Here is a 224,373-nt window from a genome sequence, read left to right on the forward strand (position 1 = left end):
ATCAGTCAAGGCTGTGGCAGGCTGCCTCAGCAATCCGCCTGGCATATGAGGCAATTCCACCCATGACCACACCACCCGGCCACCGCCGCTTGATCCTGACCCGCCATGCGAAATCGGCGTGGGATGACCCATCACTGGACGATCACGACCGTCCGCTGAATGATCGTGGACGCCGTTCCGCGCGCGAGCTGGGCGATTGGATGGCCAGCCGCGGCTATGAACCCGAAGAGGTTCTGTGTTCGACCGCGCGCCGCACGCAGGAAACCTGGGAAAAGATCGCAGGTGCGCCGCTAGAGGTGCGCCCGATCATCAGGATGGAGCAATCGCTCTACCATGCCAGCCCCGAGCGGATGCTGAAGGTCCTGCAAAGCGCAACCCAGCCTACGGTGATGATGGTGGGCCATAATCCCGGCATTGCCAGCTTTGCGGCGCAATTGCCCGCGCGTCCGCCGCTGGACCCGGATTTCCGACGCTATCCCACCTGCGCGACGCTTGTCGTCGACTTCCAGATCGACGACTGGAAGGATATTCGCCCCGGCGATGGCAGTGTGATGGACTTCATCCGCCCCGACGGACGCGACTGATCGCCCGTTCAGCAAGGCGACGATAATCCGCAAAAGCCCCGTCTGGCGGCGGGGCACACCGCCCCTGCCGCAGTGCGGGCTCTTAGTGGCCCAGGATCTGGCTGAGGAACAGCTTGGTCCGTTCGGATTTGGGATTGTTGAAGAATTCGGTCGGGGTGTTCTGCTCGACGATCTGACCCTGATCCATGAAAATCACCCGATTGGCGACAGCCTGTGCAAAACCCATCTCATGGGTGACGCACAGCATGGTCATGCCTTCTTCAGCCAGTTGGATCATTGTATCCAGCACTTCCTTGATCATCTCGGGATCAAGGGCGCTGGTCGGTTCATCAAAAAGCATGATGCGCGGCTGCATGCACAGGCTGCGGGCGATTGCGACGCGCTGTTGCTGCCCGCCCGACAACTGGCCGGGATACTTGCTGGCCTGTTCCGGGATCTTGACCTTTTCCAGAAAATGCATTGCCGTTTCCTCGGCCTGCCTCTTCGGAACCTTGCGCACCCAGATCGGTGCCAGCGTACAGTTTTCCAGCACCGTCAGATGCGGAAACAGGTTGAAGTGCTGAAACACCATGCCAACCTCAGAGCGCACCTTGTCGATATTCTTGATATCGCCGGTCAACTCGATGCCATCGACGACGATCTGCCCCGACTGATGTTCCTCTAGTCGGTTGATGCAACGGATCAGCGTCGATTTGCCCGACCCCGAGGGGCCGGCAATGACGATACGCTCGCCCTTGTGGACCGTCAGATCGATGTCGCGCAGCACGTGAAAGGTGCCGAACCACTTGTTCATGTTGCGGATGTCGATGGCGATCTCGTCGCTGACCTGCATGTGGCTGCGGTTGATTTCGCGGGTGATGGATTCGCTCATGGATCAGTCCTTAACGATGGTCGCGTTGCAGCCGGCGCTCCAGATACATGGAGTAACGCGACATGCTGAAGCAGATGATAAAGAAGATTGCCCCGACAAAGATGTAGGGCTCCCAATAGATGCCCTTCCAGTTGATGTCGGCACGGACGAAATCTGACACGCCCTTCAAGGGATCGAACAGGCCCACAAAGACCACCAGCGTGGTGTCCTTGAACATGCCGATAAAGGTCGAGACGATCCCGGGGATACTGATCTTTAGCGCCTGCGGCAGGATGATCAGACGTTGCGCCCGCCAATAGTCCAGCCCCAGAGCATCAGCGGCCTCGTATTGTCCGCGCGGCAGGGCAGCCAGACCGCCCCGGATCACCTCGGCCATATAGGCGGCGGCGAAGATCGTCACCATGATGATGACCCGCAGGATGATGTCGAAATTCGTTCCCGGCGGCAGGAAATAGTTCAGCAACAGCGAGGCGACGAACAGCAGGGTGATCAAGGGCACGCCGCGGATGAACTCGATAAAGACCACCGCCAGCGTGTGTACCAGAAACATGTCCGAACGCCGCGCCAGTGCCAGAACGATCCCCATGGGCAGCGACAGCGCGATGCCCGCGACCCCGATGGTGATCGACAACAGGAACCCACCGAACTGGTCCGAATCGACCGGGATGATTGACAGCGCCAGCAGGGATCGTGCATCGCTGGCCGCTGGTCCGACGGCGAACAGCCACAGGCCCAGCGTCACCAACACGCCAGCGATCATCGCCAGCAGCGGCGAAAAGCCGACCAGCAGCCGCCAGGCCGCCCAGCCCAACCCAAGCGCGACCAGCACCATGATCGGCCCCCACAGCGAGCCGCCCCAGAGCAGCCACACGCCCAGCAAAGGATAGAGGAACGAAAACACCAGCAGGCGGCTTACCCGGCGCTCGGCCAGGATCACGGAACCGATCAGGATGACCGCGGCAAAGACCATCCAGACCATCGGCGCCTTTAGCAGAAACATCAGCAGCAGTGTGGCGACGGTGGTCACGATCAGCACGTTGCGCCGGATAATCACGGTTTCGGAAAACAGCACCGGGGCCAGCGCGACCATCAGGAATCCAAAGGCCATGACCGGGCGGAAATGCAGTTCCGGCGGATAGAACCCGAACATATACTGATGCCAGCGCTCACGGATCACAGCCCAGCAGGCCCCGCGAGAGCCCTCGCCCCACCGCTCGGCGATGATCTGGCGGCATTCAGTCAGACTGCCCGCATTCCAGACGGAATGGGCGAACCAGTCCCAGAAATGGCTGAACAGGAACCAGATGATCGCCACGCCCAGCAATGTCAGCGCGGTATTGACCGGCCCCGAAAACAGGTTCGCGCGCAGCCATTTGACAGCACCGGATTGCAGTTCCGGCGGTTGCGCCGGCGGGATCATGGTGTCGCGGACGAAGGGGACGGTTTCGGCGTGCATCTCGCTCATCTTACCGCTCCTTCAGTTTGACGCGGGCGTTAAAGGCGTTCATCCCCGCCGAAATAAGCAGGCTCAGCGCCAGATAGATCAGCATCATCAGCAGGATCGCCTCAAGCTCGCGGCCCGTCTGGTTCAGCGTGGTACCACCCAGAGTGCCGCGCAGATCCATATAGGCGACGGCTATGGCGAGTGAGCTGTTCTTGGTCAGGTTCAGGTACTGCGAGGTCAGCGGCGGAATGATCACCCGCAGCGCCTGTGGCAGGATAACCAGGTTCATCGTCCGGTTGGGCTGCAATCCCAAGGCAAACGCGGCCTCGGTCTGACCCTTGCTGACGGACAGAATGCCGGCACGGACGATCTCGGCGATGAACGCCCCGGTATACAGCGTCAGCGCCAGCCACAGCGCGACAAAGCCGTTTTGCAGGTTCAGCCCGCCGGAAAAGTTAAAGCCGGTCAGTTCGGGCTGGATCAGGTGCAGGCCGAAGTACCAGATCAGCAGCAGCGACGGCACGGTCATGATGGCCAGATTGATCCACCAGGTCGTTGGCCGTTCGCCCGTGCGGTCCTGCGCGGCCTGCGCCCGGTTCAGCACCACGCGCCGCACCAACCAGCCGCCGATCAGTACAACGGCAAAGGCGATGGTCGCCCAGTTGATCATGATACGAAAACCCAGATCCAGCATGCCGGGATCGTTGGTCAAGCCAATCGATGGGATTGCGGTATATCGGTTGGTCAGCGCAACATTGCCAAACAGTATCTTGCTCCATTCCGGATCCTCACCGCGATAGGCCGCCGGTGCGGGCAGGATCTCAGTAAGCAGCGCATAGACGATCAGGATCCACAGCAGCAGCGGGATGTTGCGGAACATCTCGACATAGATGGTCATCAGCCGCGCAAAGAGCCAGTTGTTCGATAGGCGCGCAATGCCGACGGCGGTGCCCAGAAAGGTCGCCGCGATGCAGCCCAGGATCGAAATGATGACCGTATTCAGCAGGCCGACGACTGCGGCCCGCAGATGCGTGTCATCTGAGTTATAAGGGATCGGCGGCGAGCCGATATCATAGCCCGAGCGCTGGAACAGAAAGCCGAAATTGAAGTCCTTGCCCAGCGCCTGAAGGTTGCGGATCGTGTTGTCGACCAGCCACCAGCCTGCGGCCATGACCAGGATAAACACCACAACCTGGATCGTCATCGACCGGTAGCGACGATCATAGAGCAGCATGCTCAAACGGAACGGCTGATGCGCCGGTGCCGGTATATCTGACATGTAGATCCCCTGTTCCCAGAGCTGCGGCTTTTGCCGTCGTAAACTGCCCGGGTTTTTATTCTGTTCGGCTGCGCGTGACCTTGGCCACGCGCAACCGTTTTTTCAGCCGATCAGGATCAGCGGAAGGGCGGCGCGTAAAGCAGCCCGCCCTGGGTCCATTGCGCATTCAGACCACGGGCCAGACCGATCGGGGTTTCTTCGCCGATGGTCTTGGCGAAGATCTCGCCATAGTTGCCGCTGGCCATGATAGCGCGTTTGGCCCAATCCTTGTCCAGGCCGATCATCGCGCCCAGATCATCGCTGGAACCCAGCAAACGCTGGACTTCCGGGTTTTCGGAATTGCTGGCCAGTTCCTCGATATTGGTCGAGGTGACGCCGTATTCCTCGGCCGCGATCAGCGCGTTCAGCGTCCAGCGGACGATGTCGCCCCAGTTGTTGTCGCCATGACGCACTGCGGGCCCAAGCGGTTCTTTCGAGACGATCTCGGGCAGAATCACATGGTTTTCTGGATCGGCAAAGGCTGCGCGAGTTGCGGCCAGGCCCGACGCATCCGTCGTGTAGGCATCGCAGGCACCAGCCATGTACTGCTGTTCGCCTTCGGCGTTGCTGTCGATGTTCACCGGCTGGTAGGCCATGTTGTTGGCTTTGAAATAGTCAGCCAGGTTCAACTCGGTCGTGGTGCCGGTCTGGATGCAGATGGTCGCGCCGTCCAGTTCTTTGGCCGAGGTCACGCCCAGATCCTTGGACACCATAAAGCCCTGACCGTCGTAATAGTTGACACCGATGAAATCCAGCGCGAGGTCGGTATCGCGCGAGAAAGTCCAGGTCGAGTTGCGTGCCAGCACATCCACCTCGCCCGACGACAGCGCGGTAAAGCGCGTCTGGCCGGTGGTCGGCACGTATTTCACCTTGTTCGGGTCACCCAACACGGCGGCCGCAACGGCCTTGCAGATGGCAATATCAAAGCCAGTCCAATTGCCGCTGGCATCGGGGGCGGCAAAGCCGACGAGGCCGGTGTTGACGCCGCAGATCAGTTCGCCGCGATCCTGCACAGCCTTCAGCGTGTCGCCTTCGGCGGCCAGTGCAGCGCCCCCGCTTGCAGCGACAAATGCTGCAACGGAGCCAAGAAATACGGATCTTTTCATAATATCCTCTCTGTTGGATTACCGGGGCGCGCTTATCGGCACCGCCGGCTTACATGTGACAAAACAGTCAACCCTGCGGGTCGACCATCCCAGTCCATAGGCGACATTGTGCCGATACATATCACTACGTCAAGGAAGAAGGTCCCGACGCAGCGTCTGTCAACTTTGACGCGATAAATGCCAGAATTGCTCTGCCAAACGCATCGCTTGCCTGCGATTGCTGGCTGCGGCATCGGCCTCTTCGTCGCGGCCCCATCGCTGTGCCTGGAATTCTTCGTCCAGTCGCGACAGCGTGAATGCCTCTTCTGCGGTCAGCCTGCCCTCTTGAACGGCAAGTCCCAGGACCAGCGATCCCGGCAGCGTCACCAGATCATGCAGCGCGGTCAGGGCGAAAGGATCCAGCTGGCCGATGCGCAGGCGCAAACGCCGCAGCGCTTCGGGATCTTGCGCGATGGGAATGACCCCCTGCGTGATGCGCAGCGGAGCACCCAGATGCGTGGCGGACCAGTCGATCAACCCATCCCAGCCCTGTGCCTGCTGCGCGATCAGATCCTCTGGCTCGGTGGCGCGGTAGCACAGCAGATCTGTGCCGCCATAGGCGCAGAGCATATCGGCCACCGCATCGAATTGCGGTGCCACTTTTTCGATGGCCGAATTGGCCGCGCGGGTCAGTGGCATCGAATGTGGATCGATCACGTCCTCTTGTGCATCCCATTCCTCGGCGATCGCGCGCGCCAGCGCCTCGGTCGGCAGCAACAAGGGCAGCTTGCCGGGTGTGCGGACCGGCTTGTCTTCCAGCAAGATCTCATAGCCCGCGCCGGTATCCCGGATCGTCGCCTGTTTCCAAAAGCGCCGCGCCTTCCATTCGGTCATGCCGCCCAGCCTTTCAGCGCGTCGGTCAGATGGTTGAAATCCGTGGCGATCAATCGTGCCCCCGCCTCTGTCAGCAGCGCATCGTCGTGATAGCCCCAACTGACGCCAAAGCCTGCCATGCCTGCTGCGCGGCTCATCTGCATGTCAAAGCTGGTATCGCCGATCATCACTGCGTCCTCGGGGCCAAGACCGGTTTCGGCCAGTGCGGCCAGCAGCATCGAAGGATGCGGCTTTGACGGATGGTCGTCCGCCGCCTGCAGGCTGACAAAGCGTCCCTGCAGGCCATGCGCCTCGATCATCGCGTGCAAACCGCGCCGCGACTTGCCGGTCGCCACGGCCAGCAGCCAGTCGTCCCTTGCGGCCAAGGCATCAAGACAATCCAGCGCACCCGGATATAGCGGCGCGTCCTCAGTGATTCTGGCACGGTTGAAGGCGTTCTTGTATTCCTGCACCAGCCGGGCCTGCGTTGCGGCATCCTGCGTCGGCGCCAGCACGGCCATCGCCTCGGGCAGTGACAAACCGACGATCTGCACGACCTGCGACAAGGCCAGCGGCGGCAGGTCAACGGCCTGAAACGCCTGTGTCATGGCCGCGTGGATATGGTGCTGGCTGTCGACCAGCGTGCCGTCGACGTCAAAGACGAACAGCTTCATTCAAAATCCTCGAACGGATCAGCCGGCGCATCGTTTTGCGACCAGCCAAGCGTTTTCCAGGTGCGCGCCATGTGATCCGGCAGCGGCGCGGTCAGCGTGATCCGCTCGCCCGTGATCGGGTGCTCGAAACCGATCTGGCGGGCGTGCAGATGCAGCTTGCGGCTGATTTCACCGCCCAGTTGCGATCCCCAGCCATCGCCAAGGTTTTCCTGACCCGAACCGCCATATTTGCCATCCCCGATGATGGGATGTCCCAGTTCCGCCATGTGCGCGCGCAGCTGATGCGTGCGCCCGGTGATCGGCACCAGCGCGGCCCAACTGACACGGCCGCCCAGCCCCTCGATCACCGCATAATCGGTGGTCGCGCGCTTGGCACCGTCGGTCTTGTCGATGTCGCGGGGATGCACCGCAACCATCTTTTCGCCCTCGCCCGCACGGCCATGACCAGACGCCTTGACCAGACCATAGCGGATCGTACCCATGCGCGGGCTGGGCACGCCGGCCACGGCGGCCCAATAGATCTTGCGCGTCGCCCGCGAGCGGAACGCCTCGGACAGTTTGCGCGCGACCCGGTCGGTGCGTGCCAGCAACAGGATGCCAGAGGTATCCTTGTCCAGCCGGTGCACCAGCTTGGGCCGTTCCTTATAGTCGAATTTCAGCGCCTCGCTGAGGCCGTCAACATGGCGGTTGCCCTGCCCGCTGCCACCCTGCGAAGGCAGGCCCGGCGGCTTGTTCAGCGCGATGATATGCTGGTCCTTCCAGATCACCGCCTGCCGGATCATGCTTTCATCACTGTCCGTGATCAAAGGCCGCGCATGAGCCTGCGGCGCATGATCTTCGGGCAAGGGTGGCACGCGCACCTCCTGACCCGTCTCGATCCGTGTGTTCGCCTTGACGCGACCGCCATTCACCCGCACCTTGCCCTTGCGGCACATCTTTTCGACCGAGCCCTGCGTCAGCTGCGGAAACCGTTTTTTCAGCCAACGGTCCAGCCGCTGATCGCCCTCGTCGTCGCCGATGCGAATGGTCTGTACGCCGCTCATGCCCAAATCCCCCGACCGACAATCAGCCCTGCGATCACCGCCAGCAAAGCCAGCACAACCGACAGGACGACATAGATCGCAGCGCCGGCGGTCTGGCCGCGCTCCCACAAAGTCAGGGCGTCCAGCGAGAACGCGGAAAACGTGGTAAATCCGCCCAGCACACCGGTCAGCAGCAAGGGCGCATACTGGTTGCCGATGCGATGCGCCATCAGCGCTGCCAGCACACCCATGACAAAGCTGCCAAGGACATTCACGACGCCCGTGGCAACGGGAAATCCCGGGCTGTGGGCGCCGATGGCACGATAGGTGGCATAGCGCGCTGTGGCACCGATGGCGCCGCCAATGGCGACTTGTAGGAATGGGTTCATCATGGCGTGTTCCTGTGCCCGCGCTTGACCAAAGTCAACCGCCACGCTTTAGCCGCTGCGCCACGAACCAATCCAGCCGCTTTTTCAGCTCTCGTTCAAAGCCGCGTTCGACGGGGCTGTAAAGGACGGGCCGCTTCATGCCGTCGGGAAAATAGTTCTGGCCACTGAATCCGTCCTCGGCGTCGTGGTCATAGGCATAGCCGGTGCCATAACCCTGATCCTTCATCATCTTGGTGGGTGCGTTCAGGATATGGGCGGGGGGCATCAGGCTGCCGGTGCGCTTGGCCTCGGCGCGTGCGCCCTTATAGGCCACGTAGCCGGCGTTGGATTTAGGGGCCAGCGCCAGGTAAATGACCGCCTGCGCCAGCGACAGTTCACCTTCGGGGCTGCCAAGGCGTTCATACATCGCCCAGGCATCCAGACAGTGACGCGCGGCTGCCGGATCTGCGAGGCCGATATCCTCGACCGCCATCCGGGTGATGCGCCGGGCCAGATAGCGCGGGTCCTCGCCGCCCTCCAGCATCCGCGCAAACCAGTAAAGCGCCGCATCGGGGTCGCTGCCGCGCACCGATTTATGCAGCGCCGATATCAGGTTGAAATGCTCTTCGCCCGACTTGTCGTATTTCGCCGCCCGCCGCATCAGCCGCTGTGCCAGTGTGTCCGGCCCGATCTTGTCAGCCGTCTTCCAGGCCATGACCTGTTCGATCAGGTTCAGGCAGGCACGGCCATCGCCGTCGGCCATTTCCAGCAGCGCCTCGCGCGCCTGGGCCGTCAGGGGCAGCTTGCGGCCCAGTTCACGTTCCGCGCGCTGCGCCATCAGCTCAAGATCGGCCAGCTCCAACCGCTTGAGCACAATGACCTGCGCGCGCGACATCAGCGCCGCATTCAGTTCAAATGACGGGTTCTCGGTCGTGGCCCCGACCAGAAGGATCGTACCATCCTCCATATGGGGCAAAAAGCCGTCCTGCTGCGCCTTGTTAAAGCGGTGGATCTCATCGACGAATAACAGGGTTCCGCGCCCTTGCTGACGACGCAGCTTGGCGGCATCGAACACCTTGCGCAGGTCGGGAACACCGGTGAAAATCGCGCTGATCTGGACAAATGACAGGTCCGTCGCATCCGCCAAAAGCCGGGCGATGGTGGTCTTGCCCACACCGGGCGGCCCCCAAAGGATCAGTGATGACAGACTGCCGGCACGAAGCATCGCGCCAAGCGGACCGTCCTCGGCCAGCACGTGTTCCTGACCGATAACCTCATCCAGCCGCCGCGGCCGGATGCGATCGGCCAGCGGGCGTGGTGCCGTCGTCTCGGGGCGTTCGCTTTCGCGATTGTTGTCGAACAGGTCTGCCATGGCGCACTGACTTTACGCCGCGCGCCATGACGTTAACAGCCCCCAAGAATTCGTATCCAAATCCTTGCTCAGTGCAGCTTGGCAGTCAGGTCGATCGAAACACATTGGAAGTGACCGCCGTCGATTTCCAGCCGCGGACCGATGGCATCGGCCGTCAGTTTGCAACGACCGTACCAGCGCTGCCAGTTGCCCGCAGTCAATGCGATCAGGCGTGATGCGCCCAACTCGCGTGCGGTGATGGTCATCGCGTCGACCATCTGGGTGTGAACCCCGCGCCGAAACTGCTGCGGAACGTTGTGATTCACGAAAACGCGCGTGCATTCCCAGATCTGGTCATCCTGCGGCGCGGTTTCATACAGCAGATCCTGGGGAATGGTCCCGCCAAGTATGCCCTGCTGAGCGTCGCGAATCATGTAGGAATAGATCCCGCAGCGCGCCGTGGTCGGCGTCAGGCGAAAGCCGGCCATGACCTGCCCAAGATCATGGATCGCGACCCACCGGCTTTGCGGCGTGTCGTACTGGTCGAACTCCATGCCCTCGTCTTCCGGCAGTTTCCAGTTCTTCTGGACGATAAAGCTTTGTCGTCGAGCCCGGAAAAGATTGGCGAATAGTTCACCGTGATTGTGAAGGTTGGAGAATGAAAGCGTTGTCGTCTGCATCGGTGCAACTCCTGGGGTTAATGACCCTCGTACCCGATGTGTTGCGAACCCTCATGAGCGACGCCTAAAGCAAACGGTATTCCTTGGCTCTCTGAAGTGCCTCGGCAGTGGTGCGGGCCATCAACCTTTCCCGTACCGAAATAAGCCGTGCCTTGAACGCACTTTCAGTGATGCCAAGTTTGGCAGCCGCTGCCGCATGGCGATCGCCCTCCGCAATACACCGAAGGGCCTCTTTTTGAGCCTTTGTCAGACTCGCCGGCGGCTCCGTGATCGAATGAAGCCGTCGTACCGTTGTCGAGATCTCCTGGATCTCGTCATCCGTGAATTCGCGGTCATCGCGCGCAAAACTGGCGATCGTTCGCGAAGAAATCGGGCCATGCGATGTCGTCAGCCCGTAAACGAGCCCGTGGTCAGCCGCATCCTTGAGAATGCTGAACGGATCAGGGACTGGCAAGTTGGACCAACGGCATGCTCCGGTCGTCGAAAACCCCCAGGCGATCGTCGGATCGCGAAGCGCATAGCCATTTGATGAATAAAATTCGGACCACTGCTCGGGATATGTCTGGAACTGCATCAGGGGGGCGGCAAAACGGATATGCAGTCCGACAAAATACCCAACGGGTGTCAGACGGTTAAGCGTTCTTAACGCGGCATTGATATCAGCTCTGGGAGACATAACCTTTTAGACAAATTGTAACCATTACGGTCAACGTTAAAGTAGCCTAGCTGAAGTGTTTAACCTGAAAAGGTTAACAAGACATCAATTGTTTTTTCAAATGAAACCGCTTGCAACCTAGCTGTTTAGCCGTGTGCCGCAGCGTAAAGACACATTTATCAGACTATGGTCGTAGCCGCCCCGTTTAGCGATTCGCCACAAAAAGACCCCGCAGCATCCGCTACGGGGTCGATCTCATCCATGCGTGACGCTTAGTCGTCAGCGGCATTCGCCTCGGCTTCGACGCGGGCACGATCTTCGGAACCCTTGGCGCTTGGGTCGCGGTCGACCAGTTCGATGATCGCCATGGGCGCCATGTCGCCATAACGGAAGCCGGCCTTCATGATCCGGACATAGCCGCCCTGACGGTCCTTGTAACGTTCGCCCAGAACGTCGAACAGTTTGGCGGTGTGCTTGTCCTGCTTCAGCTGCGAATGTGCCTGACGGCGCGCATGCAGATCGCCGCGCTTTGCCAGCGTGATCAGTTTTTCAACGATCGGGCGCAATTCCTTGGCCTTGGGCAGCGTGGTCTTGATCTGTTCGTGCTCGATCAGCGAGCCGGACATATTGGCGAACAGCGCCTTGCGGTGTTCGTGGGTACGGTTGAGGCGGCGATAACCGCGAGCGTGACGCATTGTAATCTCCTATTCAGCGTTTTGCTTTGTCCGGCAGCCCATGCGTGCGGGCCGCTCTCCTTGGGGCGGAATGCCCGGTCGTGACGGCGGGACCGAAGCCCCGCCGCGATTGATCAGAACTGGTCGTCGAAACGCTTGGCCAGGTCTTCGATGTTTTCGGGCGGCCAATCGACCACGTCCATGCCCAGATGCAGACCCATGCCCGACAGCACTTCCTTGATCTCGTTCAAGGATTTGCGGCCAAAGTTGGGCGTGCGCAGCATCTCTGCTTCGGTCTTCTGGATCAGGTCGCCGATATAGACGATGTTGTCGTTCTTCAGGCAGTTTGCCGAACGGACAGACAATTCCAGCTCGTCCACCTTCTTCAACAGACGCGGATCGAATTCCAGACCGTCATCATTGTCCTGCGAACGGGCCGCTTCCGGCTCTTCGAAGTTCACAAAGACCGACAGCTGGTCCTGAATGATGCGCGCAGCATAAGCCACGGCGTCATCCGGGGTCAGCGAACCATCGGTTTCGACCTTCATCGTCAGCTTGTCATAGTCCAGCACCTGACCTTCGCGGGTCGGGGTGACTTCGTAGCTGACACGCTTGACCGGCGAGAAGATCGCGTCGATCGGGATCAGACCGATTGGCGCATCCTCGGGACGGTTCTTGTCGGCGGCGACGTAGCCCTTGCCATTGGCAACGGTCAGTTCCATCGACATATCAGCGCCGTCATCCAGATGGCAGATGACGTGATCGCGGTTCAGAATGGTGATGCCAGCGGTTTCCTGGATGTCGCCAGCCTTGACCTCGCCCGGACCTTTTGCGGCCAGAGTCAGGCGCTTGGGGCCGTCAACGTCCATCTTCAGGGTCACGCCCTTCAGGTTCAGGACGATATCGGTGACGTCTTCGCGCACGCCGGGGACGGACGAGAATTCATGCAGCACGTTGTCGATCTGCACGCTGGTGATGGCCGCGCCTTGCAGCGACGACATCAGCACACGGCGCAGCGCGTTGCCCAGGGTCAGACCAAAGCCGCGCTCCAGCGGTTCGGCGACCACGGTCGCGGTGCGGGTCGCGTCAGCGCCCGGCTTGACGTCAAGCTGCGTCGGCTTGATCAGTTCTGCCCAGTTCTTATGGATCATGGATTGCCTCCATTCTTGTTTCCGGCCCATGACCAAGGCTGGAAACGCCCGAGGTGAAAAAACGAAAAAGCCCGAACCGCGCATCGCAACGCGCGGCCCGGATAATGATAGTCGGGATCAGACCCGGCGGCGCTTGGGCGGGCGGCAACCGTTATGGGCAATCGGGGTAACGTCACGGATGGCCGTGATGTTGAAACCGACAGCTGCCAGCGCGCGCAAAGCCGATTCGCGGCCCGAACCGGGGCCCTGCACTTCGACTTCCAGCGTTTTCACGCCGTGTTCCTGTGCCTTCTTGCCCGCATCTTCTGCGGCCATCTGTGCGGCATAGGGGGTCGATTTGCGCGAGCCCTTGAAGCCCATGGTGCCAGCCGACGACCATGCGATGGCGTTGCCCTGCACGTCCGAGATCAGGATCTTGGTGTTGTTAAACGACGAGTTCACATGAGCAACGCCGGTGGCGATGTTCTTGGAAACCTTGCGTTTTGTACGACGAGTATCGCGTGCCATAATCTATGCCCCCCTTACTTCTTCTTGCCAGCGATTGGCTTGGCCGGGCCCTTGCGGGTGCGGGCATTGGTGTGGGTGCGCTGACCGCGAACCGGCAGGTTCCGGCGGTGACGCAGGCCACGATACGAACCCAGATCCATCAGGCGCTTGATGTTCATCTGCGTTTCACGACGCAGGTCGCCTTCGACGGTCAGGTTGGCGTCGATGAATTCGCGGATCTGCAGAACCTCTGCGTCCGACAATTCATTGACACGGCGCGACGGGTCGATGCCGACGGCCTCAATGATCTGGTGGGCATACATGGAACCGATGCCATGGATGTAAGTCAGTGCGATGGGGACACGCTTCCCCGTCGGGATGTTGACGCCAGCAATACGAGCCACGCGTTTTTCCTTCCTGGTTGCGGTTCCGTAATACCGGAACCTTTTTTCACAACGGAAGGCCCGAAAGCCAAGCCTTCGGGCCGGTCTATGGGCCACCCGTCAATTGGGTGATTCTCTTTCGAGATGCCTGCAAATAGTGGTCAAGACAGAAAACGTCAAGGCCCGCACGCGGCAGATGCCGCTCGCGGGCCGGAAACGCCGCGACCGCGTGTCAGCCTTTGTCCAGAACGCCGGAAATCTCGCCCGCCACGGCATCGATTTCGCCCAGGCCATCGACGGTGCTGAGCTTGCCCTTGGCGTAGTAGTAACCGATCAGAGGCGAGGTCTTCTTGTAATATTCCAGCAGCCGGGTCTTCAGGCTGTCTTCGTTATCGTCGGCGCGCCGCTTGAGATCGCTTGAACCGCAAACATCACAGACGCCATCCTTGGCCGTGGGCTTGGTCTCGTCGTGATAGACCTCGCCGCAATCGCCGCAGGTAAAACGCTTGGTGATACGGTTGACCAGCGCCTCGTCATCGACGCGCATCTCGATCACCGCGTCCAGAGGCTGACCCACTTCGTCCAGCAGATCCGCCAGAGCGTCTGCCTGCGCCAACGTACGCGGGAAGCCGTCAAAGATGAAACCGTTGCCGCCGCCGGCCAGCTTTTCGCGAATCAGGCCGATGACGATTTCATCGGTCACCAACTCGCCCCGATCCATGACCTGGGCCACGCGCTTGCCCATCTCGGTGCCCGAATTCCGGGCCTCTCGCAGCATGTCCCCAGTGGACAGCTGGACCATCCCCCGCTCTTCGACCAGCCGGCGTGCTTGCGTACCCTTGCCTGCACCCGGCGGCCCCAGAAGAATGATATTGATGGTCATGGTCGGTCCCCCTCGGCCGGTTTTCCTTGTTCGTCGATCAGCGGCGGGCAGGCCCCCGCCGTTTTTTCGTCCCGTCCTTGCGCTTGCCACGCAATTGCGACTTTTCGATCAAGCCTTCGTATTGATGTGCCAGCAGATGGCTTTGCACCTGATTGATGGTGTCCATCGTTACCGACACCACGATCAGAACCGAAGTCCCACCAAAGTAGAAGGGGATCGACCACTGGCTGCGCAGAATTTCGGGCAGCAAACAGACGGCGGTCAGATAGACCGAACCGATGACCAGGATACGATTGACCACATAGTCGAGGTATTCCTGGGTCCGCTTGCCCGGGCGCACACCAGGCACAAAGCCGCCCTGGTTCTTGAGGTTGTCGGCCACATCATCCGTCTTGAAGCTGACATTCTGCGTGTAAAAATAGGTGAAGAAGATGATCATCGCCGCAAAGAACAGCAGATACAGCGGCTGACCTGGCCCGAAATAGGCCAGCAGCGTCGACATCACAGGACCCGTCTCATTGCCCGAAAAGGTCGAGATCGTCACCGGCAGCAGCAGCAACGAGCTGGCAAAGATCGCCGGAATAACACCCGCCGGGTTGACCTTGATCGGCAGATGCGAGGACTGACCGTCATACATCTTCATCCCGACCTGTCGGCGGGGGTATTGGATATGGATCTTGCGCAGGGCGCGTTCCATGAAGACGACAAAGCCGATCACCACAATGACCATCAGGATCACACCCAGGATCACCGGGGTCGAGATCGCGCCGGACCGGCCCTGCGCAAAGAAATTCGCCAGAGCAGCGGGAATTTCGGCCACGATGCCGACAAAGATGATCAGCGAGATACCGTTGCCGATGCCGCGCGCTGTGATCTGCTCGCCCAGCCACATCAGGAACATTGTACCCCCGACCAGCGTGATCACCACCGAGGCCTGGAAGAACAGGCCCGGATCATGTGCCAGGCCGCCGGCCTCAAGGCTGCGCGCCAGCCCGTAAGCCTGGAACAGCGCCAGTGCCACGGTGCCATAGCGGGTGTACTGGTTGATCTTCTTGCGGCCCTGCTCGCCCTCTTTCTTCAGCTGTTCCAGCGCCGGAACCATGGCGGTCATCAGCTGAACGATGATCGAGGCGCTGATATAGGGCATGATCCCCAGCGCAAAGACGCCCATGCGGCCCAGTGCACCGCCGGTAAACATCGACATGATGCCGCCGATGCCCGATTGGGCCTGCTCCATAAAGTTGCGCAGCGCGCCACCGTCGATACCGGGCACCGGAATATAGGTGCCAAGGCGATAAATGATCAGCAGACCGATTGTGAACCAGATGCGCTGGCGAAGTTCCGTGGCCTTGCCAAGCGCACCCCATGAAAGGTTCGCGGCCATCTGTTCTGCGGCTGACGCCATATTATCCGTCCCGTGTCATGACAGCGCCGCCGAACCGTTTCCCGGTCGGCGGCGCCATGGAAAACCCAAGCTGTTATCTATGAGGCGCAGGCGCGCCCTTCAACAGCTTATTCGGCAGCCGCGGCCGGCAGGGTCACTTTGCCGCCAGCTTTCTCAACCGCTTCGACCGCAGTTTTCGACGCGCCGGCAACGGTGATGTTCAGTTTTGCCTTCAATTCGCCCTTTGCGAGCAGACGGATACCGTCCAGCTTGCGACGAACCAGACCCGATGCGACCAGCGCATCCTCGGTCACGTCAGCCTTGCCGTCCAGCTTGCCCGCATCGATGAACGTCTGGATCTGACCCAGGTTCACAACGGCGAATTTCTTGGCATTGGGTGCGGTAAAGCCGCGCTTGGGCAGGCGGCGGTACAGCGGCATCTGGCCGCCTTCATACCCGTTCAGCGCAACGCCCGAACGCGATTTCTGACCCTTGATACCACGGCCAGCCATCTTGCCCTTGCCAGAGCCGGGACCACGTGCAACCCGTTTTTTCTTTTGGTTCGCGCCATCGTTGTCGCGAATTTCATGCAGTTTCATATCGCTTCTCCTTTGCCGGACGCGCCCCCGAAGCGAAGATAGAGCGGACACGGCGTTTCTTGGTTGTTGAGTCGTCTGCCCAAAAAGGGCACCGGCGGTCCCTAGCGAAAGGGCGATTGACGGTCAAGGGGCAACGGGGACCAGAGAAAGTGCCGATTGCACTATGTTTGCCGTATTGGAGTGCCAAATTTCCTGATAAAACAGCTGCCCTATACAGGAATGCGACCAGAGGTTTTACGATTATCGCACGATAGTTTTACATCTGGGTAACGCTTGACCCCAGCCAGATACGCCCCCTTGTCAGATTTTGCATATCAGACCAGGTCTTCGCGGCGGTATGCATTTCGGTGAAAAATCGGTTTGTCCTGCCAGGCTGAACCGCAGATGCCCGATACCCGCCAGAACTGCTGGGGCTGCGCCGCACCGTCGCGAGCCCGCTTTCGCCCGCCAGACGATGGCTCGTTCCCTCGATCCGACAGCCGCATTCTCTGCCTGTGCAGACGGCAACAACGCACTGCAAGCGGCGATCTGACAGCCAAATACGGAAACATGGCTTGAAAAGCCGCAAGCTATGCCGCGCGCCACAGAGGGGTAATGGTGCCGGTTGCAGGAATCGAACCCGCGACCTTCTGATTACAAATCAGCTGCTCTACCTGCTGAGCTAAACCGGCCCATCATTGCGCCATCGGCGCCGACCCAGACCCGATAGCGCGAGACGGCGCCTTGCGCAAGCCAAGGTTCGCACGTGCCAGCAAGGCAACGGCCACAAGCCCGACTGCCATGACCAGCAGTGCCGCCGGCGCGGCATTGCCCAGATCCTCGAGGCTGGCCTTTTCGTGGACCCGTGTGGCCAGCGTCTCGTAGTTGAACGGTCGCAACAGCAGGGTCGCCGGCAACTCCTTGGTGCAATCGACAAAGACCAGCAGCAATGCCGACCCGATTGAGCCGCGCATCAGGGGCAACATGACATCACGCAGCACGCCGCCCGAATCGCGTCCAAGGGACCGGCCCGCCATCGGCAGAGAGGGAGAGATGCGCGTGAACGCACCGTCCACAGCGCCCTGCGCGATGGCAAAGAAGCGCACGATATAGGCCAGCACAATGGCAAACCCGGTACCCGTCATCAGCAGGCCCGGATCGGTGCCGGTCAGCGCCAGCCAGCCATCCGCCACCCGGTGATCCAGGGCCGCCAGCGGGATCAGGATGCCGACCGCCAGCACCGCGCCCGGCGCGGCATAGCCGATGGTGGTCACCGGCAGCAGCATCCTTGGCAGGCGCCGGTTCGACAGCCTGACGCCGTAAACCATGATCAGCGCCAGCCCGACGCACAGCACGGCCGCAAGCGAGCCGAGCGACAGCGTGTGCAACAGCGCCTGCCCCAACCCCGGCGTCACCCAGCCTTGCGGATAGGAAAGGGCATAGCTGCCGATCACCGCCACCGGCAGCACAAAGCCCAGCCCAAAGGGGATCGCGCAGGCAGCAAAGGCCAGCCAGCCGGACAGGCCGGTCAGACGCTGGCGAATGACCGGGCGTTGCTGACGCGCGCTTTGGTGATAGCGGGCCTTGTTGCGACTGACACGTTCCCACACTGCCAAGAGCGCGATGACCGCGAGGATGACACAGGCGATCTGTGCTGCGCCGCCTGCATTTCGCGCCTCAAGCCAGGTGGTGAAGATGCCGGTGTTCAGCGTCTGCACCCCGAAATAGCTGACGACCCCATAATCGGCCACGCTTTCCATCATCGCAATCGCCGAACCTGCAACGATGGCGGGCCGCGCCAGTGGCAGGCCGACGCGGCGAAACAGCTTCCACGGTCCGCTGCCTAGCGCGCGCGCCACCTCGTATGCACTGGCCGACTGCTCGTGCAGCGCTGCACGTGTCAGCAGGTAGACATAGGGATAGAGCGCCGCTGACAGCACCAGCACCGCCGCCCAACGCGACCGGATCGAAGGGAACCAATAGTCGCGTGCCGAGGTCCAGCCAAAGGTCTCGCGCAGGGCGATCTGGACGGGCCCGGAATAATCCAGGAAATCGGCCAGCGCATAGGCACCGATATAAGCCGGCACGGCCAGCGGCAGCAACAACAGCCATTCCAGACCGCGCCGCCCCGGAAAATCAAAGATCGACACCAGCCATGCAGCCCCGGTGCCCATTGCGGCCGACAGAATGCCCGTGCCAAGCGCCAGGATCAGCGTGTTGGCCGCATAGCGCGGCAAGGTCGTGGACAGCAGGTGCGGCCAGATATTCTCACTGGGTGAAAAGGCCATCCACACCACCGCCAGCACCGGCATCAGCACCAGCGCAGCAATCAGCAGCGCGGCAAGCGACCAGCCCCAGCCAGAGCCCTGACGCAAGGTCTCGGTACCGGAGGGCGATCTGCGCTTGTCATTCATCCGCGCCCGATACCGCAAAGCGGTTCCCCTGTCCATAAATGGTGGCTAAGGTGCGCCGAACGTCGGAAAAAAACGAGCAGGCCACAAGAGTATGCAGATCGTCTATCACATGCGAGTGCATGGCACCGATGATGACCGAATGGTCAAGACACTGCTGAACAATCGCGACTGGATGCATGCCAATCACACAGAGGTGCTGACGCCAAACAGGTTGCGCGGGGTCTTTGACGAGGCACTGACGGCCTTGCAGGGCGGCAGCGCAACGCCTGAAATGGAACAGATCATGCTGGACGCGATCCTGTCCAGCGACGACCCAGAGCGGGTGCTGTGTTCCATGCCGGGGTTTCTGGGCGCGATGTCCAAGGCGGTCACGCCGCAGGGTCTCTATCCGGGCATTGCAAATCGCATGGCCGCGATGGCCAATCTGTTTCCCAGTTCGGAAACCGAGTTCTTTCTGGCGCTGAAAAACCCGGTGACGCTGCTACAATCGCTGATGATGCTGTCCCCGGCCCGCAATTTCGAGTTGATGGTGCAGGATGTCGAACTGTCCAAGCTGCGTTGGGCACCAACGATCCAGAGGATCGTCAACAGCCTGCAGGGACGGCGCCTGGTGCTGTGGCGGCATGAAGATTCGCCGCTGATCTGGCCTGAAATCATCCGCCTGATCGCACAGATGCCTACCGATGCGGCGCTGAAGGACGGTCTTGGCTTTGTCTATGAACTGCTCAGCCCCGAGGGCAGTGCCCGTCTGGAAAAATCGCTGGCCGGGCGCGATCAACTGACCATCGCCGCGCGGCGCGATATCTGTATCGAGCATCTTGCCGCCCATGCAATGCCCGCCAAGATCAACGAAGAGGTCTCTTTACCCGGCTGGACGCAGGAAATGGTGGACGAGATCACGCAACAATATCACGCAGACACCGCAGAGATTGCGGTGCTGCCCGGCGTCGAATTCGTGATGCCCTGATCCGTCTGCAGGCAGACCTCTGGAATGCCTAGCAACGACCGCTAAAGCTGAAGCCGCCCTGTGCGGGGGCCACCGTGATGGTTGCTGGCTTTCTGCCTGAACATTCAAGACTGGCGACCTGCGTCGCAATTTCCGCCTCGGTCCAGGCCGAACCGGCGCGACCCTGAAAGGCACCGCCTGCCAAGGTGTCCACCTGCATCTCATTGGCGGCGACCCGGATCGTTGACGCCGTGGCTGGGGTATTGCCGCTGCTGGTGGGGGCATCGCAGGCTGCGAGGGCCAGTGTCATACCAAGAATGCTGATTGCCGCTTTCATATCGTCTTTTCCTTCTGGCCCAATGTCAGTCGAGGTTCCATTCGGACGCGGCAAAGGTCAAGCCCAAGAGCACCGGAATACGAAAACGCCCCGCGAATAGCGGGGCGTCTGGTCGTTTAACGAGGTTGGCCCGAGGGCTCAGCCTTTTTCTTCGATGATGACGGCCAGATGCGGGATCTTGGCGACCATGCCGCGGACCGCCGGGGTATCTTCCAGCTCGCGCGTGCGGTTCATCTTGTTCAGGCCCAGACCTTTCAGCGTTGCGCGCTGAATGGCGGGGCGGCGGATCGGCGAGCCGATCTGCTTGACGACGATGGTTTTTGCCATGGTTCGCTCTCCTTACGCCTGAGCCGAGGTGACGGTCGCGTCGGTGCCGGCAACGGCCTCGGGTGCTTTGTCGTTCGAACCCAGGATGTCGGCCACTTTCTTGCCGCGACGCTGCGCGACCGAACGGGGGCTGGCTTCTTTTTTCAGACCGTCCAGCGTGGCGCGGATCATGTTATAGGGGTTCTGCGAACCTTGCGACTTTGCCACAACGTCCTGAACGCCCAGCATTTCGAACACGGCACGCATCGGACCACCTGCAATGATACCGGTACCCGGAACGGCGGTGCGCATTATCACCTTGCCGGCGCCGTGACGGCCCTCGACGTCGTGATGCAGCGTGCGGCCATCGCGCAGCGGCACGCGGACCATGTTGCGCTTGGCTTGTTCGGTTGCCTTGCGGATCGCCTCGGGAACCTCTTTGGCCTTACCTTTGCCAAAGCCGACGCGGCCACGCTGGTCGCCAACAACCACAAGTGCGGCGAAGCCAAAGCGCTTACCACCCTTGACGGTTTTCGACACGCGGTTGATCGCAACCAAGCGATCGGCGAATTCCGGGGTTTCATCGCGCTGGTCGCGACGGCCCCGACGATTATCACGTTCTGTCATAAGGCATTCCTTTCAAGGTGGCGCGCTGGCGGCGCCGTTTTAGTCAATCCAGGTGGGCTGACGACCTGACAAACAGGCCCTGCCCCCGGATCATCGGGACGGCGCGCCCGTTTTCAGGACACGCCATCCTCAAAGATCAGAACTTCAGACCACCCTCGCGGGCGGCATCTGCCAAAGCCTTGACCTTGCCGTGGAACAGGAACCCACCGCGGTCGAAGTAAACCTCTTCCACGCCGGCTTTCTTGGCCCGCTCGGCAATCGCCGCGCCAATTTTGGCGGCAGCTTCGACATTGTTGTGACCCACCAGACCCAAGTCTTTCTCCAGGGTGCTGGCCGAAGCCAGCGTCACACCCTGAACGTCGTCGATCAGCTGAACGCTGATATTCTTGGACGAGCGGTGAACCGACAGACGCGGGCGGCCATTGGCCTCGGCCCGCAATTTGTTCCGGACGCGCATGCGGCGCTTCTGGAACAGCTGTTGCTTTTTCAGTGCCATCTGTTGCGTCCTTACTTCTTCTTGCCTTCTTTGCGGAAGACATACTCGCCCTTGTAGCGAATGCCTTTGCCCTTATAGGGCTCGGGCTGACGCCACTCGCGAATATTCGCTGCGACCTGACCAACAAGCTGCTGGTCGATGCCTTCCACAACGATTTCGGTCTGCTTCGGCGCGGTGATCGTCACGCCATCCGGCGTTTCAAAGTTCACCTCGTGGCTATAACCCAGCGACAGTTTCAGGGTCTTGCCCTGCATCGCGGCGCGGTAACCCACGCCCTGGATTTCCAGCTCTTTCTTGAAGCCTTCCGACACGCCCGTCGCCAGGTTCGACACCATGCTGCGGGTCAGTCCCCACTGCTGGCGCGCACGCTTGCTAAGACCGCGCGGCTTGACCGCAACCGAGCCATCTTCCAGCACCAGATCGACATCGTCGGTCGCGGTGAAGGAACGAGTGCCCTTCGGACCTTTGACCTCAATGGTCTGGCCCTTGATTTCAGCCGTCACGCCCTTGGGCAGTTCGACCGGCTTTTTACCAATACGAGACATCCTGCCCTCCTTAGAATACGGTGCAGAGGACTTCGCCGCCAACATTGGCGTTGCGAGCCGCTGCATCCGACATCACGCCTTTCGGCGTCGAGACGATGGAGACGCCCAGACCCTGACGGACCTGAGGAATTTCCGTGGCGCCGGCGTAAACGCGGCGGCCCGGCTTGGACACGCGCGACAATTCGCGAATGACCGGCGTGCCTTCATAGTATTTCAGGCTGATTTCCAGCTCTTTATGGCCGGCATCGGTGGTCACTTCTTCATAACCGCGGATGTAGCCTTCGGATTGCAGCACATCCAGGACCCAGGCGCGCAGCTTGGAGGCGGGGGTGCGGACGGTCGATTTGCCGCGCATCTGCGAGTTGCGGATGCGGGTCAGCATATCGCCGAGAGGATCGTTCATCATAACTTGTGCCCCCTTACCAGCTGGACTTGACCATGCCGGGGATTTTGCCGTTCGAGCCAAGCTCGCGCAGCATGATCCGCGACAGTTTCAATTTGCGATAATACGCGTGCGGACGACCGGTCAGTTGGCACCGGTTGTGCAGGCGCGTTGCCGACGAGTTGCGCGGCAGTTCGGCCAGCTTCAGCGAAGCCTTGAACCGCTCTTCCATCGGCAGGTCCTGGTTGTGGACAATTTCGTTGAGTTCGGCGCGTTTGGCGGCGTATTTCTTGACAAGACGCTCGCGCTTTTTCTCGCGCTCGACCATGGATTTCTTAGCCATATCTTCTTTCCCTCCGCGATCAGCTGTTGAACGGCATGTTGAACAGTTTCAACAGCGACTTCGCTTCCGCGTCGGTCTTCGCGGTGGTGCAGATGATGATGTCCATCCCCAGAACTTCGTCGACCTTGTCGAAGTTGATTTCCGGGAACACGATTTGCTCTTTCAGGCCCATGGCATAGTTGCCGCGGCCGTCGAAAGAGGTGCCCTTGACGCCGCGAAAGTCGCGGACGCGAGGCAGCGCGATGTTGATCAGGCGATCGAGGAATTCGTACATCCGGTCGCCGCGCAGGGTCACTTTCGCACCCAGGGGCATTTCCTCGCGAACGCGGAAACCGGCGATCGAGTTCTTCGCCTTGGTGATGACAGCCTTCTGGCCAGCGATCAGCGACAGTTCTTCTGCGCCCTGCTTGACCTTCTTGGTGTCCTTGACCGCTTCGCCGATGCCCATGTTCAGGACGATCTTGTCCAGACGCGGGATCTGCATGTCGTTCTTGTAGCCAAACTCTTCTTTCAAAGCGGCTTTGATCGACTCGCGGAACTGCACCTTCAGGCGCGGCGTGTATTTTGCATCGTCCAGCATCAGATCACGTCTCCCGTGGTCTTGGCGAAACGGACCTTGTTGCCGTCTTCCACGCGGAAGCCGACGCGGGTCGCTTTGCCGTTCTTGTCCAGCAGCGCCAGGTTCGAAAGGTCAATCGGCACAGCCATCGGCACACGGCCGCCCTGGCTGCCCTGGGTCTGACGACGGTGACGGATGGCGATGTTCACGCCATCAACCACGGCCTTGTTCTCTTTCGGGAACATGGCAGTGATTTCGCCTTCCTTGCCCTTGTCCTTACCGGCCAGCACGACGACCTTGTCGCCTTTTTTCAGCTTGGCAGCCATTACAGCACCTCCGGAGCGAGCGAGATGATCTTCATGAAGTTCTTGGCGCGCAATTCGCGGACGACCGGGCCGAAGATACGCGTGCCGACCGGCTCACCCTGGTTGTTCAGGATGACGGCAGCATTGCGGTCAAAGCGGATCGATGTCCCGTCTTCGCGGGTCACTTCTTTTGCGGTGCGCACGACGACGGCTTTACGCACGTCGCCTTTTTTGACGCGGCCGCGCGGGATGGCTTCCTTGACGGAAACGACAATAATGTCGCCCACCGACGCATAGCGACGGTGCGAGCCACCCAGAACCTTGATGCACTGAACTCGGCGAGCGCCGGAGTTGTCAGCGACATCCAGATTGGATTGCATCTGGATCATTTGGTTTCTCCCGACCTTTGGGGACCGTTACCAGCGGCCCCAGGGTTTCGATTATGTTCTGGAACGGATCAGGCGGAAGCCTGCTCCTCCGTCAGGACGGTCCAGCGTTTGGTCTTCGAGACCGGCGCACATTCGACGATGCGAACGGTATCACCGACCTTGAATTGGTTCTCAGCGTCGTGCGCCCGATATTTCTTGGACGAACGAACGGTCTTGTGCAGCAGCGGATGCTTGAAGCGACGCTCGACCAGAACGGTAACAGTCTGCTCGTTCTTGTCCGAGGTCACGGTGCCTTGCAGGATGCGTTTGGGCATAGTCTCGTGTCCCCTTAGTTCGAGGCAGCCGCTTCAGCGGCTTTCTGGTTCAGAATGGTTTTCACCCGTGCGACGTCACGACGGACGGCACGCATGCGCGCGGTACCTTCCAGCTGGCCAGTGGCCTGCTGAAAGCGAAGGTTGAACGCTTCTTTCTTCAGCGCGACAAGCTGATCCTTCAGCTGGTCGGGCGTCTTGTCTTTCAATTCCTGCGCTTTCATTGCGCCTGTTCCTTTCAACATCACCGGAGAGCCCCGCTTGCAACGGGCCACCCTGATTCCGGTGGAGTTTCGTGATGAAGGCCGTCCCATACATGGCGGGTCGCTGCATGGCAACCCAAAAACCAGGGAATCTCGGGCCAGGCACCCGTCGCTTCGTCACGACAGTTGCCGCCTTGCCGGGACACCTGGTCATCCTGCGGTCGTTTTACAACAATCTGGATGTTTGTCACGCCAGCCGGCCCTGACCCGGGGGACAAGACCGGCTTGATCCAGCGCAGGGCCATCGCGGGGCAACGGCCACCGCGCAGGCTCGTCAGTTTTCGCGGAAGGCACGCGATAGGCTGTCCTCGACCGGCTTGATCAGATATTGCGCAAAGGTCCGCGCCTGGGTCTCGATCATCACTTCGGCGGGCATGCCGGGCGTTGGCCTGAAACTGTGAACGCGCTCCAATTCGGTGGGCGACAGGTCGATCCGCGCCAGATAGACGTCCTGCTCGATGCCGTCGGTCTCTGTCTTCAGCGCATCGGCCGAAACATAGACCAGACGCCCTTCCAGCACCGGCGTCGTGCGCTGGTTCAGCGATGACAGCCGCACGGCGGCGCGCTGTCCCACCTCGACAGAGTCGATATCGGTGCGCGCGATATGCGTCTCGATCACCAGCGGTGCGTCGACCGGCAGGATTTCCAGAATGGCCTTGCCCGCCTCGATCACACCGCCTGAGGTATGATAATACAGCCGCACGATGGTGCCTGCGACAGGCGAGGTGATTTCCGAACGCTTGAGGACGTCCTGCGCCTTCAAGGCCTGCTCGCGCACGCTGTCCAGTTCGGCCTCGATGCCCTGACTTTCGTCCAACGCGGTCTGCTGATGCTGGGTACGGGTCTGGTCGATCTGGTGTTCAGCCTTGCGCACCGCCTCCTGCGTTTCCGAGATCTGCGAGCGCAGGCGATCTGCCTCGCCCTCGGCATCGGCAATCGTGCGCGACAGCAGGTTTACATCGCTGCGGCGCACCAATCCGCGATCAAGTAATTGGCTGCGGGCATCGAAATCCTCTTGCAGCAGGGCCAGTTGCGTTGCGACCGCTTTCAACTGGCCTTCGAACCCCCGAATGCGCGACGCGCCGGCGATGATATTGCTTTCCAGCAGGATCACTTCGCCTTCCAGTTTGGTGCGCGCGGCGCGAAAGGCGGCAAGCTGTTCATCCATGATCGCCGCAAAGCTGGGATCGTCGCGCCGCGTTAGCAGAAACGCAGAAAAACTGGGTTTTTCGGCGCCCGAATATTCGGCGCGCAGCCGGGCGCTGATCGCCTCTAGCCGGGCGCGGCGCAGGTCCAGCTCTCGCTCATTCGCCAGCGCCGCCGTGCCATCCATACGGACCAGCACCTGTCCGGCACTGACCATGTCGCCTTCGTTGACCATGATTTCGTTGATGATACCGCCTTCCAGATGCTGGACGATCTTGTTGCGACCTGTGGCAACAAAGCTGCCCGGCGCCATGACGGCCGCCGCCAGAGGCGCGCGAAACGCCCAGGCACCAAAGCCGCCAAAGGAAACCACAAGCAGGATCAGACCAAAGATCAGATGCTTGCGCGCCGAGCGCGGCACTTTTGCATAAAGCCCATCGGGGTCACTGTTCACAATCATGTCGTTACTCCGCTGCGGGGGCTGGTGAGGTTTGCGGTTGCGGCACCGAGACCGGGTTCGGATTGCCGCCGCCCTGTTTGCGATTGGCCAATCTTTCCAGCATCTGATCGCGCGACCCAAAGGCCGCGATCTGCCCGTCGGCCAACAGCATGATGTTGTCGACATCCTGCAAAAGCGAATATTTCTGCGTGACAACGATCACCGTCATGCCGTCTTTCTTGGCCAGCGCCATCGCGCGCGACAGGGCCTGATCGCCTGCCGTGTCGAGGTTGGAATTCGGCTCGTCCAGCACCACAAGACGCGGGCCGCCGAAAAAGGCGCGTGCCAGCCCGATCCGCTGTTTCTGCCCGCCCGAAAGGGGCGACCCATCGGCGGCAACCCTGGTTTCATAGCCTTCGGGCAATTGCGCTATCATGTCATGGACATCTGCCAGAACGGCAGCCTGATAGATCTCTTCGTCCTGCGCATCGGGGCGCATTCGGGCGATATTGTCCTTGATCGTGCCGGGGAACAGCTGAACGTCCTGCGGCAGATAGCCGATGCACTGCCCCAATTGCCGCTGATCCCAGTTCCTGAGGTCCATCAGGTCCAGCCTGACGCTGCCCGAGGTCGGCAGGATCGACCCCACCAGCATCTTGCCGAGCGTCGTCTTGCCCGCCCCGGACTTGCCCACGATGGCCAGCGAAAAGCCGGGCCGCAGCGAGAAGGTGATCGAGTTCAGCACCACGCGCTTGGTCCCGTTTGGCACATATAGCAGCCGTTCGACGTCCAGCCGGCCCTCGGGATGCGGCAGTTGCAACCGCTGCTGGTTCAGCGGAGAGGCCTTCAGCAGCGCCGAAATCCGTCCATAGGCCGCACGCGACAGCAGGACGCTATTCCAGCCTTCTATGGCGCCTTCGATCGGCGCCAGCGCCCGGCCCGCAATGATCGACGCCGCGATGACCATGCCCCCGGTGATCTGTCCTTGCAGCGCCAGATAAGCGCCCCACCCCAGCAGTCCGACCTGCGTCAGCAGCCTTACAGCGCGCGATGAGGCAGCAAAGATGATGTTGCGGTCCTGCGCCTTGACCTGTGCCGACATCGAGCCTGCGGCTTCGCGGCCCCAGATGGTGACGGCCTCGGGGATCATCGCCAGCGCATTGATGATCTGCGAATTGCGCGACATCGAGTCCAGATGCAGGTTGGCCCGACTAAGATGGCGGTTCGCCTCGGCAAAGGGCGCGGCAGTGACCCGCTGGTTGATCAGTGCGATGACCAGCAGCAGCCCCGCCGTGGTCAGCACGATCATGCCCAGATGCGGATGAACCAGAAAGATCGCCAGGATGAAGAGCGGCGCGAAAGGCAGATCCAGAAAGGACAGCAGCGTACCGGATACCAGAAAACTGCGCACCTGCTGCAAGTCGCCGAGCGTCTGATATTCCTGCCCGTTGCTTTGCAGTGACGCCCGTGCCGCAGCTGCGAGGACAGGCGCACCCAAACGCGCCGACAAATCGACCGAGCTGCGCAGCAGCATCCCGCGCCGGATGGCATCGAACACCACCTGCAAGACCACTGCGCCCACGATAACCACGCTGAGCATGACCAGTGTATCAACCGACCGGCTTGTCAGGACACGGTCCGATATCTGGAACAGGTAAAGCGGGATCGCCAGCACCAGCAGATTGGTGACGCCGCTGAACAGCAACACGCCAACGATATTTGCCCAGAGGCGGCGCAGGCTGGCCGAAAGCGCGCCCCTGATATCGGGTTCCGAGACGCGCTTGTGAAAGCCGCCGGCGTCGCCATCCATCTTGCGATTGGCGCGCGGCAGGGGCGGAATGCTGCCTGCCTTTTGATCGATTGTGGGACCGGTTCCCATTGGCTTGGCCGTGGGTGCGTGGCTTGCCCCGTCCGGTTGGTCCACCCGCATTTCCGGCTCGAGACGCAACCGATCCTGAGTTCTGTCTTGGGTCATGAGAGCACTGTTTCCATTGCATCGGCGGAAACGGCAGCGTCCGACCCTATCGGGGTGAACTCTGCCTCGCCGGCATCCTCGTTAAGCATACCTTCGGCAAGGAACAGCACGGCCTCGCTGGCCAATTCTGCTGCGCCCGCCATCAGAGGGTCGTCGGTCGAAATCAACTCGGCCTGATGCAACAAGGCATCTGAATAGACCTCACCTCCGACATAGATCTCCGAATCCACACCGATTTCGGCAATTGTCGCCGAGTTGATCATCACGTTGGAACCAGAGACGATTTCGACCTCGGCCCCTTGGTCGGCCATCTCACCCAGAAACAGCTCGACCTGATCCGCATCGCCCAGCACGTTCTGCTGGCTGATCATGTTGACAGAGACCAGATCGCCCTGAATGTGCAAAACCCGCACGACATCAAGGTCCTGAAAGGCCGGGTCGTTCAACACCGATTCCGGCAGAATGACCTCTCCGTTCGCGGCGGTTTCCAGCACCTGAACATAGTCATCATCCGCCGCGTTGATGGAGGCGTCACCGACCTGAACAATTGACGAGTCGTTGACCATCAGATTGTCGCCCGAGCTTATCATCGCGCCGTCGCCGCCGCTGACCATGATCATGTCGTCATCCAGCATGACATTGGACTGGTGGATCGAGTTCAGGTTTATGATGTGGCCGTCAATGATGATCAGATCGTACTGGGTTCCCAACTCTGTCAGCGACACCTCGTTCAGGGCGCCGTTTTCCCCCATGATCATCATCGTCTGATCGGCCTGCAGCGTGGCCGAAATGATCTCGTTATCGGTTACGATATTATACTGTTCCACCCAGTTGACGCTGATCAGACTGCCCTGAACCGTTGCCGTCACCCAATATTGCGGCTGCTCGCCGTCGCCCTCGCGATCAGGCATCGGGTTCGAGTAGTGAGCATAGGTTGAATAGTTCAGCGCCAGCGTCGGATCGGCCGCATCCGCGGCTGCGATATCGCCGGCCAATTCGTCCGCGTCGCTCCAGGTGTTTGTCTGGCTGATGATCGTGTAGCTGTAGACATCGCCACCGACCGCCATCACCGGTGCGGCGATCCAGCCAGAGGTGATCGCCGTCTGGTTCACGAGGGTATTGTTTCCCAGGATCACATCCTGCTGACCGGCCTCGACCTCTCCACCGGCGACCGTCATTGCATCGGCTGTCTTGCCGGCGTTCAGTTGCTCTTCGGTCAGCGCCTCATCTTCATCCTCGGCCGGTTCGGGTTGTCGATATTTGGGCAACAGCGCGCCCACGTCGGGACGTTCGTCCACTGCTTCGCCGTTCAGATACTGGCCCTGCGCATCTTCGCCATGCCGGGTTGAGACCATCGCCGCATCGTCGATTGCCTCAGGCGCGGCGGCCGTGGCGAAGGCATCGACCATCTCGATAAAGGCGCCTTCATCGGCGGGCCGCGCGATATTCAGCGCAATGCCGAGCAGACCCGACTGATCGACCAGCCCATCCAGCTTGGCCAGGATCTTTTCCGAGGACACCAGATGACCGCTGTAGCTGTCGGGGTTGATCCGATCATCGTCGACCAGAATATTTTGCTGCACGATGACCACCGCAATCGAACCGGGTGGCGGCAATACCCAGTTGATGACCGGGGGCACATAAAACTCTGGCGGCTGATAGTGCAAAGGGGCCGGCGCAGTCGCGGCAGCCGGCAAAGGCACCGATGTCGACGGCACCTGCGTCGCCGAGGCAGGCAGGTCTGCAGCAATCTCGGTTTGAGGATATCCCGGCGCTTCCGCCAAGGCGTCCATGGGCGTGGCCGGCGGCACATATTTGATATTGGGGATAAAGCTGGCCGGTACAAAGGGATAGCCAGTGGCGATGTCCATCGGTTCGATGGGGCCGCTTTCGTCGTCTGATTGCTTGACCGAGATCCGATCGTATTCGGTGCGCAACCGACCGCGCTCTTCCACGATATGAAAGAGCCCGATGAAGTGCCAGATCGCCTCTTCCGCAGCTTGGATCTTAAACATGAAACCGCCTTCCAGAACACAACTTGTCCGGCGGGCGAGACCGAACGACCGATAGTCGAAGAAATGATCCTGCGCAGATCTGGTCTGCGCAGGATCCTGTCAGTGCAGGCTGTGATCAGCCAAGGTCGTCGTCGCCGACCACAGTAGAGCTGAGGTTGCCCCCGACCACGGTCATGTCGACCGTGTTGCCAAGCACGTTGGCACCCATCACGATGCTCTGGTTGAACGCCGTGGTGTCGATGGCTGCATCTGCCGAGGCATTCGAGTAGCCATTGACATAGCCATCATCGCCATTGCCGGTTCCCCAGCTTCCTGCATCGGCATAGCCACCGTCTCCGGTCATTACCTGGCCGCCGGCGCCACCATTACCGCTGTCGGTATTGATGCCGCTGCCACCATTCGCCATGCCGCCGGTTGACATGCCGGAACCTCCGGCTCCCCCCGTCGTGGCACCGGTCGCACCGCCGGTACCTGCGCCGCCAGCTCCGTCGCCAGCGCCGTCACCTGTGCCGTCGGCACTGCCGCCGGCTCCACCGGTTGCCATAACGGCACCCAAGCCCAGTCCTGCGGCATCGCCGCTGGTTGCGTCGCCAGCCGCAGCAGCCGCCGCACCAAGCGCAGCAGCCATGCCGGAACCGTCGCCGCCATTGCCGCCATCAGCACCAGCCGCGCCCGCACCGCCATCACCAGCCGTGCCGCCATTGCCGCTGTCATTGTTGACGCCAACACCGATCAGGCCCAGGCCAAGCGCGCCGGTCGGTCCTGCATCCGCATCACCGCCATTGCCGCCTGCGCCACCGGAACCGCCAGTGCCACCGTCACCGCCGCCGCCTGCACCCAGAGCACCGGCCAGTGCGCCCGCTCCGGCATCGCCGCCGGTTGCGTCACCGCTGACACCGGCGCCCAGGCCAGCTGCCAAGCCACCTGCGCCACCGCCATCGGCACTACCGCCGAGGCCCAGACCCAAGCCGACGCCCAAACCATGGCCGCCGTCACCGTTACCGGCATGCGCGTCAGCATCGCCGCCTTCGGCACCAAATGCATCGCTGCCTTCGGCATAAGCCTCGGCCCCGTCCGCATTGGCATCACCAGCACCACCATTGGCATCCGCGCCATTGCCACCATCGCCACCGTCATTGGCTGCGTTGATGCCATCGTCCGCAGTTGCCGGACCGGCATTGGCGTCACCGTTCTGGTTGAACGTACCGTCGTTCGAGACGGTCGGATCAGACAGCGTGTCCTGATCGTCCAGGTTAGAGGACTGACCGATCACAAAGCCATTGCTGCCATCGCCGTTCAGCGAGTTGTTCAGCACATCATCGATATTCATGTCATGAGTACCGATGCTGATATTGCCGTCGCGGTTGACCAGCAGGTCACCCATCGTCCCGGTGCTGTTGTCCAGATCGATATCGGCAAAGTCGTCATCCGACGGCTCCCAGCCACCCAGATCCAGACCCACGCTGACATTGGTCTCGACGTCGGTTTGGACATCGGTGGCGTTGTAGGCTTCGTTGACGGCCTCGTTATACGCTTCGTTGGTCGCGTCATTGGTGGCGTCATTCTCGGCCGTGTTCATCGCGTCGTTGATGGCGTCATTCGCCGCATCATTGGTCGCGGTGTTGTCGGCATCGTTGGACGCGCTGTTGTCGGCATCATTCGACGCCGCGTTGTCAGCGGCGTTGTCAGCGGCATTCTGGGCCGCATTTGCTGCCTCGTTGACTGCTGCATTCTGTGCCGAAGTGTCCGAACTGCTGCTGTTGGAATTGTCGTTGCTGTTGGAATTGTCATTGCTCTGGGACTGTTCTTGTCCCTGGCCCTGGCCCTGACCTTGTCCCTGACCCTGACCCTGACCCTGCAGGTTCAACTGGCCCTGGCCCTGGCCCTGCAAGTTCAGTTGCGCCTGATCCTGATCCTGCTCCTGGTCCTGATCCTGGCTGTCCATCGGAAACGCGAACATATTCATGTTACGGCTACCAGACATAGTGGTTACTCCCAAAAAAGGGGCAGAGTCGGCCAACATATTCACAAGCGCGACATTCCGCCCTGGTTATTGGTGGAGAGAAAGCAAACCGGTTCCGATCGCCGAGCTATTGCTCACCGTCACGACGGCACGACCGTCCGTGTCTTGCTGTTGATATCTTTTGGCACCCGCCACCACGGGTGACAAAAGTCCGTCCGCTATTTGGAAAAGATCCAGTTTGCGGCACTCAATTAGAATACCCACCACCCCTGCCACCAAAACAGCCGCACGAAGAGGCTAGCCCCCAACAACGGCTTTGGTTAGGTGGCGCAGGGGTCGTCGGGACTAGTCCACCGCCCTTTGGAGCAGCCCTGACCAGACAAGAGACTTAGTTCTTTCGGGTAGGATCAAAGATGGAATACGCATCGCCATAAACATATATAAATACAGAATGTTAAATAAATCAGAGATATAAGTTCTTTAAATATTAATAAAATGTGATATGTTGATAGAGGAAATAAAAAACCAAGTCAGGCGCACAAATTTTTCCGCTAACGATTCGCACCGAACGCGGCCAGCAGGGATAAACAGCATGACCATCGTCGCCCTCAACGATGTTTCTTTTACGGCTACGGAACAAACAGCCGAATCAGACGCAAATATCGTCTTCGTCGGAAATCAGTTCAATTTCTCCGGCAGTCTTATCGCAGCAACCAGCCAGGAACTGGGGCAGATCGCATCCGCCGTGGTGCACTCTTTTTCGGATTTCAGGCGATTGATCGCGGCGGCGCAAACCGCGCCCGCGATCACCATACTGGACGAACCAACCATGCGCGGGCTGTCAGAAGAGGATCGCGATTTTCTTCTGAGCCTGCCGGATCTGACGATCGGACTGGCATTTTGCAACGCGCCCTACGCTGTCGCCTGCTATCAGGACGAAAAGCTGCGCCTGCATTTGCCCAGTATGTTCCCCTTGAACGTACGGCTGGATATCTGGCTTTCGATCATCAAACTGATTGCCCATGGCGGCAACTATATCTGCCCCGAGGTCATCGCCGGCAAGGCTGTGAATGCCGGTTCGGCGGATGATTGCAGCCTGACGCAACGCCAGTTGGACGTGCTGCGGCTGGTCGCGGATGGCCAATCGAACAAGCGCATCGCCGCCATGCTGGGCCTTTCGATCCACACGGTTAAACTGCATCTGCACAATGCCAACCTTCGGCTCGGCGCACGCAATCGCACCGAAGCCGCGATGCGCTATCGTGCCATGCAGTCATGACAGACGGTCCAGGCCACGGCGCAACAGAACCCGCGCTGGATGCGGTGCTGCTGAGGGTCGGACGGCTGAACTATTCCTGGAGCAACACCGAAAGTCTGCTGATCCATCTGCTTTCGGGCCTGAGCGGTATGGCAAAGGACGCCGCCGTCGTCGTTTTCCTGTCAGTGCAATCGACGCGCGGGCGCATCGAGATGGTCGAAAGGCTGGCCAAGCTGCGCTTGCCGCCGGGCGATCAATTGCAGGAACTGCTGGAATTGACAGATCGCTTCTCAAAGCTTTCGGCACTGCGCCATCAATACAACCATAGCATTTGGTCATTTCAGGATGACGGCTCTGTTTCAACGATCCTGATGCGAATCGCGGATCGACGCGACAAGATACGAATGGGCAGAAAGCAAAGTCTGGACCAGGATCAACTGGCACGACTGGATCAAGAACTAGACGCAATGTCACAGCTGAACCGCAATATCTGGCGGTTTCTGCGAAAATATGATTTCCCCGTAGACTAAAATATAGCGCCAAAACCTATATGCAGTGATTTTTCAAAGGTATATATTTGTTGCTTTAAACCAGATCCAGCCGCACGCTCAGGTTGCAATCTGCTTGCTGCGTCTTATGAATTTTCCGCGCAGGAAATAGGCGCCTTGATTCAATAAAATTCAGTATCCGCAATTACCGGATCAAACCGACCAGCTGATCGATATTTCTCCAAGTTATTCTTTAAAGGCAGCAATATCCATCGGGATCTGTGCCATCGATTGCCTGAACCTCCACTGACGGCTTCCCCAAAATCATCGATCAGCAGACAGGGGCCGCAGTTCAGCGCTGCGGCCCCTTTTGGGTCAAACTTGCAAATAGCCTACTCGGCAACCTGTTCGGCGACCCGGTTAGATCGGATCGAGGACCACAGCGATATACCGATCAGCGTTGCACCGCCCAGGCCGGTGATGACCTCTGGGATATGCACAAAGGCCTGCAGGAACATGATGATGGACAGTGAGATGATCGCATAGAAAGCACCGTGTTCCAGATAGCGGTACTGTGTCAGCGTGCCCTTTTCGACCAGCATGATGGTCATGGAGCGCACATACATCGCCCCGATCCCCAGACCGATGGCGATGATGAACAGGTTCTGCGTCAGCGCAAAAGCCCCGATCACACCGTCAAAGCTGAAGGACGCATCCAGTACCTCGAGATACAGAAAGGCGCCCAGCCCGCCTTTGGCCCCGGCCTGCAGCATCTCCTGGCTGCTATCCAGCAACCCGCCCAGCACCTCGACCAGAAGAAAGGTCAAAAGCCCCCAGATCGCAGATTTGAAAAACACCTCGGACGCGACGGGATCAAGGAAATGCGAGAAGACCAGCACCGTGGACAGGACAATCGCGACCTCGATGCCGCGAATGGTGGCGTATTTCTGCATCCGCTGCTCTAGCCAGCGGACCCAATGAACGTCCTTCTCATGGTCAAAGAAAAAGCTCAGCCCGACCATCATGAGAAAGGTCCCGCCAAAGGCCGCGATGGGCAGATGTGCGTCGCGCATGATGCGGGCGTATTCCTCGGGCTGCGAGGCCGCCATGACCATTGCCTGCCAGGGCCCGACCTTGGCCGCGATCACAACGATCAGCAACGGAAAGACGATCCGCATACCGAAGACAGCGATCAGAATACCCCAGGTCAGAAATCGGCGCTGCCAGGCTGGCGTCATGTCTTTCAGCTTGTTGGCGTTGACGATGGCATTATCGAAGCTGAGCGAGATTTCCAGCACCGCCAGCACGGCACAGATAAAGAACACACCCAGCGTCCCCGCCACGGTGCCGGTCATCTGCCAGCCCAGAGCCACCCCCAGCGCAAGGCCGACTATCGTCACGATAAAGGCCCATTTGAAATATTGCAGCGTCCCACGCGTGGGCGCTGCAACGGATTGCGATCCGTTCGTCATGTCAGAATCATCCCTGCGGCTTGTTCGAAAACAGTGCCGACATCACGAACGTACCGCCACGTTCGCCAGAGGGGCCCGGTCACCACCGTGCGTCCGCCGTAGCGGACGAGCCAGCACATGCGCCGTTTGCGGCCAAAAATCAAGAAGTCTGCGGCCCTGCGGACAAGACAGGCGCTGAATGCGGCAACGATGCCTCAGAAGCGGGCTATTTGCCCTTGGGCCTGAATGCAGCGATCCGGGCCGGATCGGTCTCGACCCGCGCCGCGCCCATCAGATCCAGACAATAGGGTACAGCGGCAAAGACCGCATTCAGGCAGGTCGCAATGGCCGAGGGCTTGCCGGGGATGGTGATGATCAGCGTCCTGCCGCGGCTGACAGCAGTTTGCCGGGACAGGATCGCGGTCGGCACCTCGCGCAATGATGCGCGACGCATCTCCTCGCCGAAGCCGGGATATTCGCGCTCGGCCACATCCGCCACTGCCTCGGGGGTCAGATCACGCGGCGCGGGGCCAGTTCCGCCCGTCACAAGGATCAGATCCATGCCGTCATCATCGGCCAGCTCCCGCAGCTTTGCCGCCACGACCTCGCGCCCATCGGGAACGATCACGCGGGTGATCTCTATGGGCGAGGTGATGGTCTCGCGCAGCCAGCTTTCGGCGCCCGGACCACCCTTGTCTTCGTATTCCCCGCTGGCCGCCCGATCACTTACGGTGACGATGGCGATGCGGGTAGTCTGGCGCTGCTGGGTCATTTCACCCGCGCATTTCGGTTACCGATCAGCTTCAGCCGCAGGGCGTTCAGTTTGATGAACCCTGCCGCGTCTTTCTGATCATAGGCCCCGGCGTCGTCCTCGAACGTCACATGCGCCTCGGAATACAGCGTGTGATCGGACCAGCGACCCACGGTGGTGGCGCTGCCCTTATACAGTTTCAGACGTACGGTGCCGCTGACATGTTCCTGGCTTTTGTCAATGGCTGCCTGCAGCATTTCGCGTTCGGGGCTGAACCAGAAACCGTTATAGATCAGTTCCGCGTAGCGCGGCATCAGGCTGTCTTTCAGGTGGCCCGCGCCGCTGTCCAGCGTGATCTGCTCGATGCCGCGATGGGCCTCAAGCAGGATCGTACCGCCCGGCGTTTCATAGATGCCGCGCGACTTCATCCCGATAAAGCGGTTCTCGACGAAATCCAGCCGCCCGATGCCGTGCTTGCGACCGTATTCGTTCAGATCGGTCAGGATCGTGGCGGGCGACAGCGGTTTGCCATTGATCGCCACGGCATCGCCCTGTTCAAACGTCACCTCGATATATTCGGGCTGATCGGGCGCATCCTCGGGGCTGACGGTACGCTGATAGACATATTCGGGCGCTTCCTCGGCGGGGTCTTCCAGCGCCTTCCCCTCGCTGCTGGTATGCAGCAGGTTGGCATCCACGCTGAACGGCGCCTCGCCGCGTTTGTCCTTGGCGATGGGGATCTGGTTGGCCTCGGCGAACTCGATCAGTTTGGTCCGGCTGGTCAGATCCCATTCACGCCATGGCGCGATGACGCGGATCGCGGGGTCCAGCGCATAGGCCGACAGTTCGAACCGCACCTGATCGTTGCCCTTGCCGGTCGCGCCATGCGCCACCGCATCGGCGCCGTGCTGATGGGCCAGCTCGACCAGACGCTTGGAGATCAACGGCCGCGCAATCGAGGTGCCCAGCAGATACAGCCCCTCATACAGCGCATTGGCGCGGAACATCGGAAAGACGAAATCGCGGACGAACTCTTCGCGCAGATCCTCGATATGGATGCTCTCGGGCGCGATGCCCAGCAGCTCTGCCTTGGCACGGGCCGGTTCCAGTTCCTCGCCCTGCCCCAGATCGGCAGTAAAGGTGATGACCTCGCAGCCATATTCGGTCTGAAGCCATTTCAGAATGATCGAGGTGTCTAGCCCACCGGAATAGGCAAGGACGACTTTCTTCGGCGCGTCGGACATGTGGTTAATCCCTTTGGAATTTGGCAAAAGGGAATAGGACCTTATGCCGCGTGTCACAAGGGCAGGCCGCAGATATTCCTGATTTCGCGATCATGCCATACTTTGCCGCGTCAAACGGGCAGGAATGGGCAGCAGGTTGCAGGTCCCTGACAACCGGGACTTATGCCGCTGCATGGGTCTTTCAGCCGCAGCGAATCCCAGCCTTTCAACACCTGCCGGGCGGTGTGCCGCGTCAGTAAGTCTTGATTATCCGGTATTCTCTGGGCAAGTGACAGGAATGGAAAATTTTGTCGCCTCCGTCCGTTTGGCCGAGGCCGCCTTGCGCGACCTGTTCGAGCCGACGCCATTGCAGCGCAACGACCACCTGTCGGCCAGGTACAACGCCGATATCTGGCTCAAGCGTGAGGATCTGACTCCGGTTCGCAGCTATAAGCTGCGCGGCGCTTTCAATGCGATGCGCAAGTTCATGGCCCAGGGCCAAAGGACGGATGCCCATTTCGTCTGCGCCAGTGCCGGGAACCACGCTCAGGGCATGGCCTTTGCATGTCGCCATTTCGGGGTGCGCGGCACCGTGTTCATGCCGGTAACAACGCCACAGCAGAAGATCCAGAAAACCCGCGTTTTCGGTGGCGATTCCGTAGAAATCGTAATGACGGGCGACTATTTCGATCAAACCCTTGCGGCGGCGCAGGCCTTTGCCGCCGAGAAGCAGGCGGTGTTCCTGTCACCCTTTGATTCGGCCGATGTGATGGAGGGGCAGGCCACCGTGGCGCTGGAAATCATGAGCCAATTGCCCACGGCCCCTGATCTGATCGTCCTGCCCGTCGGTGGAGGCGGGCTGTCGGCCGGGATCGCACGTTATCTGCGAAGCGATGCGCCGCAGACACAGCTGATCTTCGCAGAGCCACTTGGCGGCGGCAGTCTGCAGGCCGCCCTTGAGAACGGCGCGCTGGTGACGCTGCCGGCGGTGGACGGTTTCGTCGACGGCGCAGCTGTCGCCCGGATCGGGGCCTTGCCGTTCGAGGAATTGTCGCGTTTCTCACCCAAGGACGTTCATCTGGCACCCGAGGACCGGATCTGCATCACCATGCTGGAAATGCTGAATACCGAGGGCATGGTCCTGGAGCCAGCAGGCGCGCTGGCCGTCGACATTTTGGCCGATCTGGACGATCTGGCCGGCAAAACCGTGGTCTGCATCTGTTCGGGCGGTAATTTCGACTTCGAGCGGCTGCCCGAGGTCAAGGAACGCGCGCAGCGTTTTGCCGGCAAGAAGAAATACCTGATCCTCAGAATGCCGCAACGGCCCGGGGCACTGCGGGAGTTTCTGGAACTGCTGGGGCCTGACGATGATATCACCCGCTTTGAGTATCTCAAGAAATCGGCGCGGAACTTCGGTTCTATCCTGATCGGCATCGAAAGCAGCGACCCCGCGAACCTGACGGCCCTGATGCAACGCCTCGATCACGCTGATCTGACCTATCGCGACATCACCCGCGACAGCATCCTGTCCGAATTCCTGATCTGATCTGCACTGACGATCGGTTTTCGGGACCTGTCCGCGTCATGCCGTATCGGCCCTGCCCTGCTGATTGTCTTCAGTCACGCGCGGCAGATCGCGTATGAACATCTGCTTGGTGAGCGAATAGCAAATGACGATTTCATCCAGCGAGATGTTTTTCAACTCACCGCGACCGATCCTTGCCTCATAGTCATCGCATAATGTGGCAAAGGCATCGAAGCCGAGGTTGCAGGCGCTGCCCTTGAGGAAATGCAAATCGCGCGCCAGCTTTGCCGGATCGTCCATCGACAGCAGCATGACAAGGCCTTCGATCTCGTCCAGAAATAGTTCCAGAACTGGTTCGAACTCGCTCGGGCCGACTTCGTCTCGCAGCGCGCTCACCCGGTTCCAGTCGATCATAGTTTCCTCGTCACATCACGATTCGTGTTGGCTGGGTCTATCAGGCCGCGATTACCGAAGCCTTAACCCAACAGCGTGCCGCGATTTACGCGATTTTTACCACCGGCGCGCTATGCAGGCCGCATGAGCGCCACGAATCGTCCTGCACCCGCGTCCAACGCCGCCAGCGTCCCTCAGACAGCGGGGCGGCTGGTGCTGCTGGTCGATGATAGCCGCGCGCAGCGCCGGATGCTGATGATCCAACTGCAGCGCGCAGGGTACCGCGTTGCCGAGGCGGAATCAGGTCAGGCGGCGTTGGATTTCTGCGCCATGCAGGAACCCGATTTCATCCTGTCAGACTGGATCATGCCGGGCATGACTGGTCCTGATTTCTGCCGAAAGTTCAGGGCTCTGACAAAAAAGGGCTATGGCTACTTCATCTTGCTGACGTCCAAGACCGACAAGGCCGACATCGCCTTTGGGCTGGAGGCCGGCGCCGACGACTTTCTGACCAAGCCGATCTCGGGCGCTGAATTGCTGGCCCGATTGATGGCCGGCGAACGCATTCTGGAATTCCAGGAAAAGCTTCGTGCCAGCAATGCGCAACTGCAAAAGACGCTTGACCGCCTCAGTCTGGCACAAGAGGCGCTGGATCGCGATCTGCGCGAAGCCCGCAAGTTGCAACAGGGGCTGGTGCGCGAACGCTCGGGACGGTTCGAGAACTTCGAATTGTCGCTACTTTTGCGCCCCGCGGGGCATATCGGCGGCGATCTGGTCGGCTTTTTCCCGATCAATGAGAACCGCGTTGGCGTCTATGCCATCGATGTGTCGGGCCATGGCGTCACCGCGGCCTTGCTGACGGCGCGACTGGCGGCGCATCTGTCTGGATCAACCGAACAGAATGTCGCGCTACGCGCGGCGCAGAACGGGCAGGACGCCGTCCCACCCATCGCGCTGGCGCATTTCTTCAACAATATGCTGCTCGAAGAGATGCAGACCGATACCTATTTCACCATGGTCTATGCCGATATCGACTATCGAGAGGGCGTGCTGCGTATGGTGCAGGCGGGGCACCCGCACCCGTTGGTGCAACGCAAGAACCAAGAGATCGAACTGGTGGGTGATGGCGGTATGCCAATCGGTATTTTTGGCCGCCCGCGCTTCAATGAGTTCGAGGTGACACTGGCGCCCGGCGACCGGCTGTTGATTTCCTCGGATGGCATTACCGAAGCCACTGATCCAGAGGGCAACATGCTTTGCGATGAGGGGCTCAAATCCTTTGTCCGTGGCCATCAGGCGCTGCAGGGCCATAACTTTCTTGACGCAATTTCGTTCTGCGTGAACCAGTTTTCGCACGGTGATCGGCAAGACGATATTTCTGCGGTCCTGATCGAACACCGCGAAAGCCCGCAAACGAAACCTGGCCGCGGCCTGCAACCGCTGCCCGCGCCTGAAAACAACGACCCCGACAGCGGCACCTAGCGGCGCGACAACACCCCGCCGTGTCGGTCGCGGCGCGTCGGCGACATGGCTTTATCGGGATGACGGCGGCTTGCCTGAGCCAGAAAGCCACCCTTCATCAGTCGGGTCACAAAGGCACGCGCCCCGGGTTCACTTAGCGCAGCAGGCAGGTCAGCCAGCGGCACCCACACGGCGCGATGATCCGGTTCAACGGGATCACCTCGACGAACAACCGGCTCAGCCAGCCAGATCGTGCAGATCTTTTCCGCCCAATAGCCGTATTCCGGCAACCACGCATAGCGACGATAGGCGCCAATACGCCGCGGCGACGCAATGGCCCAGCCGGTCTCTTCGAACACCTCACGATGCAGCGCATGGATCGGGCTTTCACCCGGATCAATGCCGCCACCGGGCAGTTGCATGTCAGGTTCCGGCCCGGCCTGCAGCGTCAACAGCACCTGCCCTCGGCGCAACAGCAACCCATAGGCACCGGGCCGCGCACGGTAATGGCGGCCAGTCACGGGCGGTTGTCCGTATCGCGGTATCATACGACGCCCTTCTGCCGTTTCGTGACCGTGGGCCGGAGATAGCCGGCGAGCGACACAGATGAAAGCCTGCTCTTGGGATCGCTTGGCGATTGCCTATATTAGGGCAGAACACGCATTTATTAGGGCAGAACACGCATTGCCCGTGGCCGCCTACTTGCGCGGCCCGCACTGACCTCAAGGACGAATGATGAACAAGATCAACCAGATCGCTTGGGATGATACGATCCTGCCCTTTCAACTTGACCGCTCGAATATTCGCGGGCGGGTCGCACGTCTGGATGGGGTGCTGGACCATATCCTGTCACGCCATGACTACCCCGAGGCCGTCAGCGCGCTGGTGGCCGAGGTCGCGTTGCTGACCGCTCTGATCGGCCCGACGATCAAACTGCGCTGGAAGCTTAGCCTGCAGGTGCGTGGCTCGGGCGCGATCAGGACCATCGCCGCCGATTACTTTGCCCCCGCATCCGAGGGTGAACCTGCCCGCATTCGCGCATGGGCCAGTTTCGATGCCGATCGACTGGATGACCGCGCGCCCTTCGACCAGATCGGCGAAGGGTATGTTGCGGTGCTGATTGACCAAGGCGCCGGCTCGACGCCTTACCAGGGGATCACGCCACTGGCGGGCGGGTCGCTGTCGGCTTGCGCGCAAAGCTATTTCGCGCAGTCAGAACAGCTGCCAACGCGGTTCAGTCTGACTTATGGCCAGTCGCGCATGTCCGGTGAGGATCAGCATTCGCGCGCCGGCGGCGTCATGCTGCAGACCCTGCCTGCCCAACCCGCGCAACTCAGCGAGGGCGGCAGCGGACAGGACGGGCTGATCGAGGCCGCCGATATCCTGCAAGGCGCCGAATCAGAGGACTGGAACCGCGCCAATCACCTGTTGAACACGGTCGAACCGTTGGAATTGATCGGCCCGACTGTTTCGCCCACAGACCTGCTGGTTCGCCTGTTCCACGAAGAAACGCCGCGTGTCTTTGACTCTCAAAGCGTAGAGTTCGGTTGCTCTTGCACAGCGGACCGGGTCCGCGACACCTTGGCGATCTATTCGGCCAAGGACATCACCCATATGACCACTGACGATGGCGTCGTCACCGCCGATTGCCAGTTCTGCGGCGCACATTATGAATTCGACCCCGAAAGCCTGGGGTTCGAGGCAACCGTGGACGCGGATGGCAACCCGATCGAACCGCAAGACAAGGCCGCCGAGTGAGTTTGATCTGGTCAGAGGATCTGCTGCGTCGGGCCCTGCGGCAACCGGCAGGGCCCACGTCGGATTTCGACCTGAACCCGGATGTTGCACCGCCTGCCGGGCAGTTGCGGCAAGCCGGCGTTCTGATTGCCTTTCACGAAGATGACGGCAGGCTTGTCCTGACCAAGCGCGCCGCCACCATGCGCCATCATCCGGGCCAGATTGCCCTGCCCGGCGGCAAGGTCGATCCAGCCGATGCCGATGCGATTGCAGCCGCCCTGCGCGAGGCACATGAAGAGGTCGCCCTGCCGCCCGATCAGGCCGAGGTCATGGGCACCCTGCCCGCCCATCGCACCGTTACCAGCTTTGCGATCCGTCCTGTCGTGGCCGTTATCCGTGGTTCGTTTACGCCGCGCCCCGAGCCGGGCGAGGTAGCAGAGGCCTTTTGCCTGCCCTTCGCTCATATCGCCAACCCCGCACTTTATCGGGTCGAGGGTCGGTTCTGGCGCGGCACATGGCGCAGCTATCATGCTGCACCCTACGGTCCCTATTACCTTTGGGGCGCGACCGCGCGGATCCTTTGGTCTTTGGCAAACAGGTTGAACGCCGCATGACGCAGATCGGCGGCCCATTTCTGACCGACCCGGCGCTGACCGCAGTGCTGGACGCGATCGAGGCCGGCGGGCACCGCGCGCTGCTGGTCGGTGGCGTGGTCCGCAATGCGGTTCTTGGCGAGCCGGTCAATGATATCGACCTTGCGACAGACGCGCGCCCCGAGCGGGTCAGTGAATTGGCCGCATCCGCGGGGCTAAAGCCAGTGCCGACCGGCATCGACCATGGCACGGTTACGGTCGTCTCGAACGGCACGGGCATCGAGGTCACGACCTTTCGCCGCGATGTGGAAACCGATGGCCGCCATGCGGTGGTGGCTTTTAGCGACCGGATCGAAGATGACGCACAGCGCCGCGATTTCACCATGAATGCGCTTTATGCCACCCGTGATGGGCAGGTGCTCGACCCGGTCGGCGGGCTGGACGACCTGCGGGCTAGACGGCTGCGATTTGTGGGCAACGCCCAGGCGCGCATCCGCGAGGATTACCTGCGTGTCCTGCGCTATTTCCGCTTTCACGCGTGGTACGGGCGGCAGGTAGACCCGGCCGCGCTGGCAGCATGTGCCGCGTTGGCGGATGGGCTGGACGGCATATCCAAGGAACGGATCGGCGTTGAAATGCGCAAGCTGCTGGCCGCGCCCGATCCCTCAGAGGCGCTGTCGCTGATGGCTCAGGCTGGCGTTTTGGCCCATGTGCTGCCGGGTGCCGATGCGTCCGCGATGCCGGATCTGGTCGGGGCCGAGGCCGCGGCCGGGATCACGCCCAGTTGGCCACGCCGACTGGCGCTGCTGTGTACCGACAAGACCGTCACAGCCCTGCTGCGCCTGTCACGGGATGAGGCAAAGGTTCAGGCGCGGCTGGCCGAGGCCAAGGCCGGCGACTGGTCGCTGAACGAGGCAGGTTATCATTTGGGAAAGACACTGGCCGTTGACCATACGCTGACACGCGCGGCACGGGGTCAAAAACTGCCCGATGGGTGGATCGCGCGGATTGAGCATGCGGCGCAGGCGGGGCTGCCGATCAGCGCAGATGATCTGATGCCACAGCTTGAGGGGGCATCACTGGGTCGTGGCTTGCGTGCGGCGGAAGAAGCGTGGATCGCGGGGGATTTCGCGCTTCCCGCGCCCGCCTTGATTGACGTCGCGCTTCTGGCCGGAAAGGGTGACGCATGAGCCTGCACCGCCGCCTTGGAAATCTGGTCGACGCCTTTCGCCCCGCCGACGGGCCTCCGCCGCACACATTGCTGGCCTTCTTCCGCTGGTGCCTGTCAGGCGCATGGGGCGGATTGTCGCTTGCGGCCATCGCCTCGGCTTTCAGCGGCATGGCCGATGTAATCGCCGCCATCCTGCTTGGCGCAGTGGTCGATGCCGTTGCGGGTGGCGACCCTGCGAACCTTTGGTCTGCCAATGGCGCCCTGATCGCGGTTTTCGTGGGCTTTTTCCTGTTGCTGCGCCCGGTGATCTTTGGCCTGTCCACCGCCAGTTCCAGCGTGATCGTCGGCCCGAATATCCTGCCATTGGTTCTGTCGCGGCTGCACCGCTGGACGATGGGGCAGTCAGTCACCTTCTTTGACAATGATTTTGCCGGCCGGTTGGCGCAGAAACAAATGCAGACGGCGCGCGCCGTCACCGATGTGGCAACCGAAATGGTGAACGTGGTGGCCTTCGCCCTTGCCTCTATTCTTGGCTCGGCGGCGTTCCTCGTGTCGGTCGATGGCTGGGGGGCGGTGGCGCTGATTGTCTGGCTCAGCTCTTATTTCCTGCTGATCCGCTTCTTCCTTCCACGCATCCGGTCACGCGCGGGCGCACGCGCCTCGGCCCGTGCGATGGTCACCGGCCAAGTCGTGGACACGATCACCAATATCAAGACGGTCAAGCTGTTCGCCCATACAGACCACGAAGACCGCGCCGCCCTTGGGGCCATGGCCGGTTTCCGCGAACGCGCGCTGGATTTCGGCGTCGTCAGCAGCTGGTTCCGCCTGACCCTGATGTTCGTCGCAGGCATTCTGCCGGTCATCCTGATTGGTGGCAGCATTCTGTTGTGGCGCGACGGTGTGGCAACGCCGGGTGATGTCGCCGCCGCCGGTGCGATCTCGATGCGGCTGAGCCAGATGACGGGCTGGGTCAGCATGGCGCTGATGGGCATGTGGGGCAGCATCGGTGAGGTCGAGGACGGCATGAACACCCTCGCCGCCGCACATACCCTGACCGATACGCCCGATGCGACGGTGTTGCAGACGGTTCAGGGGCGCATTGATTTCGATGATGTCAGCTTTGCCTATGGCCGCGAGGGCGGCGGTCTGGACAATCTGACGCTGCATATCGCGCCGGGCGAAAAGGTCGGCATTGTCGGGGCTTCGGGTGCGGGCAAGTCAACGATGGTGGCATTGCTGCTGCGGCTTTACGATGTCGAGGCTGGCAAGATCCTGATCGACGGGCATGACATTCGGGACGTGACGCAGGAAAGCCTGCGTCGCCAGATCGCGATGGTCACGCAGGAAACTGCGATGTTCAACCGCTCGGCCCATGACAATATCCTGTATGGCCGCCCCGACGCGACGCGTGCTGAAATCGAGGTCGCCGCCCGCGCCGCCGAGGCACATGGCTTTATCCCCGATCTGGAGGATTTCGCCGGTCGAAAGGGCTATGACGCGCATCTTGGCGAACGCGGCGTCAAGCTGTCGGGCGGCCAGCGGCAGAGGATCGCGCTGGCACGCGCCTTCCTGAAAGATGCGCCGATCCTGGTGCTGGACGAGGCGACCAGCGCGCTGGACAGCGAGGTCGAAGCACAAGTGCAAGAGGCGCTGACGCGTGCGATGCAGGGCAAGACCGTGCTGGCCATCGCCCACCGTCTGTCCACGATTGCCGAGTTGGACCGCATCATCGTGCTGGATCATGGTCGCATCGTCGAGCAGGGCAGCCATGACGACCTGCTGGCACAGGACGGCCTTTATGCCCGCTATTGGAACCGTCAATCGGGTGGCTTTCTGGGATTGGACGCGGCGGAAGAGGCCGCCGAATGACCACATGGACGATCCAGAGGCTGGGCCGGCGCGGTGATGGCGTCGCCGTGGCCGAGGACGGGCAAAAGGCGCTGGCCGCGCTGACGCTGCCGGGTGAAGTGATCGCAGGCGAGGCCCTCGAAGGCCGGATCGCCACGCCGCGCATCCTGACGCCCTCGGCTGATCGCGTGCGACCGATTTGCGGACATTACCGCGCCTGCGGCGGCTGTTCACTGATGCATGCCTCGGATGGGTTCACCACCGACTGGAAACGGCAGGTGGTGGAAACAGCGTTGCACGCGCAGGGTCTGGATGCGCCCATCGAGGGCGTGCATGTCTCTCCGCCTCGGTCGCGCCGGCGTGCGGTGTTTTCCGGGCGACGCACCAAGAAGGGCGCTTTGGTCGGCTTTCACGTCCGCGCCTCGGATGTGATCGCCGATCTGACCGATTGCCATGTGATCCGCCCCGAAATTCAGGCGGCGCTGCCCCTGCTGCGTCAGATCGTGGCGGTGGGGGCCTCGCGCAATGCGGAACTGTCGATCGTGGTGATCCACGGGCCTGCCGGGCTGGACGTCGCGATCACCGGCGGCAAGCCGATGGATGCGACCCTGTTCCAGACGCTGGCCGGGCTGGCCGAACTGGGCGATCTGGCGCGGCTGGATTGGGGTGGACAATCCATCACCCGCCGCACCCCGGCGCTGCCGATGGGTCGGGCACAGGTGGTGCCGCCTGCGGCTGCATTTCTTCAGGCCACTGCCGAGGGTGAGGCCGCCCTGCGCCAGGCCGTCATGCGGATCACAGAGGGCGCCGCACGCATCGCCGATCTCTATGCCGGTATCGGGACGTTCACCCTGCCCCTGGCAGAACGGGCCGAGGTTCACGCCGTCGAAGGGCTGGCCGCGCCGCTGACCGCGCTTGATGCCGGCTGGCGCGCGGCAGCCGGCCGGCACCGCATCACCACCGAAACCCGCGATCTGGCCCGAAACCCATTGCTGGCTGACGAGCTGGCTCGCTTTGACGCAATTGTGATTGACCCGCCTCGCGCGGGTGCTGCGCAGCAGGCAACTCAGATCGCCGGATCTGCGATTGAAACGGTCGCCTTCGTCAGCTGCGATCCGGTTAATTTCGCAAGAGATTCGCGCATTTTGACCGAAAGCGGATTTGTCATGAGCCAACTGACGCTGGTCGATCAGTTTCGCTGGTCGCCGCATATCGAGACGGTCGCGGAATTCCGCCGACGCTAGCGCGATCATGCCCGATATGGTATCAATGCACCATAACTAGAACGCAAAATAGCGACAAAAGGGCAGTGATGATTCTGACAAGGCGCGCAATCTTGGCGCTGGCCGGAGCAGCGGGCGTGTCAGCCTGCGGCGGCGGCGACAGCAGTCCAAAATCCAACAAGTTCAGGGCTTATAGCGGTCCCCAGGTGACGCAGATCGTCATCAACAAGGGCGAACGGCGGATGCATCTTTTGCATCTGCGTCAGGTGCTGAAATCTTATGACGTCGGTCTGGGCAATCAGCCCATCGGCCACAAGATGTTCGAAGGCGATGGCAAGACGCCCGAGGGGATCTATTTCATCGACCGGTTCAACCCGCGCAGCGCCTTTCACCTGTCGGTCGGGATCTCTTACCCCGACGCGCAGGACACCGCGCGCGCGATGAGTTTCAACCGGCGCCCCGGCGGCGACATCTTCATCCATGGCCGCGGCCCCGAGGGCAACGCCAAGGCGCCCAACAAAGCCGACTGGACGGCTGGCTGCATCGCCGTAACCGATGACGAAATCGAAGAGATTTACGCCATGCTGACCACCGGCGTACCGGTCGTCGTCAATCCCTGACCAACGCCAAAACACACGAATGCAAAAGCCCCGGCCATTCGGTCGGGGCTTTTCGTTTCATCATTTGCAGTTCTGTCGGCGGATCAGTTGCCGGTGATCAGCGTCCACCAGATCTTTTTCGACGGTTCCTGATACCAGCCCAGCCCCAGCGTGCGGGCGGTCGGGTCCATGATGATGTCGCGCGTGTCGCGCGTCTGCATCCAGGCGTTCAGCGTCTGGATATCATTTTCATAGGATTCCGAGATCGCCTCGCCGATCACCTCGCCGTAGTAGCCCTGCCGGCGGGCGCGATCCAGCGGCGAACTGCCATCCGATCCGAAGTGCCAGGCGCGGTTCTGGGCTGCCATGTCACGAGAATGGGCAACCGCAGCGGACGAGAGCTGTGGGTCCAGCATCAGCGGCGACTGACCGATATTGGCGCGTAGCTGATTGACCTGACCCAGCACGCGAACGGGAATTTCGACCGACTCGCGCTCTGATATCGTGTAGGCAACGGGAATAGGCTGGCCGTCCGGGCCAAGCTGTGACGGGGCGATGCGCGGCGCACAGGCGGCCAGCGCAAGCACCGACAACAGTACCATGCTGCGAATATTGATCATTCTTGCTTGTCCCTCAAAGGCGGTTTTTTAAAGATTTACCCAATCCCGCGCTACCAATCAAACCCAAGAATCCGTGATGCGGCAGTCCTGCAACAACGCTTTTGGCTACCTGCGCTGATGACGCCGGTTTGATTTGCCCGAACGCGGGCCTTGGCGTAAATCCGCTTACATCCACATGCTGGGCAGTAATAAGGCCGCGAAACAGCGACCGCAGGACGAAGGACACCCAAATGAGCAAGTTTCACCAGCTGAATCGCCGGACGTTTCTGACGACCGCCGCCGCAGGTGCCGCAGGTCTGGCCCTGCCCGCCTTTGGTCAGCAAATCGACCCCTATACGGGCCAGCCGATCTACAATGCGACACCCGGCGCCACGCCGGATGCCGGCGCCGTGCAGTATGACAGCGGCCAGGACAGCCGCCGCAATGTCAGCAGCTTCCACTCCCAGCACTGGCAACCCCATTTCGACAACCTGACCAATGGCGCGATTCTGGTCGATTTGACCTCGCGCGCCGTGCATTACTGGTCCGAAGATCAGTCGGTCTACAAGCTGTACCCCTCGTCCATCCCCGTCAGCGAAGACCTAACCAAGCGCGGCCGCACCGAGGTCATCCGCAAGGTCGAGGGCCCGACCTGGTCGCCCACGCCGGACATGAAAAAGCGCAACCCCGAATGGCCCGATTTCGTGCCCGCCGGTCCCGACAACCCGCTTGGCACCCACGCGCTGTATCTGAGCTGGCAGTATTACCGGATCCACGGCACCCACGACACGCGCAAGATCGGCCGCAAATCGTCCAACGGCTGTATCGGTCTTTATAACGAACATATCGCCGAACTGTTCGGAATGGCCAATGTCGGCACCCAGGTGCTGATCATCTAACGGCAGATCAGATCGCAATAGACCAAGGGGCCGCGCCATGCCGGCCCCTTTTTCATGTCTGCTGGCCTGTGGTCGGGTCCTAGCCTTCGCGGCGGAACGGTCCCCAATCCGCGACCTCGGCGATCTCGGCGCCGACTGCTGCGCGCTCGTGATCCAGATAGTCGGCCAAGGCCCGCTGAAAGCCCGGATTGTGGACCCAGTGCAGCGAATGGATCTGCACCGGCAGATACCCCCGCGCCAGCTTGTGCTCGCCCTGCGCGCCGGCCTCGACACGAGACAGCCCGTTCGCAATCGCAAAGTCGATGGCCTGATGGTAGCACAGCTCAAAATGCAGAAAGGCGTGGTCCTCGACGCAGCCCCAATAGCGGCCATAGATCGTATCGGCCCCGATAAAGTTCAGCGCCGCCGCGATGGGTCGCCCGTCGCGCTCGGCCAGAACCAGCAGGATATCGTCGCGCATGGTCTGGTGAATGGCGTCGAAAAAGGCGCGCGTCAGATAAGGCCGGCCCCATTTGCGACTGCCGGTGTCCTGATAAAAGGCCCAGAACGCATCCCAATGCGCGGGCTGGATCTGATCACCGCGCAACTGCCGGATGGTTCCGCCAAAGGCCTGCGCGCGCTGGCGTTCCTTGCGCAATGCCTTGCGCTTGCGCGAGGACAGATCGGCCAGAAAGGCATCATAGTCGGGATAATCGCGGTTGAGCCAGTGATATTGCTGCGTGGTGCGGGGCAAAAAGCCAGCCTCGGCACCCAGATCAGCCTCGGCCTCTTTGCAGAAGGTCACATGCACGCCCGAGGCACCGACACGTTCTGCAACTTGCGTCATCCCCACCAACAGCGCGCGCTGCACGATCGGATCGGGCGATAAAAGGCGCGGACCGGTGGCCGGTGTAAACGGAACCGCACATTGCAGTTTGGGGTAATACTCGCCGCCGGCCCGCATATAGGCCTCGGCCCAGCCATGATCAAAGATGTATTCGCCCTGGCTGTGCGATTTCGCATAAAGCGGCGCGACGCCAACCAGCGTGTCATCCAGCCGCGCTGACAGATGCAGCGGCTGCCAGCCGGTGCCGGGTCCCACTGAACCCGAGCTTTCCAGCGCGTCGAGAAAACGGTGGCTGGTAAAAGGATGCGGGCCGGCCAGCCGGTCCCAATCCGAGGCAGGTATCTCCGAAATGGCGGGATGTGTCTGAATGCTGATCGCGGCTGTCATGCGCCTAGAGATAGGACGGAAAGCGCCGCTTGTCAGGGGGGCGGCGCACGCCGTCACCGGATGGTGACATGGATCGCGCGTTTGGCCTGAACCGTACCGGCCTGAGGTCGCCCTTGGGCGATATTTAACTGCTGCGTGTTTCGATCAGCCTGAACGCACGCTGCAAGACGTGCATGGTTTCCTGCCAAGAAGAGATCGCCATCACGAAACCGATGCACTCTCGGGCCGGACCAACAACGCCATCAACCGCGCCAAAAGATCAAATCATGATCAATCAGCGCGGCGAAATCTGTGGTTTCAGGCGGCAATCTTTGCGGAACTGTCTTCCTCGATCAGCCGCGCATGCAGCACCTCGATGGCCTGTTCCAGCGCATCACGGCTGACGACGAATTGCACATCGACCGCGCGGGTCGGCTGCTGCGCCGCGTGAACCGTCACGCCTGCATCAGCCAGCGCCTGGAGGCCGCGCAGCAACATATGCTGCCCGCCCAGATCACGCCCGATGACCGAGGCAATCGCCTGCGACCGGGCCGAGACCTCGGCTGACGGATAGATCGCAGCCAGTTCGGTTTCGATCCGCTGAACGACCTTCAGCGAGGCCGCAAGGAAGTGGGTGATCGTGTTGGCGTTCGAAGTCTTGGACACGATAAAGGCATTGTGACGCTTGAGCGCCTCAAGGATGGTCGCGTCATAGCCTTTGACGCCGACCATATCCTGTTCGAACAATTCCAGCGCCACCACCGGCAAGCCTGCCACGATCTCGGGACCCGGCGTTCCTGCCGGGGCATCGTCGATCAGCGTGCCCGGATCATCGGGCTGGAACGCATTGGTGACGCGCAGCGGGATCTGTGCCTGCCGCAAGGTCTTGGCGGCCTTGGGATGGATCGCCTCCATGCCCAGATTGGCCAGCTGATCGGCGACGTCGTAATTGGTGTGACCCAGCTTGCGCACGGCATGGGCGCCAACCAGTACCGGATCGGCGGAGGACAGGAAGAACTCCTTGTGGATCACCGCCTCGGCTGCGCCGGTCAGTGCAGCAAGGCGCGAGAAAGTAACCTCGGAATAGCCGCGGTCGAATTCCGCCATCAAGCCTTCGGTGCATTGTGCATAGCCGGTAACAATGGGTAGTTCGGTCGCCAGATCAACGCCGGTCATGGCAGATTTCAGGCGTTCGTCCAGCGTCAGTTCGCGGTCGTCGCGCCAGCCGGTCAGATCGACATAGCGCGCCGAAACGCCTGCGCGGTTCAGCAGCAGACTGGCGACAAAGGCCGAATGCGCCTCGCCCAGACCTGACAGCAACTCGCGAAACACCATCATGTGTTTGGACAGCCGGAAATGGCCATAGCTGCACAAACGCTGCAAATCGAACAGGCAGGACCGCGCACCCTCGATCCGTTCGCGGACAAACTCATCAGCCTGCCTCAGATCGGCGGAATGGGCCAGGATGTCATGATTGGCCTCGCACATGGCCTCTGCCACCCGGTCCAGAGCCTCCAGCCAGCCATGCCCTTCGGCAGCATTGGCAAAGCTGGCGTAAACGCCCGGCTCGCCGGTTTTCTTGTGCTCCAGCAGCAGGTTGGTGATGCCGCCAAAGGCCGACACGACGAAGATGCGGTGGTAGAGATCAGCACCCTTGCGGTCGCCGATCAACAGCGTATCGCGCAGCTCTTTCAGGCGGCTCATCGAGGTGCCGCCGATTTTCTCGACGGTGTGATGGGGGAAGGTGAGTTCGGTCAATCGCTTTTCCCGGCCCTGTTGTCGGGCCGGGCCTCTGTTGGGGAGTTGCTGGGTCGGCTGCGAAAAACGCCCGTCAGGCGTTCACGGCCGCCGCAGCGTAAGACCCGTCGGCCTGATGCACCTCGGTCCCGGTAACGGGCGGGTTGAAGCAGCAAGCCATGACCAGTTCTTCCTCGGCGCGCAGCGTGTGCTTGTCATGCAGGTTCAGCGCATACATCACGCCGGGGCGGATCTCATGTGTTTCGCCGGTGGCAAGATCGGTGATGTTGCCCTTGCCCGACATGCAAAAGACCGACTCGAAGTGGTTCTTGTAGTGGAACGTGTGTTCCGAACCGGCGGCCAGCGTGGTGATGTGAAATGAAAAGCCCATCTTGTCATCGGCCAGCAGCATCCGCACGCTGGTCCATTGTGCATCGCTGACGGCACGGTCGGTGGTTTTCAGTTCGTTGAAATCGCGAACAATCATGTTGGTCTACTCCGCTGCGATCTGGTTTTTGCCGGTGGCTGCGGCGACGGCTGCCTCCAGAATATCCAGACCCTTGGTGAAAATCTCATCGGGGGTGGTCAGCGGTGCCAGCACCTTGACCACTTCGTCATGCGCGCCCGAGGTTTCGATGATCAGCCCGTTGTCAAAGCAGGTGGCGCAGATCTGGCTTGCCAGTTCGCCATCGCCAACATCGACGCCCAACATCATGCCGCGGCCCTTCAGCGTGGCACCGGGGACCATCGCAGCGATGCCTTGCAGGCGCTGATGCAGATAGTCGCCCTTGCGCTGCACGTCCTTGGCAAAGCGGTCATCGGACCAGAACTTTTCCAGGGCGATACGGGCGGTGACGAAGGCGTGGTTATTGCCCCGGAAGGTGCCGTTATGCTCGGCCGGCTTCCAGATGTCATGTTCCGGCTTGATCAGCAGGGCTGCGAAGGGCAGGCCCATGCCGCTGAACGACTTGGCTTGGGTGATCATGTCGGGGTCCAGCCCGAATTCCTCGGTAGAGAAATAGGTCCCGGTCCGGCCGATGCCCGCCTGAATGTCATCAATGATGAACAGCGCGCCATGTTTGCGGGCCAGCCGCTGGATGCCTTGCAGCCATTCGGCGCTGGCCGCGTTCAGCCCGCCTTCGCCTTGCACCGGCTCGACGATAAAGGCTGCGGGCGCGTCCATGCCGCTGCTGGGGTTGTCCAGCGTCCATTCGATATATTCCAGCGTGTCATTGTCGCCCATCGCGTTTTCGAACGGCATATGGGTCACATCGGCCAGGCTGCCACCGCCCGCGCCATCGCGCTTGCCGGAATTGCCGGTCAGCGCGAGGCTGCCCATGGTCATGCCGTGGAAGGCATTGGTGAAGGCCACGATATTGCGGCGGCCAGTGACCTTGCGGGCCAGCTTGATCGCGGCTTCGACGGCATTGGTGCCGGTGGGGCCAGTCATCATGACCTTATAGTCCATGCCGCGCGGGGTCAGGATCAGACGCTCGAACGTCTCCAGAAAGGCGGCTTTGGCATCGGTGAACATGTCCAGCCCGTGGGTCACGCCGTCGCGGCTGATATGGTCGATCAGCGCAGCCTTCATATCGGCGTCGTTATGGCCGTAGTTCAGCGATGAACAGCCCGCCAGAAAGTCGATGTAATCGCGGCCTTCGGCGTCGCTCAGGATCGAGCCGCTGGCCTTGGTGAACACTGTCGGAAAGGCGCGACAATAGCTGCGCGCCTGCGATTCACGACGTTCAAAAACAGTTGTGTCGGCCGATGTGTCGGTCGCCATGGTAGTACCTCGAATTTGATTTCGGTTTGGGCGGTGGCGGGGCCGGTCAGGCCGCTTGCGCCACCGGGGCCGGAAAGCGGATGGTGACCATGTGTTCGGTGGCGTGTTCGCCGTCGAAGTGGTCGTCTTTCCTGAAATGAGGCTCGTCGGTCAGAACGGCGTTGTGCCGGTCTGCCACGCTGCGGAACAGGCCCCAGCTTGCATCATTGTCGCGGGTGATCGTGGTCTTCAGCTTCAGGACGCCGGCCATATCCTCGCGCGACAACAGTTGAACCAGCATCTTGCCGGCAAGGCCGATCCCGCGTGCATCCTGTGCGACGGCGACCTGCCAGACGAACAGGGTGTCGGGCGCGTCGGGCAGCAGATAGCCCGAAATCCAGCCGACCGGCTCGCCGTCCATTTCGGCCAGTATGCAGGTATCGGCAAAATGATCGCATTGGATCAGATTGCAATACATGCTGTTCTCATCCAGCGGCTTGCACGAACGGATCAGTTCCCAGATGTCGCTTCCATCCTGCGCTTCGGGCTTACGGAAGGTCAGGTCTTGCTGGGCGTCTGTCTCGATCATGTCTTTCATGCCGCTGTCCTCATATTGCTTCGCGACACTAAGTAACATGTCTGGGCTATTATGCAACCGCAGCATGCCGTTTTATGCGCAAATAGCGCGATTTATGTGCTTTCGGCGTGGATTTTCGCAGTGCCTGCTGGCCCATTCATTAGGCAGCCAAATGAAGTATCAGCTAGCGATTGACCAGCGGCGTGGAATGCCCAAGAATGCTTCATCTGCGACGAAGGGGGAGTTGATTGGATCGTATCGATGTCTGCCTGATCGCGCTGCGGCGCATCCTTCGCGCGACCGAGTTGCACAGCAAGGATCTGGCGCAATCCGTTGGCCTGACCCCGGTTCAACTGCGGGTCGCACAGATCATGGCCGAATCGGAATCCACAACCGGCAGCATCATCGCCAAGCGCATGCATGTGTCGCAGGCGACGGTGACCGCGCTGATCGACAAGCTGGACCGTGCAGGCGTGGTCGCGCGCAAACCCGACCCGTCCGACAAGCGCCAGACGCTGCTTGTCCTGACCGATCAGGGCCATGCGCTGCTGGACAAGGCACCCGACGCCCTGCAACAGAAATTCGCGGGCGAATTCGAGGCGCTGGAAGGCTGGGAACAGGCGATGCTGGTCGCCAGCCTCGAACGCGTCGCCGCGATGCTGGACGCGGCCGAGCTGAAATCAAGCGCGGTGTTGTATCCGGGCGAGTTCTAGGCGGTCTTTAGCGGGGTTTGGGCCTATCCTTGGCCCCACTATTCTTTCCCGCTTGCCTTGTGATTGGCCGCGCGGCGTCCGCGATATTTCACCGTCAGGTCCAGCGGCACATCGTTTTCATCATAGATACCGATCACCACACCACGACGACGGGATTTACCGCGCATTTCCAACAACTGCGCCTCGCTGCGCGTGGTGCGTTGTGACACCCGCCTGGTCCAGCGGAACAGCTTGTCATACATCCGCTCGATCACGTCGGCATGTTCGGCGCTGTCGCCCAGATCGGTCAGTTCCTGTGGGTCATTCGCCAGATCGAACAGCATCGGGCGATAGCCGCCTTCGCAATGCACCAGCTTCCATTCCTTGTCGGCCACCATGAACATCACCGCATCGCGAACCGAGCGACCCAGCTTGTCCGCGGTGGGCGTCACCGAGTAATCATATTCGCAGATCACATAGTCGCGCTGCGTATCGGTGGCCTCGCCGCGCAGGATCGGCAGCAGCGATTCGCCCTCCAGAATATGGCGGGGCGGTTCCGCGCCGGTGAAATCGACAAAGGTCGGCGCCAGGTCGATCGCCTCGACCAGCGCGTCGCAGGCGGTGCCGCGGGTCGCGTCTGCCTGGGGTGAGGGATCATAGATGATCAGCGGGACACGGGTCGAGCTGTCATGGAAAAACATCTTCTCGCCCATCCAGTGGTCGCCCAGAAAATCGCCATGATCCGAGGTCAGCACGATCATCGTTTCCTTGATCCGGCCGGTCTCTTCCAGCCAGTCCAGCAGCACGCCCAACTGATCGTCGCATTGCTTGATCAGCCCCATATAGGCGGGGATCACCGCATTGCGCGCCTTGTCGGTCGCGAAGGTCTTGCTCATCGGGCTTTCCATAAAGGCCTTCAGCACCGGATGGGCGTTGTCGTATTCGGCCTGCGTCCTGATCGCCGGGGGCACATGTTCGGGACCGAACATGTCATGATAGGGTTCAGGCACGATATAGGGCCAGTGCGGCTTGATATAGGACAGGTGGCAGCACCAGGGTTCGTCAGCGCCGGCCATGAACTCCATTGCGCGGCGGGTCAGATAGGGGGTTTCGCTGTCCGGCTCGGCGATATTGGCGGCCTCGGCGCTGTTCTTGAGAAACCAGCCCGACAGCACATTGCCGTCCGCATCGATCCCCGAATTGGCAAAGTCGTGCCAGGGGTTGTCGCTGTCATAGCCCTTGGCGCGCAGATAGTTGCTATAGGTTCGCGCGCCGCCCTCGTCATAAAGACCATCGGGGCCTTCGGGGCGCATGCCGTCATCACGTTCGAACAGGTCAAAGCCGCATTCGGCGACCCGCGCACCGATCAGGCTGTCAGGCTCCAGCCCCAGACGCGCCATACCCTCGGCATCGGCACGCATATGTGTCTTGCCCACCAGCCAGCAATCGGTGCCATTGGCACGCAGATGATCGCCCATGGTGACCTCGCCCACCTTCAGCGGGATGCCGTTCCAGCTGGCGCCGTGGCTGTGGACATAGCGCCCGGTATAGGTCGACATGCGCGACGACCCGCAGATCGGCGACTGGATATAGCAGCGGTCGAACCGCACCCCCATCGCCGCCAGCCTATCCATGTTCGGGGTCTCGAGATGCGGATGCCCATAGCAGCTGAGATAATCCCAACGCAGCTGGTCATACATGATGAAAAGAATGTTCATCGGCTTTGGCATCATCGCCCCCATATTTCTTGGATTGGTTTGACGGCCCCGAGATCAGATCCCGGGGCCGCAATTGTCATTCTGCCGGACGCAACTCATCCGGGATTTCCATGCCGATTTCCTCGTAATATCGGATAGCACCGGGATGCAGCGGCAGGTTCAGGTCCTGAAAGGCGTTGTCGAGGTCGATATTGCGCAACCACGCAGCGTTTTCCTGCATTGCCGGCAGGTTGTCCCAGAACGCCTTGGTGACCCTGTAGATCGTTTCCTCGCTATCAGCCTTGCTGGTCCCGATGCCGACGATCGAGCCCAGGGTGGTGACGGGCTCGGAATTGACCTGATTGTCGCCGTAAAGCCCGTTGGGGATCTCACCCAGAACGCCGCCGGGCCGGTTCAGGATCGCTTGCAGCGGTTCCTTGGCCATCTGCTCTTCGGTCAGCCCGAGGAACTTGATCTTGCGGCTGATCGCAAGTTGCTGGATCACCGGCGAAGGCGCGTTGGTCGAGTTGATATAGACGTCGATCCGGCCATCCTGAAAAGCCTGCGTCGCCGCATCCCAACCCAGGTTGACCTGTTCGAAATCCTCGCCGGCCTTCAGCCCGGTTGCGCCCTCGACGACGCGCTGCATGATGGTGGTCGCACCGCCGCCCGGAGGTCCAAGAAAGACCCGTTTGCCAGCCAGATCCTCGAGGCTGTCAATGCCGGAATCCGCATAGGTAACGATGTGATACAGTCCAAGCGGATAGGCGAATACCGCACGCAGATTCTTGGAAAGTTCCGGCGCTTGTGGAACCTTGGACCACATCGCGTCGCCCTTGATCATGGCGTCGTGCACGCTGGCCGACCACATGAAGAAGTCCAGCTGACCCGAGGCCGCCTGCATCGCGTGCTGCGTGGCCGCGCCCGTCGCGTTGACCTGGATCTTTACGTCGGGCAGATCGTCCTCGACGATCCGCGCAAAGGTCGACATCACCATATAGGGTGACGACCCCGGGCCCAATGTCGCCAATGTCAGGTATTCGTCTGCATTGGCAGCCGGGGCGGTTGCCACGGCCAGACTGAGTGCGGTCACCAAACCGCCAATCAGGTGTTTCATCTTCATTCCTCCTCTTTGGTTGAACTATGGTCTTGAACAGTTTTCGTCATGTCACGGCATACAGCGCCAGTTGCACGGCATCGGCCAATCGGTGACCTGTTCCGATGAAAATGGTGCGATTGACCCACTGATAGCGCGGATCGCCGCTCTGCAGGCGGGCCTGCGTCCGCATGTAGTATTCGGACGGATCGACCGCGTTGCCTGCCGCAATCCGGGCAAGCACCTCGGGTGGGCCGTGGCGATAGCCGAAATTCCGCACGTCGATCAGCGCCCCGTCATGGGTTTCCATCGCATAGCGCGTGTCCAGTTCGGCATGGCTGTCCCAAACGGTCTGCCAGTCGGCCCCGAGGTTCAGAACCGTGCCTCGCAGTTTAGGGCCATCGACCGTGCCACCGATGATCGGGATGATCCGCCATTGCCCGCCCGGCGCGGCACCCTTTTCCAGCGGCGACGCCAGTTTCACGCTCAGCCTGCAGGCAAGCTCAAGGCCGGGTTTCGGCAACGGGCCAGGCGTCGTCATGCCGGCGGCCTCACCGCATCAGGGATCGTCAGACCGATCTCTTCGTAATAGCGGATGGCACCGGGGTGCAGCGGCATGTTCAGATCGTGAAACGCGCCTTCCAGGGTGACATTGCGCAGCCATGGCGTCGACGATTGGGTTTCCTGAACCCCTTCCCAGAACGCCTTGACGATGCGGTAGATCTGCTCTTCGGGCAGGCTGGCATTGGTGCCGATCCCCGCATAAGAGCCGACGGTTGTCACATCAGCGTCGTTCACGACCGCATCGCCATAGGTCCCGGCGGGGATCGTGGCGATGGTGCCGCCCGCACGATTGGTCATGGCTTGCACGCCGTCCGTGGCCATTTGTTCCTCGCTCATCCCAAGCAGGCGAACCGGCCGCGAGATGGAAAGCTGCTGGATCACCGGCGAGGGCGGCAGTGTCGGGTTTGCATAGACGTCGATGCGCCCATCCTGAAACGCCTGCGTCGCCGCATCCCAACCGATCCGCACGGCGGTATAGTCGGTATCGGCCTTCAGTCCCGTCGCACCCTCGATGATTGCCTCCATCGTCCGCGCGGCGCTGCCGCCCGGCGGGCCGAGGAACACGGTCTTTCCGGCGACATCATCCAGCGTTTCGATACCCGAATCCGCCCAGGTGACGATGTGATAATAACCGAGAGGAAAGATGAACAGGCTGCGCAGGTTCTTTGCCATTTCGGGCGCTTGCGGAATTTCCGCGAACATCCCTTCGCCGCTCAGCATCAGGTTGTGCACGATGGGCGCCATCATGAAAAAGTCCAACTGCCCGGCGCCAGCCTGCAGGCCGTGCTGCGTGGCCGCCCCGGTGGCGTTCACCTGGAAAGTGACATCGCCCAGACGTTCCTCGACCAGCCGGGCAAAGGTCGACATCACCATATAGGGCGATGATCCCGGCCCCAACGTCGCCATCTTGTAGAACTCATTCGCAAAGGCAGCGGGCGCGCCCAACGCTGCCACACTGGCAGCAAGGGTCATGAGTGTTGTGCGTCGTGTCAGCATTGCAAGTCTCCTTGGTTCAGGCGTTTTCAGCATCCGGGCTCAGCGGCGTTGCAACGGCCTCCCCGCCTTCGTCGTCATCTGCATCCGGCCGATGGCTGGCGCGCCAGTCCATCGCGGTCATCGCCAATCCGGCCAGGGTAAAGGCAACCTCGACCCACAGGACCGGGAACAGCATCCCAAAGCCCACCGCAAAGCGCAGCAGTCGCATGGGCATGGGCAGCCGGTCGGCGGCGTAGCCAGCAAAGCCGGTCGAGAACAGCCAGATCACGATGCTCAGCCGCAGAATGATCCACAGCAGACCCGAGACGGTGAAATCAGCAACCAGCGACAGCGACGGGTTATAGACCAGCACGAAGGGGATAACGAAACCGATCAGCGCAATGCGGCAAGCGTCGATACCGATATGGATCGGGTTTGCCCTTGCAATCGGCGCGGCGGCAAAGGCCGCAATCGCCACCGGCGGGGTGATCGAACTGAGCACACCGAAATAGACCACGAACAAATGCGCGATCACGGTCGGCACACCCATCATTTCGATCGCCGGACCCATCACAAGAATGACGATCAGATAGGCGGGCACCGTTGGCATACCCATGCCCAGCACCAGCGATCCCAGCATCATCATCACCAGCGACAGAAACAGCGATTCACCAGCGACCGCCTGCATGACCCCAGCAAAGCGCAGGCCAAGCCCGGTCATGTTCATGACACCGATCACGATCCCGATCGACGCGACCGCAATGATGATCGACGCCGACGCCTTGCCGCCATCGACAAGTCCGGCAATCAGGCGCTGCGGCTCTCGGCGCAGTTCGGGGTTCAGCACAAAGCCCAACACCACAGCCGCGATCACCGCCCAGAAGCCGGCCAGCGCGGGCGAGCGACCCGATAGCAGGATCGTCATCATCAGGGCCAGCGGCAGGATGAAGCACAGCGACATGATCCAGTCATGACGCACGATCACCGGGCGATCGGCGCGCGGGATCGGCTTGATGCCGCGGCGGATCGCCTCGGTATGAACCGAAACAAACAGCGAGGCATAGTAGAACAGCGCCGGCAGCAGCGCAGCCGTGCAGATCGTCAGATAGGGAATGCCGGTCACATCCGACATGATGAAGGCGACCGCGCCCATGATCGGCGGCATGAACTGCCCGCCCGAGGACGCAGCGGCCTCGACCCCGCCAGCATAGCGGGGGGGAAAGCCACGTTTCACGATCATTGGTATGGTCATGACCCCGGTACCGACGACATTGCCCGACACCGAACCCGACATGGTGCCAAAGACACCACTGGCAGCAATCGCGGCATGCGCCGGACCGCCGCGAAAGCGACCAGTTAGCGCAAAGGCGAATTTCAACAGAACCGGCCCTGCCCCGACGGCCTCCAGCACGCTGCCAAAGACGATGAAGACAAGGATCAGTGTCACAACAACGGACAGCGGCCCGCCAAAGACACCATCAAACGAATACCAGACCACCTGCATGATCTGGTCGAGACCGTAACCGCCATGCTGGAAGATCCAGGGCAGGCTTTGGCCCATGAGCGCATACAGCAGGGTCAGCACGCAGACAACGACCAGCGGGATGCCAAAGGCGCGCCGTGTCAGTTCAAGCAGGACGATGATGCCCGCAACCCCGATCCAGATGTCCGTAGAGGTAAAGAAATAAAGGCCCGTCTCGAGCATTTCGCCAATTGCGAAGTAACGCTGAGCCGAGATCAACAGCGCTGCCAGCAGCACCATGTCAACCCAGACCAGCCAGCCTCGCTCGCGCCGCTGAGACATCCCCAGCACCAGAACGATCACACCTGCAAAACGCGTAGGTGCCGACCCGCAGCATGGTTTCATTGAGCGAGCCGAAACCGGCGATATAAACCCCCAGCAACGACAGAATGGCTGCTCCGACCGAACCGATCAGATAGGCAATTTTTCTTAGTCCTTCCGCGGACGATCTGGCTTCCATCTTCCCCCCTCGCCCGTCAAACAGGCCAAAACATGTTCTCAATCTCTGCATGCCCTTCAGTTGCCGGTCACTCCTCTGACCGGCAAAGCATGCGCTGCTAAAGATCCAGCAGCGGTGACATCGGCTCTGTTATCCGGCCGGCCTGAAAACCGTCAGGCAGCGGTGTAATCTCGATCAGGCGGACAATACCTGCCAGCGCGAACGGGTCGCCTTCGGCGAACCGGCGGGCATCCTGCGATGTTTTCGCCTGAAGGATCCCGAAATTTCCGTTCGCGGCGCCGTTCTCATTTTGCAGTGCCGCACCAATCAGGACCGACACCAGCCCCTGCCCGCCCGAACCGACCCAACCCCGGTGATCGGCCCGCAATTTGTCGCGCTGCGCGTCTTGGTCCGGGTGGTGCAAACACCGCATCAGGAAATAGGCCATCAGGCGTTCTCCAGCACGACACAGCCCGCACCGGTCATCGAGGCAGGAACGAAATAATGCTTGTGCAACATGCTCACGTCGCGGTTCATCGCGGCACGCATGACCAGCCACATCATCAGTTCGGCCCCCTCCGAGCCGAAGGTTTCCACGTAGTCCTCGCGCGTCATGTTGCGCCAGTGGTCAGGGTCGGACGCGATCGTGTCCAGCCATTGCCGGTCCGCATCAGGGTTCAAAAAGCCCGCGCGCCTGCCCTGCAGCTGGTGCGACAGACCGCCGGTCCCCATGATGACGACGCGGTCGTCGCCCGGAAAACTCTCGATGGCGCGGCGCAGCACCTCACCCATTTCCCAGCAGCGTTGCGGCGTCGGGATCGGGAACTGGATGGTGTTGACCCAGATTGGCAGCACCTTGACCGGCCATTCACCGCCCTCATCGGGGCGGCCGCAAAACAACTCCATCGGGACTTGAAGCCCGTGATCAACCTCGATCTCGCGACAGATCATCGGGTCGAAATGGCTCTCGACAAGCTGATCGGCAAAGTGCCAGCCCAAATCCGCCGCACCCTTGAATGAGGGGATATTGCGAGGGCCCCAGCCTTCATCAACCGGCGCATAATTGTCAGCAACGCCAACCGCGAAGGTCGGCACCCGGTCCAGAAAAAAGCTGTTGCCATGGTCGTTGAAGATCACCACCGCAATGTCGGGGCGCTGGTCGCGCATCCATTTCTGCGGGTAATCGTAGCCGTCAAAGAAAGGTTTCCAGTCGTCGCTGCCAGCAAGACCGCGGTCCAATGCAACGCCGATCGAGGGAACATGGCTGGTGCCCAGCCCGCCAATGATCTGTGCCATTACTTGCCCAACCTTTCTTTCAGAAAATCTTCGTGGCTCATCCCCGCCTGAGCGGCGCCGATACTGGTGATCGGCACCGGATCGACCGCCGAGATCTTGAGGATAAAGAACAGATTGCCACCAAGGCGCACCATTTCGTGCCAGTCACGCGCCGCCACTGCCGCGCGTGTGGCGTCGTCCAGACCAAAGCGGCGCAGATAGGCGTCCTCATCGGCCTTGAAGGCCTGGCGGCTTTCAGGCGCACCCAACGACATGGCCATCTTGTTCAGCTTGTAGCCGCGCAGATTGCTGTCGCGGTCCAAAAGCGGTGTTGGCGGAATGTCCGTGCCGGGCTGATTTTGGTCGTCAGGCGCGTTGGCCATGGGAAAACCTTTCTGGTTCAGCCAGCCGATGATCGCGGCCAGCGTTTCGTCCGGTTTCTCGAGCGGCAGGAAATGGCCTGCCCCTTCGATCACCCGTAGATCGGCATCGGGCAGCATCGCGGCGATCTCCTGGTGCTGCGCGGGCGGGGACCAGCCGTCATCGCTGCCCACCAGCAGCAGGACCGGGGCCGAGATATCGGGCAGATAGGCGCCAGCATCGGGGCGCCCGATCAAAGCCTGGATCTGGCGTTCGTGAATATCGCCATCATGGCGCAGCACCATCTGGCGCAGCACCTCCATCAGCGCCGCATCCTCGCGGCGTTCGGATGCGACCATCGGCGGCAGCCAGTCATCGGCCAGCATTTCCATGCTGTCATGGCCCATCGCGATGCGCGCGCGCCGCTTGGGCCATTCGGCCTCGGTGCCGCTATTATGACCAGTGCTGACCAGAACAAGCCCGCGCAGCCGGTCTGGGGCCTGCCGTGCCATTTCCATCGCGACACGACCGCCCATCGAATGGCCGACCGCAACGAAAGCGCCCTCGAACCGATCCAGCAGCCCGGCGGCCATCGCCGCGATACTGTCATCATGCGTCATATCGGCCAGCAAAGCCTGCCGCCCGATCCGGTCGGCCAGCGCCTGCCACACGACAGCATCCGACAGCAGGCCGGGGATCAGCACAAAGCGGGTCACGACAGCAAGTCCCGTGCCGTGTCAGGGCCGACGGTCTCGCCGCCGGCCAGCAATTTCCGGGTCCGCATGTGCACGCGGGCGTTGTTCACCGTCTCGACCGCCGTCAGCCGGTCTTCGGCGTCGAAACGGAAGACGACATGTTCGTCCACCGCCTCGGCCCGGTCATCCGGTTGTGCAAGGCCGGCGATCTGCAGCTTGTAATCAGCCTGATCGGACCAGAACCAGGGCAGCGCGTTATAGGGGTCCGGCTGCTTGCCGGTCAGCCGCGCGGCGATGTGGCGCGCGTGATCTGTGGCAGCCTGCACGCTTTCCAGGCGGATACGCAGGCCACTGCGAGAATCGGGGAAACAGGCGCAATCGCCCAGTGCCGAAATGCGCGGGTCCGATGTCAGCAATTGCGCATCCACCGTAACACCATTGGCGCAGTCCAGCCCGGCAGCCTCGGCCAGCACCGTGTTCGGCCGCACACCGGCGGCCAGTAGAATTTCGTCCGCCTCCAGATGCGTGCCGCCGACCAACGCGATGCCACGATCATCAATTGCGGAAACCGGATCGCCCAGCAGCACGGTGCTGCCCAGATCGCGGTGCTTTTTCAGGAACAATTCGGACATCTGCGGCGACACGGCGCGCGCCATCAGCCGGGGCGCCGCCTCGGCCACGACCACATCCAGCCCGAACTTGGATGCAACGGCTGCAAATTCCAGCCCGATGAACCCGCCGCCGATCACCGCAAAGCGACGATCGCCCGTGGCCCGTTCGCGCAGCTTGTCAGCATCCGCCAATGTGCGCAGGTCCAGCGTGCGATCCAGACCCGGAATCGGCGGACGCAGATTGCTGGCGCCCGTCGCCAGGATCAGATGCCCGAAATCCAGTTCGCCTGAGGTCGTCGCGATCCGGCCATCGTCGCGGTCAATCGCAGTGACGCTGGTTTCCGGCAGATAACGGATCTGTTGCTTGTCGTAGAATTCGGCGGCACGCAGCTTGAGTGCACCGGGGTTGCCGTCCTGCATATAGGCCTTGGACAGGGGCGGGCGCTGATAGGGCAGACCCGGCTCGTTGCCGATCAGGGTCAGTTCGCCCTCATAGCCTGCCTGCCGCAGAGAGGCTGCAACCTGCAGTCCACCCTGCCCCGCGCCGACAATGACGATCGGTCCGCTTTCCATCTGTGCTACCCTCCGGCTGAATGTCTAAAGAATCAGAACTGTTCATCCGGCAGATGGACAACCAGCCCATCCAGAGATTGATCAAGCTTGATCTGGCAGGACAAGCGTGATGTTTCGCGCACCTCGCTGGCCGCGCCCTCCAACATGTCATCCTCGTCGTGCTGACGTTCGCCCGTCTTGCTGATCCATGCGTCATCGACGTAGCAATGACAGGTCGCGCACATCATCGAGCCGCCGCATTCGCCGACAATCCCTTCGACATCATTGGCCACCGCCGTCTGCATGACGCTTGCGCCTTCCTCACCCTCAACCGAGGTTTCACTGCCATCTGCGGCCACAAATGTTACCTTGACCATCTTAGGTCCTCCTGTTCGTTGGTCTGGGTTTGGGCGCGTCAGCCCATGATCACCGGCATGTTGATCGGGCCACGAAACCCGAAGCCACGCCAGTTGACCGCCGCCGGATCAGGCAGCCGCATGTTCGGAAACCGCTCGAACAGCATCGGTGCCATGATCTTGCCGACCGTGCGGCGCGCGGTGTGTGAACCGGCGCAGTGATGCGGACCGTTGCCGAATGCCTGGTGCGGATTCTTGCTGCGGTAGACTACAAAATCCTCGGCATCGTCGCCAAAGACTTCTTCGTCACGGTTGGCCGATGCCTGCAGCGTCATCACGGTATCGCCCTTTGGAATGTCAAAGCCGCGGATCTGTGTGTCACGGGTGACAAGGCGCGAACTGGCCTGGATCGGTGCGACCCAACGAACGGCTTCTTCGAAGGCCTTGCCCCAATCCTCGCCGGCCTTGACCTGTTCCAGCTGGTCGGGATTGGTCAGCATCCCGAAAATCAGAGTGGCCAGCGCGTCGCGCGGTTCGTTGATGCCGCCGCCAATGGCGATCTTGATGTTGGAATAGATCTGGCTGGTCGGAATGGGATCATCCGCATTGACCATAACCGAAAACGCCGAGGCATCCGGTGCGGCGCGCACGCGTTCTACCGCCTTGGCGAACAGTTCATCCATTTCGGCATTGGCGCGGTCGGTCACTTCGAAGGGCTCGGGCCGCCAGGCAAAGTTGCCGGCACCGTCGATCAGTTCCTGCGACCAGCGCATCATCTGCTCATCAGTGGCTTCGGGAATCCCCAGAATGTGCGCCAGGATGCGGGCCGCAACCGGACCACAGAGATCGGTGAACAGATCGACGGGACCTGTCTTGGGCAGCCGGTCCAGATACTCGGCGGCAAACTCTTCATAAAGACCGGCCCAATTGGCCTGAATGGCCTTGGGTGTCAGCGCCGGCATGATCGCCTTACGTTCCCGCAAATGCTCTGCGCCATCCTTGCGCATCAGCGTATGGGCACGAAAGGCTGGCTGCATCGGCGTGCGCGGATCGTCCGAGCTGAACAGCTCGGGGTCGTCCTTGACCATCTTGGTGTCCGATGCCTTGACCAGAAAGGTCCGCTGGATCGACGATACCCGGATCACGGGCGTTTCGGCGCGCATGCGGCGATATATCGGGTACGGATCCAGCGTCAGCTGGTCGAACGTAATGCTGGCGTCTTCGGGTGCTAGCGGCATGTTTTCCCCCTCATCACTGGTATGAATAAACCCTACTGTTCGATTGACTATCTGACAATACGATGCGATTTATTGTTCCCATCAACAGCTTTGATGGTGCTGCGCCATGGTCAATCAAATCGTCGATCCCCTAAGTCTGGATTTCGCAACCCTGCGTACACTTTGCACCGTTTATGACGCCGGCTCGTTCACTGCCGCGGCCGAGGTGATCGGGGTGAACCAGTCCGCAATCAGCTATACGATGGAACGATTGCGCGGCGTGTTTCACGACCCCTTGTTCGTGCGCGAAAAGGGTCAGCAGATCGCGACCGATCGCTGCCAGCAGATCATCGCGCAGGTCCGCCCTATGCTGGCCACCTTGCAGCGGCTGGCCCGGCCCGAGGAGTTCGACCCCAAAAGCGCGCGCCATACGCTGCGGCTGGCCTGTAATTACTATGAGCGGATGCTGATCATCCCTCTTTTGGTACGAGAATTGCGCCGTCAGGCACCGGGGATCGAGCTTGTGGTGGTCAACTCGCGCGGCACCGGCCCCGAAAGGATGCTGCGCGGCGATTCCGACCTGCTCATCGGCCCGCGGCCCACCACCCAAACCGGTGTTTATGTCAGCCGCCTGTGCCGTGAAGATTACGTCTGTCTGATGGATCCGGCGCATCCCATGGCGGATCGGACTCTGACCGTCAAAGACTATGTGGCGCTTGATCTGATCGACATCACCTATGAGGGAAACTGGGTGTCGTCCTACATCACCGAATTGCAGGCCATGGGGCACCGACTGCGGCCCGCGCTGATAGTTCCCAGCCCCGCCGGGGTGTCGCATCTGGTGCGTGGCTCGACTTTGGTGGCGACTGTGCCACGACGGCTGGCGCAAGCGATGGGTGAGGGGCTGCGCATTGTCGAGTGCCCGGTCGGCGGCAAGTTTGACATCACGCTGATGTGGCCACCCCGCTTTCACGCCGATGCCATGCACCAATGGATGCGCGGCGTGGTCATCGGATTGCGGCGCGAACTGGGCAGCGCCGGGAAGCCGAAATCGGCCGGCGCCCGGCCAGATCCCTGACCGCTGGCGCACCGCCGCCGGTCAGGGGCACAGGCCGCAGCCAGCCTGCTATTGCATCATCTGACTTGGCAGGAACAGCGACAGTTGCGGAAACGCGATCAGAATGGCCAGGGTCAGCAGCATCGCCACCCAAAAGGGCATCACGCCGACAAAGATCTTTCCCAAGGGCACTTTGGGCGCGACCGACTTCACGATGAAGACGTTAATCCCCACCGGTGGCGAAATCAGCCCCATTTCCAGTGTCAGCACCACAAGCACGCCGAACCAGATCAGGTCGATGCCCAGCGCGCTGACGATTGGCACAAAGATCGGCAGGGTCAGCACCAGCATGGCGAAGCCCTCAAGAAATGCGCCCAGAACCATATAGATCAGCAGGATCACGATCAGCGTGCCGATCACACCCAGATTCTGCGAGATCAGGACCTCGCGCACGAAATCGGGGATATGGCTCAGCGCCAGAAACGGGTTGAAGATATGAGCGGCGATCAGGATCAGCATCACGGATGCAGTGGTAACGATGCTGTCGCGCGACGCCTCCCATAGTTGCCGAAAGTTCAGCGTCCGTGTTGCGAAACCCGCCAGAATGACCGCGCCCGCACCAACGCCGGCAGCTTCGACGGGCGAAAACAGCCCACCATAGATACCGCCGATGGTCAGCAGCGTCAGCACGATGATCGGCAGCGCGTTCATCACCGCCTGAACCTTTTCCGATCCGCTGGTGGATGGCCCGCGCGGCCCCATTGCGGGGCGCAGCAAGCACAGCACCCAGATGGTCAGAAGAAACATCGACAACAGCAGGATGCCCGGAATCACCCCGGCCAGAAACAGCCGCCCGATGCTCTGTTCCGACAGGATCGCATAGATGACAAAGCCGGTGGATGGCGGGATCAGGATGCCCAGCGTCCCACCCGCCGCCACCACGCCCGTCGATAGCCGCGGGTCGTAATCATAGCGGTCCATTTCCGAAAGTGAGACCTTGCCCATTGTCAGTGCCGAGGCCACAGAAGAACCAGACAGCGCGGCAAAGCCGCCGCAGCCGATGACAGTCGCCGCCGCCAGCCCGCCACGGATTTGCCCGACGATTGCATAGGCAGCCTCGTACAGGCGGCGGCTCATGCCGGTGACACTGGCCACGTTGCCCATCAGGATAAACAGCGGAATGACGATAAGTTCGGAATTCGACGCAAGCGTGAAGGATTCCGATGACAGCAGCCCCATCGCGGCATCCAGCCCGTTCAGCGCCCAGATGCCGACAAAGCCGATCAGGAACATGGCAAAGGCCACAGGGATACGCAGCGCCAGCAAAATCAGCAGCAGCCCGATACCGGTCAGGGCAATGGCGACGGGGCTCATTCTATGGGTCCTTCCTCATGGTCGGATTCGCCGGCCAGGATAAATTCGATTGCGCGCAGCAGCAGCGCCAGACCTGTCACGATCACCAGACCGGCCAACAGCCACTGGAACCATGCTTGCGGTATTCCCAGCAGATTGGTGCGCAGGTTCAACATGACGCTGAGCTGCGCTGATTTCAGAACGGCATAGCCCATGGTCAAAAAGATCACGCTGCCCAGCAGATCGACCACGATGTCGATGATCAGGTTCAGGCGTGGTGGGAAATGCCGCTCGAACAGATCGACGCTGATATGGCCACCCCGCTTGTCACACAGCGCCATGCCACCAAAGACGACGACGACAAACGCCATCGTGGTGAGATCCAGCGACCCGTAAAGCGGCTTTCCAAAGGCCCGGCCGATGACATCGAACAGCACCGTTGCCACGACAAAGATCAGCGCGACTGTGCCCAGAAAAGCGGACAGGTTGATCAACCTGTCCGTTACCATTCTCAGTGTCGGCAGCATCACTCGCCCTGCATCGCGGCCAGCGCGTCGGCGCCGTCAACCGCTGCAACATAAGCATCGGTCACGGGCGCCAAGGCGTCGGTGAAAGCGGCGACCTCTTCAGGCTTCAGGTCGATCACCACGTTGTTTTCGTCAGCGCGCGCGGCCTCGACCGCGGCATCGGCGGTGACGATCCAGGCATCTTCTGCCGATTTCGACAGTTCTTCCCCTGCAACCGCGTCGATTGCCGCCTTTGCTTCGTCAGACAGACCGTCATAGACGCCTTGGTTCATCACAACGAAGAACACCAGGCGGCCAAGGTTTGCGCCCAGGGTAAAGCTGTCGGCAACCTCGTCCAGCTTGAAATCCGAAAGGGTGGACGCGCCCGAAATTGCACCGTCGATCAGCCCCGTTTGCAGGCCGTTATAAACCTGCGTCATCGGCATCTGCACAGGCGTTGCGCCAAGGGCCTCGACGGCCTCGCCTGCCGAGGAACCAGCAACACGGATCTTGAGACCCGCAAGATCGGCGGGGCTGCGGATTTCAGCCGACTTCATGATAAAGATGTTGGGCTCTGACCCCCATAGCGCCAGCGGCTTTGTGGCCGGGAACTCGCTTGCCAGATTGTCGTCAAACGCCCGCAGCAGCGCCGGATAGGCCGGCTGGTCCAGCGGCAACGCGTCGGGCATTTCAATGATCATCGTCTTTGGAAATTGCGACGAGGTATAACCCGGCAGCCCCCAAGCGACATCGGCCACACCCTGCACCACGCGCACATATTGATCAGCCGGGCCGGATCCCAACTCGCCGCCGTGATAGCCGCGTACCGTCAGTTCGCCGTTGGTGGCGGCGCTGACGCTGTCATTCAACTTGTCGACAACCGCTGCGGTGATGGTGTGCGTCGGCGCCGAGAAATTGGCGAATTTCAACTCTTGCGCTGCGGTGGCCAGCGGCGTGGCGATGCCGACCGCAAGGCCGGCTGCGATGGTCATTCTGCGGATCGTGCGCATGTGAATTCTCTCCCATATTGTCTTGCTCACGGGCCGTCACGTTGCTGTCGCACCGCCCGTTTATATGCAGCGCAACCTATTCCGCGCGGATCAATGCGGCATAATCGATTCCGCAGTCAGACTATAATATTTGCCTATAGCGACGGCCTGATCATGATCCGAAAACCAGTGCGGGCCTTCGGAAATCGCGCAGAACTCATATTCATTTCTGCATATGATATTGCATCTATTTCAATTATTTATGGCCGCATTGGCATAATAATAAGAGGCTGCGGCCACGCTGAAATATCTGAAATCGGTGCTGCTTCGATATAGAGACTCCAGGCACTCAACCGGCGCCCAAGGTATTGCACTGCCCCGCAAACAGACGCTAGGCGAGGTGGCACGCGGGCAGATTTGACCCGCAAAACACCCGGAGGATGCAATGGTCGAAGGACTTATGGTGGCGATGATTGCATTCGCTCTGGGCGGCATCCTGAAAGGTGCCATCGGCGCGGGCACGCCGGTCATCGTCATCCCGTTGATGTCGATCTATTTCGACGTGCCATACGCGGTCTCGGTCTTCGTTTTGCCGGCTTTGCTGTCCAACATCTGGCAGGGCTGGCAATATCGGCACGCGCTGCTGGATCGAGGCTTTGTCATAAGGCTGGCCATTGGCGCGGCGATCGGTGCGCTGATCGGATCGATCCTTCTGGCCTCTTTGCCATCGGATTTCCTGTCGATCACGGTTGGCGTGCTGGCGCTGTGTTACATCGGGTTCCGTCTGGCCAAACCCGATTGGCAACTGGATTACGGGCTGGCCAGCCGGATCGTGCTGCCCGTCGGAGTGATGGCAGGCATTCTGCAGGGTGCGGCAGGCATTTCGGCACCGGTTTCGATGACCTTTCTGCACGCGTTGAAACTGAGCCGGCCGCAATTCATCGCCACCATTTCGGTGCTGTTCAGTTCGATGGCGATGGTTCAACTGCCCACGCTGACCAGCCTTGGTGTGCTGGATGGACAGCGTTTTCTGATCAGCATGGCCGCCTGCATCCCGCTTTTTCTGGGCATGCCTGTCGGCGCCTGGCTTGTGCGCCATGTCCAGCCAAAGGTCTTTGACCGGCTGATCATGATCTTGCTGTTCGTGATTGCGGTCGGCCTGATCCTGGAATCGCTTTAGCACCGGTCGCAGCATCGCGCAGTTCCTGCAAAAGCTCGGCCTGTGCCGCGGTCGGGCGCCAATCCAGACGATGCGTCAGACCGATTGGCCTGCCCGGAAAATCCCATTCAATTTCGAGCGGCACCAACAGGCCCTTGGTGATCTCGGCCTCGGCCTGCCAGCCGGAAATACAGCCCAGAAAATCGCCGCTGCGCAGCAATTCGCGCATCAGCAGGATCGACCCTGCCTCTATCATGCTGGCTGGGCTGTCCCGACCCGTCGCGGTGGCGAAGAAGATGTCGAACTGCGCGCGCGCCGGGCTGCCCGCTCTGGGCACCACCCATTGGCTGTCGGCGATCAGGGCAGGATCAATGCTGCGCTCGTCGGCCATCGGATGATCCGGCGCGGCCAGCACCAGCAGCCGGTCCTCGAACAGCGGCTCCTGCACGATGTCATCGACCGGTGCCGGGTCGCGCAGCGCACCGACGATCACGTCGATCTGGCCGCGTCGCAATGCGCCCAGCATGTCCTTGTAGGGACCGTCATTCACGATGACCGGCAGCCTCGGCCGGCGGCGGCGAAACCGTGTCAGAGCTTGGGGCAGCATGACCGATCGCGCCAAGGGCAACGCGCCAATGACAATCCGACCAGCTTCGCGGCCATCCAGTTCGGCCAGTTCTGCTCTGGCCTGATCCAACTCGGCAAAGGCCAATAACGCGGCGCGCGCAACGACCTGGCAAGAGCGTGTCGGCACAACGCCATAAGGCGTGCGATTGAACAGATCGCGACCGGCCTCTTGTTCAAGCTGGGTCACCGCGCGGTGCACGGTCGGCTGCGCCCGGCCCAGCCGGCGGGCGGCAAGGGTGAAATTCTCGGCGTCGCAGACCGCAATCAAGGCCGTCAATTGCGAGAAAGACACGATCTGTCCCGCACGGGGCGACACGCCTTCCAGTCCCTGATCCAGCAGTGCAAAAGCTCTCCGAACGCGACGCACAAGCAGTTGGCCGCGTTCTGTGATGAAGACACCCTTGTTCGATCGCAGATACAGCGGCCCACCAGCCAGCGTTTCCAACTTGGCAAGCGATTGCGTAACGGCAGGCTGGGACACATTGCAGCACCCCGCAGCCAGCGTCAGGGACCCTGTGTCCTCGACCGCCAGAAGCACGCGCAGGTGGCGCAAATTTGTGAACGTCATCAGACTGCCTCGCGTCACGAAAGCTGAAATAAACGCTGCCACGAAACCTAGGGTGCGAACAGCCCTATAGCAAAATTTTATGCACGGAACCCCGGTTCTGTTTTGGTTCAAGAGGGCGCGCGGGCCTAACATCGGCAGGTGCCCAACACGAGGAAGCAACCATGTCCGACCCCAAGACCGCCCTTGTCATCAGCGCCCATGCCGCCGATTTCGTCTGGCGTAGCGGCGGTGCGATCGCCCTGCATGCACAGATGGGTTATCAGGTCACCGTCGCTTGTCTGTCCTTCGGCGAACGCGGCGAAAGCGCGCGGCTGTGGAAGGAAGGAAAATCGCTGCAAGAGGTCAAGGACATCCGCCGGGCCGAAGCCGAGGCCGCAGCCGATGTGCTGGGCGTTCATCACCTCGAATGCTTTGATCTTGGCGATTACCCGCTGCATCTCGAGCGCGAGGATAAATACAAGCTGGTCGATCTGATCCGCCGGGTACAACCGCGTTTCATGCTGAGCCACAGCCAGTACGATCCCTACAACACCGACCATATGTATATGACACAGATCGCGCTGGAGGCGCGGATGATCGCTCAGGCCTGGGGACACAAGCCGGGCGAAAAGGTCCTGGGTTCGCCGCAACTATACCTGTTCGAGCCACATCAGACCGAGCAGATGGGCTGGAAGCCGGACACATTTCTGGACATCACCACGGTCTGGGACAAAAAGCGCGCGGCGATGGAGCACATGAACGGGCAGGTCCATCTCTGGGACTATTACACCCGCGTGGCCCAGCAGCGCGCGAACCATTTCAAGCGCAACTCTGGCGGCCAGTCCGGTGGGCGTGATTGCCAATATGCCGAAGGCTTCCAGTCGATCTTTCCGCGCACCGTGGATGAGTTGTGATCATGGAGAACGCTCACGATCTCGCCCATCTGGCACATGTCGAGATGCTGACCGACCGCTTTGACGAAAGCCTTGATTTCTTCACCCGCATCTATGGGCTCAAGCTGTCCGGGCAAGACGAAAACAGCGCCTATTTGCGGGCCTGGGATGACTATGAATATCACTCGTTGAAACTGACCCGGTCGGACAGGACCGGCGTCGGCCATATCGCATACCGCGCCGCCTCGCCCGCCGCGCTGGAACGCCGCGTCACCGCCATCGAAGCGGCGGGTTTCAAGACGCTTAGCTGGGTGGATGGCGATGAGGGCCATGGCCGCGCCTTCCGGTTCGAGGACCCGTTCGGCCATGTGTTCGAGATCTACTATGACACCAACTGGTATGAACCGCAGGCCGATGCCGAACGCGCCGCGCTGAAAAATACCGCCAGCGCATTCACGGGCGCCCCGCCGCGAAGGCTGGATCATGTCAATCTGCTGGCCGAGGACGTGACCGAGTTTCGCCGCTTTATGGAAACCTGCCTTGGCAGCCGTGTGACCGAACTGATCCAACTGGACAATGGCCGAATTGGCGGTTGCTGGTTTACGGTCAACAACAAGACCTATGATCTGGCATGCACCGAAGAACACGGCGGCGGCGATGGCCGTCTGCACCACGTCACCTATGCCACCGATCAGCGCGAAGATATCCTGCGCGCTGCCGATATTTTTCTGCAAAACGGCGTCCACATCGAAACCGGCCCGCATAAGCATGCCATTCAGGGCACCTTCTTTCTGTATGTCTGGGAACCCGCCGGCAACCGCGTCGAGTTGGCCAATGCCGGGGCGCGACTGATCCTTGCGCCGGACTGGCAGCCCATCATCTGGAACGAGCAGGATCGCAGAAAAGGACAAGCCTGGGGCCTGAAGACCATCGAGAGTTTTCACACCCACGGCACCCCGCCAGCCCGGAAGGAGCACTAAGATGGGCGTTGTCGTTCAAAACATCCAACGCGCCGATGCAGGGACCATCTGGGGCCTTGCCGATGCCGGCGTTTCGACCGTTCACGAAGCGCAGGGCCGCATCGGCTGTCTGGCCAGCCGCTTGCGCCCGATCTTTCCCGGCGCGCGGATAGCCGGCAGCGCCGTCACCGTCAGCGCCGCACCCGGCGACAACTGGATGCTGCACGTCGCCATCGAACAACTGCAAGAGGGCGATATTCTGGTGCTTGCCCCGACCAGCCCCTGCGATAATGGCTATTTCGGCGATCTGCTGGCGACCAGCGCCATGGCGCGGGGGTGTCGTGGCCTGATCATCGATGCCGGTGTCCGCGATGTGCGCGATCTGACAGAGATGGGCTTTCCTGTCTGGTCCAGGGCGATCAGCGCGCAGGGAACGATCAAGGAAACCGTTGGCTCGGTCAATGTGCCGGTGGTCTGCGGCAATCAGGTGATCAACGCGGGCGACGTGATCGTGGCCGATGATGACGGCGTCTGCGTGGTGCGTCGCGCCGATGCCGATGAGGTTCTGGCCGCCGCGACCAAGCGCACGGCCGCCGAAGAGGCCAAGCGGGAAAGGCTGGCCTCGGGCGAGTTGGGGCTGGACATCTATGACATGCGACCGAGGCTAGAGGCCAAGGGGCTGAAATATATCTGAGACGGCAGCGCAGGGATGGGATGGATGGCGATGACGCTTGAACAGGCAGCCGTGTTGGACGCGGCAAACCGGGTGCAGTTGCACGCAACCGACGGGCACACCGCATGAGCGACGGCATCCCCTGTCTCTGGATGCGCGGTGGCACCTCGAAAGGCGCCTATTTTCTGGCATCGGACCTGCCCGATGCACCTGATCAGCGAAACGCGCTGCTGCTGCGCATCATGGGCAGTCCCGATCCCCAGCAGATCGACGGGATCGGCGGAGCCGATCCGCTGACCTCGAAGGTCGCAATCCTGTCGCCCTCTTCACGCCCGGATGCGGATGTCGATTATCTCTTCCTGCAGGTCTTTATTGATCAGCCTCTGGTGTCAGACGCGCAAGGCTGCGGCAATATACTGGCCGGTGTCGGACCTGCCGCCATCGAACGCGGGCTGGTGCCGCTTGCCGGCGATGAAACCCTGATCCGCATCCACATGTTGAATACGGGCGAGGTGGCCGAGGCGACGGTTCGCACCAAAGACGGCCGCGTCGTTTACTCTGGCGATGCGGCGATCGACGGCGTGCCGGGAACCGCCGCACCCATACCGCTTATGTTTCAAAACATTGCCGGATCAATGACCGGCGCGCTGCTGCCTACCGGCAACCCTGTCGAAACCGTCGAAGGCGTTGCCTGCACCCTGATCGACAACGGCATGCCCATCGTGGTCATGCGCGCCGCCGATTTCGGGCTGAGCGGGCAGGAAAGCCGCGATCAGCTGGATGCCGATGGGGCGCTGAAAGCCCGGATAGAGGCGATCCGGCTGTCCTGCGGTCCGCTGATGAATCTGGGCGATGTGCGCGACAAGAGCGTGCCCAAGATGACGCTGGTATCGCCACCGATGGCGGGTGGCACGATCAGCACGCGCAGCTTTATCCCGCACCGCTGTCACGCCACCATCGGTGTTTTCGCAGCAGTCAGCGTGGCCACCGCCTGCACGCTGCCCGGCTCACCCGCATTCGAGTTGGCACGCCTGCCGGATGATGGTCGCTTTCTGGTCGAACATCCCACCGGCGCGGCAGAGGTGCTGATCCGGCAGGACGCGAACGGCGCTGTCACCGCCGCCGGCACGCTGCGCACCGCGCGCAAGTTGTTTGACGGGCTGGTGTTTCCCTAGGAACCCCGCCGGGCCGACCGACCACTAGAGCCGGGACAGGATGGTATCGGCCCGCGCGATCAGATCATCCTCGCCGGGTGGAACACCCAGATCGGCAATCAGTTTCTGCCAATCCGCAGTGGCCGCGGCCATGCGCCCGCCCAACCCCAACTGATCGACGGTGATCGCCACCTCCTGCATCTCGGCCGCGCGGCGCGCGCCGTGGACCATCATCCGTTCCAGATTGTATGAGCCCCGCTCGCGCCACTTGATATCAGGGTCCGACCGTTCCAACGATCCGATCACCTCGTCCTCGACACCGGCGCGGCGCGCGGCCAGGAAACACTCGGCGGTCAGCGCTTCGAGGCCCTTTATCATGACCGAACGCAGCATCTTGATCGACGATGCACGCCCGACCTCGTCGCCGGCCAGTTCGGGCCGCATGTCCAGCGCACGCAGAATGCCCGCGGCCATCGCAGCATGCGGCCCGGACAGAAAAAGCGGTACATGATGAAACTTTGGATAGACCGGCGACATGACCGCGACATCGACATAGCGCCCGCCGGCAGCCTCGATCACGCCCGCTGCGCGGCGTTTGGTGCCCGGCGCACAGGAATTGCAATCAAGCCACAGCGCGCCGTCGCGGATCCACGGTGCGGCAGCCAAGGCCGCAGTCAGGGCCTGATCGGCGGTGACGACGCAAAATATGGTCTCTGCGCCGGCCAGTGCGGCCTGCAGATCGGCCTTGCCATCGACCTCATGCGCCGCATAGCGATCTGTCATGACAGTTCTTGTGTCATCCGTGCGGGTCTTGATGTCATAGGCTCTTATAAAATCCGGGCGCCCCTCGCCCCAGCCTGCGACAAAAGCAGAGGCAGCCTCACCAAACCCAACAAAGGTTACATTTTCAGGGCGTTCGGGCGGCTTGCTCATGATCCTCTCCGTCAGGTTGCAACAACTCTGGCAGGTCACCGTTCTGCAGGCCATCGCCTATTCCCCGGGCTTATGGCAAGGCACGAATTTTCTATCACGGGCAGGATCGCCGCGCACCGTATAGCCACGCGCCCGGCATGGCCCGGGATCACGTGACAGGCCCCGCGAGAACGCCCGTCAGAGGACCTTTACCAGCCGCAGCGCGTCATAGATCGCCGCATGGGTGTTTCGCGCGGAAACGGCATCGCCAATGCGGAACAGCTGATAGGTGCCGTTCGGGTTCCGGACGACCTCTTGGGCGCTGCCGTCGACCAGCGCCTCGTAATCCACCTCGCCCAGATTGCTCGATTGATCGCGCAGATCGAAATAGACATCATCGAAGGGCCGGGTGCCGTGGTTGACCACGACCTGATCGACCTGCCGTTCACGCGTGACACCGCCGTAATCGGTGCCAAGGATCGCCACCAGACCGTTGCCGTCGCGGCGGACGGCATCCAGTTTCCAGGTCACGGTGAAGGTCACGTCGCGCTTTTGCAGGGCGCGGATAAAGGGGGTCAGCGACATTGCCATGACCTCGGAGGCAAAGCTGCGGTCGCGGGTCACGATTTCAACCTTGGCGCCCGTTTCGGCGATCTTTTCGGCAGCCTGCAATCCGGCATAATCGCCGGCATCGTCATAGATCAGCACGCTGCGTCCCGGCTGCGCATCGCCTGACAGAATGTCCCATGCGGATACGACCAGATCATTGCCGTCATCCAGAACGTCTGTATGCGGCAAACCGCCCGTCGCCACGATCACCACGTCGGGCTCGCCCGCGGCGATCACCTCGGGATCGGCAAAGCTGTTATAGTGGAAGGTCACGCCCATGCGTTCGCATTCCGACAGCCGCCACTGGATGATCTGCATCATCTCTGCGCGCCGCTTGCTTTGGGCTGCAAGGCGGATCTGGCCGCCGGCATGGTTGGCGGCTTCGTGTACGATCACCTCATGGCCGCGCTCGGCGGCGACACGGGCGGCCTCGACCCCGGCGGGGCCTGCGCCGATGACGATCACGCGGCGCTTTTCATTGGCCTTCGGGACAATCTGCGGCTGTTCCAGTTCTCGCCCGGTGGCGGGGTTGTGCAGGCACAGTGCCATGCCACCCTGATAGATGCGATCAAGACAGTAATTCGCGCCAACGCAGGGGCGGATGCGGTCCTCTTCACCGCGCAGGATCTTGGCGACGATATGCGGGTCGGCCATGTGGGCGCGCGTCATGCCGACCATGTCCAGCTTGCCCGATGCGATGGCATGGCGGGCGGTCGCGACGTCTTGGATCTTGGCGGCGTGAAAGGTTGGGAAATTGGTCGCGGCGCGCACCTCGCCCGCGAAATCCAAAAACGGTGCGCTTGGCATCCCCTGCACCGGGATCACATCGGTCAGCCCGGCATCGGTGTCGATATGACCTTTGATGACGTTCAGGAAATCGATCATGCCGCTGTCCTTGAGACGGCGCGAGATTTCAAGGCCGTCCGCTTTGGTCAACCCGCCTGCAAGATCCTCATCGCCGGTATAGCGGATGCCGACGATGAATTCGTCGCCCACCCGCGCCCGGATCGCCTTGAGCGTCTCGAAGGTAAAGCGCAGGCGGTTGTCCAGACTGCCGCCGTAAGGACCATCGAGATCATTGGTCAGCGGCGACCAGAACTGGTCCATCAGATGGCCGTAAGCCTGCAATTCGATCCCGTCCAACCCGGCCTCTTTCATGCGCTCGGCGGCATCGGCGTAATCTTCGATGATGCGGGCGATATCCCAATCCTCGACCTTCTTGGGGAACGCCTTGTGCGAGGCCTCGCGTTCCTGGCTGGACGACACCACCGGCAGCCAATCGGCCTTGTCCCAACGGGTCCGGCGGCCCAGATGGGTCAGCTGGATCATGACCGCACAGTCATGTTCATGCACCTCGTCAGTCAGCTGCTTCATCCAGCCGACGACCTCGTCTTTCCAGGCCAGGATATTGTTGAAGACCGGCGGACTGTCACGCGCGACCGAGGCCGAGCCCGCCGTCATCGTCATGGCAACCCCGGCCCGCGCGCGTTCGACATGATAGGCGCGGTAACGTTCCTTGGGCATCCCGTCCTCGGGATAGGCGGGCTCGTGGCTGGTGATCATCAGCCGGTTCTTCAGCGTCAGATGTTTTAGCTTGTAGGGCTGGAAAAGTGGATCGCTTGACATCGCCTGCCTCCCTGAGATGGGCGAGATTTCCCAAAAATAGACAGTTATGTCAATTTAAAAATCATTACTGTATATTTTCTTGCCAGCGCCGCCCGGCTCGGCTATTTGTCCGGGCATGGATAAGCCCACGCCCCCTATCGATGATGAAAGCGCGACTGGCTGGCGTGGCTCGCGCGCGGTCTGGCTGCAGGCGGCAAGGCAGGCATTTCTGGAATCGGGCCTTGATGCGGTAAAGATCCAGCCGCTTGCTGCACGGCTGGATATCTCGCGGGCGAGTTTTTACTGGTTTTTCAAGGATCGCGGCGCGCTGCTGGATGCGTTGCTGGAAGAATGGCAGACCAAGAATACCGGCGCCTTTGTCGATGCCTGCACCGCCTATGCGGAAACCATAGCCGAGGCGATGCTGAACCTGATCACGGTGTTCCATGACGAGGCGCTGTTCGAGCCTCAGCTTGATTTCGCCGTGCGAGGCTGGGCGCATCAATCCGACGCGGTGATGGCGCGCGTCAACGCCGAGGACGAGCAGCGATTGCAGGCGATCCGCGCCTTGTTCGAGCGGTTTGGTTTTGCGCCTGACGATGCCGATGTCCGCGCGCGCACCGTTTATCTGGTCCAGATCGGATATATCTCGATGCAGATGCGCGAAGATCCGGGCATCCGCATGGCGCGTGTACCGGGCTATGTGCGGATCTATTGCGGCCAGGATGCCACCCCCAGCGAGTTGGCCCGATTTCACGCAAGATTGCAGTTCGCTGCGGACCGTGGTGGAAGGACCTCCGCGACGTCTGCCTGACAGCGCGAAGGGGTTTGGCCCTTTCAGGGTCTGCAAAGTCCAGCGCCTCCAGGGCCATCCCTCGCGGACCTTGGCATAGGATCAGCCGCGCCTAGATCTTCAACAGCCGCCGCGCGTTTTCCTTCAGGATCAGCGGCTTGACCTCATCCTTGATGCCGATTGCATCGAAATCCTTCAGCCACCGGTCGGGCGTGATCGCGGGCCAGTCACTGCCGAATAGCATCTTGTTCTTCAGGATCGAATTGGCATAGCGCACGAACAATGGCGGGAAATATTTGGGCGACCAGCCAGACATGTCGATATAGACGTTGGGTTTGTGCTGAGCGACCGACAGCCCCTCTTCCGTCCAGGGAAAGGAAGGATGCGCAAGGACGATCGGCATGTCGGGGAAATCGACTGCGACATCATCGACGAACATCGGGTTGGAATATTTCAGCCGCATCCCCATGCCGCCGCGCATGCCCGAGCCGACCCCCGTCTGGCCGGTGTGAAACAGCGCAATGGCGCCTTCTTCGGCGATGGCCTCGTATAGCACATAGGCCGAGCGATCATTAGGGTAAAAGCCCTGCATCGTCGGATGGAACTTGAACCCGCGCACGCCGAATTCTCGCACCAGCCGCCGCGCCTCTCGTGCGCCGGCCTTGCCTTTGGCGGGGTCGATCGAGGCGAAGGGGATCAGGATGTCGTCATTCTCGGCAGCGATCTGGGCGACTTCTTCATTGGAATAGCGGCGGAACCCGGTTTCGCGCTCGCCATCAACCGGAAAGATCACCGCCCCGATCTTGCGCTCGCGGTAATAGGCGGCTGTCTCCTGCACCGTCGGCAGCATGCCCTTGGCACCAGCCGGATTGCGGAAATAGGCGGCCATTCCGGTTTGAAACTCGTCATAGCCGTCGTCGCGCGGCCCGCAGCAGGGCTCTTCGGCATGGGTGTGGATGTCGATGGCGATCAGGTCGTCGATATTCATGGTGTTTCCTCCAGGCCGGTAAATTTACGCAGCAACGCGATCAGTTGCCGGGCTTCGTCAGGGGCAAGCCGATCCGATTCGCGTCCAGCCTGCGCCAGAACCGCATCGGTATGGCGCGCCACCAGCGCCTCGCCCGTTGGTGTCAGTGTCAGTTCGACCGCGCGGCGGTCATCGTCCGGCACGTGCCGCGCGACCACCTTCTGCACTTCGAACCTGCGGATCAGTTTGGTCATATGCGCGCGCTTGATGGACAATCGTTCTGCCAGGATGCCCTGACGAATGCCGGGATTGCGTTGGATCACGTAGATCACCGTGAATTCGCCGGGCTTGATCCGCGCGTCTTCCAAGCCCTCGTAGAACATCTCGAACGCCTCGATCTGTGCGAGGCGCAGCAAGAAACCCAGCGATCCGGTCAGATCGCCCAAGTCGATCGCGCGCGCGGGCTGTTGCGGCAGGCTCATGCCTCGGGCCGTGCGACCTTGGCCGCGCGTTTTTCGACAAAAGCGCGCAGACGTTCGCCGGCCTCGGGCGCGGCTGCGGTCATGGCCGAGACAAAGCTTTCCACGAACAGGCCATCGCCGCGGGCCATATCCTGAATGCGGGGCAGTGCGTTTATGATGGCATAATTGGACATTTCGGCATTGCCGGCCGCCTTGCGAGCCAGATCAATCGCGGTTGCCCTGGCCTCGTCCGCCGCCACGACATATTGGCACAGGTTCCAATCCTCGGCCTTGCGCGCTGACAGCGACCGACCGGTCAGCATCATGTCGGTCATCCGCGCCACGCCCATCAGCCGCGCCACGCGGACAGAGCCGCCGCCGCCGACAAAAATCCCCCGCGTGCCCTCTGGCAACGCGAAGAATGCAGTCTCATCCGCCACCCTGATATGCGCGGCAGCCGCCAATTCCAGCCCGCCACCAACCACAGCGCCGTGCAAGGCGGCGAAGAAGGGGATGGGGCTTTGTTCCATCTGATCGAAGATCGCATGCCAGCGCCGCGAATGGTGCACACCTTCGATGGGCGAGCGCCCGACATGCTCTGCCAGATCCAGGCCGGCGCTGAAATGCTCGCCGGTGCCGCAGATCACGGCGGCGCGGGCTTCGGACTGGGCGCGCTCAATCGCTTGGCGCAATTCCTCGACCATTGGCGCGTTCAGCGCATTTCGTTTCGCGGGCCGATTCAACGTCAGGATCGCGACGTTGTCATCCAGCTCATAGCGGACCAGTGCGGTATCGCTCATGTCATCAACCTCCCTCGTTGCTCTTTTAAAAAGGTTTACAAAGAAATTGTTTCCACGTAAACAAAAAAAATGCAACGCCCTGGGAGGAGGTGTCTTCGATGACAGCAAACCGTTCCGAAACGCGACCGGATGTACGCGCAGCCAAGGTCTGGAACCCTGACCTCAAATGGGATGAGCGGACCGACGGCACCACCCTGATCTGGCGCGAGGATGCGCTTGGCGATTATCCCGACCGGCTGACCGATATCATCGATCACTGGGCCGAACAGCGCCCCGAACATACCTGGATGGCGCAGCGCGACGGCGATGACTGGCGCCGCGTCAGCTATCGCGAGTTGCGCGATAGCGTGCGCCGGATCGGGCAATGGCTGCTGGGTCAGAACCTGTCGGATGAACGGCCGCTGATCATCCTGTCGGGCAACTCGCTTGAGCATGCGCTGATGGCGCTTGGGGCGCAGTATGTGGGCATTCCATCAGCCGCAATTTCGCCCGCCTATGCGCTGATCTCGACCGATTATGACAAGCTGAAATCCATCACGGAACAGATCACGCCGGGCGTCGTGTTTGTGCAATCAGCCAGGCCCTTCGCGCCCTCGATCGCGGCGGTGTTCGGGCCTGATATCCCGGTCGTCACGCTGGAAGGCAGCCTCGACACCCATCAGACCGTGCCTTGGGCGCAAGTGATTGCGACCGAGGCGGGCAGCGACGTCGATGAGGCGCATCGGGCAGTCGGTCCTGATACGGTCGCGAAATTCCTGTTCACATCGGGCACCACAGGCAGTCCGAAGGCCGTGATCCAGACCAACCGCATGCTGGCCTCGAACATGGTCATGGTGCAAAACTGCTTTGCCTTCATGGTCGAAGAACCGCCGGTCATCTGCGATTGGGCGCCCTGGAACCACACCGCCAGCGGCAACAAGGTCTTCAACATGGCGCTGTTCAATGGCGGCACATACTACATCGATGAAGGCAAGCCGACACCCAAGGGCATCGCCGAGACGATCCGCAATCTTCGAGAGGTCTCGCCGACCTGGTATTTCAACGTTCCGGCAGGTTTCGAGGCGCTGGTCCATGCGATGAAGGACGATGACGCGCTGCGCCAAAGCTTTTTCCGTGACCTGCGGATGCTGATGTATGCGGGCGCGGGCATGGCCAGCCATACCTGGGACGATCTGGAGCGCCTTGCCGTGCAAACGGTTGGCGAAAGGATCCGCATCGTCACCGGCCTCGGCGCAACGGAAACCGCGCCCTTCGCCATGCAATGCGTCGATCCGAAGGACGCGCCGGGCAATATCGGCGTTCCCGCGAGCGGCGTGACGCTGAAACTGGTACCGACCGGCGACAAGCTTGAGGTCCGGGTAAAGGGGCCGAACGTGACGCCGGGCTATTGGCGCGCACCAAAGTTGACTCAGGATGCGTTTGACGAAGAGGGGTTCTATCGCCTTGGCGACGCGCTGCGCTATGCGGTGCCGGGTGATCCGACGCAAGGCTTTTACTTCGATGGGCGGATCGCCGAAAACTTCAAGCTGCAAACCGGCACATGGGTCGCGGTGGGCGCCTTGCGCGCAAAGATCGTCGATCAGATGGGCGGGCTTGTCAGCGATGCGGTGATTGTAGGCGAAAACCGCGACGCGCTGGCGGCGTTTCTGGTTCCGTCCCTGTCCGCGATGCGCGCGCTCGTCCCTGACGGCACGCCTGACGACGAGGTGCCTGGCCACCCCGCCGTCCGCGCCCGCATCGCCCAGCATCTGGCTGGCCATGTAGCAGCGTCCACGGGATCGGCCACGCGGATTTCGCGGGTCATGGTTCTGACCGAACCGCTTAGCCTTGATCGCGGCGAGGTCACCGACAAGGGCTCGGTCAATCAGCGCGCGGTGCTGCGCAACCGGGCCGATCTGGTTGAACGGATGTATGAGGACACGCCCGAGGTGATCCTGCCAGAGGCACCGTCAGCGGGCTAAATGTCCGCTGCGGCCTCAGGCATCCAGCCTAAGCAGAACGGCGCGGCTCAACAGGGTCGCGCTGTCATGTGCGAACTGATCGGCGCGCGCCCTTGCATCACCCGCCTGCGCGATTTCAAGCGCGGTCGCCTGCCATTGCTGCGCCCGCCCCGCCAGTTCGGCATCATCCGGGGCCAGTCTGACAACCAGATCCACGAAAGCCGGGATCGCCGCGCCGCCATCGAGCCGCAATCCGCGTGTGGCCAGCGTCAGTGCGTGAATGCCGTTGGCGCCCTCGTAAATCGCGGTGATGCGCGCGTCGCGCCACACCTGCGACATCCCGTATTCCTCGAGATAGCCGTAACCGCCAAGGATCTGGATACCCAGATCGGCGGACCGAATGCCCGCCTCGCTGCCATGGATCTTGCACAGCGGGGTCAGAAATTCGACCAGCGCCGGGCAATCGCCGCGCTCGATCTGCGCCAGCGCCAGATGGCACATCCCGCGCGCACCACGGGCAAGCGTGCGTTGCTCGGCCAACATGCGCTGAACGTCGGGGTGATCGGACAGGGCTGCAGGGCTGCCATCGGGCATTCGGCCCTGCTGACGATCAGCGGCATAGGCCGCCGCGATGGCATGGGCGCGCGCGGCATGGGCCACGCCCTGCAGGGCCACGTCCAGACGTGCATGGTTCATCATGGTGAACATTGCGGCCAAGCCGCGCCCCTCAACGCCGATCAGCTCTGCGCGCGCACCGTCGAATTCCATCTGGCAAGTAGGCGAGGCATGCAGGCCCAGCTTTTCCTCGATCCGGGTGACCGAGACGCTGTTGCGGATACCGTCAATTTCGGATGGACAAAGAAACAGCGACAGTCCTTTGACGCCATCCTCGGGCTTGCCGGTCCGCGCCAGCACCAGATGCAGGATCCCGCGCGAGATGTCCTGATCGCCGCCCGAGATAAAGATCTTTTGCCCGTCGATCCGCCAGCTTTCACCATCGGGCCGGGCGCGCGTGCGAATTTGCGACAGGTCAGAGCCTGCGCCAGCCTCGGTCAGCGCCATGCTGGACAGCCATTCCCCGGCGACCAGGCGCGGAATGAACCGCGCCTGCTGATCTGTGGTGCCATGCGCCAGCAAGGTCGACACGGTCCCCGGCACAAGTCCGGTCACCATTTGCAACGCGTGGTTTGCACCCGAGAATATCTCGGACAGCGCGGCGGCGGTCAGGTGATCCATGTCCTGCCCGCCGAACGCCTCAGGCGCTGTCAGTCCCTGCCAGCCATCCTCACCCAGCCGGGCGAAAGCGTCTGAAAATCCCGCCGGCATCCGCACCCGGCCATTTTCCAACCGACACCCTTGTTGGTCGCCGGTGGCATTCAGGGGCGCAAGCACCCCCTCTGCAAGGCTTGCAAAATGGCGGGCGATTTCCTCTGACAGGTCTGCGTCCCAGCCGGGCAAGTCACCGGCAAGGCTGCGCAGGCTGTGGAAGATATCGTCAAGCGGGGCCTGAAACGGTGTCATGCAAACCTCACTGGCACTGGAAGCTGTCGGCAGATTTCGGATCGCCCTCCTGATAGCGCGCGACCTGCGGGGCCGGGCAAAGCGGACGGGTGGCGCCCTGCAGACCCTCGGGAACCTCGTCATTATCGGCCCTGGCCGATGCGGTGACAGCCTCGGGCGCGGTTCCGTCCTCGACCCAGGCAATCAGCGGCGTCAGCAGATCAAATGCATCCGTCGCCGGCCCGCCGCTGCAATGGTTCATCCCGGGCACCGGATAAAAGCGCGCGAAATCGGCGGCCTGGCCGTCGTTGTTTTTATCCAGCGATGCGTACCAGCGCGCGGTGTCGTTGACCGAAAAGACCGGATCGCTGACACCATGGGTGATGATCATGCGGCCACCAGCAGCACGAAATTCGGCCAGAGCGGGATCATCGCTGTCCGGCGGGCTCATTACCTCCATGGGCGATTCCGGCAACGCATCACTGCTGGCATCGATCATCTCAGCCTGCCCGGCAATGTCGAATTCCAGGAGGAACTGCATCAGTTCCTGTGGCGAACCGCCAACCTCTGTGGGCGGAACGGTGAAGATCTGCGCCAGAGAGGCCGCGCCCATCACCGCGATGATCGGCATCTGATCCCATGGCGGCACCGTGCTTTCGACCTTCCAGAAGCGCCAGTTTCCGCCCTCGATCCCGGCATCCCAGGCCCAGTCGCTGTAAAGCTGTTGGCCATCTGCGCCCTTGGGACCTGCATGGATCGTTTGCAGGGCTTGTACTTGCGCGGCGGACAGGCAGTCGCTGTTCTGCCCTCCCGTGCATTGCAATGCGGTGACATCAAACGCAGCCTGACAAGCCGCGGTGTCACCGATCAGCCCATCCTTCAAACCGTCCAGTCCGTCGCAACTAGCGCGCATGGAGTCTGCCACCAGATGCAAGTCCTCGGTCGAGAAAGAGGTGCGGATATCGCCAGTCAGCGGCTGAAAGGTCTGGACATCCAGGGCGTGCTGCACCGCCGCGCGCGGCAGATTGAACCCCGGCGCGCCAATCAGCAGACCGTCAAAGGCGTCCGGCATCCGCGCCGCGGCGACCATCGCGTGACGACCACCGTTGGAACAGCCAATGCCATAGGCGCGCTCGACCGGCGTGCCGTAATAGGCATCGACCATCTGGCGGGCCAGGGGCTGCAGGATCTCGACGGCCTTGTAGCCATACATTTGCCGAGCCTCGAAATCGGCACCGAAGGCCGCGCCGCCAGCCAGCCCCATATCGGGATTGGCCGCGCCATCATGGCCCGCGTCGCTGCTGACAACGGCAAAGCCACGCGCCAGCGGTGACTGATCGCCCGTTCCTGCACCAAGCGCGCCTGTCGCAGGCTTGACCTCGCCATCATTGCCGCCGTTGAACTGGTGGACGAAATCGCCATTCCAGTCATCCGGCAGTGCCAGCTCAAAGCGCAGGGCATAGGGCCTGCCATCGCTGCCTGTGCGTTCTGCGGTCGTCGCACGAATACGGCATTGTGCGACCGGGCTATCCTCGCCCGCAGGAACAACAGCGACCTCGGTGAAGGTCACATCGCTTGTTCCAAGCGCTTCGGGTGTCAGATCGGCACAATTCATGGGCACCGCGATGGCCGTACCGGCCCAAAGCATCGCCATTATCGTCAAAGTAGCACGCATTCCAGGTCTCCTTCATGTATTGGCGTTGTCTCAGTGCCCTGCTTCGACCAGGGTCGTTCCGTTATCCGACAGCATGAACTGCATGAGGTCCCTGCCGATAACCAGCGGCCCGTCATCGGTGCTGCGGGTCCGGGAAATCAGCTCTGCGATGGGCGGATTTCCCATCAGGACCATGTGCGAATACACTGCAAGGTCGGATTGCGCGCTCGCAGACGTTCCAGCAGACAGCGCCAATGCCGCCGTGATCACAATCGTGGGCATTGGTACACGGCTTGGTCCAAAGCAGATCATCTTGGGTTCCTCCTCGGGTGGATGTGCGCGCTGCACGTATCGTTGGCGCGCAGTCAGGCAATCAATCGCTGACCCCTAGCAGGCGCATGGCGTTTTCTTTCAGGATCAGCGGGCGCACCTCGTCGCGGAACTCTGCCTTGTCGAAAGCATCGAGCCACTTTTCCGGTGCGATCATTGGCCAATCAGAGCCGAACAGCATCTTCTTCTTCAGCAGGGTGTTGGCGTAGCGCACGAGGATCGGCGGAAAATATTTCGGCGACCATCCCGACAGGTCGATATAGACATTTGGCTTGTGCTGGGCGACCGACAGCGCCTCTTCCTGCCAGGGAAAGGACGGATGCGCGAGAATGATCGGCATGTCCGGAAAATCCACCGCGACGTCGTCGATGATCATGGGATCAGAGTATTTCAGCCGCATCGAGTTGCCGCCCCGCATGCCTGACCCGACGCCGGTCTGGCCGGTATGAAACAGCGCAGGTTTGCCGGTTTCGGCGATGGCTTCGTAAAGCGGATAAGCCATGCGGTCGTTGGGGTAAAACCCCTGCATCGTGGGATGAAACTTGAAGCCCTGTACGCCGTGATTTTCGACCAGATCACGGGCTTCGCGCGCCCCCAGCTTGCCCTTGGCCGGGTCGATCGACGCAAATGGGATCAGGATGTCGTCATTCCTGGCGCAGGCATCCGCGACCTCGTAATTGTTGTAGCGGCGATAGCCCGTTTCGCGTTCTGCATCGACGGGAAAGATCACCGCGGCAATGTTCATCTGGCGGTAATGCGCGGCGGTCTCATCTATGGTGGGCGGGTGTGACCACGGCGCGCCGAAATATTTGGCCATTGTCGATTGCAACTCGTCATAGCCGTCATCGGCGTGGCAGCCACAGGATTCCTCGGCATGGGTGTGGAAATCGATGGCACGCACCTTGGCGAAGTCGATCTTGTTCATCTTTGCCTCCTCAGACCCGGATCAGCGCGGGATCTTCGTTGTCGTAAAGCCGTTCCAGCAGATCGGCGCGGCGGGTCAGGATCTTTCTGATGTTGAGCGATCCCTTGTCGGTCACCTCTTGCCCGGCCAGCGAGGGCGGATCGGACAGCACCATGGCACGGGTGATCCGCTTGGCCGATCCGCTGACGCCGTCATTCATCTCGCGCAGGGCCGCCTCTATGCGGGCCGACAGATGCGGGTCGATCAACGCGCCACGGGCGGTGTTTTCATCGCTGATCTGTTGTGGCAACGGAAACAGCAGCAAGCCGACCTCGCCTCGATCATGGCCGCACACCACAAGGTCCTGCACCAACCCCTTCAGCCGATCCAGCGCGGTCATCCGCAGGCTTCCGGCCTGGACCCATGTGCCGGTGTTAAGCTTGAAATCCTCCGACACACGGCCGTCAAAGATCAGCCCGCGCGCGGGATCTTTCGGGTTCACGAACCGCACGGCGTCGCCGGTGATAAAGAAACCCTCGTCATCAAACGCCGCAGCGGTTTTTTCGGGGTCCTGGAAATAGCCCGCGGTGACATTCGGCCCCTTGACCCGAATTTCGCAGCGCATGTCCTGATCCGGGATCAGCTTGACCTCAACCGCAGGCAGGGGCACGCCGATCACACCCGAGCGACCGATGGGCTCATGCACCATGAGGCAGGCGGGTGCGGTTTCTGTCAGACCCCAGCTAGAGGCCATCATCGGCAGGCCGCCGCGTTCCTCGATGCAAAAGCGTTCCAGCCGCAGCCAGACCTCTTGTGGCAGCGAGGCGCCGGCATAGAAGATCAGATCCAGATCCTTGAACAGGGCCTTGCGGGTCTCGGCGTCGTCATGCGCGGCATCGGTCAGCATCGCAAAACCGACCGGCACGTTGAAGGCCAGAGTACCGGGATGCTCGCGCCGGTTCGCCAGCGTCGTGGCAAAACCGCGTGCCGTCGGCTTGCCCTGATCAATGGTCAGCGTACCGCCGTGGGCCAGCATCATGTTGACGTTGTGACTGCCGCCGAACACGTGGTTCCAGGGCAGCCAGTCGGTGACACTTGGCGGGCGGGCCGACAGGTAGGGCATCACCGCCGACATCTGTGCCTGATTGGCGCACATCATGCCATGCGTGGTCAGCACACCCTTGGGCTCGCTGGACGAACCAGAGGTGAACAGGATCTTGGCCAGCGTCTCCGGTCCGACCTGCGCGTGCCGTTCATCCAGATCGAGGTGATCAGGCGTTGCCAGCAGATCGGCAAAGGCGGTTACGTCCCGCGGGGCGCCATCGGGGCGCGCGGCCACGACCTCGACGCCATCAAGCTGCGGCAGGCGCAAGGCTGCGGCGTAGCGACTTGCATCGTCCATGAAAGCCAGTTTCGGATGCACCTTGTCCAACACAAAAACCAGCCGGCCATGCGCCTCTTCTATCAGGGCATATTGCTCGGCCAGCGGTACGACGGGCACACCGACATATTGCGCGGCCAGCGACAGGATCAGATGGTCGATCCCATTGCCCGACAGCACCGCAATGCTGTCCCCTGCCCCCAGCCCGCGCGCCAGTAGTGCCGAACCCACCGCGCGAACCTGTCCCAGCAACTCGCCATAGGTTACCTCGCGCCAGGGGCCTCGATCCATGTCGGGGCCAGCGCGTTCAGTCAGTGCCATCCGGTCCGGCGTGGCCGCTGCCCAATGGTGCAGCCAATGCCCGGTATTCGGCGCGACCTCCCCCAATGGCTGCGCAGCGCGCAAGAGGATGGTGCCGTCCGCGCGATCCTCGCGGATCGTGTCATGCGCGATCCATTCTGTGACGGTGTTTGCGCGCGCCCATGCGGCACGTTCTTCGATATTGTCAGCGTTCAAGGGTGGAATATCGGTCACAACCTGTTTCCTTTTGAACTTAGCGAAAAACCGGCTGGCGTTTTTCCAAAAAGGCTTGCAGGCCCTCTTTGGCATCGGGCGTCGTCTGGACAAGCGCGGCGCACAGGCTTTCGGTGAACAACCCGTCGGCACGCGACATGTCGTTGATGCGCGTCAAGGCCTGCACCATGAAATAGTTCGACATCGGTGCGTTGCCCGCGATGCTGCCTGCAAGTTTGCGCGCCAGAGGCAGCGCCTCGCCCTGACCGACGCTATAATGCGCCAGCCCCAGTGACAGCCCCTCATCCGCGCCGTATTTGCGCCCGGTCAGCATCATCTCGACCATACGGTCGGGGCCGATGATCCGGCCGATGCGGACCGTCGCGCCGCCGCCGACAAAGATGCCGCGCCGGCCCTCAGGCAGTTGGAAGATCACCGACGGCTCGGCGATGCGCACATGGGTCGATGCGGCAAGTTCCAGACCACCGCCGATCACCGCGCCTTCGAGGGCCGAGATCGTCACCAGGCCACCAAACTGGATTAATTCCATCACCCGATGCCAGTTGCGCGAGTGATAAACGCCGTCCTCGGCGCTGCGGCTGACATGTTCCGACAGATCCAGACCCGAACAGTAATGCCCCCCGGCGCCGGTCAGGATTACGACCCGCACATCCTTGGGCATGGTGGAATAAGCGTTTTCGATCGCGGCGATCAGACCGTCGGACATCGCATTGCGCTTGTCAGTGCGGATCATGGTGATGGTCGCGACCTGACCGTCTACTTCTCTGGTCAGATATTTCGCATGATCGGACATGGGGTGGTTCCTTTCCTGGACGGTCATTTCGGTGCAAGACGAACGGCATTGTCGATGCGGATCACCTCGCCGTTCATCAGCGGATTTTCGACAACACTTTGCACCAGCATGGCAAATTCATCAGGCGTGCCCATGCGCGACGGAAAGGGCAGCCCGGCCTCTAGCGAGGCACGCGCCTCGGGCGGCAGTCCGGCGCTCATGGCGGTTTCGAACAGCCCCGGTGCGATGGTCATGACCCGGATGCCGAACCGGGCCAGTTCGCGTGCGGCTGGCAAGGTCATGGACGCGATGCCGCCCTTGGATGCGGCATAGGCGGCCTGCCCGATCTGGCCGTCCTGATAGGCGACCGAGGCCGTGTTGATGATCACGCCGCGCGCGCCATCCGCATCCAGCGGTTCCGCCCCCGACATGGCGCGTGCGGCGTGGCTGAGCACGACATAGCTGCCAAAAAGATTGACACGCAGGGTGCGTTCGAACGCCTCGAGCGGCAGCACACCGTCACGCGGCAGGATGCGGCCCGCAGTTCCGATGCCGGCACAGTTGACAACGATCCGCGGCGGGCCGCCCAGTTCATCGGCGGCGCGGGCGAAACCTGCCTCGACGGCGTTTGCGTCCGAGACATCGGCCGCGACGGCTAGTCCGCCAATGTCATCGGCCACGCGTTGCGCGGCATCCGTGCCCAGATCGACGACCACAACCTTGGCACCAGCGGCAGACAGGCGTCGGGCAGTTCCCTCGCCCAGACCGCTTCCCGCGCCCGTAACAAGCGCGATTTGACCGGAGATATTCATCCTGGATCCCTTTCCTCAAATAAAGCCGCGAATGGCCAGCATGCAGGCGACCAGCGCCAGATCAGCCAGAATGAACGGCACGATTCCCGCAAAAACCTGTTCCAGCCGCACATAGTCTCGGGCGACGGAGTGGATGACAAAGACGTTCAGCCCGACCGGCGGGGTGATCATCCCGATTTCCAGAAGTTTGGCGACGAGAAGGCCGAACCACAGCTTGTCCACGCCATGCTCGGCCAGGATCGGCAGGAACAGCGGCAAGGTCAGCAGCAGCGCGCCGATCGGTTCCAGGAACATGCCCAGCACCAGATAGATCAGGACGATCACCAACAGCAGCGCAAAGGTGCTGAGCCCCAGCCCCTCGACAAAGATGCCCATCTGCATCGATAGCCCGGACATGGCCACAAGCCGCGTGAACAGGTTGGCGCCGATGGCGATGATGAACAGCGCGCCGCCTGCAAGCAGCGTATCGACAAGACTTTCCTTGAAATCCGCCCAACTCAGCGAGCGGCGCATGAGGCCGATCAACAACGCCATGAAGCTGCCAAAAGCGCCGGCCTCGGTCGCCGTGAAAAAGCCGGTGAAGAGCCCGCCAAAGACCGAAATGATCAGCAACAGAACAGGCCAGATTTCCAGCGTCTTCTGCCAGCGGTCGCCCATCGTATACGGCTCTGCGCGCGGCAGACTGGCCGGATCGCGCCACCAGACGATCAGCACCGCGGTGATATAAAAGGCCAGCGACGCCAGACCCAGGAACAATCCGCCCAAAAACAGCTGGTTGATCGAGGTTTCTGCCTGGATCCCGAACAGGATCAGGATGATGGAAGGCGGGATCAGCGCACCAATCGTGCCGCCCGCCGCGACCGAGCCGGTCGCGATGCTGAGATTGTAGCCCTGACGCGCCATCTCCGGCACCGCGATGCGGCCAATGGCGGCTGAACAGGCGACCGACGACCCGGATACGGCAGCAAAGCCCGAGGCACCCGCCAGCGATGCAATCGCCAAGCCGCCCGGCAGCCAGCCCCACCAGACCCGCGCGGCCTCGAACAATCCGCGCGTCAGGCCGGAATGATAGGCGATATAGCCCATCAGCAGGAACATCGGGATCGAAGACAGCGTCCAACTGGCTGAGGTGGTGTAGGGGATCGTGGACAGCATAGATATCGCCGGGCGCAGACCCGCAACCGCCCAGATGCCCAGGAACGAGACACAGATCAGGCTGGCTGCGATAGGCACGCGCAGGGCGATCAGCCCCAAGAGGGCCGCCAGCGCAAGAACTCCGATGGTAATCGGTTCCATCACGCTTCCCCCGTCTGAGAGTCAAACTGATCCAGCGGATCGTCATCACCGTCGGTGAACTGGCCTGTCAGCACCTCGATGATGCGGAGCACCATGATCAACAGCGCCAGCCCGAAGGACAGCGGCATGATCCAATAGCTGGGCCAGGTGACAAAGCGGATGGTGCCCGCCTCGACATAGGCGCCGCGCGCGGTCTTGCTGATCGCCTCGACGGTGCCGCCGTAAAGCAGCACGGCCAGTACACAAGCAAAGATCACGAACCCGAACAATTGCACCGCTTTCAGCGAGGTGCCGGTCAGTTTCTGGGTAAAGATGGTGGCTTCGATATGGCGGCGCTTGACCTCGGTCAGGGCCAGCGGCAGCACGCTGACGGCGACCATGTAATACTTGCTGACCAGATCGGAGGTGGCGGGGAAACCGGCGCCCAGGAACGCCCGCATGAAGACGTCGACGACGACCTGCATCATCATCGCGACCAGCACGAGGCCGCCCAACGCCATGCTGAACCGCGCCACAGCGGTTTCGATGGTCTTAAACATCCGTTCCTCCGTGGGATTGCGCTATGGGGGTGGGCGCATGCGGATGTTCGGCCGCATGCGCCAGCGATCACACTACTCGCCGTAGCTTTCCAGATCGACATTGGCCCAGATTTCCTGATCGCGCAGCGCGGCCAGTTCCTCGGGCGTGGTTTCTGCTGTCACCAGCCCGTCCCACTTTTCGATCAGCGCGACGTAGCGGTCGACCTTGGCCTGTGCATCGGTGACGCCCCGGCTTTCCAGAATTTCGCCCGCTTCGGCCAGCCGCTGCTCATTGAAGGCGTCGCGGTTGGCGATCACTTCGTCATCGGGGATGATGAATTCGACCTCATCGCCGGCTTTGACCTCGGCGATCTGTTCATCAAAGCTGGCCATGCCCATCGCGCTGCCATATTGCGCAGCGCTGACAAAGGCCTTGCGATCAGCCGCATCCATCCGGTCCCACAACAGCTTGCTGGCGGTCATGCCGGCGGCGCTGTTGAACAGACCCTCATCCACCACGGTCACATAATCGACCACGTCGCCCAGACGGTTGGCGATCACTTCGTGCGGCGAACTGAACGTGGCTTCGATCACGCCCTGGCTCAGGCCTTCGAACAATTCGCTCGACGGCATCTGAACGGCAACGCCGCCGACATTCTCGATATAGGCCGCATAAAAGGGCGAGCCGCTGCGGATCTTGAGACCCTGCATGTCGGCAAGGCTCTTGACCGGCTTGGTCGACAACAACTGATAAAGCGGCGTTGTATCCGACCCCAGATAGACCTGCCCGTTGCGGCTGAATTCGGTCTGGCAGGGTTCGCAGGTGACGATGTATTCGGTCACCGCCGAGGCCACCGCGCCCGGCGTCTTGCCCAGCATCGACAGTTCCGACATCATCGCACTTTCAGGGTATTCGGCGATGAAATAAGGCAGCAACAGCACGCCCATATCGGTGACGCCATCGCGCAGCGCGGTCGACATTTCATTCGGGGCAACAAGACCCGAGGGCGTGTCCTGACCGTCCCAGCGGCCATCGGTCAGTTCAGTGAGACGTTTGAACATTTCCGGGTAAAAGACCTTGGCCTGGGCGTGGCTGGGGCCAAAGCCTGTCGTTGCGCGGATGGTTTCGGCCGAAGCCGTCACAGCCAGCATCGAGATCGAACATGCGAGTGCAGTCGCGGCAATACGCGTTTTCATAGATTTCCTCCGTTGGTCATTCACACCCGGCCCTCCTGCCGTGGCGTGTAGGGTTGTTCAGCCCGTCCGGTGCGCTTCCAGCTGTTTCAGAATGATCAGCAGACGGGCGCGGTCTGGTTCACTCAGCAGGCCAAAGATTGCATCTTCGGCCTCGCGCACGGCCTCAGCGACACGGTCGCGCAAATTGCGCCCGCGCAAGGTTGCCGTCAGGGCATAGCGCCGACGATCAGTTGGCACCTTCTTGCGTGTGATCAGGCCGCGCTGTTCCAGCTCGTCGATGATGACGACCAGATTAGAGCGTTCCATCTGCAATGCTTCGGCAAGTTCGGTTTGAACGATGCCGGGATTGTCGGTGATGATCGACAGGCAAGAAAAGCTGACCACGCGCAAACCATCGCGCGCCATGACGCGCTGCGCGACCGGCTGTATCTGCATATAGGCGCGCTTCAGCCGGTATCCGATAAGGTTGCTGAGGACACTGTCGGTGACAGGCTCTGCCTTTCCGGCGCGGGGCGATTCGTCAGTCTGTGCCATGATTCCTCCTCCTTCATTTAGGTATACCATATAATGATTATTATCAATAACTATTATGATGAAGTCCGCGATGGCGACTTTGAGCTGACGCCGTCGCCGGAAATCAGCATGGGTCGCGAGCAGCGCAAGAGTGCGGCAGAACCGCCCGGCAGCACCCGCCGCCCGCATCCTGCAAAATTGACCGGAATGGCTAAGCCGCCGTCGCAAATCTGGCAGCCGGTGTCGCAATCTTCGACGCATTCCTGGCCTCGGCCTGCAAACTGGAACCCAAAGGGAGAGAATCGATGTGCCGGTTCTTGGGCCTGGAAAGAGTGATCATTCAAAAATGGTCCAGCCGTCAGTTGGTGGGCCAGTCTGGAGACTTCGATGCTTCGTGAAGCTGACGTGCTGTCCACCCTCATGCGCCGAAAGCCTGCGCACTCGCTTGCCCAGGACCTCTACTGCGACCCCGGCGTGTTTCAGGTCGACCTGGATCAGATCTGGTATCGCGAGTGGCTGTTCACCCTGCCCGCCTGCGAGATTCCGAAGGCAGGGAACTATGTCGTCCACGAGGTCGGGGATTATTCCGTCGTCATCGTGCGCGGAACGGATGGTCAGATCCGTGCCTTTCATAACTCTTGCCGCCATCGCGGATCAGTGCTGTGCAAAACCAAGAAAGGGTCGAACCCAAAGCTGGTCTGCCCCTATCATCAGTGGACCTACGAGCTTGATGGCCGCCTGCTCTGGGCCCGCGACATGGGACCTGATTTTGATCCGTCTGCACATGGCCTGAAGGCGGTGCACTGCCGCAACCTGTCAGGCATGGTCTATATCTGCCTTGCCGACGATGCGCCTTCGATCGACGAATTGGCGGCAGAGACCGAGCGCTATCTTGCGAAACACGATCTGGAAAATTCCAAGGTCGCGTTCGAGAGCACGATCATAGAACAGGGCAACTGGAAGCTGGTCTGGGAAAACAACCGCGAATGCTATCACTGCGCCGGCAACCACCCGTCGCTGTGCCGCACCTTCCCCGAAGACCCGCGCGCCGTCGGCAATGATGACAGCGGAGAGTTGCTGGATATACAGAAAAACCATGCCGAGCGTTGCAACGCGGTGGGCGCATTGTCGGCCTATAAAATCGCCGCCGATGGTGAATGGCGTTTCGTGCGCGCGCCGCTGCTGGATACGGCGGAAAGCTACACCCTGGACGGCAAGGTCGCGGTGACCAAGCCAAACTCGTCCTTTCCGTTCAAGGATGCCGGTGCGCTGCTGAAATTCCGCTATCCCGGGACGTGGAACCACTTCCTGTCGGATCACATCATCCTGTTCCGCGTCACGCCGATCGGTTCGATGGAGACCGAAGTCTGCACCAAATGGCTGGTCCACAAGGACGCAGTCGAGGGGCAGGATTACGATCTGAAACGCCTGACCGAGGTCTGGATCGCCACCAATGCCGAGGATCGCGAAGTGGTCGAGAACAACCAGCGCGGCATCCGGTCGCCGGCCTATGAGCCCGGCCCCTATTCCCCAACCCACGAAGGCGGCAACATTCAGTTCGTCGATTGGTATGCGGCTGCCATGATCCGCGCAATTACGCGCAGCGCGTCCAGATTCGCGGCGGAGTGACGTCATGGCAGTGCAACCTGATCTCATGGCCTCGTCAGACGTTGCGATCTGGACGGATGCCGAGCCGCTGACCTGCTGTGCGGTCGTCCCCGAGGCACCGAACACCGTCACCGTCAGCTTTGTGACGGCGTCAGGCGCTCAGTTTCGCTATGAGCCGGGACAGTTCCTGACCTTGGAGCTGCCGGTGCCCGGCGGAACGGTCTGGAAAACCTACACGATCTCGTCGTCGCCCTCGCGGCCGATGACCATTTCGGTCACCGTCAAGGCACAAGCCGGCAGCGTCGGCACGCGGTGGATGCTGGATCATCTGACGCCCGGCATGCAGATCAAGGCCATCGGTCCGGCGGGGATCTTTTCGATGCCCCGCAACGAACGAAAAAAGTATCTGTTCATCTCGGCGGGCTCGGGCATCACGCCCTTGCTGGCGATGACCACATATCTTTACGACCGGGGCACTGACGTCGACGTGGCATTCGTTCACTGCGCGCAGCGACCGCAGGACATTATCGCGCGGCAGCGGCTGGAACAGATGGCGTCGCGCGTGCCGTCGATCCGGCTGTTCTTCATTGTCGAACAGGACGACCCTTACCGTGTCTGGACGGGGCTGCGCGGGCGCCTCAATCAGCTGATGATCGGCCTGATCGCAGGCGACTATCTGGAGCGTGACGTCTACTGCTGCGGGCCCGAACCATTCATGAACGCTGTGCGCGAAATGCTGATCGCGCTTGGCTACGACATGGATCACTACCACCAGGAAAGCTTTGCCGCACCGGTCAAAAAGGAAGACCAGCTTCCAGAGCATGATGATGTCGTCCTCGACGAAAGGGCGGCAGCGAGCGTTGCTTTTGCACGATCCGATGTTACCGCCGAGTGCAATGAAACTGACACGGTGCTGGCCGTCGCGCGCGGCGCGGGCATCGTCATTCCGTCAGGCTGCACATTCGGCGTTTGCGGCACCTGCAAGGTCAAAAAGACCGCCGGCGACGTCCACATGGTGCATAACGGCGGCATATCCGAAGACGACATCGCAGCAGGGTTCATTCTGGCATGCTGCTCCAGTCCAATCGGCGCGGTAGAGATTGACGTCTGAGTAGATAAAGGTCCGGTTCCAAGAAGGCTGGCTGCAGTATTGCGTCTTCTCCGCCCCGTTCCAAGGCGCGAGGACAGGTGCAACGGCAACACCTTTTTCGAACAATCAGCGATACCTGAAATACGAACACACCTATCTGCACGCGCGGAACCACAGATCACAGGCCAAGCTTGGCATCAGAACCTTGATTGAGCTCTGAAATCACAGGCAACCGTACCCAAGCATCCAAGGCCTGGCGCCAGGCAATACGCAACAACTTCAGAAAAGGCCGCGCGGCTGGCGCGCGGCCTTTCCGGATAGGTTAGCGCGACGTTCGTATGGCCGGCATCTTGCTGATGGTCCTTGCGAAAATCCGCGAAGCCGAAGCATAGACGTGGGCAAGGATAACGCCGGTGATGATCGCCGCAATCAACGCCACCCAGGGCATTTCATGGCCAAAGATCTTGTTCACGAGGGATATCATCACTTCGTGGGTCAGATAGATGAACAGGGAACCGGCGGCGATTTCAGCGACCAGCACCTTGACCGGCGCGGGCACCGAGAATGCCTGAACGAAGAGGACGATGGCACAGCCACCCGCCACATATGCCGCAGCAGAGGTCGCGCCGAATTTCAGCAACACCGCCACCATAGCGATGATCAACGCAACCAGCTTTTCCTTCGGCTCTTTGGCGACGGCCAGAACCATGCCCAAAACAAAGGGCCAGGCATAATTCCACGGCGTCCGATGATAGTTGTAATCGCCATTCCAGAAATATTCGATCGCCTGAGCAAGCACGGTGACAGCAACAAGCAGGACAACCGCGCTGAGCATCGGTCGAGCCTTGAATGCATTCTGCACTCTGGTGAAGGAAAAGAAGATGGCCGCAAGCACCAGCAATTGCAGGTAGAATTCGGTGAAATACAGCAAGAAGCCTTTTAGCTCGTGCGGATCAAGATAGTTGGAGACCAGCAGCAGGGGTAAGAGCTCGAAGCGGTGGGTTGCAACCTGCAGAAAGGCCACCATCAGGATTGCGGGCACCGCCACGTATTTGATCGTACCCCACAGCGTTTTTACGCTGCCGGTGCGGATAATCTCGGGCAATTGGAAGCGGGCGAGCGAATAGCCGGCCAACAGAACCAGAAAATAAGCCGCGCCCCAGTTTGTGCTGTAAATGAACGCATTGGTGTGCAGCGCGACGATGCAGATCATGAAGAATGCGCGCGTCGCAGTTGCCGTTTCCAGTCGTCGCCAACTGCTCTGTTTGCCCGTGCCGATGGTTTGCTGCAGCTGGACCGCGCTTAGCCGTTCCCAACCGTCGGGCAGATGCCCAAAACGTTGTTCGTAAGCCAGCGAAAACTGGATGTAATGCAGCGAGTCGCCGCCCAGGGATTCGAATGAATCGTCAGGCTCGACCTTTTCACCGGGAAATTCGTGCCGGAACAGGGACAGGACGTCGCTGACGTCACCGGCAGGCTCGTCGTTCTTGTCAGACTGCACCGGCTGCTGCGAGGCGAATTGCTGCGCCAAAACGTTGCGTTGCACTTTGCCGCTGCCGGTGACGGGCATGGTATCGACCGACATGACGTGCAGCGCGCTGCCGGCCACGACGCCCATATCCTGCAAGGCAGCGACGGCAAGCGTCTTGACCCGCGCGATCGCGTCGGTGCCGGCTTGAACCGCCACCAGAACACCATCGCCGCGCTGTGCGTCGGGAACCTTTGCGACCGCGAGGTGCATGCCGGGTTCCAGTTCCGCGCGAATGCGCTGCTCCAGCTGATCCGGGGCTACCTTGATGCCGCCGCAATTGATTACGTCATCGGCACGACCATCAAAGAAAAGGTGGCCGTCCTGCATATGACCAAGGTCGCTGGTGTGCAGCCAACCATCGGCGTCCAGCAAGTCATGCAGCCCGTCGGCATCAACACGCGATTTCGCAACATGGGGCCCGCGAATGCGGATACGCTTGTCGTCGCCCAGCTGAATTTCGGTCTTTCCGACCGGCTGGCCAACGGATTGCAACAGATCCTCGGACACGCCCGAGACTTCCAGAAAGGTACTGCGCGACGCCTCGGTCAGGCCGTAATGCTGCACAATCAGCGCATTGGGGAACATCTGCCGGATGCGCAGCTTTTCGTCGGCGGTCATCGCCTGCGAGCCGATTTCCATCCAGCGAAGTTTCTTGCCTGCATCGCCGATGATACCCGGGGCATCCAGCAGGATACGCAGCAGTGTCGGCACGGCGGACAGCGCGTTGACCTGGCCTGCCGTCAGCATCCGCGCAAGTTCAAGCGGGTCGAAACCGCGCGGCGGCAGATAGGCGTGACCACCGACGGCGCTGATGGCCCGGTAACGGCCCATGCCAAAGCTGAAGGTCGCCGGCACGCCCACATATTCGCGGATATCGGCGGTCATCTGCATCTGGTCGATGATCCGTTCGGACGCATCGGCCATATTCGCATAAGTCAGCAAAATGCCCTTGGGCTTGCCCTCGGTCCCCGACGTATAGCTGACCTGCGCGGGCAGATCGTCATGGATCAATGGGTGTTTTGCCGTGAACCAGCCGGTCTTGTCGCCCGGATCGATGCAGCGGTCGACTGTGATACCCGACAGATTTCCAGCCTGCGCCTCATCGGCCACCATCACCAGGGGCCTGCGCGCCGCGTTAAGAGAAAAAACCTGCTCGATGAACCCGATAGAGTTCTTGCGGATCAGCGCGGTCGCTTCAAGTTTCTGAATGCTCATCTGTCCTTACATCGTCCTTCACTGGTGCAACACGGTTCCTGGCTTACATACGCTTGTCGTGACCGATCGGGACGGCTGAACGGTTCAGTTGAGGGACGACCCCGGCAATACGACAGAATTTGACGCTATGCTCTTACACAGTCTTTTTTGCAAGAATAACGCCGCGCAAGTTTTATGCGTCTTTATGCGGATTTTTAGGGAGCCACGAGAACTGCGTCAAGATTTCATTGATTTTTAAGGAAAATTATTAGCCTGATCTGAGGCGAGTACGCGCGCCCATCGACCTCAATGCTGAAACACCACAGCCAAAACTTTATTGATTCGAACTATAATCCAGTTTTTCCCGCAAAATGGCAAAGGAATCCGACCCAACCTAGCGCGGGTTTTGTCCATCGGTCAGCGGCCATGCGGTGGCCTTCACCGATATCGCCTTGCCGGCTAAAATCGGGCCATGCAAATAGTGGATCATCTCCCGTTCCGGGGTGATGCCTCAAGACACGTGGACCGGTGGCTACCTTCAATATCGCCGACAACTGACGTTCAGGCTGCTGTCGGTTTCTGCAAATCGTTCAAATCCAGGCCAAAGCTGGCCCTGTATCCAACGGGCAGCCTTTTCGGCGATCATCAATGTAGGCGAGTTGGTATTGCCGCTTACGATATCTGGCATGATGCTGGCATCCACGACCCGCAGTCCCTTGACCCCGCGCAGCCTCAGACGTGTGACGAAACCAGCGTATGGGTCGTCGTCTAACCCCAACTCGGCGGTTCCGACCGGGTGAAAGATGTTGTTGGCAATGTCGGCGGCCAGTTTCGCAAGTTCTTCGTCGGTTTGGAACTGGACACCGGGCTTCCATTCCTGTGGCTTATATTTCTTCATGGCGGTCTGGGCCATGATGTCGCGGACCTGCCGCAGGCTGTCCGCTGCCGGCAGGCGACCGCCCAGAAGAAACCAATTTCGAACGCACCGCCGCATGCTGAGGGAAACACTGTCGTGAGGATGACGTAAGCGCCTGCGCCGGCGATATCACCATCTGTATCATCAGAAACCTTCGCTGCTCATAGGTCGTCGCCACGGGTCAGACCCAAAAAACAGAGCGGGCAGCATCAAAATTGATTGCCGGAATTCTGGTATTCGTGTTCATGCCAACTCAGGTTTCCCGGCTCAATTGGCGCAAAAGACGGGCGAAAGCGCGGGTTGGCGCGGACGGCACCGCACCGGCGCGGGTCATGATCCCGACTGCACCAGAGGTCGGCGCCGTGTCGAGGTCGAGTTCGACAAGATGCCCCGCGGCGATGTCGCGCGCCACGACCCCGCGGCTGATGATCCAGACGGTGTTGCCATCCCCTTCCACCACGGCGCGACCAAAGGCAGCGGACGTCGACTCGATCCGATTGGAAAACAACGGAACGCCGTTGGAAATCAAAAGCCGGGCGACGATGGATCTTATTGCAGAATCCCTGGGAGGGTAGAGCACGCGAAAGGCTTCAAGCGCATCAAACGCCCTTACCGCCAGAGCCGCGCTGTCGGGGCGCGCGACGATGACAACCTCTTCGGAATACAGCGGCTCAAACCCCAGACCGGTCACAGTTTCGGGCCGCCCCAAGCGGCCTACGACAAGGTCGAGGCTGCCGCTCCTGAGCCGGGATATCAAATCGTGATGTGGGCCTTCATGGATTTCGAGCAAGGTATCGGGGTTGCTCGTCGTAAATGCCACGGATGTCTGCGGAATCAGATGTGCGACGACACTGGGCAAAGCGCCCACCTTCAGTTGTCCCGCAGCCCCATCGGTGGCGCGCAGGCTGCGCAGACCATGGCGCAGCGCCGCTGTGCTTTGTTCGGCAAATTGCAGAAAGACCTCGCCATCCGGGGTCAGCGCGACACCAGACCGGCTTCGTTCCATCAGCACGGTACCGAGAATGCCCTCCAGTTCTTTCAAGGTCTTCGAAATCGCGGGTTGCGTCAGGCTCAGTTGCTCCGCCGCCGATTTGAAACTGCGCGCGCGCGCAATCGCGCTAAAGGCGTCGAGGTGTCGAAACTTGATGCGGCGGTCCATATTCTTTCCAAAAATGGCAATTAAATAGAGCATCCTTCATTTTCAATGCTCATTTCAACATGAAATGGTGTGATGAACGCAAGTGAGAGGACGGCATGAAAACTCAGGTGGCGATCATTGGTGGCGGACCTTCTGGGCTTTTGCTCAGCCAACTTCTGCACACACGCGGGATCGACAGCGTTGTGTTGGAGCGCAAGACCAAGGACTATGTGCTTGGCCGTATCCGCGCCGGTGTTCTGGAACAGGGGCTGGTCAGGCTGATGGAGGAAGCCGGCTGCGCCGAGCGTCTGCATGCCGAGGGCTTTGCCCATGATGGAACGTTGATTTCGTTTGGCGACGAGACGTTCCGTATCGATTTCACCGAGCACACCGGCACACCTGTGGTGGTTTATGGTCAAACCGAGGTAACGCGCGATCTGTACGAAGCACGCGAAAAGGCGGGCGGCAAGATCGAATTCAATGTCGAGGACGTGGTCATCCAGGGCGCCGACAGCGATACGCCGCACGTCTATTATACGGTTGGGGGCGAGGCGCGCCGGCTCGACTGTGACTTCGTCGCTGGTTGCGACGGCTTTCACGGCGTCAGCCGCCAGACGATCCCCTTGGATGTCCGTCGCGAATACGAGAAGGTCTATCCGTTCGGCTGGCTCGGCGTCCTGTCCGAAACGCCGCCGGTTACGCATGAACTGATCTACGCCAACTCATCGCGGGGGTTTGCGCTGTGCTCGATGCGAAACGAAAGCCTCAGCCGCTACTACATCCAGTGCTCGCTCAGCGACAAACCCGAGGACTGGACCGACGAGGCGTTCTGGCAGGAATTCAAGCGCCGCATCCCCGCCGATCAGGCCGGGAAGCTTGTTACCGGACCGACAATCGAGAAATCCATCGCGCCGCTGCGATCCTTCGTCACCGAACCGATGCGTTGGGGGCGGCTGTTCCTGTGTGGCGACGCTGCACATATCGTCCCGCCAACCGGGGCCAAGGGACTGAACACGGCCGCGTCTGATGTTCATTACCTCTACAACGGTTTGTGCGACTTTTACGAAAACAACAGTGTTGCCGGTATCGACAGCTATTCCGAAAAGGCCCTGAAACGCGTCTGGAAAGCAGAGCGGTTCAGCTGGTGGTTCTCGTCGTTGATGCACCGCTATCCCGATCAGTCCGAGTTCGACCTCAAGATGCAGGCTGCCGAGATCGAATTCCTGCGGTCCAACAAGGCGGCACAGCAAGCGATGGCCGAAAACTATGTCGGCCTGCCCTACTGATCCGGAAACCGCTGCCGCATATGCCGCAATCCCGCGTCCGTTCCCGAAGGAGCATCCCGTTGTCCGAGCGTTTTGAACAGGGCATGACCACCTGCCGATTTGCCATTGGCGGCGACCAAGCGGCCCGGGCTGCGGTCGCGACGACCGAGATTGGCCAAATAACCATGGCCAAGGCTGCGGTCTTCCAACTGACCTCTAAGCTCGACCGCCAGAAAACGACCGAACTGACAAAAGAACCCAACTCCGGGGCGGCAGCGCGGCGCAAGACCGCGCCAAAGGACATCGCGTGGGATGACGCCTCCGCCTTGGAACGTTTCAACGGGTGCGACAATGTCTGACTTCATGGACCGCGCGCTCCCGCCGCGACGGTGGCTCTCACGGGTTACAGCGGAAACTTTGCGCCAAGATGCATTTGCCGGGTTCTCCAACGCCGCGATTGTCATCCCGCAAGGGGTCGCCTTCGCCACCATCGCCGGATTGCCGCCGGAAATGGGTTTGTATACGGCCATGATCACCGCCGCCATCGCCGCCTTCTGGGGCTCATCGATGGTGATGATCTCGGGGCCGACCACCGCGATTTCCGCTGTAATCTTCGCCACCTTGCAAGACCTCGCACCGCCGGGCACTGCACGCTTCGTCGAGTTGGCATTGATGATCACGATCCTTGTGGGGTTGATCCAGCTGGCAGCAGGGCTTGCCCGGCTTGGGGGATTGGTGTCCTTCGTTTCGCATTCGGTGATGACCGCCTTCACCGCCGCCGCCGCAGTTCTGATCGCGACATCGCAATTGCCCGGCGCATTCGGTGTGCCTGTGGAGAGTGGCGGCAATGTGCTGGAACGTCTGCGCCGATTGGTCGAAAGCCTGCCCGAGACTTCGGCGCTGTCGCTGTCCATCGCGGCGGTCACTCTGGGCAGTTTGCTTATATGTCAGCGCTTCGCCCGGCGATTGCCCGGATTTCTGATCGCACTGATCATCGGTTCGGTGCTTTGTCATCTGCTTGGCGGGGCTGCAAACGGCGTTGCTATGGTGGGCGAGATATCCGCGGCGTTTCCGGTCTTCGCACCGCCCACCGGGGTTATTGGCGATATCGGTGCACTCACTCCGGGTGCCATGGCCATCGCACTTGTCGGTTTGCTGGAAGCAATCTCCATCGGCCGTGCTTTCGCCGTACGGCGCAAGGAAAAATTTGACGCCAACCAAGAAATGATCGGGCAAGGCTTGTCGAACGCCGTCGGCGGGTTCTTTCAATGCTATGCGGGCTCTGGGTCGTTCACACGCAGCGGCGTCAACGCCGAGGCCGGGGCCAGAACACCGATCGCCGGCATCCTGTCGAGCCTGTTTCTGGCCGTCATGCTTCTTATGTTCTCCGATCTCATCCGGTTCATCCCGGTGCCCGCAATGGCGGGGCTGATCCTCTACGTCGCCTGGCGTCTGATTGATTTCCGCGAATTGCGCCGCGTGGTCGGCTCCAGCCGCTCCGAGACGGTCATTCTCGCGCTGACGCTGCTGGCGGGCCTTCTGGTCGAACTGGATTTCGCGATTTACGTCGGCGTCATCGCCTCCTTCGCGGTCTTCATCTATCAAAGCTCGCACCCGTCAATCCGGGTAAGCGCACCAGTGATCAGCGCGACCGGCCGGCGCAAATTCCGCAATGCTGACCTGCACGGCATTCCCGAATGCCCCCAGATCGTCACGATCCGCATCGACGGTCCGCTGTATTTCGGCTCGGTCGAACATGTCGAGCGTGAGTTCGAAACGATGCGCCGCCAGCGCCCCGGACAGAGACATGTGCTGTTTTATCTCAAGGGGGTGGGCAAGATCGATCTCGCCGGCGCGGACTTCCTGATCGATGCCATCAGGCAGATCCGGGCCGAAGGTGGCACCTTTCATATCATCGCACTCTTCCCGCCACTTCTTGACAGCCTGCGGCGTTTTCACGTACTTGAAGAAATCGGCGAGGATCATCTGCATATCTCCAAAGGCGATGCCCTCGCCGCTGCGATCCCGCACATCGACTATGGAATCTGCGCCACCTGCACAAAACGGGTCTTTCTGGAATGTTCGGATTTGCCGGGCGCCTCGACGACAACAGGCCAAGGAGATGAAGCGGCTTACAAGCAAAACGGGTCCCGTTGAAAACGATACCTATCCACCGCGTCATCGACGACCATCTTCATATTGTCATTGGCGACACGGAATAGAGCCGGCAGCCAGACTTTCTCATCCCGGAGAGGAACACCACTGTCGACCGATCAGCAACCCGCCCTGCTGAAATTGCGCCGGGTCACCCTGTCGGATAGCGGTCGCCCGCTTGAACGCGTGCAAGCTGATTATCGAAGCGATATCTTCGGCGTTTCGATATCGCTGACGCGCAGAACCTTGGCACTGGGCGACTTGATCCCTTTGTGGGGCGGAGTTGCGAGCCTCCAGCTTCGGAATTCTGATCTTTCGCCAGTCATCGCCCTCGCTGCTACCGTCCCATTTTGTCGGTTCATCTGACCTTTTGCCGTTCGGCTACGCCTCGATCGGATTTCCAAATCGGTGCTTGAATTGAAGGCCCGGCCGTTTGGTTGCGGCAAGGTTATCTGCGCACAACCGCGGTAGTACTGCGACAATCAACCGCAGCGTGATCGGTGCCAAATGGCATGCAACATCCTTGAATTGGTATTTCAAATGCCATTTAATCTTTCCCAACAGGTTTTTCACTTGTGTGGAAAGCCGGCATGCAAATGACCAGCTTAATCGAATTTGGCTTGCAAGCGATAATGCGATTGGCATCTGAGCCAGAAACATCACGGCCAGCGGCCGATATTGCCAATGAATTTGGCATATCGCGCGACCATCTGGCCAAGGGAATGGCGCCGTTGTCGCGAGCCGGACTGATCGTGACCCGGCGCGGCGGCAGAGAGGATGCCATCTTGGCGAAACCGGCCAACAAAATCTCATCTGGCGCAATCTTTCGCGCGCTGCACTCCGAACAGCCGTTGATCGAGTGTTTCCGCCAGGATGGCGGCAGATGGACCCTGCCTGGCAGATCTTTGCTCAGGTTTCCACGGGCTGCGGCCAGCCCGGCCTTTGTCGCCACGCAGGAAGAATCTTATCGCGCTGAGGCCGCAGGCCTTCGCCCTGGGGTTCGACCATGAATTCCGAGGATCAAACCGCATCCGCCCCTGTCGGCGCAGCGCAACAGGCTGGGAAAAAGCGGCTTGGTTCTGCCCTGCAGCGCGGCCATGCGCGCCATAGCGTCATCCGCGCGCCCGATGGCCGGGGGCTGTGCGTCCTGTCGGTGCCTGGGATTCGCTGTGGTGGTTGTGTCGCCTCGATTGAACGGGCGCTGAACGGGCGCGCGGATGTGATCTCGGCGCGGGCCAATCTGACGCTGAAACAGGTGCGGCTGTTGTTGCCGGATGATGGCGCAGATCCGGCCTCGATCGTGGATGCGCTGGCGGAACTGGGATTCGACGCCATGCCCGCCGAGACGTCAGATCCTGCCGTTGATCCCGAGGGCGGGCGGCTGTTGCGCGCCACCGCCGTCGCCGGTTTCGGTGCGATGAACATCATGCTGCTATCCGTCGGCGTTTGGGCCGGCGCGCAGGGGGAAACCCGCAATACCCTGCATCTGGTGTCAGCGCTGATCGCATTGCCCGTTATCGCCTATGCCGGCCAGCCGTTCTTCCGCTCGGCAATGGGTGCGCTGAAGGCGCGGCGTCTGAATATGGATGTACCGATCACGTTGGGGGTCTTGTTGGCCACCGCGCTGAGCCTGTTCGAGTTGTTCCAGGGCGGCCATCACGTGTTTTTCGACGCCGCCGTGACCCTGCTGTTTTTCCTGCTGGGCGGGCGCTATCTTGATCACATGATGCGGCAGCGCGCCCGCAGCGCCGTGTCGGGTTTGGCACGTCTGTCGCCAAAGGGCGCGATGCGGCGCGATGCCGATGGCGGCCTGCAATTCACGGCGCTTCAGGCGATTGCGCCCGGCGACATCATCGTCGTGTCGCCGAATGAATATGTGCCGGTCGATCTGAAAATCACCCATGGCACGACCGATCTGGACCGTTCTCTGATCACGGGCGAGGCGATGCCGGTTGTGTCCGGACCCGGCGATCTGCTAGAGGCCGGGACCCTGAACCTGACCGGCCAGATCGAGGCCGTGGCGCAGCGCAGTGCCGACGAATCCTTCCTCGCCCAGATGATCCGCATGCAATCGGCGGCGGAACAGGGTCGCGGCACCTATGTGCGCGTCGCCGACCGGGCCGCGCGCCTCTATGCGCCGGTGGTGCATCTGGCGGCATTGGCTACCTTTCTGGGCTGGCTCGCCGCAACGGGTGGCGATTGGCAGCGCTCGGCCTTTATTGCCATCAGCGTGTTGATCATCACCTGCCCCTGTGCGCTTGGGCTGGCCGTTCCGGTGGCGCATGTCGTCGCGGCAGGGCGGATGATGGGGCAAGGTGTGCTGATGAAAGACGGCGCGGCCCTGGAACGTCTGGCCGAGATCGACCGCGCCGTTTTTGACAAGACCGGCACCCTGACCACGGGACGCCCGAAACTGGCGTCAGTGCCCGGCGACGCGCCGACACTGGCTGCAGCGCGCGCGCTGGCCGCCCATTCGGGACACCCCGCGGCGTGGGCGATTGCACAGGGGGGCACGACGAGTGGCCCGGCTGTCACGACGGTCGATGAATTCCCCGGACTGGGCGTGTCAGGCATGGTTGATGGGCGCGCCGCACGCTTGGGGCGCAGCGATTGGGTTGCCGGGATCGCATCCACTGCCCCGGCCAGCGATGACCCCACCTTTGCCTTTGACGGCGGCACGCCGATGGCCTTTCCGCTGACCGAAACCCTGCGCCCCGGGGCGGCAAATGCCGTTCAGGCGCTGATGTCCGAAGGGCTGACGCTGTCGATGCTGTCGGGCGACAATCAGGCCCGCGTGACCCGCGTCGCCAGCGATCTGGGCATCTCCGACGCCCATCACGGCATGACACCCGAGGGCAAGATCGCCTTTCTGCAAGACCAGCACGATCAGGGGCACCGCGCCCTGATGGTTGGCGACGGGCTGAACGATGCGGCGGCGCTGGCTGCGGCGCATGTGTCGATGGCCCCTGCCAGTGCCTCGGATGCGGGGCGAATGGCCGCCGATTTCATCTTTTTGCGCGAGGGGCTGGACGCGGTGCCGATGGCATTCCGGCTGGCACAGCGCACCGCGCGTGTCGTGCGCCAGAATTTTGCGCTGGCGATCCTCTATAACTGCATAGCCATACCCCTTGCGGTCTTGGGCTTTGTCACGCCGCTGATTGCCGCGCTGGCAATGTCGATTTCCTCGGTCGTCGTGATCGGCAATTCGCTGCGGCTGAACCGCACGGACAAACGCCAGTCGCGCCACGCCGCGCGGACCGTGCAGCAACAGGTGCCGGCATGAATGTGTTGAGCTTTTTGATCCCCATTACCCTGATCATGGGCGTCGTCGGCCTGATGGCGTTCTTCTGGAGCCTTCGATCAGGCCAATACGACGACCTCAGCGGCGATGCCGAGCGCATCCTGTTTGACGGTGACGACAAACCCCTGCCCACCACGCCACGGACGGACCACAAGGAGCAACGGTCATGATCATGAAACTGACAGGCGCAGAACGACAAACTGCGCTGATCCTCTGCATCGCGGTCACTTTGGTCGGGCTTGTCATGGCGGCTGCCGGTCAGGGCGATCTGATGGGCATGCAAGGTTGGGTCGTGCTGGCCTATGGCGGCGCGCTGACCCTGCTGCTGATGCCCTATATCGACGCGGGCGAGCCAGCCAAAGAGGATCGCGAGGCCAGCTATTACGATGATCCGACCAAGGCCGGCATCATCATTGCCATGTTCTGGGCGGTTATCGCCATGGGCATGGGGGTCTGGGTCGCGGCCATGCTGGCATGGCCCGAGTTGCGCTTTGATGGTGCCTGGTCCAGCTTTGGCCGGTTGCGGCCCGTGCATACGTCGGGCGTGATCTTCGGCTTTGGCGGCAATGCGCTGATCGCCACATCGTTTCATGTGATGCAGCGCACCAGCCGGGCGCGGATGCCAAGCCAGCTGACGCCGTGGTTCGTGCTGCTGGGCTATAATCTGTTCTGTATCGTGGCGGCCAGCGGCTATGTCATGGGCGTCACCCAGTCCAAGGAATATGCCGAGCCCGAATGGTATGCCGATATCTGGCTGGTGGTGGTCTGGGTCAGCTATTTCGCACTTTACCTACGCACGCTGGCCCGCCGGAAAGAGCCGCATATCTACGTTGCCAACTGGTACTATCTGGCCTTCATTCTGGTCGTAGCGATGCTGCATATCGTCAACAACCTTGCGGTGCCGGCCAGTTGGACGGGTGCGAAAAGCTATTCCGCCTTTTCCGGGGTGCAGGATGCCATGACGCAATGGTGGTATGGCCATAACGCGGTGGCCTTCTTCCTGACCTCGGGCTTTCTGGGCATGCTGTATTACTTCCTGCCCAAGCGCGCCGAACGGCCGATCTATTCCTACCGGCTGTCGATCCTGTCCTTCTGGGGGATCACCTTCTTCTATATGTGGGCGGGCTCGCACCACCTGCATTACACCGCCCTGCCCCATTGGGTGCAGACGCTTGGGATGACCTTCTCGATCATGCTGCTGGTGCCGTCCTGGGCATCCGCGGGGAACGCGCTGATGACCCTGAACGGCGCGTGGCACAAGGTCCGCGATGACGCCACGCTGCGCTTCATGATGGTGGCGGCCGTCTTCTATGGCCTGTCCACCTTCGAGGGCTCGTTCATGGCGATCCGCCCGGTCAACAGCCTGTCGCATTACACCGACTGGACCATTGGTCACGTGCATGCAGGCGCGATGGGATGGGTGGCGCTGATCACCTTTGGCTCGATCTATGCGGTCGTGCCGCTGCTGTGGCAGCGCAAGGGCATGTACTCCTGGAAGGCCGTCGAATGGCATTTCTGGTTGGCCCTGTCCGGCACCGTTATCTATGTCTTTGCGATGTGGAACAGCGGCGTCATTCAGGGGCTGATGTGGCGCACCTATACCGAGGCCGGCACGCTTCGCTATGCCTTCCTCGACAGCATGACGGCGATGCATCCCTACTACGTCGCCCGTACGATCGGCGGTCTGCTGTTCCTGATCGGTGCCTGCATCGGGCTGTGGAACGTGCTGATGACCGTCCGCCACGCACCGGCGCAAGCGACCGAGCGCGATCACCCATCCTTGCCCGAGACAAACGAGCCGGCACTGCCGGCCGCGGAGTAGCGCCATGCTGGACAAACTGCTGAAACCCTTCAAGCGCGCCTTCGATTTTCAGGCACGCACCCATTACAAGACGGAACGCCATTCCATGGCGCTGACCATCGGCATCATCGCCGTGGCCAGCGTCGGCGGGATGGTCGAAATCGCACCGCTGTTCACCATCGACGACACGGTCGAAACAGCCGAGGATATGCGCCTTTATACCCCGCTAGAGCAGGCCGGGCGCGACATCTATATCCGCGAGGGCTGCTATGCCTGCCACAGCCAGATGATCCGCACCCTGCGGGACGAGGTCGAACGCTACGGCCCCTATTCGCTGGCCGCAGAAAGCCAGTATGATCATCCGATGCTATGGGGCTCGAAACGGACCGGCCCCGATCTGGCGCGGTTGGGTGGCAAATATTCGGACGACTGGCAGACGCGACACCTGATCGATCCGCGCGCCGTGGTGCCGGAATCGATCATGCCCAGCTATGCCTTCCTGCAAACGGATGTGCTGGAAACCGCCAGCCTGCCAGACCGGCTGGCCGCGCTGCGGGTGGTGGGCGTGCCCTATACCGACGAACAGATCGCCAATGCCAGCGCCGATGCCGCCGCGCAGACGCTGCCTGACAGCGATGGCGCGGGCGGGGTCAGCGAGCGCTATGGCGAAGCGACCAATATCAGGGCCTTCGACGGCAATCCCGGTCTGGTGACGGAAATGGATGCGCTTGTCGCCTATTTGCAGATCCTCGGTCGGCTGACCGATCTGCCCCACCAAATCGAACCGGAAGCAGAGGAATAGCAGATGCAGATCACGCATGATTTTCTGGTCGGTTTCGCAAAGTCCGCCGGGCTTTTCTATATGATGGCGATCTTCATCGGCGCCGGGATCTACGCCTATTGGCCGTCCCTGGGTGGCCGCTTTGACCGCGCCGCAAACAGCATTCTGGATGATGAGGACGGGCCATGTCAGTAAAGGAACGCGACCCGCTGACCGGGCACCAGACAACCGGGCACGAATGGAACGGGATCACCGAACTGAACACTCCGGTGCCGCAGGTGATCTGGATCTCGATTGCGGTCACGACGATCGTGTCGTTCGTCATGTGGATCTTGCTGCCGACATGGCCGCTGGTGTCGACCTATACCAAAGGCATCCTGGGCGTGAATCAGCGCGCAGAGGTCGAAGCCGCCGTGATCGAGGCCAACCAAGAGCGGTCTGATTGGGCCACGCAGATCAACGACCTGCCGACCGACCAGATCCTGGCCGACCCCGATCTGGCGATGCGGGTGCGCAACACCGGGCATCAACTGTTCGGCGACAATTGCGCGGCCTGTCACGGCACGGATGCAGGCGGCGGGCCGGGCTTTCCCAGCCTGACCGACAGTGCATGGCTGTGGGGCGGCGATCATGATGCGATCATGGAAACCCTGCGCGTCGGCATCAGCAGCGACCATCCCGATACCCGCTTTGCCCAGATGCTGGCCTTTGGCCGCGACGGCATCCTGTCGCGAGACGAGGTTCGCGCCGTCGCCGCCTATGTCCGCAGCCTGTCAGGCGCAAGCGCCCCCGCCGCGCAGCTGGAAGAGGGCGAAATCCTGTTCGCTGACAATTGCTCCAGCTGTCATGCCGAGGATGGCACCGGCGACATCACGCAAGGCGCACCGAACCTGACCGATGATTTCTGGATCTATGGCGGCAGCAGCGCGGCCCTGTTCCAGACCATCTATGGTGGCCGCCAAGGCTGGATGCCCGCATGGGAAACACGCCTGACAGAAACGGAACGCAAGATCCTGGCCGTTTATGTGCAGGATCTGGGCCTCAAGGCGGCAGAAGGGGGGGCAGAATGACCCATCTGCTTCAAGCCGCCTATTGGACCGGCCCGCGCTGTGCCGCTGTGGCGCTTGCGGTGCTGATCGTTGCCATCTTTATCGGCGCGAACATCCATCTGATCTCGGTCGCCTTTTCGTCGCGGCCCGACTGCGCCCTGCAACCCCAAATGGAAGGCGTCGCGGCCATGCGCGCGGCGAAACCCTCATGCTAAGCGACAGAAACGGACCTCCGCCGCCGGATGAAAACGATGACCACGACCTGATCCCCGAACTGGTTCCACCGCTGCCGGTCGAGAACCAGATGGCCCGCAACCTGCCGTGGCGCACGGCGCTTGGCTGGCTGAAACAGGGATGGTCGGACATGTGGACCAACCCGATCCCCAGCCTGATCTATGGCATCGGGGTGTTTCTGGTCTCGGTCTTCGTGGTCTGGCTGCTGCTTCGGTTCCAGATGGATTACGCGCTGTTCCCCGCGCTGGCCGGCTTTCTGGTGATCGGCCCGCTGGTCGCCAACGGGCTGTATATCAAAAGCCGCGATCTCGAAGACGGCAAGAACGCGACCCTTGGTCAGATGCTGTTCGTCAAGCCGCGCTCGCTGGTGTCGACCTTCTTCATGGGGGTGATCCTGCTGATGCTGTTCCTGCTGTGGAACCGCGCCGCCGTGCTGCTATGGGCGCTGTTCTTTGGTGTTCAGCCCTTCCCCGGCATGGACGAGATCGTCTGGACCCTGTTCACCACCCCCACCGGCCTGTCCCTGCTGCTGGTCGGCGGCGCGGTCGGTGCGCTGTTCGCGGCGTTTTCCTTTGCCATCAGCGTCTTTGCCGCGCCAATGCTGCTGGAAGAACGGACCGACGCGCTGTCAGCCCTTGGGATCAGCATGGCGATGGTCTGGAACAACCGGCCGGTGATGATCGCCTGGGGCGCGATCGTGCTGGCGCTGTTCGTCTTTTCAATCGTCACGGCACTGTTCGGTCTGATCGTCGTTTTCCCGCTGTTGGGTCACGGCACATGGCACGCTTACCGCGCCATTCGATCCACGGACGCAGTACAGACAGAGGACCAGCGCATGTTCATCAGTCCAATGTAGCGCGCTGCCAACAGAGACCGAGCATTGGGCACTAATTGCTCGCAACTGGCTGGCCCGGTCATGTCTTCAGCGGACATCAAGAACCTGTTGAAGCGTGCCAGCCATTGTGATTTTGCTTTGCCGAACCTTGGGCTCAGATGTCTCGCAGATAGGCCCAAGATACATACCCGCTGAGACCGCTTGCGCCCCTCATGCTCGCTTTGCACCACCGGGTCGCGCCTGTCTGTTCACAACTGTGAACGCGCAAGATCGTGCCATTTGGAAGACCGGCGACCACGCGCGTATCGGTTCCCGGGCCCGCGCGCAATTTCAACATATCGTCAGTTTCAACACCAACCACTTGGTATAATTTACCCGTTCCTGCCACTGGAGCAACGCAACCGGCAAGACCTCCAAAAGCGACCGCCGTTACCACGGCAAGTAAGGTTCTTTTCATCATATTGTCCTGATTTCTGCCTCACCCCGATTTTTCGCAGCTTCGTCCTCCGCTGGCAACAAAGGAGTTAGCTGACGGTCAATAGCCGCCTCGGAGCGCGCCGCCATGCAGCATCCAGAGATGACATGGCCAAACGAAGAATTGTCGCGGCAGGTGTGGCCACTATCAGCTGGCGGGCAGAGCCAGACTTGGCGTTCGCGGACATCGTTGGCGTAGAAGCCTCATTCCGCGAGCATCATCTCGTTGGGATGGCCCCGTAAGTGGAAGCTTCTTCTAGGCCTGCGCGCCAATCGAATCGCAGGCTGACGGGGTGGGCCAGCAATCCTATCGGCAGCGTTTCGAAAGTGGTTCTCAGAGCAACGCTACCTCCGTGATGGGCTACAACCGGGTCGTACATTCCAATTTCAAGGAGAAGCAATCGATCATCGAAAGAGGCGTCTGCGTTCTCGACATAGCGATCGACGTTCCGTTTCGCGACATATTCGTTAGGCCAAGACACTCTTGTGCTACGTTCAGGACACATTGCCAGAGGATGACCGTGGCGGCGAGAGCGATGGCGGAGAGGAAGACCTTTGGTGAGTCGCTCAGCAATGCGCGAACCCCGATATAATCACTGGCTTGGCCAGCTGTGACGAATAGTTTGATAGGGTGGCCCTGATTGTCACACACGGCTTGCAGCTTGTTGATCATGCCGCCCTTTGTCTTCCCGATCAGGCGGCCCCGCCCCCTTTTTTCGCCCTAACTGGTCACGGTGCGGTGCGCCTTGAGAAAGGTCGCATCAATCATCACGATCTTCTTCTCGCCGTGCTCGGCAGGCAAACCCACCGTCATCTCCGCAAAAATGCCCTTGACCCTCGACGTTCTCCATCGGTCGTTGAGCGTCTTGTTCGGGCCGTACTTCTTCGGCGCATCGCACTAGCTGAACCCGTTGCAGTTGATGAAAATAATCCCGCTCAGAACTTGCCTGTCATCAACGCGTGGCTCGCCATGAGACTTCGGGAAGAAGGGTTCAAGACGCGTCATTTGCGTGTCGCTTAGCCAGTGGCGATCAGACATGCCACAGCTGACTATGTAAACCTGAATAACGCTGTCGGGAGGAAACCAATAGGTCCTGAGCCTCAATTGTTGACAAACGACGACTGCAGAACATATGCAGAACATATGGTCAAACACACCTTGGAGCAGAAACTGGCGATTCTGAGTGATGCAGCGAAGTACGACGCTTCCTGTGCTTCTTCGGGATCTACCAAACGCGATTCCCGCGGCGGGAAGAGCTTGGGCTCCAACGAGGGCAGTGGGATCTGTCACGCCTATGCGCCGGATGGTCGCTGCATCAGCCTGCTGAAAATCCTGATGACCAATTTCTGCATCTATGATTGCAGCTATTGCATCAATCGCGCGTCATCAAATGTGAAGCGGGCACGGTTCAGCGTTGACGAAGTCGTCAAGCTTACCATCGATTTTTACCGCCGGAACTACATTGAGGGGTTGTTCTTGTCGTCCGGCGTAATCCGGTCGCCGGATGCCACGATGTCCGATATGGTCCAGATCGCGCGCAAGCTGCGCCAAGAAGAAAATTTTCGCGGCTACATCCACCTTAAGACGATCCCGGATGCCGCCCCCGAACTGATTGAGCAAGCGGGTCTGTTGGCGGATCGGCTGTCGATTAACGTTGAACTGCCCACGGACGCCGCCGTGCAGCAATACGCGCCAGAGAAAAGTCCCGAGCAGATCCGCAAGGCAATGGCGGATGTGCGACTGCGAAAGGATGCGGGCAAAGAAAAGTCATTCACCGGGAAACGCCCGCCCCGCTTTGCCCCGGCCGGCCAGTCCACTCAGATGATCATAGGTGCAGACGGATCGAATGATGCAACGATTTTAGGGCAGTCGACGCGCCTTTATTCCAGTTTTAAACTCAAACGGGTGTATTATTCAGCGTTCTCACCAATTCCTGACAGTTCTTCGAAACTGCCGCTGATCCGGCCTCCTTTGCAGCGGGAGCATCGGCTTTATCAGGCGGATTGGCTGTTGCGCTTTTACGATTTTCAATTGGACGAGATCACCTCTGTCACCGCCGATGGAAACCTTGATCTGGAAGTCGATCCGAAACTGGCCTGGGCTTTGGTTCACCGGGAGGTTTTTCCGGTCGACGTCAATCGTGCTTCGCGCGAACTGCTGCTCAGGGTGCCTGGGTTCGGGGTCAGGACGGTGAACCGTATCCTGAGCACCCGACGTCACCGCAGTTTGCGCTATGAGGACTTAACACGCATAGGCGCATCAATGAAAAAAGCGCGTGTGTTCATTACGGCGGGTGGTTGGTCGCCCGGTCACTTGCTCGACAGCGCCGCCTTGCGCGCCAGATTCACGCCTCCACCGCAACAGTTGACCCTGTTTTGATGCATCGCGCAACGATTCCGCAGATCGGTGCTTTCGAAGCTTGGCGTGCGGCCGCAAGGGGGTTTCTGGCAGCCGGTGTGCCGCCGGACCAGATCATATGGGGAGACCAGACAACCGCGCGCGCCTTGTTCGGAACATCTGAGCTTTTGAAAACCGGGCACGTCGCAACGGTGCCGCGCAGTTTCATAGCGATGGCACAAACCGTCGTCTGGCACAGCGATCCCGAACGGTTTGCCCGCCTCTATGGGTTTCTCTGGCGGCTGAAGGATGCACCATATCTGATGTCGGACCGAGGTGATGCTGATCTTTCCCACCTGCGCCGGATGGAAAAAAACGTGCGTCGGTGCCAGCACAAGATGAAAGCCTTTGTGCGGTTCCGCGAGATCGGCGCGCCAGAAGCGCCCCGCCGGTCGTTTGCCGCCTGGTTCGAGCCGACACATCACACGGTTGAACCAACCGCGGATTTCTTTGTGCGGCGGTTCAGCGATATGGACTGGCGCATTCTGACGCCGGATGTGTCTGCGATATTCGAAAATGGCAAGCTGGGTTTGCAGGTGGGGCAGGCGAAACCAGATCTGCCCGAAGATGCCGGAGAACAACTCTGGATCACCTATTTTCGCAACATTTTCAATCCTGCGCGGCTGAAGGTCAAAGCTATGCAATCGGAAATGCCAAAGAAATATTGGAAGAACATGCCGGAAGCTGCATCAATTCCCGAGATGATCGCGCAGGCTCCGGCGCGTGCGCAGGCCATGGCGGAAGCCGCGCCGACATTGCCACCCGCCCGAATAGCACAGGTGCAAGCGCAGTTGGCAAGCTGCCAGTCTGTCTGGGATGGCCCAAAAGAAGCGTTGCATGCGGATATCTCGGCTTGCACGCGCTGCCCTTTGCACCGCAATGCAACGCAGGCGGTGCCGGGCGCCGGACCCATGGATGCAGATCTGATGATCGTCGGTGAACAGCCCGGTGATATCGAGGATCTGAGCGGCAAGCCCTTTGCCGGCCCGGCAGGGCAGCTTTTTGACAAAGTCGCCGCAGATGTCGGGCTGGATCGCCAGCAAGTCTATATCACCAATGCAGTCAAACACTTCAAATTTATCGCTCGAGGCAGACACCGCATCCATCAGCGGCCAAATGCTTCTGAAATCAGCCATTGCCGTTGGTGGCTGGATGCGGAAATTAAACAAGTGAAGCCGAAACTCATCTTGGCGATGGGGGGCACCGCTGCCGAGGCACTGACCGGAAGCCGCTCAGATGTTCTATCGCGGCGCGGTCTGATAGAGAATTCCGCAACCGGCCAGCGGGTTCTGATTACATGGCACCCGTCCTATCTTCTCCGGCTCGGCGATCCTCAGGCCAGAGCCAATGCCATGGGACAATTTACCAAAGATCTACACATGTCGATTGATCTGATCCATAAAGGGCAACCACAGATTTAGATCGAACACCAAAACATCCCCGCGGGCGGACTGCCCAATGACGCTTTGTCAGCTTATTCTGTTCCGGCCCGACAAGGACATGTATCATCGTCATGCAGTCGTTTCTTCTGCATCGTCGCTTCACAGGCTGAAAGCGTCGGCCCGATCGTTGCGGTAGGAAATTGCAGAAGGGCGATGGTGTTTCGGACGCAAGATGATGGCTTCGATCATTAGGTGAAAAAGTGAATAAGTACATGAACAATATCGACGAAAAGCTGCAACCGATCCTCGCCGAAGTGATGCGACGTAATGCCGGAGAGCCGGAGTTTCACCAAGCCGTCCACGAGGTGATGGAAAGCCTCGGGCGCGTCGTAGCGAAGAACCCCGATTATCTCGAGCAAGCACTCATCGAACGGATATGCGAACCCGAACGCCAGATCATCTTTCGCATTCCTTGGGTCGACGATCAGGACAAGGTCCAGATCAATCGCGGTTTTCGCGTCCAGTTCAACTCGGCCCTCGGTCCCTACAAGGGCGGGATGCGCTTCCATCCGTCGGTCAACCTGGGGATCATAAAGTTCCTCGGCTTCGAACAGACCTTCAAGAATGCCCTTACCGGCCTGCCGATCGGTGGCGGCAAGGGCGGTACCGATTTCGACCCCAAGGGCAAGTCTGATGGCGAGATCATGCGCTTTTGCCAGTCGCTGATGATCGAGTTACACCGCTATCTGGGCGATCAGACGGATGTTCCCGCCGGCGATATCGGCGTGGGCGGGCGTGAAATCGGATACATGTTCGGACAATACAAGCGCCTGACGAACCGTTATGAATCAGGCGTTTTCACCGGCAAGGCCATTGCCCACGGCGGATCTCGCGCTCGTACCGAGGCGACTGGTTTCGGCAACACCTATTTTACCAAGGCCATGCTCGAAACCCGCCAGACCAGCTTCGACGGCAAGCGAGTGGTGGTATCAGGCGCAGGCAATGTAGCCATCCATACCATCGAAAAGGTGCAATCCTTTGGTGGCACAGTCATCGCCTGTTCGGATTCAAGCGGCTACATCATAGACGACGCCGGGATTGACCTGGCTCTGCTTCAGGAAATCAAGACCATTCGCCGCAAGCGCATTTCGGAATATGCCCGGCTGCGTGGAGACGGGGTCCATTTCGTGCCAGTCGGCAAAGGCTCGGTTTGGGACTTGCGCTGTGACGTGGCAATGCCCTCGGCCACTCAGAACGAGCTTACGGGCAAGGACGCGAAGTCGCTGGTAAAGAACGGCGTTCTGGCTGTCGGCGAAGGCGCAAACATGCCCTGTACACCTGAAGCGATCCGCATCCTGCGCGAGGCGGGCATCCTGTTCGGGCCGGGCAAGGCCGCGAATGCGGGGGGCGTTGCGACCTCGGCGCTGGAAATGCAGCAAAATGCCAGCCGCGACCGCTGGAGCTTCGAGCAGACCGAACAGCGATTGGCACAGATCATGAAAAGGATCCACGACCGATGCGCTGAAACTGCCGATGAATATGGCGCTCCCGGCGACTACGTTCTAGGCGCCAACATTGCCGGTTTCGTGCGGGTTGCGGAAGCGATGCGGATGCTTGGAGTGATCTGAGCCGATCCGCGGGCTAATGAAGGATAAGGGCTATCTCTTCTTTACTCAGCAGCTTGAACTGAAGGGGGACCAAATTGTCAGGCAGGCAAAGATCGTCCAGACACTCGCGCCGCAGGAGCTGAATGAAGTTGCCGGTCGCGGCAAACACATGGCACACCTGATGGTATAGGCCTTCGGTCACTGTGAGCAGGCTTGGGTTCTTCGCTGCCGTCTACTGCGTCCGGTTTGAATGACCGGTATGGGCCGTGCGTGTCGATTTAGGCAGCATTTCGGAACCCACACGACTTGAAGGATGAGGTCTTAGCGCTGACGGAACACCTTCGAAGGCTACCGCTCGTTTGCCAAACAAGTAGGTAAGCCACACCGCCGCAGGGGAAGAAATATGGCCACTTGGGTAGGACTTCAGTGGCAATCCACAATATGGGATTTAGAACTCCACGAAGTCTTGCTTTGTTCATATGCGAGATCATGAACGATCGCCGGGTTTCGCGCCAGCGATTTTTTGACGATTGCTTTTCGTTTCTTCCGATGCTGTGCGGTCGACGCAGGCTAAGAGCGCGGGTAATTCTTCATCAAAAGGACGTATTGAGCTGATCAACGATTTTCTAAGCGTATCAAGTGCCAGCAGTACCCTTGTACTGACCATGACTGGTCTTAATCGCAGCCCAGGTTCAGTCACCAATAAACACCGTCTCTGAGCCGGCATACGCAGAGCCTCCGCAAGAAGTCGCATCTCCAACGCGACCGGCAGGCTTGCCATTGATATAGACCGAGCACGATCCCCCCGACAAACTGCGTGGATGCTCGGGTGCTAGACAGCCGGGGCATGCATGCGGCGCGTATTCATCCGCCTGTGGTACTGCAGGAATGGCATCAATATTGACATCCTGCGATGCTTCCGTGCTGGGCGTGGGGGGGGGGAAATGGCAATCATGGCCAGATCCAATATCACCTAGGCGGTGCGCTTCAGCCATTCAATATCTCCCGATCGATCAGGAATGGCGACCGTCGCAGCGCATCAGCGAGGCTCGCATCTTGAAAAACCAAGTGCGATGGTGCCACCGACAGCATGACGCAGATCACCACGTCGTCGATATCGCCACGGGTGATGGGCTGGCCCGAAACAACGACACGCGAACCCAGAAGATCAGGATTCATCCGGTGCGCGGCATAGTGAAAGGCAGGCCCGGATTCCACAGGCGCGGTGCAGCTGCGCCATGCTGCCCAAACCTGCTCCACTTGCGCCCCGATACACCAGGACGAAGCCGCCGCGCCGAGCCAGGTCCAGCCGGCAGCGGCGCAAAGGCCCTGCCATCGACCGACCGGGACAGAGGCAAGCTTGCGTTTGTGAGCTGACCAAGCGCGGTGTGGACCTGTCGCGGTTTGGTGCCGCTCCTTTGACCACGTAATGTGCAGCAAAGGAGATGAACCATGGGCACAGTCAGGACGGATGAATTTCGCAAGGATGCAGTGCGGATTGCGCTGACCAGCGGGCTTTCGCGGCGTCAAGTTGCGGATGATCTTGGGGTCGGCTTGTCGACCCTCAATAAGTGGGTGAACGCACACCGGGACACGGACGTAGTCTCAGCCGAGGATCGCGAGTTGGCGCGTGAGAACGAACGGCTTCGGCGCGAGAACCGTATCCTCAAGGAGGAGAGGGACATCCTAAAAAAAGCCACCCAGTTCTTCGCGGGCCAAAAGCCGTGAGGTTCAGGTTCATCGAAGAACAGCGCGGGGCCTTCCCGATCGACCGGCTTTGCCAGGTGATGAATGTCAGCCCGCGTGGATTACGGGCCTTCCGCAGCCTCCCAGCCAGCCACAGGCAGCGCATGGACATGGTCGTTCTGGCGCATATCAAGGAACAGTCGCGTCTGAGCTTGGGCAGCTATGGTCGGCCGAGGATGACAGAGGAGCTGAAAGAGGTTGGTGTCGATGTCGGGCATCGACGCGTCGGTCGCCTGATGCGCGAAAACAGGATCATCGTTGAAAGAACGCGTAAGTTCAAAGCCACGACCGACAGCGCCCATACGTTCAACATCGCCCCGAACCTGCTGGATCGCGACTTTAGTGCAGCCGGGCCCAACCAGAAATGGGCGGGCGACATCAGCTACATCTGGACCCGCGAGGGCTGGCTATATCTGGCAGTCATCCTGGACCTGCACTCCCGCCGCGTGATCGGCTGGGCTGTCAGCAACCGGATGAAGCGCGATCTGGCGATCCGGGCCTTGAAGATGGCGATTGCCTTCAGGTCGCCACCCAAAGGCTGCATCTTCCACAGCGACAGGGGCAGCCAATACTGTTCGCATGACTACCAGAAGATCCTGCGCCAGCATGGCTTCAAAGTCTCGATGAGCGGCAAAGGTAATTGTTATGACAATGCGGCCGTCGAGACATTCTTCAAAACCATCAAGGCCGAGCTGATCTGGCGGCGGTCATGGGTAACCCGGCGGCACGCTGAGATGGCGATCTTCGAATACATCAATGGGTTCTACAATCCGCGTCGACGGCACTCAGCACTGGGCTGGAAAAGCCCGGTCGCTTTTGAACGGAAGGTGGCTTAAACGAGCACTCGGAGCGGCACAAATACGTGACAGGTGCACACAGCATCGAGATCGGTGATGATCCGCGTCGGTAACTCCAGCGCCTCGATCAAGGGACGCATGCGGTGCGCGTGACCGCATCGGCGAACGCGCGACCATCGTTTGCGGTCAGTTGCCGGTCGAGAACTGGCATGCCTTCATCGATAATCCGACGATCGCAGATGCAATACTCGATCGCCTCACCAGTGCCGCGCATCGCATCGAGCTTTCTGGACCGTCCTTGCGACGAAAAGCAATCTGACGCCGCTGCTCATCAATGTCGGGGCGGGTGATCAACGCTGTCGGCTCTCATTGCCAGCCCATGATGAAACGTCATGATCATGCATGTCGATTTATCTGACTACCAGCACTCACGCGAAGGGTAAGGAACGGCTTTAGCCGCTTTCGGCGGACCATTGACGGTCGCGGCTCGTTCGTCATCAAATAGGTCAGCCACACTGCCACAGGGGAAGAAATGTGGCCACTTGAGGAAGACTTGGGTGGCAATCCACAAAAATGAAAACTGGTCGGAGCGAGAGGATTCGAACCTCCGACCCCCTGCTCCCGAAGCAGGTGCGCTACCAGGCTGCGCTACGCTCCGACCGTAGGGTGGGCAGGTAGCGCGCGGTTGGCGGGAATGCAAGAGAAATTCTGGCGATCGGGCGTTGTGGCACTCTGCTGTCCCTGCCCCGGTTGCAACCGCCGCGGTTCATGATTGGTCCGGCGCGCGGACAAAGTGATGAGCGTTCGCCACCGCCGGCGCGACACAAGGCGCCAGCGGCAATTGCGAAAGCCTCTCGGCGGCTGCCCTCGCGCTATAGCGTGATGCGATACTGGGCGAACCCGTCCGCACCGTCGCCTGCGGCTTCGATTGTCAGCGTTTCCACATCGGCCAGATAGTCTGCCGCCTTGGGGCCGGTGTCGAACAGCACCGTGGCGCCGTCGAGCGGGGCGAAGGACCAGTTGCCGTCGGCGGCCGGATCGATGGTGCCCTGCTCGACGATATAGCGGACGATGATGTCGCGGTTCGTATCCGGCCCCTCGAAGACGATGGTCGAGCCATCGTTGCCGGGAAAGCTGCCGCCGCCGCCGGCGCGGTAGTTGTTGGTCGCGACGATGAACTCGGCCGTTGGGTCCAGGGGCTGACCGTCAAGCGCGAGATCGACGATTCGGCTGGCATCGGGGTTGGCAAGCTCGCCCTCGCTGTCGAATTTCGAGGGCTGGGAAAGGTCGATGCGGTAAGTCACACCGTCGATCACGTCGAAATTATAGCTGGGGAAATCAGGGTTGAGCAGCACCTGATCGGCCTGCCCGGGCGTGATCTGATTGAACATCCCGGCACTGCGTTCGAGCCAGTCCTTGACCTCGGCCCCGGTAATCTTCACCGCGCGGATCGTGTTGGGATAAAGATAGAGGTCGGCCACGTTCTTGATCGCCACGTCGCCCGCCGGAACATCGGTATAATACTCGGGGCCGCCGCGACCACCCGCCTTGAAAGGGGCACCCGCCGACAGGATCGGCAGGCCCTCATGCTCTGTGCCGGCCATCATCTGCTGGATATACCAACTCTGGGCGTTGGTGACGATCTGAACGCTCGGATCATCAGCCACCAGCGCAAAATAGCTGTAAAGCGGGGCAGACGTCATACCCACGGGCTGACGAATATAGTCCAGCGTTTGCTGATGCTCGGCAGCGACGCTGTCTTCGACCTCCGCCACGCTTTCGACCAGCGGCACCACGTTGCGATCCTCGTCACGTTCAAAGATCGGTCGCGCCTCGACGGTGTGGCTGGCGACGGCCCAGCCATCGCCCTCGCGCTGCAACATCAGGTCGATCAGGCCCATGTGGCTGCCCCAGAAACCGGCCATGACGGCAGGCTTTCCCGCCAGCGTGCCCGCGGCGGCATCAACGCCGTCGATCCCCTCATAGTCCGGGCCGGGAAAGACCAGATGCTGATGGCCGGTCAGCACGACGTCGATGCCCTCGACACCGGCCAGCGCCAACGAGGCGTTTTCGGCATCCGCCTCTAGCGGCAGCGGGTCGATGCCGGAATGCGACAGCGCGATGATCAGATCGACGCCCTCGTCGCGCAGTCTGGGCACCCAGGCTTCCGCCGCCTCGACGATGCCGCGCGTGATCACGTTCCCCTCGAGATGCTTGCGATCCCATTGCATGATTTGTGGCGGGACAAAACCGATCAGTCCGATCCGGATGGGATGGGTCTCGCCCGCGCCATCGGTCAACTCGCGTTCCAGCACCGCATAGGGCGGGACCAGCGTCGCGTCCTGTTCGGGGCTGTCGCCCGCCTGGGTTGCCACGTTGCAGCACACGACCGGAAAAGCCGCGCCCGAAATGGTGTTCTTGAGGAAGGTCAGGCCATAGTTGAATTCGTGATTGCCCAGCACGCCGCCCTCGACGCCGACGGTGTTCATGGCCGTCACGATCGGATGCATCTGCCCCTGATCCATGCCGCGCTCATAGGCGATATAGTCGCCCATCGGGTTGCCCTGCAGAAAATCGCCATTGTCCAGAAGGATCGAATTCGTCGCCTCGCTGCGCACGGCCTGCACCAGTGCCGCCGTCCGCGCCAGCCCGACCGTATCGACGGCCTTGTCTGCATAGTAATCATATGGCCAGATGTTCACGTGCAGATCGGTTGTCTCCATGATCCTGAGATGCGCCTGCCCCGCCTCGGCACGGGCCGAGAACGGATGCAGCGCGACAAGCCCTGCCCCGGCGATGCCAGTTGACAGGAATCCGCGGCGGGTCATCTGAAGGTAAGAGCGCATTGATCTGATCCTTGTTGAACTGAATTGACGAAAGGCTAGCACCATGTGGTCCGATGACAAGCTTCAGGCGCTGCGTGCGCGTTTTGCCGAGGGAACGGGCGGCGAGAGCGGCGATCCGGAATTCGCCCGCATCGCGCGGCTGATCTTTCGTGATGGCGACCGGCGCAACCCACCCTATGCCGGGATGCCGACACTGCTGGATGCGCCGGTCCGCGATGGCGATGCCTCTGGCCTTGACGTCGCGCTGTATGGGATGCCGATGGATCTGGCGGTGACCAATCGCAACGGCGCGCGGTTCGGCCCGCGGGCTCTGCGCAGCATCGAACGCGTCGGCCCCTGGAACGACGCGCTTGGCAATGCGCCGGTGCATGAGATGGCCGTTGCAGATCTTGGCGATGTGCCTTTCCGCTCGCGATTTGACCTGCACAAAAGCCTGGATGACATCACCGCTTTCGTGGATCGCATCCTGGCAGCCGGGGCGCTGCCATTGGGTGTGGGCGGCGATCATTCGGTCAGCCATGCAGTGCTGCGCGCCGTGGGCCGCGACCGGCCTGTAGGGATGATCCATATCGACGCCCATTGCGATACCGGTGGCAGCTATGAGGGCGAAAAGTTCCACCATGGCGGCCCGTTTCGCAATGCGGTGCTGGACGGCGTGCTGGACCCGGAACGTACCATCCAGATCGGGATTCGCGGGGCCTCGGGCTATGTGTGGGAATTTTCCTATGCCTCGGGCATGACCGTGGTTCATGGCCGCGAGATCAACGAAATTCGCCTGCCCGAGATTATCGCCCAGGCCCGCGCCGTGGTGGGTGACGGGCCGGTCTATGTCAGCTTTGACATCGACAGTCTGGATCCGGCTTTTGCGCCGGGCACCGGCACGCCCGAAATCGGCGGGCTGACCACCCGCGAGGCGCTGACACTGCTGCGCGGGCTCAAGGGGCTGAACATTGTCGGCGGCGATCTGGTCGAGGTCGCCCCGGCCTATGACGCGACCAACAACACCGCCCATGCCGGCGCGCAGATGCTGTTCGAGATCCTGTCATTGATGCAATTCAGCCCCGGTTTGTCGAAAAAGGCATGAGGCCCTGACCAACGGGCGATTGCGGCTGCGCGGCAGGGCACCTAAGATTGCAGCTAATGAAAATACGGGCGAAGAACGAATGACCTATTGCGTGGGGCTGAAACTGAATGCCGGGCTGGTACTGCTGTCGGACACCCGAACCAATGCCGGGCTGGACAACATCGCCACCTATCGCAAGATGTTCTTTTTCGAAGAGCCTGGCGAACGGGTGATCGCCATCATGACCGCCGGTTCGCTGTCGGTCACGCAGACCACACTGGCGCGGCTGCAAGAGGCGATCGACGACGAGATGGCCGATGAGACCACCTCGATCATGCTGGCCCCGACCATGTTGCAGGTGGCCACGATGATCGGTGACACCTTGTCTCGCACACGCCGCGAAATCTCGGATCAGTGCCGCGAGTTGAAACAGAGCCAGGCTTCGGCCAGCATGATCGTCGCAGGCCAGCGCGCCGATGGCGATATGCGCATGTTCCTGATCTATCCCGAGGGCAACTTTATCGAGGCCACCGATGACACGCCCTTCCTGCAGATCGGCGAACATAAATATGGCAAGCCGATCCTCGACCGCGTTGTGACGCCAGCCACGTCTCTGCCCGATGCGCAGAAAGCCGTGCTGTTGTCGATGGATTCGACGCTGCGCTCGAACCTGTCAGTTGGCATGCCGCTGGATCTGGCGATCATCGAAAAGGATGCCTGCGCGGTCGGTGCCACGCGCCGTATCCTCGATGGCGACGCCGATTTCATGCAGATGAGTTCCGCCTGGTCCGCCGCCCTGCGCGACAGTTTCGTCAAGGTCTCGATCTAGACCGGCCTGCCGACTTTCATTCTGCGGCAAAGCGCCTAAACTCCGGGTGAACCATCACGGAGGTTTCGCCATGTTCCGCCTTGCTGCCAGCACTGCATCCCTAATCGCAATCGTCGCGGCACCCGCCCTTGCCGAATGTCCGCCGGCCGACGCCATGTACGCCGCCGCCGATGCCTGGATCGCCGGCGAACGCCTGCCCGATCCGGCGGTCACCACACTGGAAGACGGCGCCTGCGCCTATCAGCATTTCCGCGAAGGACTGGAGGATCCTCTTGGCGCGCCGGTGGGCGTCAAGGTGGGCTTCACGTCCAAGCCCGCGCAACAGGCCTTTGGCGTGCCCGGCCCCGTAGCTGGTGCGCTGTTCGCCGACATGATCCTGCCCGACGGCGCGCCGGTATCGCTGGCCGGCAGCCGCTCGCCCTTTTACGAGGCCGACCTGATCGTCACCGTTGGCGATACTGCCATCGCAGAGGCAACCACCCGCGACGAGGTGGCCGCAGCCCTGGACGAGGTGCGTCCGTTTGTCGAACTGCCCGATCTGGCGCTGGCCGAGGGTCTGAAACCCACCGGCCCGATCATGGCCGCCTATGGCGTACTGCCCTGGCGAGGAGTGCTGGGCGAAGGGATCAAGATAGCCGACCTGCCCGACCCGGTCGCGGATCTCGGCGCGCTGACAGTCGATCTCAGGGCAAATGGCGAAAGCGTCGGCACCGGAACCGGCGATATGCTGCTGGGCCACCCGCTGGACGTGGTGCTGTGGCTGATCCAGCAGGGCAGCTATGACATGCCGGCGGGCACGATGATCTCGCTTGGCTCGTTGGGTCAGTTGACCCCCGCAACCCCGGGGCTGCAGATCAGCGCCGATTACATGGTCGGCGGTCAGGATCTGTCGGTCAGCTTTGATCTGACGGAATAGCCGGGCAGCGGCCACCAAATCGCGCGAGCGTTGAAAAGGCCACAGGCCAGGAAGTCTGTGGCACGCCCCCTTGCCCCGCCCAGATGACCGGGCCATCGTCCGGCCATGACACCGATTGCTCGTTTTATCGCGGCCTCTGGCCTGACCAATCTGGGCGACGGCGTTGCCATCGTCGCCTGGGGCTGGATCGCCACGCAACTGACCCGCGACCCGCTGCTGATCGCTCTGGTGCCGGTGGCGCTCAAGGCGCCCTGGTTTGTCTTTTCGCTACCCGCCGGGATCATCGTCGACCGTTTTGACCGCCGCAAACTGATCCTGGCCGCCGATATTCTGCGCACGCTGGCCTATACGGCCGCGGGCGTGTTGATCTGGTTGTCCCTGCCTTTTGATGCGCCGCCTTTGCGCGGCACTGACCGCCCCGACATCTTTGTGCTGATCGCGTTCTGCGCCACCACCGTCGGCATGGCCGAGGTGCTGCGCGACAACGCAGCGCAAACCATGCTGCCTGCATTGATCCCCGATGCCGGGCTAGAGCGCGCCAATGGCCGGCTGTGGTCGGTCGAGTTCGTGATGAACAATTTCATCGGCACTGCCGCCGCTGGTCTGCTGCTGGGGATCTCTCTGGCCTTGCCCTTCGGTGTCAATGCAGCCGCCATGGCGTTGGCCGTGGCACTGGTTGCTGGGCTGCAAGGCGATTTCCGCGCAGATCCCGAGGCGGTGACTGAACGCAAGCATTGGCGCGAGGAACTGCGCGAGGGACTTGCCTTCCTCTTGTCCAATCCGATCCTGCGCAAGCTTGCAATCCTGACCGGCCTCTTCAACTTCGCCTTCGAGGCGATGATGGTCACCTTGGTCCTGATCGTGCAGGAACGGTTGCAACTGGGTCCTCTGGCCCTGTCGGCTATCATGGCGGCGGGGGGCGTGGGTGGCGTGCTGGCGGGGCTGACGAACGACCGTTTCGTCACCTGGCTGGGCCGGTCGAGGCTGTTGCAAATTGCGATGGCCGGCGCGCTGGCCTTTCCGCTGACAGTGCTGATCTCGGGGCCGGGTACGGCAGGGCTGGCCATCATCTGCGCGGGTTTCTTTGTCAGCGAATTCGGCGGCGTGCTGTGGAACACCGTCTCGGTCAGCTATCGCCAACGCCATATCCCACGCCGCCTGCTGGGTCGGGTGAATTCGGCCTATCGGCTGTTTGCCATCGGCATGGCGCCTCTGGGAATGCTGACCGCCGGTCTGCTGACCCGCTTTGTCGGCGATCAGGCCGGGCGGCAACCCGCACTGCTGTCGCCCTATGTGCTGGGCCTTGCCGTGTTTGTGGTGACCATTCTGGTCTATTGGTGCTTTCTCGGTCGCGCCTTTGCCGTTGAGCCGGACGAAACCCCGCGCTAGTCAGGTGTCACGCTAGGGGAGCCATCGATGACCGAAAAAAAGACACACCGCGCGCGCATTACGCCCGAAGAGGCGCTGGCCTATCATATGGAGCCGCGTCCGGGGAAATACGACATCGTCGCTTCGACCCCGATGACCACGCAGCGCGACCTGTCGCTGGCCTATTCGCCCGGTGTCGCCGTTCCCGTCGAGGCCATCGCTGAAAACCCCGAAACCGCCTATGACTATACCACCAAGGGCAACATGGTCGCCGTGATATCGAATGGCACCGCGATCCTTGGCCTTGGCAATCTGGGCGCGCTGGCATCCAAGCCCGTGATGGAGGGCAAGGCGGTGCTGTTCAAGCGCTTTGCCGATGTGAACGCGATCGATATTGAACTGGATACCGAAGACGCGGATGAGATCATTCAGGCCGTCCGCCTGATGGGTCCAACCTTCGGCGGCATCAATCTGGAAGACATCAAGGCGCCCGAGTGCTTTATCATCGAGCAGCGCCTGAAAGAGATCATGGATATCCCCGTCTTCCACGATGACCAGCACGGCACGGCGGTGATCTGCGCGGCCGGGCTGATCAATGCGCTGGAACTGTCGGGCAAGAAGATCGAGGATGTGAAGATCGTTCTGAACGGCGCGGGCGCTGCCGGGATCGCCTGCCTGGAATTGCTGAAATCCATGGGCGCGCGGCATGAGCACTGCATCATGTGCGACACCAAGGGCGTGATCTATCAGGGCCGCACCGAAGGCATGAACCAGTGGAAATCGGCCCATGCGATCGTGACCGAGGCGCGGTCGCTAGAGGATGCAATGCAGGGCGCGGATGTGTTTCTGGGGGTCAGCGCCAAGAACGCGGTGACGCAGGATATGGTGCTGTCAATGGCCGACAATCCGGTCATCTTTGCGATGGCCAACCCGGACCCGGAAATCACCCCCGAGGATGCCCATGCCGTCCGCCCCGATGCCATCGTCGCCACCGGGCGCAGCGATTACCCCAATCAGGTCAACAATGTTCTGGGCTTCCCCTATCTGTTCCGGGGTGCGCTGGATATCCACGCCCGCGCCATCAATGACGAGATGAAAATCGCCTGCGCCCGCGCCCTGGCAGAACTGGCCCGCGAGGACGTGCCCGACGAGGTTGCCGTGGCTTACGGTCGCAAGCTGCAGTTCGGTCGCGACTACATCATCCCGACGCCCTTTGACCCGCGCCTGATCCATGTCGTGCCGCCTGCCGTTGCACGCGCAGGCATGGATACCGGCGTCGCGCGGCGGCCAATCATCGACATGGAAAGCTATATCCAGTCGTTGCAGGCGCGGATGGATCCGACGGCATCGATCTTGCAGGCGATCCACGCCCGCGCGCGGCAAAAGCAGGCGCGGATGATCTTTGCCGAGGGCGACGATCCGCGCGTTCTGCGCGCCGCAGTTGCCTGGCAGCGCGGCGGTATGGGGCAGGCCATCGTGGTCGGCCGCGAATCCGATGTGAAGGAAAAGCTCGAGGCCGCAGGTCTGGCCGATGCCGTGCGCGAGATCAACGTCGTCAATGCCAGCAACACCCGCCATCTGGATGCCTATCACCAGCATCTCTACACCCGCCTGCAGCGGCAGGGCATCGACCGCGAAGACGCTCATAAGCTGGCCAACAGGGATCGACATGTCTTTGCCGCGCTGATGCTGGCTCATGGCCATGGCGACGGGCTGGTTACCGGGGCCACGCGCAAGTCCGCGCATGTGCTGGCGCAGATCAACAATGTCGTCGATGCCCGCCCCGAAGACGGCGCGGTGGGCATCACCGCCGTGCTGCACAAGGGGCGCATCGTGATGATCGGCGACACGCTGGTTCATGAATGGCCCGAAGCCGAGGATCTGGCCGATATCGCCACCCGAGGTGCTCATGTCGCCCGCGAGCTGGGGCTGGAACCACGCGTGGCCTTTCTGTCCTTCTCGAATTTCGGCTACCCGCTAAGCGAACGCGCCATCAAGATGGCCGAGGCGCCCAAGGTTCTGGACGCCCGCAAGGTCGATTTCGAATATGAGGGCGAGATGACGGTGGATGTGGCCCTGAACCCCGAGGCGGCGGCGCGCTATCCCTTTAGCCGCCTGACCGGCCCGGCGAATGTGCTGGTCGTGCCGGCGCGACACTCGGCCAGTATCTCGGTCAAGCTGATGCAGGAAATGGCCGGCGCAACGGTGATCGGTCCGATCCTGACCGGCGTGCCGCAGCCGATCCAGATCTGTTCAACCAGTTCGACGGTGAACGATATCCTGAACATGGCGGCCATCGCCGCAGGCGGGCTGGGTCAGGTCAAGTAGCCGGCGGCTTGTGCGGCAGCGGCTCGCCGGTGGCGGGCGCGCTGTCCGGACGAATCCCATGCCGGGCGGCGGCGCGTGCCAGCCACGAGTTCGGCGGCGGCAGGCCCTGCCAATAGGTCGCCATGACCCGCTTGGTCACACCGAAGATATGCACCGAGAGCGTGTCGGGGCCGCTGATCGCCGTATCTGGCAGGCCGGGACGCCACAGTTTCGCCAGCGTCTGACGGAACAGCGGGTAAAAGACCGGCGGCGGGCTGGCACGGCTAATTTCGCCGCTGGATTGCAGCGCATGGGTCAGCAGGCGCGGCCCGGTATCGCCCCAGGGCAAATCGGCTGGCCCGCGCACTGCACTTGCCGGCCTCTTGGACCATGGCGGGCGCAAGTCATCGCCGGCAAGGAAATCGGCCATGTCGCGCAGCGCGGCTGACGCAGGCGGCAATGCCAGAACACCCGACAAGACCCCGCCCTCGCCATTCTCGCCAAACGCATAGCCATCGGGAAAGTCGTAGGGCCGCAGGCAATAGGCATCCAGATCGGCCCAGATGACTGCGTGATCCTGCAACAACCGGATGCGGAACAGATCGGACCAGACGGCCAGTTGCTTGCGGGTCGGATCGGCGCTGACAAAGGCTGGACGCGCCATGACCTCATCCGCGTCGCGCGTGGTGGTGCCTTCTGGCACCCCCTTGACCGCATGGCCCAGATACAGCGTGAAATCGCAGCCCTGATCCAGATAGGACAGGATCACCATCTGTTCGACAAAGCTCAGGTCCTCACCCGCCCAGAAGGCTGCGACGGGATGAGACCAGCCGTTCATTCGCCGAAATGTGCGGTGCCACGGTCGCGGGCTAGCGCGATCTGTTTTTGGCGTTCACGATAGCGGTCGCGGTCGGCGTCGGAATGGCTGCCGATACAGCGGTGACAACTGACGCCTTCCTCGAATTCGGGCCGGTCAAGGTCGTCTGGCGCCAGAGGCCGGCGGCACGCAAAGCACATCACGTGCGGCCCCTGCTGCAAGCCATGACCAAGGCTGACCCGCTGATCAAAGACAAAGCATTCGCCCTGCCATTTGCTGTCAGCCTCGGGCACATCCTCCAGATATTTCAGGATGCCGCCTTTCAGGTGAAACACCTCTTCCACGCCTTCGCCCAGCAGGAAATTCGTCGATTTCTCGCAGCGGATGCCGCCGGTGCAGAACATCGCGATCCGCTTGTTATGAAAGCGCTGAGCATTCTCGCGCCACCATGCCGGGAAATCGCGGAACGATTGGGTGCCGGGATCGACCGCGCCCTCGAATGTGCCGATCTGCACCTCGTAATCGTTGCGCGTGTCGATCACCACGACATCGGGCGCGCTGATCAACGCGTTCCAATCGCCGGGTTCCACATAATGGCCTGTGCCCGCCATGGGGTCCACGTCGGGCTGACCCATGGTCACGATCTCTTGCTTCAACCGAACCTTGAGGCGGGCGAACGGCATCTTGGCCGCCGTGCTTTCCTTCCATTCCAGATCGGCGCAGCCGGGCAGAGCGCGGATTTGGGCCAGTGCTGCATCAATGCCCGCCCGGCTGCCCGCAATGGTGCCGTTGATCCCCTCGCGCGCCAGCAGCAGCGTGCCCTTGACCCCAGCCGCCTCGCAGACGGCCAGCAGCGGGCCGCGCAGCGCGGCGGGGTCAGGGAAGCGGGCAAAGTGGTAAAGTGCGGCAACGATCATCATGGGCGGGGCCATAGCGCGCAAGGCCCCGCCCGGCAAGCATTGTCAGAACTGCAGGCCCATCGCCCAGCCCCCCAGCAGATAGCAAAACAGCGTGATCAGCACGATCCCGGTGATATTCAGGATCAACCCGCCCCGCGCCATCTGCGCGATCGTCACCGCGCCCGAGCCAAAGACAATGGCGTTGGGCGGCGTACCAACCGGCAGCATAAAGGCGCAGGTTGCGGCGAAGGCCGCCGGGATCAGCAGCGTCATCGGATCGGCACCGATGCCCACGGCCACCCCGCCCAAGATCGGGATAAAGGTCGCCGCCGTCGCCGTGTTGGACGTCACCTCGGTCAGGAACAGGATGATCGTCACCACCGCAACGACCAGCGCAACCGTCGACAAGGCGCCCAGGCCCTGCACCTGCTGGCCGAACCAACTGTCCAGACCCGATGCGGCCACGGCCGACGCAAGGCTAAGGCCACCGCCGAACAACAACAGCACGCCCCAGGGCAGGCCATTCTCGGCATCCTTCCACTCCAGCACCATCTTGCCACGGCCCTGTCCCGGCAGGATGAACAGCGTGATACCGGCGGCGATGGCGATGGCGGTGTCATCCAGGCCGTCCATGAAGCCCAATCCCGGAATATTGGCCAGCAATCCCGGCACCACCCACAGGAAGGCCGCGCTGCCAAAGACGACCATCACCATCTTTTCGCCCTGACTAAGCGTCCCCAGCTTGCCGATCTCATCCTCGATCATTTGCTGACCGCCCTCGATATCGGGCAGGTTGAAGCGATAGAGAACCCTGGTCATCAGCACCCAGCCAATGAGGATAAAGGTCAAGGCCAAGGGCACACCGACCATCATCCATTCAAGAAACCCGATCTGGCGACCCAACTCGTCGGCGGCGTAGCCGGCGACGATGGCATTGGGTGGGCTGCCCAGCAGCGTGCCCAGCCCGCCCATGCTGGCCGACCATGCAATCGCCAGCACAAGGCAAACGCCAAAGGCCTTGGTGTCGGGGTCCGAGATCACTTCGCTGATCTTGTGCCCGTCAGCCAGCTTGGCGGCCAGATCCTCGCCCGTCGCCGTGGCATGACGCTCGGCCACCAGCGCCAGAATGGACAGGCCGATGGGCAGCATCATCAGCGTGGTGGCGGTGTTGGACACCCACATCGACAGAAAACCCGTGGCCAGCATCATCCCCAGGATGATCCGGCGCGGCTGCACGCCCACCCGCGCCAGGGTCATCAGCGCGACCCGGCGATGCAGGTTCCATTTTTCCATCGCAATCGCGATCAGAAAACCGCCCAGAAACAGGAACACGATGGAACTGGCATAGGGCGACGTTGCCTCGGATACCGTGCGCTCTGTCAGCAAGGGGATCAGCACGATCGGCAACAGCGAGGTCGCGGCCAGCGGGATGGCCTCGGTCATCCACCAGATCGCCATCAGCGTGCCGACGGCTGCAACAATGCGCGCATCCGGGGTCAGCCCTTCGGACCCGCCCAGCAGCAACCAGACCAGCAGTGCAACGACAAGGCCCGCGATTCGTGCGCCCCAGATGAACCTGGAGGACGGCGTATCGGGATCGCCGTCAAAGTCCTCGAACTCGCCCTGCTGGTGGAAATCCTCGTTCAGGCCCATGTCGATTCCCTCCCACTCGTATTAAACCATTGGTTGAATGCTAGCGCAGTGAGGCAAGCCGGTCTATCCATCACGTCGCCCGCGCGAGATCAGGCAGGGATTGACGCCCGCTGACGCAGTTTCTACGCATAGAAAGCATAAAAACAGGAGGCGCGAATGCCCGGCGCGCAAAACGCACTGATCGTCGTCGACATGCAGAACGATTTCTGCCCGGGCGGCGCATTGGCCGTGGCGGGGGGCGATGAGATCGTGCAGCCGATCAACCGGCTGATGCAGAATTTCGACGCTGTCATCCTGACCCAGGACTGGCATCCCGCCGATCACACCAGCTTTGCCGAGAACCATCCGGGCGCCGAGCCCTTCTCGGTGGTCGAGATGCCATACGGCCAACAAGTGCTATGGCCCGCGCATTGCATTCAAGGCAGCAATGGTGCCGCGTTTCATCCGGATCTGGACGTGAACCGCGCTGATCTGATCCTGCGCAAGGGCTTTCGCAGCGGGATCGACAGCTATTCCGCGTTTTTCGAAAATGATCAGCAAACCCCAACCGGGCTCGAGGGCTATTTGCGTGAACGCGGGTTCGACGCCCTGACGCTGGTGGGACTTGCGCATGATTTCTGCGTCGCCTGGAGCGCGCGTGACGGGGCCAAGCTGGGCTTTCAGGTCACCGTGATCGAGGATGCAACCCGCGCCATCGACCTGGATGGCAGCCGCAACAAAGCCCGCCAAGACATGCGTGACGCCGGAGTGGAACTGAAATGAGCGGCCAGATGACCGATATCGCCACGCGGGTCTATAACCACAAATGGAAGATCGATCCGATCGTCCGCTCGCTGATTGACACCGATTTCTACAAGCTGCTGATGTGCCAGTCGGTGTTTCGCAACCGCGCTGACACCGACGTATCCTTCAGCCTGATCAACCGGACCAAGTCGATCAAATTGGCCGAGTTGATTGACGAGGGCGAGTTGCGCGAACAGCTGGATCACGTGCGCGGCCTGTCGCTGGCGCGCGGTGAAAGCACCTGGCTGCGCGGCAATATGTTTTACGGCAAGCGCCAGATGTTCCGCTCGGACTTCATGGAGTTTCTCGAAGGGGTGCGGCTGCCCGCCTATCATCTGGAAAAGCGCGATGGCCAGTACGAGTTGACCTTCGAGGGCAAATGGCCCGAAGTCATGCTGTGGGAGGTCCCTGCCCTGGCCATCCTGATGGAACTGCGCTCGCGTGCCGTCTTGAAGGATATGGACCGCTTCGAACTGCAGGTCCTTTATGCCCGGGCGATGACCCGGCTTTGGGAAAAGATCCAGACATTGCGCGAACTGCCCGACCTGCGCATCGCCGATTTCGGCACGCGGCGGCGGCACAGTTTCCTGTGGCAGGATTGGTGTGTGCAGGCAATGATCGCCGGTCTGGGTGATCGCTTTACCGGCACCTCGAACTGCCTGATCGCCATGCGGCAGGATATCGAGGCCATCGGAACCAACGCGCATGAGCTGCCCATGGTCTATGCCGCGCTGGCCGATAGCGACGCCGAACTGCGTCAGGCACCCTATGACGTGCTGGCCGATTGGCACGAGGAACATGAGGGAAACCTGCGGATCATCCTGCCAGACACATATGGAACCAAGGGTTTTCTGGCCGGCGCACCCGACTGGCTGGCGGGCTGGACCGGTATCCGCATCGACAGCGGCGATCCCGCCGAGGGCGCGGAAACCGCGATACGCTGGTGGCAAGAGCGTGGCGAGGACCCGAAACAAAAGCTGGTCATCTTTTCGGACGGGCTGGATGAGAACAAGATCATCCGGCTTTACAGGCAGTTCCATGGCCGGACCAGGGTCAGCTTTGGCTGGGGCACGCTGCTGACCAATGACTTCCGTGGACTGGTCCCCGGCGATGGGCTGGCACCGTTCAGTCTGGTCTGCAAGGCGGTCTCGGCCAATGGACGGCCAACCGTCAAGCTGTCTGACAATCCGGCCAAGGCCATGGGTCCGACCGATGAGGTTACACGATACAAGCGCGTTTTCGGCGTCGGACAGCAAGAAGAGTTGGACGTGATCGTCTGAGGCTGGCTGCGGCTCAGCCGCCCAGCAACCACTGGCTGGCGGACTGGACAGCGGCAGATAACAGCGCCGCCGCCGGGACCGTGATCAGCCAGGCGGCGATGATCGTGGTCAGATAGCTGCGGCGCACCAGCAACCGGCGGCGGTACTCGGCCGCCGGCAACGCGTCGCGGCCTTTGCGGCGACGTCGGTCATACCATTCGCGGAAGAAACCGACACCAAAGACACCACCGACCGCGACATGCGTGCTGCTGACCGGCAAGCCGATCATCGAGGCCGCCAATATCGTCGTCGCCGTTCCTGCGGAAATGCAAAAGGCGCGAACCGGGTTCAGCCGGGTTATGCCGGTACCGACCATCTGGACCAGCCGCCCGCCGAAAAGAATTGTGCCCAAGGCGATGCCCACACCCGCCAGCAACAGGGCAAGAAAGGGCAGATCGACTGCCCTGCCCGACAGGATCGTGCCATGCAGGATCACGCTCAGCGGCCCGGCGACATTCGCCGCATCGTTGGCACCGTGGGCAAAACCCATCAGCGCTGCCGCCCATAGCAGCGGCAGGCTGAACAGCCGCTTGATGGCCAGCTTGTCGCCACTCTGATCGGCGATTTCATCGGTCAGTCTGCGGGTGGCCCAGACCTGAACCGCCAAGGCCGTCAGACCTGCCGCCGCCACCACAATCACCGGCGACAGGCCGATGATCAGCAGCCCCAGATACAGTACGAACAGTGCCGTCATCAACGCGATCAGCGCAGGCAGCCATACCCGCGCAGCCTTGGCGGGATCGGCGGCCTCGTTCACCATCATACGGATCAAGGACAGCATTCCAGCCGCAATCAGACCTGCCAGCAGCGGCGCCACAACCCAGCCAAGCGCGATGACGGCGATGCTGTCCCAGACAAAGGCACCCGGCCCGAATGCGACCAGCCCGGCACCTGCGATCCCGCCGATAATGGATTGCGTCGTACTGACGGGCAGCCCCCGCCAACTGGCAAAACTGATCCAGACCGCAGCACCCAGCAGCGCCGATAGCATGACCTGAGGCAAACCAGCGGTCATCACCGCATCCGAAACCGCGCCAGGCTGGATAATCCCGCCCGCGATACGGTCCGAAACCGCGTCACCTGCCAGCAGCGCGCCTGCGACCTCTGCCGCCGCGACGATCATCAGGCCGGCGACCAAGGGCACCGCGCCGGATCCCACAGCCGGCGCCAGCGAGTTGGCAACGTCATTCGAGCCGATGGACAGCGCGAGATAAGCGGCAACCGCGATGGTTGCCGCAATCATCGCCAGATGCGGCTGCCCACCATAGACCCCGATTGCCAGCAGAGTCGCCGCCGCGATAAAGATCAGCCCCGCACCAATCGCCAGCACCGGGCGGGCGGCCTGAACCTGCGCAAAACCGGCATTCGACAACCGGTTCAGATCCTTGTCCAAGATGCGATATTCGGTGCCGCGCCGCGCCATCAGATCAGCTTCCGGGTCTCGATGCGCCGATCATGGCGCCGGCGGCAGATGGCGCAGGATGTCTTGCAAGCCGGTTTCAATGACAAGCCGCGCGGCCTCTTCCGCGTCGAACCATTCGCGCTCGCGCTCGTGATTTTCGGGGAAACTGTCGGCCAGCGATTCAACAGCAACGGGGTAAAGCGCCACCTCGACCGGCAGCGCAAATCCGCTATCCTGATGCTTGTCATAGCGAAAGCGGCCCAGTTCGGCCAACTCGACCTGACCGCGAACACCCGCCTCTTCCCATGCTTCCTGCAATGCAGCATGGGCAAGGCTGCGCCCCTCCATCGGCCAGCCTTTGGGAATGACCCAACGCCCGGTGCCGCGACTGGTGATTAGCAGAACCTGCCCCGTTTCCGCCTTGCGACAGATCGCCCCGACCTGCAGCGCGGGTGGACGGCGGCCAAGGATCATGCCCAGCGATTTGCGGATCATGTTCACTCCTCGCCCTCTACCCGGCCGCGCAGGGCCTTTACCGCACCGCGCTCTGCCTTGGACTTCAGCCGCCGCCGCTGGCTGCCCAAGGTGGGCCGTGTCGCGATGCGGCGCTTGGGGGTTTCGGTCGCACGCCGGATCAGATCGGCCAGCCGCACCCGCGCCAGTTCGCGGTTGCGCGCCTGACTGCGGGTTTCCTGCGCGAGGACGAGCACAGCCCCATCCTGCGTCCAGCGACGCCCCGCCAGCCGCTGCAGTCTCCGCTTGACCGCGTCGGACAGATTTGGTGAACGCGCCGCCTCGAACCGCAACTCTACTGCGGTTTCGACCTTGTTCACATTCTGCCCCCCCGGCCCTTGCGAGCGGGTGAATTGTTCTGTCAGTTCCCATTCCTCGATGGAGATATTGTCGGTCACCTGTAGCATGCCCACAAGATATGGCTGCCCGCGCCACCATTCAAAGCGAGAAAGGTAAAGACGGGGTAAAATTCACGCGGAAACAGGCAAACTATGGCATAAAATCCGCTATCTTTGTGTTTCCGGCCAATGCGCATAGGGCAGAACCGCGCCATCGCGCCTGCTTTCGGCCACGCGCGCCAGATCGACTTTGGCGAAAACCCAACCCGGCTGGTCCATCTCGCCCTGTGCGATGATGCCGGTTTCAGGCCAAAGCCCGTCGGGCGGAGCGTAGATCGCGGCCCGACCCCTGTTTTCATCAACTGCCGGGCTCCACGCGCATGCGCCGACCGTCGGAGCGTGGACCACGACGCATTGCCCCTCAAGCGCGCGCGCCATTGCCCCGATACGCACGCGGTTAAAGCCCGCGACCGTATCGGTGCAGCTTGGCACCAGCAGAAACTCGGCCCCCGCCTCAACCAGCCGACGTGCCAGCAACGGGAATTCCGCGTCATAACAGATCAGGATCCCGACCCGTCCGATGGCCGTGTCGAACACCTGCAGCCCCTCGCCGCCGGTCACGTTCCATTCAGACCGCTCGAACCGGGTCATGACCTGCTTGTCCTGATGGCCAATCAGCCCCTGCGGACCGTAGAGTGCGGCCCGGTTCGTCGGACGGCCCCCGTCGAAATGCGGCCCCGAGGCCGCAAGGATATGGCATCCGTGGCGCGCGGCCAGTTCGGCCTGCAGCTCTGCCGAGCGGTCGGCGTGGCGCGCGACCTCGTGCAGTGAAGCCTCCAGATGGCCTGCCACCGCCGGGCCGCCAAGGCTGGCCAGCTCCATCGCGCCATATTCGGGAAAGACCAGCAGATCGGCGCCGTCGGCAGCCTCGACCCAACGGGTCAGCTTGGTGCGGTAATCAGCAAAGCTGTCGAACCAGTCGAAATCATAGGCCGCGGCGGCGATCTTCATAGCGATCGCATCCAGAATTGCAGCGCCTTTTCAGTCGCCTCGGGCTGGCCGAGATCCTTCCACGAAAAGCGCGCCTCGACACCGGGCAGCGGCGCATAGCCGCGTTTGCGCCAGAAACCATCCAGTGGCCTGTATCCTGCGGGGCGCGCGGGGTGGTCCGCAGGCCGGATCACGCTGCAAAAGGCCGAAAACCGATGACCAAGCTGGCGGGCATGCGCCTCGCGCGCGTCAAAGAAGGCATGGCCCAGACCCCGCCCGCGATAGTCGGGCAGCAGAACCGACTCGGCGCAATAAAAGATATCGTCCAGCGCCTCGGGTCGATCGACAAAAGCCGCAGAAAAGTCATCGGCATGATCGCGCATCGGTGCCCCGGTGGCAGCCCCAATGATCCGGTCGTCCTGCTCGGCCACCACGACCACCGCGCCGGGCGATTGATAGGCGCGCAGATAGTCGCGTTCGTAATCCAGATCGCCGTCATAAAGGTAGGGCCAGTCCCGGAACACCGCGATCCGCAGCCGCGCCACATCCTCCAGCGCAACCGCGAGATCAGGGCCGGTCAGGATGCGCGTCGACACGGTCATCCGATGACCTGCCGGTTCCATTCGGCCAGATTGTAATAGGTCGTCACTCGCGCGATCTTGCCGTCGCGAATGGTGAAGAACGTTCCGGCGGGCAGACAATAGGTCTGACCCTGCGCCGGGGGCAGCCCCTCGTCGGTTTTCAGATAGGTCCCGTTCACCGTGAACTCGGCCGCAGCGCGGTCACCGCTGTCATCCGCGAAAACCACCAGATCGGTCAGCTTCTCGCGGTAGCAATCGGTCATATGCGCGTTGAATTCGGCAAACAGCGCCTTTCCACGGCGGATTTCACCCTCGTTCACATGATGCTCGACCTGATCATGCAGCAGGTCCAGCATGTCATCGGTGCGGCCCTCGTTGAAGGCCTGGAAATAGGTCTGGATCAGGGTTTTCGTGTCCATCTTCGCCTCGAAATTGCCTTGCCCCGGTCTAGCGCTGGCGGTCGCCGCTGTCACCTCCGCCCTTGGGACCAGCCGCGTCACATGACTTGCAATTCGGCGCCAAAGCGTTAGCCCAGATGCAACGCAACCCAGAACGGAAACCATGATCATGCAGCCCATGGGCCATCGCGAGATTACCTGTTTCAAGGCCTATGACATTCGCGGCAGGCTGGGCGTCGATCTGGATACTGACATCGCCTATCGCGTCGGTCGCGCCTTTGCGCAAGGGCGGGCGGCGGCCCGCGTCGTGGTCGGTCGCGACAGCCGTTCTTCGTCGCCGGAGCTGGCTGCAGCGCTGATCCAAGGGTTGACCGATGGCGGCGCGGATGTGCTGGATCTGGGGCTTGCCGGGACCGAAGAGGTCTATTTCGCGACAGGCCATCTGGGCGCAGACGGTGGAATCGAGGTTACGGCATCGCATAATCCCATCGACTATAACGGGATGAAGCTGGTGGGCCCCGGCGCGGCACCACTGGACCCCGCGACCGAACTGCTGGCGCTTGCCGATCTGGCGCGCTCAGGTGATTTCACCAACGCTGCGCGCAAAGGCACGGTGATCGACCACAGCCATGTTCGCACCGATTATGCCCGCGCCATCGTGGATTTCGTCGATGTCCCGGCGTTGCGGCCCATGACGATACTGGTCAACGCCGGAAACGGGACCGCGGGGCCAACCTTTGACGCCATCGCAGCCGAGTTGCAGTCGCGCGGCGCGCCGTTGCAGTTCATCCGGGTCAATCACCATGTCGACCCGGCCTTTCCAAACGGCATCCCCAATCCCCTGCTACCCGAAAACCAGCCGATGACGTCCGACGCTGTGCGCGAAGCGGGCGCCGATCTGGGCGTCGCATGGGATGGCGATTTCGACCGATGCTTCTTTTTTGATGCCGATGGCACTTTTATCCCCGGCGAATATATCGTCGGATTGCTGGCGGCTGCGTTCCTGGAAAAGGCACCGGGTGAAAGAATCGTTCACGATCCGCGCGTGGTCATGAACACGCGGGCGGTGATCGCAGAGGCCGGCGGGCAGGCAGTGCAGTCCAAGACCGGCCATGCCTTTATCAAACGCGAAATGCGGGCTCAGAACGCCATTTATGGCGGCGAGATGTCGGCGCATCACTATTTCCGCGATTTCTTCTTTTGCGACAGCGGCATGATCCCTTGGCTGCTGGTGGTCGAACTGCTGTCTCGAAAGGGGGCCGGGCTGTCCGATCTGGTGGTCAGACGGATGCAGATGTTCCCATCATCCGGCGAGGTGAACTATCGGCTGGATGATCCCGAAACCGCGATTGCGCGCGTTGTCACAGCCTTTGCCGACGACGCGCGACGACGCGACGACGCGACGATGCGGATGGCGTCTCGCTGGAATTCGACAACTGGCGCTTTAATCTGCGCAGTTCCAACACCGAGCCGGTCGTTCGGCTGAACGTTGAGGCAGCCGGCGATGCCGCGCTGGTCGCCAGACAGCGCGACCTAATCCAAGCCCTGCTTCAGGATGGATCGGTAAAGCCGAAAGCCACGTAGTCGCGCGGATAGGCTGATCGCGCCGCCTGGTGAACCTTGGGATCGGCCAAAAAGTCGGGAAAGGTCTCGACCGCCGGTGCACCAACCGCGTCCGCGTCCAGCCCGGCCGTTGCGGACAGCCATGCCAGATCCTGATCCAGCCGATCCTCACGCAGCACTGCATCGGGGCTGGAAAACCGCGAGAAACCTGCCAGAATTTCGCTTTGGCTGGCCCAAACGGGATGCGTCGGCAATCTGGTCTGGCCATTCAGGTTGCGCTTGAGAAAGCCCAGAAAGTCGATGAACAGGGCGTGGGACTGCTGAACATCCATCTGCCACAGCTCTGGATCGGCAGGCAGTCCGACGCGGTGCGTCTCGCGCATCAATTGGCGCAGTGCAGGGTCCTTGGTGCCAAGCAATTGTTCAAAGGCCGCCCAGGCCCGGCGCACGGGATGACGCAGCACGGCAAAGCTGCGATGGCCGGGATGGCCGCGTTTCCACTGGCGCAGACTGTTTTGCGTAAAGTCGCCCTTCAGAGGGCCAAGATTGCGCAACCATTCCAGAACGGGGTCAGTCGGGCCGCCGCCCACCGGCATGAAAACCAGCCCCGCGCCAGCCTCGCTCGCAAAAAAGGACGGCACGGCGGGGCCTCTGCTGGATTCGAAATTCGGGATACGGCCAAGGGCGAAGGGGTCCATCGCGGTCAACTGGGTCTGCATCTCGGAGAAATTCGAGACTTTCTCGGCCATTTCACGCGGGTTTTGCGGCACCTGGTCGTTGGCTGGCGGGACCTTTTCCAGATCTGTCCGGCCCAGCCAGTGCATCATGCCTTTCATGATCTCGCCGTTGCGCAGATCGTCATAACTCAACCAGAATGCCGACTGCCCCGACACCTGCAAACCGTGCTGCACGCGCGCCCGGAACTCTTCGATTGCACCCAGCTGTTCCCGAAACTCTTGCCAGACAAAGCAGATCTTGGTTGAAATCGGGGTCTCGGCCTCGTTTAGTTTCCATTGATTTGTCTCCAAGGCCAACTTGGTTGAGACATAGCTTTCCAGCGGATTACGGGTCAGGATGATCTTGGCGCAGCTGCGTTCGGCCATGATCGCGTCAAAGACACGCGGGTCGTGATCGTGGAAATAGCGGAAACCCAGCAAGTGATCGGGCTTGTCCATCAACAGGCCCAGCAGCTTATGTGGATCGCTCTCGCGTTCCTCGGCGGTCATGCCGCGCAGCGTGTCCGTGTCGGGCCAGCCCAGCAGATAGGGGTTGAAGGCCTCACCAAAGCAGGTGACGCGCTTGATCTTGTTCATTGTCGCTTCGAGCAGGTTCGACCCGGTGCGCATCTCGGCGAAGATGACAAAGCTGCGAAAGGGTTGGGTCATGATTGCTGCCTTTGCTGACTGGCTGGGTCTGTTGGCGGAAAATGCCCGGTCAGTTCCGGGCGCAGGCCGGCATTGCGCATCCGCTGCAAGAACGCGCCAATCCCTGAAAATTCAAGCATCGGCGGCAGATCGTCGATCTCGCCGATGCCCAGGTCCAGTTGCGACAACGCCGTCGACACGACATCCGCCGGCCTTGCTGCGAATTCGGCCAGATCCCACAGTTTGACGCGCGCGCGCAACCACCGCGAGTTCAGCACCCTGAACTGCTCGGTCTCGGCATGCTGCATCTTGGCGGCAATGCGGCGCAGTTGATCGAAGGGCAGATCGGAGTGATAAAGCGGGACAAGCCACGCGCCGGTCACAACCATCAGCCGCGCATTGGGATCGGTCGCCATGAACCAGTTCAACGCCTGACTGTCGCCCGGCCCGAACTGAAACACCTGCATCCGCTCGGTCACCCTGACCAGCGACGACAGGAACCGTTCGGGGTCGTAATCGCGCAGCTTTGGATTGGACGGCAATGCGCCGGGGCCCAGATCAGCGCGGCCGGCAAATTCAGCGCCGCCGGGCGCAAAAAGATGCCCGTGGACATCGGCATCAACCCGCGCCGCCAGCCATTCCTCAAAGCCAGGGATAAGCTGGGCAAAGCCCTGCAGGACCGCATAGCCTGCCGCTGTCTTGCCATGCTCGTGATACTGGCGCGGGAAGCGGCTTTGCATATACAGCCCGGGTCGTCCCGAGCGGCGCAGCGTCGTCGCTCTGCTCAGCATGCGTTCAATGCGCGATGGATCTGGCTCGCGACCGGCTTGACCTTCCGCCGAAGCCTGCGGAAAATGCTGCATCAGCTTTTCAGCGCCGTGCCAGATCTTGCGAGCAACGAACGAACCCGATTCCTCAAGCATCTGCACGTGATCATCGTATAGCAGGTAGGGCTTGCCCAGATGATCAAAGCGCGACAGCGTCAACGAACGGCTTTCGACATGCTGGGAATGCAGCCGCGCAAGCGACTGGAAATAGCTCTCGTCGGGGATCCAACTCAGCCGGAAAAAGCGGTCGAACTCAGCCCGTCTGCTGTCATTCAGGATCGCGGTCAGCGTTTGCCGCGTCAGGCACCACCATTGTGAGCCCAGATGCGGAACCAGTCGTTTGGGCTGCCGCCGCGTGATGCCCATCCGACGCTGCCAGTCGAGCGAACGGTCAAACAGCTTGCGCTGCTTACGCCAGTCAAAGGGAAAGTAGCGGGTAAAGCGTTCTTCGTTGAGCCCGCCGATGGCCCAGAACACGTCGTCGACCGCAACGCTTTCGATGAAATCATAGCCGGGATGCGCGCGTAGATATTCGACCAACTCAGCGACCGGCCTGAGCGGCAGGCACGACCCCGATGCCAGAAAGACATGGCTGACCTCGGGCACCAGCGCCATCAACGTCGTTGCCGCATCCTGGGTCGCCTGCACCAAATCAAAGCGCCCCCAATTGCAGGCGCGACGGGTCGAGAAATGAATATTCGGATGCGCCGACAGAGTGGCCTGCATGGCGGTGAACTCTTGCGGGTCGGCCTTGGCATCGACGTGGATCATGACCTCGGCACCGCCATCCGCCCAGATCTGTGCAATCCGCGCAGCGGTCTGCAGTCGTGAATGGCACAACAGCGCCACACCCAGCCTGACCTCAGGCGCGCGATCCTCCGCCATCACACCCAATTCCCGCCCGACATCAGACCCAGATCGGCTAATTGACGCCAATCGGCATATTCGCTTGACGCGTCGCACCACAACACCGTCTTGCCCTGAAACCGCTTGTGATAGGCACGGTATTCCTGACTACCGGCATAGTGCTGGCGGCGCGACAGTTCCTCGGTCGACTTCTCGGCAATTCCGGCCAGAAACTTTGCGTGCAGCAAGCAGCCCGAAGCGCGTTCGCCGCCGTCCTGATCATAGACCATGTTCAACTGTCGAGGCAGCAAACTATGTGTCGAACTGAGATAGGCATAGCGCCAGTGCCATCTGACCAGCGGGATCTTGTTCAAGGCCGGGCTCTCGAAGGGTCGTCCGGGAAAAACCGCCCGCGCCCGGGGCCCGCCCTGTATCCACAGATTGCCGTATTTGTGGTTCTTTCTGATCGTGTAATTGGCCGCATCGAACCAGTTGGCGACCTCTAGCGGGTTCTGCCCCTCGCGGCACACCGCCTGCTCGACCGGACCACGTGGATAGACGTCCAGCAGCATCGCCGAAAAGCTTTTGTCGTCGACACTGTCCAGCCAATCGGTCAGCGCCTGCAATGGCCGGGTGTCGTGATGGGGATAGATAAAGAACTCGTCGGGATCGACCGTCAGGCACCAGTGATCATGCCCATACCGTCTGAGCAGATCATTGATCCAATCCATCCCGAAGCGCGCGGATTTATAGCTTTCTTTCGTATGCCACAACGACACGTCGGGTTCAGATCGAAGATAATCAGCGCTGCCGTCAGTGCTGTCGTTATCGACGATCAGGAAATGCGCGGCCCCCAGTTTTCGATAGTATTCCAGAAAATAAGGCAGTCTGGTCCGCTCATTTCTGAGCGTGACAAAGACCAGAATATCGGCGGGTCTGATAAGGTTGGTGCGGTTGCTCAGGGATTGCAGACGACGCCCGCGACGCATGGCCCGCAGCAGGTAATATTGCCGCTCTGCACGGCGACCAAGGCGCCCGTATCCTTCTTTGAAATACATCACCACGCGCTGTCAGATCACTCGCCATCCTCACACCATCTTTGATGTGCATAACATCTGAGCTGCGTGCAATCAGGTTTTTTCCGCGGCGTGACCTGCCGCCGGGTGCCAACCGCCATCCGACATCAGTTCCAGTTCGACCAATTGGCGCCAATCGCGTAGTTGCACCGACCCTTCGTGCCAAAGATCTGGGGCCGCTATCAGGGCGTCATAATAGGCGGTGTAATCGTCGGGCCGGTTGAAATGCTGTCGGCGCCGCTTCTCTTCAATCGAGCGCTGAACGATATCCGGCGTGAATTTGGTGTGCAGCAACACGCCCGTCAACCTGGGATCGCCCGGCCCATCATAGCTGAGGTTCAGTCGTCGCGGCAGCGCGGAATGGGTGGAATTGGCATAAGCAAAACGCCGGTTCCACTTTATCAGCGGCAGCTTGTTCAGCGTCGGTGCCTGATCAGGTCGGTCGGCAAAGAAGGTGCGGGCGCGCACTCCGCCCTGCACCCACCTGTTCAACTTGGGCTGCTGCACCTGCATCCGGTACGGGCCGGCATCGAACCAGTCCAACGCATCCGGCAACACGGCCCCGTCCGGCAGCGGCTGGCCGATGCTGCCCTTTGGATAAAGGTCCACCATCAACGCGCCCAAAGCGGGCTGACCGATTTCGTCCAACCGGCTGGTCAGGCTATGCAGGTCCTGATGGGGCCAATGCGGGTAGATCAGAAACTCATCCGCGTCGACGGTCAGACACCAGTGCCCGTGCCCATAACGGCCCAGCAACCAGCCCATCCAATCCATGCCAAAGCGGGTGTCGCGGTAAGATCCGTGACTGACCCAGACAGAAACGTCGCTTTGATCTTCCAACAGATCCAGCGTGCCATCGTCGCTGTCATGGACAACCAGCAGAAAGTGGTCGACCCCCAGTTTGCGGTAATGTCGCAGAAAATCCGGCAGGCGCAGGGCTTCGTTGTGAATGGTGGCAAAGCAAAGCACGTCGCCCGCACCGATCCCAGAGGTGGCATCGCGAACCACCTGCATCTGGCGACGCGCGCGAATGGCCCGCCACAGGTATTCGCGCCGCTTCCATCTGAGACGATATCGTCCCCACAGGTTGCGCACCCAGGGGATGACATCACCCCCGGAACTCACCCGCGATAGCCGTCAGTCTGATGCCAGCGCCAGGCATCGCCGATCATTTGTTCAAGCGTTGACCGCTGCGGCTGCCAGCCCAGCACATCGACGGCCTGCTGGCTGCCCGATACGAGGCTGACGGCATCGCCGCCACGGCGCGGCCCTTCCTGAACCGGAATGTCCAGCCCGGTCACCTCGGCCGCCTTGGCCATCACTTCGCGCACGGTAAAGCCGCTGCCACTGCCCAGACAGAACACGGCATTGCCCCGCCCTGCCTGCAGCCAGTCGAGGCCCAGAACATGGGCATCTACCAGATCCATCACATGCACATAATCGCGCATGCAGGTGCCGTCGCGCGTCGGGTAATCCGTGCCATAGATCGTCAGCGCATCGCGACGACCGCAGGCCGCATCCAGAACCAGGGGGATCAGGTGGGTCTCGGGCCGGTGGAATTCCCCCACCTCGGCCTGAGGATCAGCGCCAGCCACGTTGAAATAGCGAAAGATCACCGTTTCCAACCCGTCAGAGGCACCGAAATCGGTCAGCAACTGCTCGATCGCCAGCTTGCTGCCGCCATAGGCATTCAGCGGTTGCTGCTGTGTGCTCTCGTTCAGCAGCACGCCGTCGTGATCGCCGTAAGTCGCGCAGGTCGAGGAAAAAACCAGACGATTGCAGCCGGCAGCCAATGCCGCCTCGGCCAGGTTCAGCGCGCCAGTGACATTCTCGCGCCAATAGCGGCCCGGCTGCTCCATTGCCTCGCCGACCTGACTGAGCGCGGCAAAATGCATCACCGCCACGGGGGCGTATTCCTCGAAGGCACGCCGCAGTGCGTCCGGGTCCAGCAGGTCGCCTTCGACCAGCGGTCCGAACTTCACCGCGTCGCGCCATCCGGTGCTGAGGTTATCGAATGTGACAGGCAGGTATCCGGCTGCGCGCAACTGCTTGCAGGCATGAGAGCCAATATACCCCGCGCCGCCCGTTACCAGAATCGCATCTGCCATCCGCTATTCAGCCGCCTTCTTCGACGACATGACGTCGCCGAGAAATTCGGCCAGCTCGTCTTTCAACTCTTCCCGTGCAAGACCGAAGGCAACGGTGGCCTGCAAAAAGCCAGCCTTTGAGCCACAATCAAAACGCTGCCCGCGGAAGCGCAGACCGAAAACGTCGCGCCCTGCACTGATCTCATCGGCGATGGCATCGGTCAGCTGGATCTCGCCGCCCGAGCCCTGCTTCAGCTTGTTCAGGTTCTGCATGACCGTTGGCGCAAGGATATAACGCCCGATCACCGCCAGATTGGACGGCTCGGTCCCCGGCGCGGGTTTTTCGACCATGCCCTTTGCCTTGACGATGGCGCCCATGTCCTCGGCAATATCCAGCACGCCGTAAGACGCAGCCTTTGCCGGCGCCACCTCCATCGTGGCGACCATGCTGCCGCCGGTTTCACCATAGGCCTCGATCATCTGTTCGAGGCAGGGCGGCTCGCCCATGATGACGTCATCGGTCAGGATCACGGCAAAGGGCTCATTCGCCAGCAGGCGCCGCGCGCACCATACGGCGTGGCCAAGCCCAAGCGCCTTGTGCTGGCGGATATAGGCAATCGCACCCGATTCCATGTTGGTTTCATTCAGCAGCTTCAGCAGGTCTTTCTTGCCCGCCTTGCGCAGACTTGATTCCAACTCGTGGGCGTGATCGAAATAATCTTCCAACGCGCCCTTGCCGCGCGAGGTGACGAAAATGAATTCCTTGATACCGGCGGCGCGCGCCTCGTCGATCGCGTATTGGATCAGCGGGCGATCAACCAGTGTCATGATCTCTTTGGGAATACTTTTCGTCGCCGGCAAGAACCTGGTGCCCAGGCCCGCCACGGGAAAAATCGCCTTTGTAACCTTGCGGCTCATTCTACTTCTCCTGCGAACTCAAGGCTTAAAGCGTAACTTTCGGCCTCGGCATGCTTGATCAATATATCCTACAACAGATCCGCAGCAGCAAGACATCAACCAGAAACAATTTGATTACAAACGATTATCAGCGGTTTTGCGCTGCAATCAAAGGCCCGACTAGTTGAGTCCCATTCTAAGCATCATCTGTTCAAGCTTGGGAACGTCCTCGGGGTTGTTCAGTTCCCAAAACTCACGACCACGCGATTCGACAAGCACGCAGCGTACGCGGCGGCCTTGTTCAAGAAAGCGCAACTGTTCCAGTCCTTCCAGCTTTTCCAGCCGGCCTTCGGGCCAGCCGGCATAGTCGGCCAGCGCTTCGGGACGGTAGGCGTAGACGCCGACATGATGGTGCACCGGCGTCGGTTCGTCGTCGTCAAACGGCCCGGCCGCATAGGGCACAACCTCTTTCGAGAAATAGAGCGCCTGCATCTCATCATTGAAGACTGCCGTCGTGCCGCCGACCCGCCCGGCCTGGCGATCTGCGATCAGTTCGGCGCGCATCCGACCGGTGCTGTTGAGAACCGGTGTGGCCAGCGCAGCCTGCGGATCGGCGCGCAGACCCGTGACCAGATCTTCGATGAACCATGCTGGCGTCAGCGGCGCGTCGCCCTGCAGGTTGACCACGATCTCAGAGGTCAAACCCAGATTCGCGACAGCCTCGGCAACGCGCTCGGTCCCATTGCGGCAGGTGGCAGAGGTCATCGCGACCTCGGCGCCGAAGCCCCGGGCATGGTCGCGGATGCGCTCATCATCGGTGGCCACGATCACCCGGTCGATGCCGGGCACATCCATTGCCGCGTCCCAACTGCGACGAATGAGGCTGCGTGCCTCGCCACCCGCGCCCCGCAAGGCCACCAGCGGCTTGCCCGGATAACGGGTCGAGGCAAATCGTGCAGGGATGATGATCGTGACTGACATCCGGCTATTCTTTGACCAGCAGAACGCCCGGCGCAAAGGCGATGAAGAACGGGTTCTCAAAGCCCGGCTTGCCATAGGTCATCGGCGTATGGTCGTCGAACCGCACCACCTCGCCGCCCGCACCGCGCAAGACCGCATCGCCCGCCGCCGTGTCCCATTCCATGGTGCGGCCAAGACGAGGGTACAGATCCGCCTCGCCGGTGGCCACCAGACAGAACTTCAACGAAGACCCGGCGCTGGTCATGTCCCGCACGCCATAGCTGTTGATATAGTCGTCGGTCGCGGCGTCCCGGTGCGACTTGGACGCCACCACCATCAGCCCGCGATTGTCAGGCATCGGGTTCACGCCGATCGGATTGGTCTCACCCGGCTGATCGCCGAACGGGCCCGTTTCCTCGACCGAGCGACCATCGCCGGTGGTATAGAACAGCCGGCCCTTGGCGGGGGCATAGACGATGCCGCGCACAGGCACGCCATCCTCGACATAGGCGATATTGACCGTGAAATCGCCCCGGCGCTGGACGAATTCCTTGGTGCCATCCAGCGGGTCGACGATCAGGAATGTCCGCGCCACCTGCCCGTGGGTCTCGGCCTGTTCCTCGGTGACCAGGACGAAATCGGGAAATGCAGCCCGCAGCCCGGCAGAAATCAGCTGATCCGCGGCTTCGTCGGCCGCTGTTACGGGCGAGTCGTCGGATTTCGCACGCACCTCGAAATCCTCTGCGCCGTAAATTTCCATGATCTTCTCGCCTGCCGCCAGCGCAAGGCGACGCATCTCGGCTGACAATCGGTCGAATTCCATTGGATTTTGCCTTTTTTGACAGGGCAGGCCCCGGCCGCCATTGATTGAATATTAACTTGCGCCCCCTTATGGTCGCCATCAATGGGATGAGCAAGCATCCCGAGCGTTTTGCATCAGGTAGGATCTCAGCCGTGTTCGTCCAGCATCGCAACCGCAATATGGTCGAAGCGGCGTTCAGCACGCTGTTGCTGATGTATTTCCAGACCATCCATGTTTTGCGCAGCGAACACCGCAACCCGTTGATCGGCTTGCTGCTGGCGATCGTGCAGTCCTCACTGATGGTCGCCGTGTTTTTTGCTCTCTACTATGTGATCGGCGTCCGCACCTCGCCCATTCGCGGCGATTTCATGATCTTTATCATGAGCGGGATCTTTGTGTTCGTCACGCATGTGCAGGCGACGGGCGCCGTTTCAGGGTCAGGGGCGCTGACCTCCGGGATGACCAAACATGGACCGATGAATTCGGCGATCCTGATCGCGGGCGCCGCCATTGCGGTGCTTTATCGGCAAGTGCTGAGCTGCGTGGTCATCCTGGGCGCCTATCATGCATTCATCACCCCCGTTATCATAAATGACTGGGTTTCATGCATGGGCCTGCTGTTGCTTGCCTGGCTGTCGGGCTGCTGCGTCGGACTGGTCTTTCTGTCGATGCGGCCCTGGGCGCCCAAGGCATCGGGCCTGCTGACCACCGTCTATTCACGGCTGAACATGATTGCATCGGGCAAGATGTTCGTGGCCAACACCCTGCCGAACTTCATGTTGCCGTATTTTGCATGGAACCCCCTGTTTCACATCATTGATCAGATGCGCGGCTATGCCTTCATCAACTATGTGCCGCACAAGACAAATCTGGCCTATCCGATCTATTTCACCATCACGGTGGCGATGATCGGATTGATGGCTGAATTCGTAACGCGCAACCGGGTCTCGGCCAGCTGGACCGCAGGCAGATAGGACAGCTGGGTCAGCCCGCGGATTCCGCTTGCCTTGCCAGATGCCGGCATGCTCACCTCGGCCACAGATATCGTCCATAAGCCCAAGAGGCCCCGCGCATGACACTTTCTGCCGCTGACCGCGCCGTTCTGGAACAGGTGACAACCGCGACGGTGACGACGATCCTGTTGAAAAAGGGCTTGCGCAATGTGTGGATCCGCGGGGCGATGCCGCTGCGTCCCGATCAGCCGCGGATCGTGGGCGAGGCCTTTACCCTGCGCTTCGTACCCGCACGCGAAGATCTGGCGACACCGGCCAGTTGGGGCAGCCCGATCTCGACCCGGGCGGCCATCGAAGACATGCCCGAGGGCTGCATTTGCGTGATCGACGCCATGGGCGTCACCGATGCGGGGGTGTTTGGTGATATCCTTTGCGCACGCATGGCCAAACGGAACGTGGCGGCATTGGTCACTGATGGCGTGATCCGCGACCTGTCGGGCGTGCTGGCGAGCGGCCTGCCGGTCTGGTGCCGGGGTGCTGCGGCGCCACCCTCGGTCGCGGGACTGACCTTTGTCGGGTGGAACGAGACGATCGGTTGCGGCGGCGTCGCGGTGATACCGGGCGATGTGGTCGTGATCGACGGCGATGGCGCTGTCGTCATACCGCAGGCTCTGCTGCCAGAGGTGGTGGCCGAGGCCCCCGCCCAGGAGCAATTGGAAGGCTGGATTATCGAAGAGGTCGATCGCGGCACCAGGTTGCCCGGTCTTTATCCCATGAATGACGAGACCAAAGCCCGTTATCAATCCTGGCTTGATCGCGACACTACTGAGAGTTGATCGCTGCCGGATTTCACAGAGGACAGATAATAATTGAACCGAATCGACCAGTCTTTTTGGTCAGAATTCCACGTTTTTGACTGAACTTTCCTTTTACAACAATCAGTCAGCATGATTGAGTGAGGCTGCTTCAGCTTTCCGGGGATCGCGCCCCGCTGTCGGCTTGTTGTTTGATTGTGCCTTCGGGCACTTGTACTCGAGGATTGTGAACGATGAATGGTAAATTTCTAGCGATCGCGGTGGCGGCGACCGCTCTCACTGCCTGCTCTCTGAACCCCCGCGACTATGAAACGACCCCTGTCGTTGTCGAGACTGCGGCCGGCCCGGTGACCTGTCAGCTATACACCAAAGAGCAGGTGACATGGGACCGCGCGACCGCGCGCCCGAACAGCATGGATGTCGAAACCGCAGATAACGTTTGCCGGGCCGAGGGTCAGCGCGAACTGACCGGCGGCGCGAGTGCTGCCCCTGCGATCTAACAGCCTACACGGTTGTGGCTGTCGCACTGCGACGGCCAGAGGCCGCGATACTGCCGCTATCCGCCCAGCCAGACGGACCAGCGATGGTATCGCGGCCCACCAGGGTCAATCCGCCAGCCGCAGATAACCGCTAAGCCGGAAAACCGGCTGCGCGGCGCAACTGGCCCGTCACCATGCCACGCCAGTTTTTCTGATCGCCGGTCAGGTATTTCTCGACCACCTGATGCGACGGCTCCAGAACGCCCAGATGCACAAGGATCGCGGTGATCGCCGCCTCGCTTGCGCGGGTCCCGCCATCGCGGATCTTCAGCGCGACGCCCAGTTTCTTTTCCGGGATGATCGCCACAAAGACCGCCTCGGCGCCGGTCTTGACGGCCACCCGTCCCTCCATCGCCCGCATCAGTTCGGTGCAGGCCCGACCCTCACCCGCCACCAGTTCGGGAAAGGCACACATCGCCTGCACCAGCGCGCGCATCGCGTCGCCCCGCATGTCCGAGCCGGGCGCGGCAAAGGCCGCCATTGCACGGGCCAGACCCGTCACCGTACAGGCATGGTTCGGGGCCGAACAGCCGTCGATGCCATAGCCGGGGCTGGTCTCGCCCGTGACCTCTTCGAACGCCGCCTTGCCGGCCAGTTGCACCGGATGATCGACGTCGATATATTCAGTGCCGCCCTTCATGTGCTGGTTCAACGTGAGGAAACCAGCATGTTTACCCGAGCAATTGTTGTGCAGCTGGCATGCGCTCAACCCCGAACAGGTCAGTCGCGCGGCCTCTGGTTTGTCGCCCGGCATGTGCGAGCCGCACCGCAGGTCGCGCTCGGCCAGACCGCGCGCCTTCAGCCAGTCACCGACCTCGCGCACATGAATCGACGCGCCATTATGGCTGGCGCAGGACAGCGCCAGATGCTGCGTCTGCAAGCCCGCAGCCCGCGCCGCGCCGCTTTCAAGCAGGGGCAAGGCCTGGATCATCTTGCATGATGAGCGTGGAAAGATCACCGCCTCGGGATCACCCCATGCCTGCACGATGCCGGATGGATCACAAACCACCGCGTGCCCCTGATGCACGCTTTCCAGCATGTCGCCACGCCACAACTCGATCAAATCAACGGCCGCCATCGACAATTCCCCTGACATTTGCGCGATTTCCCGCCAAAGGGTCTTTTTCGCACGGATGATTTAGCGTTATTCTGCCGCCAGTCGGTTGAAAACACCACCGCAATCAGAAACAACGCCGGCGAACAGGCGAGTTGGCAGGAGGCCAGAGCATGAATTCATTTACGCTGCGAGGATTGATCGCCATTGCAGTTACTGCTGGCGGCATTTCGACCGCACAGGCACAGGAATCCACGAATGTCGTCGCGACCGAAGACGACTGGACGGTTTTCGCTGCGGATAACCCCAAGGAATGCTGGGCTGTTTCGCCGCCACGGTCGTCGCGGAACACGGACGCAGAGGGCAACGCCAAAGACGTGACCCGCGGCGATATCCGTCTGTATGTCGCCTATCGCCCCGGACAAGAGGGCGAGGTGTCATTCAGCGGCGGCTATCCTTTCGCACCGGATTCGACGGTCGAGGTGGATATCGGCGGCGCCAAATACAATCTCTTTACCGAGGGCGAAAGCGCCTGGACCGGCAGCCCGACCGAAGACAGCAAGCTGATCGGCTCGTTGCGGGCAGGCTCCAGCGCGACGATCGTTGGCCGTTCGGCTCGTGGCACCGTCACGACTGACACGTTCAGCCTGGCCGGGATCACTGCTGCGACCAACACCGCACGGTCACGCTGCGAATAATCACGGATGCGCCATCGACCCCTTGGCGCATCAATCGGACAAACACAGGGCAGGCAGCGTCGATCGGCGCCCTGCCCTGTTGCCGCTCTGTAACCTCACGACGGATTTCGAACCAAACTGACCGTGCTGGTTGATTTGCCGGCCGGTTTCGCCTATTTCGGCTTCTTTCCAATCTCTCTGCCGGTGAACCCATGTCTGCCCCGATCACGCAGGATGTCCTGACCATCCCCCGCAAACTGCCCGAAGGCGGTCGCACGAATATTGTTGGCCTGACACGGGATCAGTTGCGCGATGCGCTGCTGGCCGCCGGCACGCCCGAAAAGCAGGTCAAGATGCGCGTCGGGCAGGTCTGGCAGTGGGTCTATCACTGGGGTGCGCGCGATTTCTCGGCGATGACCAATCTGGCGAAGGATTATCGCGCCATGCTGGCCGATCAATTCGAAATCACGCTGCCCGAGGTCGTGACGCGGCAGGTCAGCGCGGACGGCACCCATAAATATCTGCTGCGTATCGCAGGCGGGCACGAGGTCGAGGCGGTCTATATCCCCGAGGACACGCGCGGCACGCTGTGTATCTCATCGCAGGTCGGCTGCACGCTGACCTGTTCCTTCTGCCATACCGGCACGCAAAAGCTGGTGCGCAACCTGACGCCCGCCGAGATCGTCGGGCAGGTCATGGTTGCGCGTGATGATCTGGACGAATGGCCACTTCAGGGCGCGCCCAAGAATGAAACGCGCCTGATCAGCAATGTCGTGCTGATGGGTATGGGCGAACCCTTGTACAATTTCGAGAACGTGCGCGACGCGATGAAGGTGGTGATGGACAATGAGGGGCTTAGCCTCTCACGGCGCCGGATCACCCTGTCGACCAGTGGCGTCGTCCCGGAAATCGCCCGCACCGCCGAGGAAATCGGCTGCCTGCTGGCCGTGTCGTTCCATGCCACGACCGATGAAGTGCGCGATGGGCTTGTGCCGATCAACAAGCGCTGGAACATCGAAACGCTGCTGAACGCGCTGCGCGAATATCCGCGCCTGTCCAACAGCGAACGCATCACCTTTGAATATGTGATGCTGGACGGCGTGAATGACAGCGACGAAGATGCGCGCCGTCTGGTCAAGCTGATCCGGGGCATCCCCGCCAAGATCAACCTGATCCCGTTCAACGAATGGCCCGGCGCGCCCTACAAGCGCAGCAGCTGGCAACGGATCGAGGCATTTGCCGATATCGTCCACAAGGCCGGCTATGCCAGCCCGATCCGCACCCCGCGGGGCGAGGATATCATGGCGGCCTGCGGCCAGTTGAAATCTGCGTCTGAACGCGGCCGAAAATCCAAGGCCCAGATCGAGGCAGAAGCCGCCGGCTGATCGCGGCGCGGCAGTCGCCGCCCCGCCTCTAGTCCTGCACGGGCAGGTCCCAGGGCCGCAGATCGGCCTCCATCCAGGTGCCATGGGCTGCGTTGGGAAAGACGATCCAATCCTGGCCAAAGCGATCCGCATGGCGTTCAGTCCAGCGATATTGTTCATCCAGCGTGCTGCCGGCGAAATCACCATGGAAATCGTGCAACGTGTCGCCCAGCAGCAGCACGATCCTGTGGTCACGTTCGATCAGCGCGCGGCGTTCGGCCTTTGGCTTGCCAAATAGCTGCACCCGGTCGGGGCTGGCCTGCGGCAGGCCCAGTTCGGCCAGTGTGGCCAAAGTGGCGGGCTTGTTTTCAGAAAACCTGTCCGAGACGTAAAAGATCGACACGCCCAGTTCATCCGCCAGCCACAGGAACTGCGCCGCACCGGGAATCAGGCGAGGCTTGCCAAAGCGTTCCCACAGCTTCCAGGTCTCGACATTGTCCAAGTGCGCGCCGACCGTCGCGGCGTGGGCCATCACGGCGGAATTGTCGATCACCGTCTCGTCGATATCTGTGACGATGGCCAGCCCTTCGCCGGTGCCGCCGTTTGCCTCTACTGCCTGATGCAGGCGCAAGGTCGCCAGCGCATAGCACTGCCGCTGCAAGGCCCGGACCTCGGCCGATAGCTGCTGATAGCGGACCGCGATGACATGATCGCGGGGGTGGCGGCGGGTATCGTCGGGCATGGCCGGTCCTTGGTTGGGATGAACGGGGCCAAGCTAGAACCAGCACCGGGCGGCGTCAAACCGCCAGACGGCCTCTCAGGCGGCGGCGGGCAGACGTGCGGGCGCCTCACGTACCGGCAGATGGATCAGCGCGCTGAAGGCACCGACGCCGACACCGATCCACCAGACCAAGGTGTAGTCGCCGTTGACGTCATACAGCCAGCCACCCAGCCACACACCCAGGAACGAGCCCAGCTGATGCGACAGGAAGACAAAGCCGTAAAGCGTGCCCATATAGCGCAGCCCATAGATATAGGCGACCAGACCCGAGGTCAGCGGCACGGTGGCCAGCCACAGCCCACCCATCACCAGTGAAAAGATCACCACGGTCGTGGGCGTGATCGGCGTCAGGATAAACCACGCCGCCGCGATGGTGCGCAGCGTATAGATCCCCGCCAGCAGGTATTTCTTGGTATAGCGACTGCCCAGCCAGCCCGCAAAGATCGAGCCCACGATATTGGCCAGACCGATCAGGCTGATCGCAATTGCGCCAAGCGCAGAGGTGGTGCTGATGCCGATGCTGTCCAGCATGCCTCCGGGCAGAATCGGGCCGCACATCTCGGTTATCATTGCGGGGAAATGGGCGGTGATGAAGCCCAGCTGATAGCCGCAGGAGAAGAAGCCGGCAAAGATCATCAGATAGCTTGGGTCACGAAAAGCGCGTTTCAGCACCGAGCCCAGACTTTCTTCCAACTCCGAGCGCGTCGCGGGTTTTCCGTCGCCCAGCATCGGCAGAAAGAACAGGCTGGTCAGCACGATCACACCAAAGATGATGAAGACCGACTGCCATGTGTAATAGGCCAGCAATATCTCGGCCAGGGGTGCACCAAAGACCTGGCCCGCCGATCCCGCAGCCGTGGCGATGCCCAGGGCAAGGCTGCGATTTTCATCGCTGGCCGCGCGTCCGACCACCGCCAGAATTACGCCAAAGCCGGTGCCGGCGATGCCAAACCCGACCATCACCTCGAGCATCTGGATACTGGCAGGTGTGGTTGCAAAGGCGGTCAGCACCAGACCGGCCGAATACAACAGCGCGCCCAGAATGATCGCCCAACGGTCACCCCACCGTTCAGCCAAGGCCCCGAAGATCGGCTGGCCGATGCCCCAGGCAAGGTTCTGGATGGCAATTGCCAGCGAAAACTCGGCCCGCGGCCAGCCAAATTCCTCGCCAATCGGGATCTGGAACACGCCAAAGCTGGCGCGCAGCGCGAAGTTGATCAGCAGGATAACGCAGCCGCCGATCAGAACCGGCGTGAACAGGCGAACTTGGGAAGAGGTCATGGCAATCGTCACCGAAAAAAGATGCGATCACCGTTGTCCCCTGCGCCGGGAAAGTACAAGCGCGGAATTGTGCTGAATATATCAGCCGGGCTTATGGATCAGCCCGGCTGATATGGTCTGCGATCAGTTGCGACGTGCAACCTCGTTGTTGATCGAGAAGGTCGAGGGCTGGAACCCACCGGCTTTTTGCAGGCTGTTCAGGATCACGGTCGTCTTTTCACCGGCATTGTCGGTGATGACCCATTGGCGCAGTTCGGTCGGGCCGCCGGTAAAGACCATCTTGATATTGCCGTATTCGGGATGGGCCGGGTCCTGCGCGGTCACCACGGTGCTGTTCTTCTGTTCGACATGGCCGGTGACCATATTGGCGCGGCCAAGATTGACATTGGCGTCCAGAATGATCGACAGCGGCGTCTGCGCCAGCGGGTATTGTTGTGCGGCACCGCGCGTCTTGCCGTCAAAGACAGCAACCTGCCCACCGGATGCCAGAACCAGCGTGTTGTCGTTGTTATACTCGAACCGCACACGACCCGGGCGCTGGATATAGACCTGCCCGGTCGAGATGCTGCCGTCGTTGTTCACCTGAGTGAATTTCGAGGTCACGGTGCCAAGACCATTCAGGTATCGCGACAGTTCGTTGAGTGAGATTTTCTCGGCCATCGCCGGCAAAGCGAGGACAAGGGCGAGGACGGGCGCAAGGGCGAGTGATTTCAGTTTCATGGTGCCGATCATGCTTGATTCTCCAATGACTTGCACATCACGAATGATGGAAGGTCCGGGCAGGAAACGCTCTCGCTGAAGTGAGGGTTCCGCGACGGTGGCGGCGATCCGCCTGCCATGAAATCGTCGCCCGATGGTCATGCCGGTGTCTTGGTAGTGACCGACAGACGGGACAGCTTCATCCGTCGAAAGGTTTCAGCCATGTCTTTTCTGCTTCCCCGCCTCAGCCGGCGCTCTGTCCTGCGCGGTGCGCTGGCGACCACCAGCATTCTGGCCATGCCCGCAATCAGCCGCGCGCAACGCCGCCCGGTCTTTTCGCATGGCGTCCAATCGGGCGATATCAACGCGCAGGGCGGCATGGTCTGGACCCGCGCGGACCGGCCGGCCCGCATCGCCCTGGAGGTCTCTACCACCGAGGGCTTTGCCGATCCGCGCCATGTGGCCACGCTGAACGCGTTGCCCGACAGTGATTTCGCGGTCAAGGCGCTGCTGGAGGGGATCAACGGCGACCAGACCGTCTTCTACCGCATGACCGCCGCCGATCTCAGCGACATCAATGCTGTCAGCGAGCCGGTGCAGGGCCAGTTCCGCACCGCGCCTGCCAGCCGCCGCAACATCCGGTTTGTCTGGTCAGGCGATACCGCCGGGCAAGGCTGGGGCATCGACGACGAGGGGATGCGCACCTATGCCACCATGGCCGCCCACCAGCCCGATTTCTTTATCCATTCCGGCGACACGATCTATGCGGACGGGCCGATCACCGACGAGGTCGAGATCGAGGGCGGGGTCTGGCGCAACACCACACTGATCGACGAGGTTCGCAAGGTTGCGGAAACACTTGAAGAGTTTCGTGGCCGCTGGAAATACAACCAGATGGACCAGCATGTGCAGGCCATGTCAGCGATGGTGCCGACGCTGTTTCAGTGGGATGACCACGAGGTCGTCAACAACTGGTCGCCCGGCAAGGACCTGACCGGCGATGACCGCTATACCGAGAAATCGGTACCGCTGCTGACCGCCCGCGCCGCCCGCGCCTTTCACGAGATGACGCCGATCAGCTTTGCCCCGACCGAACCCGGCCGCGTTTATCGCAAGATCGCCTATGGTCCGCTGCTGGATATCTTTTTCCTGGATCTGCGCAGCTATCGCGGCCCGAACAGCACCGATATGCAGGACGACATCACGGTCGACTCGCAGGTTCTGGGCAAGGCGCAGCTGGATTGGCTGAAAGCGGAACTGACGGCCTCAGAGGCGGTCTGGAAGGTCATCGCCTGCGACATGCCGATCGGGCTGTGCGTGTGGGACAAGGTGTCCGAGGACCAGAAATATGTCGAGGCCATCGCCAATGGCGACAATGCAGCGCCCAAGGGGCGAGAGTTGGAATTCGCGGGTCTGCTGCGCTTTATCCGTGATCGGGGCATCCTGAACACCGTCTGGCTGACGGCGGATGTGCATTACACGGCGGCCCATGAATACCACCCCGATCGCGCCGCTTTTCAGGAATTCGCGCCGTTCTGGGAATTCGTCTCGGGTCCGCTGCATGCCGGCACCTTTGGCCCCGGCGATCTGGACATGACCTTCGGTCCCGAGGTCAAATTCTTCAAGGCACCGCCCGAAGGTCAGGCCAATCTGCCGCCCTCGGCAGGACTGCAGTTCTTTGGCCTTGTCGATATCGACGGCGATAGCGGGCAGATGTCCGTCAGGCTGATGGACCGGGCCGATACGGAACTGTGGTCGATTACGCTGGACCCGCAGCAGGCCTGAGGCGGCCTAGCCGAAAATCGACCAGCCGGTGAACTGCGCCAACCGCTCGGCGGCGTAGTTCGCGGCGCGGGAATTGCCCGTTTCATTCAATCCCGGCGACCAGATTGCGATGGATGCGCGATCTGGCGCCACCATCAGCAGACCACCGCCGACGCCCGACTTGCCCGCCAGACCCACGCGAAAGGCGAAGTCACCGGATTCGTCGTAATGCCCACAGGTCAGCATCAACGCCGTGATCCGCCGCGCGCGCGTTTCCGACAGCAGCATTGGCGCGCCGGGCAATCCCGCGATGCAGCGACCGGCATTGGCCAGCTGCAGGCAGTTCATCTCGATGGCGCATTGGTGGAAATAGGTGCCAAGCGTGTAATCCGCCGGGTTCTTCAGGTTGCCATAGGATTTCAGGTAATTCGCCAATGCGCGGTTTCGATCACCCGTTTTCTCTTCGGATTGCGCGACCGCCTTGTCGATGTGGATGTCGTCATCACCGGCTGCCGCCCGGATATAGCCGATGATCTCGGAGAGGGCGTCACGAGGGGTGCGACCCGTGAGCAATTCATCGGTGACCACCAATGCGCCTGCGTTGATAAAGGGGTTTCGCGGGCGGCCCTTTTCCAGTTCCAGCAGCAGGATCGAATCAAACCGCGACCCCGACGGTTCGCGCCCGACGCGGGTCCAGATCTGCTCGCCGATCCGGCCCAGCACGCAGCCCAGAGAAAACACCTTGCTGACCGACTGGATCGAGAACCCCTTGCTTGCAGCACCGGCGCTGCAGACCGTTCCATGGGCCAACACGACCGCGATGCCAAATTGCGCCGGGTCCACATCGGCAAGTTCGGGGATGTAATCGGCGACCTCGCCCCAGTCCGCGCGTTCGTGGATTTCCTCGTTCAGAGCGGTCAGAAATTCCTGTAACGCCTGCGGCGTCACATGGTTTCCCTGTTTGCCTGCCACCCCTGCCATGCCCGATCCCCTGCATCGCATCGCCCGCGACCAACTTGCAGCCTAAAGCGGCTGCCCCGTCAAGAGCCGCGGCATCGGGTCAATGGACAGCCCCGCCGCCTGCCGCATAAAGCCCCGCCGCAAGGCCGGGATGGCGCTGACCACCCCCATGCCCAGCCCGCGCGCCGCCCCGATCAGCGGATTGTCGATGCCAAAGAGACTGTTCACCGCATCCATGCCCAGTGCCAGACTGGTCGCGTCAAAGCGCCGCCAGCCCTGATAACGCGTCAGAACATCCTCGGCCCCGATATCCTCGCCGCGACGGGCCGCCTCGACCAGCACTTCGGCCAGCGCCGCCACATCGCGCAACCCGAGGTTGAGCCCCTGCCCCGCAATCGGATGCACCCCATGCGCCGCATCGCCGATCAGCGCGACACGCGGCGCGACATAGCGTTCGGCCAGTGACAGCGACAAGGGATAAGTAAAGCGTGGCCCGGCCAGCGTGAACGGGCCCAGGAAATCGCCGAAACGCGGGCGCAGAACGGCCAGGAATTCGTCATCGGGCAGCGCCTTGATGGCCTTGGCGTTGGTGTCCGTCTCGGACCAGACGACGCTGCTGCGATTGCCGGGCAGCGGCAGAATGGCCAGCGGCCCCGTGGACATGAAATATTGCTGGGCGATGCCGTGATGCGCCTGTTCGTGGTCCACTGCCGCGACCAGTGCGGTCTGGCCGTAATCCCAGCCTTGCCGCCGGATCCCGGCCCGCGTCGCGGTGCCCGATTGGCGGCCATCGGCCCCGACCAGCAACCGCGCGCTGAGGGTGCGTCCATCCGATAGCGTGACGGTTACCCCGGCAGGACCGACATCCTGTCCGGTGACCGAGATCCCGTCAATCAGCGTGATATTGTTGTCCTGCATCGCCGTCAGCAGGGCACGATAGAGGAACCGATCCTCCAGCATATGCCCGACGGCGCCTTCCTCGATTTCGGCGCTGTCGAAATGCAGTGAAAAAAGCCCCGCCCCGTCGCCCGGCTGGCCCTGTGACGCCTTGACCTCATAAATCGGCTGACTTTCTCCGGCCAGGCCGTTCCACAGCCCAAGCGCGCCCAGCAGCCGCTGAGAGGCCAGCGCAAGCGCATAGGCCCGCCCGTCAAAATCATCGGCCTCACGCGTGTCGGCGGGGCGCGTGTCCACGACCGCGACAGACAGGCCAGCCCCGGCCAAAGCCAGTGCAAGGGTCGGGCCGTTCAAACCGCCGCCCGCGATCAGGATATCGTAATCCGGTTTCATGGCCCGCGATCATGCACGGGCGGGCGACAAAGGCAATGCGGCAAGACAGCACCGATCAGCGCAACGGCGCGTGGTCCGCGGCGCATCAGGCCCCCTGCGGCAATCGCTGCTCGGCCTGCCGGATCGCGGCCAACCCGCTGCGATAATCAGGATAGCGCAGGGTGATGCCAAGATCGCGCTTTATCCGGGCGTTCGAGACGCGTTTGGATTCGGCGTAAAAGCTGCGCGCCATCCGGGACATGTCGGCCTCGGCCAAAGCGACCGCGGGCGGTTCGGGCAGATCAAGCAATCGCGCCGCATAGGCCAGAACGTCTTGTGGCGCGGCCGGATCATCATCGCAGACGTTATAGACCGCGCCGGGCTCTGGCTGCTGGATCGAGGCCAGCAGCACCTGCGCGATGTCCTCGGCATGGATGCGCGAAAAGACCTGCCCCGGCTTGACGATGCGCCGCGCCGTGCCTGCGCGCAATTTGGCGAATGGTCCGCGACCGGGGCCGTAAATGCCGGCCAGACGAAAGACATGCAGCGGCAACCCGGCCTGTTCGGCCAGCAAACGCCATGCGGCCTCTGCCTGAACACGGGCCTTGCCGCGTTCGGTCGCGGGGGCGGGCGGCGTGTCTTCGTCAACCCAGCCGCCAGCCTGATCGCCGTAGACGCCCGTGGTCGAAAGATAACCCAGCCAGTCCGGGCGCGCCCGCCGCATGGCCCCATCAAAGGCCGCGAGCACAGGATCGCCATCGGGACCGGGAGCGGCACTGATCAAAATGGCATCGGCGCGCGTCAGACGGTCCGCGATTTCGGTTTCGTCGCCGGGCCACATCAGCGGATCGGCACCCGCCGCCGCAACCTGCGCCATACGCCCGCGCGTGGTGCCCGTTACCCGCCAGCCCTGCGCCCGCAAGAGCGGTGTCAGATAGCCGGCTGAATAGCCGTGGCCCAGTATCACCATTTCTTTTGCCATGCTGCCTGCCGCCGTCACATCCTTGTTGCGCTTTGGGGGGACAATAGGGCGCGGCGCGGTGGATTGCGAGGGCCAGAGGCGGCCGTGGCAGCGGCAGCCCGGCGCCTGTCCCGGCTTCTTGCCAGCATCGCCTCTGGCTGGCACAGTCGCCTGAATCATCAGGGAAGATGCCGATGGCTCAAGACAACCGCTTTCTGCCGGTCGAAACACCAGCGACCGCCAGCCGCGAACAATTTACCGACCCCAAGGCCGCCGTCGCGCGGCTGGAAGAAGTGTACAGGGATGGGACGGATTTCCTGAGCGGTCACTTTGTCAGGACGCTGGCGGGAGAGCCGCCCAAGGCACGCTATCGCGCGTATTATCCCGAGGTCCGGCTAAGCACGACCAGCCATTCGCAGACGGATTCGCGCCTGTCCTTTGGTCATGTCGTCGCCCCCGGCAGCTATGCGGCAACGATCACCCGGCCGGACCTGTTTCGTAACTACCTGACCCAGCAGATCGGGCTGCTGATGAAAAACCACAATGTGCCCATCACCATCGGCCCAAGCGAGACACCCATTCCGATCCATTTCGCTGTTGCCGGACAGTCTGATCTGAATGTGCCGCAGGAAGGTGTGCTGGATTTCAGCCTTCGCGACGTCTTTGACGTGCCTGATCTGGAGACGATGAACGACGACATCGTCAATGGCGAGGCCAAGCCGCATGCCGATGGCGCCTTGCACCTGGCGCCCTTTACCGCGCAGCGCGTGGATTACTCGCTGGCGCGGCTGGCGCATTACACCGCGACCGCGCCCGAATATTTCCAGAACTTCGTGCTGTTCACCAACTACCAGTTCTATGTCGACGAATTCGAGGCCTATGCCCGCCGGGCGCTGGCCGATCCCTCGATGGGATATACCTCGTTCGTGGCACCTGGAAATCACGTCATCACCGACGCAAACGATCCTCTGCCCGCCAATGAAAAAATGCCGCAGATGCCGGCCTATCACCTGACCCGGCCCGATGGGCAGGGGATCACGCTGGTCAATATCGGGGTGGGGCCGTCCAACGCAAAGACGGCCACCGATCATATCGCCGTGCTGCGCCCGCATGCCTGGCTGATGGTCGGCCATTGCGCGGGGCTGCGCAACAGCCAGCGGTTGGGCGATTTCGTCCTGGCCCATGCCTATCTGCGCGAGGATCACGTGCTGGATGACGACCTGCCGGTCTGGGTGCCGATCCCCGCGCTGGCCGAGGTGCAGGTCGCGCTGCAAGAGGCCGTGGCCGAGATCACCCAGCTGGACGGGTTCGAGTTGAAGCGGATCATGCGCACCGGCACGGTGGCCACCATCGACAACCGCAATTGGGAATTGCGCGACCAATCCGGCCCGGTTCGCCGTCTGTCGCAATCGCGCGCCGTGGCGCTGGATATGGAAAGCGCCACCATTGCGGCCAATGGTTTTCGGTTCCGGGTCCCCTATGGCACCTTGCTATGTGTCAGTGACAAGCCGCTGCATGGCGAGTTGAAATTGCCCGGCATGGCGACCGATTTCTACCGGACTCAGGTGGCCAACCATTTGCTGATCGGCGTGCGTGCAATGGAAAAACTGCGCGAGATGCCGTTGGAGCGGATTCACAGCAGAAAACTGCGTTCGTTCAGCGAAACGGCCTTTCTGTGACCCAACGAAAAGCCGCCGAACAGTGCCATGCAGGGCCATTTCAACGAAAAATACTTGATCTAAGAGTCAAAACCGTGTGTAGCAGGCGGTGTGTCGCCGGACAGGCGCAAATCATAATGCCTTAAACAGGGCCAGAGGAGACAGATTTATGGCTAACGCTACCGCGAAACCGATGACCAAGACCCAGCTGGTCGCCGCTCTTGCCGATGAATTGGGATCGGACAAGAAGTCGGCAACTGCAGCGCTGGATGCGATCACCTCGGTGGTGACCCGTGAAGTGTCAAACGGTGGCGCTGTGACGCTGCCGGGTATCGGCAAGATCGCTTGCCGCGCCCGTCCCGAGCGTCAAGTTCGCAATCCCCAGACCCAGGAAATGATGACCAAGCCGGCTGACAAGCAGGTCAAGGTCACTGTTGCCAAGGCGCTGAAAGACAGTGTGAACGCCTGATTTGCCGCAAGGTATGATGATGGGCCGTGCCGAAAGGCGCGGCCCTTTTTTTTGTGCCGACGGGCACGCTTTCCATTCCTCTGACAAGCTGATAGCGCCGATATGTCGGACAGCCGGAGGCACAGAATGGATATCCGCGCGATCTTCATGGGGCTGTCTTTCGGCATCCTCTGGTCATCTGCCTTTACCTCGACACGTGTGATCGTACTGGACGCGCCGCCGCTGACGGCGCTGGTGATGCGCTTTCTGCTGTCGGCGGTGCTCGGCGTGCTGCTGGCGCGGGCGATGGGCCAAAGCTGGCGGCTGACGCGTGCCGAATGGCGCACGGTGATCATTTTCGGGCTGTGCCAGAATGCGCTGTATCTGGGTCTGAACTGGGTGGCGATGCAGCGGGTCGAGGCATCGGCTGCGTCGATCATCGCCTCTATGCTGCCGCTGCTGGTCGCTGCCGCAGGGGCGCTGTTTTATGGCGAGAAACTGCGCCCGATGGCGGTGACCGGGCTGCTTGCCGGTTTTGCCGGGGTGGCCCTGATCATGGGCTCGCGCCTGACCGATGGTCTGGACGGGCCGGGGGTGGTGATGTGTCTGATCGCCGTGGTGGCCCTGACCGCCGCGACATTGGTGCTGCGGGGCACCGGGGGCAGCAAGAATGTGCTGATGCTGGTGGCGCTGCAAATGGCGGTCGGCGCGATCGCGCTGCTGCCATTTTCGCTGATGTTCGAGAATGCGGGAGACGTCGTCTGGTCTTGGACGTTGGTCTGGGCGTTTCTTTACACCGTGCTGGGGCCGGGCCTGCTGGCAACCTTTATCTGGTTCCAGCTGGTCAGCCGGATCGGCGCGACCCGCGCCGCGACCTTTCACTTTCTCACGCCATTTCTGGGCGTCAGCATCGCCGCCGCCTTTCTGGGCGAGCGGTTCGGGCCGACGGATCTGCTGGGCGCGCTGATCGTCGCGGGCGGCATCCTGATGGTGCAACTGTCCAAGGTGCAGACCCGCGGCCCGGCAGCCTAGCGCGCTTAGAACAGGAAGATGCTGTCGGCCACCTGCGCTGCCGTCAGATCGGCCCCGATAACCGTGATCTGATTGTCATCCGCAAGATCGATCAGGACGCCGCCATTGATCTTGCGCACACTGCTGGCGACAAATTCTTCGAGATCCTCGGCGATCAGCGCGTCGTCGATCATCAGCCGATCCTGCCCCGGCTGGAAATCCATGACCCTGTCACGGCCAATATCACTGCCGCGAAAGACGAAATTGTCGGGACCTGCCTCGCCCCATAACCGGTCATCGCCGGGGCCACCATCCAGCCAGTCGCGCATCTGGCCGCCAAACAGCTGGTCATTGCCGGCACCGCCATCCAGCCGGTCGTTGCCCCAGTGTCCGCGGATGATGTCATTGCCATTGCCGCCGGCCATGTTGTCATGCCCGCCCTGCCCCAGCATCCGGTCATGGCCATCGTCGCCGCGCATCACATCGTTTCCGTTGCCACCGACGATATAATCATTGCCCGAGCCGCCCGAGAGCCGGTCGTCGCCGTTCTCGCCGTTCAGCGTGTCATTGCCCCACTGACCGAGGATGTAGTCGTTGCCGGCAGAGCCCAGAATGGTGTCCTCTCCGCCGCCGCCGGCCATCCAGTCATCGCCCGGCATGCCGCGCAGACGGTCGGCCCCGCCGCCCATCCGGAAATCATCGCTGCCCCAGCTGCCGGTCACCTCGGTTGTGGCCGCGCCTGTCATGACCTGACCATTGAAGAACGGCGCCCACTCGGCGCGCGACGGCGCGACGGTGATCCAGCCCGGATCGTTGATCGTGTGGATCGAGACACCGGGCGCCAGATCATACTCGATATGGCCGCCGGTGCTGGCGAAGTTTTCGGTCAGCATCAGCACGCTGCGGGTCTGTCCCTGCAGGACCATTTCACCCACCTGCAGGCCGATGCCGACCAGGTCATACCTGTCCGACAGCAGGTTCGCGCGATGCCCGCTGCTGTTCATCAGGTTGCGGTGCAATTGCTCGATTTCGTCGGTCAAGGTGCCGTTATTGTTGATGGTGACATAGGCGATGTTCTCGGCGGTGGCCCAGCCATTCGACAGATCGAACCCGGCATCGCGCAAGCGCTGAGACGACGAACTGCCACCAGCGCCCGTATGCGAGAAAACATCCGCGTCGAGCATCCAGATCGAGTGATTGTCGGCCGATCTGTTCAGGTGGCGTTCGAGAAACAGGCGGTCTTGCCCGTTTGCGGCGCGCGACTGGTTGATGAGGTCGAGAAGGTACCGTTCGTCCTGCGTTGCATAGGTCATTCAATTCGCCTTTTGGTTGAGCCCGCCATTCCGAAAAGCTTATCCTGCTGGGCGCGACAGGCAGGGTCAAGCGGGCTGCACAAGCCGTGCACCCTGCGCGCACAACCTGTGCACAGCGTGTACACAGGCTACGCGCGCCGGGTTAAGCGGTGGTTAACCGCTGCCCGCCATAGTGAGCGCCTGGCAAAGGGGGCGATCATGGTCAGCAAGGCGGTGCAAGCGCAGCGGGTGAACTATCACTATATGGCCGATGCCATGCGGATGCTGGAATGGGATCTGCACCAGAGCGTGCTGGCGGGGCTGCGCATCCCCGATGAATGGCACCGGATCGCGCGGCAAAAGGACAGCAGCAAAAAGACCCGTGTCACGCTGCGGCTGGATGACGACGTGGTCAGGTTTTGCCGGTCGATGGGGCCGGACTGGCAGGTGCGCATCAACCGCATCATCGCGGTCTGGATGCATGCGCGGCTGGCCGGGCTGATCGAGGGGCCCGAGACGATGGACTACCTGCGGCGCGGCAGCGAGGACGAGGCATTCGAGGACCAACGCCCGCATTGGGGCGACGACCTGAGCCTGAGCCAGCGCGAGATGCTGGAACGCACCTATGGCGAGGCCCGCGCGGAGCAGATGCGCGACGACGAGGGCGTGCCGGTGACGGAAGAGCGCAAGCCCTCGGCCGTTTTGAAGGCTGAGTTCATGGCGATGAAGGCGCGGCGTGGGGATTGAGCGGGGGTGGCAGCCAAAGACAGCGCAGCGCCGGCTATGGTGCGCGTGAGGTGTCGGGATCAAAGCGGTGATTGATCCGTTGTGCCGCCAGTCCGGGCGCAAGAAACAGGGCGAAGGCTTCGGCGACCAGCGTCTCGGCGCGCGGTAATGCCCTGGGACGAGTTGCTAATCAGGTGCTCAGAACGGCAGTGGGTCATCGTCGTTCCAAGTCATTTCTTCCGGCAATGTATGTTCAACGTGAAGTAAAATTACGATCCGCTGCTCGACGTCAATGACGTAGCGAACGGTATAGGACATGATGATCTCTGGTCCGTTTAAATCGAGTTTTGTTCGGGCTATCCAGATTTCCTTGCCTGTGCTGTCAAGCACTCCGGTTTGGAAGAATCCTCGCGGTTCACGCTTAAGGCCGAAGCGTATGGGCAATGTGCCGTTCGCTACCACGATCTGGTCGCCGCAGTCATATACTGCAGCTCTGTAACTGGTGGCTTCCTCAATGATCCAATTCACAGGCAAGAGCCCACTAAATCTATTCTACCAATTATATTTTTCTTTCAGTTCTTCGGTGCGAGTGATCTCATTGGCTGTAACAGCTTTGTTAGAGAGCGCCACATAGCTGTACGGCATTGTGTCCCTCATTTGCAGTGCACGCCAACGTACATCATGTGATGCCTCACTAATCTCTACGGCCGGCATCCCCCTTAGTTCTTCGATAACCTCGTCCACGATTGCAATCTCATCATCCGAAAAAAGACTGAGCGCGGCTTTGCGATGTGCGATAGTTCTATCTTGCGTATAATCCCCAATTGGAACTTGCTGCAAGGTGATTGCACCCTCGTCAATTAGTTCCCGGCGAACCGGAAGCAGAGCTTTAGGCGCAGGTCCCTGAGGAAGTTTGAAATATTGAGTCCCGGTTATTGGTCGGGCCGTACGTTCAAATGCCCTAAAGTCCGAATGGTAAAGAATCTTGTTGAGCATTATGGCGCCGAAGCTATTGTCATCTGCGCACCGGTCAGAAATGTAGACAATCAGCTCCTTCAACTTTCGCGCGCCCTGATCCACGGGAAAACTGAAGAGCAGGCGAGCATCGTGTGGGTTACTCATTGATTCGCCTCCTGAGCAAATTGTAGCTCAAGTAGAATCGTGCGACAACACAAGTTTGACAAGGAGTCAAGAAGATTTTACTGAAGCGACGCGCTTAACTACTTGAAAACTGTAGTTCTTTGTGCGGCCTCACGCCTGCAGCGACCGCACTCCGACTTCGCCCTCTTCGCGTGACTTGATTGCGGCGACGGCGGCGATGCTGGCGGCGGCGGTGGTGTAGTAGGGGATCTTGTCATAGAGGGCAACGGCGCGGATTTCGCGTGAGTCTGCAATGGCTTGCGCGCCTTCGGTCGTGTTCAGAACCATGGCGATTTCGCTGTTTTTCAGGCGATCCACCACGTTGGGGCGGCCCTCGTAGACCTTGTTGACGCGCTGGGACTGCACGCCTTCGGAGGCCAGGAAATCGGCGGTGCCGCTGGTGGCGACGATCTGGAAGCCCATGGCGATCAGGTCGCGGGCGGCGGCGCCCATCTCGGCCGTCTTGTCGGCATCCTTGATCGAGATAAAGACCAGCCCGTCATGCGGCAGGTTGGTGCCGGCGCCAAGCTGGGCCTTGAGGAAGGCGCGGGGGAAGTTGCGGTCCCAGCCCATCACCTCGCCGGTCGAGCGCATTTCCGGGCCAAGCAGGGTATCGACGCCGGGGAAGCGGGCGAAGGGCAGCACGGCCTCTTTCACCGAGAACCACGGCGTGATCGGGTCGGCCAGGGTCAGCGGATCGGCAAAGGGCAGGTCATCTTCGGGGCCGACGCCTTCGGGATAGGGCTCGCGCGCGGGGAAGTTCGACATCGGCTCGCCGGCCATAAGCCGCGCGGCTATCGAGGCGATGGCGCTGTCGGTGGCTTTGGCGACGAAGGGCACGGTACGCGAGGCGCGGGGATTGACCTCGAGCACGTAGATCGCGCCGTCTTTCAGTGCGAATTGCACATTCATCAGGCCCTTGACCTGCAACGCGCGGGCCATGTCGACGGTCTGGCGTTTCAGCTCTGCGATGGTGGTCGCGTCCAGCGTGTGGGGCGGCAGGGAACAGGCGCTGTCGCCGGAATGGACGCCGGCTTCTTCGATATGTTCCATGATTCCAGCGACATGGACGTTTTCGCCGTCCGATAGCGCATCCACATCAACCTCGATCGCGCCGGTCAGATAGCTGTCCAGCAGCACCGGGTTCTTGCCCGAGACATTGACGGCTTCGGTGATGTAGCGGTTCAGGTGGTCCATATCGCGCACGATTTCCATGGCGCGGCCGCCCAGCACGTAGGAGGGGCGGATGACCAGCGGAAAGCCGATGCGTTCGGCGATCTTGACGGCCTCGGCGTCGCTATGGGCGATGCCGTTGATCGGCTGTTTCAGGTTCAGATCGTTCAGAAGCTGCTGAAAGCGTTCGCGGTCTTCGGCCAGGTCGATGGCGTCGGGCGTGGTGCCGAGGATCGGGATGCCCTCTGCCTCCAGCGCGTTGGCCAGTTTCAGGGGTGTCTGGCCGCCGAACTGGACGATGACGCCGTGAAGGGTGCCGTTTTCCTGCTCGACCCGCAGGATTTCCAGCACATGTTCCAGCGTCAGCGGTTCGAAATAGAGGCGATCCGAGGTGTCGTAATCGGTGCTGACGGTTTCGGGGTTACAGTTGACCATGATGGTCTCGTACCCGGCATCGGTCAGGGCGAAACAGGCGTGGCAACAGCAATAGTCGAACTCGATCCCCTGCCCGATGCGGTTGGGGCCGCCGCCGAGGATGACGACCTTTTTGGCGTTGGTCGGGCGGGCCTCGTTTTCCACGTCGCCCATCGCGGGGGCTTCGTAGGTGGAATACATATAGGGGGTCTGGGCCTCGAATTCGGCGGCGCAGGTGTCGATGCGCTTGAAGACCGGCAGGATCTCGGCGGCGACGCGGGTGTGGCGGATGTCGTCTTCTTCGCGACCGGTCAGGGTGGCCAGCCGGGCATCGGTGAAGCCCATCATCTTCAGCGCGCGCAGGCCGTCGGAATCGGCAGGCAGGCCGTTTTCGCGGACCTTGTTTTCGGCGTCCACGATCTCGCGCAGGCGGGACAGGAACCACGGGTCAAAGCTGGTGACGCGCTGGATCTCATCGTCGCTCAGGCCCAGACGCATGGCTTGTGCGATGACGCGCAGGCGGTCCGGCGTTGCCTTGGAGAGTGCGGCGATGATGGCGGGCCTGCCCTGATCTGCGGCGCCTTCGATGGCGATTTCGTCCAGCCCGGTCAGGCCGTTTTCCATGCTGGTCAGCGCCTTTTGCAGCGACTCGTGGAAGCTGCGGCCGATGGCCATGACCTCGCCCACCGATTTCATCGCGGTGGTCAGTTCGGGCTTGGAGCCGGGGAATTTCTCGAAGGCAAAGCGCGGGATCTTGGTGACGACATAGTCGATGCTGGGTTCGAAGCTGGCCGGCGTGACCTTGGTGATGTCATTGTCCAGTTCGTCCAGCGTGTAGCCGACGGCCAGTTTCGCGGCGATCTTGGCGATGGGGAAGCCGGTGGCCTTGGAGGCCAGCGCCGAGGAACGGCTGACGCGGGGGTTCATCTCGATCACGACCATGCGGCCATCGGCGGGGTTGATCGCCCATTGCACGTTGGATCCGCCGGTTTCGACGCCGATTTCACGCAGCACGGCGATGCTGCCATTGCGCATGATCTGGTATTCGCGATCGGTCAGGGTCAGCGCGGGTGCAACGGTGATCGAATCGCCGGTATGCACGCCCATGGGATCGACGTTTTCGATGGCGCAGACGATGATGGCGTTGTCGTTGCGGTCGCGCACGACCTCCATCTCGAATTCTTTCCAGCCCAGCAGGCTTTCATCGACCAGCACCTGCGCAACCGGGCTGGCATCAAGGCCCGAGCGCACGATGCGTTCGTAATCGTCGCGGTTATAGGCGACGCCGCCGCCGGTGCCGCCGAGGGTATAGGCGGGGCGGATGATGGCGGGCAGGCCGATCTCTTCGAGCGCATCCATCGCCTGTGCGACACCCGCCGAGACGTCGTATTTGCCGCTGGCCAGCCTGGGCGCGGCGACGATGGTTGCCTTGGGGTTTTCAAGGCCGATGCGGTCCATTGCCTCGCGGAACAGCTTGCGGTCCTCGGCCATCTCGATGGCGCTGCGCTGTGCGCCGATCAATTCGACGCCGTAGCGGTTCAGGGCGCCGGAATCGGCCAGCGCCAGCGCCGTGTTCAGCCCGGTCTGTCCGCCCATCGTGGGCAGCAGCGCGTCGGGGCGTTCCTTGGCGATGATCTTTTCGACGATTTCGGGGGTGATCGGTTCGATATAGGTCGCGTCGGCCATTTCCGGGTCGGTCATGATCGTCGCCGGGTTCGAGTTGACCAGCACGACGCGGTAGCCCTCTTCGCGCAGCGCCTTGCAGGCCTGTGCGCCGGAATAGTCGAACTCGCATGCCTGCCCGATGACGATGGGTCCGGCACCGATGATCAGGATAGATTTGATATCGGTTCTTTTCGGCATGGTCGTGCCCCCGGGCTTGTCATGGATTACGGCAAATCGTCCGGGGTTATAGCCAAGCGCCGCCGGGGTGCAAGGCAAGATGGGTGCCGGGGGGAACGATTATGGTAATGAACCGATGCCAAGGGCGCGGCGATCCACGAAATTTCGGAGGGTCGCCCGGTGTGATCGTCAGGCGGTGCAAGCCCTGAGCGGTGGTGGGACGGAGGGCACGCGCGGGTCAGCGCAGCAGGATCACTTCCAGCCGGTTGTTTTGCGGCGACATCGGATTGACGTCGCGATTGCGGCGATCTGCAAAGCCGGTGATGCGCTGGATGCGCCCGGCCCTGAGGCCCGAGTGTTCCAGCGCGCCGCGCAGGGTTTGCGCGCGCGCGGTGGACAAGTCCCAGACCGGCGATGTCACCAGCGCCTCGGGATAGGCGCGGACATGACCGGAAATGGCGATATCATTGCGCAGCCCCGACAGCGCGCCCGAGATTACCTGGGCCAGATCCCCGAGGATCGGCTGGGCCTGATCGCTGTCTTCCTGAAAGAGCGGCGCGGCGGTCAGATCGGTCAGTTCGATGACCAGACCCTCGTCGGTCATGCGGGTGACGACATGTTTCAGCAGGTTTTTCATCTGCATCGATTCGGCACCCAGACCGTTCAGTTGATCCTGAACCTGACGCGCCACGGCGTCGTAATCAGAGCTGCGCTGGGTGTCGTTGACCTCGACATCGACGCCCAGCCGGACGCCTGCCTCGATGCCGTCGCCGGTCGCGCCGGGTGTCCGGGTGACGCTGGGGTTGAAATATTCCGACAGGCCGCTGCGCTGTTGTTCGGTGGTTGCGTTCAAGAGCCACATCAGCAGGAAGAACGCCATCATCGCGGTGACGAAGTCGGCATAGGCGACCTTCCACGCGCCGCCGTGATGCGGGGTGGGCCCGGAGGCCGCCACCCGTTTGACAATGATCCGCGTCTGAGGCGGCTTTTGCTGCGCGTCCATCGACGAACCCCACATTCCCTAATACCCGGAAAGCAGAATCCGCCTATTTCACGGCCAGAACAAGTTAACCGGTCAAATGCAACGCAGTTCAGCCTTACTCGTCATAGCTGCGCCGGTCCTCGATCACCATGCCGTCGTTGGGCAGGCTGCCGGGCTGCACGATTTCGACCTGGCCTTTCAGCTTGAGGGTGTCGGCGACCGAGTTCTGGAAATCCTCGGGCGCGCCGGCCTTGACCTCTAGCTGCACGGTCATGCTGTCCATCTCGCCGTTGCGCTCGGCGATGACGCGGGCGCGCTGGATTTCGGGGTGGCGCGCGACCAGGGTGGCGACCTGTTCGGGGCGCACGAACATGCCCTTGATCTTGGTGGTCTGATCGGCGCGGCCCATCCATCCCTTGATGCGCATATTGGTGCGCCCGCAGGGGCTGATCCCCGGCATCACCGCCGACAGATCGCCGGTGGCAAAGCGGATCAGCGGGTAATCGGGATTGAGCGTGGTAACCAGCACCTCGCCGACCTCGCCCTCGGGCACCGGATCGCCGGTGCCGGGGCGGACGATTTCGACGATGACGCCCTCGTCGACGATCATGCCCTCCATGGCATCGGATTCGTAGGCGATGTTGCCCAGATCGGCGGTCGCATAGCATTGCAGCGTGGCGATGCCGCGATCAGCGTAGAGCGCGCGCAGGGACGGAAACAGCGCACCGCCCCCGACGGCGGCGCGGCGGATGGCCAGTTGCTCGCCCATCTCATCGGCCTTGTCGATGATCACCTTGAGGAAATCGGGCGTGCCGGCATAGACGGTGGTGCCGATATCGACGGCGGCGCGGACCTGCAATTCGCTTTGGCCGGTGCCGGCGGGCAGGACCGCTGCATCGACGGCGCGCGCACCGGATTCGAACATCATCCCGGCAGGCGTCAGGTGGTAGCCAAAGCAGTTATGGACGATATCGCCCCTGCCCACGCCCGCCGCATGCAGGAAACGGCCCAGCCGCCACCAGTCGCCCTCGCGGCGGCCGGGTTCGTAGATCGGGCCGGGGCTTTGGAAGATGTGGTCGAATTCGGCGGCCAGCCGGGTGGTAAAGCCGCCAAAGGGCGGGGTCTTGGCCTGCGCCTCTGCCAGTTCGGATTTGCGGATCACCGGCAAGCGTGCCAGCGCCGCGCGGTCGATCACGCTGTCGGGGTCGACGTCGCGCAACAGGCGCGCCAATGCGGGTGCCGTGCGCGCCCTGCCGATCGTGGCCGGCAGGGCCTCGGACAGCGCCTCTTCGCGTTCTTCGGGGCCGCGGACCTCGAGATCGTCATAATATCCAGCCATAAGACACCCCCTGAATGCGCGGCCCGGCGCGCGTCAAATCTTGTTGCTGCTGCGCAGCAGGTCGCGCTCCGGTCCAGCGCCGACAGCCCGGATATGTCGCGCCGCCCCCAAAAGGCCCGCGCCCCTAGGCCAGCCAGCGCTTGCGCCGGCGATAGCTGCGCACGTCGCGGAATGACTTGCGGCCCTCGTCGGACATGCCGAGGTAGAATTCCTTGACGTCGGGGTTCTCGCGCAATGCGGCGGCGGGACCGTCCATCACCACGCGACCGCTTTCGAGGATATAGCCGTAATGGGCAAAGCGCAGCGCCACGTTGGTGTTCTGCTCGGCCAGCAGGAAGGTCACGCCCTCGCCTTCGTTGACCGCCTTCACGATGCCGAAGATCTGTTCGACCAGTTGCGGGGCAAGCCCCATCGACGGCTCGTCCAGCAGGATCGTTTCCGGCCGACTCATCAGCGCGCGACCGATGGCGACCATCTGCTGTTCGCCGCCCGAGGTATAGCCGGCCTGCGATTTGCGCCGTTCGCGCAGACGCGGGAAATAGTCATAGACCATTTCCAGATCCTGCTTGACCGCCGCCGCGCCGTCGCCGCGCGTATAGGCCCCGGTCAGCAGGTTTTCCTCGACCGTGAGGTGTTCGAAACAGTGGCGGCCCTCCATCACCTGGATCACGCCCTGCTTGACCAGCGCGGCGGGATTGAGATCCGAGATGCGCTCGCCCCGATAGGTGATGCTGCCCTTGGTCACTTCGCCGCGTTCGCTGGCCAAGAGGTTCGAGATCGCCTTGAGCGTCGTGGTCTTGCCAGCCCCGTTGCCCCCCAGAAGCGCGGTGATACCGCCCTTGGGAACCGACAGGCTGACGCCTTTCAGGACAAGGATCACGTGGTTGTAGATCACCTCGATACTGTTGACTTGCAGCAAGGTTTCGCTGTTTTCGGCGTCGAACATCATGGCCCCCAATGGCGGTGGTCCCGGCGACTGGCAGCCGCCGGGACAGGTCGTCTTAGTTGCAGCGCTCGGTCACGCCGGCCTCGGCGGCATAGGCCGCGCTGTCTTCTTCGATCAGCGGCTGCAGCACCTCTTCATCGGGCTCGATGAAATCGGTGATCAGGTTCCACTGACCGGCTGCCGCATCCCATTGCTGGATCCGGCCAAGACCGGCGCCGCCATGGTTGTCACAGCTCAGCGAGATCGGCTGGCCGAAATCTGGCAGGCCCAGTTCCTCCATCCGCTCTGCGCTGATCTCGAGCGCCTCGAAACCGTCGCGCAGCTGTGCAGGGGTGATGGCCGAGGTGCCGGCAAGGTCCTGTGCCTTCTTGATCGCCTCGGCGATGACCAGCGCGGCATAGGCGCCGCGCGAATACAGCACCGTGCCGATCTGATCGCCCGCGCCCGATGCCTTGCCGGCATCGTAGACATGGGTCTTGAGGTCGTCATAGAGCGGATATTCCTGACCGACACCGTGGAAGGTCAGCGCCTTGTAGCCATTGGCGCCCTCGCCGGCCGAGATCACGTCATTTTCCGAACCCGACCACCAGATGCCGATCATGTGGTCCATCGGATAGCGGATATTCACCGCCTCCTGGATGCCGACCTGGTTCTGCACACCCCAGCCATACATGATGACATAGTCGGGCTTGTCGCGGCGAATTTGCAGCCACTGGCTTTTCTGTTCCTGACCCGGCGCGTCGACCGGCAGTTCCGACAGTTCGAAGCCGTGCTTTTTCGACAGTTCCTGCAGGGTCCGGATCGGTTCCTTGCCATAGGCGCTGTTGTGATAGACCAGCGCGATCTTCTTGCCGTTCAGATCGCCGCCTTCCTGCTCGAGGATATGCTTGACCGCGACCGAGGCACCGTCCCAATAGTTCGCGGGCGCGTTGAACACCCATTCGAACACCTTGCCGTTCTTGGCCGAGGTGCGGCCATAGCCGGGCGTATACAGCGGCATGTTGTCGACGCTGGCCTTGGGGATCAGCTGATAGGTGATGCCGGTCGACAGCGGGTTCATGACCAGCGGGTTGTCACCCTTGAGCGCCTCGTAGCATTCGACGCCTTTTTCGGTGTTATAGGCGGTCTCGCATTCCGGCACCTGGATGATCTCGCCGCCGATGCCGCCGTCGCGTTCGTTGAGCAAGGTGAAATAGTCGTTGAAACCGTCCGCATAGGGAATGCCGTTGGCGGCATAGGGGCCGGTGCGATAGCTGAGGTTCGGCACCACCAGATCGGCCATTGCAGGCGCCGCAGCCATCAGACCGGCGGCAACGATTGCGGGGAATGTCAGTTTCTTCATTTTGGGTCTCCTCCCAGTTTTCAGGCGCCGGTTGTCCGGTTCTGTGAATGGATCAATGCGGGAACGGCCACAGCCGCAGCTTTTCCTTGGCCAAGGACCACAAGCGGGCAAGGCCGTGTGGCTCGACGATCAGGAACAGGATGATCAGCCCGCCCACGATCATCAATTCGATATGGGCGGCCAGATCGGTGGGCCAGCCGAGGGTGCCGACCAGCACGTTCTTGAGCATGACCGGCAGCAGCACCAGAAAGGCGGCGCCGGCAAAGCTGCCAAAGATGCTGCCCAGACCGCCGATGATGATCATGAAGAGCACGAGGAAGCTCTTGTTGATGCCGAAGGCCTCGCCGACTTCGGCGGCGCCCAGATAGACGGCAAACAGCAGCGCGCCCGCGATGCCCACAAAGAAGGACGACACCGCGAATGCCGACAGTTTGGCGGTCAGCGGATTGACCCCGATGATCTCGGCGGCGATGTCCATGTCGCGGATGGCCATCCATTTGCGCCCCGCGGTGCCGCGCGTCAGGTTGCGCGCGACCCAGGCCAGCAGCACGGCAAAGCACAGGCAGATCAGGTATTTCGCCGGCGCGCTGGTGGCGGGGCCGGTGACGGCAATATCCAGCACGGTGCGTTCCGGCGCGGTGATCTGGCCCGAGGCCGAGTAGTTGTAGAACCACGGCACCTTGTTGAACAGCCAGACCAGAAAGAACTGCGCGGCCAGCGTCGCCACGGCCAGGTAGAACCCCTTGATCCGCAGGCTGGGCAGGCCGAACAGCATCCCCACCAGCGCGGTGATACCGCCGGCCAGCAGGATATGGATGACGATGCTGATCTCTGGGAAGGCCGTCATCAGCTTGTAGACGGCATAGGCGCCCACGGCCATGAACCCGCCGGTGCCCAGGCTGACCTGCCCGGCATAGCCGGTCAGGATGTTCAGCCCGAGTGCGGCAATGGCATAGATCAGGAAGGGCACGAAGACCGCATTGGCCCAGTAGTCGTTGATCAGGAACGGCACCACCAGAAAGGCAATGGCGAGCAACAGGTAATAGCCCCAGCGATCCAGCTTGATGGGAAAGGTCTGGCCATCCTTGCGATAGCCGGTCTTGAAATCGCCTGCCTCACGATACAGCATGCTATTGCCCGCCTGTTACTTTGTAGGCTCGGTCTGCGTCGTCAATGTCAAAGCAGGGCTCTTTTGCTTTTTTAGAGTATGGATCCAGCAGACGCCCACGTTTGGAGTCCCATACCATCCAGTGCCCGATATTCCCGTCTTTTCCTTTCACCTTTAGCAGCAGGTCGCAACCTGCCGCCCTAACTGCGGCAAGCTTTTCTGGTCGCTTCAGTTTCACAAACTTGTGGGAAAGAAATATCTCTAAGGATATTCCTTTTTTCTCCAGCGCTTTCTGCAAGCCTGCCTTCCCACAATTGCGCCAGCCCCCATCTATTATCTCTCTTGCTTCCGCAAGTTCTATATCTGCGAGCATCGCAACACTTGCTGCGCCGCACCCATCTTCTCCACCTTGGTAGATATGTCTCATTTTCCTCATACCCTCTCGATGATCTTTTCGCCAAACAGCCCCTGCGGACGGAAGACGAGGAAGATCAGCGCCAGCACATAGGCGAACCAGTTCTCGGTCGCGCCGCCGATCAGCGGTCCGATCCAGAATTCGAACAGCTTTTCACCAACCCCGATGATCAGCCCGCCGACAATCGCGCCGGGGATCGAGGTAAAGCTGCCCAGCATCAGCACCGGCAAGGCCTTGAGCGCGATCAGCGACAGGCTGAACTGCACGCCCGATTTGGTGCCCCACATGATGCCGGCGACCAGCGCCACGAAACCGGCGATCGACCAGACCATCACCCAGATGTAGCGCAGCGAGATGCCCACCGACAGCGCCGCCTGGTGATCATCGGCCACCGCGCGCATGGCCCGGCCCTGCTTGGTATATTGCGAGAACGCGACCAGGGCCGCCACCAGCAGGATGGCGATGAAGGTGGCCCAGATATCCAGCCGGTCGATAAAGAAGCCATAGCCGAACCACTCATTGGTCACGGATTCGATGCTTTCGGAAATCCCCTGCGGCAGGCCGACATCCAGCGTCTTGATATCGGCGCCCCACATCACATCGCCGAACCCTTCGAGGAAATAGGCCAGCCCGATGGTCGCCATGAACAGGATGATCGGTTCCTGCCCGACCAGATGCTGCAGCACCAGTTTCTCGATCAGGATCGCCAGCAGCACCATCACCGCCGCCGTCAGCAGGATCGCCAGCAGCGAGGGCACGGTCCAGCCGAATTCCTCGACATGGGTGCCAAAGATCGCATTGATCAGATGGGCAAAGGGCACCTGCCCCTGCTGGATCCCGACCAGCGTCAGTGCCGCGAACAGCGCCATCACGCCCTGGGCATAGTTGAACACGCCCGAGGCCTTGAAGATCAGCACAAAGCCCAGCGCGACCAGCGAATACATCACGCCGGTCATCAGGCCGTTCAGCAGCACCTCGATGGAATAGATAAACTGATCAGTCATGGGCCACCCCCAGATAAGCGTCGATGACGTCTTGGTTGTTGCGCACCTCGTCGGGGGTGCCGTCACCGATCTTGCGGCCGTAATCCATGACCACGACGCGGTCGGACAGGTCCATGACCACGCCCATATCGTGTTCGATCAGCGCGATGGTGGTGCCGAATTCATCGTTCACATCGAGGATAAAGCGGGACATGTCCTCTTTCTCTTCGACGTTCATCCCGGCCATCGGTTCGTCCAGCAACAGCAATTGCGGCTCGGCGGCCAGCGCGCGCGCCAGTTCCACCCGCTTTTTCAGCCCGTAGGGCAGCCGCCCCACCGGGGTTTTGCGGATGTTCTGGATTTCGAGAAAGTCGATGATCTTTTCGACCTGCGCGCGGTTTTCGGTCTCTTCGCGTTCGGCCTTGCCCCACCACAGCGCCTGGCTGAAGAGGCCCGATTTGATGTAGTTCAACCGACCCGTCATGATGTTGTCCAGCACCGTCATGCCGTCAAACAACGCGATGTTCTGGAAGGTGCGGGCGATCCCGAGGCGGGCGACCTGATAGGGTTTCAGCTGTCCGCGCCTTTCGCCCTTGAACCAGACCTCGCCCTCTTGCGGCACATAAAAGCCCGAGATCACGTTCAGCATCGAGGACTTGCCCGCGCCGTTCGGCCCGATGATCGCGCGGATCTCGCCCTCGCGGATGTCAAAGCTGATATTCTTGATCGCCTCGACGCCGCCAAAGCGCAGGGTGATGTTCTTCATGTCCATCAGCGTGCCGCCGATCTGGCGGCCATCCGCGGTGGTGTAACCGCTGGTCGCCTCGGCCGTTTGCAATTCGCTCATTCCGCCGCCACCTTCTGCTGCGTTTCGCCAAAGACCTGAGCATCCTCGATCTTGAGCGTCGCCTTGATCTTGCCCTTGCGGCCGTCCTCGTAGGTGACCTCGGTTTCGGTGTAGATCTCGTCCGACCCGTCATAGAGCGCGCCGACAAGATCGGCGAACTTTTCGTTGATGACCGCGCGGCGCACCTTGCGGGTGCGGGTCATTTCGCCGTCATCGGGGTCCAGTTCCTTGTGCAGGACAAGAAAGCGGTGGATCTGGCAGCCCGACAGCATCGGGTCTTCGGCCACCGAGTCGTTCACCGCCTCGACATGTTCCTTGATCGTTGCATAGACCTGCGGATGCGCCGCCAGTTCCTGATAGCTGGCATAAGAGATGTTGTTGCGCTCGGCCCAGTTGCCCACGGCGCCAAGGTCGATATTGATCAGCGCGGTGCAGAATTCGCGGCCATTGCCCAGCACCACGGCCTCGAGGATATTGGGATAGAATTTCAGTTTGTTCTCGACATATTTGGGCGCGAACATGGTGCCATCGGCCATCTTGCCGACATCCTTGGCGCGGTCGATGATGCGCAGATGGCCGGTGTCTTCCTCGAAGAACCCGGCATCGCCGGTGGCGACCCAGCCTTCGGCATCCTTGGTCGAGGCGGTGCTTTCGGCATTCTTGTAATATTCAACGAAGGTGCCGGGGCTGCGGTAAAAGACCTCGCCATTATCGGCGATCCTGACCTCGACACCCGGCGAGGGCACGCCGACGGTATCGCTGCGCACCTGCCCGTCGGGCTGCTGGGTGATAAAGACCGATGCCTCGGTCTGGCCGTAGAGCTGTTTGAGGTTGATGCCCAGCGAGCGGTAGAAATCAAAGATCTCGGGGCCGATCGCCTCGCCTGCGGTATAGCCGACGCGGATGCGCGAATAGCCCAGCGTGTTCTTGAGCGGGCCATAAACGAAAAGGTTGCCCAGACCGTAGGACAGCCGGTCGCCGAAGCTGACGGTTTCGCCGTCCAGAATGGCCGGGCCGACGCGGCGGGCCACCTTCATGTAGCGGTCAAACAGCCATTTCTTGAAGCGGCCGGCATCCTCCATGCGGATCATCACATTGGTCAGCTGACCCTCGAAGACCCGCGGCGGGGCAAAGAAATAGGTGGGCCCGATCTCTCGCAGATCGGTCATCATGGTCTGCTGATCTTCGGGGCAGTTGACGGTAAAACCGGCCCAGAGCGCCTGCCCGATCGAAAAGATGAAATCGCCAACCCAGGCCATCGGCAGATAGGCCAGAATTTCCTCGCTCTGGGTCAGATGATCGAAGTCCGAGGTGTTCCTGGCGGTTTCGATGATATTGCGGTTCGACAGCACCACCCCTTTGGGTTTGCCGGTCGTGCCGCTGGTATAAAGCATCACGCAGGTGCTGTCGTAATCCAGCGATGCGATGCGTTTATCCAATTCGGCGCCAAGCCGAGTTGCGGCTGCCCGCCCCTCGGCCTGGACATCCGCAAGCGCGTTCATCCGTGAGTGATCGTATTTACGCATCCCGCGCTTGTCGGTGTAAATCATCTGTTCGATGCCCTGCGGGGCGTCAGGCATGGCCTGCACCTCGAGCACCTTGTCGACCTGTTCCTGATCGCCGCAGATCACGAAACGGGCGCCGCAATGGTTCAGCACATAGACCATTTCTTCGGCTGCTGCGTCGTTATAGAGCGGCACCGGCACGCCGCCGCACATCTGCGTGGCGATCATCGACCAGTAATGCGCCGGGCGGTTGCGACCGATGACGCCGACATGATCGCCCGGCTTCAACCCCAGCGCCATCAGCCCCAGCGCCAGTGCCCGCACCTCTTCGGCCGCCTCGGCCCAGGTCCAGCTTTGCCAGATGCCGAATTCCTTTTCGCGATACGCGGGGCGGTTGCCAAAGCGGCTCGCGTTCCGCGCCAACAGCGCGGGAACTGATCTCGCGTCATCTGAAGGCAATTGCTGGTCCGTCATGCGTCCTCCCCAGTCGCGGCGCGGCTTCGTGGCTGCACCCTCGGGGCCAATCATTGCCCCAGTTTGTCTGAAACCCAACGAAATGTTACAGGCGCGGCCGATCCCGCATCCGAGGCTTGCAATGCCACCGCTGGCGCGCAAAATCGCGGTCATGACCATCAGCACCCTACACGCGGATCTGACCCAGTCGGGCCTGAACCTGATCGGGCAGGCCCTGTCGATCTTTGACGCGGATCTGCGGCTGGCCGTCGCCAACCTGCAATATCAGGCGATGTTCGATCTGCCCGACGAGTTGACCCGGCGGGGCACCAGTTTCGAGGACACGATTCGCTTTCTGGTCAATCGCGGCGAATACGGCCCGCAGGACGATCCCGATGACGCCATCGCGCTGCGCGTGGAACAGGCGCGGACCTTTCAGCCGCATTATTTCGAACGCGAGCGCGCCAATGGCCGCTGGGTCGCGGTCGAGGGCGCGCCGCTGTCGCAAGGCGGCTGGATCGCCGTTTATACCGATATCACCGATATCAAGCGGCAAGAGGCGCTGCTGCGCGCGCGGTCCGAAGAGTTGAGCGAGCAGGTGCTGGACCACGCCGAAAAGCTGTCGGCGGCGAACCGCGAACTGGCCGCCACCAACGCGGCGCTGCAAGAGGCACAGCGGGTGCTGACCGCGACCGAGGCGCGGACGCGGCAGGTCACCGAGATGGTGCCGGCGCATATCGCCCATATGGATGCCGGGTTCCGCTATACGTTTTCGAACCGCCAGTTGCCGTCGATTTTCCCCGGTGCGCCGGATCGGATCGTGGGGATGACCGGGGATGACGTGCTGGGCGTGGAAACATTTTCCAGGGTCCGGCCGCACATGCAGCGCGCGCTGGCGGGCGAGGCGCAGGTGTTCGAGATCACGCATCAACTTTCGGGGCGGCGCATCCGCATCGCGCTGACGCCCGACCGGGCCGGCCATGGCGCCTATATCCTGTCAACCGATGTCAGCGCCGAGGTGCATGCGCGCGAGGCGATCAGCCATGCCGGCAAGCGCAGTCTTGCCGCCCGGCTGACATCGGGGATGGCGCATGATTTCGGCAATTTGCTGACCATCATCCTGGGGCTGCAGGGCCGGCTGGCCGCGATGCAACTGCCCGAGGCGGCCTCGGACGATGTGCAGGCGACGCTGGCCACCGCGCGTCGCGGTGCGCAACTGCTGAACCGGCTGGCGCGGATCAGCCTGCCTCGCGATCTGTCCTTTGAGCCGGTGGATCTGCCGGCGCTGCTGTCCGAAATAGCCACGCTTGCGGGGCCGTCGCTGGCCACCGGTGTCAGCCTGGAAATCGAGGCCGGCATCAGCGATCTGCCGCTGCTGATCGATCCAGGCGCGCTGCAGGATTCGCTGCTGAACCTGATCCTGAACGCCAATGCCGCAATGACCGGGCCGGGCCGCATCACCATCACCGCGCGCGCCAGCGGCGACTGGTTGCAGATCGCGGTGACCGATACCGGCCCCGGCTTTTCGCCCGAGGCGCTGGCACGCGCGACCGAGCCTTTCTATTCGACCAAGCAGGGTCAGGGATCGGGGCTGGGCCTGTCGATGGTTTACGACCAGACCAAGCTGGCCGGCGGGACCATGCGGCTTGAGAACACCGGCCACGGCGCCCGCGTGACCCTGCGCCTGCCGCTGCGCCGCGTGACCCGGCAGATGGTGCTGCTGGTCGAGGATGACGATGCCATTCGAACCGAGGTCCGCGACATGCTGACCGGCCTTGGCCATGCGGTGATCGAGGCCGCCAGCCTGTCCGAGGCCCGCAGCATGACCGACCTGCCGGGGCTGACCATGATCCTGTCGGACCTGCAGCTTGGCGACGGTCTGGGGCGCGATCTGGCCGGCACCGGCCCGGCCCTGGTGCTGATGACGGCGCTGCCGCCCGGCGATCCGCTGCGCAGTGATCTGGCCTGGCCGGTGCTGACCAAGCCCTTTGATCGCAATCGGCTGTCGGCGGCCATGTCCGACGCCGCTTGCAGCAGCGCGCGCCCCGGTCCAGAAGGTGACGCATGACCGACAGCCCGCTGATCGCCATCCTTGACGACGAACCCGAGATCCGCCGACTGCTGGCCGGCGCGCTGGAAGAGGCAGGCTTTCGCACCCAGTCCTTCGCGCGTGCCACCGAATTCGAGGCCGCGCTGCGCCGGATCACCCCCGATGCCTGCCTGATCGACCTTGGCCTGCCCGACCGGGACGGGCTGGCGCTGGTGCACCGGCTGGCCACCGAATCGGGCGCGGCGATCATCATCATTTCCGGCCGCGCACAGGTGCAGGACCGGGTGACCGGGCTGGAACTGGGTGCCGATGACTATATCATCAAACCCTTTGAACCGGCAGAGGTGGTGGCCCGGATCAGGGCGCGGCTGCGCAAGCCCGCCCCGCCGGTCGAACGCGGCGGCAATCAGGTGCGCTTTGCCGGCTGGCTGGCCGATTTCGATAGCTACACGCTGACCTCGCCCGGCGGGCAGGAAACCCCCGTCAGCCATGCCGAGGCCGAATTGCTGCGCATCTTTCTGGACAGCCCGCGCCGGCTGATCACCCGCAACCAGATGCTGGAGGCGCTGGGCGGCACCGCCGGCGAAAGCTTTGACCGCGCCATGGATGTCCGCATCTCGCGGCTGCGCGCGAAGCTGGACGAGGACCCCAAGAACCCCCGCCTGATCAAGACGATCTATGGCGCCGGATACATCTTTCTGGCCGAGCTGGGGTAAAAGCCAGCGGGCGCGGACAAGCTTGGTTTTGCGGTGCGCTCACGCCGTCCCGTCAATCTGGCAGGCATCCTGCCGCCCCCCATGCAGGGATGGGTCGCAGCGTGATCGTTGCCCCGCCTCGTCACCGTTCCGAGGAAAAATGCGTCTTGAGGTAGGTAAGGACGATATCCTTCGTTTCGTCATCCGGCTCAAACATGTTCTGATCTTCGATCATCCAGTCCCACAGATAATCCCAGCGGGCATCGGTCAGGCTTTGTTGACGAATGATCGCTGTCGAGTGGCAGGCGGTACACTGATAAAATGTATCTTCCGCACCCGGCCCGGCAGGAAGGTTTCCAAGTTCAGGATCTGGTTCGACGACAGGCGCATCAACCATCGGGTTGGCGGTGGCGGGTGCCAAAGGGTTAACCGTCTTGCGCATCGGATCATAGGCCTCTTGCGCGATGGAAGCCGTTGACCCGAACGCGAGGCCAGCACACAGCGCGAGGCGCGAAAGTCCTGATATGTTTTTCATGTAAGCTTCTTTCCGTTGGTGCCGGCAGCCGGACCCGTTGATCCGGCTGCGGTGTCAGGATCAGGTCGCAATCATGGCGATGCGATGCTGCATGTTGTTGCCATACCCGCGCGGATTCCAGCCGGGAACAACGGGCGGCTGCGCCACGCCGTTCATATCCGTCGCCCGCGCCCAGACCTCGTAATAACCAGCCTCGGGCAAGGTGACATCGGCGCGGAAACGCTGCCATGCGAACGTGTTCTTTGCAGGATCAAGCGTTGCGGAAATCCAGGTCTGGCCAAAATCGATGGACAGATCGACCGATGCAATATCGCCGCTGCCGGCCCAGGCATGACCGCGCACCTCTGTTGCCTCGCCCATCGGGGTTTGCGTGCCGGTTTGCGGATGGGTGATCAGCGACTTCACCGGCATTTCGGTCATGATAACCATGTCCTCTTCCGGCACCTCGGTGCCGGGGGCGACGGGATAGGCCGGTAGACGATAGGAATATCCGGTCATTTTTGCCCCGTCATGCACCTGATCGCGGACCCAGATACGGGTCAGGAATTTCTGCGATGCCGAACCGGGATAGCCGGGGATGATGACACGCAGAGGAAACCCGTGAACCGCGGGAATAGGTTCGCCGTTCATTTCCCACGCAATGATGCCGTCCTCGGCCAGTGCTTTCTCAATGGGCGCACCGCGCGAGATCGCATCTTTGTCCGAATCGCCCGAAAGGTGCGGATCGTTGCCATAATGCGCCGTATAGACCGCGCTTTCCTTGATGCCTGCGGCGTTGAGCACATCGCTCAGACGGACGCCCGTCCAATCTGCGCAACCGACGGCGCCTGTCGTCCACTGGTTGCCCGACGCTCCGGGGGTGAAATATGCCCGACCGTTGCCACCGCATTCCAGCACCAGCCGTTTCGTGACGACCTCGAATTGTTCTTTGAGATCGGCAAGGCTCAGCTCCAGCGGCGTTTCCACCTCGCCGTCGATGGTCAGGGTCCAGCCCTCGTCGTCCATCTCCAGCGCCGTGTCAGGGACCAACCCGTTGTTGCGTACGAAGAAATGTTCATAGGGCGTCACATCGTCGTCCAGGAGGTGTGCCGGTGTTTCCGCGTTGAGAGGCCTGTCATTCATCACCAGGAGGCCATTCTTGCCCGCCATTATGTCCTCTTCGCTCATGCCCTGCGCCAGCGCCATCAGGTTGCCACCGAACGGGATATTCATTCCCGCGTAGGCCCCAAGCGCAGTCAGCGCGGTCGATTTGAGAAACGTCCTGCGTTCGGGTTGATCCACCATGCAAGCGTCGATCACCTCGTCTGCTGAGTTCTTGTCTGCCATGATCCAAATTCCTCCCGTTGAACGCGTAACAGAATATCGAACAGGGGTTTCTTTTCAAGAGATCCGAGCAGGCGCTGGCTGGATCAGACATGTCGGCCTGGTTCGCCGCGCATGCCGCCTAGTCAACTTCGTGGTCGGTCCGATGGCGTGCAGATCCCTTTGCCGCCATCACCGCGCCCGCGGCGGCGTCTGCGCCTGCCTCGGCGAGTGCGGCGGATTTGCGGCGGCTTCGGGCCTCGCTGCGCATGGCCAGGAAGTTCGCGGCAAAGATCAGGCCCGCGCCGATGAACACGGCGGTGCTGATCTTCTCGTCATAGAGCAGCCAGCCGACCACGGCGATCAGCGGCACGCGCAGAAAGTCGATGGGAATCGCAATCGAGGCATCCATCACCCGCAGCGCCTGCGCCATGGTGTAATGCGCGCTGAGTGCCGAAATGCCGACCAGCAGAACCCAGGGCATGTCCGGCCAGCCGACTGGCACCCAGCCCCCCTGATAGGCCATCAGCGCCACACCCATCGGCAATTGCATCAGCACCATCCACACCACGATGATCGCGGAGGACGAGTGCCGCGTCAGCCGCTTGACGAAGACCGCCGAGGCGCCATAGCCCGCCGCCGCCAGCAGCACGATCAGCGCCGCCGGATCGATGATGCCGGTGCCCGGTTGCAGCACGATCAGCACGCCTGCAAAGCTGGCGATGATGGCCAGTATGCGGGCGCGGCCGATGCGTTCGCCCAGCGCCGCCCAGGCGAATATCGCCACCCAGATCGGCATGGTGAATTCCAGCGCAAAGACCTCGGCCAGGGGCATCAGTGCCACCCCCAGCGTCCAGCAATATTGCGCGCTGAAATGGACCAGATTTCGGGCCGCGTGCAGTTTGATATCCCGCAGCTGGCGCAGTTCCGGCAGCAGGTGGCGTGCCAGGATCAGGACGACGCCCAGCCCGACGATCGAGCGCAGCACAAGGATCTGGGCGATTGGCATCGCAAGCGACAACTCTCGCGAGGCGACTGCCATGCTGATGAAAGAGGCAAGGCTCGCGATCATCCAGAGGACGCCTACGCCCATGTCCCGCACCTCGCTGAACGGCTCATGACAATTTCCCGCAGGCCCCGCAGCCGGCCCGGTTATTGCAGCGCGGCGTCATGGGCTGCGACCAGACGGGCGGCCTTTTCGGCCACGGTGGCGCTGCTGTCGCCCGGTTTGTAAAGCGCCGAGCCGATCCCGAAACCGGTGGCCCCGGCGGCGCACCAGTCGGCCATGTTCTGCGCCGTCACCCCGCCCACGGCAAAGACGGGCACATCGCCCGGCAGCACCGCGCGCATTGCCCTGAGGCCGTGGGGGCCGATCAACTCGCCCGGAAACAGCTTGAGCGCATCGGCGCCCGCCCTGAGCGCTGCGAATGCCTCGGTCGGGGTCATGACGCCGGGATAAGACAGCATGTCGGCCGATTTCGTGGCCGCGATCACCGCCGGGTCGCAATTGGGCGACACGATCAGCCGCGCGCCGGTCGATCCGACCGCGACCACCTGAGAGGGCGTCAGCACGGTGCCAGCTCCGATCAGCGCGCGATCACCATGGGCCTTTTGCATGGCGGCGATGCTGGCCAGCGGATCGGGCGAATTCAGCGGCACTTCGATGCGGGTGATCCCCGCCGCGATCAGTGCCTCGGTGACCGGCAGGGCCTCATCGGGGGTGATGCCGCGCAGGATCGCCACGATGGCACGGCCCTTGGGGTTCGCTTCGCTCATGTCCCGCCCTTCTGCGTTCTTGCCCGCGCCAGCCCGGCCAGCGCCATGTTCCCGCCGTCATATTGCTGCGCCTCGATGCCCTGCTGCGCCAGCGCGGCGGCGTAGCGTTGGGTCAGCGTATCAGTGCCGATGAGTGCCACATCCTGCCCCAGCCACCAGCCACGGGTCGCGGTCAGTTCGGCCCCGATCAGCAGGCCCGACAGGCGCGCAGAGGCGGCATCGGCAGAGAGCTGATCCATCAGCCCTTCGGCGCGCAGGGTGAACAGGCGCGTCAGCAGCCGGTCGGCATCGCGACGGCCCTCTGCGACGCCATCGTCAAAGGCGGTCTGGTCCCAGCCATCGCCCATGCCGTGACGCAGGACAGAGGCGGTGGACAGCAGGTGAAACAGCTCTCCGGTCATGGCGGTCTGAAAGCCTACGACCTCGCCGGCGCTGATCCGCGCCCATTTGGAATGCGTGCCGGGCAGGCAGACGACGCCGTCGAAATCGGGCCGCAGCGCCAGCAGGCCGGCGATCTGGGTTTCCTCGCCGCGCATGACGTCGGCGGGACGGTCCTGCCGCATTCCCGGCAGGATCTGCAGCGCGATGCGCGGGTCGCGGGCGGGGACCGGCACCATGGCCGCATTGTCCAGCGGTGCGGCGGGGACGCTCAGATAGGGGGCCTCGACCCAGCCCTGACGGCTGCCGACCATGCCGCAGGCCAGCATCGGCATAGGCGCATCGCCCAGCCACGGCCCGACAACGGCCAGCAGCGCGGCCTCGAATGCGGCGGCATCGCCCAATTCTGCCGCGCCGGGCCCCGAGGCCTCGGCCAGGATCTGCCCGTCGCCGATGGCATAAGCGCGCAGATTGCTGCTGCCCCAATCCAGCGCGATCCAGTCAGGGCGCAAAGCCCCCCCGCCATTCAGCGACCCTGCCCTATCCAAAGACATTGGCCACCCGCCCCAGCAGCATGAAGGCCCGCGCCGAGCGCGTCTCGGCCAGAAGCTGCAACTGATCATCGTCAAGGCTGGTGCCGACGCGGGTCAGCATCAGGTCGAAATGGCGCAAAAAGTGATGCGCGCTGTCACGGAATATCTCGTCGCCCTTCAACATGGCCAGCGTCAGATCCAGCGCCTGCTGATCCTCGATCGTGCCCATCTGTTGCATCTGCGCGCCGCGCTCGCCCTCGGCAAAGCGGCGCCACAATTCGGGGCGCGGCGGCTGCGTGGACAGGTGATCCATGTAGAGCCCGTTTTCCGACAACAGCGTCACCACATCCTGCGCCGAGCGGATGACACGGGAATTATCGTGATCGCGCAGCACCGCGCGCAAGGCGGCGATGGTTTCCACATCGTCGGGACCCTCGGGAAAGTTCAAGGCGCGGATCAGGTCATCGGGCGCGACCGTCACCGAGGCCGGCGCATCAAAGCGCATCGCCGTCTGCCGCCCATCCGTGGCCGCCGACCGGGGCACGGGTTGCGGCATCGGTTGCGGGCGGGGTGCGGGGGCGCTCTGCGGTCGCGGTTGCGCTGGCACAGCCGGCTGCGCGGCGGCGGTTGTCGCCCCGATCCGGCCGCCGCCGGCGTCGCGCATCTGACCAAGGCGCAGGCGCAGGTCTGCCGCCTCGCTGCGCAGGCTGGCAATGGCACCGGCGATCGCCACGGCCAGCCAGATCAGCACGATCGGACCCAGCACCGCCATCACGCTGAACAGCTGCATCAGCCCCGACAGCGGCGTGGCGACATCAGGCCCGAACAGCCAGAACGACCCGGCCATCAGCAGCCAGATCGCCGTCAGCACGGCACCGATGACAACGGCCTCATCGCTGCCCAGAGCAGCGCCTATCTGCTTGCGCAGGCTCATCTATTCATAGCGGATCGACAGGATTTCATAGCTGCGCAGGCCGCCGGGTGTGGTGACATCGACGCTGTCGCCCTCTTCCTTGCCGATCAGCGCACGCGCCAGCGGCGAGCGCAGGTTCAGCATGCCGCGTTCGATATCGGCCTCGGGTTCACCGACGATCTGATAGGTCTTTTCCTCGTCCGTATCCTCGTCAACCAGCGTGACCCTGGCGCCGAACTTGATCGAGCCGGTGAATTTCGACGGATCGATCACCTCGGCGCGCGACAGCACGGCCTCGAGTTCCTTGATCCGGCCTTCGATAAAGCCCTGTTTTTCGCGCGCGGCGTGATATTCGGCGTTCTCTGACAGATCGCCATGCTCACGTGCCTCGGCGATGGCGCGGATCACGGCCGGACGTTCATCGCTTTTCAGCTTTGCCAGTTCGCTGTCCAGCGCCTGATGGCCGTTCCGGGTCATCGGTATTTTTTCCATTGCGGGCCTTTCGGTTGGCTGAATTGTTTCAACGTTAATCGAACGCCCCCGCCAAATAATCTGGCAGGGGCGCGCATGTCTGGCATCCACACTGCAACCAAGACCGCGCCGAATGCAAGGCCGACGGGCAGATTCGGCGTCTTTTGGCCACCGGCATCCTTGCGTCATGATTGCCCCCGCGCGCAGGGCGCGGTAGTGCTATGGCCAGCAAATCAGAGGGGAGCGCCAGCCATGACGGACGAGAGCCAGCACGAACGCGAGTCGATGGAGTATGATGTTGTCATCGTTGGCGGTGGACCGGCCGGTTTGTCGGCAGCGATCCGGCTGAAACAGATCAACCCCGAGATCAGTGTCGTGGTACTGGAAAAGGGGTCCGAGATCGGGGCGCATATCCTGTCGGGCGCGGTGCTGGACACCAGCGGTCTGGACCGGCTGATCCCCGACTGGAAGGAAAAAGGCGCGCCGGTCAGCACCGAGGTGACCGACGATAACTTCTACATTCTGGGCGAAAGCGGGCAGGTCCGTGTGCCGAACTGGCCGATGCCCCCCCTGATGTCGAACCATGGCAAATACATCGTCAGCATGGGCAATGTCTGCCGCTGGCTGGCCGAACAGGCCGAGGCGCTGGAGGTCGAGGTGTTCCCCGGCATGGCCGCAAGCCAGGTCGTCTGGGATGGCGACCGGGTCAAGGGCGTGGTCGCGGGCGAGATGGGGCTGAACCCCGACGGCACGCCGGGCCCGCAATACGAGCCGGGGATGGAACTGCACGGCAAATACGTCTTTATCGCCGAGGGCGTGCGCGGATCGCTGGCCAAGGAGATCATGGCAAAGCTGAACCTGTCAGACGGCCACGAGCCGCAGAAATTCGGCCTTGGCATGAAGGAAATCTGGGAGGTTGATCCCGAGAAATTCCAGAAAGGCCGCGTGGTTCACACGATGGGCTGGCCTCTGGGCAAGAACGCCGGCGGCGGGTCATTCATCTATCACCTTGAGAACAATCAGGTCCTGGTCGGCTTTGTCGTTCATCTGAACTACCAGAACCCTTATCTGTCGCCCTATTCCGAGTTCCAGCGCGTCAAGCATCACCCGATGCTGGCCGAACTGCTGGAGGGTGGCAAACGGGTGGCTTACGGCGCCCGCGCGATCACCGAGGGCGGCTGGCAATCGATCCCGCAAATGTCCTTCGACGGCGGGTTGTTGCTGGGCTGTTCGGCCGGGCTGGTGAACGTGCCGCGCATCAAGGGCAACCACAATGCCATGCTGTCGGGGATCGAGGCCGCCGAGGCCGCAGCCGCCGCGCTGGCCGAGGGCCGCGAGGGCGACCGGCTGGACAATTACGACGACGCCGTGCGCGGCGGCGCAATCGGCAAGGACCTCAAGCGCGTGCGCAACGTCAAGCCGATCTGGTCGCGCTGGGGTCTTTTTCCCAGCCTTGCGCTTGGCGGTTTTGACATGTGGGTGGCGAATGTCACCGGCTGGAACCCGCTTGGGACCTGGAAGCACGGCAAGACCGATGCCGCCGCGACCGGCAAGGCGGCTGATTTCCAGCCGATCGATTACCCGCGCCCTGATGGCAAACTGTCCTTTGACCGGCTGACCAACGTGTCCTTCAGCTTTACCAATCACGAAGAAAACCAGCCCTGCCATCTGAAACTGAAAGACCCGTCGATCCCGATTGCGGTCAACCTGCCCGAATATGCCGAGCCCGCACAGCGTTACTGCCCGGCGGCCGTCTATGAGGTGGTCGAAGAGGCTGGCGAGGCGAAGTTCGTGATCAACTTCCAGAACTGCGTGCACTGCAAGACCTGCGACATCAAGGACCCGTCGCAGAACATCAACTGGACAACGCCACAAGGCGGAGACGGACCGAACTACCCGAATATGTGATCGGGGGGATGGGCGGGGTGGCGTTGCCCCCCGCCTGCCTCAGCGTTACCCTGCGCCGGACCGCAAATAACCAGACGGAACGTCAGTTTGACCGAACCCCTGCATAAGCTTTGGCTGGCATCCGCGCTGGCTGCCGTGATCGCGACCGGCACCATCGCCACCGCGCAAGAGGCGCCGTTGCCGCGCCCCGACAACCTGCGCTCGGAAGAACCGGCGCAAGCCACGCCTGAGGCAGAGCTTCAGGAGGCGCAACCGGCAGACGCGCAGCCAGCAGACGCGCAGCCCTTGGCCGAAGAGCCTGCGGCCCAGGCCCCTGCGGCTGACCCCGCGCCGCTGACATATGGATTGGCGGGCCCCTATCTGGCGGGCCGCATCGCGGCAGTGGAAAGCGATTTTCAGGCAGCCGCGCGCTATTTCAAACAGGCCGTCGCGCATGATCCGGGCGATCGCTATCTGCAAGACAGCGCGCTGGTCGCGATGATTTCGGCCGGTCAGATGGAAGCCGCGCTGGAACTGACCCAGCAATTGACGCAGGACCAGCAGACCGGCACCGATCTGGCCGGACTGCTGTTGCGCGCCGATATGGCCAAGAATGAGGACTGGGACGGGCTGTTGGCGCTGATCCACGCCGACAATCCCGACGCAGAGGCAGAACCCCGTCCCGGCAATCTGCTGGATGGTATGCTGGCGGCCTGGGCCAAACTGGGCGCGGGCGATGCCACCGAGGCGCTGGCCGATCTGGAAAAGCTGCGCACCACGCCCGGCGCGGCTGGAATGCTGGATTACCAATTGGCCATGGCGCGCGCCGTGGTTGGCGACTTTGAGGGCGCCGAGGAATTGCTGGACACAGGCGCCGAGGGTGGACACCTGATGGCCTATGTGGCCCGCGCGCAGGTTCTGGCGCAGCTGGATCGTCCCGATGAGGCGCTGGCCTCTCTGGCCGAGGTGCCCGGCGGCGATGCCGAGCCCCCGGTCATGGCGTTGCGCAGCGCGCTTGAGGCGGGCGAGGATGTGACTTTCGATGTGGTCCGCTCGCCCCGTGATGGCATCGCGCAGGTCTTTCTGACCTTTGCCAGCGCGCTGGCCACCAGCCCCGAACCCGAACCGCTGGCCCTGATCCATGCGCGCCTTGCAAGCTGGGTGGCGCCCGATATGGGCGATGCGCGGCTGGTCACGGCGCAGATCCTGCAAATGCACAGTCAATACGATCTGGCCGAGGCCGAGTTCGATGCCTTGCGCCGTCTGGGCCAGGTGCGCCCGGTGGCAGAGCTGTCGCGCATCGACGCGCTGGCCCGTGCCGGACGCCCGGACGAGGCCGAAAAGGCCGCGCTTGCGCTGACGGCGGCCTATCCCGATCTGGCAGCGGCCTGGATTGCGCAGGGCGATCTGCTGCGCCAGCAGGACAAATTCGCCGCCGCTGTGCCGGCCTATGACAAGGCGCTGTCCCTGATCGGCGAGGATGACGCCGATGCGCTGTGGTTTCCGCTTTATGCGCGGGGCATCGCGCTGGAACGATCAGGCCAGTTCGAGCGCGCCGAAGCCGATCTGCGCGCCGCGCTGGAGATTCGCCCCGAACAGCCGAGCCTGCTGAACTATCTGGGCTATAGCTGGATCGACCGGAACGAGAACCTCGAAGAGGGCTTGTCCCTGATCCAGAAAGCCGTCGAGCTGGCACCTGACGACGGATATATCCAGGACTCGCTGGCCTGGGCCTATTACCGGCTTGGCCGCTATCAAGAGGCTGTCGCCCCGATGGAGCAGGCTGCACGCAGCATGTCCTCTGATCCGCTGATCAACGACCATCTGGGTGATATCTACTGGAAGGTCGGGCGCAAGCGCGAGGCCGAGGTGCAATGGCGGCGCGCGCTGTCGCTGGAGCCAACCGAAACCGATAATGACGTCGATCCCGACCGCATCCGCGCCAAGCTGGATCGCGGACTGGACGCGGTGATGGCAGAAGAAGGCGGCGACGGCGCGCCGGCGGATTACAGCCCCGCCTCGGCACAGGACGAGGGCGATACGGACGGCGCCGAAACGCAAAGCGAATGATCCAGCCCGCGCCGGCGAAGCTGAACCTTGCGCTGCATGTGACCGGACGGCGCGCGGATGGCTATCACCTGCTGGATTCGCTGGTGGCCTTTGCGGCGATCGGTGACCATGTGAGTCTGCAAACCGGCCCTGCGGCGTTGACCGTTGACGGGCCGTTCGCCGAACAGGTGCCGACCGATGACAGCAATCTGTGCCTTCGGGCTGCCCGCGCGATGGGCGCAGAGGCAAGCATTCACCTGACCAAGAACCTGCCTGTCGCCTCGGGGATCGGCGGTGGCTCGGCCGATGCGGCGGCCGTCATGCGGGGACTGGCGGCGCAGGGCTGGTCGTTGCCGGACAATCCCGCCGCGCTTGGTGCAGATATTCCCGTCTGCCTGGCCAGCCGCCCGCTGCGGATGCGCGGCGTGGGCGAGCGGCTGGACGCTGTTCCACCCCTGCCTGCCCTGCCGCTGGTCCTGATCAATCCGGGCCAGCCGCTGGCAACCCCGCCGGTCTTTGCAGCGCTGAGCCGGCGCGACAACCCCGGCCTGCCAGATCCCGACTGGCACGACGCCGAAAGCCTGATCGACTGGCTGGCCCGGTGCCGCAATGACCTGCAGCCAGCCGCGATCTCTCTGGTGCCGGTGATCGCCGAGGTGCTGGCTGCATTGGACCGTGCCGGGGCGCGGCTGGCGCGCATGTCGGGGTCCGGGGCGACCTGCTTTGGCATTTTCGACAGCCCCGACGCCGCCCGCGCAGCCGCAGACGCGCTGACGCGGCCCGGCTGGTGGACCGTGGCCACAGAACTGGCGCCGCTGCCCGCGCCGGGCTATATTTCCACCAAAACCGGCCGAAAGGACTGACATGCTGCGTCTGGGTGTCAATATCGACCACGTCGCCACCATCCGTAACGCCCGTGGCACGCCATGGCCCGACGCGCTGCGCGCCGCGCGGATTGCCGAGGATGCCGGCGCCGATGGCATCACCGCGCATCTGCGCGAAGATCGCCGCCATATCAGTGACGCCGACATCGAGGCGCTGATCGAGGGGCTGCGACTGCCGCTGAATCTGGAAATGGCCGCGACCGCCGAGATGCAGACCATTGCCCTGCGCCATAAGCCGCATGCGGTTTGTCTGGTCCCCGAAAAACGCGAGGAACGCACGACCGAGGGCGGGCTGGACGTTGCCGGCAACGAAAATGCGCTGGCCCATTATATCGAGCCGCTGCGCGCCGCAGGCAGCCGGGTGTCGCTGTTCATTGGCCATCACCCCAACCAGATCCGCGCCGCCGCCCGCGTTGGCGCGGCGGTCGTGGAACTGCATACCGGCGCCTTTTGCGATTACGACACCGAGGGGCGCATCGAGGAGCGCGACCAGGAGTTGAAGGGCCTGCAGGAGGGCGCGGCGCTGGCGGCCAGTCTGGGCCTGGAGGTCCATGCCGGCCACGGCCTGACCTTTGACACGGTCGGTCCGATCGCGGCCATTCCCGAGGTGATGGAACTGAATATCGGGCATTTCCTGATCGCCGAGTCGGTCTTTACCGGTCTTGGCCCCGCGATCACTGAAATGCGCCGCCGAATGGAGGAAGCCCGCGAATGAAACATGCCCTGACCGCCTTGCTGCTGCTGACGTCGCCCGCAATGGCGCAAAGCGTTGGTGATTGCGATGATCTGGCCTCGGCCAGAAACCTGCAGGAACCCTGGGAAGAAACAACCGCGAGCTACGCCAATGGCGATGTCCGCGGCGCTGTGCTGGACATGATGGAACCCGCCGCAGCCGCCGTGCACCTGATGATCCTGTCACCGCCGCGCAACGAGATCGGCGACAGGCAGTGCAAGCTGGTCTCGCTGTCGCGACCCGATGGCGGCGGCGCCTTTGGGTTCCTCAACATCGATTTCGCGGGACGGTCGGCGGATTACGACCCCGAGCAGGGTCTGAGGTTGCAGATTCCCATCGAGACGTTCGTTCCCGAAACCGGGGGCGGCGAACCGGCCGAACTGACCGTCATCATCAACCAGTCGACGGGCGAAATCACCGCCGATATTGCCGGTTCATGATCCTTGGCATCGGCACGGACCTTGCAAATATAGAGCGTATCCAGGGCACGCTGGACCGCTTTGGCGACCGCTTTCGCAACCGTGTCTTTACCGAGACCGAACTGGCCAAGGCGCGCCGGCGCAAGGACGAGGCAGGCACCCTGGCCAAGCGGTGGGCCGCCAAAGAGGCCTGTTCCAAGGCGCTTGGCACCGGGCTGGCGATGGGCATCAGTTGGCGTGACATGGCGGTCAGCAATCTGCGCACGGGCCAGCCTGTCATGCATCTGACCGGATGGGCCGCCGACCGGCTGGCCGAGATGACGCCCGAGGGGCACGAGGCCATCGTTCATGTCACGCTGACCGACGATCACCCCTGGGCGCAGGCCTTCGTGGTGATCGAGGCCCGCCGACGCAGCGCCACAGCTTGACTTTGCCCCCGCCGCAGGACCATGAACGCGCCACCCACGCAGTTGAGGAAATGACGAGCAATGGCCGATAGCACCGCCACCAAAAAGGACGGCATCTGGGAGACGATCAAGACGATCTTCTGGGCGCTGGTGATCGCGGGCATCTTCCGCACCCTGTTCTTTCAACCGTTCTGGATCCCGTCCGGCTCGATGAAGGACACGCTGCTGATCGGCGACTTCCTGTTCGTCAACAAGATGGCCTACGGCTATTCGGCGCATTCATGCCCCTGGTCGATGTGCCCGATTTCAGACCGCATCCTCGCCAGCGAACCCGAGCGCGGCGATGTGGTGGTTTTCCGTCATCCGACCCGTGGCGTCGATTTCATCAAGCGCGTGATCGGCCTGCCCGGTGACACCATCCAGATGCAGGATGGCGTGCTGTGGCTGAACGGCGAAGAGGTACCAACCGTTCAGGTCGAGGATTTCGTCGAAACCAAGGAACAGCAGGGGCCGCAGGGCCTGATCCCGCGCTGCGCCAATGATCCGGTGTCCGAAGGTGACGACTGTATCAAGCAGCGCTTTACCGAAACCCTGCCCGGCGGGCACAGCCATGATGTGCTCAATATCATGGATGGTTGGGTTGCAGATGACACGGCCACCTTTACCGTCCCCGAGGGCCAGTATTTCTTTATGGGCGACAATCGCGACAACTCGGAAGATTCGCGCTTTAACCCGGCGACCGGCGGTCTGGGCTTTGTGCCGGCTGAATTTCTGATCGGCCGCGCTGACCGGATCATGTTCAGTTCGGCCGGGCGCTCGCTTTTGTATTTCTGGACCTGGCGCAGTGATCGTTTCTTCAAGGCGGTCGAGTGAGAATAGGCGCCGATATACACGCTTTCATGGGGCGGTTGGGATATGACTTCACCCGCCCCGAACTGCTGATCCGGGCGCTGACTCACGGCTCGATTGCCTCGGCCACGCGGCCCGACAACCAGCGGCTGGAATTTCTGGGCGACCGGGTGCTGGGGCTGGTGATGGCCGAGGCACTGTTCACCGCCGATCGTCAGGCGACCGAGGGTCAGCTTGCGCCGCGTTATAACGCATTGGTGCGCGGCGAGACCTGCGCCGATATCGCCCGCGAGATCGGGTTGGGCGATGTGATGAAGCTGGGCCGATCCGAGATGATGTCGGGCGGTCGCCGCAAAGAGGCGATGCTGGCCGACGCGATGGAGGCCGTGCTGGCCGCGATCTATCTGGACGCCGGATACGAGACCGCGCGCCAGGTCATCCTGCGCCTCTGGGCATCGCGGATGGACAGCATCGACAACGATCCCCGCGACGCCAAGACCGCGCTGCAGGAATGGGCGCAGGCGCAAGGGATGCCGCCGCCGAATTACGAGCAGACCGGCCGCAGCGGCCCCGACCACGCGCCGGTCTTTGAAATCACCGCCCGCCTGTCCGACGGCAATCACGCCGTGGCCAAAGGCGCAGGCACCAAACGCAGCATCGAACAGGCAGCGGCGCAGGCCTTGCTGGATCAACTAGAGGCCCGCTGATGACCGACACCCCACAGACCCGCGCCGGCTTTGTCGCCCTGATCGGCGAACCCAATGCCGGAAAATCCACGCTGCTGAACCGCATGGTCGGCGCCAAGGTCAGCATTGTGACCCACAAGGTGCAGACCACGCGCGCGCGCATCCGCGGGATCGCCATCGAGGACGCCTCGCAGATCGTCTTTGTCGATACGCCCGGCATCTTTCGCCCGCGCCGCCGGCTGGATCGTTCGATGGTTGCCGCGGCCTGGGGAGGGGCCTCGGATGCCGATATCGTGCTGTTGCTGGTCGAGGCGCACCGGGGCCTGACCAACGGCACCCAGGCCATCATCGATGCGCTGAAGGCGCAGCAGGTAAGGGGCCCGGTCGCGCTGATCATCAACAAGATCGACCGCGTGAAGTCCGAGGCCCTGCTGGCGCTGTCGCAAAAGATGAACGAGGCCTATCCCTTTACCCGGACCTTCATGATCTCGGCCGAGCGTGGCCACGGCACCAAGGATCTGGCGCAATGGCTGGCCGCCGAACTGCCCGCCGGTCCCTGGCTTTATCCCGAGGATCAGATTGCCGATCTGCCCATGCGCATGATCGCCGCCGAAATCACCCGCGAAAAGCTGACCCTGCGCCTGCACGAGGAAATCCCCTATCAGTTGACGGTCGAGACCGAAAACTGGGAGGACCGCAAGGACGGCTCGGCCCGTGTCGATCAGCTGATCTATGTCGCCCGCCCCGGCCATAAGGGCATCGTGCTGGGCAAGGGCGGCGAGACGATCAAGGCCGTCAGCACCGCCGCCCGTGCCGAGTTGGAGGAATTCACCGGCACCAAGATCCACCTGTTCCTGCAGGTCAAGGTACGCGAGAACTGGCTGGACGAAGCCGAACGGTTCCGTGAAATGGGCCTGGATTTCCGCGACGGCGATGCCTGAGGCGCGTCTGGCAACCGGCATCTGGGTTGCCGCCTATCTGGCGCGTCTGGGGCAGGCCAATATTCCGGCTTATGTCGTGGCGCATGGCGACGACACCGCCGGTGCGGTTCTGGTCAAATGCGCGCGGCTGGACGGCACCGCGCAACTTTGGGCGCGCGAATGGGATTTCGAGACCGATACCCGTGACTGGCGCATGACCGAAGAGGGCAGCGAACGTGACATCGACGCATCCGCCCATCGTCAGCGCGGCTTCGATCCCGATCTGTGGATCATCGAGGTCGAAAGCCGTGATGGACAGGTTTTGCTGGGCGAAGAGGGCCTGTAACGGGCCAAGGCGCAGAAAAACGCGCGGACCAAGCTAAATAGCCTGTCTGATCGGACAGGATTTTCAGGGTCGCGCTATCCTTGGAATCGGAACCCGGCTAATCAACAAGAGCCTTCGGTGTTTGGCAGCGTGTCGTCTGTTTTTAGTTCGTTTTTGTTTTGATGGATCCAGAGTTTTGCGATTCCTCAGTGAAGCCACGCGTCGTTCGATCCTGAACGACCCCACCGAAGGCCCTTCATCCGCCCTTGATGCACTGCAGGACCTGCTGTTCGACGGTCCGGGTGACTGTCATGTTCTGGTCGATGCCTCGCATCATCCGCAACTGGCCGATATGATCACGACAACAGCGGCGCGGGCATCCTGTCTTTACAACGGCGAGGCTGCGGCAAAATGGGGCCATGTCGCGCCATGGCTGCTGACCGTGACGCCGGACGAACAGATCCTGCGTCGGCTTTTGCGGCGCGGCAAGGCGGAATGGATGCTATGGGATCGCGCGCCTGCGGTGTTCTTGCGCAGCGCCTCGGATCACCAACAACTGGTCCAGCACTTCCGCCGTTTCGTCAAACGCCGCAACGAGGCAGGCGATTGGCTGTTCTTTCGGTTTCAGGACCCGATGGTCCTGTCCCGATACCTGACCGAGATTGCCGACTGGCCCCAGCGGCTGAACGATATCTTTCTGCCCCGGAACGGCCAGCCGATCACGCGCATCGTCACCCCTGATCCGGCAGCCAACAGCGTCACGATCTTTGAGCCCAGACTGGATGCCAAGGAACTGCACGATCCGCCCTCGCCCGCCGCACCCGGCACTTTGACCGCGCGCGAACAGGCGATCTTTGCGGGCTCGGCGCGCGCAAAGGCCAGGCGGCAGATTGCAGACTGGCTGCTGCGTCTGGACGAGCCGCGCTTTGGCAGGATGGGGCCGGAGGCGCGGCTTGCCCTGACCGATCATGCGCTGTCCGAGGCCAGGCGTTTCAACATGCGGTTCGCCGAAGAGGTCTGCTGGCTGCTTTACGCGATGAGCTATTTCGGCAGCTGGTGTTTCCACTCGGCGCGATACGGCGATCTGATCGCAGCCGCGTCAGCCGACGGCCAGCGCGGCCTGAAACTGTCGAAAGCCATCAGGCGGCAGGCAAAGCTGCAGTTTGGCGATGCGGGTGAATGGCAGGACGGCATTCGCCAGACCCGCGCGCGGGTGCTTGATCTCTACAAGGCGCGCGGATGGAATGGTCTTGACCGCCACGCCGCGACAGCCGTGATCCTGCCCGATGGCCGCGCCAACCCCGAGGCGGCCAGCATCGAGAAGATGTTGGACCAGCAGGACGATAGCTGCATCGCGGCAAATCTGAGGACAGAGCCCGCGCTGGCGGCGGCGCGGATCCTTGCCAATGACCTTGGGCTGAACTTTATCAGCGATCCGCTGCGCCCCGAATTCGCCGGGATCATCGCCCGCGCCGGGTCCACCGAACAGGGCCTGCGCCAGATTTTCGAACATGCCCTCTTTGGCGAACAGCGCGAGGCCGCGAAAGGCAATGACGACGACTATTGGCAGATACCCCGCAACGCCGCGGCAGCAGAAATGACCTCATCATGAGCGATACGCCCCCGAGCGCCGGTGAAGGTCTGCCCGTCCAGCCGGACCTGTCCCTGCCCTCGCAGCCAAGGATAAATCTGCCCTCCAGCCCGCCCCTGCCCGAGCTGCCCGAAGATCCGCCAGCCACATCGCTGGCCGATTGCGCGCCCTGTTGCGGGTTTTCGGCGTCCACGAGGTTCAGTTCGATCGCCGATGATGTCTATTTCTCGAACCCGATCGACTATTGGGCGATGGAAAACAGAGGTCATATCAGCGTCGCGGAACCCGCCGCCCCCAATGCTGTGGTCGTCAAGAAAACCGTCAGTCTGACCTATCAGATGGGGGCAAATGCGACCGATCATAGTGCGAGGATACTGACAGAACTGTCGGATGCTTTCAGTGAATGGGAACGCGTCGCGTCCTCTGCGCGCGTTCGCGTGAAAATGATTGGTTGCCCGGACAAGGATCTGCGCATCCTGCTGCAACACGAGATCGTTCCAAGTGGTGGTGACATCATTATTCGCGTCGACAACACGCCCGTTCCGCCAGATCCGAACGACGAACTTCGAAGCTATGTCGATGGGGGGACGGATATGACCCACTATCTGAACGGCGGCGACAGCTGGGTCATGGTGCACGAGATCGGTCATACGATCGGGTTGGGCGATGAATACCTTTATGAAAGCCCATCGACGACAGAGCCGGTGATCACCGTTTACGGGCATGATATGAATGATTTTGTCCTCACCATACCTTATGCTGGACAACATCCTGTCGATCCTGCCGCGCCTGCGGGAAAAGCGCCTTTGCATTTCTTTGAAAACCCGACAGTGATGGGCCAATACGGAAACATGACCTTTCGGACATACATGTATTACTGGGTCGCTTATGAAACCTCGCAGGCTTTGGCCTCTGACGGCCGATTGAACGGTGTCTATATTGTTTAAGATCAAAATCGCGGCGTTGCTGTACTTCATCGCCATGTCTCAATCGGGAGAAGCGAGCATGTTCGCAGATTGCAAGGTGGCGCCCCAGGTCATGGCGCGGCAAGAACAGGCCGGGCTGCGGTTCGAACTGGTTTCCGTCCCGCGTGTCTGCGTCGATGACAGCGACCCAAGCGATATCTATGAGCAGGCCGCGACACTGCGCGTCACCAATGCCTCAAGTTCCGCCCAAAGCCTGTCTTTCAAAGGTGGCTCTGCCGGTCATTTCACCTTTGGTGTCTCGGGCTATGCCCCCGCCGAGTTGCCCGAGCGCGTTGCAAATATCTCGTACGGACCGCTGAACCCGTCCAAACGCACGCAAGAGCGGCTGGACCTTGATCCCGGCCAAAGCGGTATCATCACCGGGCGCAGCACCTATATCCTGAAAATCATCGACGCCGCGCGGCGCGACATGGCTGCATTGGGGCAACCGCGCGATGACAGCGATGTCGTGGATTACCGGGTGGATTACGGCTATCGGGTGCAAAACCGCGATGGCCAAAGCGTCGAGGGCGCGTTTTCGCAGCCGCTTGCGATCTGGATTAAACGCCGACCACCTGCGCGGCAGGACTGATCCCGGCGGTCGCCGCGGCCTCTGGCGCCCGCTGCATTTGCAGCTTATGCAAATCACATGAAAGCGATCCCCGATCCCAACAGTGATTCGCCGCGCGGACTGGCCTTTGCCATCGGCGCCTATGTGCTGTGGGGCTTTCTGCCGATCTATATGAAGTCGCTGGCGGCGCTTGGCCCGTTCGAGATCATCGCCCATCGGATCATCTGGTCGCTGCCGGTCGCTGCCGTCGTGCTGCTATGGCAGCACCGCAGCGCCGAGGTGCTGACCGCGTTGCGCACGCCGCGCCTCTTGGCAATGGCTGCGCTGACCGCCTGCCTGATCACCGCCAACTGGCTGATCTATGTCTGGGCCGTCATCAATGACCGGGCGATCGAGGCCGCCCTGGGCTATTACATCAACCCGCTGTTCAGCATCTTTCTGGGCGCGGTTTTGCTGGGCGAACGGCTGAACCGCATGCAAAAACTGGCGGTCGCGCTGGCCGCGCTGGCAGTGATCATCCTGACGCTGGATGCCGGCAAGCTGCCGCTGGTGGCAATTGGCCTGACCTTTTCCTGGGGCATCTACGCCTATTGCAAGAAAAGCCTGCCGCTTGGGCCGAACCAGGGCTTTACCCTTGAAGTGCTGATGCTGACGCCGCTTGCGCTTGGCTATGTCATCTGGCTGCAAGCGTCGGGCCAAGGCCACTTTACCGAAAGCAGCACCACCATGCTGTTGCTGCTGGGCTGCGGTCCGGTCACGGCAATCCCGCTGATGCTGTATGCCAACGGGGCCAAGCTGGTGCGCCTGTCGACCATCGGCGTGCTGCAATATATCGCGCCGACCATGATCTTTCTGACAGCGGTCTTTGTCTTTGGAGAGCCCTTCGGCGGCGCCCAACTGATCGCCTTTCCGCTGATCTGGATGGCGTTGATCATCTATTCGATCACCCTCATCCGCGAGGCCGGCCGCCGCCGCAAAAGCCGCCGGGATCTGGCCAGCCATCGCGCGCAATAGCGGCGCGTCAGACGATCAGATCGAGCTGTTCAAAGCGCGTCACATCGATGATGCCCTTGTCCGATATCCGCAATTCCGGGATCACCACCAGCGCCAGCAGCGAATGCTGCATATAGGCGTTGTTCATGCCGTTGCCGCACTGGCCGATCGCATCCATCACCGCCAGCGTGTCACGGGCGACCTCGGGTGCGGGCTGGTCTGACATCAACCCGGCAATCGGCAGCGCCACGGTGGCCAGTTCATCGCCGTCGCGAAACACGGTCACCCCGCCGCCGATCTGCGCCAGATGCGCCGTCGCCGACGCCATGCAATCGCGACAGGTGCCCACCACGATCATGTGGTGGCTGTCATGCGCCACGGTCGAGGCCACCGCCATCCGCCCCTGATAGCCAAAACCGCTGACAAACCCGTTCACCACGCCGCCCGTGCCGCGATGGCGTTCGACCAGCGCGATATGGCAGACCTCGCCCTCGGGTTCGATCATGCCGTCGCGCACCGGCAGATCCGCCGTCAGGGCTCGGGTCGGGGCCTGGTTCTCGACCACACCGATAACCCGGACTGTGGCGTTGTTCGCCCCGTCGGGCGCGGTCACGGCAAAATCGTCGGCCGCCAGTTCACGGCCCAGATGAACCGAGGCGCGGCTGTCCTGCGGCCAGTCGATCAGCGGGCAGTCGACCAGCAATTCGCCGTCTTTTGCCACGACCTGTCCCTGCGCGATCACCAGTTCGACCGGCAAGTCCGTCAGATCCGAGGTCAGGATCACATCGGCCCGCCGCCCCGGCGTCAGGCTGCCCAATTCGCGCTCCAGCCCGAAATGCGTGGCGGTGTTCAGCGTGGCCATCTGGATCGCCACCACCGGATCGCAGCCGCATTCAATCGCATGACGGATGACCCGGTTCATGTGACCGTCATTGACCAATGTGCCGGAATGGCTGTCATCGGTGCACAGGATGAAACCGCGCGGGTCCAGCCCCTTTTCGGTGATCGCGGTGATCTGCGCTTCGACGTCATACCAGGCGCTGCCAAGCCGCATCATCGTCGACATGCCCTGCCGGGCGCGGGCGATGCCCTGCGCCTCTGTCGTCGTTTCGTGATCATCCGCCGCGCCACCCGCGACATAGGCGGCAAAGGGTCGGCCCAGATCGGGACTGGCGTAGTGACCGCCAACCGTCTTGCCCGCGGCCCGCGTGGCGGCGATCTCGGCCAGCATCTGGCGGTCGCCCGCGGCCACGCCGGGAAAATTCATCATCTCGCCCAGCCCGATGGTGCCGTCCCAGCCCATTGCCTCGGCAACCTCGTCTTCGGTGATCTCATGGCCGGTGGTTTCCAGACCCGGCGCCGAGGGCGCGCAGGATGGCATCTGCGTGAACATGCTGATCGGCTGGATCACGGATTCGTCGCGCATCAGGCGCACACCGCGCAGGCCAAAGACATTGGCGATCTCATGGGGATCGTGAAAGATCGTCGTGGTCCCGTGCGGAATGACCGCAGCGGCGAAACCGGCTGGCGTCAGCATTCCCGATTCGACATGCATATGCGCATCACAAAAGCCCGGCAGCATATAGCGCCCCTGCGCCTCGATCACCTGGGTATCGGGGCCGATATTGGCGCTGGCATCCTCGATCACGCAGGCGATGCGGCCATCGGCAATGGCGAGATCGCGCCCCTCGATCACCTCGCGCGTGTGGACATTGACCCATACCCCACCGCGAATGACCAGATCGGCGGGCGCGCGACCTGCGGCGACTTCGACCAGACGTGCCTGAGCCTTGATCCAGGGTAACAACATGCGCGAACCTCCTTTGCGTTCGGGATAGAATGCGGCAGGCTGCGGGCCAAGGAAAGAGGGTGAACCGGGATGGAGTGGCAGGCCGACGGTACGGTGATCGCGCGGCGGGCACATGGCGAGAATGCGGTCATCATCGAGGTGATGACGACCGAATATGGCCGCCATGCCGGGCTGGTGCCGGGGGGCGCCTCGCGCAAGCGCGCCGCCATGCTGCAACCGGGGACCCGGCTATCGCTGCGCTGGCGGGCGCGGCTGGACGATCAGCTGGGCACCTTTACGGTCGAGCCGGATCAGGCACGGCCCGGACTGCTGGCCGATCCGCTGGCGCTGGCCGGGCTGAACGCGGTCTGCGCGCTGCTGGCCTATGCCCTGCCCGAACGCGACCCCCATCCCCGGCTTGCCGTTTCGACCGAGGCATTACTGGACCGGATGGACACCGAGACGGGTTGGGCCGAGGATTATCTGCGGTGGGAAATGCAGTTGCTGGACGAGATGGGCTTTGGCCTCGATCTGTCCGATTGCGCAGTGACGGGCGCGCACGAGGGGTTGGCCTATGTCAGCCCGCGTACAGGCCGGGCGGTCAGTCGCGCCGGTGCCGGGCAATGGGCGGACCGGCTGCTGCCCTTGCCTGCGCTGCTGGGCGGCGCTGGCGACAATCGCGGCGACGGCATTGCCGAGGGTCTGGCGATCACCGGGCATTTTCTGGACACAAGGCTGGCACAAGAGCTGGTCGGCAAGCCTCTGCCAGCCGCCCGCGCGCGCTTGCTGCGGCGGCTGGAAGCTTAGTGTTGCCAGAGACTATTCGCCGCCCGGATGATCGGTTTCCGGGGCATGCGGCTCGAATACCAGTTCGGGGCCGGCGCCGGTGATCGTCAGGCGGTCATTGCTGAACGAGGCCGCATCAGCAGCCGTCAGCGCATCGAAAAAGGCCTGATCGCGCTGCATCCGGTCACCGATACAGGCGCGGCGCGTCACCGCAAGTGGCCCGATCTGCAACGCGGGCAGCACACCTGACTGCGAACCGCTATAGCGATTGCAGAACCCACCGCCGGCCACTTGGCCATCCTGCAGCAGCATGGTGACGTGATAGCTTTCGACATCGTCGCCGCCGATGCTGAGCAGTTGATAATCGCCCAAAGGCGGTGCGTTGCCTGATGCGGTCACAGGGGCCTCGCAACCCGCCAGAATCGCCAGGCCAATGACGGCTGCGCCGATTTTTGCATAGCGCGCCATCTTACAGCGGGCGCCCGGGTTCAAACTGCATGTAGGTCGGGCCCTTCACCAGCAGCACGCCGCCGCTGTAATCCGCGCTGGTCGCCTGACGCATTGCGTTGAAGAAACGCTGTTCCAGAGCCGATTCATTGCACGGCGCCGCGGTCGGCACGAAACTCGACACCTGAATGGCCGGCAGCGTGGCCGCGTTGGTCGCGGTAAAGCTGTTGCAGGGTCCGCTGCCGATGATCTGGTTTTCGGTAAAGCGAATCGCCATGTTCCGCTCGGGCGCGGCATCCTGACCGATGCCGACCATGTAATAGCTTTCCAGCGGCACATTGCCTTCGACAGTGGCGTTGGCAGTGGCGGCAGGTTCGCAGGCGGCAAGGCCCAAAAGAGCGGTCGCGGCAATAGCGGCAGGGCGGATCATGGCAGTGTCCTCGTTCAGGCGTAACTTTTGTGACGATGCAACGTCTTACACGGAAAAACGTTCCATGACAGCCCTGATCGCGCAGCCGTGTCCGATCGTCAGCCCAAAAGGCGCCGCGCGATCACCTGTGCCTGAATTTCAGCCGCACCCTCGAAGATGTTCAGAATGCGGGCATCGCAGAGCACCCGGCTGATCTGATATTCCAGCGCAAAGCCGTTTCCGCCGTGGATTTGCAGGGCATTGTCTGCTGCGGCCCAGGCCACGCGCGCACCCAGCAGTTTGGCCATCCCGGCCTCCAGATCGCAGCGATGGCCGTTATCCTTTTCCCATGCGCTGAAATAGGTCAGCTGACGGGCGATCATGATTTCCACGGCGGTCAGCGCAAGCTTGTCGGCGACGCGCGGAAAATGGATCAGCGATTTGCCGAACTGCTTGCGATCCAGCGCATATTGCAGCCCCAGTTCCAGCGCATTCTGCGCCACGCCAATGGCGCGCGCCGCGGTCTGGATGCGTGCCGATTCAAAGGTTTGCATCAATTGCTTGAAACCCTGCCCGGTCACGCGGCCCAGCAGGTTCTCGCCCTTGACCTCGAACCCGTCAAAGGCAAGTTCGTATTCCTTCATGCCGCGATAGCCCAGGACCTCGATCTCGCCGCCGGTCATGCCGGGGGTTGGGAAAGGCTCGGCATCGGTGCCGGGTGTTTTCTCGGCGATGAACATCGACAGGCCGCGATAATCGGTGGTGTCGGGTTCGGTCCGCGCCAGCAGCGTCATGATATGCGTGCGCGCGGCATGGGTGATCCAGGTCTTGTTGCCGGTGACGGTCCAATTGTCGCCATCCTTCACCGCGCGGGTCCGCAGGCTGCCCAGATCGCTGCCGGTATTGGGTTCGGTAAAGACGGCTGTGGGCAGAATTTCCCCGCTGGCCAGTTTCGGCAACCACTGTTCTTTCTGCTCGTCCGTGCCGCCGCCGATGATCAGTTCCGCCGCGATCTCGCTGCGGGTGCCAAGGCTGCCCACACCGATATAGCCGCGCGACAGTTCCTCGCTGACGACGACCATGGCGGCCTTGGACATGCCCAGCCCGCCCAGTTCCTCGGGAATGGTCAGGCCGAATACGCCCAGTTCGGCCAATTCATTGATGATCTCGATCGGGATCAACTCGTCCTTGAGGTGCCAGTCATGCGCATGGGGGACGACCTTGTCGTCGGTCCAGCGGCGAAACTGGTCGCGGATCATTTCCAGATCTTCGTCCAGCCCTGAGGCGCCAAAGGTCGCGCTGCCGCGATTATCGGCGATCAGTTCGGCAAGCCGGGCGCGGGCCTGCGGCGTATTGCCGGCCATCAGCGCGCGCGCGGCATCCGACGGCTGCCATTCCACGTCCAGATCGCTGAGGCGGGCGAATTCGGTCTGGCTCATCGGGATGCCGCCGGCGATCTGCGTCAGGTATTCGCCGACGCCGATTTGCAGGATCAGATCCTCTAGCTCGCCTGAGACGCGGCCCGACCACGCGGACAATTGCCGGATCGCCTCGACATAGGTGGCCAGCCACGACAGCGCGTGGGCGCCATGCTGATGCGTTTCCAAAAGCGCGGGATCGACCTTGCCCTCGGGCGCGACCTGATCGCGAAGCGCCTGCTGGGCGCGGGCTTTCAGATCATCCAGTTCGGACAGGATCGCGTCTGTTTGCTGAGCCATGTCTTTCATCGATTCGTCCTTTTGCGGCATTGCAGCATCCCTAGGCTCTTTGCAGTTGCAGCGCAACTATAATGCTAATTAAAGCATAATTGCGACCGAAAGTGTCGCAGTGATTTCTCGCCGTTTTGCAGATCGCCACCGCCAAACAAACCGACTTGCACATTCCGCAACCACGGATCAGCGTTGCCGCCATGTTCGGGTTGGAAATCTGGCAGTTCTGGGCGGCGGTCGGGGTCACGTTTTTCGCGGGTTTCGTGAAAGGTGCCATCGGCTTTGCCATGCCGATGATCATGCTGTCGGCCTTTGGGTCCTTTCTGCCAGCAACCACCGCACTTGGCGCGCTGATTCTGCCGACGCTGCTGACCAACATCCAGCAGGCCTTTCGTCAGGGACGGCGCGAGGCCTGGCAATCGGCGTGGAATTTTCGCTGGCACATCGCGATGGTGGTGATCTTTATCTGCGTCTCGGCGGCCTTTGCGACGGCCATACCGCAGGGGATCATGTATGCCCTGCTGGGTGTGCCGATCGTGGGCTTTGCGCTGTGGCAATTGTCGGGGCGGCCGTTGAAACTGCAGGTCGATCACCGGCGCAGGGCCGAGGTCGTGACCGGGACCATCGGCGGCCTTTATGGCGGGATCTCGGGCATCTGGGGGCCGCCGGCCATTGTGCTGCTGCTGTCGCTTGGCGTGGACAAACGCGAACAGGTGCGCGTTCAGGGGGTGATTTTCCTGCTGGGGGCGATTGTTCTGACGGTGGCGCATCTGTTTTCGGGCGTGTTGAATGCGCAGACGGTGCCGCTATCGGCGATCCTGTGCATTCCCGCGTTTCTGGGGATGCAGCTTGGCTTTGCCTTGCAGGACCGGATGGATGTGGTGCAATTTCGGCGCTGGACCCTGATCCTGCTTGTCTTGACAGGCTTGAACCTGATCCGCCGCGCCTTTGATTTCTGGAGTTGAAATGACCACCGACCCCGCAGACCTGACCGCCCGCCTGATCCAATGTCCCTCGGTAACGCCGGAAGAAGGCGGCGCGCTGGTGCTGCTGGGCGATCTGCTGACAGAGGCAGGTTTCGAGGTCACCCGCGTGGACCGCAACGGCACGCCGAACCTGTTTGCGCGATGGGGCGCCAAGGGCACCAATACCCTGACCCTCGGGTTCAACGGCCATACCGATGTGGTGCCGCCGGGCGATCTGGGCTCTTGGACCCATCCCCCGTTCAGCGGTCATGTCGAAGACGGCGTGATCTGGGGGCGCGGTGCGACGGACATGAAATCCGGCGTTGCGGCCTTTGTCGCCGCAGCGATTGATTTTGTCACCGATACACCGCCCGATGGCGCCGTGATCCTGACCATCACCGGCGACGAGGAAGGTGGCGGCAAGGACGGCACCATCGCACTGCTGGACTGGATGGCCGCCAATGGCGAGCGGATGGATGTCTGCATCGTGGGCGAGCCGTCGAACCCCGATGTGTTCGGTGAAATGATCAAGATCGGCCGGCGCGGGTCGATGACCTTCGACATCACCGCCAAAGGCGTGCAGGGCCACGCGGCCTATCCGCATCGGGCAAAGAACCCGCTGCATGCGCTGACCGCCTATCTGAACGATCTGATCGAAGCGCCGCTGGATGAGGGGACCGCCCATTTCGACCCGACAGGCCTGCAAATCACCAGCATCGACTGCGGCAACCCGGCCTCGAACGTGATCCCGGAAAAGGCGACGGCCGTTGTGAATATCCGCTTTAATGACGCGCATACATCGGAGGGCCTGACCCGTGATCTGACCGACAGGGCCGCACGTGTCAGTGCCGAAACCGGCGTCGAGATCAGTCTGCGCGTGGATGTGTCTGGCGAAAGCTTTCTGACCCAGCCCGGACCCTTCGTTGATCTGGTGCGAGATGTTGTGCTGAAGGAAACCGGCATCAACCCGGTTCTGTCGACCACCGGCGGCACCTCGGACGCGCGCTTCGTCAAGGATCATTGCCCGGTTCTGGAATTCGGGCTGGTGGGGCAGTTCATGCATCAGGTGGATGAACGCGTCCCGGCCCAGCAGGTGCACGACCTGAAATCGGTTTATCAGCGCATTTTGGAAAGATTTTTCGAATGAGAATCGAACTGACCGAAGACATCGCCGCCTGCCACGCCATCCGCCGCGCCGTGTTCATCGACGAACAGGGCATAGACGACGCGGATGAATGGGACGATCTGGACGAAAAGGCCGTGCATCTGCTGGCCTGGCAGGACGGCGAGCCGGTCGGCACGGCGCGGATCCTGCTGAAGGGCAGCATCGGGCGGATCGGCAGGATTTGCGTCATGCCAGAGGCACGCGGCACCGGCCTGGGGCGGATGCTGTTGAAGGCGTCGATGGATGTGCTGCGATCGCGCCAGGGGATTTCGCAGGCAATGCTGAGCGCGCAGGTTCAAGCGATCGGCTTTTATCAAAAGCTGGGCTTTGAGGTGGCGGGCGATGTCTATGACGACGCCGGTATTGCGCATCAGGAAATGATCCGCGATCTGTGACAGGCTGGCCGCTACAGGATGCGGCTGCATCTTGGATCTGATTTTTTCCCGCTGTGCGCGGATCTCAGCTGTGCTAACAGGCGCATATGGCACAGATCCCCTCAAAACAGCAGATCCTTGACTGGGTCGCAGAGCACCCCGACGCGAGCTCGAAGCGCGATATCGCCAAGGCCTTTGGCATCAAGGGCGCCGAGCGGATCGAACTGAAACGCCTGCTGAAGGAACTGGAGGCCGAGGGCAAATTCGAACGCCGCCGCCGTCAGTATCAGGATGCCGAAAAGCTGCCACCGGTGACGGTCTTGCGGCTGGAGGCACCGGATGCACAGGGCGATCTTTTCGCGCGTCCTCTGGAATGGCAGGGCGAAGGGCCCGAGCCGCGCATCCTGTTCTCGCCGCTGAAAAGCGATCCGGCACTTGGGCAAGGCGACCGGCTGCTGGCGCGGCTTATCCCTGTTCAGGGCGAGGATTATCAATATCAGGCGCGCTTTATCCGCCGCATCAGCGTCTCGCCGCAAAAGATCATCGGTATTTTCCGCAAGGATACCGAGGGTGGCCGCATCCTGCCCATCGACAAGGGTCAGGACAAGGAATGGCGCGTCAAGGCCGATGCCACCCACGGCGCGCAGCCGGGTGAACTGGTCGAGGCCGAGCAGATCGGCCCCAAGGGGCGCATGGGTCTGCCGCTGGCACGGGTTACGGAACGTCTGGGCGATCCCTCGGCGCCACGCGCCGTCAGCCTGATCGCCATCCACCAGCACGGCATCCCCGATGAATTCCCAGACAAGGTGCTGGCCGAGGCAGAGGCCGCAAAACCCGCCACGATGAAGGGCCGCGAGGATCTGCGTGATCTGCCGCTGATCACCATCGACCCGGCGGATGCACGCGACCACGATGACGCGGTTGCAGCCATTATCGAAGAGGATGGCGGCGCGACGGTTTGGGTCGCGATTGCCGACGTGGCCTACTACGTCCGCCCCGGCACCGCACTCGACCGCGAGGCATGGAAGCGCGGCAATTCCAGCTATTTCCCCGACCGGGTCGTCCCGATGCTGCCCGATGCACTTTCGGGCGATCTGTGCAGCCTGCACGAAGGCGTCGACCGCCCGGTCATCGCCGTCAAGATGCGGCTGGACCCGCAGGGCAACAAGGCCGGCCATTCCTTCCATCGCGGCATGATGCGCAGCCCGGCCAGCCTGTCCTATGAACAGGCTCAGGCGGCGGCTGACGGCAATCCGGATGAACAGACCGCGCCGCTGGTCGATGCGGCGATCAAGCCGCTGTGGCACGCGTATGACCTGCTGAAACAGGCGCGGTCGCGCAGGCAGCCGCTGGAACTGGACCTGCCCGAACGCCGGATCGAGCTGATGCCGGATGGCCGGGTCAAATCGGTGAATTTCCGCGAGCGTTTCGATGCGCATAAGCTGATCGAGGAATGCATGGTGCTGGCCAATGTCGCCGCCGCCGAGGAACTGACCCGCCGCCAGCGCCCCTTGCTGTTCCGCGTGCATGAGGAACCGACACTGGAAAAGATCGAGGCCCTGCGTGAGGTGGCGCAGTCCTCGGGCTTTAATCTGGCCAAGGGACAAGTGCTGCAGACCAGCCATCTGAACCGGCTGCTGGGTCAGGCAGAGGGCAGCGACTTTGACGAGTTGATCAATATCAGCACCCTGCGGTCCATGACTCAGGCCTATTACCACCCGGAAAATTACGGCCATTTCGGACTGGCCCTGAAAAGCTATGCGCATTTCACCAGCCCGATCCGGCGCTATTCCGATCTGGTCGTGCACAGGGCGCTGATCACGGCGCATAAATGGGGCAAGGACGGGCTGTCGGAGGGGGAAATCGATCGCCTGCCCGAAACCGCCACCCATATCAGCGAAACCGAGCGGCGCAGCATGGCCGCCGAGCGCGACACCACCGACCGTTATCTGGCGGCCTATCTGGCCGACCGCGTGGGCACGGAAATGACCGGCCGTATCAGCGGCATCCAGCGGTTCGGGGCGTTCATCAAGCTGGATGAAACCGGCGCTGACGGTCTGTTGCCCATCCGCGAGATCGGCAACGAATATTTCCACTTCGATCCCGAGGCACAGATGCTGATCGGGTCGGAAACCGGGCTGGAGATCGGCATCGGTCAGCGCGTCACCGTGCGGCTGGCCGAGGCGATCCCGACGACCGGCGGCCTGCTGCTGGAACTGATCGAGCTGGAAGGCAACACCCTGCCGCAGGGCCCGCGAAAGAGCAAGCGCGGCCGCCCGCTGCGCCGCAAGCCGACTCAGGCCCGGCTGGCAGAGGTCAAGCGCGCCGCGAAACGCAAACGTAAGCGCCGCTGACCGGACTGGCAGATTGCCGCCCCTGCGCTGCAATCTGCCCGGTTCATCGGCCTTGTGGCCGGTCGGCGAAACTGCCACCCTTTGTCAAATCCAGATGACAGGAGGGCGTAATGGCCGATCTTCAGGATAAGCGGAAATTCTATATCAATGGCGCTTGGGTGAACCCCACGACGCCCAATGACCTCGAGGTGATCGACCCCACCACCGAAGAGCCGGTGGCTGTGATCAGCCTGGGCGAACAGGGCGATACCGACGCGGCGGTCGCTGCGGCCAAGGCGGCCTTTCCGGCCTGGTCGGCGCTGCCGCCGGCTGAACGGCTGGCCTATGTCGAAAAGCTGCTGGCGGTGTATCAGTCACGCACGCAGGACATGGCCGATGCGATCACCCATGAGATGGGTGCGCCGGCCGATATGTCGCTGGAAGACCAGACCGGCGCGGGCAGTTCCCACATACAGACCTTTATCGACACGTTCCGTGATTTCGAATTCATCCGCCCGCTTGGCGCGCATTCGCCCAACAGCATGGTGGCATGGGAACCGATCGGGGTCGTGGGGCTGATCACGCCCTGGAACTGGCCGATGAATCAGGTCACGCTCAAGGTGATCCCGGCGCTGCTGGCCGGTAACACGGTGCTGCTGAAGCCCTCGGAAATCGCGCCGCTCTCTTCGATTGTCTTTACCGAAATGGTGGATGAGGCAGGCTTTCCCGCCGGTGTGTTCAACATGGTGAACGGCGATGGCCAGGGTGTTGGAACGCAGATGTCCACCCATCCCGATGTCGATATGATCAGCTTTACCGGCTCGACCCGCGCGGGAATCGCCATCACCAAGGCTGCCGCCGATACGGTAAAGAAAGTCGCGCTGGAACTGGGTGGCAAAGGCGCCAATCTGGTCTTTGCCGATGCCGACGAAAAGGCGGTGATCCGCGGCGCAAGGCACTGCTTTTACAACAGCGGCCAGTCTTGCAATGCGCCGACCCGGATGCTGGTCGAACGCTCGTCCTATGACAAGGCGGTCGAAACCGCAGCGAAAGTGGCCGAGGAAACTGCCGTTGCCTCGGCGCATGAGCCCGGAAAGCATATCGGCCCGGTCGTCAGCAAGCAGCAATGGGACAAGATCCAGGGGCTGATTCAGGCGGGCATCGACGAGGGCGCGCGTCTGGTCGCCGGCGGCACTGGCCTGCCCGACAGCGTCAATCGCGGCTATTTCGTCCGCCCGACGGTCTTTGCCGACGTGAACAACGACATGACCATCGCCCGGCAGGAGATCTTTGGCCCGGTGCTGACGATCATCCCGTTCGACAGCGAGGAAGAAGCCGTCGAGATCGCCAATGACACGATCTACGGGCTGACCAACTACGTTCAGACGCAGGATGGTGCACGCCGCAACCGGGTGGCCCGCCAACTGCGCTCCGGCATGGTCGAAATGAACGGTGAGGGCCGTGGTCGCGGCTCGGCCTTTGGCGGGGTCAAGGCGTCAGGCCGTGCACGCGAAGGCGGTGTCTGGGGCATCGAAGAGTTCATGGACAGCAAGCAGATCTCGGGCTGGGATACCGACAACTGAGACTGCGCGACGCAGGGCAGCGGGCGGCAGACGCCCCGCTGCCCTTGCGGATCAGGCCCGCTCATGCCCGAGGGCGAAGCCTGTGGGGGTTAGCCCAAGACCGACCAAACGGTGACTGGAAGGTCCAGAACGAAGCTGCCACAAAGAGAACGAGTATAATCCCGGCGTGACGGCAGGTCGCCGTCGCACCACGTAAATGTAGCGAATTTCGATGGCCCCGACCCCGACCTCCATGCCTGATCTGCCGCCACCGCCGGACGATGCCGCGCAGGCGCGTGTGCTGGCGCGCAGTCCGGCACAATCGTTTCGCAATGGCATGGTGCAATCCCTGCCGTTTCTGGTCGTGCTGATCCCGTTTGGCCTGCTGTTCGGCGTCATCGCCAGCGAGGCCGGGCTGGATCTGCTGCAGATCCTGGGCTTTTCGGTTCTGGTGCTGGCCGGCGCATCGCAATTTACAGCCGTGCAACTGCTATCTGACAACGTACCCGCGCTGCTGGCCGTTGTGTCAGCGCTGGCAGTCAATCTGCGGATGGCGATGTATTCGGCCTCGCTGGTGCCTTGGCTTGGTTCGGCGCCGGGCTGGCACCGAAGCGCGGTCGCCTATCTTCTGGTCGATCAGACCTATGCGCTGGCGATCCAGAAATACGAGTTGAACCCGCGCCTCAGCCTGAAACAGCGGCTGGCCTATTTCTATGGCGCGGCGGCGGCGATGTGTATTCCCTGGGCGATCTCCAGCATGGTGGGGGCAACGGTGGGCCGTGCCATCCCCGAGACGATCGCGCTGGATTTCGTCATCCCGATCACCTTTCTCGCCATGATCGCGCCAATGCTGCGCACATGGGCACATCGCATCGCGGCACTGGTCGCGGTTGTCATGGCGCTGGCATTGTCCTGGATGCCCGCCGGCACCGGCCTGTTGATCGCGGCGCCCATCGGCATGGCCGCGGGCGCGCTGGTCGAAACCTGGCAGGAACGCCGCCAGCGGGGAACGCGATGATCCAGCTATCGGATACGCATATCTGGCTGGTTATCCTGACCCTTGGCGCTGGCACCTTCCTGATCCGCTGGTCGTTTCTGGGTGCGCTAGGCCGCTATGCCATGCCGCAATGGGTACTGCGGCTGCTGCGCTATACGCCGGTGGCGGTGCTGCCCGCACTGGTCGCACCGCTGGTCATGTGGCCCGCCGCAACCGAGGGGCAGGCAGACCCCGCGCGGCTGGTGGCGGCGATTGCGACCATCATCGTCGGGCTGATCTGGAAGAACATGCTGGCCGCGATCATCGCGGGTGCCGGCACCTTGTTCCTGATGCTTCAGTTTCTGGGATAACCGGTGATCTTGCCGTCCTTCTGACGCAGCAAGACGTTGTGGTTGTTGGCCGGATCGCCGTCCTGATGGCGCTTGGAGGTGGCGCCGGGCAGCGTCACGAACCAGTTGCGCAGTGTCAGCGGTGAAAATCCGGTCGGCGCGCCCTCAAAGCCCGGCACCCGGCGCAGAACCTGCCCGGTGCCCACGGCGCAGAAGCTTTTGCTGACCGCGCCCTGCTGTTCAGCCGAGCGAATCGCGGCATCAGCCACAGCGCGGCTGACGGGCACCCGATCCTCGGCCACCCAATAGGTGCTGCGCGCGTGGTAATCGATGTAGAAGTTCTTGAAGTTCGGCGTGATCCCGTACAGCACGTCATGCCGTTCGGGGATGCGCGGATGGTTCCAGGTACCGGCGGGATCAAAGACGACCCGCTGGCTGCCATTGATCAGCAGGGCCGAATGCCCGCCCTCGCCGCGCGGGATACCGATCACGGTCAACAGCGTGATCGAGGGTGGCTCGTCCGAGACATAGCGCGATGCGCGAACGGCCTCGTCGCTGGCCCAGATATTATCGGCCCCGCATGCCGCCAATGGCAGGACTGCCGCACCCACCAGAAATGCCCGTCTTTTCATCACTGCCACCTGCCCGTTCAGCGCGCCTGTTAATTCAGGCGTTCACCAATGCCATGAAGACCAGAACCGCCAAAGAGATGATGACGACCCAGCTCGACACCCGGACAAAACCGGCAAAGGTCTTTTCATGCTGCGTGGTGTCCATTTCACCGTGTTTGTACTCGGTGGTTTCGTGATGCGTGGCCATGCGCCCCTCCGTTTCAGGTTTGGTTTCTGCGATAGCCGATTGCGCGCCGCCTGTCACGCCCCCCACAGCACTGCGCCGTCGCTTTCGCCGACGGCGCTGACTGTGCCCGATTGGCGCAGGCGGTTGATATGGGCCACGGCCTCGACCAGCGCCAGACCGAACTCGCCCTCGCCGATGCGGCGTTTGAAGATGATGTCGAAGCAGCCGACCGCCGTTCTGGGGCCGTCCCGCAGCGCCGAGGTCATGCGATCCAGCGCGCCGATGTGGTTGTCGATCAGTTGCTTGAGCCGCAGTGGCAAACCGTAGAACGGCAGCTTGTGGCCGGGCAGGATCAGGTGGCGATCCTCTGCCAGTTCGGCAAACCGGCGGCACGATGCCAGCCAGTCGCCCACCGGATCGGCCTCTGGCTCGGTCGGGTAGACCCCGAGATTGGGCGAGATCGAGGGCAGCAACTGGTCGCCACCCAGCACCAGATCATCATCCTCGGACCAAAAGGTCGCGTGCTCGGGCGCATGCCCGTCACCCATCCAGACGCGCCAGTCGCGCCCGCCAAAGCTGACCCGGTCGCCGTCGGTCAGCCGGGTAAAGCCCAAAGGCAGGGGATGCACGGAATCGGCAAAGTTGAACGGGCGCTCGGCGGCGCGCCGTTCCAGCAGATCGGAGGGCATCCCGGCCTTGCGCCAGAAATCCAGCGATTGCGGGGACGGCACCCCTTGCTCGTCCAGCACCAGCATTCGCGCGGTCAGCCAGGCGGTGCGGCTCATCCACAGCTCGGCATCCTGTTGGGCCATGAACCAGCCGGCCAGCCCGATATGGTCGGGATGATGATGGGTGCCGATCACCCGGCGGACCCGGAGACCCCGCAACGGCCCGTCGATCAGACCCTGCCAGATCGCCCGGCTGCGCCGCGAATCAAAGCCCGTATCAACGATGGTCCAGCCGTCGCCTTCGTCCAGCGCATAGACATTCACGTGGTCCAGCGCCATCGGCAGGGGCAGCCGCATCCACAGCACGCCCTCGGCCATTTCGATGGCTTCGCCCTCACCGGGTGGCTGCTCATGCGGATAGCGGATCACGCGCCAAAGGCCCCGGCAAGCTGTTCGTCGGTGATGGCACCCAGATCTTCCAGCCCCGCCTGCGCCTCGATCAGATCGGCGGCATAGCGCGGCAGGATGCGGGTGATATAGATCCGCGCCAGCGTGACCCGGCCCGCATCGCCCGTCTGCGCCGCCCGCAGGTGGAACCATGCGCCCAGCACACGCGCAAAAGCATCCAGATAGGGCACTGCGCCGGCAAAGCGGTCCTGCAGATCACGATCCACCATTGCCTGAGTGGCCTCGAGCAGGTTTTCGGCCGCGCGCCAGACCTCGCCGGCCAGATCGGGGAAATCGCCCTGCGCGGCCTTGGCGGTGTCCATCACCTCGTCCAGCAGGCGGGTTGCAGCCTCGCCACCATCCGACAGCTTGCGGCCAACCAGATCCATCGCCTGAATGCCGTTCGTGCCCTCATAGATCGGAGTGATCCGCACGTCGCGCAGATATTGTGCAGCACCGGTTTCCTCGATGAAGCCCATGCCACCATGAACCTGAATGTTCATATCCGCCACCCGGCAGCCGACATCGGTGCCATGCGCCTTGGCGATGGGCGTCAGGAATGCTGCACGGGCGGCGCATTCAGCGTCATCCGTAGCCCGCGCCATGTCGGTGCTGACAGCCGTTGCCAGACAGATCGAGCGGGCGACAAAGACCTCGGCCCGTGCCGTCGCCAGCATCCGGCGCACATCGGCATGGCGGATGATCGGGCCGAACTGATTGCGCTCGATGGCATAGGCCACGGCCTGCTGCAGCGCCGCCTCGGCGACGCCGACGCCCTGCACGCCCACGCCCAGACGTGCCGCGTTCATCATGGTGAACATCGCGGCCATGCCGCCATGCTCCTTGCCGATCAGCCAGCCGGTCGCGTCTTCATAGCTCATGACGCAGGTCGGGCTGCCGTGGATGCCCATCTTGTGTTCCAGCGACACGACCTTGAGGCTGTTTGCCACGCCCGGATTGCCATCGTCATCGGGAATGAACTTCGGCACCATGAACAGGCTGATCCCCTTGGTGCCCTTGGCCCCGTCAGGCAGCCGCGCCAGAACGGCGTGACAGACGTTTTCCGTCACATCGCTGTCGCCCCAGGTGATAAAGATCTTTTGCCCGGTGATCTTGTAGGTGCCGTCGCCATTGGGTTCCGCCTTGGTGGTCAGCGCGCCCACGTCGCTGCCGGCCCCCGGCTCTGTCAGGTTCATCGTGCCGGACCATTCGCCGCTGTTCAGCTTGGGCAGGTACAGCGCCTTCATCTCGTCGCTGGCATGGTGTTGCAGCGCGTCGATCTGCCCCTGCGTCAGCAGAGGATTGAGTTGCAAGGACAGGCAGGCCCCCGACATCATTTCGGCCACGGCCATGTTTAGCGCCTGAGGCAGGCCCATGCCGCCATAGTCGGGGTCCGATGCAAGGCTGATCCAGCCGCCATCCGCAATCGCGCGGAACCCGGCATCGAAACCGGGCGAGGATCGCAGCTTGCCGTTTTCCAGTCGTGCCGGTGTCAGATCGCCAACACGGTTCAGCGGCGCCAGTTCGTTATCGGCCATCTTGCCGGCTTCATTCAGGATCGCATCCACGGTTTCGGTCGTGGCCTCGGCAAAGAGCTCGGTCTCGGCCAGCTTTTGAAAGGGCACGATATGATTGAGAATAAAGGCGATCTGGTCGACGGGTGCGCGATAGGTCATGGTTTTCCCCCTCGGTTCGGCTTGGCAAAGATGCGTGGCCGGCCTATGCAGATGTGACGCAACCTTAGCGCGCGTGCAACCGTCAGCAACCTAAACCCGGCGTCACCTATGAAAACCCAGCGCCTCGCCCAGGACGAAAGCGGAATTCTGCTTGCCGCTGATTTGCTGCGTCAGGGCCAGACCGTCGCGATCCCGACCGAGACCGTATACGGTCTAGCTGCCGATGCCCGGAACGGTCAGGCCGTCGCCGCGATCTATGCGGCCAAGGGGCGGCCCAGCTTTAACCCGCTGATCGTGCATGTGGCGGGGCTGGATCAGGCACG

At 61.8% G+C, this 224,373-nt stretch carries 223 protein-coding genes, 2 tRNA genes and 2 pseudogenes (2 of these 227 running past the window's edge); 87 read left to right on the plus strand and 140 right to left on the minus strand.

Going from position 1 to position 224,373, the window contains the following annotated elements; all coding sequences use genetic code 11:
• On the plus strand, positions 1-66 hold the 3' end of the coding sequence (locus CUV01_RS03550) for a ferredoxin (protein ID WP_232962485.1). It extends 561 nt beyond the left edge of the window; 66 of the gene's 627 nt are visible here — the last part of the coding sequence; its start codon lies beyond the left edge, outside the window; the stop codon is at positions 64-66.
• Positions 63-584, plus strand: a complete 522-nt coding sequence (locus CUV01_RS03555; RefSeq protein WP_101459251.1) for a SixA phosphatase family protein — start codon at positions 63-65, stop codon at positions 582-584. Before CUV01_RS03550 ends, CUV01_RS03555 begins: the two co-directional genes overlap by 4 nt.
• A gap of 82 nt (positions 585-666) precedes the next feature.
• Here CUV01_RS03555 and CUV01_RS03560 read toward each other — a convergent pair whose 3' ends face one another.
• From CUV01_RS03560 to CUV01_RS03655, 20 genes are all read right to left on the minus strand, one after another.
• Positions 667-1,455 (minus strand): amino acid ABC transporter ATP-binding protein, encoded by a 789-nt coding sequence (locus tag CUV01_RS03560; protein ID WP_101459252.1) that lies wholly within the window; start codon positions 1,453-1,455, stop codon positions 667-669.
• A 10-nt stretch (positions 1,456-1,465) separates the two neighbouring features.
• Positions 1,466-2,920: an amino acid ABC transporter permease gene (locus CUV01_RS03565; protein WP_101459253.1), complete on the minus strand. Its 1,455-nt coding sequence runs from the start codon at positions 2,918-2,920 to the stop codon at positions 1,466-1,468.
• A gap of 1 nt (position 2,921) precedes the next feature.
• The gene (locus tag CUV01_RS03570) at positions 2,922-4,178 is read right to left on the minus strand and encodes an amino acid ABC transporter permease (protein ID WP_198731873.1); all 1,257 of its coding nucleotides are present in this window, start codon (positions 4,176-4,178) and stop codon (positions 2,922-2,924) included.
• A 116-nt stretch (positions 4,179-4,294) separates the two neighbouring features.
• Positions 4,295-5,323, minus strand: a complete 1,029-nt coding sequence (locus tag CUV01_RS03575) for an amino acid ABC transporter substrate-binding protein (protein WP_101459255.1) — start codon at positions 5,321-5,323, stop codon at positions 4,295-4,297.
• A gap of 159 nt (positions 5,324-5,482) precedes the next feature.
• Positions 5,483-6,196, minus strand: a complete 714-nt coding sequence (locus CUV01_RS03580) for an ATP12 family chaperone protein (RefSeq protein ID WP_101459256.1) — start codon at positions 6,194-6,196, stop codon at positions 5,483-5,485.
• On the minus strand, positions 6,193-6,849 hold the full coding sequence (locus CUV01_RS03585; protein ID WP_101459257.1) for an HAD-IA family hydrolase: 657 nt from the start codon (positions 6,847-6,849) through the stop codon (positions 6,193-6,195). The genes CUV01_RS03580 and CUV01_RS03585 overlap by 4 nt, the downstream gene beginning before the upstream one ends.
• Positions 6,846-7,892 carry an RluA family pseudouridine synthase gene (locus CUV01_RS03590; protein WP_101459258.1) on the minus strand — a complete coding sequence of 349 codons (1,047 nt, stop codon included), beginning with the start codon at positions 7,890-7,892 and terminating at the stop codon, positions 6,846-6,848. Before CUV01_RS03590 ends, CUV01_RS03585 begins: the two co-directional genes overlap by 4 nt.
• Positions 7,889-8,263 carry a fluoride efflux transporter CrcB gene (gene crcB, locus CUV01_RS03595; RefSeq protein ID WP_101461846.1) on the minus strand — a complete coding sequence of 125 codons (375 nt, stop codon included), beginning with the start codon at positions 8,261-8,263 and terminating at the stop codon, positions 7,889-7,891. The genes CUV01_RS03590 and crcB overlap by 4 nt, the downstream gene beginning before the upstream one ends.
• A 31-nt stretch (positions 8,264-8,294) precedes the next feature.
• On the minus strand, positions 8,295-9,611 hold the full coding sequence (locus CUV01_RS03600) for a replication-associated recombination protein A (RefSeq protein WP_101459259.1): 1,317 nt from the start codon (positions 9,609-9,611) through the stop codon (positions 8,295-8,297).
• A gap of 68 nt (positions 9,612-9,679) precedes the next feature.
• Positions 9,680-10,270 (minus strand): acyl-homoserine-lactone synthase, encoded by a 591-nt coding sequence (locus CUV01_RS03605; protein WP_101459260.1) that lies wholly within the window; start codon positions 10,268-10,270, stop codon positions 9,680-9,682.
• A gap of 64 nt (positions 10,271-10,334) precedes the next feature.
• Positions 10,335-10,946, minus strand: coding sequence for a helix-turn-helix transcriptional regulator (locus tag CUV01_RS03610; protein ID WP_101459261.1), 612 nt, complete (start codon positions 10,944-10,946; stop codon positions 10,335-10,337).
• Between the two features lie 251 nt (positions 10,947-11,197).
• A complete protein-coding gene (gene rplQ, locus CUV01_RS03615; RefSeq protein ID WP_101459262.1) occupies positions 11,198-11,620 on the minus strand; it encodes a 50S ribosomal protein L17 in 423 nt (140 codons plus the stop codon).
• A 113-nt stretch (positions 11,621-11,733) separates the two neighbouring features.
• Positions 11,734-12,750: a DNA-directed RNA polymerase subunit alpha gene (locus CUV01_RS03620; RefSeq protein WP_101459263.1), complete on the minus strand. Its 1,017-nt coding sequence runs from the start codon at positions 12,748-12,750 to the stop codon at positions 11,734-11,736.
• A gap of 117 nt (positions 12,751-12,867) precedes the next feature.
• A complete protein-coding gene (rpsK, locus tag CUV01_RS03625) occupies positions 12,868-13,257 on the minus strand; it encodes a 30S ribosomal protein S11 (protein WP_101459264.1) in 390 nt (129 codons plus the stop codon).
• A gap of 14 nt (positions 13,258-13,271) precedes the next feature.
• Positions 13,272-13,640 carry a 30S ribosomal protein S13 gene (gene rpsM / locus CUV01_RS03630; RefSeq protein WP_101459265.1) on the minus strand — a complete coding sequence of 123 codons (369 nt, stop codon included), beginning with the start codon at positions 13,638-13,640 and terminating at the stop codon, positions 13,272-13,274.
• A gap of 211 nt (positions 13,641-13,851) precedes the next feature.
• Positions 13,852-14,502 carry an adenylate kinase gene (locus CUV01_RS03635; protein ID WP_101459266.1) on the minus strand — a complete coding sequence of 217 codons (651 nt, stop codon included), beginning with the start codon at positions 14,500-14,502 and terminating at the stop codon, positions 13,852-13,854.
• 37 nt (positions 14,503-14,539) lie between these two features.
• Complete coding sequence (gene secY, locus CUV01_RS03640) at positions 14,540-15,907, minus strand: preprotein translocase subunit SecY (protein ID WP_101459267.1); 1,368 nt, start codon at positions 15,905-15,907, stop codon at positions 14,540-14,542.
• A 107-nt stretch (positions 15,908-16,014) separates the two neighbouring features.
• Entirely contained in the window at positions 16,015-16,485 is a 471-nt protein-coding gene (gene rplO / locus CUV01_RS03645; RefSeq protein WP_101459268.1) for a 50S ribosomal protein L15, read from the minus strand.
• Between the two features lie 595 nt (positions 16,486-17,080).
• Positions 17,081-17,156, minus strand: a tRNA-Thr gene (locus CUV01_RS03650).
• 3 nt (positions 17,157-17,159) lie between these two features.
• Entirely contained in the window at positions 17,160-18,878 is a 1,719-nt protein-coding gene (locus CUV01_RS03655; protein WP_101459269.1) for an ABC transporter permease, read from the minus strand.
• Positions 18,879-18,969: 91 nt separating this feature from the next.
• On the opposite strand from CUV01_RS03655, the gene CUV01_RS03660 reads away from it, so the two are divergent.
• Positions 18,970-19,845, plus strand: a complete 876-nt coding sequence (locus CUV01_RS03660; protein WP_101459270.1) for a hypothetical protein — start codon at positions 18,970-18,972, stop codon at positions 19,843-19,845.
• A gap of 28 nt (positions 19,846-19,873) precedes the next feature.
• Here CUV01_RS03660 and CUV01_RS03665 read toward each other — a convergent pair whose 3' ends face one another.
• The 16 genes from CUV01_RS03665 to CUV01_RS20205 all read right to left on the minus strand — a co-directional run bounded on the left by CUV01_RS03665 (position 19,874) and on the right by CUV01_RS20205 (position 32,246).
• Complete coding sequence (locus CUV01_RS03665; RefSeq protein WP_101459271.1) at positions 19,874-20,161, minus strand: hypothetical protein; 288 nt, start codon at positions 20,159-20,161, stop codon at positions 19,874-19,876.
• A 138-nt stretch (positions 20,162-20,299) separates the two neighbouring features.
• Positions 20,300-20,488, minus strand: a complete 189-nt coding sequence (gene rpmD / locus CUV01_RS03670) for a 50S ribosomal protein L30 (RefSeq protein ID WP_101459272.1) — start codon at positions 20,486-20,488, stop codon at positions 20,300-20,302.
• A 12-nt stretch (positions 20,489-20,500) separates the two neighbouring features.
• Positions 20,501-21,094 carry a 30S ribosomal protein S5 gene (rpsE, locus tag CUV01_RS03675; RefSeq protein WP_101459273.1) on the minus strand — a complete coding sequence of 198 codons (594 nt, stop codon included), beginning with the start codon at positions 21,092-21,094 and terminating at the stop codon, positions 20,501-20,503.
• 136 nt (positions 21,095-21,230) lie between these two features.
• Positions 21,231-21,590 (minus strand): 50S ribosomal protein L18, encoded by a 360-nt coding sequence (rplR, locus tag CUV01_RS03680; protein ID WP_101459274.1) that lies wholly within the window; start codon positions 21,588-21,590, stop codon positions 21,231-21,233.
• Positions 21,591-21,601: 11 nt separating this feature from the next.
• Entirely contained in the window at positions 21,602-22,135 is a 534-nt protein-coding gene (gene rplF / locus CUV01_RS03685; protein WP_101459275.1) for a 50S ribosomal protein L6, read from the minus strand.
• Between the two features lie 10 nt (positions 22,136-22,145).
• Positions 22,146-22,538 (minus strand): 30S ribosomal protein S8, encoded by a 393-nt coding sequence (gene rpsH / locus CUV01_RS03690; RefSeq protein ID WP_101459276.1) that lies wholly within the window; start codon positions 22,536-22,538, stop codon positions 22,146-22,148.
• Positions 22,539-22,554: 16 nt separating this feature from the next.
• Positions 22,555-22,860 carry a 30S ribosomal protein S14 gene (rpsN, locus tag CUV01_RS03695; protein WP_101459277.1) on the minus strand — a complete coding sequence of 102 codons (306 nt, stop codon included), beginning with the start codon at positions 22,858-22,860 and terminating at the stop codon, positions 22,555-22,557.
• Positions 22,861-22,879: 19 nt separating this feature from the next.
• Entirely contained in the window at positions 22,880-23,440 is a 561-nt protein-coding gene (rplE, locus tag CUV01_RS03700) for a 50S ribosomal protein L5 (protein WP_101459278.1), read from the minus strand.
• Positions 23,440-23,745, minus strand: coding sequence for a 50S ribosomal protein L24 (rplX, locus tag CUV01_RS03705; RefSeq protein WP_101459279.1), 306 nt, complete (start codon positions 23,743-23,745; stop codon positions 23,440-23,442). The genes rplE and rplX overlap by 1 nt, the downstream gene beginning before the upstream one ends.
• Positions 23,745-24,113 (minus strand): 50S ribosomal protein L14, encoded by a 369-nt coding sequence (rplN, locus tag CUV01_RS03710; protein WP_101459280.1) that lies wholly within the window; start codon positions 24,111-24,113, stop codon positions 23,745-23,747. The genes rplX and rplN overlap by 1 nt, the downstream gene beginning before the upstream one ends.
• A 68-nt stretch (positions 24,114-24,181) precedes the next feature.
• Positions 24,182-24,427 (minus strand): 30S ribosomal protein S17, encoded by a 246-nt coding sequence (gene rpsQ / locus CUV01_RS03715; protein ID WP_101459281.1) that lies wholly within the window; start codon positions 24,425-24,427, stop codon positions 24,182-24,184.
• A 14-nt stretch (positions 24,428-24,441) separates the two neighbouring features.
• Entirely contained in the window at positions 24,442-24,648 is a 207-nt protein-coding gene (gene rpmC, locus CUV01_RS03720) for a 50S ribosomal protein L29 (protein WP_101461847.1), read from the minus strand.
• A gap of 313 nt (positions 24,649-24,961) precedes the next feature.
• On the minus strand, positions 24,962-26,293 hold the full coding sequence (locus tag CUV01_RS03725) for an HlyD family type I secretion periplasmic adaptor subunit (RefSeq protein WP_101459282.1): 1,332 nt from the start codon (positions 26,291-26,293) through the stop codon (positions 24,962-24,964).
• Positions 26,294-26,297: 4 nt separating this feature from the next.
• The gene (locus tag CUV01_RS03730; protein ID WP_232962487.1) at positions 26,298-28,247 is read right to left on the minus strand and encodes a type I secretion system permease/ATPase; all 1,950 of its coding nucleotides are present in this window, start codon (positions 28,245-28,247) and stop codon (positions 26,298-26,300) included.
• Positions 28,244-30,262 (minus strand): hypothetical protein, encoded by a 2,019-nt coding sequence (locus CUV01_RS03735; RefSeq protein WP_101459284.1) that lies wholly within the window; start codon positions 30,260-30,262, stop codon positions 28,244-28,246. The genes CUV01_RS03730 and CUV01_RS03735 overlap by 4 nt, the downstream gene beginning before the upstream one ends.
• A gap of 115 nt (positions 30,263-30,377) precedes the next feature.
• Positions 30,378-32,246 carry a hypothetical protein gene (locus tag CUV01_RS20205; RefSeq protein ID WP_277869386.1) on the minus strand — a complete coding sequence of 623 codons (1,869 nt, stop codon included), beginning with the start codon at positions 32,244-32,246 and terminating at the stop codon, positions 30,378-30,380.
• Between the two features lie 481 nt (positions 32,247-32,727).
• On the opposite strand from CUV01_RS20205, the gene CUV01_RS03745 reads away from it, so the two are divergent.
• Entirely contained in the window at positions 32,728-33,504 is a 777-nt protein-coding gene (locus CUV01_RS03745; RefSeq protein ID WP_101459286.1) for a response regulator transcription factor, read from the plus strand.
• Positions 33,501-34,013: a hypothetical protein gene (locus CUV01_RS03750; protein ID WP_101459287.1), complete on the plus strand. Its 513-nt coding sequence runs from the start codon at positions 33,501-33,503 to the stop codon at positions 34,011-34,013. Before CUV01_RS03745 ends, CUV01_RS03750 begins: the two co-directional genes overlap by 4 nt.
• 350 nt (positions 34,014-34,363) lie before the next feature.
• On the opposite strand, the gene CUV01_RS03755 is transcribed toward CUV01_RS03750, so the two are convergent.
• From CUV01_RS03755 to CUV01_RS03765, 3 genes are all read right to left on the minus strand, one after another.
• Entirely contained in the window at positions 34,364-35,443 is a 1,080-nt protein-coding gene (locus CUV01_RS03755; protein WP_101459288.1) for a DUF475 domain-containing protein, read from the minus strand.
• A 205-nt stretch (positions 35,444-35,648) separates the two neighbouring features.
• Entirely contained in the window at positions 35,649-36,194 is a 546-nt protein-coding gene (gene mog, locus CUV01_RS03760; protein ID WP_101459289.1) for a molybdopterin adenylyltransferase, read from the minus strand.
• Positions 36,191-37,417 carry an argininosuccinate synthase gene (locus tag CUV01_RS03765; RefSeq protein WP_101459290.1) on the minus strand — a complete coding sequence of 409 codons (1,227 nt, stop codon included), beginning with the start codon at positions 37,415-37,417 and terminating at the stop codon, positions 36,191-36,193. The genes mog and CUV01_RS03765 overlap by 4 nt, the downstream gene beginning before the upstream one ends.
• 277 nt (positions 37,418-37,694) lie before the next feature.
• Between CUV01_RS03765 and ilvA the strand changes: the two genes are divergently transcribed.
• A complete protein-coding gene (gene ilvA / locus CUV01_RS03770; protein ID WP_101459291.1) occupies positions 37,695-38,942 on the plus strand; it encodes a threonine ammonia-lyase IlvA in 1,248 nt (415 codons plus the stop codon).
• A gap of 36 nt (positions 38,943-38,978) precedes the next feature.
• On the opposite strand, the gene CUV01_RS03775 is transcribed toward ilvA, so the two are convergent.
• Positions 38,979-39,335, minus strand: a complete 357-nt coding sequence (locus CUV01_RS03775) for an Hpt domain-containing protein (RefSeq protein ID WP_101459292.1) — start codon at positions 39,333-39,335, stop codon at positions 38,979-38,981.
• A gap of 123 nt (positions 39,336-39,458) precedes the next feature.
• On the opposite strand from CUV01_RS03775, the gene CUV01_RS03780 reads away from it, so the two are divergent.
• Positions 39,459-40,796 (plus strand): PP2C family protein-serine/threonine phosphatase, encoded by a 1,338-nt coding sequence (locus tag CUV01_RS03780; protein WP_101459293.1) that lies wholly within the window; start codon positions 39,459-39,461, stop codon positions 40,794-40,796.
• Here CUV01_RS03780 and CUV01_RS03785 read toward each other — a convergent pair.
• Positions 40,793-41,323 (minus strand): NUDIX domain-containing protein, encoded by a 531-nt coding sequence (locus tag CUV01_RS03785; RefSeq protein WP_101459294.1) that lies wholly within the window; start codon positions 41,321-41,323, stop codon positions 40,793-40,795. The genes CUV01_RS03780 and CUV01_RS03785 overlap by 4 nt on opposite strands.
• A 187-nt stretch (positions 41,324-41,510) precedes the next feature.
• Between CUV01_RS03785 and hslO the strand changes: the two genes are divergently transcribed.
• The 6 genes from hslO (at position 41,511) to CUV01_RS03815 (ending at position 47,967) form a co-directional block, all read left to right on the plus strand.
• Positions 41,511-42,533: an Hsp33 family molecular chaperone HslO gene (hslO, locus tag CUV01_RS03790; RefSeq protein ID WP_101461848.1), complete on the plus strand. Its 1,023-nt coding sequence runs from the start codon at positions 41,511-41,513 to the stop codon at positions 42,531-42,533.
• Entirely contained in the window at positions 42,530-43,126 is a 597-nt protein-coding gene (locus tag CUV01_RS03795) for an NUDIX hydrolase (RefSeq protein WP_101459295.1), read from the plus strand. Before hslO ends, CUV01_RS03795 begins: the two co-directional genes overlap by 4 nt.
• Positions 43,123-44,295 carry a CCA tRNA nucleotidyltransferase gene (locus CUV01_RS03800; protein WP_101461849.1) on the plus strand — a complete coding sequence of 391 codons (1,173 nt, stop codon included), beginning with the start codon at positions 43,123-43,125 and terminating at the stop codon, positions 44,293-44,295. Before CUV01_RS03795 ends, CUV01_RS03800 begins: the two co-directional genes overlap by 4 nt.
• A complete protein-coding gene (locus CUV01_RS03805) occupies positions 44,292-46,145 on the plus strand; it encodes an ABC transporter ATP-binding protein (RefSeq protein ID WP_101459296.1) in 1,854 nt (617 codons plus the stop codon). The genes CUV01_RS03800 and CUV01_RS03805 overlap by 4 nt, the downstream gene beginning before the upstream one ends.
• On the plus strand, positions 46,142-47,368 hold the full coding sequence (locus CUV01_RS03810; protein ID WP_101459297.1) for a class I SAM-dependent RNA methyltransferase: 1,227 nt from the start codon (positions 46,142-46,144) through the stop codon (positions 47,366-47,368). The genes CUV01_RS03805 and CUV01_RS03810 overlap by 4 nt, the downstream gene beginning before the upstream one ends.
• A 68-nt stretch (positions 47,369-47,436) precedes the next feature.
• Positions 47,437-47,967 carry a L,D-transpeptidase family protein gene (locus CUV01_RS03815; protein ID WP_101459298.1) on the plus strand — a complete coding sequence of 177 codons (531 nt, stop codon included), beginning with the start codon at positions 47,437-47,439 and terminating at the stop codon, positions 47,965-47,967.
• 83 nt (positions 47,968-48,050) lie between these two features.
• On the opposite strand, the gene dalA is transcribed toward CUV01_RS03815, so the two are convergent.
• The gene (gene dalA, locus CUV01_RS03820) at positions 48,051-48,566 is read right to left on the minus strand and encodes a divisome-associated lipoprotein DalA (RefSeq protein ID WP_101459299.1); all 516 of its coding nucleotides are present in this window, start codon (positions 48,564-48,566) and stop codon (positions 48,051-48,053) included.
• Between the two features lie 230 nt (positions 48,567-48,796).
• Here dalA and CUV01_RS03825 point away from each other — a divergent pair, with 230 nt between their 5' ends.
• Positions 48,797-49,444 carry a L,D-transpeptidase gene (locus tag CUV01_RS03825; protein ID WP_101459300.1) on the plus strand — a complete coding sequence of 216 codons (648 nt, stop codon included), beginning with the start codon at positions 48,797-48,799 and terminating at the stop codon, positions 49,442-49,444.
• A gap of 79 nt (positions 49,445-49,523) precedes the next feature.
• On the opposite strand, the gene CUV01_RS03830 is transcribed toward CUV01_RS03825, so the two are convergent.
• From CUV01_RS03830 to ectA, 5 genes are all read right to left on the minus strand, one after another.
• Positions 49,524-50,657, minus strand: coding sequence for a GNAT family N-acetyltransferase (locus CUV01_RS03830; protein ID WP_101459301.1), 1,134 nt, complete (start codon positions 50,655-50,657; stop codon positions 49,524-49,526).
• A gap of 297 nt (positions 50,658-50,954) precedes the next feature.
• Positions 50,955-52,340, minus strand: coding sequence for an aspartate kinase (locus CUV01_RS03835; protein WP_232962681.1), 1,386 nt, complete (start codon positions 52,338-52,340; stop codon positions 50,955-50,957).
• A 127-nt stretch (positions 52,341-52,467) separates the two neighbouring features.
• Entirely contained in the window at positions 52,468-52,860 is a 393-nt protein-coding gene (locus CUV01_RS03840) for an ectoine synthase (protein ID WP_101459303.1), read from the minus strand.
• 6 nt (positions 52,861-52,866) lie between these two features.
• A complete protein-coding gene (gene ectB, locus CUV01_RS03845) occupies positions 52,867-54,156 on the minus strand; it encodes a diaminobutyrate--2-oxoglutarate transaminase (RefSeq protein ID WP_101459304.1) in 1,290 nt (429 codons plus the stop codon).
• 46 nt (positions 54,157-54,202) lie between these two features.
• Positions 54,203-54,733, minus strand: a complete 531-nt coding sequence (ectA, locus tag CUV01_RS03850) for a diaminobutyrate acetyltransferase (RefSeq protein WP_101459305.1) — start codon at positions 54,731-54,733, stop codon at positions 54,203-54,205.
• A gap of 227 nt (positions 54,734-54,960) precedes the next feature.
• Between ectA and CUV01_RS03855 the strand changes: the two genes are divergently transcribed.
• Entirely contained in the window at positions 54,961-55,425 is a 465-nt protein-coding gene (locus CUV01_RS03855; protein ID WP_101459306.1) for a MarR family winged helix-turn-helix transcriptional regulator, read from the plus strand.
• Between the two features lie 38 nt (positions 55,426-55,463).
• Here CUV01_RS03855 and CUV01_RS03860 read toward each other — a convergent pair whose 3' ends face one another.
• The 12 genes from CUV01_RS03860 to CUV01_RS03915 form a co-directional block, all read right to left on the minus strand.
• Positions 55,464-57,122: a sulfatase-like hydrolase/transferase gene (locus CUV01_RS03860; RefSeq protein ID WP_101461850.1), complete on the minus strand. Its 1,659-nt coding sequence runs from the start codon at positions 57,120-57,122 to the stop codon at positions 55,464-55,466.
• A gap of 76 nt (positions 57,123-57,198) precedes the next feature.
• Positions 57,199-58,218 carry a TAXI family TRAP transporter solute-binding subunit gene (locus tag CUV01_RS03865; protein WP_101461851.1) on the minus strand — a complete coding sequence of 340 codons (1,020 nt, stop codon included), beginning with the start codon at positions 58,216-58,218 and terminating at the stop codon, positions 57,199-57,201.
• Positions 58,219-58,264: 46 nt separating this feature from the next.
• Positions 58,265-58,738: a DUF3237 domain-containing protein gene (locus CUV01_RS03870; protein WP_101459307.1), complete on the minus strand. Its 474-nt coding sequence runs from the start codon at positions 58,736-58,738 to the stop codon at positions 58,265-58,267.
• Positions 58,735-59,757: a TAXI family TRAP transporter solute-binding subunit gene (locus tag CUV01_RS03875; RefSeq protein WP_198731874.1), complete on the minus strand. Its 1,023-nt coding sequence runs from the start codon at positions 59,755-59,757 to the stop codon at positions 58,735-58,737. The genes CUV01_RS03870 and CUV01_RS03875 overlap by 4 nt, the downstream gene beginning before the upstream one ends.
• A gap of 16 nt (positions 59,758-59,773) precedes the next feature.
• The gene (locus CUV01_RS03880) at positions 59,774-61,540 is read right to left on the minus strand and encodes a TRAP transporter permease (RefSeq protein ID WP_157994769.1); all 1,767 of its coding nucleotides are present in this window, start codon (positions 61,538-61,540) and stop codon (positions 59,774-59,776) included.
• Entirely contained in the window at positions 61,500-61,718 is a 219-nt protein-coding gene (locus CUV01_RS19575; RefSeq protein ID WP_157994770.1) for a hypothetical protein, read from the minus strand. The genes CUV01_RS03880 and CUV01_RS19575 overlap by 41 nt, the downstream gene beginning before the upstream one ends.
• Positions 61,719-61,815: 97 nt before the next feature.
• The gene (locus tag CUV01_RS03885) at positions 61,816-62,145 is read right to left on the minus strand and encodes a YciI family protein (RefSeq protein WP_101459310.1); all 330 of its coding nucleotides are present in this window, start codon (positions 62,143-62,145) and stop codon (positions 61,816-61,818) included.
• Positions 62,145-62,993 (minus strand): class III extradiol dioxygenase family protein, encoded by an 849-nt coding sequence (locus CUV01_RS03890; RefSeq protein WP_101459311.1) that lies wholly within the window; start codon positions 62,991-62,993, stop codon positions 62,145-62,147. Before CUV01_RS03890 ends, CUV01_RS03885 begins: the two co-directional genes overlap by 1 nt.
• Positions 62,993-64,048, minus strand: coding sequence for an alpha/beta fold hydrolase (locus tag CUV01_RS20010; RefSeq protein ID WP_232962489.1), 1,056 nt, complete (start codon positions 64,046-64,048; stop codon positions 62,993-62,995). Before CUV01_RS20010 ends, CUV01_RS03890 begins: the two co-directional genes overlap by 1 nt.
• Entirely contained in the window at positions 64,045-65,211 is a 1,167-nt protein-coding gene (locus tag CUV01_RS03905) for an NAD(P)/FAD-dependent oxidoreductase (protein ID WP_101459312.1), read from the minus strand. Before CUV01_RS03905 ends, CUV01_RS20010 begins: the two co-directional genes overlap by 4 nt.
• Positions 65,212-65,243: 32 nt before the next feature.
• Positions 65,244-65,567 (minus strand): 2Fe-2S iron-sulfur cluster-binding protein, encoded by a 324-nt coding sequence (locus CUV01_RS03910; protein WP_101459313.1) that lies wholly within the window; start codon positions 65,565-65,567, stop codon positions 65,244-65,246.
• 38 nt (positions 65,568-65,605) lie between these two features.
• Positions 65,606-66,784, minus strand: a complete 1,179-nt coding sequence (locus tag CUV01_RS03915) for a cytochrome P450 (RefSeq protein ID WP_101459314.1) — start codon at positions 66,782-66,784, stop codon at positions 65,606-65,608.
• 106 nt (positions 66,785-66,890) lie between these two features.
• On the opposite strand from CUV01_RS03915, the gene CUV01_RS03920 reads away from it, so the two are divergent.
• Positions 66,891-67,841 carry a LysR family transcriptional regulator gene (locus CUV01_RS03920; protein ID WP_101459315.1) on the plus strand — a complete coding sequence of 317 codons (951 nt, stop codon included), beginning with the start codon at positions 66,891-66,893 and terminating at the stop codon, positions 67,839-67,841.
• A 48-nt stretch (positions 67,842-67,889) separates the two neighbouring features.
• Here the strand turns inward: CUV01_RS03920 and CUV01_RS03925 are convergent, their stop codons facing one another.
• The 3 genes from CUV01_RS03925 to CUV01_RS03935 are packed head-to-tail and all read right to left on the minus strand — an operon-like array spanning position 67,890 to position 70,689.
• Complete coding sequence (locus tag CUV01_RS03925) at positions 67,890-69,194, minus strand: TRAP transporter large permease (RefSeq protein ID WP_101459316.1); 1,305 nt, start codon at positions 69,192-69,194, stop codon at positions 67,890-67,892.
• On the minus strand, positions 69,191-69,700 hold the full coding sequence (locus CUV01_RS03930; protein WP_101459317.1) for a TRAP transporter small permease: 510 nt from the start codon (positions 69,698-69,700) through the stop codon (positions 69,191-69,193). The genes CUV01_RS03925 and CUV01_RS03930 overlap by 4 nt, the downstream gene beginning before the upstream one ends.
• A complete protein-coding gene (locus CUV01_RS03935) occupies positions 69,700-70,689 on the minus strand; it encodes a TRAP transporter substrate-binding protein (RefSeq protein ID WP_232962491.1) in 990 nt (329 codons plus the stop codon). Before CUV01_RS03935 ends, CUV01_RS03930 begins: the two co-directional genes overlap by 1 nt.
• 424 nt (positions 70,690-71,113) lie before the next feature.
• On the opposite strand from CUV01_RS03935, the gene CUV01_RS03940 reads away from it, so the two are divergent.
• A complete protein-coding gene (locus CUV01_RS03940) occupies positions 71,114-71,848 on the plus strand; it encodes a sulfite exporter TauE/SafE family protein (protein ID WP_101459318.1) in 735 nt (244 codons plus the stop codon).
• Here CUV01_RS03940 and CUV01_RS03945 read toward each other — a convergent pair.
• Positions 71,796-73,022: a LysR family transcriptional regulator gene (locus CUV01_RS03945; RefSeq protein WP_101459319.1), complete on the minus strand. Its 1,227-nt coding sequence runs from the start codon at positions 73,020-73,022 to the stop codon at positions 71,796-71,798. The genes CUV01_RS03940 and CUV01_RS03945 overlap by 53 nt on opposite strands.
• A 161-nt stretch (positions 73,023-73,183) precedes the next feature.
• On the opposite strand from CUV01_RS03945, the gene CUV01_RS03950 reads away from it, so the two are divergent.
• From CUV01_RS03950 to CUV01_RS03965, 4 genes are all read left to right on the plus strand, one after another.
• Positions 73,184-73,915: a PIG-L deacetylase family protein gene (locus CUV01_RS03950; RefSeq protein ID WP_101459320.1), complete on the plus strand. Its 732-nt coding sequence runs from the start codon at positions 73,184-73,186 to the stop codon at positions 73,913-73,915.
• Between the two features lie 2 nt (positions 73,916-73,917).
• Positions 73,918-74,874 (plus strand): VOC family protein, encoded by a 957-nt coding sequence (locus CUV01_RS03955; protein WP_101459321.1) that lies wholly within the window; start codon positions 73,918-73,920, stop codon positions 74,872-74,874.
• A gap of 1 nt (position 74,875) precedes the next feature.
• Positions 74,876-75,547, plus strand: a complete 672-nt coding sequence (locus tag CUV01_RS03960) for a 4-carboxy-4-hydroxy-2-oxoadipate aldolase/oxaloacetate decarboxylase (RefSeq protein WP_101459322.1) — start codon at positions 74,876-74,878, stop codon at positions 75,545-75,547.
• Positions 75,548-75,651: 104 nt separating this feature from the next.
• Positions 75,652-76,701 carry a 4-oxalomesaconate tautomerase gene (locus CUV01_RS03965; RefSeq protein WP_101459323.1) on the plus strand — a complete coding sequence of 350 codons (1,050 nt, stop codon included), beginning with the start codon at positions 75,652-75,654 and terminating at the stop codon, positions 76,699-76,701.
• A 24-nt stretch (positions 76,702-76,725) separates the two neighbouring features.
• Here the strand turns inward: CUV01_RS03965 and CUV01_RS03970 are convergent, their stop codons facing one another.
• A complete protein-coding gene (locus tag CUV01_RS03970) occupies positions 76,726-77,613 on the minus strand; it encodes an NAD(P)-dependent oxidoreductase (RefSeq protein ID WP_101459324.1) in 888 nt (295 codons plus the stop codon).
• A gap of 177 nt (positions 77,614-77,790) precedes the next feature.
• Positions 77,791-79,827, minus strand: a complete 2,037-nt coding sequence (locus CUV01_RS03975; RefSeq protein WP_101459325.1) for an NADH:flavin oxidoreductase — start codon at positions 79,825-79,827, stop codon at positions 77,791-77,793.
• Between the two features lie 115 nt (positions 79,828-79,942).
• Between CUV01_RS03975 and CUV01_RS03980 the strand changes: the two genes are divergently transcribed.
• Complete coding sequence (locus tag CUV01_RS03980; RefSeq protein WP_101459326.1) at positions 79,943-80,620, plus strand: TetR/AcrR family transcriptional regulator; 678 nt, start codon at positions 79,943-79,945, stop codon at positions 80,618-80,620.
• A gap of 91 nt (positions 80,621-80,711) precedes the next feature.
• Here the strand turns inward: CUV01_RS03980 and CUV01_RS03985 are convergent, their stop codons facing one another.
• From CUV01_RS03985 to CUV01_RS03995, 3 genes are read right to left on the minus strand one after another with little or no spacing between them, the layout of a single operon-like run.
• Positions 80,712-81,587, minus strand: coding sequence for an amidohydrolase family protein (locus CUV01_RS03985; RefSeq protein WP_101459327.1), 876 nt, complete (start codon positions 81,585-81,587; stop codon positions 80,712-80,714).
• Complete coding sequence (locus CUV01_RS03990; RefSeq protein WP_101459328.1) at positions 81,584-82,048, minus strand: MarR family winged helix-turn-helix transcriptional regulator; 465 nt, start codon at positions 82,046-82,048, stop codon at positions 81,584-81,586. The genes CUV01_RS03985 and CUV01_RS03990 overlap by 4 nt, the downstream gene beginning before the upstream one ends.
• Positions 82,045-82,827 (minus strand): crotonase/enoyl-CoA hydratase family protein, encoded by a 783-nt coding sequence (locus CUV01_RS03995; RefSeq protein ID WP_101459329.1) that lies wholly within the window; start codon positions 82,825-82,827, stop codon positions 82,045-82,047. The genes CUV01_RS03990 and CUV01_RS03995 overlap by 4 nt, the downstream gene beginning before the upstream one ends.
• A 98-nt stretch (positions 82,828-82,925) precedes the next feature.
• Here CUV01_RS03995 and CUV01_RS04000 point away from each other — a divergent pair, with 98 nt between their 5' ends.
• Positions 82,926-84,788 carry a feruloyl-CoA synthase gene (locus CUV01_RS04000; protein WP_101459330.1) on the plus strand — a complete coding sequence of 621 codons (1,863 nt, stop codon included), beginning with the start codon at positions 82,926-82,928 and terminating at the stop codon, positions 84,786-84,788.
• Between the two features lie 15 nt (positions 84,789-84,803).
• Here CUV01_RS04000 and CUV01_RS04005 read toward each other — a convergent pair whose 3' ends face one another.
• The 11 genes from CUV01_RS04005 to CUV01_RS04055 all read right to left on the minus strand — a co-directional run bounded on the left by CUV01_RS04005 (position 84,804) and on the right by CUV01_RS04055 (position 96,199).
• The gene (locus CUV01_RS04005; protein WP_101459331.1) at positions 84,804-86,288 is read right to left on the minus strand and encodes an acyl-CoA dehydrogenase family protein; all 1,485 of its coding nucleotides are present in this window, start codon (positions 86,286-86,288) and stop codon (positions 84,804-84,806) included.
• A gap of 7 nt (positions 86,289-86,295) precedes the next feature.
• The gene (locus CUV01_RS04010; RefSeq protein WP_101459332.1) at positions 86,296-87,942 is read right to left on the minus strand and encodes a tannase/feruloyl esterase family alpha/beta hydrolase; all 1,647 of its coding nucleotides are present in this window, start codon (positions 87,940-87,942) and stop codon (positions 86,296-86,298) included.
• A gap of 30 nt (positions 87,943-87,972) precedes the next feature.
• Positions 87,973-88,203, minus strand: coding sequence for a hypothetical protein (locus CUV01_RS04015; RefSeq protein ID WP_101459333.1), 231 nt, complete (start codon positions 88,201-88,203; stop codon positions 87,973-87,975).
• A gap of 91 nt (positions 88,204-88,294) precedes the next feature.
• Entirely contained in the window at positions 88,295-89,176 is an 882-nt protein-coding gene (locus CUV01_RS04020) for an amidohydrolase family protein (protein ID WP_101459334.1), read from the minus strand.
• A gap of 10 nt (positions 89,177-89,186) precedes the next feature.
• Complete coding sequence (locus tag CUV01_RS04025; RefSeq protein WP_232962493.1) at positions 89,187-91,070, minus strand: feruloyl-CoA synthase; 1,884 nt, start codon at positions 91,068-91,070, stop codon at positions 89,187-89,189.
• A 19-nt stretch (positions 91,071-91,089) separates the two neighbouring features.
• Complete coding sequence (locus CUV01_RS04030) at positions 91,090-91,863, minus strand: crotonase/enoyl-CoA hydratase family protein (RefSeq protein WP_101459336.1); 774 nt, start codon at positions 91,861-91,863, stop codon at positions 91,090-91,092.
• A 23-nt stretch (positions 91,864-91,886) separates the two neighbouring features.
• Positions 91,887-92,654 carry an SDR family NAD(P)-dependent oxidoreductase gene (locus CUV01_RS04035; protein WP_101459337.1) on the minus strand — a complete coding sequence of 256 codons (768 nt, stop codon included), beginning with the start codon at positions 92,652-92,654 and terminating at the stop codon, positions 91,887-91,889.
• 15 nt (positions 92,655-92,669) lie between these two features.
• Entirely contained in the window at positions 92,670-93,950 is a 1,281-nt protein-coding gene (locus CUV01_RS04040; RefSeq protein ID WP_101459338.1) for a TRAP transporter large permease, read from the minus strand.
• A complete protein-coding gene (locus CUV01_RS04045) occupies positions 93,950-94,489 on the minus strand; it encodes a TRAP transporter small permease (RefSeq protein ID WP_101459339.1) in 540 nt (179 codons plus the stop codon). Before CUV01_RS04045 ends, CUV01_RS04040 begins: the two co-directional genes overlap by 1 nt.
• Positions 94,490-94,561: 72 nt before the next feature.
• On the minus strand, positions 94,562-95,665 hold the full coding sequence (locus CUV01_RS04050; protein WP_101459340.1) for a C4-dicarboxylate TRAP transporter substrate-binding protein: 1,104 nt from the start codon (positions 95,663-95,665) through the stop codon (positions 94,562-94,564).
• A gap of 57 nt (positions 95,666-95,722) precedes the next feature.
• Positions 95,723-96,199, minus strand: coding sequence for a MarR family winged helix-turn-helix transcriptional regulator (locus CUV01_RS04055; protein WP_157994771.1), 477 nt, complete (start codon positions 96,197-96,199; stop codon positions 95,723-95,725).
• A 33-nt stretch (positions 96,200-96,232) separates the two neighbouring features.
• Between CUV01_RS04055 and CUV01_RS19580 the strand changes: the two genes are divergently transcribed.
• The 3 genes from CUV01_RS19580 to CUV01_RS04065 are packed head-to-tail and all read left to right on the plus strand — an operon-like array spanning position 96,233 to position 98,897.
• Positions 96,233-96,514, plus strand: coding sequence for a hypothetical protein (locus CUV01_RS19580; RefSeq protein ID WP_157994772.1), 282 nt, complete (start codon positions 96,233-96,235; stop codon positions 96,512-96,514).
• A gap of 51 nt (positions 96,515-96,565) precedes the next feature.
• Positions 96,566-97,807: an aromatic ring-hydroxylating oxygenase subunit alpha gene (locus CUV01_RS04060; protein ID WP_101459342.1), complete on the plus strand. Its 1,242-nt coding sequence runs from the start codon at positions 96,566-96,568 to the stop codon at positions 97,805-97,807.
• A gap of 4 nt (positions 97,808-97,811) precedes the next feature.
• A complete protein-coding gene (locus CUV01_RS04065; protein ID WP_101459343.1) occupies positions 97,812-98,897 on the plus strand; it encodes an FAD-binding oxidoreductase in 1,086 nt (361 codons plus the stop codon).
• 301 nt (positions 98,898-99,198) lie between these two features.
• Here the strand turns inward: CUV01_RS04065 and CUV01_RS04070 are convergent, their stop codons facing one another.
• The 3 genes and pseudogenes from CUV01_RS04070 to pcaQ all read right to left on the minus strand — a co-directional run bounded on the left by CUV01_RS04070 (position 99,199) and on the right by pcaQ (position 103,709).
• A complete protein-coding gene (locus CUV01_RS04070) occupies positions 99,199-101,622 on the minus strand; it encodes an AMP-binding protein (RefSeq protein ID WP_101459344.1) in 2,424 nt (807 codons plus the stop codon).
• 595 nt (positions 101,623-102,217) lie between these two features.
• A pseudogene (locus tag CUV01_RS04075) lies at positions 102,218-102,556 on the minus strand (GMC oxidoreductase); the annotation flags it as partial.
• Positions 102,557-102,770: 214 nt separating this feature from the next.
• Positions 102,771-103,709: a pca operon transcription factor PcaQ gene (gene pcaQ / locus CUV01_RS04080; RefSeq protein ID WP_232962505.1), complete on the minus strand. Its 939-nt coding sequence runs from the start codon at positions 103,707-103,709 to the stop codon at positions 102,771-102,773.
• 62 nt (positions 103,710-103,771) lie between these two features.
• On the opposite strand from pcaQ, the gene pobA reads away from it, so the two are divergent.
• The 12 genes from pobA (at position 103,772) to CUV01_RS04145 (ending at position 115,096) form a co-directional block, all read left to right on the plus strand.
• The gene (pobA, locus tag CUV01_RS04085) at positions 103,772-104,941 is read left to right on the plus strand and encodes a 4-hydroxybenzoate 3-monooxygenase (RefSeq protein ID WP_101459346.1); all 1,170 of its coding nucleotides are present in this window, start codon (positions 103,772-103,774) and stop codon (positions 104,939-104,941) included.
• A 59-nt stretch (positions 104,942-105,000) separates the two neighbouring features.
• The gene (locus CUV01_RS04090) at positions 105,001-105,279 is read left to right on the plus strand and encodes a hypothetical protein (RefSeq protein WP_101459347.1); all 279 of its coding nucleotides are present in this window, start codon (positions 105,001-105,003) and stop codon (positions 105,277-105,279) included.
• Complete coding sequence (locus CUV01_RS04095; protein ID WP_232962506.1) at positions 105,272-107,077, plus strand: SulP family inorganic anion transporter; 1,806 nt, start codon at positions 105,272-105,274, stop codon at positions 107,075-107,077. The genes CUV01_RS04090 and CUV01_RS04095 overlap by 8 nt, the downstream gene beginning before the upstream one ends.
• A gap of 629 nt (positions 107,078-107,706) precedes the next feature.
• Positions 107,707-108,084 carry an Rrf2 family transcriptional regulator gene (locus CUV01_RS04105; RefSeq protein ID WP_232962682.1) on the plus strand — a complete coding sequence of 126 codons (378 nt, stop codon included), beginning with the start codon at positions 107,707-107,709 and terminating at the stop codon, positions 108,082-108,084.
• Entirely contained in the window at positions 108,081-110,357 is a 2,277-nt protein-coding gene (locus tag CUV01_RS04110; RefSeq protein WP_101459350.1) for a heavy metal translocating P-type ATPase, read from the plus strand. Before CUV01_RS04105 ends, CUV01_RS04110 begins: the two co-directional genes overlap by 4 nt.
• Positions 110,354-110,545, plus strand: a complete 192-nt coding sequence (ccoS, locus tag CUV01_RS04115) for a cbb3-type cytochrome oxidase assembly protein CcoS (protein ID WP_101459351.1) — start codon at positions 110,354-110,356, stop codon at positions 110,543-110,545. Before CUV01_RS04110 ends, ccoS begins: the two co-directional genes overlap by 4 nt.
• On the plus strand, positions 110,542-112,197 hold the full coding sequence (gene ccoN, locus CUV01_RS04120) for a cytochrome-c oxidase, cbb3-type subunit I (protein ID WP_101459352.1): 1,656 nt from the start codon (positions 110,542-110,544) through the stop codon (positions 112,195-112,197). Before ccoS ends, ccoN begins: the two co-directional genes overlap by 4 nt.
• A 4-nt stretch (positions 112,198-112,201) precedes the next feature.
• Positions 112,202-112,978 (plus strand): cytochrome-c oxidase, cbb3-type subunit II, encoded by a 777-nt coding sequence (gene ccoO, locus CUV01_RS04125; protein ID WP_101459353.1) that lies wholly within the window; start codon positions 112,202-112,204, stop codon positions 112,976-112,978.
• Positions 112,979-112,981: 3 nt separating this feature from the next.
• Positions 112,982-113,152, plus strand: a complete 171-nt coding sequence (locus CUV01_RS04130) for a cbb3-type cytochrome c oxidase subunit 3 (RefSeq protein ID WP_101459354.1) — start codon at positions 112,982-112,984, stop codon at positions 113,150-113,152.
• Positions 113,143-114,027: a cytochrome-c oxidase, cbb3-type subunit III gene (gene ccoP, locus CUV01_RS04135; protein WP_101459355.1), complete on the plus strand. Its 885-nt coding sequence runs from the start codon at positions 113,143-113,145 to the stop codon at positions 114,025-114,027. Before CUV01_RS04130 ends, ccoP begins: the two co-directional genes overlap by 10 nt.
• Positions 114,024-114,221 carry a hypothetical protein gene (locus tag CUV01_RS04140; RefSeq protein WP_101459356.1) on the plus strand — a complete coding sequence of 66 codons (198 nt, stop codon included), beginning with the start codon at positions 114,024-114,026 and terminating at the stop codon, positions 114,219-114,221. The genes ccoP and CUV01_RS04140 overlap by 4 nt, the downstream gene beginning before the upstream one ends.
• Positions 114,215-115,096, plus strand: a complete 882-nt coding sequence (locus CUV01_RS04145) for a DUF2189 domain-containing protein (protein WP_101459357.1) — start codon at positions 114,215-114,217, stop codon at positions 115,094-115,096. Before CUV01_RS04140 ends, CUV01_RS04145 begins: the two co-directional genes overlap by 7 nt.
• A 133-nt stretch (positions 115,097-115,229) precedes the next feature.
• On the opposite strand, the gene CUV01_RS04150 is transcribed toward CUV01_RS04145, so the two are convergent.
• Together CUV01_RS04150 and CUV01_RS04155 are read right to left on the minus strand one after the other, a co-directional pair.
• Complete coding sequence (locus tag CUV01_RS04150; RefSeq protein ID WP_338418336.1) at positions 115,230-115,535, minus strand: SH3 domain-containing protein; 306 nt, start codon at positions 115,533-115,535, stop codon at positions 115,230-115,232.
• A gap of 567 nt (positions 115,536-116,102) precedes the next feature.
• Positions 116,103-116,588 (minus strand): annotated as a pseudogene (locus CUV01_RS04155) (IS5 family transposase); the annotation flags it as partial.
• A gap of 105 nt (positions 116,589-116,693) precedes the next feature.
• Here CUV01_RS04155 and CUV01_RS04160 point away from each other — a divergent pair.
• The 3 genes from CUV01_RS04160 (at position 116,694) to gdhA (ending at position 120,957) form a co-directional block, all read left to right on the plus strand.
• Positions 116,694-117,929, plus strand: a complete 1,236-nt coding sequence (locus CUV01_RS04160) for a putative DNA modification/repair radical SAM protein (protein WP_101459358.1) — start codon at positions 116,694-116,696, stop codon at positions 117,927-117,929.
• Positions 117,929-119,368 carry a UdgX family uracil-DNA binding protein gene (locus CUV01_RS04165; RefSeq protein ID WP_101459359.1) on the plus strand — a complete coding sequence of 480 codons (1,440 nt, stop codon included), beginning with the start codon at positions 117,929-117,931 and terminating at the stop codon, positions 119,366-119,368. The genes CUV01_RS04160 and CUV01_RS04165 overlap by 1 nt, the downstream gene beginning before the upstream one ends.
• A 233-nt stretch (positions 119,369-119,601) precedes the next feature.
• Positions 119,602-120,957: an NADP-specific glutamate dehydrogenase gene (gdhA, locus tag CUV01_RS04175; RefSeq protein ID WP_101459360.1), complete on the plus strand. Its 1,356-nt coding sequence runs from the start codon at positions 119,602-119,604 to the stop codon at positions 120,955-120,957.
• Positions 120,958-121,628: 671 nt separating this feature from the next.
• On the opposite strand, the gene CUV01_RS04180 is transcribed toward gdhA, so the two are convergent.
• The gene (locus tag CUV01_RS04180; RefSeq protein ID WP_101459361.1) at positions 121,629-121,931 is read right to left on the minus strand and encodes a PAAR domain-containing protein; all 303 of its coding nucleotides are present in this window, start codon (positions 121,929-121,931) and stop codon (positions 121,629-121,631) included.
• Complete coding sequence (locus tag CUV01_RS04185; protein WP_101459362.1) at positions 121,924-122,196, minus strand: hypothetical protein; 273 nt, start codon at positions 122,194-122,196, stop codon at positions 121,924-121,926. The genes CUV01_RS04180 and CUV01_RS04185 overlap by 8 nt, the downstream gene beginning before the upstream one ends.
• Positions 122,197-122,388: 192 nt before the next feature.
• Between CUV01_RS04185 and CUV01_RS04190 the strand changes: the two genes are divergently transcribed.
• Together CUV01_RS04190 and CUV01_RS04195 are read left to right on the plus strand one after the other, a co-directional pair.
• Positions 122,389-123,518 (plus strand): IS3 family transposase gene (locus CUV01_RS04190; protein WP_101458713.1). Its coding sequence is split into 2 segments (ribosomal slippage): positions 122,389-122,623 and positions 122,623-123,518, totalling 1,131 coding nucleotides; the frame shifts between segments, so codons are not numbered across the junction.
• Between the two features lie 151 nt (positions 123,519-123,669).
• Positions 123,670-123,798, plus strand: a complete 129-nt coding sequence (locus CUV01_RS04195) for an ATP-binding protein (RefSeq protein WP_277869387.1) — start codon at positions 123,670-123,672, stop codon at positions 123,796-123,798.
• Between the two features lie 262 nt (positions 123,799-124,060).
• On the opposite strand, the gene CUV01_RS04200 is transcribed toward CUV01_RS04195, so the two are convergent.
• Positions 124,061-124,137, minus strand: a tRNA-Pro gene (locus tag CUV01_RS04200).
• A 214-nt stretch (positions 124,138-124,351) separates the two neighbouring features.
• On the minus strand, positions 124,352-126,325 hold the full coding sequence (locus CUV01_RS04205; RefSeq protein WP_101459364.1) for a bifunctional 2',3'-cyclic-nucleotide 2'-phosphodiesterase/3'-nucleotidase: 1,974 nt from the start codon (positions 126,323-126,325) through the stop codon (positions 124,352-124,354).
• Positions 126,326-126,368: 43 nt separating this feature from the next.
• Between CUV01_RS04205 and speB the strand changes: the two genes are divergently transcribed.
• The 5 genes from speB (at position 126,369) to CUV01_RS04230 (ending at position 132,829) form a co-directional block, all read left to right on the plus strand.
• Positions 126,369-127,409, plus strand: a complete 1,041-nt coding sequence (gene speB / locus CUV01_RS04210; protein WP_101459365.1) for an agmatinase — start codon at positions 126,369-126,371, stop codon at positions 127,407-127,409.
• A gap of 79 nt (positions 127,410-127,488) precedes the next feature.
• A complete protein-coding gene (locus CUV01_RS04215) occupies positions 127,489-128,217 on the plus strand; it encodes an Ntn hydrolase family protein (protein WP_101459366.1) in 729 nt (242 codons plus the stop codon).
• 70 nt (positions 128,218-128,287) lie between these two features.
• Positions 128,288-129,133 carry a 2-keto-4-pentenoate hydratase gene (locus CUV01_RS04220; protein WP_101459367.1) on the plus strand — a complete coding sequence of 282 codons (846 nt, stop codon included), beginning with the start codon at positions 128,288-128,290 and terminating at the stop codon, positions 129,131-129,133.
• Positions 129,134-129,238: 105 nt separating this feature from the next.
• The gene (locus CUV01_RS04225; RefSeq protein WP_101459368.1) at positions 129,239-130,522 is read left to right on the plus strand and encodes an MFS transporter; all 1,284 of its coding nucleotides are present in this window, start codon (positions 129,239-129,241) and stop codon (positions 130,520-130,522) included.
• Positions 130,523-130,549: 27 nt separating this feature from the next.
• Positions 130,550-132,829: an NADP-dependent malic enzyme gene (locus CUV01_RS04230; RefSeq protein WP_101459369.1), complete on the plus strand. Its 2,280-nt coding sequence runs from the start codon at positions 130,550-130,552 to the stop codon at positions 132,827-132,829.
• Here the strand turns inward: CUV01_RS04230 and CUV01_RS04235 are convergent.
• The 3 genes from CUV01_RS04235 to CUV01_RS04245 are packed head-to-tail and all read right to left on the minus strand — an operon-like array spanning position 132,822 to position 136,177.
• Positions 132,822-133,646: a glycosyltransferase family 32 protein gene (locus CUV01_RS04235; protein ID WP_101459370.1), complete on the minus strand. Its 825-nt coding sequence runs from the start codon at positions 133,644-133,646 to the stop codon at positions 132,822-132,824. The genes CUV01_RS04230 and CUV01_RS04235 overlap by 8 nt on opposite strands.
• Complete coding sequence (gene trhO, locus CUV01_RS04240; RefSeq protein WP_101461857.1) at positions 133,643-134,545, minus strand: oxygen-dependent tRNA uridine(34) hydroxylase TrhO; 903 nt, start codon at positions 134,543-134,545, stop codon at positions 133,643-133,645. The genes CUV01_RS04235 and trhO overlap by 4 nt, the downstream gene beginning before the upstream one ends.
• A gap of 42 nt (positions 134,546-134,587) precedes the next feature.
• On the minus strand, positions 134,588-136,177 hold the full coding sequence (locus CUV01_RS04245) for an SLC13 family permease (protein ID WP_101459371.1): 1,590 nt from the start codon (positions 136,175-136,177) through the stop codon (positions 134,588-134,590).
• Positions 136,178-136,333: 156 nt separating this feature from the next.
• On the opposite strand from CUV01_RS04245, the gene pncA reads away from it, so the two are divergent.
• Positions 136,334-136,939 carry a bifunctional nicotinamidase/pyrazinamidase gene (gene pncA, locus CUV01_RS04250; protein WP_101459372.1) on the plus strand — a complete coding sequence of 202 codons (606 nt, stop codon included), beginning with the start codon at positions 136,334-136,336 and terminating at the stop codon, positions 136,937-136,939.
• Positions 136,940-136,947: 8 nt separating this feature from the next.
• On the plus strand, positions 136,948-138,240 hold the full coding sequence (gene pncB, locus CUV01_RS04255) for a nicotinate phosphoribosyltransferase (RefSeq protein WP_101461858.1): 1,293 nt from the start codon (positions 136,948-136,950) through the stop codon (positions 138,238-138,240).
• A 13-nt stretch (positions 138,241-138,253) separates the two neighbouring features.
• On the opposite strand, the gene CUV01_RS04260 is transcribed toward pncB, so the two are convergent.
• The 6 genes from CUV01_RS04260 to CUV01_RS04285 form a co-directional block, all read right to left on the minus strand.
• On the minus strand, positions 138,254-139,702 hold the full coding sequence (locus CUV01_RS04260) for an inorganic phosphate transporter (RefSeq protein WP_101459373.1): 1,449 nt from the start codon (positions 139,700-139,702) through the stop codon (positions 138,254-138,256).
• 30 nt (positions 139,703-139,732) lie between these two features.
• A complete protein-coding gene (locus tag CUV01_RS04265; protein WP_101459374.1) occupies positions 139,733-140,176 on the minus strand; it encodes an NUDIX hydrolase in 444 nt (147 codons plus the stop codon).
• A 2-nt stretch (positions 140,177-140,178) separates the two neighbouring features.
• On the minus strand, positions 140,179-140,601 hold the full coding sequence (gene arfB / locus CUV01_RS04270; RefSeq protein ID WP_101459375.1) for an alternative ribosome rescue aminoacyl-tRNA hydrolase ArfB: 423 nt from the start codon (positions 140,599-140,601) through the stop codon (positions 140,179-140,181).
• Between the two features lie 99 nt (positions 140,602-140,700).
• A complete protein-coding gene (locus CUV01_RS04275) occupies positions 140,701-141,543 on the minus strand; it encodes a carbon-nitrogen hydrolase family protein (protein WP_101459376.1) in 843 nt (280 codons plus the stop codon).
• Positions 141,540-142,124, minus strand: a complete 585-nt coding sequence (locus CUV01_RS04280) for a GNAT family N-acetyltransferase (RefSeq protein WP_101459377.1) — start codon at positions 142,122-142,124, stop codon at positions 141,540-141,542. The genes CUV01_RS04275 and CUV01_RS04280 overlap by 4 nt, the downstream gene beginning before the upstream one ends.
• On the minus strand, positions 142,121-142,522 hold the full coding sequence (locus CUV01_RS04285) for a ketosteroid isomerase-related protein (protein WP_101459378.1): 402 nt from the start codon (positions 142,520-142,522) through the stop codon (positions 142,121-142,123). Before CUV01_RS04285 ends, CUV01_RS04280 begins: the two co-directional genes overlap by 4 nt.
• A gap of 142 nt (positions 142,523-142,664) precedes the next feature.
• On the opposite strand from CUV01_RS04285, the gene CUV01_RS04290 reads away from it, so the two are divergent.
• Together CUV01_RS04290 and CUV01_RS20300 are read left to right on the plus strand one after the other, a co-directional pair.
• The gene (locus tag CUV01_RS04290) at positions 142,665-143,987 is read left to right on the plus strand and encodes a phosphohexomutase domain-containing protein (RefSeq protein WP_338418337.1); all 1,323 of its coding nucleotides are present in this window, start codon (positions 142,665-142,667) and stop codon (positions 143,985-143,987) included.
• On the plus strand, positions 143,951-144,085 hold the full coding sequence (locus CUV01_RS20300; RefSeq protein ID WP_338418349.1) for a hypothetical protein: 135 nt from the start codon (positions 143,951-143,953) through the stop codon (positions 144,083-144,085). The genes CUV01_RS04290 and CUV01_RS20300 overlap by 37 nt, the downstream gene beginning before the upstream one ends.
• Here CUV01_RS20300 and CUV01_RS04295 read toward each other — a convergent pair.
• From CUV01_RS04295 to cysQ, 8 genes are all read right to left on the minus strand, one after another.
• Positions 144,052-145,449 (minus strand): hypothetical protein, encoded by a 1,398-nt coding sequence (locus tag CUV01_RS04295; protein ID WP_101459379.1) that lies wholly within the window; start codon positions 145,447-145,449, stop codon positions 144,052-144,054. The two genes, CUV01_RS20300 and CUV01_RS04295, sit on opposite strands and share 34 nt — an antisense overlap.
• The gene (locus tag CUV01_RS04300) at positions 145,446-147,140 is read right to left on the minus strand and encodes a DUF5927 domain-containing protein (RefSeq protein ID WP_101459380.1); all 1,695 of its coding nucleotides are present in this window, start codon (positions 147,138-147,140) and stop codon (positions 145,446-145,448) included. Before CUV01_RS04300 ends, CUV01_RS04295 begins: the two co-directional genes overlap by 4 nt.
• Positions 147,140-148,159, minus strand: a complete 1,020-nt coding sequence (locus CUV01_RS04305; RefSeq protein ID WP_101459381.1) for a glycosyltransferase family 2 protein — start codon at positions 148,157-148,159, stop codon at positions 147,140-147,142. Before CUV01_RS04305 ends, CUV01_RS04300 begins: the two co-directional genes overlap by 1 nt.
• A 72-nt stretch (positions 148,160-148,231) precedes the next feature.
• On the minus strand, positions 148,232-149,302 hold the full coding sequence (locus CUV01_RS04310; RefSeq protein ID WP_232962509.1) for a glycosyltransferase family 2 protein: 1,071 nt from the start codon (positions 149,300-149,302) through the stop codon (positions 148,232-148,234).
• Positions 149,299-150,285, minus strand: coding sequence for a UDP-glucose 4-epimerase GalE (gene galE, locus CUV01_RS04315; protein WP_101459383.1), 987 nt, complete (start codon positions 150,283-150,285; stop codon positions 149,299-149,301). Before galE ends, CUV01_RS04310 begins: the two co-directional genes overlap by 4 nt.
• Before the next feature lie 3 nt (positions 150,286-150,288).
• Positions 150,289-151,182, minus strand: coding sequence for a UTP--glucose-1-phosphate uridylyltransferase (locus CUV01_RS04320; RefSeq protein WP_101459384.1), 894 nt, complete (start codon positions 151,180-151,182; stop codon positions 150,289-150,291).
• A 159-nt stretch (positions 151,183-151,341) separates the two neighbouring features.
• On the minus strand, positions 151,342-152,142 hold the full coding sequence (locus tag CUV01_RS04325) for a 3-deoxy-manno-octulosonate cytidylyltransferase (protein WP_101459385.1): 801 nt from the start codon (positions 152,140-152,142) through the stop codon (positions 151,342-151,344).
• Positions 152,143-152,146: 4 nt separating this feature from the next.
• Positions 152,147-152,944 (minus strand): 3'(2'),5'-bisphosphate nucleotidase CysQ, encoded by a 798-nt coding sequence (gene cysQ, locus CUV01_RS04330; protein WP_101459386.1) that lies wholly within the window; start codon positions 152,942-152,944, stop codon positions 152,147-152,149.
• Positions 152,945-153,075: 131 nt separating this feature from the next.
• Here cysQ and CUV01_RS04335 point away from each other — a divergent pair, with 131 nt between their 5' ends.
• The 3 genes from CUV01_RS04335 (at position 153,076) to CUV01_RS04345 (ending at position 155,191) form a co-directional block, all read left to right on the plus strand.
• Complete coding sequence (locus CUV01_RS04335; RefSeq protein WP_101461859.1) at positions 153,076-153,897, plus strand: ABC transporter permease; 822 nt, start codon at positions 153,076-153,078, stop codon at positions 153,895-153,897.
• A 98-nt stretch (positions 153,898-153,995) separates the two neighbouring features.
• Entirely contained in the window at positions 153,996-154,712 is a 717-nt protein-coding gene (locus CUV01_RS04340) for a ribonuclease activity regulator RraA (protein WP_101459387.1), read from the plus strand.
• Positions 154,713-154,924: 212 nt separating this feature from the next.
• Entirely contained in the window at positions 154,925-155,191 is a 267-nt protein-coding gene (locus tag CUV01_RS04345; RefSeq protein WP_101459388.1) for a hypothetical protein, read from the plus strand.
• 130 nt (positions 155,192-155,321) lie between these two features.
• Here CUV01_RS04345 and CUV01_RS04350 read toward each other — a convergent pair whose 3' ends face one another.
• A complete protein-coding gene (locus CUV01_RS04350) occupies positions 155,322-156,308 on the minus strand; it encodes an asparaginase (RefSeq protein ID WP_101459389.1) in 987 nt (328 codons plus the stop codon).
• 149 nt (positions 156,309-156,457) lie between these two features.
• On the opposite strand from CUV01_RS04350, the gene CUV01_RS04355 reads away from it, so the two are divergent.
• Both CUV01_RS04355 and rlmN read left to right on the plus strand, forming a co-directional pair.
• Positions 156,458-156,982: an invasion associated locus B family protein gene (locus CUV01_RS04355; RefSeq protein WP_101459390.1), complete on the plus strand. Its 525-nt coding sequence runs from the start codon at positions 156,458-156,460 to the stop codon at positions 156,980-156,982.
• A gap of 191 nt (positions 156,983-157,173) precedes the next feature.
• A complete protein-coding gene (rlmN, locus tag CUV01_RS04360) occupies positions 157,174-158,346 on the plus strand; it encodes a dual-specificity RNA methyltransferase RlmN (RefSeq protein ID WP_101459391.1) in 1,173 nt (390 codons plus the stop codon).
• Positions 158,347-158,374: 28 nt separating this feature from the next.
• Here rlmN and CUV01_RS04365 read toward each other — a convergent pair whose 3' ends face one another.
• From CUV01_RS04365 to CUV01_RS04375, 3 genes are all read right to left on the minus strand, one after another.
• Complete coding sequence (locus CUV01_RS04365; RefSeq protein ID WP_101459392.1) at positions 158,375-159,067, minus strand: 5'-nucleotidase, lipoprotein e(P4) family; 693 nt, start codon at positions 159,065-159,067, stop codon at positions 158,375-158,377.
• A gap of 75 nt (positions 159,068-159,142) precedes the next feature.
• Positions 159,143-160,387: an MFS transporter gene (locus CUV01_RS04370; protein WP_101459393.1), complete on the minus strand. Its 1,245-nt coding sequence runs from the start codon at positions 160,385-160,387 to the stop codon at positions 159,143-159,145.
• 123 nt (positions 160,388-160,510) lie between these two features.
• On the minus strand, positions 160,511-161,107 hold the full coding sequence (locus CUV01_RS04375; protein ID WP_101461860.1) for a LolA family protein: 597 nt from the start codon (positions 161,105-161,107) through the stop codon (positions 160,511-160,513).
• 201 nt (positions 161,108-161,308) lie between these two features.
• Between CUV01_RS04375 and CUV01_RS04380 the strand changes: the two genes are divergently transcribed.
• Entirely contained in the window at positions 161,309-162,871 is a 1,563-nt protein-coding gene (locus CUV01_RS04380) for an alkaline phosphatase D family protein (RefSeq protein ID WP_101461861.1), read from the plus strand.
• Positions 162,872-162,877: 6 nt separating this feature from the next.
• Here the strand turns inward: CUV01_RS04380 and CUV01_RS04385 are convergent, their stop codons facing one another.
• The 3 genes from CUV01_RS04385 to CUV01_RS04395 all read right to left on the minus strand — a co-directional run bounded on the left by CUV01_RS04385 (position 162,878) and on the right by CUV01_RS04395 (position 166,061).
• A complete protein-coding gene (locus CUV01_RS04385) occupies positions 162,878-163,831 on the minus strand; it encodes a glutaminase (RefSeq protein ID WP_101459394.1) in 954 nt (317 codons plus the stop codon).
• Between the two features lie 42 nt (positions 163,832-163,873).
• The gene (locus tag CUV01_RS04390) at positions 163,874-165,100 is read right to left on the minus strand and encodes a UbiH/UbiF/VisC/COQ6 family ubiquinone biosynthesis hydroxylase (RefSeq protein WP_101459395.1); all 1,227 of its coding nucleotides are present in this window, start codon (positions 165,098-165,100) and stop codon (positions 163,874-163,876) included.
• A gap of 85 nt (positions 165,101-165,185) precedes the next feature.
• Entirely contained in the window at positions 165,186-166,061 is an 876-nt protein-coding gene (locus tag CUV01_RS04395; RefSeq protein WP_101461862.1) for an SDR family oxidoreductase, read from the minus strand.
• Between the two features lie 173 nt (positions 166,062-166,234).
• Between CUV01_RS04395 and CUV01_RS04400 the strand changes: the two genes are divergently transcribed.
• The 3 genes from CUV01_RS04400 (at position 166,235) to CUV01_RS04410 (ending at position 169,178) form a co-directional block, all read left to right on the plus strand.
• Positions 166,235-167,719, plus strand: a complete 1,485-nt coding sequence (locus CUV01_RS04400) for an AMP nucleosidase (protein ID WP_101461863.1) — start codon at positions 166,235-166,237, stop codon at positions 167,717-167,719.
• Positions 167,720-167,867: 148 nt separating this feature from the next.
• Positions 167,868-168,167: an HU family DNA-binding protein gene (locus CUV01_RS04405; RefSeq protein WP_101459396.1), complete on the plus strand. Its 300-nt coding sequence runs from the start codon at positions 167,868-167,870 to the stop codon at positions 168,165-168,167.
• Positions 168,168-168,293: 126 nt separating this feature from the next.
• Positions 168,294-169,178 (plus strand): DMT family transporter, encoded by an 885-nt coding sequence (locus tag CUV01_RS04410; protein ID WP_101459397.1) that lies wholly within the window; start codon positions 168,294-168,296, stop codon positions 169,176-169,178.
• A gap of 5 nt (positions 169,179-169,183) precedes the next feature.
• Here CUV01_RS04410 and CUV01_RS04415 read toward each other — a convergent pair whose 3' ends face one another.
• Positions 169,184-170,470 carry a CAP domain-containing protein gene (locus CUV01_RS04415; protein WP_101459398.1) on the minus strand — a complete coding sequence of 429 codons (1,287 nt, stop codon included), beginning with the start codon at positions 170,468-170,470 and terminating at the stop codon, positions 169,184-169,186.
• A gap of 198 nt (positions 170,471-170,668) precedes the next feature.
• Between CUV01_RS04415 and CUV01_RS04420 the strand changes: the two genes are divergently transcribed.
• Entirely contained in the window at positions 170,669-171,196 is a 528-nt protein-coding gene (locus CUV01_RS04420; RefSeq protein WP_101459399.1) for a BrnA antitoxin family protein, read from the plus strand.
• Between the two features lie 177 nt (positions 171,197-171,373).
• Here CUV01_RS04420 and CUV01_RS04425 read toward each other — a convergent pair whose 3' ends face one another.
• The 12 genes from CUV01_RS04425 to CUV01_RS04480 form a co-directional block, all read right to left on the minus strand.
• Positions 171,374-171,703, minus strand: a complete 330-nt coding sequence (locus tag CUV01_RS04425; RefSeq protein WP_101459400.1) for a hypothetical protein — start codon at positions 171,701-171,703, stop codon at positions 171,374-171,376.
• Positions 171,704-171,727: 24 nt separating this feature from the next.
• Positions 171,728-172,297 (minus strand): Panacea domain-containing protein, encoded by a 570-nt coding sequence (locus tag CUV01_RS04430; protein WP_101459401.1) that lies wholly within the window; start codon positions 172,295-172,297, stop codon positions 171,728-171,730.
• Between the two features lie 129 nt (positions 172,298-172,426).
• On the minus strand, positions 172,427-175,765 hold the full coding sequence (gene carB / locus CUV01_RS04435; RefSeq protein WP_101459402.1) for a carbamoyl-phosphate synthase large subunit: 3,339 nt from the start codon (positions 175,763-175,765) through the stop codon (positions 172,427-172,429).
• Between the two features lie 217 nt (positions 175,766-175,982).
• A complete protein-coding gene (locus tag CUV01_RS04440) occupies positions 175,983-176,747 on the minus strand; it encodes a flagellar motor protein MotB (protein WP_101459403.1) in 765 nt (254 codons plus the stop codon).
• A 94-nt stretch (positions 176,748-176,841) separates the two neighbouring features.
• Complete coding sequence (locus tag CUV01_RS04445) at positions 176,842-178,065, minus strand: phenylacetate--CoA ligase family protein (RefSeq protein WP_101459404.1); 1,224 nt, start codon at positions 178,063-178,065, stop codon at positions 176,842-176,844.
• 124 nt (positions 178,066-178,189) lie between these two features.
• Positions 178,190-179,011, minus strand: coding sequence for an ABC transporter ATP-binding protein (locus CUV01_RS04450; RefSeq protein ID WP_101461864.1), 822 nt, complete (start codon positions 179,009-179,011; stop codon positions 178,190-178,192).
• Positions 179,012-179,066: 55 nt separating this feature from the next.
• Positions 179,067-180,353, minus strand: coding sequence for an ABC transporter substrate-binding protein (locus tag CUV01_RS04455; RefSeq protein WP_101459405.1), 1,287 nt, complete (start codon positions 180,351-180,353; stop codon positions 179,067-179,069).
• A 52-nt stretch (positions 180,354-180,405) separates the two neighbouring features.
• Positions 180,406-181,482 (minus strand): branched-chain amino acid ABC transporter permease, encoded by a 1,077-nt coding sequence (locus tag CUV01_RS04460; RefSeq protein WP_101459406.1) that lies wholly within the window; start codon positions 181,480-181,482, stop codon positions 180,406-180,408.
• 1 nt (position 181,483) lies between these two features.
• Complete coding sequence (locus CUV01_RS04465; RefSeq protein WP_157994773.1) at positions 181,484-181,888, minus strand: hypothetical protein; 405 nt, start codon at positions 181,886-181,888, stop codon at positions 181,484-181,486.
• Positions 181,889-181,893: 5 nt separating this feature from the next.
• Positions 181,894-182,880, minus strand: coding sequence for a branched-chain amino acid ABC transporter permease (locus CUV01_RS04470; protein ID WP_101459408.1), 987 nt, complete (start codon positions 182,878-182,880; stop codon positions 181,894-181,896).
• Positions 182,873-183,706 (minus strand): ABC transporter ATP-binding protein, encoded by an 834-nt coding sequence (locus CUV01_RS04475; protein ID WP_101459409.1) that lies wholly within the window; start codon positions 183,704-183,706, stop codon positions 182,873-182,875. Before CUV01_RS04475 ends, CUV01_RS04470 begins: the two co-directional genes overlap by 8 nt.
• Positions 183,703-185,685 (minus strand): AMP-binding protein, encoded by a 1,983-nt coding sequence (locus tag CUV01_RS04480; RefSeq protein ID WP_101461865.1) that lies wholly within the window; start codon positions 185,683-185,685, stop codon positions 183,703-183,705. The genes CUV01_RS04475 and CUV01_RS04480 overlap by 4 nt, the downstream gene beginning before the upstream one ends.
• A 151-nt stretch (positions 185,686-185,836) precedes the next feature.
• On the opposite strand from CUV01_RS04480, the gene CUV01_RS04485 reads away from it, so the two are divergent.
• Together CUV01_RS04485 and CUV01_RS04490 are read left to right on the plus strand one after the other, a co-directional pair.
• A complete protein-coding gene (locus CUV01_RS04485) occupies positions 185,837-187,732 on the plus strand; it encodes a PAS-domain containing protein (RefSeq protein ID WP_101461866.1) in 1,896 nt (631 codons plus the stop codon).
• Complete coding sequence (locus CUV01_RS04490) at positions 187,729-188,430, plus strand: response regulator transcription factor (RefSeq protein WP_101459410.1); 702 nt, start codon at positions 187,729-187,731, stop codon at positions 188,428-188,430. Before CUV01_RS04485 ends, CUV01_RS04490 begins: the two co-directional genes overlap by 4 nt.
• A 121-nt stretch (positions 188,431-188,551) precedes the next feature.
• Here CUV01_RS04490 and CUV01_RS04495 read toward each other — a convergent pair whose 3' ends face one another.
• The 7 genes from CUV01_RS04495 to greA form a co-directional block, all read right to left on the minus strand.
• Positions 188,552-188,851 (minus strand): cytochrome C-552, encoded by a 300-nt coding sequence (locus CUV01_RS04495; RefSeq protein ID WP_198731875.1) that lies wholly within the window; start codon positions 188,849-188,851, stop codon positions 188,552-188,554.
• Positions 188,852-189,004: 153 nt separating this feature from the next.
• Positions 189,005-190,270: a sulfite oxidase gene (locus tag CUV01_RS04500; RefSeq protein ID WP_101459412.1), complete on the minus strand. Its 1,266-nt coding sequence runs from the start codon at positions 190,268-190,270 to the stop codon at positions 189,005-189,007.
• Between the two features lie 118 nt (positions 190,271-190,388).
• Positions 190,389-191,339: a DMT family transporter gene (locus tag CUV01_RS04505; protein ID WP_198731876.1), complete on the minus strand. Its 951-nt coding sequence runs from the start codon at positions 191,337-191,339 to the stop codon at positions 190,389-190,391.
• A gap of 59 nt (positions 191,340-191,398) precedes the next feature.
• A complete protein-coding gene (locus CUV01_RS04510; RefSeq protein ID WP_101459413.1) occupies positions 191,399-192,022 on the minus strand; it encodes a 2-dehydro-3-deoxy-6-phosphogalactonate aldolase in 624 nt (207 codons plus the stop codon).
• Entirely contained in the window at positions 192,019-192,954 is a 936-nt protein-coding gene (locus CUV01_RS04515; RefSeq protein WP_101459414.1) for a 2-dehydro-3-deoxygalactonokinase, read from the minus strand. The genes CUV01_RS04510 and CUV01_RS04515 overlap by 4 nt, the downstream gene beginning before the upstream one ends.
• On the minus strand, positions 192,941-193,867 hold the full coding sequence (locus CUV01_RS04520; protein WP_101459415.1) for a hypothetical protein: 927 nt from the start codon (positions 193,865-193,867) through the stop codon (positions 192,941-192,943). Before CUV01_RS04520 ends, CUV01_RS04515 begins: the two co-directional genes overlap by 14 nt.
• A complete protein-coding gene (gene greA / locus CUV01_RS04525) occupies positions 193,868-194,338 on the minus strand; it encodes a transcription elongation factor GreA (protein WP_101459416.1) in 471 nt (156 codons plus the stop codon).
• A 231-nt stretch (positions 194,339-194,569) separates the two neighbouring features.
• On the opposite strand from greA, the gene CUV01_RS04530 reads away from it, so the two are divergent.
• From CUV01_RS04530 to rarD, 14 genes are all read left to right on the plus strand, one after another.
• Positions 194,570-196,225 (plus strand): electron transfer flavoprotein-ubiquinone oxidoreductase, encoded by a 1,656-nt coding sequence (locus tag CUV01_RS04530; protein ID WP_101459417.1) that lies wholly within the window; start codon positions 194,570-194,572, stop codon positions 196,223-196,225.
• An 87-nt stretch (positions 196,226-196,312) separates the two neighbouring features.
• On the plus strand, positions 196,313-198,274 hold the full coding sequence (locus CUV01_RS04535; RefSeq protein ID WP_232962511.1) for a tetratricopeptide repeat protein: 1,962 nt from the start codon (positions 196,313-196,315) through the stop codon (positions 198,272-198,274).
• Positions 198,271-199,116 (plus strand): 4-(cytidine 5'-diphospho)-2-C-methyl-D-erythritol kinase, encoded by an 846-nt coding sequence (locus CUV01_RS04540; RefSeq protein ID WP_101459418.1) that lies wholly within the window; start codon positions 198,271-198,273, stop codon positions 199,114-199,116. Before CUV01_RS04535 ends, CUV01_RS04540 begins: the two co-directional genes overlap by 4 nt.
• Position 199,117: 1 nt before the next feature.
• Positions 199,118-199,852: a pyridoxine 5'-phosphate synthase gene (locus CUV01_RS04545; protein ID WP_101459419.1), complete on the plus strand. Its 735-nt coding sequence runs from the start codon at positions 199,118-199,120 to the stop codon at positions 199,850-199,852.
• On the plus strand, positions 199,849-200,310 hold the full coding sequence (locus CUV01_RS04550) for a hypothetical protein (RefSeq protein WP_101459420.1): 462 nt from the start codon (positions 199,849-199,851) through the stop codon (positions 200,308-200,310). The genes CUV01_RS04545 and CUV01_RS04550 overlap by 4 nt, the downstream gene beginning before the upstream one ends.
• Entirely contained in the window at positions 200,307-200,717 is a 411-nt protein-coding gene (acpS, locus tag CUV01_RS04555; protein ID WP_101459421.1) for a holo-ACP synthase, read from the plus strand. Before CUV01_RS04550 ends, acpS begins: the two co-directional genes overlap by 4 nt.
• Before the next feature lie 60 nt (positions 200,718-200,777).
• The gene (gene lepB, locus CUV01_RS04560; protein ID WP_101459422.1) at positions 200,778-201,569 is read left to right on the plus strand and encodes a signal peptidase I; all 792 of its coding nucleotides are present in this window, start codon (positions 200,778-200,780) and stop codon (positions 201,567-201,569) included.
• The gene (gene rnc / locus CUV01_RS04565; RefSeq protein WP_101459423.1) at positions 201,566-202,252 is read left to right on the plus strand and encodes a ribonuclease III; all 687 of its coding nucleotides are present in this window, start codon (positions 201,566-201,568) and stop codon (positions 202,250-202,252) included. The genes lepB and rnc overlap by 4 nt, the downstream gene beginning before the upstream one ends.
• The gene (gene era, locus CUV01_RS04570) at positions 202,252-203,172 is read left to right on the plus strand and encodes a GTPase Era (protein WP_101459424.1); all 921 of its coding nucleotides are present in this window, start codon (positions 202,252-202,254) and stop codon (positions 203,170-203,172) included. Before rnc ends, era begins: the two co-directional genes overlap by 1 nt.
• Positions 203,165-203,497, plus strand: coding sequence for a DUF1491 family protein (locus tag CUV01_RS04575; RefSeq protein ID WP_101459425.1), 333 nt, complete (start codon positions 203,165-203,167; stop codon positions 203,495-203,497). The genes era and CUV01_RS04575 overlap by 8 nt, the downstream gene beginning before the upstream one ends.
• 175 nt (positions 203,498-203,672) lie before the next feature.
• Positions 203,673-205,088 (plus strand): DUF4123 domain-containing protein, encoded by a 1,416-nt coding sequence (locus CUV01_RS04580; RefSeq protein ID WP_101459426.1) that lies wholly within the window; start codon positions 203,673-203,675, stop codon positions 205,086-205,088.
• The gene (locus tag CUV01_RS04585; RefSeq protein WP_101459427.1) at positions 205,085-206,014 is read left to right on the plus strand and encodes a hypothetical protein; all 930 of its coding nucleotides are present in this window, start codon (positions 205,085-205,087) and stop codon (positions 206,012-206,014) included. The genes CUV01_RS04580 and CUV01_RS04585 overlap by 4 nt, the downstream gene beginning before the upstream one ends.
• Positions 206,007-206,624, plus strand: coding sequence for a hypothetical protein (locus CUV01_RS04590; RefSeq protein WP_101459428.1), 618 nt, complete (start codon positions 206,007-206,009; stop codon positions 206,622-206,624). The genes CUV01_RS04585 and CUV01_RS04590 overlap by 8 nt, the downstream gene beginning before the upstream one ends.
• Before the next feature lie 57 nt (positions 206,625-206,681).
• Complete coding sequence (gene rarD / locus CUV01_RS04595) at positions 206,682-207,617, plus strand: EamA family transporter RarD (protein ID WP_101459429.1); 936 nt, start codon at positions 206,682-206,684, stop codon at positions 207,615-207,617.
• Between the two features lie 7 nt (positions 207,618-207,624).
• On the opposite strand, the gene CUV01_RS04600 is transcribed toward rarD, so the two are convergent.
• Positions 207,625-209,406: an adenine deaminase gene (locus tag CUV01_RS04600; protein ID WP_101459430.1), complete on the minus strand. Its 1,782-nt coding sequence runs from the start codon at positions 209,404-209,406 to the stop codon at positions 207,625-207,627.
• Between the two features lie 69 nt (positions 209,407-209,475).
• Here CUV01_RS04600 and recO point away from each other — a divergent pair, with 69 nt between their 5' ends.
• Positions 209,476-210,192, plus strand: a complete 717-nt coding sequence (recO, locus tag CUV01_RS04605; RefSeq protein WP_101459431.1) for a DNA repair protein RecO — start codon at positions 209,476-209,478, stop codon at positions 210,190-210,192.
• Positions 210,193-210,204: 12 nt separating this feature from the next.
• Here recO and CUV01_RS04610 read toward each other — a convergent pair whose 3' ends face one another.
• The 3 genes from CUV01_RS04610 to CUV01_RS04620 all read right to left on the minus strand — a co-directional run bounded on the left by CUV01_RS04610 (position 210,205) and on the right by CUV01_RS04620 (position 212,754).
• The gene (locus tag CUV01_RS04610; protein ID WP_101459432.1) at positions 210,205-210,639 is read right to left on the minus strand and encodes an META domain-containing protein; all 435 of its coding nucleotides are present in this window, start codon (positions 210,637-210,639) and stop codon (positions 210,205-210,207) included.
• A gap of 1 nt (position 210,640) precedes the next feature.
• A complete protein-coding gene (locus CUV01_RS04615; protein ID WP_101459433.1) occupies positions 210,641-211,048 on the minus strand; it encodes an META domain-containing protein in 408 nt (135 codons plus the stop codon).
• Between the two features lie 98 nt (positions 211,049-211,146).
• Positions 211,147-212,754 carry an acyl-CoA dehydrogenase family protein gene (locus tag CUV01_RS04620; RefSeq protein WP_422385862.1) on the minus strand — a complete coding sequence of 536 codons (1,608 nt, stop codon included), beginning with the start codon at positions 212,752-212,754 and terminating at the stop codon, positions 211,147-211,149.
• Between the two features lie 146 nt (positions 212,755-212,900).
• On the opposite strand from CUV01_RS04620, the gene CUV01_RS04625 reads away from it, so the two are divergent.
• From CUV01_RS04625 to CUV01_RS04655, 7 genes are all read left to right on the plus strand, one after another.
• Positions 212,901-213,701 carry a sulfite exporter TauE/SafE family protein gene (locus CUV01_RS04625; RefSeq protein ID WP_232962514.1) on the plus strand — a complete coding sequence of 267 codons (801 nt, stop codon included), beginning with the start codon at positions 212,901-212,903 and terminating at the stop codon, positions 213,699-213,701.
• Between the two features lies 1 nt (position 213,702).
• Positions 213,703-214,848, plus strand: a complete 1,146-nt coding sequence (gene dapE, locus CUV01_RS04630) for a succinyl-diaminopimelate desuccinylase (protein ID WP_101459435.1) — start codon at positions 213,703-213,705, stop codon at positions 214,846-214,848.
• Positions 214,845-215,261 (plus strand): GNAT family N-acetyltransferase, encoded by a 417-nt coding sequence (locus tag CUV01_RS04635; RefSeq protein WP_101459436.1) that lies wholly within the window; start codon positions 214,845-214,847, stop codon positions 215,259-215,261. The genes dapE and CUV01_RS04635 overlap by 4 nt, the downstream gene beginning before the upstream one ends.
• 86 nt (positions 215,262-215,347) lie before the next feature.
• Positions 215,348-217,594 (plus strand): ribonuclease R, encoded by a 2,247-nt coding sequence (rnr, locus tag CUV01_RS04640; RefSeq protein WP_101459437.1) that lies wholly within the window; start codon positions 215,348-215,350, stop codon positions 217,592-217,594.
• A 110-nt stretch (positions 217,595-217,704) separates the two neighbouring features.
• Positions 217,705-219,156 (plus strand): aldehyde dehydrogenase family protein, encoded by a 1,452-nt coding sequence (locus tag CUV01_RS04645; protein ID WP_101459438.1) that lies wholly within the window; start codon positions 217,705-217,707, stop codon positions 219,154-219,156.
• Positions 219,157-219,367: 211 nt separating this feature from the next.
• On the plus strand, positions 219,368-220,153 hold the full coding sequence (locus tag CUV01_RS04650; protein ID WP_232962517.1) for an AzlC family ABC transporter permease: 786 nt from the start codon (positions 219,368-219,370) through the stop codon (positions 220,151-220,153).
• Positions 220,150-220,482, plus strand: coding sequence for an AzlD domain-containing protein (locus CUV01_RS04655; RefSeq protein ID WP_101459440.1), 333 nt, complete (start codon positions 220,150-220,152; stop codon positions 220,480-220,482). Before CUV01_RS04650 ends, CUV01_RS04655 begins: the two co-directional genes overlap by 4 nt.
• Here the strand turns inward: CUV01_RS04655 and CUV01_RS04660 are convergent.
• Genes CUV01_RS04660 through CUV01_RS04675 form a run of 4 tightly spaced genes read right to left on the minus strand, consistent with a single transcriptional unit; the run spans position 220,467 to position 224,050 of the window.
• On the minus strand, positions 220,467-221,093 hold the full coding sequence (locus tag CUV01_RS04660; RefSeq protein WP_101459441.1) for a hypothetical protein: 627 nt from the start codon (positions 221,091-221,093) through the stop codon (positions 220,467-220,469). The genes CUV01_RS04655 and CUV01_RS04660 overlap by 16 nt on opposite strands.
• 34 nt (positions 221,094-221,127) lie before the next feature.
• Positions 221,128-221,280 (minus strand): aa3-type cytochrome c oxidase subunit IV, encoded by a 153-nt coding sequence (locus CUV01_RS04665; RefSeq protein ID WP_101461870.1) that lies wholly within the window; start codon positions 221,278-221,280, stop codon positions 221,128-221,130.
• Between the two features lie 53 nt (positions 221,281-221,333).
• The gene (locus CUV01_RS04670; protein WP_101461871.1) at positions 221,334-222,305 is read right to left on the minus strand and encodes an MBL fold metallo-hydrolase; all 972 of its coding nucleotides are present in this window, start codon (positions 222,303-222,305) and stop codon (positions 221,334-221,336) included.
• Between the two features lie 47 nt (positions 222,306-222,352).
• Complete coding sequence (locus CUV01_RS04675) at positions 222,353-224,050, minus strand: acyl-CoA dehydrogenase family protein (RefSeq protein WP_101459442.1); 1,698 nt, start codon at positions 224,048-224,050, stop codon at positions 222,353-222,355.
• A gap of 108 nt (positions 224,051-224,158) precedes the next feature.
• On the opposite strand from CUV01_RS04675, the gene CUV01_RS04680 reads away from it, so the two are divergent.
• Positions 224,159-224,373 carry the 5' end (the start) of an L-threonylcarbamoyladenylate synthase gene (locus tag CUV01_RS04680; RefSeq protein WP_101459443.1) on the plus strand. The gene runs 736 nt beyond the window's last position, so only the first 215 of its 951 coding nucleotides appear in the window; the start codon lies at positions 224,159-224,161; its stop codon lies beyond the right edge, outside the window.

The organism is Paracoccus tegillarcae (assembly GCF_002847305.1).
In the GTDB taxonomy this organism is placed as follows: Bacteria; Pseudomonadota; Alphaproteobacteria; order Rhodobacterales; family Rhodobacteraceae; genus Paracoccus; species Paracoccus tegillarcae.

What these genes read in the sequence shown, in the direction of transcription:
- CUV01_RS03555 (WP_101459251.1), top strand. Translation starts at nt 63, where the DNA reads ATGACCACACCACCCGGCCACCGCCGCTTGATCCTGACCCGCCATGCG.
- CUV01_RS03560 (WP_101459252.1), bottom strand. Translation starts at nt 1,455, where the DNA reads ATGAGCGAATCCATCACCCGCGAAATCAACCGCAGCCACATGCAGGTC.
- CUV01_RS03565 (WP_101459253.1), bottom strand. Translation starts at nt 2,920, where the DNA reads ATGAGCGAGATGCACGCCGAAACCGTCCCCTTCGTCCGCGACACCATG.
- CUV01_RS03570 (WP_198731873.1), bottom strand. Translation starts at nt 4,178, where the DNA reads ATGTCAGATATACCGGCACCGGCGCATCAGCCGTTCCGTTTGAGCATG.
- CUV01_RS03575 (WP_101459255.1), bottom strand. Translation starts at nt 5,323, where the DNA reads ATGAAAAGATCCGTATTTCTTGGCTCCGTTGCAGCATTTGTCGCTGCA.
- CUV01_RS03580 (WP_101459256.1), bottom strand. Translation starts at nt 6,196, where the DNA reads ATGACCGAATGGAAGGCGCGGCGCTTTTGGAAACAGGCGACGATCCGG.
- CUV01_RS03585 (WP_101459257.1), bottom strand. Translation starts at nt 6,849, where the DNA reads ATGAAGCTGTTCGTCTTTGACGTCGACGGCACGCTGGTCGACAGCCAG.
- CUV01_RS03590 (WP_101459258.1), bottom strand. Translation starts at nt 7,892, where the DNA reads ATGAGCGGCGTACAGACCATTCGCATCGGCGACGACGAGGGCGATCAG.
- crcB (WP_101461846.1), bottom strand. Translation starts at nt 8,263, where the DNA reads ATGATGAACCCATTCCTACAAGTCGCCATTGGCGGCGCCATCGGTGCC.
- CUV01_RS03600 (WP_101459259.1), bottom strand. Translation starts at nt 9,611, where the DNA reads ATGGCAGACCTGTTCGACAACAATCGCGAAAGCGAACGCCCCGAGACG.
- CUV01_RS03605 (WP_101459260.1), bottom strand. Translation starts at nt 10,270, where the DNA reads ATGCAGACGACAACGCTTTCATTCTCCAACCTTCACAATCACGGTGAA.
- CUV01_RS03610 (WP_101459261.1), bottom strand. Translation starts at nt 10,946, where the DNA reads ATGTCTCCCAGAGCTGATATCAATGCCGCGTTAAGAACGCTTAACCGT.
- rplQ (WP_101459262.1), bottom strand. Translation starts at nt 11,620, where the DNA reads ATGCGTCACGCTCGCGGTTATCGCCGCCTCAACCGTACCCACGAACAC.
- CUV01_RS03620 (WP_101459263.1), bottom strand. Translation starts at nt 12,750, where the DNA reads ATGATCCATAAGAACTGGGCAGAACTGATCAAGCCGACGCAGCTTGAC.
- rpsK (WP_101459264.1), bottom strand. Translation starts at nt 13,257, where the DNA reads ATGGCACGCGATACTCGTCGTACAAAACGCAAGGTTTCCAAGAACATC.
- CUV01_RS03635 (WP_101459266.1), bottom strand. Translation starts at nt 14,502, where the DNA reads ATGACCATCAATATCATTCTTCTGGGGCCGCCGGGTGCAGGCAAGGGT.
- secY (WP_101459267.1), bottom strand. Translation starts at nt 15,907, where the DNA reads ATGGCGTCAGCCGCAGAACAGATGGCCGCGAACCTTTCATGGGGTGCG.
- rplO (WP_101459268.1), bottom strand. Translation starts at nt 16,485, where the DNA reads ATGAAACTGCATGAAATTCGCGACAACGATGGCGCGAACCAAAAGAAA.
- CUV01_RS03655 (WP_101459269.1), bottom strand. Translation starts at nt 18,878, where the DNA reads ATGAATGACAAGCGCAGATCGCCCTCCGGTACCGAGACCTTGCGTCAG.
- CUV01_RS03660 (WP_101459270.1), top strand. Translation starts at nt 18,970, where the DNA reads ATGCAGATCGTCTATCACATGCGAGTGCATGGCACCGATGATGACCGA.
- CUV01_RS03665 (WP_101459271.1), bottom strand. Translation starts at nt 20,161, where the DNA reads ATGAAAGCGGCAATCAGCATTCTTGGTATGACACTGGCCCTCGCAGCC.
- rpmD (WP_101459272.1), bottom strand. Translation starts at nt 20,488, where the DNA reads ATGGCAAAAACCATCGTCGTCAAGCAGATCGGCTCGCCGATCCGCCGC.
- rpsE (WP_101459273.1), bottom strand. Translation starts at nt 21,094, where the DNA reads ATGACAGAACGTGATAATCGTCGGGGCCGTCGCGACCAGCGCGATGAA.
- rplR (WP_101459274.1), bottom strand. Translation starts at nt 21,590, where the DNA reads ATGGCACTGAAAAAGCAACAGCTGTTCCAGAAGCGCCGCATGCGCGTC.
- rplF (WP_101459275.1), bottom strand. Translation starts at nt 22,135, where the DNA reads ATGTCTCGTATTGGTAAAAAGCCGGTCGAACTGCCCAAGGGCGTGACG.
- rpsH (WP_101459276.1), bottom strand. Translation starts at nt 22,538, where the DNA reads ATGAACGATCCTCTCGGCGATATGCTGACCCGCATCCGCAACTCGCAG.
- rpsN (WP_101459277.1), bottom strand. Translation starts at nt 22,860, where the DNA reads ATGGCTAAGAAATCCATGGTCGAGCGCGAGAAAAAGCGCGAGCGTCTT.
- rplE (WP_101459278.1), bottom strand. Translation starts at nt 23,440, where the DNA reads ATGCTGGACGATGCAAAATACACGCCGCGCCTGAAGGTGCAGTTCCGC.
- rplX (WP_101459279.1), bottom strand. Translation starts at nt 23,745, where the DNA reads ATGGCTGCCAAGCTGAAAAAAGGCGACAAGGTCGTCGTGCTGGCCGGT.
- rplN (WP_101459280.1), bottom strand. Translation starts at nt 24,113, where the DNA reads ATGATCCAGATGCAATCCAATCTGGATGTCGCTGACAACTCCGGCGCT.
- rpsQ (WP_101459281.1), bottom strand. Translation starts at nt 24,427, where the DNA reads ATGCCCAAACGCATCCTGCAAGGCACCGTGACCTCGGACAAGAACGAG.
- rpmC (WP_101461847.1), bottom strand. Translation starts at nt 24,648, where the DNA reads ATGAAAGCGCAGGAATTGAAAGACAAGACGCCCGACCAGCTGAAGGAT.
- CUV01_RS03725 (WP_101459282.1), bottom strand. Translation starts at nt 26,293, where the DNA reads ATGATTGTGAACAGTGACCCCGATGGGCTTTATGCAAAAGTGCCGCGC.
- CUV01_RS03730 (WP_232962487.1), bottom strand. Translation starts at nt 28,247, where the DNA reads ATGACCCAAGACAGAACTCAGGATCGGTTGCGTCTCGAGCCGGAAATG.
- CUV01_RS03735 (WP_101459284.1), bottom strand. Translation starts at nt 30,262, where the DNA reads ATGTTTAAGATCCAAGCTGCGGAAGAGGCGATCTGGCACTTCATCGGG.
- CUV01_RS20205 (WP_277869386.1), bottom strand. Translation starts at nt 32,246, where the DNA reads ATGTCTGGTAGCCGTAACATGAATATGTTCGCGTTTCCGATGGACAGC.
- CUV01_RS03745 (WP_101459286.1), top strand. Translation starts at nt 32,728, where the DNA reads ATGTTGATAGAGGAAATAAAAAACCAAGTCAGGCGCACAAATTTTTCC.
- CUV01_RS03750 (WP_101459287.1), top strand. Translation starts at nt 33,501, where the DNA reads ATGACAGACGGTCCAGGCCACGGCGCAACAGAACCCGCGCTGGATGCG.
- CUV01_RS03755 (WP_101459288.1), bottom strand. Translation starts at nt 35,443, where the DNA reads ATGACGAACGGATCGCAATCCGTTGCAGCGCCCACGCGTGGGACGCTG.
- mog (WP_101459289.1), bottom strand. Translation starts at nt 36,194, where the DNA reads ATGACCCAGCAGCGCCAGACTACCCGCATCGCCATCGTCACCGTAAGT.
- CUV01_RS03765 (WP_101459290.1), bottom strand. Translation starts at nt 37,417, where the DNA reads ATGTCCGACGCGCCGAAGAAAGTCGTCCTTGCCTATTCCGGTGGGCTA.
- ilvA (WP_101459291.1), top strand. Translation starts at nt 37,695, where the DNA reads ATGGAAAATTTTGTCGCCTCCGTCCGTTTGGCCGAGGCCGCCTTGCGC.
- CUV01_RS03775 (WP_101459292.1), bottom strand. Translation starts at nt 39,335, where the DNA reads ATGATCGACTGGAACCGGGTGAGCGCGCTGCGAGACGAAGTCGGCCCG.
- CUV01_RS03780 (WP_101459293.1), top strand. Translation starts at nt 39,459, where the DNA reads ATGAGCGCCACGAATCGTCCTGCACCCGCGTCCAACGCCGCCAGCGTC.
- CUV01_RS03785 (WP_101459294.1), bottom strand. Translation starts at nt 41,323, where the DNA reads ATGATACCGCGATACGGACAACCGCCCGTGACTGGCCGCCATTACCGT.
- hslO (WP_101461848.1), top strand. Translation starts at nt 41,511, where the DNA reads ATGAACAAGATCAACCAGATCGCTTGGGATGATACGATCCTGCCCTTT.
- CUV01_RS03800 (WP_101461849.1), top strand. Translation starts at nt 43,123, where the DNA reads ATGACGCAGATCGGCGGCCCATTTCTGACCGACCCGGCGCTGACCGCA.
- CUV01_RS03805 (WP_101459296.1), top strand. Translation starts at nt 44,292, where the DNA reads ATGAGCCTGCACCGCCGCCTTGGAAATCTGGTCGACGCCTTTCGCCCC.
- CUV01_RS03810 (WP_101459297.1), top strand. Translation starts at nt 46,142, where the DNA reads ATGACCACATGGACGATCCAGAGGCTGGGCCGGCGCGGTGATGGCGTC.
- CUV01_RS03815 (WP_101459298.1), top strand. Translation starts at nt 47,437, where the DNA reads ATGATTCTGACAAGGCGCGCAATCTTGGCGCTGGCCGGAGCAGCGGGC.
- dalA (WP_101459299.1), bottom strand. Translation starts at nt 48,566, where the DNA reads ATGATCAATATTCGCAGCATGGTACTGTTGTCGGTGCTTGCGCTGGCC.
- CUV01_RS03825 (WP_101459300.1), top strand. Translation starts at nt 48,797, where the DNA reads ATGAGCAAGTTTCACCAGCTGAATCGCCGGACGTTTCTGACGACCGCC.
- CUV01_RS03830 (WP_101459301.1), bottom strand. Translation starts at nt 50,657, where the DNA reads ATGACAGCCGCGATCAGCATTCAGACACATCCCGCCATTTCGGAGATA.
- CUV01_RS03835 (WP_232962681.1), bottom strand. Translation starts at nt 52,340, where the DNA reads ATGAGCCGCCTGAAAGAGCTGCGCGATACGCTGTTGATCGGCGACCGC.
- CUV01_RS03840 (WP_101459303.1), bottom strand. Translation starts at nt 52,860, where the DNA reads ATGATTGTTCGCGATTTCAACGAACTGAAAACCACCGACCGTGCCGTC.
- ectB (WP_101459304.1), bottom strand. Translation starts at nt 54,156, where the DNA reads ATGGCGACCGACACATCGGCCGACACAACTGTTTTTGAACGTCGTGAA.
- ectA (WP_101459305.1), bottom strand. Translation starts at nt 54,733, where the DNA reads ATGAAAGACATGATCGAGACAGACGCCCAGCAAGACCTGACCTTCCGT.
- CUV01_RS03860 (WP_101461850.1), bottom strand. Translation starts at nt 57,122, where the DNA reads ATGAACATTCTTTTCATCATGTATGACCAGCTGCGTTGGGATTATCTC.
- CUV01_RS03865 (WP_101461851.1), bottom strand. Translation starts at nt 58,218, where the DNA reads ATGAAACACCTGATTGGCGGTTTGGTGACCGCACTCAGTCTGGCCGTG.
- CUV01_RS03870 (WP_101459307.1), bottom strand. Translation starts at nt 58,738, where the DNA reads ATGACGACGCCTGGCCCGTTGCCGAAACCCGGCCTTGAGCTTGCCTGC.
- CUV01_RS03875 (WP_198731874.1), bottom strand. Translation starts at nt 59,757, where the DNA reads ATGCTGACACGACGCACAACACTCATGACCCTTGCTGCCAGTGTGGCA.
- CUV01_RS03880 (WP_157994769.1), bottom strand. Translation starts at nt 61,540, where the DNA reads ATGTCTCAGCGGCGCGAGCGAGGCTGGCTGGTCTGGGTTGACATGGTG.
- CUV01_RS19575 (WP_157994770.1), bottom strand. Translation starts at nt 61,718, where the DNA reads ATGGAAGCCAGATCGTCCGCGGAAGGACTAAGAAAAATTGCCTATCTG.
- CUV01_RS03885 (WP_101459310.1), bottom strand. Translation starts at nt 62,145, where the DNA reads ATGGCCTATTTCCTGATGCGGTGTTTGCACCACCCGGACCAAGACGCG.
- CUV01_RS03890 (WP_101459311.1), bottom strand. Translation starts at nt 62,993, where the DNA reads ATGGCACAGATCATTGGCGGGCTGGGCACCAGCCATGTTCCCTCGATC.
- CUV01_RS03905 (WP_101459312.1), bottom strand. Translation starts at nt 65,211, where the DNA reads ATGGAAAGCGGACCGATCGTCATTGTCGGCGCGGGGCAGGGTGGACTG.
- CUV01_RS03910 (WP_101459313.1), bottom strand. Translation starts at nt 65,567, where the DNA reads ATGGTCAAGGTAACATTTGTGGCCGCAGATGGCAGTGAAACCTCGGTT.
- CUV01_RS03915 (WP_101459314.1), bottom strand. Translation starts at nt 66,784, where the DNA reads ATGCCGCTAGCACCCGAAGACGCCAGCATTACGTTCGACCAGCTGACG.
- CUV01_RS03920 (WP_101459315.1), top strand. Translation starts at nt 66,891, where the DNA reads ATGGTCAATCAAATCGTCGATCCCCTAAGTCTGGATTTCGCAACCCTG.
- CUV01_RS03925 (WP_101459316.1), bottom strand. Translation starts at nt 69,194, where the DNA reads ATGAGCCCCGTCGCCATTGCCCTGACCGGTATCGGGCTGCTGCTGATT.
- CUV01_RS03930 (WP_101459317.1), bottom strand. Translation starts at nt 69,700, where the DNA reads ATGCTGCCGACACTGAGAATGGTAACGGACAGGTTGATCAACCTGTCC.
- CUV01_RS03935 (WP_232962491.1), bottom strand. Translation starts at nt 70,689, where the DNA reads ATGCGCACGATCCGCAGAATGACCATCGCAGCCGGCCTTGCGGTCGGC.
- CUV01_RS03940 (WP_101459318.1), top strand. Translation starts at nt 71,114, where the DNA reads ATGGTCGAAGGACTTATGGTGGCGATGATTGCATTCGCTCTGGGCGGC.
- CUV01_RS03945 (WP_101459319.1), bottom strand. Translation starts at nt 73,022, where the DNA reads ATGACGTTCACAAATTTGCGCCACCTGCGCGTGCTTCTGGCGGTCGAG.
- CUV01_RS03950 (WP_101459320.1), top strand. Translation starts at nt 73,184, where the DNA reads ATGTCCGACCCCAAGACCGCCCTTGTCATCAGCGCCCATGCCGCCGAT.
- CUV01_RS03955 (WP_101459321.1), top strand. Translation starts at nt 73,918, where the DNA reads ATGGAGAACGCTCACGATCTCGCCCATCTGGCACATGTCGAGATGCTG.
- CUV01_RS03960 (WP_101459322.1), top strand. Translation starts at nt 74,876, where the DNA reads ATGGGCGTTGTCGTTCAAAACATCCAACGCGCCGATGCAGGGACCATC.
- CUV01_RS03965 (WP_101459323.1), top strand. Translation starts at nt 75,652, where the DNA reads ATGAGCGACGGCATCCCCTGTCTCTGGATGCGCGGTGGCACCTCGAAA.
- CUV01_RS03970 (WP_101459324.1), bottom strand. Translation starts at nt 77,613, where the DNA reads ATGAGCAAGCCGCCCGAACGCCCTGAAAATGTAACCTTTGTTGGGTTT.
- CUV01_RS03975 (WP_101459325.1), bottom strand. Translation starts at nt 79,827, where the DNA reads ATGTCAAGCGATCCACTTTTCCAGCCCTACAAGCTAAAACATCTGACG.
- CUV01_RS03980 (WP_101459326.1), top strand. Translation starts at nt 79,943, where the DNA reads ATGGATAAGCCCACGCCCCCTATCGATGATGAAAGCGCGACTGGCTGG.
- CUV01_RS03985 (WP_101459327.1), bottom strand. Translation starts at nt 81,587, where the DNA reads ATGAATATCGACGACCTGATCGCCATCGACATCCACACCCATGCCGAA.
- CUV01_RS03990 (WP_101459328.1), bottom strand. Translation starts at nt 82,048, where the DNA reads ATGAGCCTGCCGCAACAGCCCGCGCGCGCGATCGACTTGGGCGATCTG.
- CUV01_RS03995 (WP_101459329.1), bottom strand. Translation starts at nt 82,827, where the DNA reads ATGAGCGATACCGCACTGGTCCGCTATGAGCTGGATGACAACGTCGCG.
- CUV01_RS04000 (WP_101459330.1), top strand. Translation starts at nt 82,926, where the DNA reads ATGACAGCAAACCGTTCCGAAACGCGACCGGATGTACGCGCAGCCAAG.
- CUV01_RS04005 (WP_101459331.1), bottom strand. Translation starts at nt 86,288, where the DNA reads ATGACACCGTTTCAGGCCCCGCTTGACGATATCTTCCACAGCCTGCGC.
- CUV01_RS04010 (WP_101459332.1), bottom strand. Translation starts at nt 87,942, where the DNA reads ATGCGTGCTACTTTGACGATAATGGCGATGCTTTGGGCCGGTACGGCC.
- CUV01_RS04015 (WP_101459333.1), bottom strand. Translation starts at nt 88,203, where the DNA reads ATGCCCACGATTGTGATCACGGCGGCATTGGCGCTGTCTGCTGGAACG.
- CUV01_RS04020 (WP_101459334.1), bottom strand. Translation starts at nt 89,176, where the DNA reads ATGAACAAGATCGACTTCGCCAAGGTGCGTGCCATCGATTTCCACACC.
- CUV01_RS04030 (WP_101459336.1), bottom strand. Translation starts at nt 91,863, where the DNA reads ATGTCCGATCATGCGAAATATCTGACCAGAGAAGTAGACGGTCAGGTC.
- CUV01_RS04035 (WP_101459337.1), bottom strand. Translation starts at nt 92,654, where the DNA reads ATGAATATCTCCGGTCAAATCGCGCTTGTTACGGGCGCGGGAAGCGGT.
- CUV01_RS04040 (WP_101459338.1), bottom strand. Translation starts at nt 93,950, where the DNA reads ATGGAACCGATTACCATCGGAGTTCTTGCGCTGGCGGCCCTCTTGGGG.
- CUV01_RS04045 (WP_101459339.1), bottom strand. Translation starts at nt 94,489, where the DNA reads ATGTTTAAGACCATCGAAACCGCTGTGGCGCGGTTCAGCATGGCGTTG.
- CUV01_RS04050 (WP_101459340.1), bottom strand. Translation starts at nt 95,665, where the DNA reads ATGAAAACGCGTATTGCCGCGACTGCACTCGCATGTTCGATCTCGATG.
- CUV01_RS04055 (WP_157994771.1), bottom strand. Translation starts at nt 96,199, where the DNA reads ATGGCACAGACTGACGAATCGCCCCGCGCCGGAAAGGCAGAGCCTGTC.
- CUV01_RS19580 (WP_157994772.1), top strand. Translation starts at nt 96,233, where the DNA reads ATGATTATTATCAATAACTATTATGATGAAGTCCGCGATGGCGACTTT.
- CUV01_RS04060 (WP_101459342.1), top strand. Translation starts at nt 96,566, where the DNA reads ATGCTTCGTGAAGCTGACGTGCTGTCCACCCTCATGCGCCGAAAGCCT.
- CUV01_RS04065 (WP_101459343.1), top strand. Translation starts at nt 97,812, where the DNA reads ATGGCAGTGCAACCTGATCTCATGGCCTCGTCAGACGTTGCGATCTGG.
- CUV01_RS04070 (WP_101459344.1), bottom strand. Translation starts at nt 101,622, where the DNA reads ATGAGCATTCAGAAACTTGAAGCGACCGCGCTGATCCGCAAGAACTCT.
- pcaQ (WP_232962505.1), bottom strand. Translation starts at nt 103,709, where the DNA reads ATGCTCTATTTAATTGCCATTTTTGGAAAGAATATGGACCGCCGCATC.
- pobA (WP_101459346.1), top strand. Translation starts at nt 103,772, where the DNA reads ATGAAAACTCAGGTGGCGATCATTGGTGGCGGACCTTCTGGGCTTTTG.
- CUV01_RS04095 (WP_232962506.1), top strand. Translation starts at nt 105,272, where the DNA reads ATGTCTGACTTCATGGACCGCGCGCTCCCGCCGCGACGGTGGCTCTCA.
- CUV01_RS04105 (WP_232962682.1), top strand. Translation starts at nt 107,707, where the DNA reads ATGCGATTGGCATCTGAGCCAGAAACATCACGGCCAGCGGCCGATATT.
- CUV01_RS04110 (WP_101459350.1), top strand. Translation starts at nt 108,081, where the DNA reads ATGAATTCCGAGGATCAAACCGCATCCGCCCCTGTCGGCGCAGCGCAA.
- ccoS (WP_101459351.1), top strand. Translation starts at nt 110,354, where the DNA reads ATGAATGTGTTGAGCTTTTTGATCCCCATTACCCTGATCATGGGCGTC.
- ccoN (WP_101459352.1), top strand. Translation starts at nt 110,542, where the DNA reads ATGATCATGAAACTGACAGGCGCAGAACGACAAACTGCGCTGATCCTC.
- ccoO (WP_101459353.1), top strand. Translation starts at nt 112,202, where the DNA reads ATGCTGGACAAACTGCTGAAACCCTTCAAGCGCGCCTTCGATTTTCAG.
- CUV01_RS04130 (WP_101459354.1), top strand. Translation starts at nt 112,982, where the DNA reads ATGCAGATCACGCATGATTTTCTGGTCGGTTTCGCAAAGTCCGCCGGG.
- ccoP (WP_101459355.1), top strand. Translation starts at nt 113,143, where the DNA reads ATGTCAGTAAAGGAACGCGACCCGCTGACCGGGCACCAGACAACCGGG.
- CUV01_RS04140 (WP_101459356.1), top strand. Translation starts at nt 114,024, where the DNA reads ATGACCCATCTGCTTCAAGCCGCCTATTGGACCGGCCCGCGCTGTGCC.
- CUV01_RS04145 (WP_101459357.1), top strand. Translation starts at nt 114,215, where the DNA reads ATGCTAAGCGACAGAAACGGACCTCCGCCGCCGGATGAAAACGATGAC.
- CUV01_RS04150 (WP_338418336.1), bottom strand. Translation starts at nt 115,535, where the DNA reads ATGATGAAAAGAACCTTACTTGCCGTGGTAACGGCGGTCGCTTTTGGA.
- CUV01_RS04160 (WP_101459358.1), top strand. Translation starts at nt 116,694, where the DNA reads ATGGTCAAACACACCTTGGAGCAGAAACTGGCGATTCTGAGTGATGCA.
- CUV01_RS04165 (WP_101459359.1), top strand. Translation starts at nt 117,929, where the DNA reads ATGCATCGCGCAACGATTCCGCAGATCGGTGCTTTCGAAGCTTGGCGT.
- gdhA (WP_101459360.1), top strand. Translation starts at nt 119,602, where the DNA reads ATGAACAATATCGACGAAAAGCTGCAACCGATCCTCGCCGAAGTGATG.
- CUV01_RS04180 (WP_101459361.1), bottom strand. Translation starts at nt 121,931, where the DNA reads ATGGCTGAAGCGCACCGCCTAGGTGATATTGGATCTGGCCATGATTGC.
- CUV01_RS04205 (WP_101459364.1), bottom strand. Translation starts at nt 126,325, where the DNA reads ATGCGCTCTTACCTTCAGATGACCCGCCGCGGATTCCTGTCAACTGGC.
- speB (WP_101459365.1), top strand. Translation starts at nt 126,369, where the DNA reads ATGTGGTCCGATGACAAGCTTCAGGCGCTGCGTGCGCGTTTTGCCGAG.
- CUV01_RS04215 (WP_101459366.1), top strand. Translation starts at nt 127,489, where the DNA reads ATGACCTATTGCGTGGGGCTGAAACTGAATGCCGGGCTGGTACTGCTG.
- CUV01_RS04220 (WP_101459367.1), top strand. Translation starts at nt 128,288, where the DNA reads ATGTTCCGCCTTGCTGCCAGCACTGCATCCCTAATCGCAATCGTCGCG.
- CUV01_RS04225 (WP_101459368.1), top strand. Translation starts at nt 129,239, where the DNA reads ATGACACCGATTGCTCGTTTTATCGCGGCCTCTGGCCTGACCAATCTG.
- CUV01_RS04230 (WP_101459369.1), top strand. Translation starts at nt 130,550, where the DNA reads ATGACCGAAAAAAAGACACACCGCGCGCGCATTACGCCCGAAGAGGCG.
- CUV01_RS04235 (WP_101459370.1), bottom strand. Translation starts at nt 133,646, where the DNA reads ATGAACGGCTGGTCTCATCCCGTCGCAGCCTTCTGGGCGGGTGAGGAC.
- trhO (WP_101461857.1), bottom strand. Translation starts at nt 134,545, where the DNA reads ATGATGATCGTTGCCGCACTTTACCACTTTGCCCGCTTCCCTGACCCC.
- CUV01_RS04245 (WP_101459371.1), bottom strand. Translation starts at nt 136,177, where the DNA reads ATGGGCCTGAACGAGGATTTCCACCAGCAGGGCGAGTTCGAGGACTTT.
- pncA (WP_101459372.1), top strand. Translation starts at nt 136,334, where the DNA reads ATGCCCGGCGCGCAAAACGCACTGATCGTCGTCGACATGCAGAACGAT.
- pncB (WP_101461858.1), top strand. Translation starts at nt 136,948, where the DNA reads ATGACCGATATCGCCACGCGGGTCTATAACCACAAATGGAAGATCGAT.
- CUV01_RS04260 (WP_101459373.1), bottom strand. Translation starts at nt 139,702, where the DNA reads ATGGCGCGGCGCGGCACCGAATATCGCATCTTGGACAAGGATCTGAAC.
- CUV01_RS04265 (WP_101459374.1), bottom strand. Translation starts at nt 140,176, where the DNA reads ATGATCCGCAAATCGCTGGGCATGATCCTTGGCCGCCGTCCACCCGCG.
- arfB (WP_101459375.1), bottom strand. Translation starts at nt 140,601, where the DNA reads ATGCTACAGGTGACCGACAATATCTCCATCGAGGAATGGGAACTGACA.
- CUV01_RS04275 (WP_101459376.1), bottom strand. Translation starts at nt 141,543, where the DNA reads ATGAAGATCGCCGCCGCGGCCTATGATTTCGACTGGTTCGACAGCTTT.
- CUV01_RS04280 (WP_101459377.1), bottom strand. Translation starts at nt 142,124, where the DNA reads ATGACCGTGTCGACGCGCATCCTGACCGGCCCTGATCTCGCGGTTGCG.
- CUV01_RS04285 (WP_101459378.1), bottom strand. Translation starts at nt 142,522, where the DNA reads ATGGACACGAAAACCCTGATCCAGACCTATTTCCAGGCCTTCAACGAG.
- CUV01_RS04290 (WP_338418337.1), top strand. Translation starts at nt 142,665, where the DNA reads ATGATCATGCAGCCCATGGGCCATCGCGAGATTACCTGTTTCAAGGCC.
- CUV01_RS04295 (WP_101459379.1), bottom strand. Translation starts at nt 145,449, where the DNA reads ATGACCCAACCCTTTCGCAGCTTTGTCATCTTCGCCGAGATGCGCACC.
- CUV01_RS04300 (WP_101459380.1), bottom strand. Translation starts at nt 147,140, where the DNA reads ATGGCGGAGGATCGCGCGCCTGAGGTCAGGCTGGGTGTGGCGCTGTTG.
- CUV01_RS04305 (WP_101459381.1), bottom strand. Translation starts at nt 148,159, where the DNA reads ATGTATTTCAAAGAAGGATACGGGCGCCTTGGTCGCCGTGCAGAGCGG.
- galE (WP_101459383.1), bottom strand. Translation starts at nt 150,285, where the DNA reads ATGGCAGATGCGATTCTGGTAACGGGCGGCGCGGGGTATATTGGCTCT.
- CUV01_RS04320 (WP_101459384.1), bottom strand. Translation starts at nt 151,182, where the DNA reads ATGAGCCGCAAGGTTACAAAGGCGATTTTTCCCGTGGCGGGCCTGGGC.
- CUV01_RS04325 (WP_101459385.1), bottom strand. Translation starts at nt 152,142, where the DNA reads ATGTCAGTCACGATCATCATCCCTGCACGATTTGCCTCGACCCGTTAT.
- cysQ (WP_101459386.1), bottom strand. Translation starts at nt 152,944, where the DNA reads ATGGAATTCGACCGATTGTCAGCCGAGATGCGTCGCCTTGCGCTGGCG.
- CUV01_RS04340 (WP_101459387.1), top strand. Translation starts at nt 153,996, where the DNA reads ATGACACTTTCTGCCGCTGACCGCGCCGTTCTGGAACAGGTGACAACC.
- CUV01_RS04345 (WP_101459388.1), top strand. Translation starts at nt 154,925, where the DNA reads ATGAATGGTAAATTTCTAGCGATCGCGGTGGCGGCGACCGCTCTCACT.
- CUV01_RS04350 (WP_101459389.1), bottom strand. Translation starts at nt 156,308, where the DNA reads ATGGCGGCCGTTGATTTGATCGAGTTGTGGCGTGGCGACATGCTGGAA.
- CUV01_RS04355 (WP_101459390.1), top strand. Translation starts at nt 156,458, where the DNA reads ATGAATTCATTTACGCTGCGAGGATTGATCGCCATTGCAGTTACTGCT.
- rlmN (WP_101459391.1), top strand. Translation starts at nt 157,174, where the DNA reads ATGTCTGCCCCGATCACGCAGGATGTCCTGACCATCCCCCGCAAACTG.
- CUV01_RS04365 (WP_101459392.1), bottom strand. Translation starts at nt 159,067, where the DNA reads ATGCCCGACGATACCCGCCGCCACCCCCGCGATCATGTCATCGCGGTC.
- CUV01_RS04370 (WP_101459393.1), bottom strand. Translation starts at nt 160,387, where the DNA reads ATGACCTCTTCCCAAGTTCGCCTGTTCACGCCGGTTCTGATCGGCGGC.
- CUV01_RS04375 (WP_101461860.1), bottom strand. Translation starts at nt 161,107, where the DNA reads ATGAAACTGAAATCACTCGCCCTTGCGCCCGTCCTCGCCCTTGTCCTC.
- CUV01_RS04380 (WP_101461861.1), top strand. Translation starts at nt 161,309, where the DNA reads ATGTCTTTTCTGCTTCCCCGCCTCAGCCGGCGCTCTGTCCTGCGCGGT.
- CUV01_RS04385 (WP_101459394.1), bottom strand. Translation starts at nt 163,831, where the DNA reads ATGGCAGGGGTGGCAGGCAAACAGGGAAACCATGTGACGCCGCAGGCG.
- CUV01_RS04390 (WP_101459395.1), bottom strand. Translation starts at nt 165,100, where the DNA reads ATGAAACCGGATTACGATATCCTGATCGCGGGCGGCGGTTTGAACGGC.
- CUV01_RS04395 (WP_101461862.1), bottom strand. Translation starts at nt 166,061, where the DNA reads ATGGCAAAAGAAATGGTGATACTGGGCCACGGCTATTCAGCCGGCTAT.
- CUV01_RS04400 (WP_101461863.1), top strand. Translation starts at nt 166,235, where the DNA reads ATGGCTCAAGACAACCGCTTTCTGCCGGTCGAAACACCAGCGACCGCC.
- CUV01_RS04405 (WP_101459396.1), top strand. Translation starts at nt 167,868, where the DNA reads ATGGCTAACGCTACCGCGAAACCGATGACCAAGACCCAGCTGGTCGCC.
- CUV01_RS04410 (WP_101459397.1), top strand. Translation starts at nt 168,294, where the DNA reads ATGGATATCCGCGCGATCTTCATGGGGCTGTCTTTCGGCATCCTCTGG.
- CUV01_RS04415 (WP_101459398.1), bottom strand. Translation starts at nt 170,470, where the DNA reads ATGACCTATGCAACGCAGGACGAACGGTACCTTCTCGACCTCATCAAC.
- CUV01_RS04420 (WP_101459399.1), top strand. Translation starts at nt 170,669, where the DNA reads ATGGTCAGCAAGGCGGTGCAAGCGCAGCGGGTGAACTATCACTATATG.
- CUV01_RS04430 (WP_101459401.1), bottom strand. Translation starts at nt 172,297, where the DNA reads ATGAGTAACCCACACGATGCTCGCCTGCTCTTCAGTTTTCCCGTGGAT.
- carB (WP_101459402.1), bottom strand. Translation starts at nt 175,765, where the DNA reads ATGCCGAAAAGAACCGATATCAAATCTATCCTGATCATCGGTGCCGGA.
- CUV01_RS04440 (WP_101459403.1), bottom strand. Translation starts at nt 176,747, where the DNA reads ATGGACGCGCAGCAAAAGCCGCCTCAGACGCGGATCATTGTCAAACGG.
- CUV01_RS04445 (WP_101459404.1), bottom strand. Translation starts at nt 178,065, where the DNA reads ATGGCTGGATATTATGACGATCTCGAGGTCCGCGGCCCCGAAGAACGC.
- CUV01_RS04450 (WP_101461864.1), bottom strand. Translation starts at nt 179,011, where the DNA reads ATGTTCGACGCCGAAAACAGCGAAACCTTGCTGCAAGTCAACAGTATC.
- CUV01_RS04455 (WP_101459405.1), bottom strand. Translation starts at nt 180,353, where the DNA reads ATGAAGAAACTGACATTCCCCGCAATCGTTGCCGCCGGTCTGATGGCT.
- CUV01_RS04460 (WP_101459406.1), bottom strand. Translation starts at nt 181,482, where the DNA reads ATGCTGTATCGTGAGGCAGGCGATTTCAAGACCGGCTATCGCAAGGAT.
- CUV01_RS04465 (WP_157994773.1), bottom strand. Translation starts at nt 181,888, where the DNA reads ATGAGACATATCTACCAAGGTGGAGAAGATGGGTGCGGCGCAGCAAGT.
- CUV01_RS04470 (WP_101459408.1), bottom strand. Translation starts at nt 182,880, where the DNA reads ATGACTGATCAGTTTATCTATTCCATCGAGGTGCTGCTGAACGGCCTG.
- CUV01_RS04475 (WP_101459409.1), bottom strand. Translation starts at nt 183,706, where the DNA reads ATGAGCGAATTGCAAACGGCCGAGGCGACCAGCGGTTACACCACCGCG.
- CUV01_RS04480 (WP_101461865.1), bottom strand. Translation starts at nt 185,685, where the DNA reads ATGACGGACCAGCAATTGCCTTCAGATGACGCGAGATCAGTTCCCGCG.
- CUV01_RS04485 (WP_101461866.1), top strand. Translation starts at nt 185,837, where the DNA reads ATGACCATCAGCACCCTACACGCGGATCTGACCCAGTCGGGCCTGAAC.
- CUV01_RS04490 (WP_101459410.1), top strand. Translation starts at nt 187,729, where the DNA reads ATGACCGACAGCCCGCTGATCGCCATCCTTGACGACGAACCCGAGATC.
- CUV01_RS04495 (WP_198731875.1), bottom strand. Translation starts at nt 188,851, where the DNA reads ATGCGCAAGACGGTTAACCCTTTGGCACCCGCCACCGCCAACCCGATG.
- CUV01_RS04500 (WP_101459412.1), bottom strand. Translation starts at nt 190,270, where the DNA reads ATGGCAGACAAGAACTCAGCAGACGAGGTGATCGACGCTTGCATGGTG.
- CUV01_RS04505 (WP_198731876.1), bottom strand. Translation starts at nt 191,339, where the DNA reads ATGGGCGTAGGCGTCCTCTGGATGATCGCGAGCCTTGCCTCTTTCATC.
- CUV01_RS04510 (WP_101459413.1), bottom strand. Translation starts at nt 192,022, where the DNA reads ATGAGCGAAGCGAACCCCAAGGGCCGTGCCATCGTGGCGATCCTGCGC.
- CUV01_RS04515 (WP_101459414.1), bottom strand. Translation starts at nt 192,954, where the DNA reads ATGTCTTTGGATAGGGCAGGGTCGCTGAATGGCGGGGGGGCTTTGCGC.
- CUV01_RS04520 (WP_101459415.1), bottom strand. Translation starts at nt 193,867, where the DNA reads ATGAGCCTGCGCAAGCAGATAGGCGCTGCTCTGGGCAGCGATGAGGCC.
- greA (WP_101459416.1), bottom strand. Translation starts at nt 194,338, where the DNA reads ATGGAAAAAATACCGATGACCCGGAACGGCCATCAGGCGCTGGACAGC.
- CUV01_RS04530 (WP_101459417.1), top strand. Translation starts at nt 194,570, where the DNA reads ATGACGGACGAGAGCCAGCACGAACGCGAGTCGATGGAGTATGATGTT.
- CUV01_RS04540 (WP_101459418.1), top strand. Translation starts at nt 198,271, where the DNA reads ATGATCCAGCCCGCGCCGGCGAAGCTGAACCTTGCGCTGCATGTGACC.
- CUV01_RS04545 (WP_101459419.1), top strand. Translation starts at nt 199,118, where the DNA reads ATGCTGCGTCTGGGTGTCAATATCGACCACGTCGCCACCATCCGTAAC.
- CUV01_RS04550 (WP_101459420.1), top strand. Translation starts at nt 199,849, where the DNA reads ATGAAACATGCCCTGACCGCCTTGCTGCTGCTGACGTCGCCCGCAATG.
- acpS (WP_101459421.1), top strand. Translation starts at nt 200,307, where the DNA reads ATGATCCTTGGCATCGGCACGGACCTTGCAAATATAGAGCGTATCCAG.
- lepB (WP_101459422.1), top strand. Translation starts at nt 200,778, where the DNA reads ATGGCCGATAGCACCGCCACCAAAAAGGACGGCATCTGGGAGACGATC.
- era (WP_101459424.1), top strand. Translation starts at nt 202,252, where the DNA reads ATGACCGACACCCCACAGACCCGCGCCGGCTTTGTCGCCCTGATCGGC.
- CUV01_RS04575 (WP_101459425.1), top strand. Translation starts at nt 203,165, where the DNA reads ATGCCTGAGGCGCGTCTGGCAACCGGCATCTGGGTTGCCGCCTATCTG.
- CUV01_RS04585 (WP_101459427.1), top strand. Translation starts at nt 205,085, where the DNA reads ATGAGCGATACGCCCCCGAGCGCCGGTGAAGGTCTGCCCGTCCAGCCG.
- rarD (WP_101459429.1), top strand. Translation starts at nt 206,682, where the DNA reads ATGAAAGCGATCCCCGATCCCAACAGTGATTCGCCGCGCGGACTGGCC.
- CUV01_RS04600 (WP_101459430.1), bottom strand. Translation starts at nt 209,406, where the DNA reads ATGTTGTTACCCTGGATCAAGGCTCAGGCACGTCTGGTCGAAGTCGCC.
- recO (WP_101459431.1), top strand. Translation starts at nt 209,476, where the DNA reads ATGGAGTGGCAGGCCGACGGTACGGTGATCGCGCGGCGGGCACATGGC.
- CUV01_RS04610 (WP_101459432.1), bottom strand. Translation starts at nt 210,639, where the DNA reads ATGGCGCGCTATGCAAAAATCGGCGCAGCCGTCATTGGCCTGGCGATT.
- CUV01_RS04615 (WP_101459433.1), bottom strand. Translation starts at nt 211,048, where the DNA reads ATGATCCGCCCTGCCGCTATTGCCGCGACCGCTCTTTTGGGCCTTGCC.
- CUV01_RS04620 (WP_422385862.1), bottom strand. Translation starts at nt 212,754, where the DNA reads ATGAAAGACATGGCTCAGCAAACAGACGCGATCCTGTCCGAACTGGAT.
- dapE (WP_101459435.1), top strand. Translation starts at nt 213,703, where the DNA reads ATGACCACCGACCCCGCAGACCTGACCGCCCGCCTGATCCAATGTCCC.
- CUV01_RS04635 (WP_101459436.1), top strand. Translation starts at nt 214,845, where the DNA reads ATGAGAATCGAACTGACCGAAGACATCGCCGCCTGCCACGCCATCCGC.
- rnr (WP_101459437.1), top strand. Translation starts at nt 215,348, where the DNA reads ATGGCACAGATCCCCTCAAAACAGCAGATCCTTGACTGGGTCGCAGAG.
- CUV01_RS04645 (WP_101459438.1), top strand. Translation starts at nt 217,705, where the DNA reads ATGGCCGATCTTCAGGATAAGCGGAAATTCTATATCAATGGCGCTTGG.
- CUV01_RS04650 (WP_232962517.1), top strand. Translation starts at nt 219,368, where the DNA reads ATGGCCCCGACCCCGACCTCCATGCCTGATCTGCCGCCACCGCCGGAC.
- CUV01_RS04655 (WP_101459440.1), top strand. Translation starts at nt 220,150, where the DNA reads ATGATCCAGCTATCGGATACGCATATCTGGCTGGTTATCCTGACCCTT.
- CUV01_RS04660 (WP_101459441.1), bottom strand. Translation starts at nt 221,093, where the DNA reads ATGAAAAGACGGGCATTTCTGGTGGGTGCGGCAGTCCTGCCATTGGCG.
- CUV01_RS04665 (WP_101461870.1), bottom strand. Translation starts at nt 221,280, where the DNA reads ATGGCCACGCATCACGAAACCACCGAGTACAAACACGGTGAAATGGAC.
- CUV01_RS04670 (WP_101461871.1), bottom strand. Translation starts at nt 222,305, where the DNA reads ATGGCCGAGGGCGTGCTGTGGATGCGGCTGCCCCTGCCGATGGCGCTG.
- CUV01_RS04675 (WP_101459442.1), bottom strand. Translation starts at nt 224,050, where the DNA reads ATGACCTATCGCGCACCCGTCGACCAGATCGCCTTTATTCTCAATCAT.